The sequence below is a fragment of the Phytohabitans rumicis genome (assembly GCF_011764445.1).
Classification (GTDB): Bacteria; Actinomycetota; Actinomycetes; order Mycobacteriales; family Micromonosporaceae; genus Phytohabitans; species Phytohabitans rumicis.
In genome coordinates this window covers 3,609,840-3,838,081 of record NZ_BLPG01000001.1, presented here as the reverse complement: position 1 = coordinate 3,838,081, position 228,242 = coordinate 3,609,840, and the positions used below count along the sequence as shown (strand labels likewise).

Below are 228,242 nucleotides of genomic sequence, written 5' to 3'. Positions count from 1 at the left end.
CGACCTGTTCCGCCCGGAGGCGACCGCGCACATCGATGCGGTCGGCCTCGGCAACGCCGCCCTACAGCAGGTGCTCGCGCACCTGCTGCTCAGCAAGGAAGCACGGGGCAAGGACAGAGGCTTCATCTCGTACGCCGAATTGGGCATCAACCAGCTCGGCGCGGTCTACGAGGGCCTGATGTCGTACACGGGCTTCTTCGCCGAGACCGACCTGTACGAGGTGGCCAAGAACGGCGACGGTTCCAAGGGCTCGTGGGTCGTCCCCGTCGAACGGGCGGACGGCATCGCGGCCACCGACTTCATCAAGGCCCCCGACTCATCGACTGGTGAACTACGGCCGGTGTTGCACGAGCGGGGGTCGTTCGTGTTCCGCCTCGCCGGGCGGGAGCGCCAGCAGTCCGCGTCGTACTACACCCCCGAGGTGCTCACCCGTTTCACCGTCGGCCAGGCGCTGGAAGAGCTACTCGACCAGGACGGCCGCACCACCAAGGCCGAAGAGATCCTCGAAATGACCGTCTGCGAGCCAGCGCTCGGCTCGGGCGCGTTCGCCATCGAGGCCGTGCGGCAGCTCGCCGAGCAGTACCTCAAGCGCCGCCAGGACGAGCTCGGCGAACGGATCGACCCCGACGAGTACCCGCGCCGCCTCCAGGAGGTCAAGGCATACCTGGCGCTGCACAACGTGTACGGCGTGGACCTCAACGCCACCGCCGTCGAGCTGGCCGAGATCTCTCTGTGGCTCGACACCATGGTGGAAGGGCTGTCCGCCCCGTGGTTCGGTCTGCACCTGCGGCGCGGCAACTCCCTCGTCGGTGCCCGGCGCGCGGTCTACCGGCGTAGCCAGGTCAGCGACAAGTCCTGGCTCGGCGCGGTGCCGACCGACGTACCGCTGACGTCGCTGGTGGAGGACATCGACGCCGGACGTGTCGCCAGCGACGGCGTCCACCACTTCCTGCTGCCCGCCAACGGCTGGGGTGCAGCCGCCGACGCCAAGGAGGCCGCTGCACTCGTGCCCGACGCGGCCAAACGCCTCAAGGCATGGCGCAGCAGCGTCAAGTCGAAGCCGAACCAGCAGCAGGTCAACGCGCTCGCCGAGCTGGCACACCGGGTCGAGGTGCTGTGGCAGATCGCGTACCGGCGGCTGCGCATCGCCGAGCAGGAGATCCGCCGCGCAATCCCGCTGTGGGGTGCTGGAGACCTACCCATCGGCGGTGCCGTGCAGCGCGAGCAGATCGAGGCGGCGCTCGCCGACGAGAACGGTGCCTACCGGCGCCTGCGCCGCGTGATGGACGCCTGGACCGCGCTGTGGTTCTGGCCGCTCACCGAAGAACTCACCACTGTAGACGGTGTACGAGTGGAGCCGCCCACGATGGCGCAGTGGATCGCAGGGCTGCAGACGCTGCTCGGCCGCAGTCCCGAGCTGCGCAGGAAGACCCTACCCCGCGACACGCTCGCCGCAGGGGCGAGATGGGACGAGTTGAACGAAGCCGAGCAACTCGAACTCACCTTCGCCCACGCGTTGCCGCTGGTTGACGTGCTGCGGGACCACCGGTGGCTCGTCGTGTGTGAGCGAGTGGCCGGCCAGCAGGGCTTCTTTCATTGGAATTTAGACTTGGCCACGGTGTTCGCCCGCGGTGGCTTCGACCTCCAGGTTGGTAATCCGCCCTGGGTCCGACCGATCACCGACATGGACGCGCTGCTGGCGGAGGGCGACCCGTCGTGGCAACTCGGGCTAAAGCAGGCGCAGACGGAGGCGCAGGCTCATCGGGAGGCGACGCTGGAACTGCCCGGCATCCGGAACCTTGTCATCGATGGCGCGACAGACGTTGCCTGTCTCGCCGAGTTCGTCGGCTCGAGGGCCCAGTACCCGCATCTGCAAGGGCTGCAGCCGGACTTATACCGTTGCTTCATGCAGCAGATGTGGCGGCATCTGTCATCGTCCGGGATTGTTGGAATGATTCATTATGACACGCACTTCACCGACGAGCGCGCTGGTGCTCTCCGTTCGGAGCTGTACCTAAGGCTACGCCGGCATTGGCATTTCCAAAATAAGCTTAGACTCTTCGAGATCAAGGACGAAAAGCAGTTCGGGGTTACAGTCCACGGGGCACGCACGAGTAACGCTGACTTCGTACAAGCATGCTGGCTCTACCATCCGGACACTGCCCAGAGGTCACTAACTCACGACGGCAGCGGTCCCGAGCCCGGGATGAAAGATGACTCGGCGGCGTGGGATCTTAGCCCGCACAAGGGACGCTTGACCAAGGTGACGAATGAGACCATCGAAACGTGGCGTACTCTTCTGGAGTCATCAGATGACCTCTTGCATACAAAAGCAGTCTTTGTCATCAATCATTCAACTGCATCGGTCCTCGACAAATTGTCGAGATCGCGTCGTATCGGAGAGCTAGACTTGCGCTCATCCGATGGATGGCACGAAACCGGCGATTGGAGAAAGGGCTACTTCGAAACGCGATGGGGTGCGCCAGAGGCGTGGGAGGATGTCATCATCCACGGCTCCCACATTTCTATTGCGAGGCCCTTCTTTAAAACCCCAAACCCGACGATGAAAAACAAGGATGATTGGTCCGTAGTGGATCTTGAGGATCTACATCCAGACTCGATGCCTGTCACCATTTACAAGCCGTGTGATGACCGACACCGTTACGATCGCGACTACACCCACTGGGGTGACAGAGACACTCGCCGCGCCGCTCGGGCGTCGTACCGTATTGCGTGGCGTCGCAGAGCAGCGAATACCGGCGAGCGGACGCTCATGTCCGCGGTGTTGCCTCCCGGAGCAGCACATGTGCACAACGTCTACTCGCTGGGTCGGCTGGATGGAGAACACGATCTCCTTCCAGCCATACAGGCAATTATGGGCTCGCTTGTTGCGGACTTCGTGATCCGTTGTGTTCCTAAGGACGACATACTTCTAAAGACGGTCAATAGGTTACCCTGGGCTCCTCCGCCGCTCGCACTAAAGGATGTCATTGCGTTGCGCGTACTGAGGCTGAATTGTGTCACAGGTGCGTACGCAGAACTCTGGCAAGACTGTTATGTATCGTCCTTTCGAGATGATACTTGGGTCGGTGGTTTAGAGCATCTGCGTCGCAGGCCGCTCGGTGAGGTCGAGCCGGGATGGAACGCAGATACGCCATTGCGGATCGCTGCGGATCGGCGACAAGCCCTTGTGGAAATCGATGCGCTCGTGGCGCTCATGCTTGGGCTGACCGCCGATGAGCTGTGCACGATTTATCGCACGCAGTTCGCTGTCCTCTACGGGTACGACCGGAATGTGTACTACTACGACGCGAACGGGCGGCTCGTACCTAATTCGGTGTTGAGCGTGTGGCGGAAGAAGGGGGAGCGGATCACGGCGGAGGAGCGGACCGCGAGCAACCAGGCGGGCAACACGTACACCTACGAGATGCCGTTCGTGACACTGGATCGGGAGGCGGACATGCGGCATGCGTACGCCCACTTCGAGCGGCTCCTTCAGGAGCGTTCGTGAGCGAACTGCTCCCCACCCTTCAGGCCAGCAACGTCCGGCACAGTCTCGTCGACTACCTGACGACGACGTTCGGGCTGACCGACGGGGACGCCCGCGACGGGCTGGATCGGTTCCTGTCCGATCCCGACTCCGGCATGTTCAAAGGCCCGTATGTGCGGCTGCGCCTGCCGTATCGCCCAGCCGACGAGGGTTGGCGGGACACGCTGGAGTGGTACGAGGGTTTCCCGCCCTATGGTCATCAGGCGGCGGCGTTCGCACGCCTTGCCTCGGCGGTGAACGGCCAGTCACGCCGGCCACTCCCGACTCTGGTCACGACCGGTACCGGCTCGGGTAAGACCGAGGCGTTCCTGTACCCGATCCTCGACCACGTGCTGCGCGCTCGCCGCGACGGCGAGGCGGGTATGAAGGCGCTCATCCTGTACCCGATGAACGCGCTCGCCAACGACCAGGCCGCGCGTCTGACGAAGCTGCTCACCACGCACGCCGCTTTGGCCGGCGTGACTGCCGCTCTCTACACCGGACAGTCAGGGCCAACCCGCACCGCAGTGACCGCCGACGGACTGATCACCGATCGGGGGATCATCCGGGACACCGCGCCGGACATCCTGCTCACCAACTACAAGATGCTCGACCAGTTACTGCTCCGCGACGACGACCAGGCGTTGTGGCAGCAGTCCGCGACCAGCCTGCGCTACCTCGTACTCGATGAGTTCCACACCTACGACGGCGCGCAAGGCACCGACGTCGCGATGCTGTTGCGCCGCCTCGGGCTGGCGCTCAAGAGCCACTGGCCGGGCGACGACCCGCGGATCGACGACGCCGCCCGCGCCCGGCCGCTCGGGCTCGTCACACCGGTGGCGACATCCGCGACGCTCGGCGACAAGGGCGACCCGACGGTGATGCTCGACTTCGCCCGTGTCGTCTTCGGAGAGGCCTTCGACGCCGACGCGGTGATCACCGAGACGCGGCTCGGGCTGGACGAGTGGAATGCAGGAGCGGCCGAGGCTGTCGCGGCAGCGGGCTTCGCGCCGGTCGAGGTCGAGTCGCTGGACGTGGCGGCTGCCGTCGAGGCGGTCACCGGGCTCAGCCACAACCCGACGGGCAAGCAGGTCGCCCACACCGTCCTCGCCGCGCTATACGGGACCGAGGAAGACCGGATCGCCAGCGCGGACCCGGAGTTGCTGTCGGCGCTGTGCCGGGCGCACCCGCTCGTCCACGACCTTGCCAAGGAGGCCGAGCACGCCGTTGCGCTCGACTCACTTGCCGCGCGGGTCCTCGGGCCTGGTAGCGGCGCGGTCCGGGCGGAGACTTTGTTGTCGCACGTACTCGGGATGCTCGGCCACGTTCGCGCGGTCGTGGGGCGCGGCGCGCTGTCCGTGGATGCCCACCTGTGGGTCCGCGAGCTGACCCGGATCGACCGCGCCGCCGCGGCGACCGCGCAGTTTCGGTGGGGCGACGACGGGCCGCCGGTCGCCGGCGGCGACGCCGAGGAGGTACGCCCGTCGTTCCCGGCCATCTTCTGCCGGCACTGTGGCCGCTCCGGTTGGGGGGTCGGGCTGGCACCGGTCGGCGACAGCCTCGCCGTCAACGACGACGACATTCGCCGTAACCACGCGGTCAAGGAGGGCCGGTTCCGGCCACTGTTGTACGCGCCGGCCGAGGCCGCGACGCGTCTGGAGGACGGTGAGCGGATCGACGGGTTGGTGTGGTTCTCCGTCCGCAACCGCGAGCTGACGTCCACTGTCGCCGAGGACGACGCGGACCTGCGCGACGGCTGGGTGCTGCCGGTGCTCACCCTCGTGGGCCTGGACGCCGACGAGCAGAGCCGCAAGGACACCTGCCCGTCGTGCGGGCAGCAGGACGGGATCCGGTTCCTCGGTAGCGCGGTCGCCACGCTGCTGTCGGTGTCGCTGTCGACGCTGTTCGGCTCGCCGACACTCGACTCCCGCGAGAAGAAGGCTCTGGTCTTCACCGACTCCGTCCAGGACGCGGCGCACCGGGCCGGGTTCGTGCAGGCGCGGTCGCACACGCTCACCCTGCGGTCGGTGTTACGCGAGGCGGTGGCGGAGGGCGCGTTGACGCTCGACGCACTCGTCGACGAGGTGATCCGGCAGGCGGGCGACGACCCGTTCGCCCGATACCGCATCCTCGCACCCGACTGCGCGGACCGAGAGTCCTTCGTGGAGTTCTGGCGGGCCAAGACGCGGCGGTCGGTGCGGGCCCCGGTGCGGGCGCGAGTCCGCAACCGGCTGGCGCTCGACGCGGCGCTGGAGTTCGGGCTCAACTCACGCACGGGCCGCACCCTGGAACTCACCGGCTCAGTCGCCGTGGAGGTCGAGGCGGGCCAACCGACGCGGATGGCATATATCGCGCGGGCGGCACTTCAAAACACCTCGTGGCAGGCCACCCTCGGCTCGACCGGCCCAGACGACGCGACGCTGGTGCAGTGGGTCCGTGGGGTGCTGGACCGAATGCGCGCCAAGGGCGCCATCGACCACCCGTGGTTTAGCCAGTATCGCGCCGATGACGGCCGTGACTGGTCCATCTGGGGTGGCCGGCCCCGCGGCCAGGGCATGCCCGCGTTTCCGAGGGACCGGCCCCGGCCCGGGTACCCGAAGGTCGGCGGCTCCGCCCAGCCGACCAGCTACGACAGCCTCGACGCCGTCACCTCCGCCCAGTCCTGGTACGCCCGCTGGACCTCCCGCGTACTCGATGTGTCGCCGCCCGACGGCGGGCGCCTTGCCCGCCTGCTGTTCGACCGTCTGGCCCGTGACGGCGTGCTGACCACGACGACCAGCGAGTCCGGCGGCACCGTTTACGCCATTCCCGCGTCGGGGATCGTCGTCGCCCCCACCGATGAGGCGGATCTCCTCGCGGGCCATCACCTGCTGATCTGTGACACGTGCAGGGCCGCGACACCGGGCTCAGCGGCGGCCATCAGGCAGCTCACTGGCGCACCATGCCTGCACGTACGCTGCCGCGGCCGCCTCGGGCCCGAGGCGCTACCGGACAACTTCTACCGTCGCCTGTACGCCTCGCCGGACATGCGCCGCGTCGTGGCCCGGGAACACACGAGCCTGCTCGACGACGAGACCCGCCTGGCGTACGAGGATGGATTCCGGGACGCTGCCACCAGCCCGCAGGCGCCCAATGTCCTGGTGGCCACGCCCACCCTGGAGATGGGTATCGACATCGGCGACTTGTCGGCGGTGTTCCTCGCGTCGCTGCCCCGTACCGTCGCCTCCTACCTGCAGCGCGTCGGGCGTGCCGGGCGGCTCACCGGCAACGCGCTCAACCTTGCCTTCGTCACCGGGCGCGGCGAGCACCTGCCCAAGCTCGGCGACCCGCTGTCGGTCATCGACGGCGAGGTGCGGCCGCCGGCGACATATCTGGCGGCGGAGGAGATCCTGCGCCGGCAGTACACCGCGTACCTGATGGACGGCTTCGCGCGTGCTCCTGGCCGCCGCCACCCGCGGACGGCGGGCGGAGCCATCCGGTCCGTGTTGCCGGGCACCTTCCTCGGCGACCTGGTCCTGCACGCCGAGCAGGGCGCCGACGAGCACCTGCCCCGATTCCTGGACACCTTCGAAGACCTGCCCGCCGAGGTGACAGGCGGCCTAGGCGACTGGTTGCGCCCCACCGGCGGGCCACGCACCAGCGGGTTCGCCGTCCATGTGCAGGCGGCCAGCCGTCGCTGGCAGGACACGGTCACGACACTGGAGCAACGGCAAAAGAAGATCAGCGAGCTGTTGCCCGACCTGGAGGCGCGCGTCGCCTCGCCGGCGGCGACCGACGACGACAAACAGGCGCTGCGGTCAGCGGAGGCCACCCGCAAGCTCACGGCCGGCCAGCTCGCCCACCTGCGCAGCACCTACTGGATCAGCGTCCTGGAGGAGTACGGGCTGCTGCCCAACTACACCCTCCTGGACGACACGGTCACTCTCGACGTCGGGCTGTCCTGGACCGACCCCGACAGCGGGGTGCACGAGTACGGCAGCGCCCAGTTCCGGCGCGGCTCCGCGCACGCATTGCGCGAATTCGCCCCCGGCGCGACCTTCTACGCCCACGGGTGGGAGATCGAGGTCGACGCGATCGACCTCGGCCTGGACGGCGCCTCCGTCCGGACGTGGACCTTGTGTCCCGCCTGCGGGTATGCAGCCGATGTCATGGAGTCCGGGCAGGAGCTCCCAGTACCGTCATGTCCTCGCTGCGGCAGCAGCGGCATCCACGACACCGGGCAGCGCATCGACCTGGTCGAGCTGACCCGCGTCTCCGCGGAGGTACGCCGCGACGAGGTGGCGATCTCCGATCGTAAGGACGATCGCGGTAGCGCGAGTTTCCAGATCGCCGCAGTCGCCGACGTAGACCCCGCCCATGTCGTCCGCCGCTGGTTCGTCGAAGACACCGGCCTCGGGTGCACGTACTTGCGGGTGGTGGACCTGCGGTGGATCAACCTGGGGCAGCCCGGGCACGGCGCGACACGCACCATCGCGGGCAGCGAACGCCAGGGCACGCTGTTTCGGGTCTGCTCCGGCTGCGGCAAGAAGGACACCGACACAGGACGGAACCGTCCACACGAGCACCGCCCGTGGTGTCCACACCGGACCTCCGCCACCGAGACGACCAGCACGGTCGCCCTGTCCCGGACGCTACGCACCCAGGGGTTGCTCATCCGTCTGCCGCGCGCGGTGAGCCTGGGGGACGACTTCGCCTTACCCAGCCTCGCGGCGGCGCTGCTGCTTGGCCTGCGTGAGCAGATGGGTGGACATCCGGACCACATCCTCGTCGAGCACGTCGTGGACCCTACGCTGTCCGACGGCACCGACAACCACGACGCGATCTTGCTGCACGACGCGGTGCCTGGCGGCACCGGGTATCTGGCCGAGACCGCGACGCCCGAACGCCTACGAGAGCTGCTCGTCCTCGCATGGAATCGGGTCCGCGGCTGCGAGTGCCGGCACGAGGATCGCCTCGCCTGCCATCGCTGCCTGCTTCCGTTCGTCAGCCCCAAGGCCGTCCGGCGAGTGTCGCGGGCATCCGCCGACCGCCACCTGCGTACGCTGCTCGGATTGACCCCCGAAGCCGAGGCCGCCGAAGGGACGACATGGGCCGTGACCGAGGTGCCGCCGCACGAGGAGCCAGAGTCGCACCTAGAGCGTGCCTTCCACCGGTTGTTCGTCGGCCGCCTGCGCAGGACCGGCGCAGCCGTCACTGAGGTACCCGGTCCGACCGGCAACGTCGTTCGTTTCACCCTGCCGGGCGCACACCGGCAGTGGACCCTCACGCCGCAGCCCAACATCGGGGACTCGCGGCCCGACTTCCTCCTTGAAACCAACGATATGAACGTCCCGGACGTCGCGATCTTCACGGACGGGCGGGCCTACCACGCCACGGCCGCCGTCAACCGGCTGGCGGACGACGCCGCCAAGCGCGCAAACCTCCGTGACGCCGGCCTGGTCGTGCTCGCCGTCACGATCCGCGACCTCGCTGCCGAGGACGGCACCGGCACCGTGCCGCAGTGGTACAACCCAGACATGGCGGGCAACCTCATGAACGTCCCGCCGTTCCAGGCACCGCCGGAGGCGTACCGGAGCCTGGGCCGGACACCCGTCGACTGGCTGGCGGAGTGGGTGTCCAACCCCAGCCCCGATGCCGTACGCAATGTCGCGCGGGCCGTCCCGATGTTCCTGTCGATGGGGGCGCAGCCCATCCTGGCTTCCGATACGGCGAGCCTCGAGGAGGTTGCCCGCGCGGTCCTGCTCGATGAGCATCTGCCCACCGGTACGCGCCGGGTGCACCTGTACCGCGCGGGTGCCTTCGCCGCCGTCGTGGAGATGACCGGTGCCAACGTCGTACGGGTGGCCGCCGTACTCGACGACCGCGACGCCATGCTCGCAGAGGCCCACGCCGAGGCGTGGCGGGCATGGCTGCGGCTGTCCAACGCCCTCGCCCTGCGCGACTGGCCGACCACGGTGACGACGACCAGCCTCGTCGCACCGTCGGGGCCCGCCCCAGTCGACGAGACACCCGGGCCGGGCCGCCCCGTCGGTGCCTGGGCCGACGTCTACGACATCGCCGCTCCCGGTGAGGAGCGCAAGCTCGTCGCGGCGCTCGCCGGTTACGACGGGCTAACGCCTCCGGCCGTCGGAGTCGAAGGCCCGGACGGCATCCCGCTCGACCTGTCCTGGCCCGACCTGCGGGTCGTCGTCGCGTTCGAACACATGCCGCCGCAGGACAGGGCGGACCTGTCCGCCGCGGGCTGGCGGATCGTCGAGCCGTCGCCCGACCTCGTCGTCGCCGCGCTGGCCGAGGCCAGCACCTACACGCACCGGGAGCGATGATGCCAACGATCATCATGGGCAAGCTTGCCAGCAAGATCGACGGCTCCATCCGCGGAAAGGCGATGACGTTCCTGCAGCGACTCGGTGCGGACGACACCACCTCCGGCCTGCACATCGAGCCGATCCAGCACTGCGCCGACCCGCGGGTACGCACCGGCCGGGTCGACGAGTTCTGGCGAGCCGTCATGTTCCGCCTCGACGGCGACGGCGAGACCCACTACGTCATCCACGGCATCTGGCCCCACGACGACGCGATCTCCGTCGCCAAGCGGGTACGGCTGAAGGTCAATCCCATCAACGGGCTTCCGCAGATCGAAGAGATTCATCCGACGCCCGTCGTCCCACCCGAACCCACGCCGCCATCCGTCGTACCGCTGTTCGTCCGCCTCGGGCACGACGAAACGGCTATAGCCAATACCCTCGGCCTACCTGACGACGTCGTCGAGCAGGCCCTGACCGCCGCCGACGAGGACGCCGTACTCGATCTCGCTCAGCGTCACGAGGGCTGGATCGGCACCATCCTGGTCGACCTGGCCGCCGGCGATACCGTCGAGGCGATCGCCGCCCGCATGCAGCTCCAGAAGACGGAGCCGTCCGGCGACGCCGACGCCGACGTCCTGCATTCCCTCAAGCGGCCCGCCGCCGCGCTCCAATACGCCTTCATCGACGACCAGGACGAACTGCGCCGGGTCATCGAGCAGGGCGACTTCGGCGCCTGGCGAGTCTTCCTGCATCCCGAGCAGCGCCGCTATGTCGACCGCAGCTACAACGGTCCGTTCCGCCTCTCCGGCGGTGCCGGCACCGGCAAGACCGTCGTGCTCGTCCACCGCGCACGTGCGCTTGCTCGCCGCAAGCCCGCGGCGCGGATCGTGCTGACCACGTTCACCACCAACCTCGCCGACGCCCTCGGCGAGAGTCTGGCCCAACTCGACCCGCGCGCGCCGCAGGCCAAGGCACTCGGCGAACCCGGCGTCTACGTGACCGGCGTCGACGCCCTCGCCAGCGCGGTGCTGCGTGGCGCGGGCAACGGCCTCACCGCTGCGATACGCGACGTCCTCGGTGAAGTCCGCTCCGCGCCCCTCGCCCGCACACCCAGCACGCGTTGGCGCGAGACCATCGAGTCCACCAGTACGACCCTGCCGCACGAACTGGCCAACGAGACCTTCCTCGGCACCGAGTACACCCACGTCGTCCTGCCCAACAAGATCCAAGACGAGGCCGGCTATTTACGGGTACGCCGTCCCGGCCGCGGCGTCGCCCTGGACCGCGCGAAGCGCTCCGCTGTGTGGGCGTTGGTCGCCGCGTACCGGGCGCAGGGCCGCATCGACGGGAGTCTCGACTTCACCGAGGCCGCCGCCGTCGCCGCGGAACACCTCACGAAGCAGACCGATCGGCCCGCCGATCACGTGCTGGTCGACGAGGGCCAGGACCTGTCGCCCGCCCATTGGCAGCTGCTCCGCGCTCTCGTCGCCGAAGGGCCGGACGACCTGTTCATCGCCGACGACGCCCACCAGCGGATCTACGGCAGCCGCGTCGTCCTGGGCCGCCACGGCATCGCTATCGTGGGTCGCTCCCAGCGCCTCACCCTCAACTACCGGACCACTGCCCAGAACCTCCAGTACGCCATGACCATGCTGGAGGGCGCCCAGTACGTCGACCTCGAGGAGCAACCCGAGGCCACTGGCTACCGATCCGCCAGGTCCGGCCCCGCCCCGACGGTCTTGGTCGTCGACTCCCTCGCCGGGGAGCTACAAGCCATCGCCCGCCACGTCCGCGCTTGGCTCGACGCCGGAGACGCCCCCGACACCGTCGCCGTCCTCGTCCAGGACCGGTTCCACCGCGACCGCGTCGTCACCGCGCTCACCGAACAAAGCGTCGACGCCCGCGCGGTCGACCGTGAACGGCCCCCCGCAGGTCGGGTACCCGTGCTGACCATGCACCGCGCCAAGGGCACAGAGTTCTCCAAGGTCGTGCTCGCGGCCGGCCGCCCATCGCCCGCGGAGATGGCACGCCTGGAGACGCTGGACCCCTCGGAGCGGGCCGACGCCGAGTTGCGGGCTCGGTCGCTGCGGTACGTGGCCGCGACGCGCGCCAGGGACGAGCTGGTAGTCGTCGATCGACGGTGATGTAACTGCCGGCGGCCCGCTACGTCGGCGGGACGATGGCCACGTCGAGCACTGTCTCGATGTGGCCGCGGCGGGCCTCGGCGGTCAGCCGCACGAACTGCCGGGTGCGGTAAGCCTCGATCGCGGTCTGGTGGGCTGTGTCGCGCAGCCGCACCGTGACCTTCTGCTCAGCTTCGCCGTGACGGGAATGAACGATCCCGTCGATCACTGCGGTGCCGACACCAGTGTTGCCCTGACTCAGCTGGGACACCGCGCCGATCACCTGGACACGTCCGTCCAGAGTAGAGGCGCGCATCGCCTCACCGGCGTTGCGGATCACCCTGATGGTGTTGCGGTCGAAGCGGAACCGCCCGGCACCGGCCTGGGCCGGCAGCCGCTGTGCCCAAGAGAAACTCACCTCGAAGGGGGTGTCGTCGCGTCCCAGCCGGGCCAACGCTTCGCAAAGGTTGGCCGAGACACCGTCGTCAACGCGGCGCAGGAACGGCTCCACCGGGTCGCCGCCCAGCGCCTCCCCGGCGGCGGTCAGCGCCGCACGCACGCCACGGTGCGCGTAAAGGGACACCTGACGGGCAAACGGACCGTCACCTGCGGCCCTCGGGTCAAGCTCCGCCTCGGGGATGGTGAGGTGCGCGGCGACGATCCAACTACCGGTCTGCGGTGCGCCGAGCCGGACCTGCCGTGCGAAGCTCCAGACGTTGGTCGGCCGGCGCCCCTGCACGAGCAGCGGTCTGGGTAAGGTGCTCGCGTACGTGGCGGTCAACAGTAACTCTCGAACACCGTGTACGGCGTCGGCGCCGTGCAGCAGCGGGATCGTACCCGGCGGCCCCTCCGGCAGCAGCCGAAACGTGAGGGTGTCGGCGTTGGTGTTCGCCAGGTCGGCCAGGACGCTCGACACCGGCCGGTCCTCGACAACCGCGATTGTGTTCAGCAGGTCGAACATCCGCAGTCCGAAGTCGCGCAGCCCGCGGTGGGTGGGCAGCAGGACCTCGAAATCGTCGTCGTCCTCCGTCATCGTCCACAATGCGGCGCCCGTCACCGCCTCTCGCGGTAGCCACCCGGCGCTGGCCAGGTAGGCACCGACGGCCTCAGGCGAAAGCGCGTTGGCTGCGCGCAGCTCATCGGAGGTGGGACTCATGTCGCGCTCCGCTGCGCGGGAACGGCACCCATCAAGGAACGCAGCGCGCGCACCGTGAGGCGGTTGCGTCGCGGGACGTGCACCGCGACCCTGTGCCGTTGGGCCGCGTCGACCGGCGTATGGTCGGCCAGCGACGCCCAGTATCCACAGTGGCGTAACCGCAGTTCCCGCTGGTCGGCGTCGGCATACGTCGCCGCATCGGCCGGGACGATTACGAGGAACAGGTACCGGGGCACCTGGAAGCCAGGCCCAGCCAGGTCGTTGAAGTGGTCGGCGGTCATTTGGTAATGCCACGCGTCCGCCGACCCGGCTGGGTTGGACCATGACTTGACCTGGACTTCGATCTTCGGGTAGCGAGTGGTGCCCCGGCTACCGGGGAAGTCGATCGAGAAGTCCACGCCGGTCACGTCGATGTCCTGCTTGCCTGCCACCAGGCCCGCGGCACTGGCTAGGACGCGCACAAACGACTCGCCGAAGTAACCCTGCCAGTTGTAACGCCCGTACCGCATGCGCCGCCTTCGCCGCTCTACACCGTCGGTCCCGATCGCTCTGCGCTAAGAGGACGATACGCGACGTTGTCAGAACCGTGGGGGCGACAAGAGAGGTCGACCGCTCCGATCTCGACTCGCCGCGGCCGACATCGCCACGGTGCGGGTCAAGGATCATCCTGATCCTGGGGAGGAAGGTGTACGCCTGGCGAGCATGCACGTGATCATGGGGCTGGAGTTCCGGTGGGTCGCCGTGGCAGGGGTGAACTACCGAGTGGTTCCCTTCGCCAGAAACTGGAGGCGGCCGACGTCAACCGGCTCCAGCACGATAGTGACCCTCTCCGGGAGCGTTGCCTGCTGTTCGTGGCCTGCAACAGGGCTCAGGAGGCGCTCGATGTCACGTGGAGCGGATCGCCGCTCCGATGCCTTCCGGCAGATGGCCGCGAGGCCCCGTAGCCAAGGACTTCCCCCAAGCCCACAGCCGGAACACGAATGGGAGTTTGAGATGGATGAAGCTGAGCAGGACTGCCCCGGCTCTGGCCATCGCGGAAAACTTGAGTTCCAGAAGGGCGGGGACGACTGGTAGGGGAAGTGCCCGGTCTGCGGCATGACCTGGGCGGGAGGAAGCGAGATCGTCGAGACACACCAGGATTGGCGGACGAGCTCGCCGGGCAAGCCCCGGCAGTGACCTCTCGTCCTCTGTGTGGCCTGGCCGGTGAATGCGGTCGAGCTCCCCAGTACACGGGCTCCTCGGATACAAGGCGTGCGTAGCCGCAGATCTTGCTGCCGCCGCTGGGCATGTCCATGACCTGGACGTCGGCGCGGCACGGTCGCGGAGGCATGGAGGCATTCCTGATCCAATTCGGTGGGGTCATCGCCATCGACGCGGACATGCTCGCCGCCAAGGCGGGCCATGGCCCTGCGGTACCGGCGGGATCGCGGACGATTCTGCGACGCCGGTCCGCCGACTGAGTTCACCCCGTCCGAGGGCGCGCGTGCCGACCCGGTGACCATCAGCCGCGCGCCCCGCCATGGTGCCTTCACCAACCACGGCGCGGCGAATCAGTCCACCCGGGTTTGGTCAAGCAACCGGCCGAGGATCTGACGCCGGCTGCTCGGACCGGCCGCGACCCTGATCCGCAAGGCGTTGGAAACCGCCGACGAGTGCGTCAAGCTCGGTGAGAGTCAGGTCGACACCGTGGCACCGTTCTTGCTGGCGCTCACCCGCGGCTCCTGCTCGCGGTAGTGCAGCCACAAGCTGGCGGTCACGTGGGCGGAGCTGTCCTCATGCATTTGCTCCAAGCGGCACCGTCAACATCACAGCCGCGCTGCGATACAACGCCCGCAAGAACCGCCAGATCCTCAAACTCCTGGAGCTCCTACCAGCCTAAACGCCGAGCCGGCCGACTTTGCCGTGCCCGTGGCTGGGAGGGCGACCATCTCGCCGTTGACAGTGGGCGGACGACGGAATGGCCGATGCCTCTGTCACCTGGACCAACGTCAGCTGACGACGATACGCGTGGTCGGGAAGGCGGTCATCGTCTTCCGCCACGCCGGTGAGAGCGGGAGTCGCCTCGGAAGAGCTCGGCCAGAGCTTTGAGAACGTCGGGCAGCTTGTCGGCCGGAATCTTGAAAATTGCCACTACCGCGACGATGAGCCGGGGGAGTGCGTGCCCGGCCACGCGCAGCAGGAGGGGAGAGATCAACGCGGCGACTGCGATCCAGGGGTTGACCTGGGAGAGAAGGTCAAGCGCCATGGCTTCGTCCGGGGCGGAGAACGACAACCCGCTCGCCCGCTTGGTGCGCGAGGCGCGTGACGACAAGGCGCTCTTCGAGAAGGTGAGCCTCCGACCGTTTGGCCGGGCGCTGTCCGAGTTGCGTTCGCCACCCGTGATCGTCGTCGCCGGTAGATCGGCTCCGGCGTTGCGGATCAGGTACGGTGGCGATCTCGACGCGGCCGGACATGGTTCGTGTGGCCAAGACAAATCGGGACGCGTGTGGAGGTCGGGACGTTCTCATTGCGTACCTCGGGCGAAGAGAAGGTCCGCCGCCGCGTCGCGTGCCTTCGTGACCTCGATGGCCAGATCCTGGGCCGCCGTGACCTCCTGGTCGAGGGTTCGCAGCGCCTCGGCCAAGGACCGGAGCTGGTCCGGCGGAGGAAAGGGAATCACCAGCCCTGCGATGTTCTCGGCGGTCACGTACGAGGCCGCGGTGGAGCGGGCAAGTGTCTTCATCCGCTCGGTTCCGGCGGACGAACGCAGGTAGGCATACAGGTAATAGGGGTCGATCGCATCGGGGTCGAGGACCCGGATGCGCAGCAGGTTCGTGCTCGCCAGCCATCCCGTCTCGTTCGGTCCGATCAGAGCAGGCGGCGTGAGCGCGCCGGTCCGCACACACAGAATGTCGCCGGCACGTAGCTGGTACTGATGCAAGGCGGCGGCGACGGCGGGTGGGGCCGTCGACGGTTCGTCGACCACGATCCGCCCGTGTCGCAGGTGCCGGGGCAGCACGATGGGTATTCCGGGCTCGCTCGACCGCTTCTTGGCTGGCAGTCTCGAGTACGAATAGCCGGCCTTGACCTCGCACACGGATCCGATGCGTACCGTGCCTCCACGGGGCGGCTTCGACAATGCGGCCGACGCTATGTCGGCCGCGCGGCGACGGTCGAAGGATCGTAGGTAGGGCAGCTGGAGCTTTGCTCGTCGGTCGTCGCCCTGGGTCGATGGCTGCCACCCCTGGCTCGGGAGATACTCGGCCGGGTTGAGGGAGTGGTGCTCCGGCTGGATGTCTTCCTTGGCGACGGCGACGCTCAGCCCAGGAACACCGCGGTGCGGCTGTCCGGCATCGCGGTCGGCCAGAAACAACTGCCAGGCTCGCCCGATGTCAGCCGCGGCACCGTCGTCGAGAATGGGCTGACCGTGGGGGTAGGTACCGCGGTTTGCGGCGTCAACGAACAGGATGGGTTGATCCGAGCTGCGTGGCCGGCGCAGGAACCACAGACTGGTCGCGGCGTCGGTATCGGCGAACAGGCCAGGCGGGAGAGCGATCACGGCCTCTACTACTGACAGTGCGACAAGGCAGCGGCGGATCTCGCGTTCCCGCCGGTTACCGGAAGCGGCAGCGGAGTTCGGCATGATGATCGCGGCTCGGCCGTTCTCGCCCAGCCGCTCGACGCAATGCAGCAGCCACCTGAAGGTGGAACGGGCCGGCGGGGCCGGGAACGGGTGCCAGTCAGCATCGCTGTCCCGATCGGGCCACGATTCGATGTTGAAGGGTGGATTGGCCAAGACGAAGGTGCCCGACGTGCGCGGCTCGGGCCCCGCTTGGTCGAAAGGGCCGCGAAGATTTACGTTCTCGCCCCGAGCCAGGAGGTTCAGCCCGGCGATACTGAGCGCCTGGGCTTTTGGGGTCGCCCCATGCAGCCGCAGGCGTGCAGACTTGCCTGCCGTGTCTACCGCGGCGGTGAGAAGTTCGCCGCCGCGGACGTACGGGTCGTAGACGGATTCCACCGGGCTGTCGCGCAGGGCCGTCGCCATCAACGTCGCGACGGCGCGGGGAGTGAAAAATGCCTCGGGGGACAGCGCAGTCTCGTACGAGTCGACGATCCGCTGCACGTCCGCTGGGGCGAATGCGGCGCACTGCGTCATCGTCCGCCGAACCTCGGAGACGCTGTTCGGTGTCAGCCCTCGCAGTACGCCGATGACGTCGGAGTGCGCGCCGCATTGGCGCGACGCCTCGTCTGCGGCTGCGGCGATGCGTTCGATGAGCCATTTGGCGCCGCGGGCGCCGAAGTCGGGCGGATCCTGCTCGAACAGCGCCGCCCAGGAGTCCGGGTACCGGGTGTGGAGGAACGTCAGGGCCAGCAAAAGGGCGAGGTTCTCGGCTGGGGATGAGCCGCCGAGGGTCGGCATTTCCTGGGCGGGCGGCGCGGCGGTTTCGGTCATCGGGAGGGGGCCGCGGGCGTGGCCGCCCCGGTGGTCGCCGGGCCGAGGGCTCGATGGACGCGGTCGGCGTAGCTGGTGCCGGCGTGGTCGTGGGTATCGCGTATCGAGCCATGTACGCGCCGAGACCCCAGCCAGATCATCACGTCGCGGAACGGGAAGCGACCGTTGCCATCGGCGCGCGGAAAGTCCCGGTGGCGCTTGACCCATTGGGTCACCGCGGCGCGGCTCACGCCGGCCAGCTTGGCGATCTCCGATTGCTTCAGCGTTCGGTCGCTCGGTTGATTCATCTGCCCCGCCTCGCCTGTGGACCTTTCTGAGGTTAGGGGTGCGTAGCCCCTCCGTCAAAGCCGAGCACTTCCAGTGCTCGCAGCGCGTGCCCTCGCCCGCATTGGTTTCGGGCAGGGCATTTGCGGTAGAAAAACGTGGTGAGCCGATCCAAGAAGGAATCTTTGTTAACGCGCGGGGATGTTAACAAGGCCAAGAGTGGTGGCACATCTCGAGCGAAGCGCGACGCCCGTGATCGGCGGCGGCGACCGACACCGGCGGCAGACCCACGGCGGGAACGCGTTGACGGCCAATCGGGAGGGAGACGCACCGCCTCCCAGCCTGTACGGGGAACTGTGCACGGTCACTCTACGCGGGTGGGCATTTCAGCCCGTATGCCGACAGATGTCGACCCGAGCCGGCATGCGCCGTACATGGAGAAAACCTGCGTCGTGGGCATCGAGTTGAAGTACCAGGCCCGAGCTGTCCGCCCCGCCATCGCGCCAGTGGTTGAGCGAGGGCTTCCGTGAACTGGCCGGAGTACACCTCGTTGGCGCGCCAACTGGCGGACGTACGACGGGCAGAGGTCGAGTTCCGGGCGCGCTCGGGTGAGCGGACGGCGGCCGCGCACGCCGTTATCGACCGGCTCACCAAGCATCTTGACCTGCAGCGGGGACGGTTGGTGAACCTCGCCGCCCAGCTGCGGCTGCCCGAGCCGCGTTTCGGCGCAGCCGGCCAATCGGGCATCGTCGACGTTGGCGAGGCACTTCAGCGCGCGGCGGACGCGACGAACGCCGCCGACGCGGAGGCCCGGCGTGCTGAGGAACTCGCTGGACAGCCGGTGCTGCTGCCGGGCATGTCGCCGACCGGGCGAAGCGCGTTGGTCTACATCGCTTGAGGTTTTGTCGGCTTGCTGGCTCAGGCCGCGCTTTTCGCTTTCGCCCCGGAGACCTCGGTCGGGGTGGCGGTGTGGTCGCTGTGCGGCCTGCCTGCCATGGCGTTCTTCGCCGGCTACTTGACCATCACCCTTGCTGGGCAGCCACGAGTGGGTGGCCGCTATCCGGCCAACGCGCGCTTGGGTGGCTTGATCTGTTTCATCGGCATGCCTCTGGGCTGGGTGCTCCTGATCGCGGCCAGCCAGTTTCATACGCGCATGAGTACCTTGCTCGCGCGGTCGATCGCAGGCCGCGGCCGGCCCGCGTAGATCGTGCGGCAGGCGCCCATGCTCCGTTGCGTGTGGACGCCCGGCCAGCCGACAGGGTCGTGGCCGACCGGGGTCTCACATGGCCATGGACAGTTTGCTGCCCAGCGACCTGTCGTCCCGGGCTGCGGACCAGGGAGCGACGCGTTCAACCTAGCCCAACCTTATGCATTAGGCAACCTCTAGGTGCAGCGAGATGTGCCCTTTTGCTTGCGGGTGAACTCGGAAACATGGTCCACTGTGGTTGCGGACCAGGGAGCAGAAACGTGGCGAGATCCAAAACGCAGCAAGTCATCGACGACATCAGCGCCCAGATCGCTTCTGGGCAGCTCAAGCCGGGTGACCGGCTGCCCAGCACCGCCGAGCTGCGTGCGCAGTACGGCGTGTCGATTACGGTCGTTCGGAATGCGGTGCAGTGGCTGAAGGCGAAAGGGCTTGTCGAAGGCCTCTCCGGCGTAGGCGTGTTCGTCGTCGAAGGTGAGAACACGACGAAGGGCTGACTCGCTACCCGGCTTGGGAGCATCCAGGGCATGGCCGGGGGCGGCCTCCCAATCAAAGGGATTGCGATCCGCGCAGCCAAGGTCGCCCGGCAGAGAGGGGTCGACCATCCAGTTCCTCGTTTGGTACGCCGTCTCCCGCACCCTCCATCCCGGCCGCGACCAAGTCGGTCAGTACCCTGAGCGCCCTCTGCGCTAGCGCCCTGCGACCACAACACCGTCGCCAGGTTATTGACGGCGACGTGGTAGCGCTGCTCTGTCGTTCTGACGTCCTTGGCTGGCACGGCGTGCAGGCTCTATCGGCCATCTGGCGTCCTCGGTGTTGCGGGATCGAGCCAGTTGAAGCCGCCACGGTCGGCTACGCCGCGGCTTGCCAGACCGGGCCGGCGCGCCGGCAGCAGCCCGTACCTGTTGAAGGTGGCGTGGGCCCGGCGCAGCGCCGAGCAAGGCTGCTCCTCGGTGCACTCCAGGCAGCGGCCGTCGGGGCCGGTTGCGACGTGCCGCTCCACCTCGGTTTGTGCGTGGTCCAGCTGTTCCAGCGCCGCGCCTGCCAGGTATGTGGTCGTCATCTGTTCCCCCACACGATCGAGGTCGCTGCGGGCGGAGGTCCATTAACCCGACGCCTCGATCTGGTGTTCGGCGGGGTCTTCGCCGGCGTCGAGCCGCTTGGCGAGGTCGGTGATCAGTGCCATCGACGCGGTAGCGCCCAGCGCGTGCTCGCTGAGGCGCTCGAAGGCGTTGCTGTACCGCTCGGCCAGCTTGTCCTCGACGACCATCCGGCCGCCGAGGTGTTCCAGCAGCACCAGCGGTGGGTACAGCCGGTCCATCACACACACGGTGAACGGGCCGTAGACGCCTTCATGCCAGCCGGTCGTCGCGGGCAGGATGCGGATGTTGACGTGGGGCCTCTCCACCTCTCGCACCAGGTGTTCCAGTTGCTGGACCAGCACGGCCCGGCCGCCGACAGGGCGGCGAAGCGCGGCCTCCTCGACGAGGACGGTCAGCCGTTTCGGGGCTTGTCGTCCAGAACCTGCTGGCGTTGGATCACCTGGCGTACCTGCTGATTGATCCACTGCGTGGAGGACGCGGGGCCTTGGTGGTGGCGGATGACGGCCTCGGCGTAGTCGCGGGTCGCGAGCAGGCCGGGGATGAGCATGTTCTGGTAGACGCACAGTTCTTGGGCGCGCTTCTGCGCCCACCAGTGGTCAATGAACACCCGGTCGTTGACCGCCGCGGTCGCGCTGTTGTGGCCCTCGTCCTGCTCCCACTGATTGACTCGCCACGCGTTGCGGGCCAGGCCGAGCAGTTCCTCCCGTTCCCGCTCGTCGTACACGCCGTAGACATCCAGCAGCGCCTCCACGTGGTCCTTGCGGAACGGCCACTCGGCCCGTTCGTACCTCGCCAGCGTGCTGAACTCCACCCCGAGGTAGGCGGCGATGTACTTGAGCGTCTGCCCGCGTTCCTCCCGCAGGTGACGCATGCGTGACCCCAGAAGCTGAGACCGGATCGTCTGCACGAACTGTTCTCGTTTGGTCGGCATGAGACTGCGCGTCCCTTCTGATCGATCGATGGTCTACATGTCGTCCGCTGCGATGGTGATCAGCTCGATGGAGGCGGCTGGGCTCAACGCCGTGCTCCCGAGCTGGTCGAACATCGCCGCGTGCCGCCGGGCCGGCCGGCCCTGATGTAGTTGCGGACCGTCGCTGTGGTGGGCGGCGGCAACCAGATCCGGGTACGGCGGGCGCAGGTGGAACAGGGTGAATGGTTCGCCCGCGCCTTCCAGGTGACCGGGCTCGCCTGGGAGGACCTGCACCTGCACGTGAGGGGATCGGCATACCTGCGCCAGATGGCTCACCTGCTGCCGCAGCACCTCCGGGCCGCCGACCGGGTTGTACAGCGCCTGCTCACTCACGACCGCGTGGAGCCCGCCCGACAGGCCATCGAGGACCTGCTGCCGACGCTGGCACAGCCATCTCGCGTGCGCCGCCTCCAAGTTGGTCACTGCCCGTTGGCCGGCCATCGCCGTCGCGGCGTACTCCGGTGTTTGCAGCGGTTCCGGCAGCAGCATGCCGCCGTAGCACCGGATCCGCGCCGCCCGCGTCTCCAACCACCAGCAGTCCGCCATGGACACTGTCGCGAGCGTGCTGTCGCGATGGTCGGCACCCTCACCGTCGAAGATCCCGCCTGCGGCCCGGGCCAATCGCATGAGATCGTCCCGCACGGTCTGGTCGTGCACCTGGTAGACGTCCAGCAGCACAGCGACCTGTCCCACGGTGAACACCCGCCGCCCGTTCTCATGGCGTTGCACTCGCACGAGGTCGGTGTCGGCCAGCGTCGCTGCGTGCCGCAGCGACAGCCCCCGCTCCTGGCGCAACCGACGCAACCGCTCGCCCAGCAAGCGCGACCGCAACGAGACGACGGCGCCACTGTTCCTCGCTGGCATTGCGGCGCTCACCTCCCCCAACGGCTTGGTGTGGACGGCGACTTGGCCTGGTACAACCTTATGCATGAGGTTACACATGGACTCCTACATTGGGAACCCATTCCCCAACCGCGGCTCTGAGCGGGGCGGGGCGCACGATATGGAGGCGATCGATGGCTAACCCGACGATCCAGCGGCGCCGGCTCGGCATCGCCTTGAAACACGCCCGCGAGCAGGCAGGCAAGACGCAGGAGGAGGCAGCCGAAAGGATCGACGCGGCCGCGAGCAAGGTCAGCCGCCTGGAGTTGGGGCAGAGCGGGATCAAGCTCACCGACCTCACCCTGTTGCTGGACTTCTACGGCGTGCCGAGCGAGCAGGCCGAGTCGATGCGGGAGCTGGCTCGCACCGGTCGCCAGCGCGGCCGGTGGAGCGGCTACCGCAACGTCGTACCGGACTGGTTTCGCCAGTACGTCGACCTGGAGGCGGACGCCACGGAGATCCGCTGGTACCAGCCGGAAGTCGTACCCGGCATCCTCCAGATCGAGCCGTACGCCCGAACCATGATCACCTCCTCGCCCCCGTCATCCGCAGTGGAGGAGGTGGACCGCCATGTCAGGGTCCGCCTGGAACGCCAGGCGATCCTGGAACGATCCGATGCGCCCGAACTCGGCTTCATCCTGAGCGAGTCAGCGCTGCGCCGGCACATCGGCGGCCCAGCCACAATGCGGGACCAGCTCACCCACCTCGCCGAGATCAGCGAGCGCCCCCACATCGGCCTACAGGTCCTGCCATTCGACGCCCAGACCTACGAGACGGCATCCTTCGGCTTCATCACCCTGCGGTTCGGCCACGACACAACCTCGGACGTGATCTACCTGGAGGACTACACCGACGCCGTCTACCTCGACCGACCAGACGCGGTGCGGGCCTACACTCGGCTATGGAGCCGGCTTCAAGCAGCCGCCTTGGGGCCGGTCGAGTCCCGGCATCTGATCCTGCGGGTCGCTGAGGAGATCGAGCGGCACGAGACCTGACGGAGTGGAGCATGTCCACCTTGGACCCTTCCCGCGCGATGTGGCGCAAGTCCAGCCGCAGCGACAGTAACGGTGGAGCATGCGTTGAGGTGGCCGACCTCGGCGAAGACATCGCCGTCCGCGACAGCAAGAACCCCCACGGCGACGTGCTGCTGTTCCCTCGCCACGAGTGGGCCGCGTTCATCGTCGGCGCGAAGGACGGAGAGTTCGACTTCTGACTTCCGGGTTCGAGCCCTTTCGGGCAGGATCTGTGGAACAGCCCCATCGGTGGCGGCGAACCGAACGCGATCTGCGGCGACACCGCCCTGCGGCCGCAGCCTGCCCGATGCCGATCGGCCGCACCGATTTTTGTTCGCAGCGGCCCACTCTGCCTTTATCGGGCAGCGGGCGAGCTGAATGTAGCCGCCGTTCTGCGGCTTCGCCTTCCATCCACCAACCGGGGTTTGTCAGACGTGGCGAACACCTCCCAATCTGACAGCCGTCTGACAAGCTGATCTCTGCCTCGAGAACGGGCGGCACGGCGGCAGGCACCTCGCCGAGTCCCGCTGTCAGACTCGCCGGTCGCTCCCTCACGGCATCGATCGGCGGTCACGCTGCGTATCCGGCAGTACGGAGAGGATGTGTGTCGGCGGATTCGGCAGTTCGCGTCCAACGGGGTGTGGCGGCTCGCGCCACGGCAGTGCCGACATGCGCCGGCGGGATGGTGCCGGACGGTGCGGCAGTTCGGCACTTTGGCAGTGCCGTGGCACGTTCGGCAGTTCGGCACTGCCGCGGCAGTTCGGCACTTTGGCAGCGCCGCGGCACTTTCGGCAGTTCGGCAGTGCCGTGGAGTTCGGCAGTGCCGTGGCGGTTTCGGCAGTTCGGCGCTGTCCCGGCAGTTCGGCAGTCCGGCCCATACCGCCGGGTTGGAGCACCTCTGTACCGACACTGACGCCGGTGGCGTTGGAGGTCGGGCCGGTCGCTGCGCCGCTCGGTCCGGCGGCAGCGGCGACGCGCCAGGCGCTCGGCGGGCGCCGGGTGCAGCGGATCGCCGGGGCACTGGGTGCGTGGCTCTGACGGGGGCGCGTTGTCAGGTCGCGCGTGAGGCCGGCTTGGGCTTCCCGAAGCCCGGTCAGATTCGCCGCGTCCATTCGGTAGCGACTGCCACATTCACCTCCGCGGCGGACGCTGCGCCGGGTGCGGAGTGTCTGACAGTGCAGCTCACGGCCGGTTTCCCGCAGTCATGATATTTCTGACAGTCGATATCCTGTCAGATATCCACTTCTGACAGTCGATGTCTTGTCAGATTCGTCGGGCGTCCCGCGCAGACGGCGAAAACCGCCGTTGACCTGCTCTGTCAGACCGCTGTCAGACGGCTGTGGCGCACTGGGTGCCGACCGCTGCGCTTGCGGCACATCCCACCCTTCGGTTTGGAGCCCATCCCCATGAGCGAGTCCGACCTTCGCGACGACTGGCCGGCGTCCGCGCTGCAGGCCGCCGACAAGGCGTTCGCGGCGCTGACCGTCGACCCGGCACCGCTGACCCTCGACTGCGCCGCCCTGACCGCCGTCGGCATCACCGGACCCGGCACTGCCGTATCGGCAGACGCCGGCACTCCCGCGTCCGGCACTCCCGGCATTGCCGGGTCCGGCGATGCCGGCACTTCTGGGTCCGGCACTGCCGGGACCGCAGATGGCGGCACAATCGCCGGCAGTTCCGGCGCGTCGACATCTTCCGGCGTTGATCTTGGTGTGCTGCGCGGCGAGGTGCCGTTGCCGGCGCTGCGGGACTGGCTGCTGGCGCATCCGAGCGCCTACGCCGCCCGTGACGCTGTGTGGCGGGAGTTGATCCGCCGTGCCCGGCAGGGCAAGCCCGAGTGGGTGATCGCCGCCGTCGGGATGGCCGTGCCGGCACTGGTCGCCATGGCCGGCACCCTCGCCGCCGGGTACCGCGGCGAGGCGGCCGACATCGACGCGGAGATCCTCACCGGGTTCCTGGAGGGTCTGCGCAGCGGCGTGGACCCAGACCGGGACGCCCCGCACGCCAGCCTGTGTTACGCCGCTTGGCGGACCGGCCTGGAGATGAGCCTGGCCCAGCAGGAGTACCTGATCGTGGACGACATCGAGCACGCCGTCGCCGACGAGCTGGCCAAGCACCCCGACCTGCGCGCCAAGAACCGGGACCGGCAAGGCCGCCGCAACTCGCCGTGCCACCGCGTGAGCCCCGCCGCTGCGGCGGCCTGACCGACCCGCATCCTTCCCCTCCTCGGGCCCGGCGCGGACCATCGCGCCGGGCCCGAGCCATGCCATCACCACACCGTGTCGCCCGCACCACGAAAACTGCTGGCAGAAACAGCCGCTGATGCGGGCGCAGCCGCTGGCAAACGCGCGGGATCTGACAACGGATCTGACAGCGGCCGACCGTCGTACCCCCGCACGCCGTGCGGCCGTCCGCCCGACACCCGCTCTGACCTGCTGTCCCGTCTCATCGGATCTGGTTCGCGCTGGTCAGGTGGAGAGCGGCGGCTGACGGGTCCGGTGAGATGGGTGGTGCGGTTGTCTCATCGGATCTGGCTCGTGGGGCTGCTGTTTTCTCGTCTCAGCGTTGTTGGTCCCATTCCGCGCGTCGGCGTTGTCTGGTGACGTAGTCGCGGACGGTGCCGTAGGAGACTTCGGCGTCGTGCTCGTCAACGAGGGTCATCCAGATCGACCAGATGGTGACGGACGGGTTGTTGATCAGGGGATCGATGTGGTGACGGAACGGTTGGAGGCTGGGGAAGCTCTTCGAGGTGGCCCTCGGCTGTTCGACGCGGGCGAGCGCCTTGATGATCGTGCGGCTGGTGACGCCGAACGTCTTTCTGAGGGTTCGGATGCTGAAGGTGGTGCGGGCTTCGGCTCGGATGGCTTCGAACAGCTTCTCCTGTGCGGCGTCGCGGGTCAGCCGGCGGGCGCGGACCTGTCGTGGGCGGGGTGCGGCTTGGAGGTCGGGGAAGGTGTGCAGGAGTGCTTCGACGGTGCGTCCAGTGGCGGCCGCGAGGCGTGGAGCCCGGACGGAGCCGGTGTATTGCGGCGGCTGACATAGGTAGCTGCGTAGCTGGCTGGGGCGCAGGTGGTTGGCTCGGGCGAGACGACGAATGTAGGCGTTGACCGTTTCGGGTGGTCGAGGCCGGACGGGGATTGGCAGTGGCGCCGGCAGCGGGGATGGCGGGTCGAGCAGGCTGGTCATGAGCTCGGCGCCGGAACGTAGTCGGCGGCGGTGTCGATGTTGATGTCGTGCAGGCTTTGCCTGGTGAGTTGCTCGCTGCCGTCGAGGATGGCTTGGATGGCGGCGCTGCGGATCAGCCGGAGCAGGCTGCCGATCATGCCGCCGGTGCGTTGGTGCAGGTATTTGTTCAGGCCCGGCAGTGTTCCTGGGGTGTGCTGGTGCAGGCGGAGGCTGTCGTCGACTGCTGCGAGCAGGGCGGTCCACTCCTGGCCGGGTGGGAACGCGCTGGTGCGGATCATGCCGAAGCGTCCGGCGATCTGTTCGCCGCGGGGACCGGAGAGCAGTCCGGCGCGTTCGACGTCGATGCCGGCGTAAACGAACGTGGCGGGGATGCGTTCGGCGAAGTATTTCAGCGTGTCGGAGGCCTCGGCGCCGTAGCGGGTGCTGAGGCTGATGTTGTGGATCTCGTCGACGCAGACCAGGCTGGTGCGGGCATCGACGCAGACCCCGCAGACCGCCTCGACGATGTCGGTCATGTTGGATTTGCCGAAGACGGGCAGGCCGAGGAAACGGGCGAACTCGACGGCGATCATGCGATGGGTCGCGGCTGGCGGTGTGGTGATGTAGAGCGCCGGGATGTCGGTGTGGCCGTGCGGGAACCGCTGGTGATGGACGAGCTCGATGGTCTTGCCGAGCTGGGTCAGGGCCGTGGTCTTGCCAGTGCGAGCGGGTCCGGAGATGATCAGCCCGCCGCGGCCGAAGTCGGCGAACCGGTTGATATAGGTCAGTCGCCGGCCCTGGGTGATGACCTGCCGGATCGCCGAGGTCGTGATCACCACCAGGCGGGAATGGTGGGCCAGCCGGGCCTCATCGTAGGTTCGGCGGCCGGTGGCGTCCGCCGGTGGTGCGGCAGGTAAGTCGGGCGGGACCGCGTCGTCGAGAACGAACCGGCGCCAGCCGCTGAGTGTGGTCAGCTGACGGACGCCGGTCTCGTCGGCGGTGTCGGCGGCCCAGCGCCGCCAGGGATCGAGGGTTCTGCGGTTGGTCACCATGGGCGGCGGGCCTCCTCAGCGGGGTCGAAGACACGCAGCGGGATCACCTTGCCCGGTTGCGGCTCGTCGGTGTCCGGCTCCGGGGCGGGTGGATGTTGCCGCGGGACCGGCCGGTTCTCGCTGGTGGCCGCGGTGCGGGCGGCGACCCGCCGGTCTCGGGCCGACAGGGCGGGCTGTGGCGGACCGTTGTTGGCTTTGGCCAGCAGCCGATGGACGGCGTCGGCGACGGCGGTCTCGTCGGGTTTCGGTCCCAGACCTGCGCGGACGTGGTTCCAGGCGAGTTCCCCGAACGGGATCGGGGCCCTGGACAGGTGCTTCCAGGTGGCCTGCAGCCATCGGCTCGCACTGTTCGGCCGGTGATCACGGACCCAGACGTGAGCGACGTCGTAAGGGTCGTAGTGGATCTCCCAGAGGTCGCGGCGGCTGGCGATCCCGGACGGCTGGCGGCGGATCGGATTGAGCACGGCCGAGTCGTAGGTCCGGTTGTTGATCTTCAGGCCGCCGGCGCTGACTCGCCGCCAGGTCGCCGGGAGCAGCTCGATGTAGTCGTCGGCGGTCATGGCGACCGGGACGTAGCCGGCGGCCTCGACCAGGGCCGCGTACTTCTCGTTCGGGGTGAACGCCCGGCCCGGGGTCTGCGGATCACGCAGTCCGTCGTGCGGCCGGTTCTGCCATCCGGCGATGAGCCACTCGTCCAGCAAGGCTTGCAACTCGAGCATCGTCCAGAGCGGCTGCTGATCGACGCGGAAACCGCGGTGCTCCGCCGACCGGCCGACGAACCCGGACACGAACTGAGCGAACAGGGTGCCGACAGAGGCGAACAACCGCTCGACGTGTGGCTTGTTCGCCCCGGACGCGGGATGGGTCGGCTGGAAGCTGATGCCCAGGAACCGGCAGGACGAGCGGAAATTGTTCGAGATGAACACCTTGCCCTGGTCGCAGACGATCGTGTCCGGGATGATCACCGGCCGGGCCGCCGCGTGCTCAAGGCGCTCGTCGACGGCCAGCAGCCGCCGGTGCGGCAGCACCGAGTAGGCCATCCGCAGCGCGTCGACCCAGCCCGGCCGCATCGGCTCCGGCGTCACGGACCTGGCCAGCAACACCGACGCGTCGACCGCTTTGGTCGTCGGTGTCAGCACCGCCGCGGTGACCGTCCTCGTGGCGACGTCGATCATGCCGGTCAGTTCCACCCGGCCGACGATCCCGTTAGGCAGCAGCACCAACACGTCCAACGGTGTGGTGTCGATCTGCACCACCTCGCCCGGCGCGTCGACCGGCAGATGCGAGAACGGCTTGTCCGGCTGACCGGCCAACGATCGCCGGGTGCGCGCCGAGCCGGTGGTGTGCTTGTCCGACAACTGCGCGACCAGCCGGTAGCACGTCGACCTCGGTGGCATCGGCGGCGCCTGATCGCCGTGTTCCTGGACCAGCAGCTGCCCGGCGCGCCAGATCAGATAGCTGACCGTCCGCGTGGACGCATCAACGGTCTCGTCGATCGCCGCGCGCAGCGCGGCGATCACCTTCTGATCAGCGCGAGAAGCCGTGGACGGGTGCCGTGCCCGGTGCCGGCCATCGACCAGACCGGCCAGCCCTTGCGCCTCGTAACGCTGCCGCTGACGACGGACCGTGCGCGCCGACGTCAGATAGCCCGACGCGGTCAACTCATCGGCCTTAGCCCGCTCCCTGGCCACCATCGTCGTCAACGCCACGTCGTACTGCGGCTTCGGACCGGCGTCCACCGGGTCGTCCGCGACGCCGCGTATCACCTCCAGCACGTGCCGTTCCCACCAGCGGGCCTGCTGCATCACGTCCTTCGGCAGGCCGACCAGCCAGGACGACGCCGGCACTCGCGCCGAGGTCGCGGCGCCCAGCACCGTGAAGTCGGGATCCGACTGCAGTTCGCTCAGCCGCACCGCCTGCTCCGGTGTCCGCATCGAGTCGTCGCCGAGCACCACCAGCGTTCCTGACACTCGCAGCACCGTGAAGTAGTCGCCGCGGAACCGAACTCGATCACCGCATCCCAGGAACCCGCCCCGACGCGCGCCGGTCACCGCTGCCCACCAGGCCCCGGTCGCACGATCGTCGCCGAGTTCAGAACGGCCGCGTTCAGATCTGTGACCAGGACCTGTCGCCAGAGCAGGTGGAACAGCACCGGCAGACTGACCAGCGGATCCGCGACGGCACTCGCGCCGGTCCGCAGCGGCAAGCCATCGCGGAAGCCGTCCAGCAGCGCTGACCGGACGTCGTCATCGCCGCGATGCCGTGGATGCCGGTATCTCGACAGCCAGCGCAGGTTGCGTGACCAGACCAGATCGAGCGCACCGACCCGCCGATACTGCCAGCCGACCAGCTCACACGCCCGTGCCGCCGCGGTGAACGCCTCGGCATCACGCGGCGGGATCCGGTCGTCCGGGCGGACATCGATCACGACGCCGCCGCCGTCGGCCAGCCGGACGAAGTAGTCCGGAGCATGTCGCCGCCACCGGTTGTTCTGCCGCCATCGCAACCACATCGGCTGCGATGCCATCCCCACCACGTCCGCGTCGAAGTCCAACTGCATCAGCTGGTCGCGTTCCAGCCACGACTCGAACCCGACCAGCCGGTCCACCGTCGCCGACCACCACCAGCCCGGGAAGTTGCGCTGCTTCTTGAACGACGGGAACGACCTCACCGGCGCGGCGTCCTCGAACCGGGCGTTCCACAGCTCTGTCAGATCTCCCGACAGCCGCTGACCAGCACTGTCAGAAAACTCGACCAGGAACTCCGCCTGCCGAGGAACCCGAACCGCAGCCGTCATCGCCCCACCCGAAATCGCCCAAAGCCGAATATCCGGCCCAGATCACTCGAAACGTATCTGACAGCGAGGACAAACCCAATGGGACGCGGACAGATTCACTGAGACGGGACACCTGCCTTGTCAGATCCCTGGCGGTGTTGTCAGAGCCCTGTCAGATCGGGGGGTGTTCGCCACGTCTGACAAAGCCCGGTTGGTAGGTGTACCGGTCGCGGGCCGGCGATCGACAGCGCGGCACGGTCGGCGGCAAGGTAGGTGCCCGCCGGCAGCGTCGGCGCTCGGCAGTCGTGTGCGGCGCCAGTCCGTACCAGGTGCAGTGCCGGCGGTCCCGGACGACCATGCCGCCGCTTACGGCACTGTCGCGGCCGTGGGCGGCAGTGCCGAGGCTGCCGAGGTTCGTCGCGAGCGTGTGCCGTACCGGTGGCGCGCCGGCACTGCCGCGGAGTTGCCCCGGGCATAGCCCGCGGACTGCTGGTTGTGCCGGCTGGTGGCGGTCGGGTTGGGGGCGGTGCGGCCGGCAGTGCTGTGGTCCCTTTCCGGGTCGGTCTTGAGACTGCCCCCGACACGGACCTCGTTGCCTTCTGTCAATGCAGGACAAGGCGGCTGCGACAGATTCCCGTCCTGCTCAGAAAGACCTCTCGGGTCTTCTCTCATAGGGGCCTGCATTCCATGTTCACCATCAACTTCCGTATCGAAAAGAATTGAGAACTCCGCTGTGCCTGACCGCGTTCTCCGCGCGCAGTCCGTGCTGACCGCCCGCGACCACCTCCTGCTGGAATGGCTGCACGACCACGGTGTGCTGACCACGTTCCAGATCACGCATGCCCTGTTCCCGTCTCTGGATTTCGCCCAACGCCGCCTCACCCGCCTGACCAGCATTGGTGTGGTGGACCGGTTCCGGCCGTTCAAACTCGACGGTGGCTCGTTTCCCTACCACTATGTGATCGACCAGTTGGGCGCGGAGATCGTTGCCGCGCAACGCGACGAACCGCCACCCCGGCCCGGCTACGGCCGCGCCCGCCGCCGGCGGTGGACCTCCACCCGCACGATCGAGCACCGGCTCGGGGTCAACGGGTTCTTCACCGACCTCGCCGGCTATGCCCGCTCCCACCCCGGCCACGCGCTGGTGCGGTGGTGGCCGGAGTCCCGATGCGCGCAGCCGGGCGCGTTCACCCGCCGCGACGACCCGATCGACCTGAAGGCCCGGCCGACCCAGGTGCACCCCGACGGGCACGGCATCTGGCAGACCAACGGCCAACAGCTGCCGTTCTTCCTGGAGTACGACACCGGCACCGAGCCGATCACCGAACTGGCCCGCAAACTCGCCGGCTACTACACGTTGATGGTGCGCGGCGGGCCGGCCTGGCCGGTGCTGTTCTGGCTGCACGCCACCGACCGCGCCCTTCACCTGCACCAGGAAATCGCCGAACTGAACCTGCCGGACCTGCCGGTGGCCACCGGCACCCGCGACCACGCCACCGCTTACGGGCTGGACCCGGCTGACCGGGTGTGGTGGCTGCACGGGCACCGCGGCCTGCTCACCCTCGCCGAGATGTTCGCCGTCATCCCCGGTCTGGAAGACGAAGAACCCGAAACCGGCTGACCCGCCTCTGAGGTCAGCACGCCAACCGCTGCCGCCGCCCCGCAACGTCGGGCGGCGGCAGCGCCTGTCTGGGCGCCGGCCGCCCGGCGGCATTCGACGCCGCCGGGCGGCACTTCACCCCTTACGCCGCGAGCGCGGCGTCAAATCTGGAGGTACCGGTCGTGACGACCACCCACCCGAATCCGTTCACCGTCCCCTCACCCAAACCGATCCCTGCCGACCTGTCGCTCTACGAACTCCGGCGGACCACCGGCCGGGATCGCTGGGCGATCCTGATGATCGCCGAGCACCGGATCCTGACCACGGCCCAGCTCACCGCGTTGGGCTTCCACCCCGACCCGGCCGGGACCGAACGCCGGCTGCGGATCCTTGCCCGCCGTGGCTGGCTGGACCGCTTCTCGATCGGCCCGACCCGCACCAACACCATCGAGACGGTGTGGTGCCTCGGCCCGCTCGGCGCGGTCATGGCCACACCACCGGCCGATCCGATCCCCAGCCCGGCCCGCACCTACCGGCAGCAGCAGCGGCTGTGGGCGAATCCGCACCTTGCCGAGCTGTGGGATCTCAACCAGTTCTTCGTCGACCTCGCCACCCACGCCCGCAGAACCGACGCGACGGATCTGCGGGCCTGGTGGTCACCGCGCACCTGCCACGGCGTACTCGCCCCGGACCGGAACCCCGCCTGGCACGGCGAGTACATCCACCACGGCGGGCGGCACGGGTTCTGGCTCGAACCCGACCCCGGCGACACCCCCATCCCGGCCCTGGCGAACCGGGTCCACCGCTACCCGCCCAAAGCCGAGCGGACCGGCCTGGCCACGCTGCTGTACCGGGCAACCGACCCGGACCGAGAAGCCGCCCTGCACCGGCAGTTGGCGCGGCTCAACCTGCACCAGCTGACCGTCGCCACCACCCACCCCGACGCCGGTCACCCCGCCGACAAGGCGTGGCGGCCGGTCGGGGCGACCGGCCGGGTGGCGTTGCACCAGTTCCCGCGCACAGAGCAGTTGGAACACCCCAACGACCAGGCGCTGTTCCTCGACGCGGCGAACCTCGCCGTACACCCCATCCACGACCCGAACCGCCCCGGCGACGAATCCATCGTCGACGGCGAATACTCCTACACCCGGCAGCCGTAACACCCACCCGCTCGGGCCTGTCCGCCATCAACGCGGACAGGCCCGAGCCGTACGGGCATGACCTGTTGTCCCGCCGTACCGGCCTCTCGCCCTACCGGGCGGCAGCGAGCCGGACGAGGCGGCCTCGGGCGCTCGCCGGCCGCTATGACACGCCGGCAGCACCTCACACGCACGCCGGGCCGGAGCCCGCGCATCCGGCGCGCGTCGCGAGGCCAAGCCCCGCGAACCGCAGCCGCGGCATCGGCGCCCGACCGCTGCGCCTTCGACGGCGCCGCCCAGACGACACCAACATCGACCAGAACCGCAAGGAGCCACGTTGAGTAACAACCGACGAAGCCGGACCAGCCGACCCGCTCGTCCCGAACCGGGCGGCGAGGTGACCTGGACGCCGGACGCGATCTGTGCCCTCGGCGCGTCCACCAACCTGCACACCGCGGCGCAGATCTTCGGCCTCGCGATGAGCACCGCCTACCTACTGGTCAAACGCGGCCAGTTCCCCGTCCCGGTCATCCGCGTGGGCGCCCAGTACCGGGTACCCGTCCAGCCCATCATCGCCGCCCTGCGCCTCGAGTCCGGACCCGACCAACCTCCGTAATCGGCCCGGTGCGCGCCGACCTACCCCAAAACGACCCGCTCACCCGCACGCGTCGTGAACCGCGACTTGGTGGTCTCGGCAAGGCACGCGTTCATGTTCATCGACAAATCCGCTGCCCCACCCGGGACGGCGCCAAACCCCATCTTGACCAGGAGAAAACCCGTTGTCGGAAGGATCCATCTCCAAACGCTGCGGCTGCCGCGACCCGAGCAGCCGCAAACTGTCGGGCAACACCTGCCCCAAGCTCCGCCGCCCGAACGGCACGTGGAGCCCCGACCACGGCCTGTGGCAGTACCAGCTCGAACTTCCCGTCACCGCCACCGGCGCTCGGCGGCAGCTACGCCGCGGCAGCTTCGACAGCTACCGCGCCGCCGCCGACGAACTCGACCACGCCCGCCAACTGTTGGCCCTAGCCGGCCGCGACCGGGACCGCCGCACCGAGGTGGCCGACCTGATGCAGGCCGCCGTCAAGGCCCGGCAGCCGCTGCCCGACCTGGACAGCATCCGGACCCGGCTACGCGCCAACGTCGCCCTGGCCGAGGCGCCGACCGTGGCCGGCTACCTCACCGAATGGCTCGCCGGCCTGAAGATCGACGAGAACACGATTCGCGGGTACGAGTCGCATGTGCGGTTCCACCTCATCCCGCACCTCGGCGACATCCGTCTGGACAAGCTCAAGGCCCGCCACATCAAGGCCATGTTCACCGCGATCGAAGCCCGCAACGCCGAGATCCGCGCCGCGAAGGCCAGCGACGACCTACACGTCCGCGACAGCGTGCGCGGGGTACGCCTGACCGGGCCGGCCACCCGCCATGGCATCCGCGCCACCCTGCGCAAGGCCATCAACGACGCCCTCGCCGAGGAGCTCATCGCCGGGATCACCAACCCGGCCACCCTCGTCAAAACCCCGAGCGGGCGGACCCGGCCGATCGTGTGGGAGCCCGAACGCGTCGCCCGATGGCAGCAGACCGGCCAGGTACCCGGGCCGGTCATGGTCTGGACCGACGACCTGCTCGTCCAGTTCCTGGAGTACGCCGCCGAACATGATCCGGACCTGCACCCGATGTACCACTTCATGGCCTACCGCGGACCCCGCCGCGGCGAAGCGTGCGGCCTGCTCGACGCCGAAGTCCGGCTGGCCAAGAAAGAGGTGACGATCAACAACCAGATCGCCACCCACGGCCGGACCACCCAACAGAAACCCCGAAGAGCGACGCCGGGAACCGGGACCTCGTCCTCGACGACGACACCGTCAAGGTCCTCACCGCGTACAAGGCCCGCCGCGCCGCCTGGAAACTCGCCGCCGGCACCGACTGGCCCGACACCGGCCTGTTCTTCGTCCGCCCCGACGGCCGGGCATGGCACCCCAACCTGGTAACCCAACGCTTCCGCCGACTGCTGCGCAAGGCCGGGCTGCCACCCATCCGGCCGCACGACCTGCGCCACGGCGCCGCCACCATGGCCCTCGACGCCGGCATCGACATCAAGGTCGTCTCCGAACAACTCGGCCACACCACCACCACACTCACCCGCGACACCTACACCAGCGTCGTCAAACGCCTCCACCACGAAGCCGCCGACGCGGTCGCCAACAAGATCAAACAGCGGCGACGCAAGACCGCCTGACGTACGTCGCAGCACTCGAGCGACGAGAGGAGAAGGCCCGTTGAAGTTCCCCCGGTTTTCCGGACGGGGACGTGTGGTGATCACGCTGCTCGTTGAGCGGGCGTGTGGTGGGTTTGTTCGTACTGTACGGGGCTGAGGTAGCCCAGGGCGGAGTGTCGCCGGGTCGGGTTGTACCAGGCGTTGATCCACTCGAAGATGGCGTTGGCGAGGTCGTCGCGGGTGCGCCAGGTGTGCCGGTCCAACAGTTCGGTTTGCAGGCTGGCGAAGAACGCTTCGGCCATGGCGTTGTCGTAGCAGTCGCCGATGCTGCCCATGGAGGCGAGGATCCCGGCGTCGCGGAGCCGTTTGCCGAAGATGTAGGAGGTGTACTGGGCGCCGTGGTCGCTGTGGTGGATCACGGTGCCGTCGGTGGGTCGGCGGGTCCAGGTGGCCATGTCCAGGGCGTCGCAGACCAATTCGGCTCGCATGTGGTCGCCGATGGCCCAGCCCACCACGCGGCGGGAGTACACGTCCAGGACGACGGCGAGGTAAAGCCAGCCCTGCCAGGTCATCTGCTGGGTGATGTCGGCGACCCAGAGCTGGTTGGGTTGCTCGGCGGTGAACTTGCGTGCGACCAGGTCGTCGGCGGGTGCCGCCTCGGGGTCGCGGACGGTGCAGCCGTGGAGCCGGCGGCGGTGGATGCCTTGCAGGCCAGCGTCTCTCATTAGCCGCTCGACCCGTTTACGTCCACAGTGGATTTTGTGGCCGAGCCGTAGTTCGGCGTGTACCCGCGGCGAGCCGTAGCTGCCGCGAGAGTCGGCGTGGATGTCGATGATCGCATTGGTCAGATAGGCGTCGTCCAGATCGCGGCCGGAGGGGCCGTTGGTGCGCCACTCGTGGAACCCGGAACGGGACACGCCCAGGGTGCGGCACAGCAGGGTGATCGGGTAGGTGGCCTTCTCCACCTCGATGAACCGGTAGATCATCGGGGTGGCAGAACGTTCTGTTGGGCGAAGAAGGCCGCGGCTTTTACCAAGATCTCCTTTTCCATCTCCAGCACCCGAACCTGACGGCGCAGCACACGAAGCTCCTCGCGTTCAGCGCCGGTCAGGCCCTCACGGTGCCCTTCCTCGACGTCGGCCTGGGACATCCAGTTCCGCAGGCACGACTCGGAGATCCCCAAACTCTTGGCCAGCTCGGCCACCGGCTTCTCACGCCGGCGCGCCAGTTCCACCGCACGACGGCGGAACTCCGCAGGATGTGGTGCGGGCATGTCCGGACTCCTCTCAGTGAGGACAACTGCTGCCCTCACACCTGGGTTGTCCGGAAACCGGGGGAACTTCACGTCCAGGTCACGCTGGGCGGGCCCTTTCCGTGTTTGCAGGTTCGCGTCTCCTGAGCGACAACTCAAACCTCAGTCCCGCTGCGACCGGCTACCTCTTGTCGAGTCCGGTTAGGCGGAACTCGTACCGGTCGGCCTCCCGGGCTACGGCACGGACCAGCAGTTGGAACGCCTCGGCGGTGAGCCCTTCTTTGGGTGTCCATCCGTGCGCCACCAGGCTGCCGTGGTTGTCGATCCGGAAGCCCACCAGTCGCGAGCGGCGGTTGCGCAGCCAGACGTCCTGGTATGGATCGTCCAGTTGGTGCGCGGTGGCGGAGTCGGCGATCTCGGCGGTGAGGAGGTAGATGTCGTCTGTCACATGGACCTGTACCTCATGCGAGCGTCCTCCGGCAAAGGCGACCCGGATCCGCCTGCGCTTGACGGTCAGGTCGGCGCTTTCGCAGAGCCGCTGCCAGTCATCCCGCGTGTCGAACATCTCGCTCCAACTCTGTCCGGAATTCCGCGAGCAGCGCGTCGCGGTCGGGAAGGTGCTGCTGCTCCAGGGCGTCGGCTTGGATGGTGACCCGGCGGACCAGAGCGCCGACGCGGGCCGCGTCGGATCCGGGGTCGGTGAGGATGACATCCTCTTCGACGGTGACATCGTAGGTTGCCTTGCCGCGGACCTTGACGACGCCGACCCGGATGGGCGTGCCGGCGGTTGATTCGAAGAGATCGCGCCAGTTCTGGCGTTGGTCGATCAGGCCGACCGGGCTGATGCACCGTACCGCGAGATGCTCGTCCTCCCAGCCGAGTTGGAGGCTGAACGGCTGGTGGCGGCCGCTGTTGAGCCTGGTGGTGCCGAGCAACAGACAGCCGGGTGGCTGAATCCGTTCCCACATCACTGTCACACCGGCCAGTGTGTGGTCGCTCAACGAGTGGAATCGGGAGATTTGCCGCCGGGCGCGTTCTTTGTCGACCGCCAGCGGCCGGTCGTCTCCGGCCAGGTGATCTTCGCGTACAGGGAAGGACGTGGTAAGGAGCGCAGTCGGTGGGGCTGGGATCTCGTCGTCGACCAACACCTCCTGGGATATGTCCAGATGGCTGTCGCCGCCATGGGGGGCTGCGAGACTGTGGTGCATGAGCCGGGTGAAGTCGTTCATGCGCCGCATCACCCGGCGGACCTGGAGCCGTTCGACGGTGTCCGCGAGGTGCGGGTAGTAGACCTGAAGGAGGTCCTCCCCATTCGGCGTGTCGTGGAGTTTGTTGAGCCTACGCTCGGTCTGTGATCGCACTCGGTCGATACGGCCGGTGCGTTGCTCGGTGGCCGAGGGCGTCCAGGCCAGGCCGTAGTGGTAGACCCGGGAGCAGAAGGTGTGCAGGTCCTCGCCTTCTTGGAGCAGATCGGTGGAGATCAGCACGAAGGGGTAGCCGGGCAGGCGGAACTGGTGGACCAGCCGGTGGTTGACCTTGCCCGTCATACCGCCGACCGGCTGCTGGGCGCCGAACAGTCGCCCGACTAGGGTGGGATTTCGTGCAGCGGTGCCTGCCGCACGTCCGGCAAGGTGGTGTCCAACACGAGGTCGTGGTTTTCGGCGAGGGCGGCTAGCTCGTCGTACGCAGCCCAGTCCCGGTCGTACAGTGACCGGTTCATCTGTCGTTGCAGGTCGTCGAGGTAGCTGGTGGCGACGGCGCTGTCGGGGTCGATAGCGGTGGCAGCGTCGAGCGTGGGCAGGTGATCGGCGACCGTAGCGTAGAGGTCGATGAAGGCGTGGCCCAGCCGGGCGGCGGCGGAGAGCAGTTGCGCGCGGACGTGCTGCTCGCGGAACGCATCGGCGGGCTCCGTGGCGGTTCCACCGCGCGGTGGGGGCCAGATCGCGTCGCGGAGTTCCTTGCGCTGCCGCAGCAGGGTGAAGAAGGTAGTGGTCTCCAGCAACTCTGGTTCGGCCTCGGCGGTTACCGGCGTACTGAGGCGGTACGTCCTGTACAGCTGTCGCCAGATTGTCTCGGCCATCGCCTGATGAGGTCCGTTATGGTGGGCCAGCAGTTCCAGCGCGGCGGCCTGCGCGGCGTCGAAACGGGCACCGCGGGTCGGTTGCTTCGCCCGGGTGAGGTAGTAGCGCGACAGTTGCCGCAGCTCAGCCTGTAGCGTGCGGTCCGGGCGGCCGAGCGCGGTGGCCAAGGCGGCGCTAACACCGCCGGCTGCGGCGCCGAGTACGGCCATGACGTGGTTGTCGTCGAAGAACGTCCCGAGCGGCCCGGCACGGTTGCGGAACCGCTCCTGGATGGTGGCGCCGCTGACGATGCTGGCCGGCCCGCGCCCGCGAAAGAACCAGGCGAAGAACGTGTCTGTGCCGCCCGTGTCGTCGTCCTCACCGTCCGGTGCGTCCATCGTGGACGGTGAGCGGTGGCGCAGCGACTGGCTCCGGTAGTCATCGACCGCCGCGGCAAGGGTGGCGCTGTGCCGTTCGGCGAGCCGTGCGCGTAGACGCGCTATGAGCCAATCGTCGTACGAGCGGTTCAGCTTCTGTCGCAGTTCGTCGACCGATGCGATCCGGCGTACGAAGACAAGACCTTTCCTACCCCACGCCACGACGACGCGAGGCTTTGCGCGAGCGCGTCCATCTTGGGGTGCGGCAACTCGGCGCCGAAGCGTCGCGAATAGGCCCTGGCGAGGCCATTTAGCATCCCGACGTCGAGGCCTTGCCGCTCCGTCGCGTCGGCGGTTTGGTCGGCGGCGTCGAAGGCGAATTCGTCGGCGGTGTCATCGTCCGGGTCCAGCCGGATCTTGGTTGTTTGCAGGAACGACTCGAACGACGCGAGCATGCCGATCTGGAATCTGGAGCCGAAGCGCTCGTGCCCCAGCAGTTCGCTGACCTTCTTCTGGACGAGCGCGACCGTAAGCCGCTGCCGGTCGTCGGTGATCCTGATCGGCTCGTCATAGGTGAGGACCCCGCCCTGGCGCCACTCGCGCCGGTAGAGATTCTTGGTCAGCCGATCTCCGGCCACCTCCAGGGAGGTGACCCGCCGGATGAGGAACTCGGCGACCGCGGCTCGCCGGTCCTCGTCGCCCGCAGCCCGGTCCTTCAGCGCCGGGAACGGGTCTGCGCGGCCGAAGACATCAAGCTGGTTCCACAGTTGGCGATAGTCGTCGTCAACGGGCGTGGCTGAAATCAACAGGACCTTGTCGGCGCGTGGGCCGTAGCGCGCCCGCAGCGGGTTCGCGGGTTGCGCCCCGGGCCGACCGAGCACGGTGGCAAGGACCCGGTTGCGAGACGAGACGTGCTCGCCCCAGCCGTGTTTGAGATTGTGTGCCTCGTCCACGATCACGAGGTCGAACCGCGGCAAGACGGTGTTGATGGCCTGCGCGATCCGGTTCTTGAGGTCCTCGGTGTTGGCCCGCAGGTCCAGGACCTGATCGGGCAGCCACGGAAGCTCAGCACGGAGGCGGTCGCGGAGCTTGCGGCGCTGCTGGGGATCACTGCGCATTGGCAAGCTGAAGCTGGGCAGCCGGACGAAGAAATCGCGGTCCGGGTCCACGGCGGTCTCCCGGACGAGTGTGAAGAGGTCTGGGCAGTGCACGAGTGGCCGAGCCGGCTCGCCGCTCGGCATCCGAGTGCGCAGGTCGTCGATACGCACGTTGTTCTTGGTGAAGACCCGCTGCTCCCGCTGCCACTTGGATTGGATGTTCTCTCGTGGGGCGATGACGAGCACCCGCAGGTCCGGCTGGTAGTGGCGCAGCAAGGCGACGACGCTGAGTGCCACATAGGTCTTGCCCATCCCGACCTCGTCGGCCAGGTAGGCGATGCCATGCCGGTGCAGGATGTTGTGTACGGCGACCGCGCCCTCGAGCTGGTCGGCCGCGCGCCGCGGGTTGTCTATCACTCCGTTGAGGTCCAGCAGGCGTTCCGCCGTCCCGACGCTGATCACGCAGGCACCGCCTCGGCCTCGCGCAGGAACCGCACCTCGTACCAGTCGAGGAATGAGGCCATCTGCTCGTCGTTCCGGGCAGTGATCTCGGCACGGAGGCGGGCGCGTACGGCGAGCGCGGTTTCCAGCCGCGCGACACCGCCTGGCTCACCGGCCCAGAACTCCGGCCGGTCACGCCGGACGCGATCGGCGAGTTGCTGCGCGCATAGCAGCATCAGGTAGCGGTCCAGCGGGTCACCCGCCGCGTCATCGGCGAGCCGTTCCACCAGTACGGGTAGCGAGTCGTACTTGGCGCCGAACATCCTGAACCGGGCCAGCTCCGCGCCGCCGTCCGCCAAGGCGCCGAGCACGGTGCGGGCCAGCGATCCGAACGCGTGGAACATGCCGGCGTGCCGGTCGAAGATTGAGTCGGCGGTGACGTCTTCCGTGAGGGGGCTGCTGAGCCTCTCGACCCCTTCGAAGTCGGCCAGCCGCTCGCCGTGCGCGGCGAGGACCGCCGCCCGCTGCGCCGGCGTGAGCAGCGACCAATACCGCAGGATGTCGGCCGGACTGAGGTCCAGGAGCAGAGAGGGTCGATAGGCCATACCCTCCTCCATGACGAGGATGATGCCCCACCGCTCTCCAGTCCGTAGCGTCAGGAAGCTGGTGGATCGCAGCCGATCACGCAGCGCCTCGCTGGCGGCAACCGGCAGCTCTGTCCGGGCCCCGGCCGGCAGGTCCGCCACGGTGAAGATCTGCACGCCGTTGGCGTACACGTCGATCTTTGGGCTTGGGTTTCTGCCGTCCCACATGGCCTCGGCTTGGCCGCTGTCCCAGTGGTATCGCACGACCAGCGGGATGACGGCAGTGTCCACACCGTCGTCTTCGGCTGCAACGTCGGCAAACAGCGGCCGTTCCTCGACAGGCTGGAGCCAGAACCGGCGGCGCGTACCGGCCGGTCCCTCGACCAAGACCGCGGTCTCGACGTTGCCGGCGGCCTGGTGCGCCGGTCGGGTCAGGTTGAAGGACCCGAGGACGACGACCTCGCGGTCGGTGGTGAACAACCGGTACATCTTGGCGTGCACCCGGCGCGGAGCCGCACTCCTGTCGCCTGCCGAGGTCAGTGTTCCCGGCAGCCGCCCCCATTGGCCACCCTCTTGGCGGACCCAGTCGAACAGCGACTCTCGGCAGCGCGCCGCGCCACCGTCCTCGGGTAGAAGGATCCGCCACCTGCGGGGCCGCACCAGGTCGAGCAGCGCGGCGAGGGGCTCGGAACTGTCCGCGTCGTCAAGGTACGGTGAGATGATCTCCAGGTTGGCTCCGGCGATGTCATCGGGTAGCAGGTCACGCAGCAGCTCAGCGAACGACCAGCCACCACGGCGGCCATTCGCCATGAAGTGCATGTGCAGTCGGCCCTGCGCCGAGCGGTGCGGCACGGGTTGGAGTTGTCGGACGAATTGACGGATCGTGTCGAGCGGGCCGTGCTCCGCGATCGTCCGCGACGATGCTCGAAGGCGGTCCAGGAAGTCGAGTAGACCCTCGCGCAGCCGCGACCGGCCGCCATCCGCGATCTCCTCGACGTGGGCGCACTCCACATTCTCCCACCAGCCGGCCTGCGTGAGATTCGCTGACGCCGTCATGACAAGCAGCGATCGCACCGCCGTGTCGGGATCCTCCACCAGCAAAAACAGGTTCTTCGAATGGAAGTAGCCCGTGCGCGGCCGTACCGGGATGCGCCGCACATCCAGGGACGCCGGTCCGCGGCCGCCCTCCTCGAGACCGCCCGGGTCGTAGTAGACCGCCACGCGGCCGGCCAGGGGCCGCAGTGCGTCCTCCAACTGCAGCTTGCGGACGCTAGCGACCTGGTGGAGTTGCAGGTCGAACAGGAGCGGAAGGACCTCCTGCTCGAAGAAGCCGGGATCGAAGCGGAACGTGCAGAACACCGCGGCTAGCACCGTCCGCCGGTTCAACCTTTCCCGCAGCGCCTCGCTCAGCACCGCGTTCGGGATCGTCTCGCTCACGGTCGCCCCTTCTGCAGGGTCGTCAGGATCGAACGCAGCGAAGGAATGAAATACGGATACCACCACAATTGGCGTACTTCGTCGGCGTCGAGAAGGGAGCCGGCCTCGTCGCCACGGAACTGTACGCGCACCCTGCCATTGCTGATGTCGAGCCAGGGCGCGGCGCCACCGCGGGCGCTCATCACCGCAGCATTGCGCCCGACCAACGCCGTCACCGCACCCGCATAGTCACCGTGATCAAGGGAGGTGGCGATTGCACGCCAATCCCCGGCCGGCAGCACCGATAGCGCCTCGGGGTGCACCGAGTCCAGCCGACCTCCCCACGCTTTCCGTACGTCGGCCGCGATCGCCTCGACCCGATCGCCGTCCCGGCCCAGCAGATAGGAGAACAGCGTGGTGGCCGGCGCGAGTACCGACTCGCAGGCTCCGATGTTCCGCAGAAGCCCGGCTACGTCCCCCAGCCTCCCTCATCCGCGTCGGCGGCCAGTTGTGCGATCACCGCCTGCGACAGCTGCTCCGACTCGGCAAGCCGCGCGCCAAGAATCGCGGCGAAGCGCACCTGCCGGCCGGAAGTGGGATCGGACGGTCCTCCCTGCACCAGGTGACGCTGGTAGAACCTCGCTTCGGCGGCACCGAGCCCAGCGTCGAACAGCGATGCCACCGCCGCGAGTCGCTGATTGGGCCGGACATCGAACGACACTGAGTCCTGCCCCAACGCCCGGACCAGGTCCCGTGCCTCCCGCCCCCACGCCTGCGCCAACCGAGGCATGTAGACATCGTCGACGAACGCAGCTGCCTCAGGCGTGAGCCGGACTGGGAATCCCGGTCGCACCAGGCCGGACACCCGCGCCGGCGCGGTGTAGTTGCCCAACAGGCCGTCCGTGCGCTGGTTGCCCAGGATTTGCTCCCCGGAATGGGCCGATAGCCGCACCCTTCCGCCGTCGGCCTTCGCAGCCGCCGTTCGGGCCGCGACACGCTGGTACCCGAAGAAGCCGCGATGCTCATGCACCACGTGTCGGGCGTACCCGACCATCTGCTCCCAGACCAGGAACGCGTTGGCTGCGGAGTCCGCCGCGTCATCGGCCGCGGTCTGCGCGGCTAGTCGCAGCCCAACGAGCAGCGTGGTGAAGCCGCGCAGCGACGATGTGACCGTGGTCAGGTTGCCAATCAGCGGGCGCCCTGCCGCGGCCCACACGCCCTGCGCGCCGAGCCCGTCCCGCGAGCCCTTGACCTTCGCACGAGGATCCATCGCGGACAGGAAGAACGTCATCCCGCCGGTGCCTCTGGTCGCACGCTTCGTAACGGCCGTAGCCATGACCCTCCATGAATAGCAGAGGCGTCGAGCCAACCACGTTCACCGGACCGGCCGCGACCACCCATCACCCATCGCTAACTACCTTTCGGGCACTGAGGTACCCCCAGACGTTGATGTGTCACGACGCTGGCGACCGCTGGATTTGTTTGCGGATACGGCGTCGCTTCGGACCGAGCGTGGGCGGAGCAGGGTGGCAGACCGTCCGGCTAGCGCCGCCGGGCTCATCGGTGCCTTGCGCTTGGCGACGGTCCGTCGCTCTCGGGGCGCTAGATCGAAGCTCTTCGGTCCGCTGGCCAAAGATGATCTCGGGTTCAAGGCGTAGCGACGGTTGGGGTCACGGGTATCGATCAGCCTCCGACACGAACTCCAACGCCATGCCAGTTCCGCAGACTGATCACCTGATCGGGATTGGCTCCCCCTCAAGCGTGTCGGTGGCTTGCTGCCTTCGGCAGGCCAAATTGGCGCACGGAATCTCCCACCATGTGGAGGACTCGCAGTCAGGCACTCGGAGAACAGATACTGACGCTTTCGTCGGGACCGCCGCCACAGATAGGCGTATGGGCAGTCTGGAGCATCCGAATACTTGCTGCCATAGTCGTTACCTTGCTATTAGTGTGGTACACCAAGCGTCGGTATTATCTCCCGCTCATCCGGTCGCATCGACGCACCAAGGTCTGGGAGTTGCCTGACTATCAGGTAAACATCCTTCAGCGCGGGGCCGGCCGAGGTGGCGGTAGTCGACTCGATCGCGGTCCGAGTCGAGAAAATGGAACCTCATAGGACAAATCCGGTCGACCGCGGCAATCTCGGCAGCAAGATCCACTGCGCCCTGGGAAGTTCTCCCTCGACGCCAGAGTGGAGGCACATCGCGATGACCGTCGTTACAGGACGAACAAACGCTTGGCCGTGCCTTCCTGATCGGCTAAACCCCTCCAGGCCCATATCGACGCCCTGACGTCGCCCTTGTCAGCAGGGAGGGCTACCCGCACTGGAGACTAGAAGCGGTTACCCGAGTCGTCCGTGTCGGTCGCCGTACGCTGGACTCGTGGCGGATGGCTGGCTTGGCTTGGACTGGGGGAACGTTCCTGCCTGGGTTGGGTCGGTCATGACCGGGTCGTCGCTGATGATCGCGGCATTCACATACCGGCGTAGCGTGGCCGAGCGAGCCCGGGAGCAGAGGGATCGTGAACGGGCACAGGCCGCGAAGGTGAGCGCATGGGTGGTCAACAGCCGACAGGCGCAAATCCGGAACGGCAACGATGTGGCCGTTGTGATCCAAGCGTTCTTCTCGGAGGGCAGCCTCTTGGCCGCAGCGGATCAGGTCTCTTTCGCACCTGGGCAGACACGCATACTACGCCTTCCGCACGACTATGAGCGGCTGGCGGACCGTTCCGGGCGACTTGCCCTCATCCCGGCTTTAGTGATCGTCGACTCTTCGGGACGAAGTTGGTTACGCACTGGTCAGGGCGGTCTGGAAGCTCTGACTTCAGATGGGCGCACGGCATTGGAGCGTAGACTCGCCGCAACAACGGTTCAGTTGACCTTGACTGATGTTTGATCAATTGTCGCTTCGTGGAGACTGCGTTGACGACGGGCTCTTGCGGTCCATTCGTCGTCCAGAACCGAACGCAGCTTCTGGACGAATGCTACTGGATCGTCGCGCTCGAACACTTGGCGTCCGTATGCTACGCCAGCTGCGCCGGCCTGGATTGCGGCTTGGGCCTTGGCAAGCGCTTCTGGGACGTCCGCCAGTCGTTCTCCGGCTATGACCACCGGTACGCCCATTGCTGCGGACAGCACGGTCTCGAACGATTCCACCGAGCCCGTGTAGATGGTCTTGACGGCTGATGCACCCAAGTCGACTGCGAGACGTACGCAGTGTCGGACAAGCCGTGTGAAGGCCTCCTGGTCGTTTTCACGGATGGTCAGGTAATTCTCGTCCGTCCCGTCGGCTTTGCGGCCACGCGGATAGGCGATCACCACCACGGGGATGCCTAGATCGTCTGCCTCGTGGGCGAGCCTTCCAAGCTCGCGCAGTCCTGCAGCCTCAAAGGGCGACGAGTGGTTGATGTGGTAGGCGATTGCCTGTGCACCGGCCCGGATCGCGTCCACCACTGTGCCCACCAGCACCTTGTGGGTGTGCTCGTTACGGACCGTACTCGCGCTTAGATTCATAATTATGGGCGTATTGCGGAGTTCCTTCTGGCAGGCAGTGAACGTTCCGCGGAAGCCAAGGACGCCGGTCAGGTGGTCGACAATCTCCTGCTCCAGCAGGGCGTTCGGGTGACGCAAGCCGGCCTCTGGGCCGGAGATAAGAGAATCGTCGAGCGGCAGCCAGAGTGCAGCCCTCGTGGGTGGCAGTAGCTGCTGCAGCCGTCTGGTCATCCCCATCTGAGCTAGCACGTGGACCTCCGCATGCACTCCCCGCCGCAACCTATTGGCGGTACGACACTGATCTTGCCACGGCGAAGCGTCTCCGTGCGGCAGACTCGCGCAGGCTACGCCGCGGCGGCGGCCGTGACACTCCGACGATTGGGCAGATCGTGTGGCGGGAGACGCCGGGTGACTCGGCTAGCCGAGGATGTCGGGGTGTCGTAGCGGACCATGACGGCGAAGACCTCGTCAACCGAGAACTGGTCGGCCAGGACCGCCAGCCTTCGGATGATCTCCGCGTCGTCGCTATCGGGGTCGGCAGCGAGCGTCGCGACCTCGCCCACTAGGTCCTCGGCGCCTGGCTGCGCCGCGTGCATCTGATCTTCCTCGGGCTTGCTTCTGCCGGTGTTGTCCGGCTCCTGGGAGGTCATGCGCGTCCTTCCGTGATCACGTATCGGAACCCCATGTCTTCGTTCTGTGCGTCGACGTCGCCACGACCACGGTACGCTGGGTGCGCACGCCAGCTTTCCTGCCGCCATGATCCACCCTTGACGATTCGCCGATTGTGGTCGCCCGGTGCATAGTAGTCGAATGCCCACTCGAAGACGTTTCCCAGGAGTTCGACTGGCAAGTTAAGCTCAGTCTGACGTGGCGTGGCGAATGTGCCGATTGGCGTAGTTGCAGGGTAGGCGAGATCGCGTGTGTTGCCAGCAATGCGGCCTACCTCGGCGGTATCGCTCAGGTCGAGTGAATAGAGGCACGCGGCCTCCCATTCGTGTTCGCTAGGTAAGCGCACCACAGCATCGAGAGCGCTGCCCAGCCACTTGCAGAAAGCGTTGGCCTCGAACCATGACACCCCCACAACAGGCTGGAGTGGATTCGTCAACTCTGCTCTGTCCCAGTACTTTGGCGTAATCGCTCGGCGACTTTGCACTCTACGCGCATGCTCCGCTATGTCAGCATCCTCCAAGCCAGCGAAGCGCACCAAGGCGGCAGCCCCAGCTGGAGTTGCGCGCCCGGAACGCAGGAGCTCGACGATGCGCTTAGGATGGCGACGGAGAACATCGCGGCGGCGCCTCCAGTCTGTTACAAACTGCTCGACCGTACGGCTCCGCATGCGCCATTCCCAACCCTCAGGGGTCCAAAACGCCTTTTCGTGGTACCCGCCGTCCTCGATGAATGCGAGGAACTCTGCGTTGGACACCGGAAAGCGCGACGCGCGGAACGACGGCAGCTCGATGATCCGGAACTCGCTTGCGCTGCCACGCCGCAGGCGATCGTCGCTTGAGCGCATCCCCAGACGCCATTCGCCGGCCGGGACCACCGCGAGGGCACGCAGGCTATCGTCTCGTGGATCTGGTAGGCGCCAACCGAGATCACCCAGGGCAGCGATGATTGCGCTGCGTTCGCCGTGTTCCCGCACGCGATCAAGCTCAGAACGGAGAGTGGCTATAATGTTCGCGGCCACCTGGGTGTCTGCCTCTTGGCGTGTGGACAGATATAGCCTGGCCGCGAGAACCGGATCTACGTCGACCAGCCGGTTCGGAAGCTCGACGCCGCGAAGCTGCGCCGCGAAATGGAATACCTCGTCGTAGCGATAGTCTACGTAGGTTGGTGGCGTAATGGTCTGTGGCGGAACTGCGGCCTCGGCGGACATCTGAGTGCGACTTCTGCGGAGCCCTCGCTCATCTTGTGCCAGGGTGACAATTTCGTTGACGCCGCTGCCCGATGCCGCAAATAGATGCTGTAACGAGGGGTGCACGAACCTAATCTTGGAGTCCTCCTCGACCAGTATGTGAAGATCCCGAACGGTGTCCAGTACGCGGTCTGAGTCCAGTACGGGATGCTTGATCTCATGAAGCGCCTCGGCTAGTACCTGGTCCGCGTCGTCACGCGGTATGGTCAACCGTGCCCGCCCACGTGGCTCGATGGGGAAGGTGAGAACCTTTGCTAGGGCGCCAAGGCTACGGATCAGTGGAATGGTGGCTAGGATCGGCCACGGGTCGCCAGTTCCCGATTCCCGAATATCTGCTAGACGCGCTGCGGCCGTCGCCGGTATGAGGTCCCTGTGGAAGTTCAAATTGTCGCGTTCACGGAGAATGGCTGCCGAGATATGGAATCCGAAGAGCTTAGCTCCAGTAGTAACTACGCCCGGTACTCCGGACTCTAGGTAGACGACCAAGCGGAACGGGTTCGAGTAAAGTTCAGCAAGTCCCGGATCAGCAGTCATGGCGTCGTCAAGCCGGCGCGCCGCCTCCGGGTCTTGCTGAGTAGCGATCGCTACGACGTACTGTTTCGATAGCGGAAGCATGCTGACCGCCGTCGGTCGATCGCCTCGCGGTCCTCGCAGGGGGATGAGCTGATCTCGAGTGCGGCAGGCGACCACGACGCGTCCCGCACCGCTTTCGAAGGCCTCCTCGATGACGTCGCGCCAATGGAACATCCACTGCTCTAGTGGCATCGCTCGGATACCGACATCGTTCAGGCCGTCAACCAGAACGGTGCCGCCATCGGCGAGAAATTGGTCGAACGTACACCAGCGGTGCACGTCTACCTTCTTCTGCCAGCGCTGGGATAGCCAGTCGAGGCTAATATTTGGCTGTGCTGGTTGCTCCGATAGCCCGACGTAGAACGAATTTGCCATCCATGAGTCCCCGGCGCGGATCGATCGAAGCGCCGCATGTGCATCGAAGTAGTGCAGTTGCTGGGTTTTTCCTGACCCCGGTTCGCCGAGCAGTAGAACTAGCCGCCTGGTGCGAGCGTCGGAGACCACATCGTCCAAGGATCGTGGTGCGGTAGGCGGGCTTGAGAGTTCATTCAGGCGGCCGATCCTTGGCCTGATGAAGGCGCGACTGTACCGGCTCATACTCCATCGGACAAGTCGTGACAGGTCGTAGTCTTGTCGACTGACTGCTGGAATTGGACGGCGAAGATCGTCGAACAGCCCTCTCGAGACCGGGACGATGCGCGGCAAATCGGTGGCGGCGAGCTGTTCGACGAGTGCGTGTCGGCTATCGGCGATACGCACACCGGGCAGTACTAGGTCAATTGGATACATGGTTGGTAGGCGAGCGAAGCTCGAGACAGCCGGCCGAAGCAGCTCACCGAGCGACCTGGCGAGGGCTCTCATGTCGCGTAGTTCACCGCTCCAGGAGACGGTAAGGCCGCTCGGCCAAGACTGAGGCGGGCGTATGCTGCGATGGACGGAACGCACAATGATGTGAAATTGAGATTTGTTTGCCAGCCGGATCCAGGTGGCTAGCTCCGTTGGCGACGGCTGAGGCTTGTGAGTTAGGAGAACCAGACATTCCCCAGACGGCTCGCTCTCCGCTGTGACCGCTATTGCGGTCTGTCCGGACTCGTTCAATCGGGCAATGAGTTCGTCGGCAGCCAGGAGGCTATCGCTCCACACTGCGAACCGGACCGTTTCCGGGCCCATGCTGAGTAACACGTCGGGCGACTCAGCCACGGTCGTACCCTTTCTATCTGGCTTGGATCCCCGTGTTGGCCCTCCGTGAGCGGCCATCCATACCGACCGCAGTTGTGTATGTCAAGTAAGCAGTCCGCCGTCTACCGGCACGGAGGCGCCGTTGATGAATCCGGCGGCGGGGCTGCAAAGATGCAGTGACGTCGAAGCTACCTCCTCGGGTGTTGCCATCCGCTTAGCGGGGATGAGTGCCCGGTATCCATCCAAGATCTCGGTAATCGTGTTTCCCTGACGCTGCGCCTTGTCCCCTGCGATACGGTTCATCATTCGAGACTCGACCGCACTCGGGCAGATCTCATTGCAAGTGATGCCGTGGGCTGCGTATTCCCGGGCGACGGTTTTGGTTAGGCCGCTGAGCCCGTGCTTCGTGGCGACGTAGGGTGCCCGATGTGTAGCCGCACGCAGGCTGTAAATCGAGCCGATGTTGACGATGCGCCCCCAGCCTCGATGGATCATGCCTGGCAGCACCGCCCGGATGAGAAGAAACGGTACCGTGAGGTTGACCCGTAGCATCTTCTCCCAGATCATCGGGTCCACTCGGTCTGTCAGCTCTTCCGACTCATTTATGCCGGCGTTGTTGATCAGGACATCGAAGTCATCGGAGGGAAGCGCGAACTGTGAAGCAAGATCGATGCGCAGCCCGGTTGCTGAATAGGTCGAACGCAGCCGCTGTGCGACCGGCTCGTTTTGGTTGTACTGAAAGAAGACCTGATAGCCGGCCTTGGCGAAGGCGGCTACCATCGCCTCTCCCAGCGATCCTGTGCCGCCGGTTATCAGGACACGAACGCCTGACGAAGCCCCATCGGGCGAGGGGTGCGCCATTTGGCCTCCAACATCGACCTACGTCTAGCTCCCGCGTAGTGTACCTGTTGCGCTGCGTGAAGATGCCTACGCTGGACGCGGGCAGAGGAGGACAGACAAGGCGGGCGGGCGAGACACAACCCGTGCTTCGTTGCCCGCACGAGCGGCATCGTTTCACGTTGGCGCGGAGCCTAGCGTGGCTGTAGGGCATGCCGGTGGAGGGGATTTGCTCCGGCTGTGCCAGCCGGCCCGACCATGAGCTGGTCAGCTAGGCGAGTATGGCTAACGACATCCCCAACGGCGCTCCGCACGGGATCTCGCCGACGTGCGTTCACGATACCCGTCGACGTGCCTGATGGATCCACGCGCCGTGCGCTCTTCTCGGCTCGGCTGGAGTCGCACTGACCGCCAAAAGGGCCTCGCCCCGTCCTCCCGTGGACGACCCTGCTTTGGGAGGTTAGGCCGCGACCTTGAGGAATTGGCTGGCGATCTCGTTCCGGTGGTCCGCGATTGCCTTCGTCTAGTCTTCTACGCTGGACCGGCTGCTTGTAAGCAATCCGAGAGCAACCGCAGTTGCAGTTGCCAGGTTGCTGCCGAGGTGAGTCCGATCCCCATCCAGCCGACAGCACACGACGCCCCACCGTGTACTGTCTATGTAGTGACGCCGGCCTGCGAGTGAGGCGGCCGGGGAGGCTGCCGGCCAGAGCACAGGACCACTGCTTAACAATGGTCTATGTAACCGCAAGGTCCGCCGTCAAGACCCGCCTTGTCCAGTAGCCGACACCCGGTAGCTCCATCTGAAGTGCCAGCGCAGCCCGGACCGTACCCTACGGGTCGCAAGGCCGACGACGGCCGTGCGGGTTTCCACGGGACAACGCAGCGAGCGGCCGATTGGTGGGTGCGTCGGGGTTCCGATCTGCCGTCGGTCGTCTCCTCTGTCAACGGTCAGGACGAAATGGCTCTGGCACGGTCTCGGTGATCGCGAACTGTTGATAGCAGATCATGGCTCGTGTCCATAGTGGAGCTTCTCCTGGTGTTCTTCCCGCGGGCGTTACCGGTCGCGGCCGCGCCTAGCCTCGATCATTCGCGCGTCTGACGCCTCGGGTCTGCCCGTCTGATTTCATCGCTGCTGGTCGATGGGGTTTGCTGGCGGGCAGGTTGAATGGCCGGCTATCGCGTCGGCGGGCGTGGTCTCCTGTGGTCCTCCGGTCGGTGGGCCAGGGGCTGAGCTGGTCAGCCGGGTGCGGGGATCGCCGCGATCCGGTTGAACGCGGCGGTGATCTGGGTGGCCCACGGCCACGTTGATGGGATGCGTAGCCAGCGGCGGCGTTGCCCGCGCACGAGGCGGGCCGCGGTGTGCAGGATCCGGTAGCGCAGCCGTTTGGGCTCGGCGACGGCCAAGTCGCCGTCCAGGCCGATGAGCTGGAGCCAGCAGATGAGGTCGACGGCGACCGCGGCGGCGGTGCACCAGGCTTGGTTGATCGCGAACTCGCGGGAGGGCAGCCGGCGAAGGCCGGTGTCTTTCGCGCAGCGGATGCGGTCTTCGACGCGGGCGTGGGCGCGGTGTCGGGCCTCCAGCCACTGCAGCGCACCGACCTTCGTGCCGGTGATGAACGCGGTGTAGCGCCAGCCGTCGCGTTCCTCGAACAGGGAGAGTTGGGCGCCGGGGTGCGGGCGTTCGCGGCGCACGATCACTCGCATCCCGTCCGGCCAGCCCGTCAAGGCCAGGAGGCCGGTCAGTTCGGCGACCTGCGCGCCGTCCCGGACGCCGCCGTCGGCGTTGATCGCTGGCGCCCACCCGGAGGTGGGGATGCCGGCGATGGCGGCCCGCTCCGGCTCGCCGATCGCCCAGCCGATCGAGTACTGGACGCTGCGGCCCCGCTTGGTGCCTTGCTCGCTCAGCCAGTCCAACACGGCGTGGCTGGCGGCGGCCGAATCGCCGCGGACCAACAGACGCCGCCGATGGGCGGGCGGGATCTGCGCGAACGCCTCCGCCAAGACCTCAAGGTGATCAGTGGCGGTGTTCGCGCCGGCGTTGCCTGGCCGCAGCTTGACGGCGAGCAGTTCGCCGGTGTTGTCGCAGGTGACCAGGATCGGATGGAACCCGAAGCTGTGCTTGTAGGTCGGTGCCGCGCCGTCCTTGTCGCTGTGCGCCAGCACGATCGTCGAGTCGACATCGAGCACGACCACACCCTCACCAATGTCCCGGCCTGCCGCCCGCGCGGCCGGTAGCTGGCCGAGCAGCGCCCAGACGCGGGCGCGGACCTGCGCGCGGGCCTTGCCGATCCGCCGCAACTGGCCGTCGCCGATCTCGTCCAGGGCCCGCCAGCAGGTCGCCGGTGAGGCGACCGGGCCGAACACCTCGCCCTGGTGTCGCAGCACATCGATATCGCAGATCGCCTCGCCACCGTCGGCGATCATCACCGCCAGGTCGACCAGCACCCGACCCCGATCGTGGGCCGGCCACCAACTCCGCCGGGCCAACCCGGCCGATAGCGCCTGTGTCAGGCCGGCCTGATCGGCCAGCATCCGCAACAGCGCTGCGCCGACATGCGACACCACACCCGAACCGTCCGCGGTGACCCGCAGATCTTTCGACCAGGCCGTAAACTGCACTTCGGAAGTGCCTCCCTCGTAGAGAAACCTGTAGATGTCGCAATCACAAGTTTCCCTTGCAGGAGAGGCACTTTCGCTTATCTACACGCCGACCAACGACCCATCTTGACGATCACCGCGAATCACCAAGGCTAGGGCCGCGGTGAGCTGGGTGTGCAGGTTGGGGTTGCTGGCGTGCAGGCGGCGGCCGAGCCATTTTCCCGCCGCCCAGCCACGTCCCGGCGAGGGTGAGGGCGAGCCGGGCGGTGTCGGCGAAGACTTGGACGGCGACGAACGACATCTCGTTCGGGTCCGCGGTACCGTCGAGGTCGTCGAGCAGGTCCGACAGGCCGTCCTGCAGGTCCTCCAACTCCACGACGGTCACAGCCGGTGGGCCGTGTGCCCGTCTTCGCCGGGCGTCGGCCTGTAAGCAGGCGGCGACGCCGTCATGGTCCACCAGAACCACGCTGGTGCTGATCATGGACAGCAGCGGTGACCGGCGGGCCGCGATCTCCCTGGTTAGGAATCGTTCGTATGAGGTCGGGGTCTGCACGAACAGTTCCACCGGCCAGTCCGCGTACCGCAGGGTTTCGCGGAACACCGGTTGGTCGTCGGCGCGGATGACCACGATGTCCAGGTCCGACCTGGGCGTGCGCGCCGCGGTCAGCACGCTGCCGGCCAGGAACGCGCCGACGGCGTTCGGGAGGCGCTCGTCGACCAGTCGCCTTGCGGCATCAACGGGATCCACCCCGTCAGGTTGCCGCACTACATCGAGCGTGGCGACGCCTTTCCTGACGCAACGACCCATGGAGTGGACCCAGGCGCCTCGCCGGGCCGGCCGTCAGAACCGGAAGACGGGCGGGACCAGGAGCCAGCGAAGACACCCCGCCGACCGCCGCCCATATCGAAGAGCAACGGTTTTCCATGTGTGCTCGGATGTGGCAGCAATGGAGATCAGCGCCGTCCGGCGGCCGTCGGTGACGATCAGCGACGACCGGCGCAGAGCAGGATCACGGCGGGCTGTGCGATCGGTTCGTGCTCCGCCGGTCGGCGTTGGGACGGTCGGCGGCCGTCGGCGCTCCCCGGCGCTCGTCAGCAACCGCTGGCAGGTACCCTGGGGAGCCGCGCCCTCGTAGCTCAGGGGATAGAGCAACGGTTTCCTAAACCGTGTGTCGCAAGTTCGAATCTTGCCGGGGGCACCACGCCGCGAGCCGCGGAAGCAGGCGCGCTAAGCAGGCCAGACGCGGGTTTCTGATCTTGGTTGGTTGTCCGGTGGGGTCCGGGCGTGGCGGTGGCATCGGTTGGCTGCGCCGAATAAATGCCTGCGCCCGGCGCCAGTACGACGGGGACGATGACGCTGAGCGGCACCTCGATGGCGTCGGCGCAGGTCGCCGGGGCGGCTGCGCTCGTGCTCTCGACTCACCCGGGATGGTCGCCAGGTCAGGTGCGCGACGCCATTGTTACCAGCGGCATCTCCGGCGCGGTCAAGGATGCCCAGGGTTCGTCCAACCGGCTTCTGCACAGGCGCCATCGGTGCCGGCCGCGCCAACGTCGGCTTCGAGGCGCACGCCAACGGTAGCTACGTAGCGGCGGAGAGTCGCGGGACCAAGCCGCTGATCGCCAACCGTGCGAGGTTGGCCTGTGGGAGCGGTTTGACCCGTTGGATGCAGGCGGCGGGGTACATTGCGCTGAAGCCCAAGGTCAACGGCAAGTACGTCACGGCGGAAACATCGGCCCGTCGCCGTTGATAGCGAATCGTACGGCGGTTGGCGCGTGGGAGAAGTTGACTACGTGGCTCCCGACCCACGGTCAGCGTCCGGGCCAACGCCAACGGTAAGTACGTCACGGCGGAAAACATCGGCCGGTCGCCGTTGATAGCGAATCGCACGGCTGTTGGCCTGTGGGAGAGGTTCGACATCGTTGACAACAGCCTCAGCCCGAACAACCCAACAACCAGTTGAGCAGTACGCGGCCCCTCCTTGTCGACGGCGAAAGGCACAGCTGGACGATCGCGATGAGGGCGGTGCAACCCGACGGGAGCATGCCGTTGTTCGGCACGGTCCAGAACCTGGACGTGGTGGACTGGTCCACGATCACCGCCGAGAGCGGCGGCGCGAAGCCGCTGTATGCCAACCGTTCGACGTAGGCGATCGGCGCGTGGGAGAAGTTCTTCCTCACCGTCGTGGCGTGATGGGGCCGCCGATCAAGGATTTCTCCGCCGATCAAGGGCAAAGGGCCGTGGATCGGAGATCAAAGCACGACCCTTTGTCCTTGATCGGCGGGGACGGCCGCGGGGAGAGTCGCGGGGACGGCGGCCGGGAGAGCCGCGGGGAGAGTCGCGGGGAGAGTCGCGGGGATGGCCGCGAGAGAGGCTGCGGGGGCGGCGGTGGGGAGAGCGGCGGGGGCGGTGGTGGTGGGGGATGAAGAGGTGGTGACTGCGGTGGCGAAGGCGCGGATCAGCGGGTGCAGGTCTGGGGCTAGTTCGGGCTGGAAGAGGGTGGCCAGGAAGAACGGGTGGTCGGGGAGTTCGGCGATGCGGGGTTCGCCTTCTTCGCCATAGCCGGTGAAGTGCACGCCGCCGGCGCGTAGGACGTCGAGGTAGCGCGGGTCCAGGCCGTACGCGCAGAGGTAGCGCTCGATGGTGCGGTTGGTACCGAGCAGGCGTTCGGCGAGGGAGCCGGGCTCGATCAGCACGGCCGCCTCGTGGCCGACCAGGGAGCAGGCGAGCGGCACGATCAGCAGGTCGTCGCCGTCCGGGGCGGTTTCGCCGTGCTGGGCGCCGGTCAGGCCGCAGACGTTGCGGGCGTACTCGATGAGGGCGTGCTGGAAGCCGGCGCAGGTGCCGAGGAACGGGATGCCCCGCTCGCGGGCGGCCCGTACGGCGGTGATGGCGCCGTCCTCGTTGCGGTACGGGCTGCCGGGCAGCAGCCAGATGCCGTCGAAGCCGTCCAGGGCGTCGGCGGAGGTGATGTCTTCGGTGGGGATCCAGTACGCGTCGAGGTCGATCCGGTCGCGCTGGCGGAGCGCGTCGAGGTGGTGCGGGATGCGTACGTGGGAGCGGACGGCGGGGGAGCGGTCTCCGACCAGGGCGAGACGGTTCATGACAACCATCAGACCCGAGAACGTAGTTCAGCGCCAACGATGATTCATGGCTCTCCTATTAGCGATACTGATGGAGTGGATCCGCACCTCCTGCGTACGTTCGTGACCGTTGCCGGCTGCGGCTCCTTCTCGGGCGCGGCCCGTCAGCTCGGCTACACGCAGTCGGCGGTCTCGCAGCACGTCGCCGCGCTCGAAGAGGACCTGGGCGCGACGCTGCTGCACCGCCGGCCGGTGGTGCCCACGGAGGCGGGCGTGCGCCTGCTCGATCATGCCGGCCCGATCCTGCTGCGGCTGGACGCGGCGCGGGCGGACGTCCGGCGCACCGCCGCGGAGGCCGCCGGGCGGCTCATATTCGGTGCCACGCCACTGGCCCTGGCGTACCCGATGAGTCTGGCCGTGGCCCGGCTCCGGCGGTCGATGCCCGGCCTCGACGTGACGCTGCGCGTGGCTGGCCGTGCGGCGGTCGTCACCGGTGTCGCGGCGGGCGAGCTCGACCTCGGCCTGGTCGACGGCGTGGCCGCGCCCACCGATCCGCTGCGGCTGCCGGACGCCGGGGCGTTGACCACGGTACGGGTGGCGGAGGAGCCGTGTGGCGTGTTCCTGCCGGCGGATCATCCGCTGGCCGCGCGGTCCGGCCTGCGGCTGGGTGACCTGGTCGAGGCGCGCTGGATCGACGCGCCGGACGTGGGGGCGCCGCTGGCCGACCTGCGGGCGGCGGCCGGGGTGGACGGCGTGCGCGCCGCGTTCCGGTACGAGGGCACCGATGTCGCGAGCCTCCTCACGCTGGTCGCGGCCGGGCACGGGCTTGCGATCTTGCCGATGCGGACGCACCCCGGTGTCCGCGCGGTGCCGATCGTCGAGCCGCGGCTGGTGCACCGGATCGAGCTGCTGCACGGACACCTGGCCGGGCCGGCGGAAGCGCTGACCAGATCGGTCCGCTCCGGGGCATGATGGTGTCTTCTGGCTCGGACGAAAGGCCGCCAGGATCGAGGTATGAAGAGCGCACTCATCGTCATCGACGTGCAGGAGTCGTTTCCGCGGCGACCGATCTGGCAGGCGGCCAACCACCCGGACATCGTGGACCGGGTGGACCGGCTGGTGGCCGCCGAGCGGGCGGCGGGCGGCCTCGTCGTGTGGGTCCTGCACGCCGAGCCGGGCACGGCCACCGTCTTCGACCCGGCCAGCGGTTACGTCCGGCTGATGGACGGCCTCAAGCCCGACGAGGGTGAGCCGGTCATCACGAAGACCTCCATCAACGCGTTCACCACCACGAACCTCCAGCAGGTGCTGACGACCCGCGGGGTGGGTGAGCTGACCGTGTGCGGCATCAAGACCGAGCAGTGCTGCGAGACCACCACGCGGGTGGCGTCCGATCTGGGGTACGAGGTGACGTTCGCGATCGACGCGACGGCGACCACGCCGATCCCGCACTGGGACGCGCCCGCCGACCGCACGGTCGCCGAGATCCTGGCCGATCCGCGGACCCTCTCGACGGATGACATCGTGAGCCGGACGGCGTACGCGCTGGCGGGCCGGTTCGCCACCGTTCGCACCGTGGCGGAGCTGACCGGATCGTGACCCGGGTCGTCTTCCTGCTGGTGCCGGACGTGCACCTGCTCGACCTCGCCGGGCCGGCCCAGGGGTTCGCCACGGTCGAGGGCTACGAGCTGCACTACGTCGCCGAGCAGGAGGAGATCCCGACCGCGCAGGGTGTGCCGTTGCGGGCCACCACCACATGGCCCGCGCTCGGGCCGGACGACCTGGTCATCGTGCCCGGCTGGCGGTCGCCGCGGCTGGTGGGCACCGGCCGGCTCGACCCGTCGACGCTGCGCCGGCTGGTCGACCACCGCGCGGCCGGGGGCGTGGTGGCCAGCGTCTGTGCGGGCGCGGACGCCCTCGGCCGGGCCGGACTGCTCGACGGGCGGCGCTGCACGACGCACCACGAGCTGCAGGAGCACCTGGCCCGCCGCTACCCGAAGGCGATCGTGGTACGCGACGTGCTCTACGTCGTCGACGACCGGGTGGTGACGTCGGCGGGCATCGCCAGCGGCATCGACCTCGCGCTGCACCTCGTCGCCGTGCGGCACGGGCCGGCGGTGGCCGCCCGGGTCGCGCGGGAGATGGTCGTGTACGCCCGGCGCAACGGTGACGAGCAGCAGGCGAGCGCGATGCTGCGGCACCGGGCCCACCTCAGCGACGTCGTGCACCGGGTGCAGGACGTGATCGACGCGCGGTTCGCCGACCGGCTGTCGCTGGCCGATCTGGCCGCCGCGTCCGGGGTCAGCGAGCGCACCCTGACGCGGCTGTTCGGCCGGGCGACCGGCACGACGCCGCTGCGCTATCAGCAGTTGCTGCGGGCCGAGCGGGCCGAGCACCTGATCGGGCACGGCTCCACGGTGGACGCGGCGGCGCGGGCCGTCGGGTTCCAGGATGCCCGTATGCTTCGGCGGCTCAGAGCGCGACAATGAGCTATGGCTGAGGAGAACTTCACCGACGAAGAGGCTGCCTTCCTGCGCCATGTTCGGTTCGGGGAGCTGCCGAAACGCGTGCTGCCGAGCGAGATGGTGGAGCTAACCGAGACCGAGCCGCGCCAGGACTGGCCGGACTCCGTCGTCGACCGCCGCAGCTGGGACGGAGCTACCGGCTGAGGACCCTGCGGCGCAGGCGGGTCGCGACGAAGTAGCCGACGGCGAGCACGACGGCGACGATGACCACCTTCTGCAGGACGCCCGCGTACGCCTCGACGCGCTCCCAGTTCTCGCCGAGGAAGTATCCGGCGAGGATGAACACGGTGTTCCAGATCAGGCTGCCCACCGCGGTCAGCGACAGGAACGTCGGCAGCGGCATCCGTTCGATGCCCGCCGGGACCGAGATCAGGCTCCGGAAGATAGGGATCATCCGCCCGAAGAACACGGCTTTGGTGCCATGCCGGGCAAACCACGCCTCGGTCCGGTCGACGTCGGACAGCTTCACCAGCGGGAGGCGGGCCGCTATCGCGCGGGTGCGGTCGCGCCCCAGCAGCGCGCCGACGTAGTACAGGGCGGCCGCGCCGGCGACCGAGCCGAGCGTGGTCCAGAAGATCGCGGCGAAGAGGCTCATCTCACCCTGGCTGGCCGTGAAGCCGGCCAGTGGCAAGATCACCTCGCTGGGTAGCGGCGGGAACAGGTTTTCCAGGGCGACCGCCAGGCCGGCTCCCGGGGCACCCAGGGTGTCCATAAGGTCGGTGGCCCACATGTCCGCCACGCTAGGAACCTTGCCTGTGTGGTTACTGAGAGGCGGCTGTCGTCACGCTTCGGGTGCCGCCGAAGCGTCCGCCCGGATGATGAGAGCTATGACACCTCCCCTGGCCAGGCTCGCCGGGCTGCTGGCCGACGGCACCCGGGCGCGCTTCTGCCTGGCCCTGCTGGACGGCCGGGCGTGGACCGCCAGCGAGCTGGCCCGGCACGCGGGCGTCGCCGTGTCCACCGCCAGCGAGCACCTCAGCAAGCTCGTCGCCGCCGGCCTGCTCGCGGAGGAACACCAGGGCCGGCACCGCTACGTCCGCCTGGCCACGCCGCGGGTGGCCGAGCTCATCGAGGACATGGCCGGGTACGCGGGGCCGCCGCCACCCGTACGGTCGCTGCGCGCCGCCACCGCGACCGAGGCGATGGCCCGCGCCCGCACCTGCTACGACCACCTGGCCGGGCAGCTCGGCGTACGGATCACCGACGCGATGGTGACGCGCGGGTACCTGGTGACCGGCAGCGGCTTCGCGCTGACCGACAGTGGGCTGGCGTGGTTGTCGTCGCTCGGCGTGGTCCTGCCCAACGCCGGGCGGCGGCCGCTCGTACGCGCCTGCCTCGACTGGACCGAACGCCGCCCGCACCTCGCCGGCGCGGCCGGGGCGGCCCTGTGCCGGCGGCTGCACGAGCAGGGCTGGCTGGTACGCATCGGCAGCCAGCGAGCGGTGCGCGTCACGCCGGCGGGCGAGGAGGCCCTGCGCGACGAGCTGGGCATCTACGATTAGCTGCGATGAAGCTGAAGCTGGACCTGCACGACATCTTCAACCGCGGCCACGACATCGATCGTGCGTTGCGCGGGATCATCGACGATGCGGTCGCGAAGAAGGCAACCCTCGTGGAGATCATTCCGGGCAAGGGTTCCGGCCAGCTCAAGAAGCGCGTCCTGCGCTTTCTGGACCAGAAAGAGATCAAGGCCCTGTATCACCGGGTCGAGAAGGACTCGAATAACTTCGGTCGCGTGTTCGTCCACTTCCGCTGGAAATAACTTCTTCTTGATCGATGGGGTCGGGGAATCGGTCCATTGACATGCGCGAAACACGTTGACAACATTGGGAGCGCTCCCATAAGCCGATGACCCATCCATCGGAAGGAACACTGTGACCAGACCACTTGGGCGGCTCGCGATAGCCGCAGCGGCCTCGTTGCTCGCCACCGGTCTGACCGCCTCCACCGCGTACGCGGAGGGGCCCGAGCAGATCGTCAACGGCACGTTCGACAACGGCCATGCCCCCTGGTGGGGCACCGGCAACATCACCCTCGACTCCAGCAGCGGCCAGCTTTGCGCCGACATCCCCGGCGGCACCGTCAACCCGTGGGACGTGATCATCGGGCTGGACAACATCCCGCTGGTCAACGGCGAGACGTACGCCTACAAGTTCTTCGCCACCGCCACCCCGGCCAAGGTGGGCAAGGCGCTGATCCAGCTTCCCGTCGACCCGTGGACGCAGTTCTTCTCGGCCAACCCCGAGCTGAGCGTCTCCGGCAACGACTACACGTACACCTTCACCGCCTCCGCCGACCTGCCCAACGCGCAGGTCGCGTTCCAGATCGGCGGCAGCGTGGATCCGTGGCGCTTCTGCCTCGACAACGTCTCGCTGACCGGCGGCGCGGTCGCCGAGCCGTACGTGCCGGACACCGGTCCGCGCGTCCGGGTCAACCAGGTGGGCTACCTGCCCAAGGGCCCGAAGAACGCGACCATCGTCACCGAGGCCACCGCCGCCCTTCCGTGGCAGCTCAAGAACGCCGCCGGCAGGGTGGTCGCATCCGGCCAGACCGCGCCGCGCGGCGTCGACGCCTCCTCCGGCCAGAACGTGCACAGCGTCGACTTCAGCCGCTACACCAAGCCGGGTACGGGCTACACGCTCGTCGCCGACGGGGAGACGAGCCGGCCGTTCGACATCGACGCGGCCTTCTGGCAGCGCCTGCGCATCGACGCGCTCAAGATGTACTACACCCAGCGCAGCGGCATCGAGATCCAGGACAGCCTCCGGCCGGGGTACGGCCGTCCGGCCGGCCACGTCGGCGTCGCGCCCAACCAGGGCGACACCAACGTGCCGTGCCAGCCGGGAGTGTGTGACTACACCCTGGACGTCTCCGGCGGCTGGTACGACGCCGGCGACCACGGCAAGTACGTCGTGAACGGCGGCATCTCGGTCTACCAGCTGATGAGCGAGTACGAGCGGTCCGAGCAGCCGTGGAAGCTGCGGGACGGCACGCTGGCCCTGCCGGAGAGCGGCAACCGGGTGCCGGACATCCTCGACGAGGCGCGCTGGGAGCAGGAGTTCCTGCTGAGCATGCAGGTGCCGGCCGGCAAGCCGTTCGCGGGCATGGCGCACCACAAGGTCCACGACGAGTCGTGGACCGGCCTGCCGCTGCTTCCGCACGTCGACGACAAGAAGCGCGAGCTGCACCCGGTGTCGACGGCGGCGACGCTCAACCTGGCCGCCACGGCGGCGCAGGCGGCCCGCGTCTTCTGGCCGTACGACAAGGCGTTCGCGAAGAGCAACCTGGCCGCCGCCAAGGCCGCCTGGGCCGCCGCGAAGGCGAACCCGGACCGTCTCGCCGACCCGGCCGACGGCAACGGTGGCGGCACGTACAGCGACGCCGACGTCAGCGACGAGTTCTACTGGGCGGCCGCCGAGCTGTACATCACCACGGGTGGCAAGGAGTTCAAGGACTTCGTGCTCGCCTCGCCGCACCACACGGCCGACATCTGGCGCGAGCGCGGCTTCGACTGGGCCAGCACCGCCCAGCTGGGCCGGCTCGACCTGGCCATGCTGCCCAACAACCTGCCGGACCGGCACCGGGTGCGTAAGTCGGTCGTCGCGGGCGCCGACAAGTACCTGGCGACCCTCGACGCCCACCCGTACGGCGTCCCGTACGCGCCGAGCGACAACGTGTACGACTGGGGCTCCAACAACCTGGTCATCAACAACCTGGTGGTGGTCGCGACGGCGTACGACCTGACTGGCAAGGACAAGTACCGGGACGGCGTGCTGGAGGGGATGGACTACATCTTCGGCCGCAACGCGCTCAACCAGTCCTACGTGACCGGCTACGGCGAGGTCGCGTCGAAGAACCAGCACAGCCGCTGGTACGCCCACCAGCTCAACGCCGACCTGCCCAACCCGCCGGCCGGCACGCTCGCCGGTGGCCCGAACTCGTCGATCCAGGACCCGGTCGCCCAGCAGAAGCTGCGCGGGTGCGCTCCGCAGTTCTGCTACCTCGACGACATCGAGTCCTGGTCCACCAACGAGCTCACCATCAACTGGAACGCCCCCCTCTCCTGGATAGCGGAGTGGGTGGCCGAACGAGCCTGAGGAGTTAGGAAGGGCCCCTGCTATGCAAAAAGCGCTAACAGGGGGCCCTTCCTTGCACCTCACACGGTGAGGGTGCGGGCGACAGCCAGCAGCTCGCTCGTGTGGCTTCCGGCCACGCCCACCGGAGGTGGGCGTGGCCGGAAGCCGGGTACGCCGGCCAGGCCGTCGCTGCCGTCCATCACGCGCAGCGAAACGGGACCGCCCGACGGGCGGAGGACCAGTTCCACCTCCACGCCGGAAGGGGGTGGGGCGTGGAAGACCGTGCCGAACGACCAGCGCTCGCCCTCCCGGCCCACCGGCGCTGGCTGACCGGCCACCCGGGCCGACTCGACGGTCGCGGTCGCCGCGTCCACGTGTAGCGACACGAGCCGCACCGGGCGCTGTGGCCGCAACCGCAAGCGGAGTACCCGTTTATCGCCCACAGTGGAGTCCGACAAAACGTCCACTGTGGGCGCCGGCAGGGACGCCGCCTCTGCCGGGCCGGTCAGGAACGGGTCCGGCCCGAGACCCGGGAAGTCCTCCAGGACGGAGCGGGTGGACGAGACGTACGACGAGGTCCACTCCTGGCGGGTGCTCTCCTCACTGAGCCACCGTGCCTGCCCGGTGCCGGCGTCCAGGGCGTACATGAGCTGGGTGGGGGACGGATGCGTCGCGTCGAAGCCGTCCACCGCCAGGCCCACGCCGGTCAGCGCCACCGCCGCCAGGCCGCCGGCCAGCGCCGGGTACGCCGCCCGCCGCCGGGCCAGCATCGCGACCATCGCCCGCTGCCCGCCGGCCTCGGCGAAGAGCAGGTCGAGTACGGGCAGCGCGGCGAGCCCGAGCAGCACGGCGAAGAACGCGGCCACCCCGCCCATCGCCATGCCCAGCGCGGGGAAGAGCAGCGCCACCGTGGGCACCAGGATGACCACGCTCACCGCCGCCCCGAACCACAGCGCGAGCAGCCCGAAGCGAAGGGCCAGCAGCCCGAAGAGCGCACCCGCGAGCGCCGGCACCGCCGCGAGGTAAGACCCGCCGGGCGCCGCGGCGGCCAGCGCCAGCCCGAGCACGGCCAGCCAGCCGAGCCCGCCGATCGCCAGCGCGGCCGGGCCGAGGCGGCGGCGCGTCAGGGCGTACCAGCCGAACAGGACCGCGGCGGCGAGCGACAGGACCGCGAGCCGGAACCACAGTGGACGGTAGGGGTCGTCGAGCACGGCGTAGCCGGGCCGCAGCGTGACCAGCCCGGCCCACAGCAGTTGGGCGAGCACCGGGGCGACCAGGATCGGCACGAGCGCCAGCCCGAATCCGCCGGCGACGCGCGGCCACGTCGTACGCCCGTGGCGCCGGGTCAGCCAGGCGAGCGCGCCGACCGCGGCCAACGCGAGCACCGCCAGCGGCCATGTCAGCCAGCCCGGGTAGCGGACCAGGCCGCCCGGCACCGGGAAGTACGTCGCGTCGCCACCGGCGTCCACAGTGGTCAGATCGAGGCCGCCGAACTCGCGCGCCAGCCCCAGCGCGTTGTCTCCGTGCTGCTGCAGGCTGGCCCGGTTCATGCTGGCCGGGGTGTCCAGCGGCGTGTGGTAGACGGCGGCGCCGTCGACGTACGCGGCGTTGAGGCCGGTGAAACCCTTGTCGAGGAACGCGGTGAAGTCGGTGTCGTTGGGCAGCAGGCGGTACACCTCGACGGCGAACGACGTGCCCACCGGATGCGGCGCCGCCCGGGCGAACGCGGCCACCAGGTCGGCGTTGCGGCGCGACGTCTCGAACATGATGACCGGCCCCGAGCTGCCCCGCGCCTCCAGGTTGAGCACCACGCCGCCGTCGCCGGCGAGCGGGTGCGACGCGGCGAACGCGGACGCGCCGCACAGGCACGCCTCTTCGGCGTCGGTGAGCACGAGCACCACGTCGTTGCGGGGGCGGGGCCGCTGGTCAACGCCCGCGCGACCTCCAGGATCGCGGCGACGCCGGCGCCGTCGTCGTTGCCGCCGGGGCCCACCTGGACCGAGTCGTAGTGCGCGACAAGGAAGACCCGGCCGGTCGAGGCCGTTCCGGGCAGGCGGGCCAGCACGTTGCGTACCCGGGCAAATGTCGCACCGGCCTCGCCGCCGGACAGCTGACCGGCCTCCGCCCCGACCGTGTCCTGCACCGACGTTTCCAGGCCGAGGCCCCGGAGCGTACTCAGGATGTGCTCTCGGTTGCGGTCGTTGGCCGCACTGCCGGCGACGTGCGGCTGCGCGCCCAGGGCCTGGACGTGCGCGTAGGCGCGCGTCGCGCTGAACGACCCGGCCGGCGCGTCCGCGCCGCGCGGCGCCGGTGGGCGCAGATCGAGCAGCACGGCGGCGCCGACGGCGACGAGCGCCGCCAGCGCGGCGGCGGCAGCCCACCCGCGGCGAGCAGGCCGCGCCAGCGCCCGGTCCGCCGGTTGCTCCAGGGGTACGGTCATGGCTGACATCATGCTGCCGGGGTACGTCTCGCGGGTGGGTCACCTTGTGCCCTAGCGTGTGCGCATGGCTCTCGCCTGTCCACCCGCACCGCGCCCCTCCGGGGTGTGGCGATGAGCGTCGTGCCGCCGCGCGCCTACCCGTACGGCGGGGTCAACCCGGGCGCCGGGATGCCCCACGGCGAACGCCTGCGCGTCCTGCTGGTGGAAGACGACGAGGCGGACGCGTTCCTGGTCGGTGAGCTGCTGGCCGAGGCGGACGCCCGGGTCGACCTGGTGGTCGCGGCGAGCCTGACCGAGGCGCGGCAACGGATGACCGGCGTCGACTGCGTCCTGCTCGACCTCGGGCTGCCCGACGCGCAGGGACTGGACGGGCTGCGGCAGGTGCTCGCGATGGCCGGGCCGGCCGCGGTGTGCGTGCTCACCGGGCGCCAGGACGAGCCGCTGGGCGTCGGCGCGGTCGCCGAGGGCGCCCAGGACTACCTGCTCAAGGGTCAGGTCGACGGGGTGCTGCTGACCCGCGCGCTGCGCTATGCGGTCGAGCGCAAGCGCGCCGACGACAACGCCCGGCGGCTGCGTGAGGTGGAGCTGCGCCAGGCCGAGTCGGCCCGGCTGGAGCGCGGCCTGCTGCCACAGCCGCTGATGACCACCGACGAGGTGCGGATGCACCCGTTCTACCGGCCGGGCCGGCACGCGGCCGTGATCGGTGGCGACTTCTACGACGTGGTGCAGAGCGATCACCGGCTGCACCTGATCGTCGGCGACGTCTGCGGGCACGGGGCCGACGAGGCGGCGCTGGGCGTCGAACTGCGCGTGGCCTGGCGGGCGCTGATCCTGGCCGGGGTGCCCGACGAGGCCGTACTGCCGGCGCTGGAACAGGTGCTGATGAGCGAGCGGCGGGCTCGCGAGATCTTCGCGACGGTGGCGGCGGTGACCCTCGACCTGGGCGCCAACCGGGCCACCGTGCGGCTGGCTGGGCACCCGCCCCCGCTGCTCCTCTGCGGCGGTAAGGTCGCGCCCGTGCCCGCTCCGAACGGGCGGCTGCTCGGCGTGCGGCCGCGGCCACCGCGGGCGTTCGACCTGAAGTTCGAGGGCGGGGACTGGTCGCTGTTGATGTACACGGACGGGCTCATCGAGGGAAAGGTAGGCCGCGGCACCGAGCGGCTCGACGTACCCGGGCTGTGCGCGCTGCTGGAGGAGCCGCAGGCGCGGGACGCCCCGCTGCCGTCGCTGCCGCAGTGGCTGGTCGGCCGCGCCGAAGAGGCGAACGGGGGACCGCTGGCCGACGACGTCGCGATGCTGCTGGTCACGAAGGGTGATGGCCGGTGAAGGGGCCCTGGACGTTGCGCAAGCGGGTCACCGCGCTCTGTGTGGTGATCGGCGGGCTGCTGGGCCTGCTGGCCGTGGTCGCGGCGGGTACGGGGGCGGCCACCCGCTCCCAGCTCGACACGCTCGCCAACCAGGCCACCCCGCTGCGGGCCGACTCCGAGCAGCTCCTCACCCGGCTGGTCGACCAGGAGACCGCCGTACGCGGTTTCGCGGTCACCGGCGACCCGGCCGAGCTGACGCCGTACACCGTCGGGGTGGAGGCCGAGCAGGAGTTGCTCAACCACATGTCCGTGCTGGCGGGCGAGGAATCCGGCCTCCAGACGAAGCTGCGTGCGGTCTCGGAGCTGGCCGCGAGCTGGCGGCGCGACGTGGCCGAGCCGGTGATCGCCACGGTGCGTTCCGACGGCACGACCGCCGGGCAGGGGCTGATCAACGCGGTCTCCCGGCAGCGGTTCGACGCGGTGCGGCAGGCCGTCGGGGCGTTGCAGGACGAGATCCAGGTGTTCCGGCAGGAGGCCGCCGACCAGGCCCGGACCAGCAGCAACGTGCTTGTGGCGCTGCTCATCGCGGCCACCGTCATCGTCGTGCTCGGCGGGATCGCGCTGCTGGTGTCGCTGCGCCGGTTGGTGATCGGTCCGGTCACCACCCTGGCGGAGCAGGTCCGCCTGGTCTCCCGCGGCGAGTACGAGCACGACATCGACAGCGGCGGGCCGCCCGAGCTGGCCGCCTTGGCCCGGGACGTGGACGCCATGCGCCGGCAGATCGCCGCCGACCTGGCCGAGGTGCGCGCCGCCCGGGAACGCGTCGAGTGGGTCAACAACCAGCTCCAGGCGCAGACCGAGGAGCTGATGCGGTCCAACCGTGACCTGGAGCAGTTCGCGTACGTGGCCTCGCACGACCTGCAGGAGCCGCTGCGCAAGGTGGCCAGCTTCTGCCAGCTCCTGCAGCGCCGGTACGCCGGCCAGCTGGACGAGCGCGCGGACCAGTACATCGCGTTCGCGGTCGATGGGGCCCAGCGGATGCAGCGGCTGATCAACGACCTGCTGGCGTTCTCCCGGATCGGCCGGGCGACCAGCGGCTTCGTCGACGTCGACCTGGACGCCGTGATGACCGACGTGGCCGGCCAGACCGACGCCGCCCGCCGGTACGCCTCGGGCGAGGTGACCTGGACCGGCCTGCCCACCGTGCTGGGCGAGGAGGCGCTGCTCACCACCCTGCTGGCCAACCTGGTGGGCAACTCGCTGAAGTTCCGTCACCCCAAGCGGCCGCCGCGGGTGAGCATCTCGGCGCGTAAAGACGGCGACGAGTGGGAAATCAGCTGCGTGGACAACGGCATTGGAGTCGAGGCGGAGTTCTCCGACAAGATCTTCGTGATCTTCCAGCGGCTGCACGCGAAGGACGCCTACCCGGGTACCGGGATCGGCCTCGCGATCGCGAAGAAGATCGTCGAATACCATGGCGGTCGGATCTGGGTGGATCCGGACGTCAGCGAAGGCACGACGATCCGGTTTACGCTTCCGGTGGCCGCTGCCTTGGTGGCCGAGCCGGACCGACAGGACGAGGTGACCGCGTCATGACCAGCCCTATTGAGGTGTTGCTGGTCGAAGACGATCCCGGCGACGTGCTCATGACGCAGGAGGCGTTCGAGGAGCACAAGCTGCACAACCGGCTCACCGTCGTGCCCGACGGCGACGAGGCGCTGGCCTACCTGCGCCGCGAGGGCCGGTACGCGGACGCGGTCACGCCCGACCTGATCCTGCTCGACCTCAACCTGCCGCGGCGGGACGGGCGCGAGGTGCTCGCCGAGATCAAGGAAGACGACCGGCTCGGGACGATCCCGGTCGTGGTGCTCACCACATCCCAGGCCGATGAGGACATCCTGCGCAGCTACCAGCTGCACGCCAACGCGTACGTGACCAAGCCGGTCGACTTCGACCGGTTCATCGCGGTGGTCCGGCAGATAGACGAGTTCTTCGTCAGCGTGGTGAAGCTGCCGCCTCGTGGCTGACCTGATCGAATCGGTGGGGCAGCTCCTCCGCGAGGCAGCCGCCACTGTCGTGCTGCCGTCGTTTCAGCATCTGGCCGAGGACGAGGTCGAAGAGAAGGCCCCGGGGAGCTGGTTACGGTCGCCGACCGCCGGGCCGAGGAGGTCATCGCGGCGGGCCTGCGCGCGCTGCTGCCGGACTCGGTGGTCGTGGGCGAGGAGGGCGTCGCCGCCGACCCGAGCATCCTCGGTCGGCTGCACGACGCCGGGCCGGTGTGGATCGTGGATCCGATCGACGGCACCGGCAACTTCGCCGCGGGTAAGGGGCCGTTCGCGGTGATGGCCGCGCTGATCCGCGACGGCGCGCCGGTGGCCGCCTGGATCCTGGACCCGCTCACCGACAGCATCGCGGTCGCCGAGGCCGGCTCCGGGGCGTACGTCGACGGGGTGCGGGCCGCCTTTCCCGGCAACGGGCTGGGCACCGACGAGCTGCGCGGAGCGGCGATGACCCGCTTCCTGCCGCCGCCGCTGCGGGCCGCCGTACGCCGGGGCACGCCGACGCTTTCGGAAGTGCTGCCCGGTCAGCACTGCGCCGGCAAGGAGTACGTCGACCTGGTCACCGGCCGGCAGCACTTCGTGCTCTTCTGGCGCACCCTGCCGTGGGACCACGTCCCGGGCGTACTGCTCGCCCAGGAGACCGGCGGGGTGGCCCGGCGGCTGGACGGCGGCGCGTACGACCCGACCGACGACCGCCGCGGGCTGCTGGTGGCCGCCAACGACGCGATCTGGGTGCAGGTGCACGACGCCCTCCTACCTGACGGCGTCCGCTGACCATTGAGTGCCGATTACCTCTAGCAGCTTCAGCCCTTCGGCCGAGCGGCTGCCCGGGGCGGCGCTGTAGATGATCAGGCGCTGGCCGTGGCCGGCGATCTCCAGCGACTCGCACTCCAGCGTCAGCTCACCCACCACCGGGTGGTTGATGTGCTTGATGACCGAGCCCTTGCGGGTGCACACCCGCATCCGGTCCCAGCGCCGGACGAACTCCGGGCTGGCCGCGCGCAGCCGGGCGATGAGCTCCTGGATCCGCGCGTCCTCCGGGTACTGGGCCGCGGCGGCGCGCAGCTCGGCCACGCACTCGTCGGCGAACGCGGACGTGTGCGGGTCGGCCAGCGCGACGGTCGACACCTCGGTGCCGAACATGTTCCAGATCATGTTGCGCCGGCCGGGCGGCCACGTGGTCGGGTCGCCCAGCAGTGCGGCGGCCATCGGGTTCCAGGCCAGCAGCTCGTACGTGACGTCGATCACGAAGGCGGGCGTGTCGTCCAGCCGGTCGAGCAGGTGCAGCACCGTGGCGGGCACGTCGTGGCTCGGGCCGGCGGGATGGGCGGGCACCTCGCCGACCAGGTGGTACAGGTGGGCGCGCTCGGCGTCGTACAGCCGCAGGGCCCGGGCCAGCGCCGACAGCACCTGGCGCGACGGGCGCGGCCCGCGCGCCTGCTCCAGCCGGGCGTAGTAGTCGACCGAGATGCCCGCGAGCCGGGCGACCTCCTCGCGCCGCAGGCCGGGCGTGCGGCGGCGGGTGCCGGCGGCCAGCCCGACATCCTCGGGCCGCACCCGGGAACGGCGGTCGCGCAGGAAGTCGGCGAGCTGGCGGCGGTCCATGCCGTCCATCATCGCCGCGGTCCTCGACGGCAACCAGGGACCGCCAGTCCGTGGTTAAGCCGGTCTCTCCTCACCGCGGCGATTCCGCCGCAGGCTCCATCACATGAGCGAAACGAAGGTCGCCCTCGTGACGGGGGCCAACAAGGGCATCGGGTACGAGATCGCGCGTGGCCTGGGGGAGACGGGCGCCACCGTGCTGGTGGGTGCGCGCGACCCGGAGCGCGGCGCGGCCGCCGCGGAGAAGCTGGCCGCGGACGGGATCACCGCGGTGCCGCTGGAGCTGGACGTCACGGACCCGGTGTCGGTGAGCGCCGCCGCGGCCCGGATCGAGCGGGAGTACGGCCGGCTGGACATCCTGGTCAACAACGCCGGCGTCATCGTCGAGCGCGGCCAACTGCCCAGCCAGGTGCCGGTGGAGGCGCTGCAGCGGGTGTACGACACGAACGTCTACGGCGTCGTCCGGGTGACCAACGCCACGCTTCCGCTGCTGCGCAAGGCGCCGGCCGCCCGGATCGTCAACCTCTCCAGCGAGCTGGGGTCGCTGACGCTGACCACCGAGGTGGGCAGCTTCCACGCGATGTACCCGCTGCTGGCGTACAACTCCTCGAAGAGCGCGCTGAACGCGATCACCGTGTCGTACGCCAACGAGCTGCGGGACACGCCGATCAAGGTGAACGCGGCCGATCCGGGTTACTGCGCGACCGACCTGAACGGGCATGCCGGCCCGCGTACCCCGGCGCAGGGCGCGATCGCCGCGATCCGGTTGGCCACCCTGCCGGCGGACGGCCCGACGGCAGGCTTCTTCGACGAGGACGGCGTGAAACCCTGGTGACGTGTCTACGTACCTCGAAGATCTCTTCTCGCTGACGGGGCGCGTGGCGTTGGTGACGGGTGGCAGCTCGGGGATCGGCCTGGCCATCGCGACGGCGCTGGGCCGGGCCGGCGCCCGCGTGGTGCTGGTGGCGCGCCGGGAGGCGCCGCTGGTGGCGGCCGTCGCCGAGCTGACCGCCGCGGGGGTGGAGGCGGCGGTCGTATCCGCCGACCTCGCCGACCGCGCCGCGCTGCGGGCGGCTGCCGAGTCGGCCACCCGGCCGTACGGCGAGCCGGACATCCTGGTCAACTCGGCCGCGATCAACCTGCGCCCGCCGATGGACGCGCTGACCGAGGGCGACTGGGACGCGACGATCTCCGCCAACCTGGACGCGCCGTTCCTGCTCGGGCAGCGGTTCGCCCCCGGGATGGCGGCCCGGGGCTGGGGCCGGATCATCAACATCGCCTCCCAGCAGTCGGTGCGGGCGTACGGCAACAGCGGGGCGTACGGGGCCGCCAAGGCGGGGCTGACCGGGCTGACCCGCTCGCAGGCCGAGGCGTGGTCCAGGCACGGCGTGACCTGCAACGCGATCGCCCCGGGCATCGTGCGTACGCCGCTGACCGCGGAGTTCTTCGCCGACCCGGCCCGGGTCGCGACGGCGGCCGCGCGGACGATGGTCGGGCGCAACGGCGAGCTGGCCGACTTCGCCGGGGCGGCGGTGTTCCTGGCGAGCCCGTCGAGCGGCTACGTGACGGGGCAGACACTCTTTGTCGACGGCGGGTTCTCCGTGACCTGAGTGGCCCGATGTGGTAATGCAAGCTGGCCTTAAATCTGAGGCTGATGGGACTTGAGGGACTCTTGCGTCCGGTAGGCTGTCGCACCGTGCTCCGTCCCCTAGCCGTGGCGCTCGTCGCCGCCGTCACCGTCGCGCTCGGCGGTCCGGCGCTCGCGGCGCCCAACACCGACGACGAGGGTGGCACGAAGACGCTGCGCGCCGCCCTGGAGGCCGCCGCCAAGGGCCACGTCGAGGCCAAGGCCAAGCTCGACAACTCCAAGAAGCGGCAGCTGGAGCTCAGCCTGGAGCTGCGGCGGGTCGAGGACGAGCTGGCCGTGGTGAGCAACCAGGTGGCCGCGCTCGCCGCCCAGTCGTACCGGATCGGCCGGCTCACGCCGGTCGCCATGCTGCTCAACAGCGCGTCCCCGGACGACTTCATGGAGCGGGCCTCCGCCCTCGACGTGCTCGCCCAGCGCGACGGCACCGCGATGCGCCGGCTCACCGAGGCCCGCGAGGCGGTGACCCGGACCAAGGCGGCCATCGACAACGAGGTGCGCGAGCAGGCAAAGCAGGTCGCCATCATGGCGAAGAAGAAGCAGGACGCGGAGCGCGCGCTCGGCGCGGCGAACGGCAACGCGGCCGGCGGCTTCGTCGACGCCAACTCGGCGCTGGCCAAGCCGGCGCCACGCAACTCCGACGGCAGCTGGCCGACCGAGAAGTGCATCGTCGACGACCCCACCACCAGCGGCTGCATCACCGCGCGCACGCTGCACGCGTTCAACCAGGCCCGGGCCAACAACTTCAAGCGGTACGCCTCGTGCCACCGCAGCGGCGGCGGCGGTGAGCACCCGAAGGGCCGCGCCTGTGACTTCGCCGCGGCCACGGGCGGCTTCGAGAACGTCAACGCCACCGGCGACGACAAGGAGTACGGCGACCGGCTGGCCGCGTTCTTCGTCAAGAACGCCAGCCGCCTCGGCGTCATGTACGTGATCTGGTATCGGGAGATCTGGATGCCCGGCACCGGGTGGGAGTCGTACAGCGGGAGCGGCGGCCCGGCGGCCACGCATACCAACCACGTGCACCTGTCCATGCTCTGACTACCCTCTGCGGCATGGACCCGCTGCCGGCGACCAAGCCGCTACCCAGCAAGCTAGCCGCCGCGCTCGTCTTCTCCGCCAGCGGCGCCGTGCTGGTGCTGGAGACGGTCGCGCTGCGCCTCGTCGGGCCGTACGTCGGCGTGACGCTCCAGGTCACCAGCGCGGTGATCGGTGTGGCGCTCGGCGCGATCGCGTACGGCGCGTGGCTGGGCGGCTTCTTCGCCGACCGGTACGACCCGCGGCGCCTGCTCGCCCCGGCGCTGGTGCTGGCCGGCATCGCCACCGCGGTGACCCTGCCGGTCGTGCGGTACGCCGGCGAAGGGCTGCGCGGCGGCGCGGACACCGGCATCATCCTGCTCACCGCGCTGGCCGTCTTCGTGCCGGCCGCCCTGCTGTCGGCGGTCACCCCGTTGGTGGTCAAGCTCCAGCTCGGCGACCTGCGCCGGACCGGCCAGGTGGTCGGGCGGCTGTCCAGCATCGGCACGCTCGGCGGCATCACTGCCACGCTGGTGACCGGCTTCGTGCTGGTGGCGGCGCTGCCGACCAGCGTCATCATGGTGAGCCTCGCCGTGCTGCTCGGCGTGGGCGGCATCGGGCTGGGCCTCTACCTGCGCCGCCGCGATCCGGTGCCGGGGCCGGCGCGTACCCGGGCGGTGCTGGCCGTGCTCGGGCTCGCCGGGGCCGGACTGTCCACCGTGGCGCCCAACCCGTGTGACATCGAGACGGCGTACCACTGCGCGGCCGTGGTCCCCGACCCGGCCCGGCCGGACGGGCGCGTGCTGATGCTCAATTCGGCCCGCCACTCGTACGTCGACCTGGCCGACCCGCGGCACCTGGAGTTCGCGTACACCCAGTGGATGGGGGCGGTGGCCGACGTGATGGCCCCGGCCGGGCAGCGGCTGGACGCGGTGCACCTGGGCGGCGGCGGCTTCACGATGCCGCGCTACCTGGCCGCGACCCGGCCCGGCACCGACAGCGAGGTGTACGAGATCGACGGCGACCTCGTCGACCTGGCCCGCCGCGAGCTGGGCCTGCGCACCGGCCCCGAGCTGCGTGCGGTGACCGGCGACGCGCGCATCCTGCTCGGCGAACGGCCCGCGGACAGCGTCGACCTGGTGGTCGGCGACGCGTTCGGCCACCTGGTGGTGCCGTGGCACCTCGCCACCCGGGAGATGGCCGCCGAGGTGCGCCGGGCGCTGCGGCCCACCGGGATCTACACGCAGAACGTGATCGACTACCCGCCGCTGCGGTTCATCCGCGCGGAGATGGCGACGGTCGCCGACGTCTTCCCGCACGTGGCGCTGGTCGGCCCGCCGGAGGCCCTGGCCGGCGAGCGGGGCGCCAACTTCGTCATCGTCGCCTCCGAGTCGCCGCTGCCGCTCGACGCGCTGCGCAGCCGGCTGACGAGCACCGCCGAGGACCCGGTCACGCTGCTGTACGGGGCCGAGCTGGACGAGTTCGTCCGGCACGCCAAGGTCCTGACCGACGACTACGCCCCCGTGGACCAGCTCCTAGTCGGCCCATGAGATGCAAGGAAGGGCACCTTGTTATCGCTTTTTGCATAGCAAGGTGCCCTTCCTTGCATGATCAGGTTGCGGCGGCGAAGCGCTGCACCTGCTCGGTCGTGCCGGCCACGATCAGGATGCTGCCCGCGGGTACGACGGTCTCCGGGCGGGCGTACACGAAGTCGGAACCGCGCGTCTTGACCCCGACCACCGTCACGCCGTAGCGGGTGCGCAGCCCGATGTCGGCGAGCGTGCGCCCGGCCGCGTCCTCCGGCGCGCGCGTCTTGGCGATCGCGAAGCCGTCGTCGAACTCGATGAAGTCCAGCATCCGGCTGGTGATCAGGTGGGCCACCCGCTCGCCCATGGCCGCCTCGGGGTAGATCACGTGCTGCGCGCCGACCGACCGCAGGATCTTGCCGTGCTTGACCGAGGTCGCCTTGGCCCAGATCTCCCGTACGCCGATCTCGGTGAGCGCGAGAACGGTGAGCACGCTCGCCTCGATGTCGGTGCCGATGCCCACGACCGCGCGCGGGAACTCGGCGACGCCGACCTGGCGCAGCGCGTCCTCGTCGGTGGAGTCCGCCTGCACCACGTGGGTGAGCTTCTCCGACCAGTGCTGTACGAGCTTGGGGTCGTCATCGACGCCGAGCACCTCGTGCCCGAGCCGGACGAGCGACTCGGCGACCTGCCCGCCGAACCGGCCCAGCCCGATCACCACGACGTTCTCGTCGGCGGTCGGCGCCTTCGCATTGCTAGCCAACGATGGGTCGCTCCTCCGGGTATCGGTACAGCCGGCGGCGGGTGTTCAGGGCCAGCGCCGAAGCGACGGCGACCGGGCCGACCCGACCGACGTACATGAGCATGACGAGTAGGAGTTGGCCGGGATCCCCAGGGTCGAGGACAGCCCCACGGACAGGCCGGTCGTGCCGAACGCCGACGTCACCTCGAACAGGGCCCGGTCGAGCGGGACGCCCGAGGTCAGCGCGAGGACGGCCAACGTACCCCCGGCGACCGTCGCCACCCCGAGAAGGGCGACGGTCGTCGCCTGGCGCTGGGTCGTCTCGGCGATCCGGCGCCGGCCCACCACCACGTCCCGCTCGCCCCGGACCTCGGTCCAGATCACGTACGCGAGCAGGAAGAACGTGGTCACCTTGATGCCACCCGCGGTGCTGGCGCTGCCGCCGCCGATGAACATCAGCCCGGTGGTGATCGCGTTCGTGTCGGTGTTCATCGCGCTGTAGTCGAGCGTGTTGAAACCGCCCGAGCGGGGGATCGTGCCCTGCACGAACGAGGCGAGGATCTTCTCAGGCACGCCGAGCGGCCCCAGCGTGCCCGGATTGCCCCACTCCAGGCCGAGCACCGCCGCGAAGCCTACCGCGAGCAGGACCAGCGAACCCCACACCGTCAGGCGGGTGTGTGTCGACCAGGCTGCGGGCTTGCGCAGCTCACGGCCCAATTCAAACAGCACGGGTACGCCGATGCCGCCGACGATCACGCCGAGGGTGAGCGGTACGCAGATCCACCAGTCGTCGACGAAGCCCAGCAGGCCGTCGCTGCGCAGCGAGAAACCCGCGTTGTTGAACGCCTGCACCGCGTGGAAGCCGGCCTCCCACAGCGCCTCGCCGAGCGGCTCGTCGTACGTGAGCCAGAGGCGGCCGGCCACGATTACGGCCATCACGGCCTCGCTGGCGAACATGACGACCGCAGTGCCGACCATCACGCCGCGGATCTCGCCCAGCCGAAGGCCCATGCTGGTCTCCGCCTGCGCCATCAACCGGCTGCGCAGCCCCAGCCGGCGGGACACCAGCAGGCCCAGCAGGGTCGCCATGGTCATGATGCCGTAGCCGCCGATTTGGGTGAGCACCAAGAGCATCACGTGCCCGAAGCCGGACCAGTACGTCGCGGTGTCCACCGTGGCCATGCCGGTCGTGCAGATCGCCGAGGCGGACGTGAAGAGCGCGGTGACGAACGGCGCGTGCCCCGGCTCGGCCCGGGAGACCGGGAGCATGAGCAGGACCGTGCCAGCCGCGATCGCGCACAGGAACGCGAACGGCACGATCCGGGCGGGGTGTCGTAGCGTCCGGCGCATCGTGCATGTTCATATCACGGCCGAACACTGGACAGCCTCCCTTCGCCCGGCCCGGCTTGACTGCGGCGGTGCGATCAAAACTCCCTGTTCTGGGCCTGGCCGGCGCTATGCTGGCGGCCATCGTTGCCGTACCCACGGGCGCCGCCGCCCACCGTGACCAGGAGCCGACCGTCATCGGACACCGTGGCGCGAGCGGCTACCGGCCCGAGCACACGCTCGAGTCGTACCGGTTGGCCATCGCCGCCGGTGCCGACTACATCGAGCCCGACCTGGTCTCCACCAGGGACGGCGTCCTGGTGGCCAGGCACGAGAACGAGATCTCCGGCACCACCGACGTGTCGACGCGGCCCGAGTTCGCGGCCCGCAAGGCCACGAAGACGATCGACGGCGTCTCGGTCACCGGGTGGTTCACCGAGGACTTCACCCTGACCGAGCTGAAGACGCTGCGGGCCAAGGAGCGGCTGCCGCTGGTGCGCCCGACCAACACCGTCTTCGACGGCAGGTACGAGGTGCCGACGTTCCAGGAGGTCATCGACCTGGCCAAGGCCGAGAGCCGGCGGCTCGGCCGGACCATCGGCGTGTACCCGGAGACCAAGCACCCGACGTACTTCCAGTCGATCGGTCTGGCGCTGGAGGAGCCGCTGGTGCGTACGCTCAAGCGCAACCGGCTGACCAGCAAGAAGGACGGCGTGATCATCCAGTCCTTCGAGACGGCCAACCTGCGCGCGCTCAGCAAGGTGACCGACGTCAAGCTGGTGCAGTTGCTCAGCTCGGCGGGCAAGCCGTACGACTTCGTGGTGGCCGGCGACCCCCGCACGTACGCCGACCTGGCCAAGGCCGACGGCCTGAAGTGGATCAGCACGTACGCCGACGGCGTGGGCGTGGAGAAGAACCTGATCGTCCCGCGCGACTCGACCGGCAAGCTGCTCGCCCCGACCACCCTCATCCGGGACGCGCACCGCACCGGCCTGATCGTGCACGCGTGGACGTTCCGGGCGGAAAACCAGTTCCTGCCGGCCGACTTCCGCATCGGCACCGACCCGAACGCCCGTGGCGACCTCTTCGCCGAGTTCGCCCTGTTCTACGGCCTGGGCCTGGACGGCGCCTTCAGCGACCACCCCGACGTGGCCGTGGCCGCCCGGGTCGGCTCCCGCTAGCTGCCCTTGATCGACGTGGAAGTCCTTGATCGGCGGCGCGCTCCCTAGCGGTCCGGGTTGACCTCGATGGTCGGCTGCGTCGGGTGCGGAGGCGTCGTCAGTTCGGCCAACTCGGCGGCGAGGCCGGGCCGGATGGCGGGCGCCGCTTCCGGCTCGGCGGCGGGGAGAGCGCGGCGGCGCCGGAGTTGCCAAAGCACGCCCAGGACCAGCAGCCCCGCCAGGGCCAGCCCGGTGCTCCCGGCCAGCCATGCCACGTCCGACGACCGGACGCGGCTGCTGAGCGCCTGCTGCTCGGGCGCGGGCTCCGGCTCCGGTGCCACGAACGGTGGCGTCGTCGTCTCCTCCGCCGCAGGTGGCGCCGCCGCTTCCGCGGTGGCTTCCTCCGACGGCTCCTCGGTGGGCTCCTGCGACGGGACGGGCGGCGGTGCGGTCTCCTCGACGGCCGGGGGCTCGGCCGGTTCCGCGGGCTCGGCCGGGGCTTCCGCGCCGGGCAGGGCGGCGGCCTCGACGACCAGGCTGCTGGCCACGTCGCTGCCGAGCAGCTTGCCGTTGACCTTGCTGGCCGCCACGGCGAACTCCGCCGAGCCGGTCGGCGCGTCATCCAGGAACGTGACCCGGTAGTTGGCGCTGAGAGTGGTCACGCCGCAGATCAGCTTCGAGTCGGCCAACGGGTCGACGGCCTGGACGGTGTCGTCCTCGGTGGACGTCGCGGGCAGCGCGACCAGGGCGCCGGCGACGACGCGTTCGATGCGCACCAGGTCCGGGTCGAGGCCGTCGAGGCGTACGACGACGGTGCGGCGGACCTGCGTGCAGCCGTTGGCGGACCTGCTCACCGACGCGGCCAGCCGGGCGGGGGCGCCGCCCGCCGTCACGGTCTGGTCGGCCACGTCCACGGTGACCGCGCAGCACTTCTGGTTCTCGGCCTTCTTGGTACTGGCCGCGAAGGTGGGCACGGTGAGCGCGAGCCCCGCCAGGCCGGCCACCACCGCCGCGACTCGTACCGCCATACGCTGCCCAGACGTCACGCGACCACGGTATGCGTGACCGACCTGTCCGGAAAGGACGCATTCTTGGCGCCATCTGGTGATCAAACCGGACGTTAATGCGAGCAGTAGTGAACCGGTAGCGTCGTGGTCATGCGGCCGGCGCTGCGCCGGCCTGGCGGACGCCAGCCCGCGCGCCGGCTCCGCCTGGTAGGAAGGGGCGATGCGGGAGCGAGCGGAAGCGATACTGCGGCGGTTGGCCGGCGAGCACGCCCGGCTGCGTGAGGACCAGTGGCGGGCGATCGAGGCGCTGGTCGCCGGGCGGCGGCGGGTGCTGTGCGTGCAGCGCACCGGCTGGGGCAAGTCGGCCGTCTACTTCGTGGCGACCGCGCTGCTGCGCGACGACGCCACCGCCGGGCCGACCGTCATCGTGTCCCCGCTGCTCGCGCTGATGCGCAACCAGGTCGAGGCGGCCGCCCGCGCCGGCATCCACGCCCGCACGATCAACTCGGCCAACCTCGACGAGTGGGAGCAGATCACCGACGAAATCCGGGCCGGCGCGGTCGACGTGCTGCTGATCAGCCCGGAGCGGCTCAACAACCCGGACTTCCGCGACTCCGTGCTGCCCCGGCTGGCGGCCACGACCGGCCTCCTCGTGGTCGACGAGGCGCACTGCGTCTCCGACTGGGGGCACGACTTCCGGCCCGACTACCGCCGGCTGCGCACGTTCCTGGCCAACCTGCCGGCGCGTACGCCCGTGCTGGCCACCACGGCGACGGCCAACGCCCGGGTCACTGCCGACGTCGCCGACCAGCTCGGCGACGCGCTGGTCCTGCGCGGGCCGCTCGACCGCGAGTCGCTGCGCCTCGCCGTGCTCGACCTGCCCAGCCCCGCCCACCGGCTGGCCTGGCTGGCCGACCACCTCTACCGGCTGCCCGGCTCCGGGATCATCTACACGCTCACCGTCGCCGCGGCGGGGGAGACGGCCGAGTTCCTGCGCTCGCGCGGTTACGCGGTCGCGTCGTACACCGGGCAGGCGGAGGACGCCGACCGGCGGGTCGCCGAGCAGGACCTGCTCGACAACAAGATCAAGGCGCTGGTCGCCACGTCGGCGCTCGGCATGGGCTTCGACAAGCCGGACCTAGGCTTCGTCGTCCACTTAGGAGCGCCGCCGTCCCCGATCGCGTACTACCAGCAGGTCGGTCGGGCCGGGCGAGCCGTCGAGTCCGCGGAGGTGCTGCTGCTGCCCGGCGCGGAAGACGCCGCGATCTGGCGCTACTTCGCGTCGCTGGCGTTTCCGCCGGAAGACCAGGTGCGCTCGGTCCTTGCCGCGCTGTCCACCGACAGTCCACTGTCGACACCCGCGCTGGAGCCCATCGTCGACCTGCGCCGTACGCGGTTGGAGCTGATGCTCAAGGTGCTCGACGTCGACGGCGCGGTCCGCCGGGTGCGCGGCGGCTGGCTCGCCACGGGCGAGCCGTGGCAATACGACGCCGCGCGGCTGCGGCGCGTCGCGGAGGCACGCACCGCCGAGCAACAAGCAATGCGGGAGTACGCGGAGACACCCGACTGCCGGATGGAGTTCCTGCGCCGGTGCCTCGACGATCCCGGCGCGGTCCCCTGTGGACGGTGCGACCGCTGCGCGGGGTGACCCTGGCGAGCGAGGTATCGATGCCGGCGCTGGCCGCGGCACAGGCGTACCTGGGCCGCCCCGGCGTGGAGATCGCACCCAAGAAGCTCTGGCCCACCGGCCTGGAGGCGGTCGGCGTGCCCCTGCGCGGCAAGATCTCACCCGGCGAGCAGTCCGCCCCGGGCCGGGCCGTCGGTCGCCTGTCCGACCTGGGCTGGGGGTCGCGCCTGCGCGGCATGGTCGGGCCGGACTCGCCCGACGCCCCGCTCCCCGACGACGTCGCCGGCGCGGTGGTCGAGGTGCTCAAGGCATGGGCCCGCGGCGACAACCCGTGGCCGGCCCGCCCGGTCGCCGTGGTGGCCGTCGCCTCGCGCAGCCGGCCGCTCCTGGTGAGCAGCCTCGCGCAGCGCATCGCCACGGTCGGTCGCCTGCCGTACCTGGGGGCGCTGGCGCGTACCGGTGACGGCGGTGGGGCCCGGGGCAACAGCGCCCAGCGGGTGCGTGCGCTGCACGGCGCGTTCGTGGTGCCGGCGGAGCTGGCCGCCCAACTGGCGACACTGGACGGTCCCGTCCTGCTGGTCGACGACCTGGTCGACTCCGGCTGGACGCTGACCATGACCGCCCGCCTCCTCCGCCAATCCGGCGCCCCGCTGGTCCTCCCCTAGCCCTAGCTGTAGCCGCGTAACTCAACGTGAAGGATCCGAGTCGTCCCAGCGACCCAAATCCTTCACGTTGATGCGGGCATCACGAGCGGGCGAGTGGTGGCCGCCCGCGGGCCCGGCCGTCTCGTCGATCAAGGACTTTCGCGTCGATCAAGGGCAAAAGGCCGTGGATTGGAGATCAAAGCACGACCGTTTGCCCTTGATCGACGGCAAAGCCCTTGATCGACTGCAGAAAGCCCTTGCGGCGCGGCAAGAGCCCCTAGGAGGGGCGGCCGTAGCCGTGTACGGGTTGGTAGTTGACGTTGTCGATGCGGACGGGTTCGCCGTGTTGGGGGGCGTGGATCATTTTGCCGCCGCCGACGTACATGGCCACGTGGTGGATGCTCGAGTAGTAGAAGATCAGGTCGCCGGGGCGTAGCTCCGACCGGCTTACCCGGGTCACGGAGTGCCACTGCCGGCGGGCGTTGTGCGGCAGTGCGACCCCCGCGCGCCCCCACGCCGCTGACGTCAGGCCGGAGCAGTCGTACGCGTCGGGCCCCTCGGCGCCGAAGCGGTACCGCTTGCCGAGTTGGGCGTACGCGAACCGTACCGCCGCGCCCGCCCGCCCCGCCGAGAACGACGGCACGAAGCCCCGCACGCCCCGGGCTGGACGGTATCCGGTCTGCTCGCGCAGGCGTTCGAGGTCGGAGATGTCCTTCTCGATCTGCCGGCGCTGGCCGGTGAGGTGCTGCTCCTGGGCCGTCTGCTGGGCGGCGAGGGCGTCGAGCGTACGGCGGGTGGCGTCGAAGCGGGCACGGGCCGCGGTCAGGGCCGTGATCGCCTCGCGCTGCTGGGCGGCCAGGAGGTCGAGGATGAGGAGGCGGTCGGCCAGGGCGGAGGCGGACTCGGCGGTGATCACGGCGAGGACGGGGCCGGCGCCGCTGTTGCGGTACTCGGTCGCGGCCATCATGCCGATCCGTGCCTGCCGGGCGGCGAGCGCCTGCTCAAGCGGCCGCATGCGGACCGCCAGGTCGGCCTGCTCGCGGCGGGTGGCGCGCAGGTCGTCGCGGACCTCGTTGTAGTCCTCGATCACCCGCTCCAGGCGCTCGGCGGCGGCGTAGAGCTTCCCGTCAAGTTGATCACCAGGAGGGCCGGGGACCATCGGGACCAGCGCCAAAGCGGTCACCACCGACACGAAGGAAAGCACGAGGGACTAACGACGCATACTGGGTGCCGTGACGAACAGCCGCATCGCCTTCTTCGTCGCGGGTCTGGTCATCGCGGTGATGGGCGGGTTCGGGTTGGGCCGCCTGACGGGTGGCGGCGACCCCACCCCCATCCCGGCCGCCGCGCCGCCCAGCGACCCCGGCGGCGGCCACACCCACGCCCCGGGCACCGGCCCGCACGAGCACGGCGGTCCGGGTACGACCACCGCCCGACCCGGCGCCGAGGCGGGTGGGCTGGCGGTCAGCGCGAGCGGGTACACGCTGGTCCCGGGGGCCACCACACTCGCCCAGAACCAGCGGAACGACTTCACCTTCCACGTCGTGGACGCGCAGCAGCGGCCGGTCACCGCGTTCGAGGTCGTGCACGACAAGCCGCTACACATGATCGTCGTACGCCGCGACCTGTCCGGCTACCAGCACCTGCATCCGACCATGGCCCCGGACGGCCGCTGGACCGTGCCGCTCACGCTGCCCGCCGCCGGTGCCTGGCGGGCGTACGCGGACTTCACCGCCACCGGAGCCGCCGGCCGGACGGCCGTGACCCTCGGCGTCGACCTGACCGTGAGCGGCAGCTATGCCGCGCGCCCGCTGCCGGCCCAGGCCAAGCAGGCCACCGTCGCCGGGTTCAGCGTCGGCTACGAGGGCACCCCCACGTCCGGTGCGGTCCAGCCGTTGCTCTTTCGGGTGAACGGCAGCCTGGAGCGCTACCTCGGGGCGTACGGGCACCTGGTGGTGCTGCGCGAGGGCGACCTCGGGTACGTCCACGTGCACCCCGAGCCCGAGTTGGTGGACGGCGCGGTGAAGTTCTGGCTGACCGCCCCGAGCGCCGGCCGCTACCGGATGTTCTTCGACTTCCAGGTCGCCGGCAAGGTGCACACGGCCGAGTTCACGCTGACGGTGTAAGGAGTTTCGCCAGGGCCGGCGTCACGCCCCACTGGTCCACGAGTTGGTCGTACTCGGCGGGGGAGGGCGGCGGCGAGTCGGTGCGCCGGGCGCGCAGCAGCAGGTTGCGCGGCGTGTGCCGGGAGTCGATGAACTCGACCACCTCGACCCGGTAGCCGTGCAGGCGCAGGAGCGCCGCACGCAGCGCGTCGGTGAGGACGTCCGCGAAGCGCTCGCGCAGGATTCCCTGCCGGACAAGCAGGGGGTACGGGTCGGGAGCCGGCCGCCCGCGCAACTGCGCGGCGATGTCGTGGTGGCAGCACGGCGCGGCCAGCACCCACTGCGCGCCCCAGCGCACGGCCCGGGCGAGCGCCTCGTCGGTGGCGGTGTCGCAGGCGTGCAGGGCCAGCACCAGGTCGGGCGGCGGGTCGACCGGCGCTTCGGCGATCGTGCCGGCGACGAAGCGGACCCGGTCGGCGCAGCCGAGCCGCTCGGCCAGCTCGGTGTTGCGGCGGCGCTGGTCCTCGCGTACGTCGACGCCCACCACCTCCACGTCGACGCCCTGCCCGGCCAGGTACCGGTAGGCAGCGAAGGTGAGGTACGCGTTGCCGCAGCCCAGGTCGACCACGCGCAGCTTCGGTGGCAGCGGGGTGACGGAGGCGGCCAGCGCGCGCAGGAACGCGTCGACCTGCCGGCGTTTGGCCGCGTTGCCGCCGATCTCGTCGAAGAGCGGGTCACCGGGGTCGAGCAGGTACTCCTTCTCCCGGTCGTGCGCCGCCGGTGCGGTCGTACGGGCGGCCGCCGCGCGGTGCACCAGGGCCTCGCCCTTCTTGGTCACCCGTACCTGCACGGTGGCGGCGGTGGTCTCCACGTGCCAGTTGCCGAACGGCTCGGCCAGCAGGGCGTCCACCGCCGCCCCGGCTTCCGGACCGGGCGCCACGTTCCGGGTGTACGGCCGGGCCCCGTCGTTGGTCACGATCTGCAGCCGCGAGCCGCCCTTGAGGGTGACCGGGCGCAGCTCGGCGCGTACCACGGAAGGAGCCTGACCTCGGCGGCGGCCGGCGGCGACCGCGCGGGTCAGGCTCGGGTCCAACAGCAGCGCCCGCACCTCGGCGAGCGCGTCGTCGAGCGGGCGCGCCATGCCTGCCAGCGTATCCGCCGTTCGGCCCATCTTGATCACGCGTGGTCCCTAGCTTAGGCTTACCTAACTTTTGCGGGAAGGGGCGGGCATGGGCTTCGCGGGGCGGGTACGGGAGGCGACGCGGTCCGATCACGCCGCCGCGCAGTCGATGGCGTACTTCGACGCGCTGCTGGGCGGCCGCCTCGACCGGTACGGCTACGCGGCGCTCACCGCCCAGCTCTTCTTCGTGTACGAGACGCTGGAGGACGCCGCCGCCGAGATGCGCGCCGACCCGGTCGCCGGCGCGTTCGTCTTCGACGAGCTGACCCGGCTGCCCGCCCTCGTCGCCGACCTCGAGCACCTGATCGGCGCGGACTGGCCGGCGCGGGTCGCGGCGAGCGCGGCCACCTCGGAGTACCGGGCCCGGCTGCGGGAGGTCGCGTTCACCTGGCCGGCCGGGTTCGTGGCGCACCACTACACGCGCTACCTCGGCGACCTGTCCGGCGGGCAGGTCATCCGGCGGGCGCTGGACCAGGCGTACGGCCTGGCCGGGGCGGGCACCAACTTCTTCGAGTTTCCCGGGGTGGAGCCGCGGGCGGTCAAGCAGCGGTACCGGCAACTGCTCGACACGGTGCCGTGGGACGCCGTGGAGCAGGAGCGGTTTCTCGACGAGGTCTCGCTGGCGTACCGGTTGAACACCGCGATGCTCGACGACCTTGGCAAGGTGGTGGCATGACGGACCCAGCGGACCTTTTTCAACCTCCACTTGCGGCCCGTCATGGCGACACGGACCGTGCGGTCCAGGTTGAAAAAGGTCCGTTTACGGCCGACGTGATCGCGGCGATCATGCGGCACATGAACGGCGACCACGCGGACGACTGCCGCGTGATCTGCCAAGGGTTGGGCAACCAGCCGCGGGCGACCGACGCCGCGATGTCCGGAATGGACGCGGACGGGATGGACTTTCTCGCCACTGTGGACGGTGCTCCGGTGCCGGTGCGGATCCCGTTCACCGAGCGGCTGACCGAGCGCCGGCAGGTACGCGCCGAGGCCGCCCGCATGTACCGCGAGGCATGCGCTGTGCTGGGCATCACTCCCCGCCCGGACGCGCGCTGAGAAAAATCCTTTGAACCGTGGGAGCACTCCCACCGTACTCAAATGCGAGGCGGACGGCACCAGCCGTCGGACGGCGCTTCACCTCCACAGCAGGCCCGAAGGGTTGGGTTGTAAGCGCATGTCCACGAGCACGAACAGGCAACACAATGGACGGCTGCCGATGGGCCGCCGCTGGAAAGTAATCGCCACTGCCGGCGCGGCGGTCGTCTTTGCCGGTGTCGGCATCGGGGTGGCGGCGGCGGGCGGCAGCGCCTCGGCGTCGACCATCAGCTGCCCGAGCGTGGCGGACAAGCTACCGGCCGTGCCGGCATCCGCGCAGGCGGAGGTGTCGCGGAACCTGGCCCTGCTGAACACGCAGATCGCCGAGGCCAACAACAGGCTGGCGACCAGCGCGGGCCAGGGCGGCGCGAACTTCGTGCAGAACGCGATCCTCGGCCCGCTGGCGGACAAGCGCACGGCGACGATCGACCGGATCGCGATCTCCATCGGCCGCCAGGGCACCAGGCCGACCAACCTCGGTGGGCTGGCGACCTGCTCGCTGGCGACCGCCGGCGGCGGCAGCGCGCCCGAGTCGACCCAGGTCGCGGTTGCCGACGGGGCCAACGGCGGTGCCGCGGCCGACGGCGGCACGATCGTGTGTCCGGACGTCGAGAGCCAGCTCCCGGCCGTGCCGGCGGGTGCGCAGGCCGAGGTGGACCGCAACCTGGCCCTGCTGGACACGCAGATCGCCGAGGCCAACACGCGGCTGGACAACACCGTCGGCCAGGGTGGCCCGAACTTCGTGCAGAACGCGATCCTCGGTCCGCTGGAGGACAAGCGGATCGCCACGATCAACCGGATCGCCACCGCGATCGGCCGGATCAACGCCCGCCCGCAGGGGCTCGACGCGCTGGCGCCGTGCACGCTGCAGGCCGCTGGCGGTGACGCGGCGCAGGACCCGGCGGCCGAAGACCCGGCCGCTGAGGAGCCCGCCGCCGAGGATCCGGTTGCCGAGGACCCGGCCGCGGCCGATCCCGGCACGATCAGCTGCCCGGACGTGCGCAGCCAGCTCCCGGCCGTGCCGGCGGGTGCGCAGGCCGAGGTGGACCGCAACCTGGCCCTGCTGGACACGCAGATCGCCGAGGCGAACGCCCGGCTGATCAGCACCGTCGGTCAGGGTGGTCCGAACTTCGTGCAGAACGCGATCCTGGGGCCGCTGGAGGACAAGCGGATCGCCACGATCAACCGGATCGCGACCGCGATCGGCCGGATCAACGCCCGCCCGGTGGGCCTGGACGCGCTCGCCCCCTGCACCCTCAACTGATCCAAAGCTCCCCGGTGTGACCCGCAGCGCACCGGGGCCTGGCCCCTCCGCCGTAGTCCTGTCACTCTCCGGCGGAGGGGCCCCTTGCCCCTTGGCTGTTGATCATGAACTTGTCCGCATCTTGAACACCCTTTCGCGCGGACAAGTTCATGATCAACTTTCTGTGGCGGCGGCACCGCCCGCGCGGCGGCGGCGTCGGCGGGGCGAGGGGTGGCGGGAGCCGCGTCGGTCGGCGCGTCGGCCGCCTGCGGGGCGCCGTCGGCGACCACTTCCCCGGCCCGGCGGCGCCTGCGCTGGCGGCGAGGCGCTTCGGGGTCGGCCGAAGCGGTCCCCTCGGCGGTAACCGGGTCGCGGGCTTCCGTCGTACCCCCTCGGGAGCGGGACCGGCCGCGGGCGGCGACCGGGGCGCGGCGGCGAGTCCCGCGGCCCCGTCCGCCCAGGTCTTCCTCGACCTCGGCCGAGAGGCCGGCGCGGGTGCGCTCGGCCGTCGGCAGCGTCCCCGACACGTCGGTGGGGATGTCCAGGTCGGCGAAGAGGTACGGCGACGTGTGGTACGTCTCGGGCGGCTCGGGCATCTCCAGCCCCAGCGACTTGTCGATCAGTCGCCAGCGGGGCATGTCTTCCCAGTCGACGAACGTCACGGCGACGCCGCTCGCGCCCGCCCGGCCGGTGCGGCCGATGCGGTGGGTGTAGGTGTCCGGATCTTCCGGGCAGTCGTAGTTGATCACGTGGGTGACGCCGGAGACGTCCAGGCCGCGGGCGGCCACGTCGGTGGCGACGAGTACGTCGATCTTGCCGGCCCGGAACGCCCGGAGCGCCCGCTCGCGCGCGCCCTGGCCCAGGTCGCCGTGGACGGCAGCGGCGGCGAACCCGCGGAAGTCGAGGTCTTCGGCGACCCGGTCGGCGGACCGCTTGGTGCGCGTGAAGATCATCGTCAGCCCGCGTGCATTGGCCTGCAGGATCCGCGACACGACCTCGATCTTGTTCATCGGGTGGGTGCGGTAGGCGACCTGCTTGGTCAGCGGGGACGGCCCGGTCTCGGCCGTGTGGCCGGCGTGGATCGTCACCGGGTGGCGCAGGAAGCGCCGGGCCAGGGTGACGATCGGATCGGGCATCGTGGCGGAAAAGAGCATGGTCTGCCGGTCTTCCGGCAGCATGGCCAGGATCTTCTCGACGTCGTCGAGGAAGCCCAGGTCGAGCATGCGGTCGGCCTCGTCGAGCACGAGCGCGTGCACCCGGTCGAGGCGAAGCTTCTTCTGCTTGGCCAGGTCCATCAGGCGGCCGGGCGTGCCGACCAGGATCTCCACGCCGGAGCGCAGGGCCTCGACCTGCGGCTCGTACGCCACGCCGCCGTAGATCGGCAGCACGCGCACGCCGCGGGTCTTGCCGGCGGCGGCGATGTCCTTGGCGACCTGGAGGCCCAGCTCGCGGGTGGGTACGACGACGAGCGCCTGCGGCACACCGTCGCTGCCCTCGCCGGGTGCGAACACCCGCTGCAGCAGCGGCACGCCGAAGCCCAGCGTCTTGCCGGTGCCGGTGGGTGCCTGGCCGATGAGGTCGGTGCCGCGCAGCGCGATCGGCAGCGCGTACTCCTGGATGGCAAAAGCCCTGGTTATGCCGACCATTTCGAGCGCCTCCACCGTCTCCGGGCGGACGCCCAGGTCGGTGAAGGTGGGGCTGTCGGGTCGAACGGGAGCGCGGGTAATGGTTTCTTCGGTTTCGCTCATGGAGTTTTGGGGGTGCCCTCTCGTGGTGCGCCCCATTCACATCCAAGGGCGCTCAATCGGTATGGCGCGGGCCACACGCGATAACAGTGGTCGATGCGATCGCGGGCCGCACGCGTGCCGCTGGCTGGGGTTGTGTTGATCTTTGGTCAGCGGCGACTGGCGCAATGTTACCTGACATGGGCGAAGCGTGCTCAGATTGTGTACGGTGCGCTCGTGTCCGATGTCTCAGAGCCGAGCCCCGCGGTCGTCGAACTGCTCGGCATGATCGCGTACGCCGAACTGCTCGCGTTCGATCGGATGGCCGCCGACGCGCGGCTCGCCCCGGACCTGCGCCGCCGTGCGGTGCTCTGCGAGATGGCCGCGGTCGAGATCATCAACTACCGCCGGCTGGTCGGGCGCCTCAGCGAGTTGGGCGCGGACCCGGAAGAGGCGATGACGCCGTACGTCGCGGCGCTGCAGGAGTACCACGAGCTGACCGAGCCGAAGGACTGGCTGGAGGCGCTCACGAAGGCGTACGTCTGGGACGGGATCGCCGACGACTTCTTCCGCGAGGTGGCCACGTTCCTCGCCCAGGTGGACCGTGACCTGGTGCTGGAGGTGCTGCACGACTCGCAGTACGAGGACTTCGCGGCCACCGAGATCCGGGCCGCCATCGCCGCGGACCCGAAGGTCGCCAACCGGCTGTCGATGTGGGCCCGCCGGCTCGTCGGCGAGGGGCTCACCCAGGCTCAGCGGATGGCTGGGGAGCGGATCGCGCTGACCATCCTGATCGTCGAGGGCTCGGGTGACCAGGCGGGCGTACAGGCGCTTTTGAAGCGGCTGACCGCGGCGCACACGGCACGCATGGCCGCGGTCGGCCTCAACAATTAGGGCGTGTCTGGTGGATCTTGTGGGTGCGAGGCGAGGTCCAGGCGGCGTCCGGTAGTGCCGGGCGGAAGGTCGCATACCGGTGTTGTATGTGGCCTTCCGCCCGGTGCCGCTGGTCGTCGTCTGGGCCCGCCGCAGCCCCACAAAGATCCACCAGACACGCCCTAACGCGCGGTGAAGCCCACGGCCCGCGGCGACGCCTCGGCGATCTCCACGTATGCCACCTTGCCGACCGGCACGATGACCCGCCGGCCCTTCTCGTCCGTGAGCGACAGGACGCCTTCGGTCTCGATCGCGTCGGTCACGATCTTTTCCACCTCGGTCGGCGTCTGCGCGCTCTCGATCACGAGCTCGCGCGCTGCGTACTGCACGCCGATCTTGACCTCCACGTGACCCTCCTCAGTCGCGGCGAAAAATCCGCCGGTGCAACGTTAGCCGACTGCGCGACCTGGACCTCAGGTTGGCTCGCCCTGCAACGGGAAGCCCGCTATGCCGCGCCAGGTCAGGGCCGCGAGCAGCGCCTCGGCCTCCGCCTTGGGCACCTGCCGGCCGGCCGCCAGCCAGAACTGCGCCGCCGTCTCGGCCGCGCCCACCAGCCCGGAGGCCAGCAGCTCGGCCCGGGCCCGGCTCACGCCCGTGTCGGAGATGATCGTGTCGGTGATGGCCGCGATGCAGCCGCTCTCGACCCGCTCCACCCGCTCGCGTACGGCCGGCTCGTTGCGCAGGTCCGACTCGAAGACCAGCCGGAACGCCTCGCTCTCGTGGTCGACGAAGTCGAAGTACGCCTGCACCGCGCCGCGTACCCGGTCCTTGTTGTCGTTAGTGGCGGTCATCGCGCTCTGCACCTTGGCCACGATCGCGTCGCAGTGCGTGTCCAGCAGCGCCAGGTAGAGCTCCAACTTTCCGGGGAAGTGCTGGTAGAGGACCGGCTTCGACACGCCCGCCCGCTCCGCGATGTCGTCCATCGCGGCGGCGTGATAGCCCTGCGCGACGAACACCTCCTGCGCCGCCTCGAGGAGCTGCTTGCGCCGTGCGGAACGGGGTAGGCGCGTGGGCCGCCCCGTCGCCGGCGCGCTGCCCGACCCTACGGCCATGCCGTCACCTCGACTTTCACGTCTTTCTCCGTTGAGCTTTCTTTGAGGTCCGGCTAAAGCGACGGAACGGGTAAACATCGACCGACCATCGAACTAGCCTGACGTTGCGGCTTATCGCCACTGTCAGCACACGGTAGCCTCAGCGGGGGCAACCGAGGAGCGCACGGTGGACGAAACAGGGCAACCCGGTGGCGTCACGCCGGGGGAGAACGGTAACGGCGCAGGTCCGCGCGGTGATCGTGCCGGACGTGCCGACAACACCGGTCAGGCCAGGCTCAACGGATGGGCCGCGGCCGACGCGGTGTGGTCGAACGCTGGCGCCGCGCTGGAGCCAGGCCCGGAGCCGATGCCGGGAAGCTGGCCCAGCACCCGGGGTTGGGCGGACGTGTCCCCCCGGTACGCCGACCTGCTCTCGCCGCTGAGCCCGGCCGGCGCGCCGGTCTCGCCCCCACCCATGCGCGCGTCGGGCATCAACGGTTCGACGTACGACGAGCCGCCGCCCGCCGAGTCCAACCCGGTCGCCGTCCGGGTGCCGGCGAGCGCCCCGCCGTACCCCTATGAGGGTGACCTCGAAGACGCGGCCCGCCTCCCGGTGCCCGTCGAGCGCCCGACGCCGCCCATCGAGCGGGACGCCCTGACCCAGGCACCGATGCCGCTGCCGCGCGAGGGCGCCCGGCACGGGGCCGACGACGCGACTCCCGCGGGCGGCGTGCCGCTGACCCGCCGGCAGACCCCGACCACCCCGACTCCGCCGCCCAGCCCCGGGTACGACGTGCCGCCCGGCTTCCAGCCGCAGTCGTACGACCGGCCGATGTACGACACGTCGATCTACGAGCGGCCGCAGGCGGTGGCCCCGCCGCCGCCCCCGCCTCTGCCGCCCCCGGCCCCGCCACCACCGCCCGTACGGTCCGCGACCTGGGCGCAGGAGTGGCCGCAGCCCGAGCGTGCGCCGGAGCCGCCGCGCCCGGAGCCGGGGTTCGTGCCGCCGAGCCCGCTGCCCGCGCAGCAGGCCCCCGCCCCGCCCAGCCCGTCGCCCGCGCCCCGCCCGCCGGAGCCGGTGGCCGACGTGCTGCCGCAGCGGGTGCCGGCCGAGCCGGACGTGCCCACCGTGCCGGAGCCGCCCACCACCGAGCCACCCGCCGACGGACCCGATCTCACCCGCATCTGGAGCCATCTGCGCCGCGACGACGTGCAGCCGCGTGAGCGTCCCGAGGGATTCGACGTCAAGGCGATCCTCGCCGCCGTACGAGGGGTCGAGGGGGTGCGCGACGCCTCGCTGCGCACCACGAACGCCGGAGCCCACAGCCTGCGCCTGGACCTGGCCGACGGTGCCGACCCGGCCGACGTGAGCCGGATCGTGGCCCGCCTGTTGCAGGACCGGATGGGCCTGGCCGCCGCGCCGACGTCGCCCGAGCCCAGCCGCCCGGTGACGGCGCGCGCCGAGGTGCCCGCGCAGCCCCGGCAGCCGGCGTCCGCGTTCTCCGCACTGCGGGCCGCGTCGACGGGCGAGGAGGAGCGCTCCCCGGGACGGCCCGCGCGGAGCGGACGCCGGTCCCCGCCGAGGCGCCCCGCCGCCGGGCGCGCCGGGCCCAGGAAGAGAGCGAGAGCACCCCGTACCCGATGGGCCAGAGCAGTCCCGCGGAGCCGGCGCCGCCGCGACCGCTGAACCCGGGGGCCCGTCCCGGCCCGCGCGTGGTGATCGACGAGGTCCAGGTCAGCACGTTCGGGCTGGACGCCACCGTCGAGGTGCGGCTGGCGGCCGACGAGCGGCGGGCCACCGGCCGGTCCAACGGCCCGGCGGTCGACGCGTACGTGCTGCGGCTGTGCGCCACCGCCGCGGCGTCCGCCGTGGACGACCTGCTGAGCACCGCCGAGCAGGTGGGCGACCGGGGAAGTGCTTCGTCGAGCACGCCGCGGTCGTGCCGTTCGGCAGCTGCGAGGTCGCGGTGGCCGTGGTGCTGCTGGTGTGCGGCGGGTGGGTCGAGCAGCTCGCCGGCTCCGCGCTGGTGGCCGGCGACCCGCGCCAGGCCGTGGTCCGGGCCACGCTCAACGCTGTCAACCGAAGACTTGAGGCGCTTCTCGCATGATCGCGGCACAATTGATCGATGAAGCGCGCGTTGCTCGGAGCGGACGACCTCTTCCCGCTTGACCGGGTGCCGCCGCCCTGGCCGGGTCGATCGGTGCTGGTGGACGGTTCCGCCACGTATGTCCGGGATACGCCCGGGACCGCCCCGGGCGCGGAGCCGGCGCTCTACGTGCACGGCCTGGGCGGGTCGTCGACCAACTGGACCGACCTCGCCGGCCTGCTGTCGGACCGGCTCGACGGGCAGGCGATCGACCTGCCGGGGTTCGGGCGCAGCGAGCCCGCCCGCCGGTACACGGTGGCGGCCCTGGCCGACCGGGTGATCCGCTGGATCGAGCACTCCGACCGCGGCCCGGTGCACCTGTTCGGCAACTCGCTGGGCGGGGCGATCTCCGTACGCGTGGCCGGCACCCGGCCCGACCTGGTCCGGACCCTGACGCTGGTCTCGCCGGCGATGCCGTTCCTGGACCCGCGCCGTTCCACCCAGGCCCGGGTGCTGCCGCTGCTGGCGCTCCCGCGGGGGAGCGGCTGGCGGCCACCCTGCTGGCGCGCATGACGCCGGAGGAGATGACCGATCAGGTGATCGAGGCGTGCTTCGCCGACCCCAGCCGGGTCCTCGACCAGCGCCGGGCCGAGGCGATCGAAGAGCTGAAGATCCGGTACGAGCTGGACCACTACGTCGGGGCGTACCTGCGCACGCTGCGTGGGCTCGTGTCGAGCTTCCTGCGGGCGTACCTGCCCGGCTCGGGCTCGCAGTGGCGGGTCGCATCCCAGATCACCGCGCCCACGCTGGTGATCGGTGGTCGCCAGGACAAGCTCGTGGACATCCGGGTCGCGCCCCAGGTGGCGCGCGTGATCCCGGACAGCCGCCTGCTCATCCTCGACGGCGTCGGCCACGTCGCGCAGATGGAGGTCCCGCGCCTGGTGGCACGCGCGGCGGTCGCGCTCCTGGACGAGCTGGGCCGGCCGGCGGACGCCCGGCCGGCACGTCGCACCCGCGCCTCCCGGCACCCCGGGTCGCACCGGCGTGAGGGCGGTCCTCGGGTTGATCGCCGGGCTCGCCGTGGTGGCGGGCATCGCGCTGCTCGGGGCGTCCATTCCCCGCCTGACCGCGCGGGAGGCCACGCCGGCGGCCGTGGTGCCGGCTTCTCCTAGCTTTGGTCCGAGTCCGAGTCCGTCACCCACCGTCTCGCCCAAGCCCGCGCCACCCGTCCTGCGGCTCTCGGGGCCGATCCCGTCGTCCGGCTCCGGCATTTTCGAGTACGGCGTGGAGCAGGGCGAAGTGCTGGGGCGCACCGGTCGGCTGTACCGCTACCGGGTCGCCGTGGAGCCGGAGACGGGCGAGGACGTCGAGGAGTTCGGTGCCGCCGTCGATGCCGCGCTGGGCCACGTCGGCAGCTGGATCAGCGGCGGGCTGCGCATGCAACGGGTGCCCAGCGGGCAGGCGCACGACTTCACCGTGCACCTGGCGACCCGGGAGACCTCCGGGCGGCTGTGCGCGGCCGGCGGGGTCAACACCAACATCAACGGGCGGCCGTACACGTCGTGCCGGATCGGCGCGAAGGTGATCATCAACCTGGACCGCTGGCGGCTGTCGATCGACGAGTACGTCGCCGCGAAGGTGCCGCTGGCGGCGTACCGCCTCTACGTGGTCAACCACGAGGTCGGGCACCGGCTTGGACACCGGCACGAGCTGTGCCCGGGTGCCGGGCGGCCGGCGCCGGTGATGATGCAGCAGACGATCAGCCTCAAGGGCTGCGTGGCCAACCCGTGGCCGTACCTGAACGGCCGCCGGTACGCCGGCCCACTGAAATAGCGCACTAAATCCAGACAAGTCGGCGCGGCGGTCCGGGCTGGCGGGCGGTGTCGCTGGCACCCTGAGTGGACCATGACGACCCGTGTGTCCCCTGTTGGCCCGGCGAGGGCTCGTCCGGACGAGGCGCGCCCCCGCGTGGAGGCCCGCAGGATCGCGCACGATCGGATGCGGCACCGGCGGCGGCGCAGCGCCGTGCTCCTGCTGCTGGTGGCGGCGACCGGGCTGATCGGCATCGACCTGGCGCGGGATCGCACTCCGGCGCCCGTCTTCACCCAACCGACCCCGACCCCCGCCGCGACCACCGTCGCACCGCTGGTCCCGGTGGTGCTGCGGCCGTCGCCATCGTTGTCCCCGACCCCGTCTGCAGCGCCCAGCTTTCCGGTCACCGGGCCGGGCACGTTCGCGTACGCCGCCGGCAGCGGGCCCCTACTCGGTACGGGCGGCATGCTGCGCCGCTTCCGGATCGCCGTGGAGGAGACGGTGGGCCAGGACCCGGACGCCTTCGCCGGCGCGGTGGACCGGATCCTCGGCGACCCGCGCAGTTGGATCGCGGCGAAGCAGTTCCGCCTGCAGCGGGTGCCGAAGGGGATGGGTGCGGAGTTCACCGTCTACCTCGCGACGCCGGCCACCTCGGAGCGGATGTGCGCGGCCGGCGGGCTGGACACCGAGCAGTACACGTCGTGCCGGCTTCCCGGGCAGGTGATCATCAACCTGGCGCGCTGGCTCACCGCCGTACCGGACTACCGGGCGCCGATCGCGGACTATCAGGCGTACGCGATCAACCACGAGGTGGGCCACCAGTTCGGGCACGGGCACGAGGCATGCCCGTCGCCGGGCGCGCCCGCCCCGGTGATGCAGCAGCAGACGCTCGGGCTGCGCGGCTGCCTGGCGAACGGCTGGCCGTACCTGGACGGGCGGCGGTATTCGGGCGCGCCCGTCCCGTAGTGGGCCACGTCATTGCTGTGGTGGGTCGCCGCCGAGCAACAATGGTCCGGTTACCGCTCTCAATCGATCCGGGGAGTCCACCGTGTCGCTGCCCCCGCTCGTCGAACCCGCCGCCGAGCTCACCGTTGACGAGATCCGCCGCTACTCCCGCCACCTGATCATCCCGGACGTGGGGGTGGACGGGCAGAAGCGGCTGAAGAACGCCAAGGTGCTGTGTGTGGGCGCCGGCGGTCTCGGGTCGCCCGCGCTGATGTACCTGGCCGCGGCCGGCGTCGGCACCCTCGGCATCGTCGACTTCGACACGGTCGACGAGTCCAACCTGCAACGGCAGATCATCCACGGCCAGTCCGACATCGGGCGCCCCAAGGCCGAGTCGGCCGCCGCCTCCGTGCGCGAGATCAACCCGTACGTCAACGTGGTGATCCACAACACCGCGCTCGACCGGGAGAACGTGCGAGAGATCTTCTCCCAGTACGACCTGATCGTCGACGGCACCGACAACTTCGCCACCCGGTACATGGTCAACGACGCGGCCGTGCTGCTCGGCAAGCCGTACGTCTGGGGCTCCATCTACCGGTTCGATGGGCAAGCGTCGGTGTTCTGGTCTGAGCACGGTCCCTGCTACCGCTGCCTCTACCCCGAGCCCCCGCCGCCCGGCATGGTCCCGTCCTGCGCCGAGGGTGGTGTGCTCGGCGTGCTCTGCGCCTCCATCGGCGCGATCCAGGTCACCGAGGCGATCAAGGTGCTGACCGGTATCGGCGAGCCGCTCGTGGGCGGGCTGATGGTGTACGACGCGCTGGAGATGACGTACCGGAAGATCAGGGTCCGCAAGGACCCGAACTGCGCGCTGTGCGGCGAGAACCCGACGGTGACCGACCTGCTGGAGGACTACGAGGACTTCTGCGGTGCGGTGTCGCCGGAGGCCGAGGAGGCGGTGGTCAACTCGACCATCACGGCTCGGGAGCTCAAGGAGTGGCAGGACGCCGGCAAGGACCTCTTCCTCGTCGACGTGCGCGAGCCGGCCGAGTACGAGATCGTGCGGATCCCCGGCGCCACGCTCATCCCCAAGGGCGACATCCTGGCCGGGGAGGCGCTGGCCCGGTTCCCGCAGGACCGGCAGATCGTGCTGCACTGCAAGTCCGGCGTACGGTCGGCCGAGGCGCTCGCCGCGCTCAAGGCCGCCGGTTTCAAGGACGCCGTACACGTCCAGGGCGGCGTCCTATCCTGGATCAAGCAAATAGACCCGTCGCTGCCGTCGTACTGACTGGACCTCTCTCCGCGGCCGCCGCGGTGCGACCCCCTCTCCCCGTCGATCAAGGGCAAACGGTCGTGGTTTGATCTCCAATCCACGACCGTTTGCCCTTGATCGACGCGAAAGTCCTTGATCGCGGAGCGACGGGCTCGCAGGGGCGCCGGGTGGTCAGTTGACCTTGGCTGACCTACCGAGGCGTAGCCGTTTGGGCGGCTGTAGCGTGTCGCCCGTGGTCGACATGGACGGCGCTATTGGGTTCGTCGTGGCCCGCGGCGACGCCGTGGACCGCGCACGGCTGTCGTTCCTGCGTACGGGGGCCGCGCCGAGCCAGGAGCTCCTCACCACCGCCGAGATCGGCCAGGCCCCGGACGGCGGCTGGCCGGCGCTCTGGGGCGGCGAGATCGCCTCCGTCGACGCCACCTGCTTCCGCCTCGCCGAGCTCGACGACCTTGGCGCCCTGGGCCGGCCCGCCGCCCGCCGGGCCTTCGACTGGCTGGCCAGCCGGCAGCGCGACAGCATGTGGGAAGAGGACGAAGCGCTGGCCGCCGAGGCGCCTACATGGGCAAAACCCGGCGACCCGGAGGCGCGGCTCTACCTGACCGCCAACGCCGCGTTCTGGCTCAGCGTCGCGCCCGCCAAGTACGAGGATCAGCTGCGGGCGGCCGCCCAGGCGATCGCGGCGCATCTCGGCGCCGACGGAAGCTGGCCGTCGTTCCTGGTCAGCGCGTGGCTCAGCGCCGCCGTACTGCACCGGCAGGACATGTTCTACGAGGCTGCCCGCATCCAGATCATGCTCGGTGACCGGCTGCCCCAGATGACCCCGGCCGACGTGGCGGCGATGGCGTGCACGCTGCGCCGGGTGGGCGTGGCCGCCGAGGACTGGCTCCTGGTGGCGGCCCGGCGGCGACTCGCCGAGACCCAGCGCAGCGACGGTGGCTGGCCGAGCGACGACGGGCCGGCATTCGACGTACACACGACGCTGGCGGCGATCCGCGCCGCTCGCTGAGGCGCGGCGGGCGCTTGGGCTCGCGGGGTCTCGCCGATCAAGGACTTTTGCGTCGATCAAGGGCAAACGGCCGTGGTTTGGAGATCAAACCACGACCGTTTGCCCTTGATCGACGCCAAGAGGGGGCCCTGGACGAGGGGCCCGCTACGAGCGGACGTGGCCTTCGCCGGTTACGACGTACTTGGTGGAGGTTAGTTCGGGGAGGCCCATGGGGCCGCGGGCGTGCAGCTTCTGGGTGGAGATGCCGATCTCGGCGCCGAAGCCGAACTCGCCCCCGTCGGTGAACCGGGTGGACGCGTTGACCATCACCGCCGCCGCGTCGACCCGAGCCGTGAACTCCCGAGCCGCCCCCACGGACTCGGTGATGATGGCTTCGGTGTGCTGCGAGCCGTACCGGCGGATGTGCTGGACCGCGGCGGGCAGCGAGTCGACGACGGCGGCCGATATGTCGGCGGACAGGTACTCGGTCCCGAAGTCCTCGTCGGTCGCCGGCACCACCGCGTCCGAGTAGGACCGCACCCGGTCGTCGCCGTGCACGGTCACCCCGGCGTCCGCGAAGGCGGCCAGCATCCGCGGCAGGAACGCGTCGGCGACGTCGGCGTGCACCAGCAGCGACTCCGCGGTATTGCAGGTGGACAGCCGCTGGGTCTTGCTGTTCAGCGTCACGGCCAGGGCCTTGTCGAGGTCGGCGGCGGCGTCGACGTACACGTGGCAGTTGCCCACGCCGGTCTCGATCACCGGCACGGTCGACTCCTCGACCACCGCCTTGATCAAGGAGGCACCGCCGCGCGGGATCAGCACGTCGACCAGGCCGCGGGCCCGCATCAGCTCCTTGACCGAGTCGCGGGTCGTCGCGTCCAGCAGTTGGACCGCGTCGGCCGGCAGGCCCGCGCCCGCGATGGCGTCCCGGAGTACGGCGGTGAGCGCGGCGTTCGACTTGGCCGCCGACGAGGAGCCGCGCAGCAGCGCCGCGTTGCCCGACTTGAGGCAGATGCCGGCGGCGTCGACGGTCACGTTCGGCCGGCCCTCGTAGACGATCCCGACCACTCCGAACGGCACCCGGATCTGCCGCAGCTCCAGCCCGTTGGGGAGGGTCGAGCCGCGTACCACCTCGCCGACCGGGTCGGGCAGGGCGGCCATCTGCCGCAGCGCGTCGGCCATGCCGGCGACCCGCCCGTCCGTGAGGGTGAGGCGGTCGATGATCGCGTCGGTGAGGCCGCCTTCGCGCGCCGCCGCCACGTCCGCCGCGTTGGCCTCAAGGATTTCCGGGGTACGGCTGAGCAGCGCGTCGGCCATCGCCCGGAGCGCGTTGTCCTTGGCGGCTCGGGTCGCGGTGGCCAGTTCGGTGGCCGCCTCGCGGGCCAGCCGTGCCTGCTCGTTGACTGTTAGCAAGGGACCCCTCCTATGCAGAAATCGATAATAAGGTGCCCTTCCTTGCAGCTCACAGGAGGACGAGGTCGTCGCGGTGGACTACCTCGCGCTCGTACGCGGGGCCTAGCGCCGCCGCCAGCTCACCCGTCGAGCGGCCGAGTAGCGACGGCAGCTCGACCGCGTCGTAGTTCACCAGCCCGCGGGCCACAGGGGCGCCGGAGGCGTCGACCAGGTCGACCGGGTCGCCGGCGGTGAACGCGCCGTCCACCGCCGTGATGCCCGCGGGTAGGAGCGACTTGCGCCGGGCCACCACCGCCTGCACCGCGCCCGGGTCGAGGTGCAGCCGGCCGCGCGGCGAGGTGGCGTGGGCCAGCCAGAAGAGGCGGGCGGTGGGCCGCTGGCGTACCGGATGGAAGAGCGTGCCCACCTCGTCGCCGGTCAGGGCCGGGGCGGCGAGCGGCGCGGCGGTCAGCACGACCGGGATGCCGAAGCCGGTGGCGATCCGGGCGGCCTCGACTTTGGTGACCATGCCGCCGGTGCCGACGCCGGCCTTGCCCGGTCGGCCCAGCGTGATGCCGGCGAGATCCTGCTCGCTCCGCACCTCGGCGACCTTGCGGGTGTCCGGGCGCGCCGGGTCGCCGGTGTAGAGCGCGTCCACGTCGGAGAGCAGGACGAGCAGGTCGGCGTGGACGAGCGCGGCGACCAGGGCGGCGAGCCGGTCGTTGTCGCCGAAGCGGATCTCCTCGGTGGCGACCGTGTCGTTCTCGTTGACGATCGGCACGACCCGCATGTCGAGGAGCTTGCGCAGCGTCCGGTACGCGTTGCGGTAGTGCGCGCGCCGGGTCACGTCGTCGACGGTGAGCAGCACCTGGCCGACGGTGAGGCCGTGGCGGGCGAAGCTGGCGGCGTACCGGCCGATGAGCAGGCCCTGCCCGACGCTGGCCGCCGCCTGCTGGGTGGCGAGGTCGCGCGGTCGCCGGGGGATCGACAGCGGCGCGAGGCCGGCGGCGATCGCGCCGGAGGAGACGAGGACGACCTCTCGGCCGTCGCTCGCGAGGGCACCCAGCACGTCGGCGAGGGCGTCGACACGAGCCGTGTCGAGCCCTCCGGCGGCGGTGGTCAGCGACGACGAACCGATCTTGACGACGATCCGCCGGGCTGAGGTGACTGCTTCGCGCACCCACCCATTCTCCATTGCCAGATGAACCCTAGGCTGGCGCCCGTGACCCCGGAGGAGTACGTCGAGGCGGTGCTGGCCTTGGTCGAGCGGATCCCGTCGGGGCGGGTGATGTCGTACGGGGCGATCGCCGACTACCTGTCCGACCGGTCGGGGCGCTCCTCCGCGCGGCTGGTCGGCACGATCATGGCCAGGTACGGCGGGCCCGTGCCCTGGCACCGCGTGGTCAACAACGCCGGCCGCGTGGTGCCCGGACACGAGCTGGAGGCGATGGCCCGGCTGATCGGCGAGGCCACCCCGATGCGCAACGGCCGGGTGGACATGAAGCAGGCCGCCTGGATGCCGGACTAGCCGATCGCGCCGACCCCGCCCCGGCGCGGGTCGCCGGCGGCACCGGCACGCCCCACCGCGCTGACGCCGCCGAAGTAGTGGTTCATGTCCGGCCACTGGTTGATCTCGTAGCCGGCGTCGCGCAGCGCGTCCAGCTCGTCCGCCGGGTAGCCGAGCTCGGCGTGCACGGTGTTGTCGACCACGTGGAAGCGCGGGCGGGCGATGGCCGAGGGCATGTCCAGGTCGTCGACCAGCACGCCCAGCAGGGTGTCGACGAGGGCGGTGCGGATCCGCGACGCCCCGGCCGAGCCGGCGGCCGCCACCAGGTCGCCGTCGTCGTCGACGACCACCAGCGGGCACATCATCGACTGCATCCGGCGCCCCGCCACGAGGTCCGGCGTGATCAGTTCGCCCTCGCCGAGCATCGAGTTGAGGTTGATGCCCAGCCCGGGTAGCCACACGCCGGCGCCGATGCCGAGCGTGGTGGTGATCACGCAGGCGTCGCCCTCGCGGTCCACCACCGAGATGTTCGTCGTGTCGCCGAGCCGCTGCCGGCCGTACGTGCGCAGGGCGTTGGCCACCGCGACAGCGCGGGCGGGACGGGTCATCTCGCCCAGGTCCGGGGGTAGCGCGGCGAGCGTGTCGATGGTGCCGTTGAGGTCGTGCCGGGCGTACACGTGGTAGCCGCCCAGCAGCGCGTGCCCCACGTCCAGCTCCAGCACCCGGTACGCGGCCAGGTCGGCCGGGCCGATCACCCCGCCGACCGCGCGTACGGTGTCGACGAGCAGCTGCCCGTAGCGCCCGGTGTAGAAGACCGCCGGCCCCTCCTCGGCCAGCCCGTCCAGGGCCTTGTCGAGCCCGGGATGGTGCAGCAGCTCGCCGCCCAGCAGCAGGTGGCCGCCGGGCGCGTAGATCTCCGCACCCTCCCCGGGCAGCAGCGCGGGCGCGACCGAGACCAGCGTGCGGGCGTGCGCCGCGGGCAGGACCACGCCGCTGCGGGCCAGCGTGACCGCCGGCTCGACGACGCGCTGCCAGGGCAGCCGGCCCCAGCGCCGGTGCACCTCGCCGCAGCCGGCCGGCACGCCGGGCACGCCGACGCTCGCGCCCCGATCGAGTACGTCTGCGGCACGCCGCCGAACGTCACCTCGATGGGGACCATCGGGCCCGGGGGATGTCGCCATCCAGCCCCGGCACCGAGCAGAAAAAGTCCAGACACGTCACCGTCTGTGTCGACGCGTCGTAATACGTGGCGAACCCGCCCCCACCGATCCCGGTCAGGATGCTCTCGCTGGTTGAGGTCGCGAGGACGGCGGCGACGGCGGCGTCCGCGGCCGAACCCCCGGCCGCGAGGATGCGCAGACCCACCTCGGCGGTGGCCGGGTGGTTGGCGGCGACACCGGCAGGCACCCGCATCGCCTCCTCTCGAGCCGGCGGCGCGATCCGGGCGGCCGTCGGAGCACTAATACTCACGCGCCGCAGCGTAGAACCATCTGTTGAAACGCGTGGCCTGATGGATAACATCCGCGCCCATGAGCGACGGGTTGCCGCGCAGGATCCACGTCGGATACGCACTGGGTTCGCTGGCCACAGGAACGTTCGGCACGGTGCCTGGGCTGCTTCTGCTGCCGTATCTGACCGACACGCTGGGCGTGGCGGCCGGTGTGGCGGGTCTTTTGGTGCTGGTGCCCAAGGCGTGGGACGTGCTCGTGAACCCGGTCGCCGGGCGCATCTCGGACCGGTGGGGCGGCCGGCGGCCGTACCTCCTGGGTGGTGGTTTGGCCCTTGCTGTGCTCTTCGCGGCGATCTTCGCCGCGCCGTACGGGACCGGCGCGGGCGCCGCGGCCTACGTCGCGGTGGCGTTCCTGGCGACCGCGACGGCGTTCGCGTTCTTCCAGGTGCCGTACGTGGCGATGCCCGCGGAGATGACCGACGGGTACGCGGAGCGGACCCGCATGATGACGTGGCGGATCGCGTTCCTGGCGCTGGCGATCCTGGTGTCCGGCGCGGTGGCCCCGCTCGTGGTGAGCGCGGGCGGCGAGGGCATCCCGGGGTACCGCTGGATGGGCCTGTTCAGCGCCGGGATGATCGTGCTGGGCGCGCTCGGGGTGTACTTCGGCACCCGGAGCATCCCCGCCGGGCCGGTGCGGGAGAGCGAGCCGAGCCTGCGCGCCCAGCTCGCGGTGGCGACCGGCAACCGGCCGTTCCGGCTGCTGCTGGTGTGTTTCGTGATCCAGGCCGCCGGGATCGGCACCATGCTCGCGGGGGTCAAGTACTTCGCCGATCACGTGATCGAACGCCCCGACGACGGCCCGACCGTGCTCTTCGCGTGCTTCGTCGGGCCGGCGTTGCTGGTGATGCCGGTGTGGCGCCGGGTGGGCCTGCGGGTGGGCAAGCTGCGGTCGTTCGTGTCGGCCTCGTTGATCTTTGCGGCGGGCGCGCTGCTGCTGGTCGCGGCGCCGGCCCTGCCCGCGGTCGCCGTCTACCTGGTCGTGGCCGCGGTCGGCTGCGGGTACGCCGGCCAGCAGGTCTTCGCCATGTCGATGTTGCCGGACTGCATCGCGTACGACACCGTGCGCACCGGCCGCCGGCAGGCCGGCGTCTTCACCGGCCTGTGGACGGCCGGGGAGACCCTCGGCCTCGCGCTCGGCCCTGGCATCTACGCGCTGGTCCTGCAGCTTTCCGGGTACGTCTCGTCGGCCAGCGGCGAGGCGGCGGCGCAGGACGGCACGGCTCGGCTGGGCGTGCTCCTCGGCTTCACCGTCCTCCCCGCCGTGGTGGTCGCGCTGCCGGTCCTGGTGATGCGCGGCTACGACCTGACCGAGGAGCGCTTGTACGGTGACGTCCATGTCGTTGCCGAGGGACGGCCTGCCGGCTGAGCAGGTGCTGGAGGAGATCCGGGCGCTGCGCGCCGCCGACCGCCCGACCCACGGCGGCCGCCTCTTCGCGTACGTCTACGACCCGGGCCTGCCCGGCCTCGACGCGCTGGCCCAGTCGGCGCACGAGGAGTCCGCGCACGTCAACGGCCTGGACCCGACCGCGTTCCCGTCCCTGCTGGCGATAGAGAACGTCCTGGTCGGCGCGGCGGCCACGCTGCTCGGGGGCGGGCCCGAGACGGTCGGCAGCGTGACCGGCGGTGGCACCGAGTCGCTGATGCTGGCGGTGAAGGCGGCCCGGGACGGCGCACCGTCCCGGCAGCCGCGCCTGGTCGTGCCGGCGACCGGGCACGCGGCCTTCGCCAAGGCGGCGCACTACCTGGGCGTGGCGCTGGACGTCGTACCCGTGTCGCCGCAAACCCTGCGCCCGGCGGTGGCCGACGTCGCGGCGGCGATCGGCCCGGACACGGTGCTGGTGGCCTGCTCCGCGCCGTCGTACGCGCACGGCGTGGTCGACCCGGTGGCGGGCATCGCGGCGGCGGCCGCGGAACGCGGGGTCCGCTGCCACGTGGACGCCTGCTTCGGCGGCTGGACGCTGCCCTACCTGCGGCGGCTCGGTGTGGACGTGCCGCCGTTCGACCTGTCCGTCCCCGGGGTCACGTCGATCTCGGTGGACCTGCACAAGTACGCGTACGCGCCGAAGGGCGTCTCGGTCCTGCTGCACCGGGACGCCGACCTGCGCCGGCCGCAGTACTTCGCGTACGCGGACTGGCCCGGCTACCCGATGGTCAACCCGGTGATCTCGTCCACCCGGTCGGGCGGGCCGATCGCCGCCGCGTACGCCGTGCTGCGGCACATCGGCGACGAGGGCTACCTGGCGCTCGCGGCGCGTACGTGGGAAGCCGTGCGCGGACTGGCCGCCGCGGTGTCCGCTGTGGACGGATTGCGCCTCGTCGCGCCGCCCGAGTCCACTGTGGTCTGTTTCACCTCGGACGTTCTCGACATCTTTGTCCTCGCCGACGAGTTGGCCGCCCGTGGCTGGCACACCCAACCGCAGTTCGCGTACGGCGAGCTGCCGGCCAGCATCCACCTCACGGTGACCCCGTCGGTGGCGCCGCGGGTGGGCGAGTTCGGTGCGGACCTGCGCGACGCGGCGGCGGCCGCCCGCGCGGCCGGCCCGGTCTCGCTCCCGCCGGTGCCGCTGGACGCCCCGCTGCCCGCGCTGCTGGCGGCCCTCGGTGTCGGCCCCGGCGGTCTGCCGGAACGGATGGCGACCATCAACACCCTGCTCAACGCCGCCCCACCGGCCGTACGCGAGGCGCTGCTGGTGGACTTTCTCGGCCACTTGCAGCGCCCCGCGTACTGATCACTTGCGGCGGTAGTCGAACGAGAGGCGGTTGTTCGCCTTGGCGAGGTCTGGCACGAACGTCCCTACGGCGTTCATCCCGGACACCTGCACCGTGGCGGTGCCGTTGAACGGCGCGGTCGCCTCCATGCTGAACTCGAACACGCACGTCCGCCGCTCGCCGGCGTGGACGATGCCGAACAACTGGCAGCGAGGTCCGGGCTCCACCTCGCCCTGGCAGGTGTCCCATCCGGTGCCCTCGTGCCGCACCTCGCGGTCGAAGCCGAAGGTCACGTCCACCCGCTCCGCGTCTTGCGGCCCGAGGTTCCGGACGTTCACGGTGATGGTGCCGTGCAGGCGGCCGTCCGCGGCGTTTGGGGTGAGCACCAGGTCGGTCACCTCGACGGACAGGTCGGTGGAGTTCGGGTTGCCGGTGAACGCGGTCGGCCAGCCCGTCTGTTGGAAGCCGGTGCCGTTCCACACGTACGTCCGCGTCTGCTTCTGTATCTGCTCCTCGTCCACGTCGCAGCACGGCTGGACGTCGCCGACCTGTACCCGGACCGTCCGCGGTCCCGAGACGGCGGCCTCGATGAGCCAGCCGATCTCGTCGCCGGTGCGCACGACCTGGCCGAGCGTCACGATCCGGCCCGCCTTGTCGCGGTCGAACACGACCACCTGCTGCATGTCGGTGTTGCCGGGCGAGCAGGCGAGCGTGGCCACGGTCTCCTCGGCGCCGTCGCCGTCCGCGTCCCCGTGGATCACCGCCCCCAGCCACGGCTTGCTGGAGGTCTTGCTCCCGGCCAGTCGAACGTTCTTCGTCAGGCACGACGCGGGGGCGCCTGACTGCCACCGCGGAAGGGTCACGGTCGCCGCGAGCAGTTGCGCCCGGGAGATCCGGCCGTCCGGCACGGCCGATGGGGTGGCCGGTGGAGTCGCCGTCGGGGTGGGAGGCACGGAGGGCGTCGGTGACCCCGACTCGGCGGGCGCCGGCCCGGGGTGCGAGTCGCGGCTGAGGGCGGCGAAGCCGGCGACCGGCGCGACCACCAGCACGACGGCGACGGCGGCGAGCGTGGCGGCGGTGACCTGGCGCCGGCGGCGCACGGTGATCCGGACCGCCCCGGGCCCGCCGGCTCGATCTCCGGCGTGAGGTCCGCGCGGTACTGGGCGAAGATGTCATCAAGCTGGTTAGTCACGGCGGCTCTCCTCCGTGTGCTCGGTCAGCAGCGTGGCGAGCGCGGCTCGGCCGCGGTGCAGCCAGGACTTGACGGTGCCTTCGGCGACCCCTTCCTGGCGGGCGATCTCCGCGACGGACATGTCGGCCAGGTGGTGCAGCACGACGGCGCGCCGCTGGTTCTCCGGCAGCCGGGCCAGCGCGGCGGTCAGCGCGACCCGGTCCGGGTTGGGCCCGGCCACGTGCTCTTCGCGCTGGTGCCGCAGGTACGCGCGGGCGGTACGGAGCCGGCGCCACCGGCTGGCCGCGAGGTTCCAGGCGACCCGGCGCACCCAGGCGACCGGGTCGTCGTACCCGATGATCTTGCTCCACCGCGCGTACGCCCGGCAGAACGCCTCCTGGACCAGGTCCTGCGCCTGAGCCAGGTCGCCGGTGTACGCGGTCAGCTGCACCGTCATCGCCCGGAAGTGGGCGTGATAAAAGCCGTCAAAGTCGATCTCGGTCATTCCCCGTCCCACATCCGGCGGTGCCCCGTCAAGGCGTGGTGGCGTCGACACCTGCACAGTCCCTCCCCGTGTCAATCCCGTCCTCCTCGTTGAGCGCGCTTAACACGCGTCATCGTTCGGCCGGGTTGCGGGCGCGAGGGCTGTGATTGACTAGTGTCGTGCAGTTGCCAGCAGTGCTCGGCGAGCCGATCCGGTTCGTGCTCAACTGGGGTCGGCGCTACTCGCTGTGGGTCTTCAACTTCGGCCTGGCCTGCTGCGCCATCGAGTTCATCGCTACCAGCATGGGCCGGCACGACTTCATCCGGCTGGGCGTGATTCCGTTCGCGCACGGCCCGCGCCAGGCCGACCTGATGGTGGTTTCCGGCACCGTCACCGACAAGATGGCGCCCGCCATCAAACGGCTGTACGACCAGATGCCCGAGCCGAAGTACGTCATCTCGTTCGGCGCCTGCTCCAACTGCGGCGGCCCGTACTGGGACTCGTACTCGGTGACCAAGGGCGTCGATCAGATCATCCCGGTCGATGTCTACGTGCCCGGCTGCCCACCGCGACCGGAGGCGCTGCTGCACGGCATCCTGCGCCTTCAGGAAAAGATCGCGGCGGAGCAGTCCGGCATCGGCGGCGTCGCCCGACCCGACCCGCTCGCCGTGCCCAACGGCCGGGACGTGGAGGCTCTCATGGCACCATCTGTCACGCCCGAGCCCCACCGCCGTGTGGTGCTCCCCGACAACATCGACTGGCACCGCTCGATCCCGGCGCCCCTACCGCCGCCGCTGGGCCCGGACGGCCGGCTCCCGATCACCGAGATCACCGGTGACCGGGCCGGCGCGGGCGCCCCGTTCGGCGACGACCGCGAGCTGCCGCTGCCGCCGGGGGAGCTGGAGTACCTGCACCCCCACCCCGAAGACCGCGACTGAGACGGAGCGGCTGACCGTCCACGCACCTAGCGGCCAAACGTCCACCAACCATGCGGCCAGGTGTCCACGACCCGCGCGGCCAGGCGTCCACGGATTGTGCGGCCAGGCGTCCATAATGGGACGGTGGAGACGCGGAACGAGCTGTTGGTGCGCCATGCCGAAGCCATGGTGGACGAGGCACTGGCGGATACCCGTGTCGTTACGATCAACGGCGCTCGCCAGGTTGGTAAGAGCACCCTTGCTCGGTTGGTCGCCGCCAACACGGATCGGGCGCTGCTGAGGTTTCTCGACGACCCGGCGACCCTCCGCGCCGCGCAGGACGATCCAGCAGGCTTCGTCGATCATGACGGGTTGCTTGTCATCGACGAGGTCCAGCTCAGCCCGGCGCTTTTTCGGTCAATCAAGCTTGCGGTGGACTCAGATCCACGGCCGGGCAGGTTCCTGCTCACCGGATCGTCACAGGTGTTGGCGTTGCGGGATCTCCCGGATGCATTGCCGGGCCGCATGGAGATCATCGAGATGTGGCCTCTTGCCCAGGGGAGATTGAGGGCGCGGCAGACCGATTCGTGGACGCCGCGTTTACTCATGGGTCGAAGTTAAGGTGCGAGTCCGGGCTACGACGTCGGGACTATCTGGACCGAGTCGTGCGGGGCGGCTTCCCGGAGGCTGTTCGGCGACAGCCGCGTAGGCGCCCGGCGTTCTTCGATTCGTATCTCAGCACCCTCGTGTCACGCGACGTGATGCAGCTATCCGCGATCGAGCGTCTCGGGGAGTTGCGGAAGCTTCTCGCTCTCCTCGCAAGCCGAGCGGGAGGCTTGCTCGTGCCGGGTACTTTGTCAGGTCTATCCGGAATATCCAGAAGCACCCTGAATAGATACCTGGATTTGCTCTCCGCCGCCTTTCTCGTCAAGCGGATTCCGGCGTGGGCTGCTGGGCAGACCCAGCGGGCGATCTCAACGCCGAAGCTGGCGTTCGTCGACAGCGGTATCGCCAGTCACCTCCTGGGTCAGGACAGCGGTCGGCTGGCAGAACCCGGCGGCGCGGCGGGGCCGATGGTGGAGAACTTCGTCCTTATGGAACTTGCACGGCAGCTGACCTGGAGCGACCAACGGGCCGAGCTGTATCACTACCGGACGAAGGACGGCACGGAGGTGGACGCCGTGCTGGAGACGCCCGACGGCCGAGTCGTCGCGATCGAGGCGAAAGCAGCGGCGACGGTCCGTACCGAGGATCTGGCCGGCCTTCGACATCTTGCGACGCGGCTCGGCGAGCGTTTCGTCGCGGGCTTCGTGCTGTACAGCGGCCAACAGACGCTGCCGTTCGGTGATCGGCTTCGGGCGATGCCGATCGAGTCACTGTGGACCGTCGAGCCCTAGGGATTTGTGAACGTTAGACGCCGGGGAGTTTGCCGTTGCGGAAGAGGTCGACGAAGATCTGGTGGTCCTCGCGGGCGCGTACGCCGTACGTGTGGGCGAACTCGACCAGGTGGTTGACGAAGCCGTTGGTGTCCTTGTCGACGACGGCGACGATCGCCTCCTCGGTGGAGAAGTCGACGAGGTCGTGACTGGACTCGTCGTCCGCGACCGAGTGCATCCGGGCGACCGCGCGCCCGAGGTCGCTGACCACGCCGGCCAGCTCGTCCGGCTCGTTGACGTCGGCCCAGTCCAGGTCGGCGGCGTACGGGGAGACCTCGGCGACGAGCTGGCCCACCCCGTGCAGCTCGGTGTAGCCCAGCCACGGGTCGGCGTGCGCCTGCAGGGCCCGCTGCGACTCGGCCGTACGGTGGCCCTGGTGCCGGAAGTAGCCGCGCACCTTCTCGTCGGCGATGTGCCGGGCGACCGCGGGCACCTGGGCCTGCTTCATGTAGATGACGACGTCGTTCTCCAGGGCCTGGGTGTGCCCCTCCAGTAGCAGGTTGTACGACGGCAGCCCGGCCGAGCCGATGCCCACGCCCTTGCGCAGCACCACGTCCTTGATGTGCGCGGCCACCGGGCGCAGGGCCGCGGTCGCCTCCGGCAGCGTGCCCAGGTACGCCTCGAACGCCGCCACCACCGTGTCCCGGGTCGCCGCGTCGATCTCGTACACGCCATCGCCGAGCGAGAAGCGCCGGTCGTAGTTGTCGATCGTGGTCTGCTCCTTGAGCAGGTCGACGCGGGTGTTGAGGCGCGCCTGCTGGAGCACCGTACGCAGCACACCGTCCGCGTTCTCCAGGGTGATCGAGCCGATCGCGTCGTCACCGCCGGCGGCGATGGCGCGCAGCTCGGTCAGGTACGCCGTCGCGAAGCGGGTCACCAGGTCGCTGATCACCGCGTCGGAGAGCGCCTTCGCGTACCCGATGAGGGCGATGCTGGCCGAGAAGCGCTTGAGATCCCAGGAGAACGGGCCCACGTACGCCTCGTCGAAGTCGTTCACGTTGAAGACGAGCTGCCCGGACGAGTTCATGTAGGTGCCGAAGTTCTCCGCGTGCAGGTCGCCGTGGATCCATACCCGGCTGGTCCACTCGTCGAGGAACCGGTCGTCGGCGAAGTCGCCGGTCATGTCCGCGTAGAAGAGCGCGGCGCTGCCGCGGTAGAAGGCAAACGGTGAGGCCGCCATCTTGCGGAACTTGCGGCGGAAGGCGGCGGGGTCCTGGGCCATCAGCTCGCCGAACTCGGCCAGCAGCACGTCGACGATCCGGCTCGCCCGCTGATCAGTACTCATGCAGGGCAGGCTAGTCCGGTGTCGCCAGCCGGATGAGCTCCTCGACCTCGGCTTCGAACAGGAGGGCGGGGTCGAACCCCATCAGGGTGAAGTGGCCCTCGACCTCCAGGCTGACCACGCCGTGCATGCGGGTCCAGCAGACGATGCCCAGCCGCCGCACCGGACCGGCGACCTGGGCGTCCAACTCCGGGTAGCGGGAGACCGGTGCCAGCGCGGCGATCGGCTCCAGGAGCACGCTCATCGTCCGGATCGCCGCATCCCGGGTGTGCTCCGGTGCCACGTACCCGGGCACCGGCGTGCCGAAGAGCAGCAGGTACCGGTGCGGCTGGGCGAGTGCCCAATCCCGGTACGCGCGGCCCAGCACCCGGATCCGGTCGGTGGGCGGGGCCCCGGCCGCCGACGCCGCCGCGGCCTCGATCGCGTCGGCGAGGTCGTGGTACCCGTCGCTGATCAGCTCGGTGAGCAGCTCGTCGCGCCCGGAGAAGTACCGGTAGAGCGCGGGCCCGCTCATGCCCAGTTCCTTGCCGATCGCGTTCAGCGACAGCGACTGCGGGCCGGCGGCGGCGATCTGCCGCAGGGCCGCGGCCTTCGCCTCCTCGCGGGTCTGGGCCCGGAGTCTCTCCCGGCGGGTTGCGCTCTCCATGCGTGAGAGTCTAACCTGAGTTAGAGCTTCTAACGAGCGAGAGAGGGTCTAACAATGAAGGTCACTCAGGTGGTCATGCCGCACGCGGGCGAGCCCGAGGTGCTGGAGTTCCGCGAGCGGGAGCTGCCGCCACCCGCTCCGGGCCAGGTCCGGGTCCGGATCGAGGCGACCGGCGTCGCGTTCGCCGAGGTGCAGATGCTGCGCGGGCGCTACTACGCCCAGCCGAAGTTCCCGTTCGTGCCCGGCTACGACCTCGTGGGGCGGGTCGAGGGCACCGGCCAGCGGGTCGCCACCATGACCCGCACCGGCGCCTGGTCGCAGGCCGTCGACCTGCCGGCCGAGCACCTCGTGCCCGTCCCCGAGGAGCTGGACGCCGCCGAGGTCGTCGCCCTGATCACCAACGGGGTGACGGCGTACCAGATGGTGCACCGGGTGGCGCGGGTGTCCGCCGGGCAGACGGTGCTCGTGCACGGCGCCGCCGGCGGGGTCGGCACGCTGCTCGTCCGCCTGGCGCTCGCGGCCGGCGCCCGGGTCATCGGCACCGCTTCAACGGCCAAACACGATCGGGTACGTGCCATGGGCGCGACCCCGGTGGACTACCGCGACCCGCAGTTGGTGGAGAAGGTGGGCGCCGTCGACGCCGTCTTCGACCACGCCGCCGGCCCCGGGCTGAAGCGGTCGTGGCGGATGCTCCGCCGCGGCGGGGTCCTGATCGTGTACGGCAGCGCCGCGACCCTGGACGACAAGGGCTGGCGGCTGACGCCGTACGTGCAGGCGATGGGTCGGATGCTGTGGTGGTCCATCGTGCCCAACGGGCGCCGGGCCAGGTTCTACTCCATCAACCACAAGAACCACTTCGACGAGGACCTGGCCACGGTCATCGAGCTGCTGCGCACCGGCGAGCTGCGACCGGAGGTGGCCGCCCGGATGCCGCTGACCGACGCCCCCAAGGCGCTGCGGATGCTCAACGACCGGACCGTGGTCGGCAAGATCGTGCTAGAACCCTAAGATCACTTTGATGTCCCCGTCCCGGGGCGCATACGCCTCGGCGTACTCCTCGATCGGGACGCGGCGGGTGATCAGGCCGGACAGCCAGCCGCGGTCGGCGTCGCGCAGCGCCGCGGCGGCGGCGTCCCAGTGCCGGCGGTTGGCGTTGACCGAGCCGAAGACCACGTTGTTTTCCAGGACGACCGCGCGGGTGAGCGCCCCGGCGTCGACGCCGACCTGCTTGCCGGCCGTGGACAGCCCGGTCAGGCACACCACGCCGTCCGGCCCGACCTTCTCGATGGCCTGGACGACCACCGAGGGCGCGCCGGTGCACTCCACGACCACGTCCGGCTCGAAGTCCAGGTCGGCCACCGTACCCGTGTGATAGCTGGCGCCGAGGCGGGCCGCGAGGTCCGGTTTCGGCCCGTCCACGGCCCGGTCCAGCACGTGTACGTCGAGCCCGCGCCGCGCCGCGAGCATGGCGGCGAGCAGGCCGATCGGTCCCGCGCCCGTGATCAGGGCGGTCCGCGGCTCCCAGCGGGCCCGGGTGCCGACCTTCTCGATGTGCTCCCACGCCTTGCTGACCACGGCCGTGGGCTCGACCAGCACGCCCACCTCGGACAACTCGGGGTCGAGCCGTACGGCGAAGCGTGGCTCGACCCGCCAGCGCTCCCGGGCGAAGCCGTGCCGGCCCTTGATGCCCCGCTCGGTGTAGAGCCCGTTGCGGCACATGTCCCACTCGCCGACCGCGCAGTTGGGGCACGGCACCGGGTCGGGGTGGCGCACGATGCCGGCGACGAGGTCGCCCGGCCGCAGCGTGCCGGTCGGGTCTTCGAGGACCCGGCCCAGCGACTCGTGCCCGATGACCAGGCGTTCGGAGTCGGGCGGCGCCTCGCCGTACTCACCCTTGATGATCTCGCGGTCGGTGCCGCAGACGCCGACGGCGATGGCCTCGACGAGGATCGGGCCCTCCGCCTCGGGCGGCTCGGGCACGCCGTCCACGAGCCGCAGCGAATCCGGCCGTCCCGGCGTGATCGTCAAAGCCCGCATCCCGCCATTGTGAATCCCCTTGCGATGGGCGCGGGTTGGCGAGATAGTTGACGGAGTCAAAGGAAAGGTTGAGATGGGCAATGAGTGACCGCGTGGCCGCCGTCCGGGCCTTCAACCGCTTCTACACCGGCGTGATCGGCGTGCTCCAGGAGGGACTGGTGCACTCGCCGTACACGCTCACCGAGGCCAGGGTGCTCTTCGAGCTGGCGCAGCGGGACGCAGCCGAGGTCGTCGAGCTGCGCCGGCTGCTCGACCTCGACGCCGGCTACCTCAGCCGGATCCTGGCCCGCTTCGAGACGGACGGGATGGTGCGCCGGTCCCGGTCGGCGGCCGACGCACGGCGCCAGGTGATCGAGCTCACCGAGGCCGGGCGGGCGGTGCAGGCCGAGCTCGACCAGCGGTCGAGCGCCCAGGTCGGCGAGCTGATCGGCGCCCTCGGCGAGGCCGACCAGCGGCGGCTGCTGGGCGCGATGACCACGATCGAGGAGCTGCTCGGTGGTCGGCCCTGGGGTCGGATCAATCCGGGGCTGGGCGCGAAGCGACTAGCCCGGATTGATCCGGCAGCCAGGGCCGAAGCGAGCCGGCTGGCAGGGTCGCGCCGCGACCTGGTCGTGCTGCGCGCGCCGACGCCCGGCGACCTGGGCTGGATCGTGCAGCGGCACGGGGCGATCTACGCGCGGGAGTACGGCTGGGGCGCCGACTTCGAGGCGTACGTGGCCCGCATCGTCGCCGACTACGCGGCCGGCCACGACCCGCGGCGGGAGGCGGCCTGGATCGCCGAGGTCGACGGCGCGCCGGTCGGCTGCGTCATGTGCGTCCGGTACGACGACGCGACCGCCCAGCTCCGGCTGCTGCTGGTCGAGTCGAGCGCCCGGGGATGGGCGTGGGCAGCCGGCTCGTGGAGGAGTGCCTGCGGTTCGCCAAGCGGTCCGGCTACCGGCGGATCCTGCTCTACACGTACGACGCGACGCTCGACGCCCACCGCGTTTACCAGCGGGTCGGATTTACCCTGGACGAGGAGAAGAAGGTCACGGCGTACGGCTTTGACCTGGTGGAAGAGATCTGGTCGAGGGATCTCTAGCGATGGACTGGCTATTTCTCGTCGGCTTCTTCCTGGCGTTGTTCGTCGCCTCGATGCTGGGGTGGACGGCCGACAGCCGGGACGGTGCCGACTGGGCTCCGACCAACGGCGGCTTCAGAGCACCTCGCCGGACAGCTGCGGAAAAACCTTCGAGACCTTGGCGAGCAGGTACTCTCCGTAAGTCCCTGTGAAGGCCCGCGGATCCGCGCCGTCCCACCGTGGTTCGCCCGCCGCCGTCGTCCGGGCCCTCGCCGGCAGCGCCGGCACCTCGGCCATGAAGTCCGGATCGAAGAAGAACGGGTACGACAGCCGCTCGTTGCCGCTGACGTTGCGCACCCGGTGCAGGGTCGAGCGGTACCAGCCGCCGGTCAGCCGTTCCAGCATGTCGCCGATGTTGCACACGAACGTGCCGGGCAGCGGCGGCGCGTCCACCCAGCCGGCCGGCGTGCGCACCTGTAGCCCGCCGTTGTCGTCCTGGGCCAGCAGCGTGAGCAGCCCGTAGTCGGTGTGCTGGCCGACGCCCCAGTCGTCGCTGTCCGGCGGCGACGGCGGGTAGTGGAAGATCCGGAACAGGACCGTCGGCTCCGCCGTGTAGCCCGCCGCGAAGTAGTCGGCGGGCAGGTCCAGGCTCACCGCCACCAGCCGCAGCACCGCCTGGGCGACGCCGGTCAGCGCCTCCAGGTACGCCAGCACGGCCGCCCGCAGCTCCGGCACCTGAGTCGGGAAGAGGTTGCGCCCGTGCAGCGGCAGCCCGGCCCGTACCCGGGGATGGTCGTCCGGCAGCTCGGTGCCAAAGTAGACGCCCTCCTTCAGGTCCGGGCGGCCGGACGTCAGCTCGCCGCCCACCGGGAAGTACCCGCGCCAGGCCGGCCCGCCGCGATCCATGGAGATCTCCAGCTTCTCGGCCTCGGGCAGCGCGAAGAAGCGCCGGCTCGCGGCGTCCAGCTCGCCCAGCAGCCGGGCCGGTACGCCGTGCCCGGTCACGTAGAAGAACCCGGTGTCCCGGCAGGCCGCCTCGATCTGCCGGGCCGGGCCGTCATCGGGCCCGGAAATGTCGATCACGGGCAGAACAGATGGCGAGGTCATGGGCCTATCCTTACCTTCGTGGCGTTCCTGGTGGTGGGTGAAAGTCTGGTCGACCTGATCAGCCGTGGTGGCACGTGGGAATTCGTGGCGACCCCGGGCGGGAGCCCGCTCAACGTCGCCGTCGGGCTGGCCGCGCACGACCACGAGGTGCGGTTCGCGACCGAGGTGGGCACCGACCTGTTCGGCGGGCTGCTGCGCGAGCACCTGGAGAAGTACGGCGTCGCACCGACCGACCTGGCCGGCACCGACACCACCAGCGTGGCGTTCGCCCGGATCGACGAGACCGGCGCCGCCACGTACGACTTCCGGTTCGGCTGGGCGTACGCCGGCGCGCCGGACCTCGCCAGGATCAGCTGCCTGCACACCGGCTCGCTGGCGACCGCGGTGGCGCCGGGCGACGCGGCCGTGCTGGCGCTGATCGAGGCGGCCCGCGGTGCCGGCGCGCTCGTGTCGTACGACCCGAACATCCGGCCGGCACTGGTCGGCGACCGGGCCACCGCCCTCGCCCGGGTCGAGGAGATCGTCCGGGCCGCCGACGTGGTCAAGGTCAGCGACGAGGACCTGCGCTGGCTGTACCCGGGCGAGTTGGACGTCGCCGTCGCCACCCGCTGGGCCGGGTACGGGCCGCGCGTCGTCGTGGTCACCCGCGGCGGGCAGGGCGCGGTCGGCGTACACGATGGGCTTTTGACGGTTTGTGCCGCGCCGCGCATCACGGTGGCCGACACGGTCGGCGCCGGCGACGCGTTCACGGCCGGGCTGCTGTCCGCGCTGGGCGGCGACCTCACCGCGGAGTCGGTCGCGCGCGCGATGCGGTACGCGAGCGCGACCGCCGCCGCGGTCTGCGCCCGGCCCGGGGCCACGCCCCCGCCGCGCGCGGAGATCGAGTCCCTCCTCCCGGCGGCGGTCACCACCACGACCCCTCTGTGATCAGGGCGTCCCTCAAGTTGCCATAGCGACTTGAGGGACGCCCTGATCACGGGGGTGGGGCCGTAAGATCCCTCGCATGACGCCGGAAGAGGTCGGTGCGCGGCTGGGTGGTCGGGTGCCCGACGCGGTGGCGTCGGTGTCGGGTGGCGAGGCGTATGCGCGGGCCACCGTCGACGTGCCGCCGGACGCCTGGGCTGCCGCCCTGCGGGTGGCCCGCGACGACGCCGACCTGGCCTGCGACTTCTTCGACTGGCTGTCCGCGGTCGACGAACTGGCCGAAGGCTTCGCGATCGTGGCCCACCTGTGGTCCACGAGCCGCCGGCACGGGGTGCTGGTGCGCACCCGCGTGCCCCGCGACGCGGCCGCCGTCGAGTCGGTGGTGGCGATCTACCCCGGGGCGGCCTGGCACGAGCGGGAGACGCACGAGATGTTCGGCGTCGACTTCCCCGGCCATCCGGGGTTGACGCCGTTGCTGCTGCCGCCGGAGTTCGAGGGGCACCCGCTGCGCAAGGAGTTCGTGCTGGCGTCTCGGGTCGCGAAGGCTTGGCCCGGCGCGAAGGAGCCGGGTGAATCCGAGCACGGCACCGCCAAGCGTGCTCCGATGCGCCCACCCGGCGTGCCCGCACCCGGCGAGTGGGGGCCGGCCTGATGCCGCTCTGGCTGGAGCTCACCATCCGGGTCGCCGGCGTGGTGATCGCGTTCCTGACCCTGCCGCTGCTCATCGGCCAGGCCGAGCACAAGGTGATGGCCCACATGCAGGGTCGCCTCGGCCCGATGTACGCCGGCGCGTTCCACGGCTGGGCCCAGCTCATCGCCGACGGGGTCAAGTTCGTGCAGAAGGAGGACGTCACCCCGCGCGCCGCGGACCGGCAGGTCTTCCGGCTCGCCCCGATGGTGGCCCTGCTGCCGTACCTGCTCGCGCTGCTGGTCATCCCGCTCGGCCCCGGTGACCTGGTCGGGCAGCCGCTCGACATCGGGCTGTTCTTCGTGCTCGCGGTCGTCGGCGTCGGCGTGGTCGCGGTGCTCATGTCCGGCTGGGCGTCGGCCAACAAGTACAGCCTGCTGGGCGGCCTCCGCGCCGCCGCTCAGCTGCTCGGGTACGAACTGCCGTTGGTGCTCGCCGCCGCCAGCGTGGCCATGGCCGCCGGCACCCTCTCCCTGCCCGGCATCGTCGACGCGTGGGAGCCGTGGTGGCTGCTGTGGCAGGCCCCCGCCATGGCGGTCTTCTTCATCGCGGGGGTCGCCGAGATCCGCCGGCCGCCGTTCGACATGCCGATCGCCGACTCCGAGCTGGTCTTCGGGTACATGACCGAGTACACCGGCCTGCGGTTCGCGTTCTTCCTCCTCGCCGAGTACGTCGGCATCGTGGTGATCGCCGCCCTGACCACCGTGCTGTTCCTGGGCGGTTGGCAGGGCCCGTTCGGCGACGACTACCTCGGCTGGCTGTGGACGCTAGTCAAGATCTTCGCGGTGTCCTTTGTGATCATCTGGCTGCGGGTGGCGTACCCCCGGCTGCGCGAAGACCAGCTCCAGCGGCTGTGCTGGCTGGTACTCGTGCCGATCGCGCTCGGCCAGTTGGTCTTGACCGCAACTGTGAAGATCTTGTTGTAAGCTGCGCCACCGTGGTCGATGTGGACTCCGTGGCGCGGCGCTTCGTGGCCGACGTCTGGAACGGCGAGCGCGAGGAAACGGCGTACGACCTGGTCGCCGGCGACTGCCCGGGACTGGGCACGACCGGGCCGGAAGGCGTACTGGCCTGGCACAGGGACCGCCGCTCGTCGTTCCCGGACCAGCGCTACAAGATCGTTGACCTGCTCGTAGACGGCGAGCGCGCGGCCATCCACTGGCGCGCGGCCGGCACCCAGATGGGCCCCTTCGGCCCGGTCCCGCCCACCGGCCAGGTGGTCAGCTACTCCGGCGCCACCTTCCTGCGCTTCGACGCCGACGGCAAGATCAGCGACATCTGGAGCGTCAACGAACTCTTCCAGGTCCTTCAACAACTAGGCGTGGATTTCCTCCCCCTCCATCTCTGCCTCCGGGTGTGGCGCCGGCGTGAGTGGAGCGCCCCAAGGTCGCTTGATCGGCGCCGGCCTGCGGTGATCATGAGGTTGGCGGTGGAGAGAGCGCTTGCCCGGACGCCAACTCCATGATCACCGCAGCGGTCGGGCTACCGCGGGCCTTACGCCCGGATGTATCCGACATGACCGCCCGCGAGACCGGCGAGCGCCCGCCCACCTCAGCCCGATCAAGGACTTCCGCGTCGATCAAGGGCGAATGGTCGTGGATCGGAGATCAAAGCACGGCCGTTTGCCCTTGATCGACGCGGAAGTCCTTGATCGACGCGGCGGGAGGCGCGGCGGGAGGCGCGGCGAGGGGCGCGGCGGGAAACGCGGCGGAGGCGCGGTGAGGGGCTGATCGACGGGAAGGAGTGGGGCGAAGGGCCTTGGTGCTCGCGCTGTAGGGGTGAGGGGGCAGGATATGCGGCATGGGCGTGCCTGGCGAAGGACTGGCGAAAGGGCTGGCCGTCACCCTCAAGACGATGACCCGCCGGTCGCACACGCAGCAGTACCCGGATGTGGCGCCGGATCTGCCTCCGCGCACCCGTGGGGTGATCGCGCTGCTCGAGGAGAACTGCACGGTCTGCATGCTGTGCGCCCGCGAGTGCCCGGACTGGTGCATCTACATCGACTCGCACAAGGAAGAGGTGGTCGTGCCCGGCGCGGCCCGGGCCCGGCAGCGCAACGTGCTGGACCGCTTCGACATCGACTTCTCCCTGTGCATGTACTGCGGGATCTGCATCGAGGCGTGTCCGTTCGACGCGCTCTACTGGACGCCCGAGTTCGAGTACGCCGAGTACGACATCCGCGACCTCCTGCACGACAAGGAGCGGCTCGGCGAGTGGATGGCCACCGTGCCGCCGCCGCCCTCGCACGATCCCAACGGTGAGCCCTCGAAGGAAGAGGCGGCGGCGGCCAAGAAGGCTCAGACGTGACCGCCGCGGACGCGCTGCTGCTCGGGCTCGGGCCGTAGCGGTGGGCTCCGCCCTGCTCGTCGTCACCACCAAGCATCTCGTCCGCGCCGGCCTCTACCTGGTCGTGTGCCTGGGCGCGATGGCCGGCCTTTACCTGGTGCTCACGGCCGAGTTGGTCGCCTGGGTGCAGGTGTTGATCTACGTCGGCGCGGTGGTGGTGTTGCTGCTCTTCGCGGTGATGCTGACCCGCGCCCCGATCGGCGCCTCGGCCGACCTGGACCGGCCCGGCTGGCCGGCCGTGCTGGTGGGCGGCGGTGCCGGGCTGGGGCTGACGGCGCTGCTCGTCGACGCGTTCCGGTGGTCCACCGTGGACCTGCCGGAGGCCGGCACCGCCGAACGGATCGGCGCGGAGATTTTCGGGTCCTGGGTGCTCCCGTTCGAGGTGCTGTCGGTGCTGCTGCTCGCCGCCCTGGTCGGCGCGATCGTGGTGTCGCGGCCGGACATAGGCGCGAACCAATGAGGCCCGTCATCCCCTACGTCACCGCCGCCCTGCTCTTCGGCATCGGCGTGTACGGCGTGCTGCGCCGGCGCAACGCCGTACTGCTGCTGATGTCGGTCGAGCTGATGCTCAACGCGGTCAACCTGATCCTGATCACCGCCGACGCCACGGTACGGGCCGCGCTCCCGCACACCGGGCAGGTCTTCGCCCTCTTCGTGATCGTGATCGCCGCCGCCGAGGTGGGCGTCGGGCTGGCCATCGTGCTTCAGCTCTACCGCCTGCGGGCGAGTGTGGCCGTCGACGAGGTCCCCCTCGAACGGGTGGACGCATGAAGCACCCCACGAAAACGCTCCGCTGCGCTCCACGTTTCCGCGGGGACCCCGCGTGATCGCCTACCTGCTGCCGGGCATCCCGTTCGCGCTCGCCCTCATCGGGCTTCTCACGACTAGCAGGAAGGCGGCCGCCGCGCTCGGGGTCATCGGTGCGGCTGCCGCGCTGGTCTGTGCGGTCGCCCTAGCCGCCGGCAACCCCGTCGAATCCAGCCGCGAGTGGGTCAGGATCGGCGACTTCACGATCACGTTCGGCGTGCTGGTGGACCAGCCGGCCGCCCTGGTCGCCATCGCGGTGGGCGTGGTCGCGCTCGCCGTACAGGTCTACTCGATCACCTATCTGGCGCACGACGACCGCTACCCGCCGTACGCGGCCCAGGTCGGCCTCTTCACCGCCGCCATGCTGCTGGTCGTGGTGGCCGACGACCTGATCATGTTGCTGGTCGGCTGGGAGGTCATGGGCATCTGCTCGTACCTGCTCATCGGCCACGACCGCACCCTCCCCGAGGCGCCGGCCGCCGCGGTGAAGGCGTTCATCGTCACCCGCGTCGGCGACGTCGGCTTCCTCCTCGGCATCGCGCTGCTCGGCATCGGCGCCGGCAGCTTCCGCATCGACGACGTCCTGGCGCACGACTACAGCGCCACCACGCTCACCGTCGCCGGCCTGCTGCTGCTCGCCGGGGTGGCCGGCAAGAGCGCCCAGTTCCCGCTGCACACCTGGCTGCCCGACGCGATGGCCGGCCCCACGCCGATCTCCGCCCTCATCCACGCGGCGACCATGGTGGCGGCCGGCATCTACGTGGTGACCAGGCTCTACCCGATCTTCAATGGCACCGTCCTGGCCGTGCTCGGGGTCATGGCGACCATCACGCTGCTGCTCGGCGCGCTCGCCGCCACCGCGCAAGACGACATCAAGCGCGTCCTCGCCTGGTCGACGGTCTCCCAGATCGGCTACATGGCCGGCGCGCTGGCGGTCGGCTCGCCCCCCGCCGCGCTCTTCCACCTGCTCACCCACGCCGCGTTCAAGGCCCTGCTCTTCCTCGCCGCCGGGTGCGTCATCCACGTGGTCGGCAGCAACCTGATGTCCGCGATGGGCGGCCTGCGCCGGGGGATGCCGGTGACGTTCTGGTCGTTCGCGATCGGGCTGGGCGCGCTGGCCGGGCTGCCGCCGCTGTCCGGGTTCTGGAGCAAGGAGGGCATCATCAACGCCGCCCGCCACCCGCACGGCCCGGCGCCGGAGTGGGTCGGCTGGCTGGTCTGGTCGGCGGCCCTCGCCGGCATCGGCATCACCGCCTGGTACTCCGCCCGCCTGCTCCGCGGCGTCTTCCTGGGCGAGGCCAGGGCCGATGCGGTCGCACACGATCCGCCGCCGCTCATGCGCTGGCCCGTCGCGCTCCTCGCGATCCCCAGCGCCGTACTCGGCCTCGCCGTCTTCCTCCCGGCCTTCCGGTCCGCGCTCGACCTGGAGGAGTTCCACGTGGACGGCTGGCTGCTGCTCCCGCTCGCGCTGCTGGCCGCCGGCTTCGCCGTTGGCTGGCGCGGCGTGCCTGCCGTCCCGGCCTTCGCCCGCGCCTTCTGGCTCGACGCGGTCCAGCATCTTCTTCTGGTACGCCCAACGCGTGCCCTGGCGAGCGCGGTGCGACTCGCTGACGAGGTCGGTGTGGACGGTGCCGTGGAGGGGACGGGGCGCGGTGCCGTGGGCGCCGCGAAGCGTCTCGCCGCGGCTCACCGCACCGGCTTGCCGCGCGCCGCGACGGCGGTCCTCACCGCCGCGCTCCTGCTCGCGGTGGCAGGGGTGGCACTGCGATGAACGCTCTCCTCGTCGCGGTGCTCGTCGTGCCTGCCATCGGGGCGGTCGGCGCCGTGGCGTTGCCGGATCGGGCCGGGCGCCTCGCCGGCACGGTCGCCGCCGCCGTCGCCCTGGTGCTGGCGGTGCCGCTCTACCGGGACTCGTGGTTCGCCTACGGTTCCGCCGCGGTGCGCCCGTGGTACGAGATGGACGTGTCCTGGGTGCCGGGGCTCGACCTGCGCTTTCACCTCGGCGTGGACGGCGTGTCGTACCCGCTGATCGTGCTCACCGCGCTGCTGACGCTGCTGTGTTGCGCGTTCACCCTGTGGCGGGTCCCGGAGCCCGGGCGGGGCAACACGCTCGTGGCCCTGCTGCTGGTGATCGAGGTGGGCATCCTCGGCACGTTCCTGGCGCTGGACCTGGTGCTCTTCTTCATCTTCTTCGAGGTCGTGCTCCTGCCCATGTACGCGGTGATCGCGATCTGGGGCGGTGAGGGCAAGGCGCACGCGGCGCGCAAGTTCGTGCTCTACACGCTCTTCGGCTCGGTGCTGCTGCTGGTCGGCGTGTTCACCGTGGTGGTGTCCGCCGGCACCGCCGACATCGTGGCGCTCACCGGCGGCTTCGAGCTCTCCCGCAACACCCAGATAGCGGCGTTCATCCTGCTGGCGATCGCGTTCGCGGTGAAGAGCCCGCTCTGGCCGCTGCACACGTGGCTGCCCGACGCGCACACCCAGGCGCCCACGGTCGGCAGCGTGATCCTCGCCGGCGTGCTGCTGAAGATGGGCACGTACGGCCTGATCCGGGTCGGCGTCGGCGTGACCCCGGAGGGTGCGCGGTGGGCCGCGCCCGCGCTCGGCGTGCTGGCCGTCGCCGCGATCGTGATCGGTTCGCTGGTGTGCCTGGCGCAGACCGAGCTGAAGCGCCTCATCGCGTACTCCAGCGTCGGGCACATGGGCTTCGTGCTGCTCGGCATCGCCACGCTGACCGCGACCGGCCTGCAGGCGGCGCTGATCGGCAACGTGGCACACGGCGTCATCACCGGCCTGCTCTTCTTCCTGGCCGGCGCCATCAAGGACCGCGCGCACACCGGCGACCTGACGCGGCTGGGCGGGCTGCGGGAACGCTCGCCAGCCCTGGCCGGCATCCTCGGCTTCGCCGCGATCGCCTCGCTGGGGCTGCCCGGCTTGGCCGGCTTCTGGGGTGAGGCGTTCGCCGTGGTGGCCGCCCTGTACCGGGGCGGTCCCCTGTGGACCACGCTCGGGGTGGTCGCGGCGGCCGGCGGGGCACTCACCGCGGCGTACTTCCTGCGGCTGCTGCGCCGGGTCACCCACGGGCCGGCCGCAGGCGCGCTGGAGCCACCGGGCCTGGCCCGCGTGGAGGTGCTGGTCTGGGCGCCGCTGGTGGTGCTGGCGCTCGTGCTCGGGCTGCTGCCGGCGCTGGTGCTGGGCATGTCGGACTTCCCGATCAACGTGCTCACCTCGGTGGTCGGCTCATGACCCAGTCCGTGGACCATGTGGCGCTGCTGCCGGCGTACCTGGCGGCCGGCACCGCCGTACTCGTGCTGTTGACCGACCTGATCGTGGCCCGGCGGGCGGCGGTCCTGGTGGTGGCGGCAGTGGGCGCGCTCGCGACGGCCGCCGGCGCGGTGATCGTGGGGTTGGGCGACGACCGGGCGACGTTCTGCGTGCCGGGCGCGTGCTCGTTCGTCGCGAACGACCGGTCCGCCCTGGTCGCGGCCCTCTTCGCGGTGCTGACGCTGGGCGTGCTCGGGTTCTCCGCGGCGACTCGGGACGTGCCGCCGGGGGAGTACGCCTTCCTCCTCGCCTGCTCGATGACCGGCGGCGTGGCCCTCGGCTCGGCGGGCGACCTGATCACGCTGATCGTGGCGCTGGAGACCCTCACCCTGCCGCTGTACGTCCTGGTCGGGCTGCGCCGCCGCACCGTGGAGAGCGCCGAGGGAGCCGTCACGTTCTTCGTGGTCAGCGTCGTGGCGACCGCCGTGACCCTGCTCGGCGCCGCCCTGCTGTACGCCGTCTCCGGCCGGGTGCATCTTTCGCTGCTCGCCGCGGGGCTGCCCGATCTGCCGTTGACTGGCGCGGCGGTGGTGCTCGTGCTGGCCGGGCTGGCGTTCAAGGTGGCGGCTGTGCCGTTCCACGCCTGGGCGCCGGCCGCGTACGACGGCGCCCCGGTGCCGGTCGCCGCCTACCTGTCGACCGCCTCGAAGCTCGGCGGCGTGATCGCGATCCTGTACGCCGTCGTCGACGGGCTCCGCCCCGCCCTGGACCTGGCCGGCCCGGCGCTCGCCGTGCTGGCCGTGCTGACCATGACCGTCGGCAACCTGGTCGCCCTGCGGCAAACCCGGATGGTACGGCTGCTCGCCTGGTCTTCCGTGGCCCAGGCCGGCTACATCCTGGCCCCGCTGGGCGCGTTCATGCTGTCCCGCGGGCGCACCGACGAGGCGCTGTCCACCGCGGTGTCGGCGACCATCGCGTACACCGTCTTCTACGTACTCATGGAACTGGCTGCCTTTGGCGCGGTGGCCGCGCTGCGACCGGGCGCGGACGGCGGTCTCATCGCCGACTACCGGGGCGCCGCGCGGCGGCATCCGTGGGTGGGCGCGGCGCTGGTCCTCGCGCTCGTCGGCCTGGCCGGCCTGCCGCCGGGCCTGGCCGGACTCTTCGCCAAGGTCGTGATCGTGCGGTCGCTGCTGGACGGGGGAGCCGGCTGGCTCGCCGTCGTGGTCGCCATCAACGCGGTGATCGGGCTGGCCTACTACATCCGGGTGGCCGCCGTGCTCTACGCGGCTCCGGCGCAGGCACCGCGGGTCCGGGTGCCGTGGGTGGTCGCCACCGCCCTCGGCGTGGTGACGCTCGCCGCCGTCGTGGCCGGTTTCGCTCCTCAGGTCGTGCTCGACCTGTCCTGAACGGTCTCTCAGCCAACTCACAGCGGTACGCGGATGATGGGGAGGGTGGCCCGTTGTTGAACGGGTTGCCGGGCCCGTAGAGGTCCCGGGTGCTGAAGGAGTGAGTGAAAGTGCACAGCCACTGGAACGGTCTCAAGACGGCCGCCCTGCTCGGCCTGCTCTCCGGTATCGTCCTGGCCCTTGGTTACTGGCTCGGCGGCAGCGGCGGTCTCATGATCGCCGTGGTGATCGCGCTGGGCATCAACGCCGTCAGCTACTTCTGGTCCGACAAGATCGCGCTGCGCTCGATGCGGGCCCAGCCGGTCACCGAGGCCCAGTTCCCCGCGCTCTACCAGATGGTCCGGGAGCTCTCGACCCAGGCCGGCCAGCCCATGCCCCGCCTGTACGTGAGCCCGACGATGCAGCCCAACGCGTTCGCCACCGGCCGTAGCCCGAAGCACGCGGCGGTCGCGGTGACCCAGGGCATCACGCAGATTCTCGACTACCGCGAGCTGCGCGGCGTCATCGGCCACGAACTGTCGCACGTCTACAACCGCGACATCCTGATCTCCAGCGTGGCCGGCGCGCTCGCCACCATCATCACGTTCGTCGCCAACCTGGCGCTCTTCATCCCGCTCGGCGGCGACGATGACGACGGCGTCAACCCGGCCGTCCTGCTGCTCATGGTGATCCTCGGCCCGATCGCCGCCTCGGTGATCCAGCTGGCGATCAGCCGCAGCCGCGAGTACCAGGCCGACGCGTCCGGCGCCAGCCTGACCAACGACCCGCTGGCCCTGGCCTCCGCCCTCCGCAAGATCCACTACGGCACGCAGAAGATGCCGCTCCCGCCCAGCGGGCAGCTGACGACCACCGCCCACCTGATGATCGACAACCCGTTCCGGGGTGGCGGCATCGCGTCCCTCTTCTCCACCCACCCGCCCATGGAGGAGCGCGTCCGCCGGCTGGAGCAGATGGCCGCCAACGCCGGCCCCGTCCAGCGCATGTAGCCCCCCTCCCTCGCCCGCGCGGGGCGCCTCCCTCCCCGCGCGGGCCCCTACATGTCCCGCCCGTCCGCTCTCCGCGCGTTGCCCGCTCTCCGCGCGTTGCCCGTTCTTCGCGCGTTGCCCGTTCTTCGCGCGGGCCCTTTCCGCGTCGATCAAGGGCTTTCCCGTCGATCAAGGGCATACGGCCGTGCTTTGATCTCCGATCCACGGCCGTTCGCCCTTGATCGGCGAAAAACTCCTTGATCGCGGACGGTACGTTAGGGACGGATGGGCCGTCGGTCATTACACGGGAGGTCGGCTGTGGCTGCGTTGCGCCAGTACCTAGCGGTGTGGCGAATCCCCGGAGCCCCGGTCCTCCTGATCGTCGGAATCATCGCCCGGCTCGGCATCGGCATGACCACGCTGGCCCTGCTCCTGCTGGTCGAGGACGTCACCGGTCGGTACACGCCGGCCGCCATCGCCGGCGGGATCTACGCGGTCGCCGGCGCCGCGCTCAGCCCCGTCGCGGGGCGCATCGCCGACCGGATCGGGCCGTCCCCCGTACTCCTGGTGACCGGCATCGCCCACCCGGTGGCACTGGCCGTCCTGCTGGTCGCCAGCCGGGCCGAGGCGCTACCGCTCACGTTCGTGGCCTCGGGGGTGGCCGGTGCGACGTACCCGCCGCTGACCGCCGCGATCCGCGGTGCCTGGAACGACCTGACCGAGCCCGGCGGCGGCCGTCATCACCTACGCGGCGCCGCGCTGGCCGCGGAGACCTCGCTGTTCGAGCTGGTTTTCGTGATCGGGCCGCTGCTGGTGGCCGGCTTCGTGCTGGTGTCCAACGCGGCGGCGGCCCTCGTCGGCGCGGCGGTCCTCACCCTCGTGGGCACGGTGACCGTCGCCCGCGGCGCCGCGATGCGCGGCTGGCGCCGCCACCCGCACGACGCGCGGGCGCGCGGGCTCGGGCCGCTGCGGATCGGCGGATTCCCGGCGCTGCTGGTGTGCGTCGCCGGCCTCGGCACCGCCTTCGGCGCCGCCGGAGTGATCGTGCCCGCGTACGCCAGCCGGCATAGCGACGGGGACAGCCTCGGCGGTGTCCTGCTCGCGGTGTGGGCGCTGGGCAGCGCCGCCGGCGGGTTCTGGTTCGGCACCCGTCGGCCGGCGCGCAACCAGGCCCGGCAGTTCGCGTTGCTGCTGGGCGGGGTCGCGGCGTCCTTCGTGCTCTTCAGCGCCATGCCCAGCCCGGTCGCGCTCGGCCTGGCACTGGCCTTCGGCGGAGCCACCATCGCGCCCGCGCTGACCGTGGAGAACAACATGGTCGGGCGGATCGCCCCGGGCAGCATGCTGAACGAGGCGTACACCTGGGTGGTGACCGTGGCGGTGGCGTTCACGGCGGTCGGCGGATCGGTCGCCGGGCTGATCGTGGACCAGCCCGGCGGCGTACCGTGGGCGTTCCTCTTCGCCGGCGCGGCCGTCGGCATGGCCGCGCTAGTCGCCGGCGTGCCCTCCGGCGCGATCGCCCGCGCGGACGCGCACGCCACCGCCCGGATCGACCGGACGCTGGCCGCTACCGGTAATTTGTGAACTGCAGGGCGATCCCGAAGTCCGACTCCTTGAGCAGCGCGATCACGGCCTGCAGGTCGTCCTTCTTCTTGCCGGTGACGCGCAGCTGGTCGCCCTGGATCTGCGCCTGAACGCCCTTGGGGCCCTCGTCGCGGATCTTCTTCCCGATGGCCTTCGCCTTCTCCTGGTCGATGCCCTGGACGATCGTGCAGTCGATCTTGGTGGTCTTGCCGGACGTCCGGGGCTCGCCCGCGTCCAGCGCCTTGAGCGAGATGTTGCGCTTGACCAGCTTGTCCTTGAAGACCTCGAGGGCGGCCTTGGCCCGGTCTTCGGTCTCCGCCTGGAGGCTGACCGCTTCCTCGCCCGACCAGGAGATCTGGGCCCCAGTGCCGCGGAAGTCGAAGCGCGTCGTGAGCTCCTTCTCCGCCTGCCGGAGGGCGTTGTCGACCTCCTGCCGGTCGACCTTGCTGACGATGTCGAACGACGGGTTGGCTGCCATGGTCATGCTCCTGCTTTGCGACGATATGAAGATGTTCTCGGGGCCGTGACATGCCGACCGTACCCGGTTGCGTGATGGGCCGGTGCAACCGCTATCCTTGCTTCCGCTGCCGCGATCGCCGTGGCGGCACGCCCTAGGCGGGTTGCCCGAGCGGCCAATGGGAGCGGACTGTAAATCCGTCGCGAAAGCTACAGAGGTTCGAATCCTCTACCCGCCACTTGCTGGGCAAAAGCCCCCGTCAGCCGACGCTGGCGGGGGCTTTCCCGTTGCCGTCGCCGACCACAGTGGACGCCGCACCCGGGCCTGCGGAGCTGAGGGGCGTAAGTGGCATACAGGGAACGAGCCCTCCGTAACGGACCGATGCGGCGAGCTACGGACAAACGAGACCGAGTGGCGAAGCTCCGCAAATCACGCACAAAAGTGAGTCTTGCTCCGACTTGGAGACGGGAAAATCGGGTCTTTCTCAACACCGCGGACGGGGCTCGCCAACGGGCCCGGGGCTGCGTAAACTCCCGTTGCAGGTGGGGCCCTAATGACTACCTAAGCTTTCGATCAGCCGTTCAGACATGTTTTTGCGCAGTGTGGTTCTTAGCGGCGGATCAGGATGTGTCACGAGCCGTAGGTGTGGCACGATGGGCTTCACCATCTTAGATGGCAGTCACATGCGGTTACCCCGACAGGAGCGTTCGATGCGTGCAGGCAGACTAGGCCGCTTGGCCGGCTTGGCTCTCGCGCTGGCCTTCGCGATCGGCGTGGTCGCGGGGTCTGGCGGGTTCACCACCATGGGGTTCGAATGGAGCGCACCGCTCGCCGGGTTTGAGTGGTCCGTCTCCTCGACTCCCTGATTGGCATGTCTTCGCGGCAGGCGCCCAGACGACGCACGGCCGAGGATGCCTGGTTGATCACGGGCCCACTGGGGCTTTTCGCTGTCATCCTGACGACCGGCTTGGCGCTGGTCGATGACTCCGTCACCGGTAATGATCTCGCCGTAGCGGCTCTGCTGCTGGCGATCACGGTCGGCGTCGAGGTGGTCATCCTTCCCTTCGTCGTACGCCGGGACGGCGTCACCGTCGTGGTCACCGAGATCCCGATGGTGCTGGCGTTCTTCTTCCTGCCACCCGTGGTGGTGGTGCTGGTCTTCACGATCGCCGCGCTGGTGGGTCAGCTGCGCCGCCGGCTCCCGCCCGTCAAGCTCTGGTTCAACGTGGCCAGGGCTGCGGCCGCGACCGCGCTCGCTGGCGTGGTGCTGTTGGCGCTGCCCCCGATGCGGGGCGTCGGGCCGGGCACGTGGGGGATCCTGTTCGCCGCCGTCGCCACGTACACGCTGGCCACCTTCGTCTCGGTGGTCGGCGTCTTCGCCGTCATCCAAGGGCTCGCGGCCGGGCGTGAGGTCGTCCGGACCGGATACCGCATGCTGCTCATGACCGTGGGGGTCAACGTCGCGGTCGGGTTGATCGTGCTGCTCGTCCTCAAGGTGACCCCGTGGTCGGCCCTGCTGGTGCTGGGCCTGGCCGTGGTCATGCTGCTCATGTACCGCTCGTACGCGCAGTTCCTGGGCCAGCACCGCATGCTCTCCGAGCTGTACGACCTGAGCCGGGCGATCGGCAAGGGTGGCCAGGACGGCGGGCTCGCCGACGACCTGCTCTTCCGGGTCCGCGCGTTGGTGCAGGCGGAGTACGCGGCGCTGTGGCTGCCGGCGCAGGGCCGGCACCCTGAGGTGCTGCTCTCCGCCCGGGTCGACGACTCGGGGCTGCTCGACGTCGTGCCGACGCCGGCGCTCGTCCGGGCCCGGGCGCAGGAGGCGGGCGGCCGTACGGTGGCGGCGGGGTCGCGGTTCGAGGCCGACGACGCGCTGCGCCAGGCGCTGCGCGAGAGCGGAGTCAAGGACCTGATCGTCACCCCGCTCCGTTCGGGCAAGGCGGTCATCGGGACGCTCGAGGTGGTCAACCGGCTCGGCGACATCGGCGACTTCACGTCCGGCCACGTCCGCGTGCTGGAGACGATTGCCGCGCACGCCGGCGTCGCGGTGGAAAATTCGCGGCTGGTCGACCGGCTGCGCTACGACGCGTACCACGACGGGCTCACCGCGCTGGCCAACCGGCGGCGGATCACCGAGGCGCTGGAGGAGTCGGTCATCGTCCGGGCGCCCGGCGAGGTGGTCGCGGTGCTGCTCTTCGACGTCGACCGGCTGCGCGACGTGAACGAGTCGCTCGGCCACGCCGCCGGCGACAAGCTGCTCGCCGAGGTCGCCAAGCGGCTGCGCGCGTTCGCCCCGCCGGCGGCCCTGGTGGGCCGGGTGGGTGGCGACGAGTTCGTGGTGACGCTGCGTTCGGAGAGCGCCGACGCGGCCACCCTGCTGGCCGTCGAGCTGCGCGAGCAGGTCCGCGACCCGATCAAGTTCGGCACGCTGACCATCGACGTCGACACAGCCGTCGGCGTCGTCGTACACCCGGATCATGGAAGCGATCCGGCGACGCTGCTGCAGCGGGCCGACGTGGCGACGACCGCCGCGAAGTCCGTGCCCGGTGGGGTGCAGCTCTTCAGCGCCGGCCTGGAGTCGCGGTCGGTGCGCCGGCTGGAGCTGGCCGGCGATCTGCGCCGCGCCCTCGACAACGACGAGCTGGAGGTCTACTTCCAGCCGAAGGTGACGCTGACCGACCGCCGGCTGGTCGGGGTGGAGTGCCTGGCCCGCTGGGAGCATCCGGCGCACGGCGCGGTCGCCCCGGAGGACTTCGTCGCGGTGGCGGAGCACACCGGCCAGCTCGGCCGGCTCACCGAGGCGGTCCTCAAGGAAGGGCTGCGGCGCTGCCGGGAGTGGGCCGACGCGGACCGCCCGCTGTCCGTCGCGGTCAATCTCTCCCCGCGTACGCTGGTCGACCCGGGTTTCCCGGGCCGCGTCGACGCGCTCCTGCGGGAGTACGGCGTGGCGCCCGAGCAGGTGACCTTCGAGATCAAGGAAGACGGCGTCGTCGGCCCGAACGACCGCCCGTTGCCCACCCTACGCCGGCTCCGTGACCTGGGGGTACGGCTGTCGGTGGACGACTTCGGCACCGGGTACTCGTCGCTGTCGTACCTGCGGCGGCTGCCGGTGCACGAGGTGAAGATCGACCGGTCGTTCGTGCAGGGGATGGCGACGGACGCGGGCGATCTGGCGATCGTGCGGGCCGTGGTCGCGCTGTCGTTGCAGTTCGGGCTGACCGTGGTCGCCGAGGGCGTGGAGAGCGAGCTGACGCTCGAGCTGCTCAAGGAGATGGGCTGCGAGATCGGCCAGGGTTTCCTGTTCAGCCGCCCGCTGCCGTACGAGCGGCTGGAGGCGTGGTTCGGCGCCCGCACCGAGGCCGAACCGACGCCGTTGGGCGAGGTCCGCAGGCTGCGCGCCGTGACCTAGACCGCATGCTGCGACACGGCTATCCGATTTCGTGAGGCGGAGGGCGCCGTGTACTCTTACCCAGGCGCACGCGCCCCCTTAGCTCAGTCGGCAGAGCGTCTCCATGGTAAGGAGAAGGTCTACGGTTCGATTCCGTAAGGGGGCTCAGAGGGTCTACTTGACCCATCACGGCGGTGTAGCTCAGATGGCAGAGCAAGCGGCTCATAATCGCTGTGTCGCCGGTTCAAGTCCGGCCACCGCTACGCAAACGTAACGGACGCCACCCCGCTGGCGTCCGCTTCGCGTGTCCGGGTACGCTTGCGTGCCGGTAAACGAGCAAGTCGACGAGGAAGGCACTCCGCCGTGGCTAAGGCGACCGACGTCCGTCCCAAGATCACTATGGCGTGTGTGGAGTGCAAAGAGCGCAACTACATCACGCGCAAGAACCGTCGTAACGACCCGGACCGCATCGAGCTGAAGAAGTTCTGCCCGCGCTGCGGCAAGCACACCGCACACCGCGAGACTCGCTAAGCGGTCATCGGGCTCAGTGCGAGACGCGCTGAGCGCGAGGGCACCCGCTGGCGGTAGGTTCGCTGGCATGCCCTTGGACCTCTCCTTCGTCGGCCGGACATATCCGCCGACCGCTCCGTACCAGGTTGGTCGCGAGAAGATCCGTGAGTTCGCGCGCGCGATCGGCGCGGACGACGCGCTGTACCTCGATCCGGAGGCAGCCCGCGCCGGCGGCTACGCGGATGTCGTGGCGCCACCCACGTTCCCGGTCGTCATCACCATGGCCGCGAGCCGGCAGATCGTCGACGACCCCGAGCTGGGCGTGGACTACAGCCGGGTGGTGCACGGCGAGCAGCGCTTCGCGTACACCCGCGCGGTGGTGGCGGGCGACGAGCTGGTCTGCGTCAACACCATCGAGGAGATCATCTCCCGCGGTGGACACGAGTTCCTGACCACTCGGACCGACGTCACCACGACCGCCGGCGAGCCGGTGGTCAGCGTCTGGTCCAAGCTCGTCGTACGCGGGGAGGGCTGAGATGGATCTGCCGGTGCAGACCTACCGGGTGACCCGCGCGGACCTGGTCCGCTACGCGGGCGCGTCGGGCGACTTCAACCCCATCCACTGGAGCGAGCGGATCGCGACCAAGGTCGGCCTGCCCGGCGTGATCGCGCACGGGATGTTCACCATGGCGCTGGTCGGCCGCGCGGTCACCGCGTGGGCGGGCGCGCCGGACGCGGTGGTGGAGTACAGCGTGCGGTTCTCCCGGCCGGTGCCGGTGCCGGACGACGACGAGGGCACCGAGGTCCAGGTGAGCGGCGTCGTGAAGGGCGAAACCGAGGGCGGCGACACGCGGATCGAGATCACCGCGACCTGTCACGGGGAAAAGGTGCTGTCCCAGGCACGGGCGATCGTCCGTCGTGAAAGTCCTTAGCGGGTACCGGTGTTGGGAAACTCCGGCGGCTACCCGTACACTGGTCCGCCGTGGGGTAGTGACCCCTGCTCGGGTGTGCCCCGAGCGGGGTGACTTCCCGCACAGGGGTGTGGCGCAATTGGCAGCGCAGCGGTCTCCAAAACCGCAGGTTGCAGGTTCGAGTCCTGTCGCCCCTGCGCCTTAGGCCTGACCGGCCCCGGGGTGGGTCCCGCCGGCTCTGCTGGCCGTGGCTCTTCCCGGGTCCGTTGGGCGGCTGATGTGACAACCACCCCCACGGAGGGCGAAGTGGCCGAGAGCAACCGGCGCGACGATGACGCCGCAGACGACGACCTCGACGAGGTCTTCGACGACGCTGTCGACGATGACGCCGACGACGAGCCCGTTTCGGGCGGCGGCGTGGCCACTCGTGCGCGCCCCAAGGCGGAGTCGGACAAGCCCAAGGCCAAGAAGGAAACCGGCCGGGTGGGCATATTCGGCCGGCTCGTGCGGTTTGTCCGCGAGGTCGTGGCGGAGCTGCGTAAGGTCATCTGGCCGACGCGCAAGGAGCTTCTGACCTACACCGCGGTCGTGGTCGTGTTCGTCGCGTTCATGCTGGCGATCGTGGCCGGACTGGACTTCGGGTTCGCCAAGGGCGTGCTGTTCGTCTTCGGCAACCAGGAATAAAGACACACGGAAGTGAGCGAGCGTGCCTGAGTACGACGAGACCGCTGGGACCGCCGACGAGCAGTCCGCGGTGGCGACGGCTGCCAGCGAGCCGGAGTACGCGCCGGTCGCCGAGCCGGACAGCGACTACGACCCGGTCGCCGAGCTGCGGCAGAAGCTGCGCTACGCGCCCGGCGACTGGTACGTGGTGCACTCGTACGCCGGCTACGAGAACAAGGTCAAGACCAACCTCGAGACCCGGATCACGAGCCTCGACATGGAGGAGTACATCTTCCAGGTCGAGGTGCCGACCCGCGAAGAGGTCGAGGTCAAGAACGGCAAGCGCCTCCAGGTGCAGAACAAGGTCTTTCCCGGCTACATCCTGGTCCGGATGGAGCTGACCCCGGAGTCGTACTCCTGCGTGCGCAACACCCCCGGGGTCACCGGCTTCGTGGGCGCGACCGACCGTGCCGACCGCCCCGCGCCGCTGTCGCTCGACGAGGTGCTCAAGTGGCTGGCGCCCGCGGTCGAGACCGAGCAGAAGAAGGCCAAGCCCGAGGTCAAGGTGCTCGACTTCGAGGTGGGCGACTCGGTCACCGTCACCGACGGGGCGTTCGCGTCGCTGCCGGCGACGATCAGCGAGATCAACGCCGATCAGCAGAAGCTCAAGGTGCTGGTGTCGATCTTCGGGCGGGAAACCCCGGTCGAGCTCAACTTCAACCAGGTCGCCAAGATCTAATCGGTCTGCGTTACGCTTGACCGTCGGCCTGTCGGCCGCGCTTGACCGTGCGCGCGTCGATGGCCGTGAGTCTGCCTGAGCCGACCGAAGGTCGGCGAGGATCTCAACAACACGTCACCACACGCCCAGGAAGAGCCATGCCTCCGAAGAAGAAACTCGTCAAGACGTTCACGCTGCAGTTGCCGGCGGGTCAGGCGACCCCGGCACCGCCGGTCGGCCCCGCGCTGGGCCAGCACGGCGTCAACATCATGGAGTTCTGCAAGTCGTACAACGCGCAGACCGAGTCGCAGCGGGGCGACATCGTCCCGGCTGAGATCAGCGTGTACGAGGACCGGTCCTTCACGTTCGTGCTGAAGACCCCGCCCGCCGCCCGGCTGCTGATCAAGGCCGCCGGCGTGCCGAAGGGTTCCGGCACGCCGCACACCGAGAAGGTTGGCTCGGTCACCCGCGCCCAGCTGCGCGAGATCGCCGAGAAGAAGATGTCGGACCTGAACGCCAACGACATCGACCAGGCCGAGAAGATCATCGCCGGCACCGCCCGCTCCATGGGCATCACCGTCAAGGACTGACCGCTGTACGTGGGAGGGTCCGCTCGGGCCCGCCATTGACCACAGGAGAAACGCAGAAATGCCGCACAGCAAGAACTACCGCAAGTCGATCGAGCTGATCGACCGCTCGAAGCTCTACACCCCCGCCGAGGCGATCAAGCTCGCCAAGGAGACCAGCACCGTCAAGTTCGACGCAACGGTCGAGGTCGCTATGCGCCTCGGCGTCGACCCCCGTAAGGCCGACCAGATGGTCCGCGGCACGGTCAACCTGCCGCACGGCACGGGCAAGACCGCCCGCGTGATCGTCTTCGCGGCCGGCGCCAAGGCCGAGGAGGCCGTCGCCGCCGGCGCGGACGAGGTGGGCACCGACGAGCTGGTCGCTCGCATCCAGGAGGGTTGGCTGGACTTCGACGCGGCGATCGCCACGCCGGACCAGATGGCCAAGATCGGCCGGATCGCGCGGATCCTGGGCCCGCGCGGTCTCATGCCGAACCCAAGACCGGCACGGTGACCATGGACGTCACCAAGGCCGTGGCCGACATCAAGGGTGGAAAGATCACCTTCCGGGTGGACAAGCACTCGAACCTGCACCTGATCATCGGCAAAGCCTCCTTCGCGGAGGACAAGCTGATCGAGAACTACGCGGCCGTGCTCGACGAGATCCTGCGCGCCAAGCCCTCTGCCGCCAAGGGCAAGTACCTGAAGAAGGTCACCGTCACCACGACGATGGGCCCCGGTGTGCCGATCGACCCGAACGTGACCAAGAACCTCGTCGAGGTTGCCGACGCCTAAGGCTCTCCACCGTGATCAGGGCGTCCCCTCAGGGACGTCCTGATCACGGATTTGGTGGGGGGCGCGAAACCGCGTACCCTTGCCGGCGAAGTACCACCCGAAGACCGCTGGTTACCGCGCTCCGGCGCGGTCGAAGGTCCCGCTTCGACGGGCATCCCGCGCAGGGCGGTGTACAAGCGTGACGCTCCGTGTCCCGCCCCGTGCGCCCCTGCGCCGGGGCGTTTCTCGTTGCCGGGCCTTGGACCACCAGCCTGGCGCAACGAGAGAGGAGGGACATGGCGGACAAGCCGGTTCGAGCCGACAAAGCCACCGCCGTCGCCGAGCTCACCGAGCACTTCCGCAACGCGGAGGCGACCGTGCTGACCGAGTACCGCGGCCTGACGGTCGCGCAGCTCACCCAGCTGCGGCGCTCGCTGGGCCAGACCGCGACGTACTCGGTCGCGAAGAACACGCTGGCCAAGCGCGCCGCGACGGAGGCGGGCATCAGCGGCCTCGACGAGCTGTTCTCCGGTCCTACCGCGCTCACCTTCGTCTCCGGCGATGTCGTGGAGGCGGCGAAGGGCCTGCGTGAGTTCGCGAAGGCCAACCCGGCTCTGGTCATCAAGGGCGGCGTGTTCGAGGGCAAGGCGATCTCGGCTACCGAGGTCAGCAAGCTCGCCGACCTCGAGTCCCGTGAGGTGCTGCTGGCCAAGCTGGCCGGCGCCATGAAGGCGAACCTGAGCAAGGCCGCGGCCGTGTTCCAGGCTCCGCTGACCAAGACCGCCCGTCTGGCGGCTGCTCTGCAGGACAAGCGCGAAAAGGAACAGGCCGCCTGATTCGCGGCCGCGACGCAAACAACTAAGGAAGGACGCCAGACACCATGGCGAAGCTCAGCACCGACGAGCTGCTCGACGCGTTCAAGGAGATGACGCTGATCGAGCTCTCGGACTTCGTGAAGCAGTTCGAGGACACGTTCGACGTTCAGGCCGCCGCACCGGTCGCCATCGCGGCCGCCGGCCCGGCCGCCGCCGCGGCGCCGGTCGAGGAGGAGCAGGACGAGTTCGACGTCATTCTCGAGGGCGACGGCGGCAAGAAGATCCAGGTCATCAAGGTCGTGCGCGAGCTGACCGGCCTGGGCCTCAAGGAGGCCAAGGACGTGGTCGAGGCCGCGCCGAAGGCCATCCTGGAGAAGGTGAACAAGGAGAGCGCCGAGAAGGCCAAGGCCAAGCTCGAGGCCGAGGGCGCGAAGGTTACTCTCAAGTAAATTCAGCGCGTTGCGAAGAGGCTCCCTATGGGGGCCTCTTCGTCATTTCTGCCCAAAATTCGGACGTGGCGGCGATCACGCGAGTCCGACCCGCGGCAGAACCCTTGACGCAGCGTTTGCTGGCAGGCACGCTGACATCAGCAAGTCCTTCCGCGCTTGCAACGGCCACCGGCTGGGGCTGGAGTTTTGGGAGATCGCAGGGATTGCGTGATCGCAATGCTCCGGATCGGGTCGGCACCGGGGTTGCGCGCCGCGTTCTGAGCGGGCTGGAGGCGCCGTGAGGCGCCATGAAGCACGTTCCGCCGCGCGCTGCCGTGGTGGGCTGGACAGCGGTTAGCCGTTCGGCTACACTGCTAGTTTGCGCTGCCTTCCGACTTTAGCCCTGCCCGGAATGTCCGAAACTGGCCGTCCGGATCGGGTCCAGTCGGGGTGCGCGCGCAACGGCCGTTTTGCAGCACCGGTCCTCGGAAGGACGCATCTTGGCAGCTTCCCGCCCTGCGAAGACCAGTCGTACGTCGAGCGCTTTCGCTCCCCGCCGGATTTCATTCGGCAGGATCACCGAACATCTTGAGGTCCCCAACCTCCTTGCCATCCAGACCGAGTCGTTCGACTGGCTGGTGGGCAACGAGGCCTGGCAGGGCCGGTCGGCTGATGACCCGCACGCCCGCTCAGGTCTCGCGGAGATCCTCGACGAGATTAGTCCAATTGAGGACTTCTCGGGCACCATGTCCCTTTCCTTCTCCGCACCGCGCTTCGACGAGGTCAAAGCCTCGATCGAGGAGTGCAAGGAGAAGGACCTGACCTACTGCGCTCCGCTCTTCGTCACCGCGGAGTTCACCAACAACACCACTGGCGAGATCAAGAGCCAGACGGTGTTCATGGGTGACTTCCCGATGATGACGCCCAAGGGCACGTTCATCATCAACGGGACCGAGCGCGTCGTGGTCAGCCAGCTCGTCCGCTCCCCGGGCGTCTACTTCGACAAGCAGCCGGACAAGACGTCCGACCGCGACCTGTCCAGCGTCAAGGTCATCCCGAGCCGGGGTGCCTGGCTGGAGTTCGACATCGACAAGCGCGACACCGTCGGTGTCCGTATCGACCGCAAGCGCCGCCAGGCCGTCACCGTCCTGCTCAAGGCGATCGGCTGGACCAACGAGCAGATCCGCGAGCGGTTCGGCTGGTCCGAGCTGATGATGACCACCTTGGAGAAGGACCACATCGCCGGCCAGGACGAGGCGCTGTTGGACATCTACCGCAAGCTGCGCCCTGGGGAGCCGCCGACGCGGGAGAACGCCCAGACCCTGCTCGACAACCTCTTCTTCAACCCGAAGCGGTACGACGTCGCCAAGGTCGGTCGTTACAAGTTCAACAAGAAGCTCGAGGTCGCCATCCCGATCACCACGGGGACGCTGACCGTCGAGGACATCGTTGCCACGGTCGAGTACCTTGCCCGCCTGCACGCGGGCGAGGATGGCTACGAGGCCGATGACATCGACCACTTCGGCAACCGTCGCCTGCGCACCGTCGGCGAGCTGATCCAGAACCAGGTTCGGGTCGGCCTGTCCCGCATGGAGCGCGTCGTCCGCGAGCGGATGACCACGCAGGACGTCGAGGCGATCACGCCGCAGACCCTGATCAACATCCGCCCGGTGGTGGCGGCGATCAAGGAGTTCTTCGGTACGTCGCAGCTGTCCCAGTTCATGGACCAGACCAACCCTCTGGCGGGCCTGACCCACCGCCGGCGCCTCTCCGCGCTGGGCCCCGGTGGTCTGTCCCGTGAGCGGGCCGGCTTCGAGGTCCGTGACGTACACCCGTCCCACTACGGCCGGATGTGCCCGATCGAGACGCCGGAAGGCCCCAACATCGGCCTGATCGGCGCGCTGTCCACGTTCGGGCGGGTCAACCCGTTCGGGTTCATCGAGACGCCGTACCGGAAGGTCGACAATGGCCGGGTCACCGACCAGATCGACTACCTGACGGCGGACGAAGAGGACCGGTTCGTCAAGGCCCAGGCCAACGCGCCGCTGAAGTCGGATGGCACGTTCGCCGAGGACCGGGTCCTGGTCCGCCGGAAGGGCGGCGAGGTCGACTACGTCACGCCGGCCGCGGTGGACTACATGGACGTCTCGCCGCGCCAGATGGTGTCGGTCGCGACCGCCATGATCCCGTTCCTCGAGCACGACGACGCCAACCGGGCCCTGATGGGCGCCAACATGCAGCGCCAGGCGGTGCCGCTGGTCAAGGCCGAGTCGCCGCTGGTTGGCACGGGCATGGAGTACCGGGCCGCCGTCGACGCCGGTGACGTCGTCGTCGCCGAGTTCGGTGGTGTGGTCGAGGACCTGTGCGCCGACTACGTAACGGTGCACCAGGACGACGGCCACCGCCGCACCTACCTGCTGCACAAGTTCCGCCGCTCCAACGCCGGCTCCTGCGTCAACCAGAAGCCGGTCGTCTTCGAGGGCGACCGCATCGAGGCCGGCCAGGTCATCGCCGACGGTCCCTGCACCGACGAGGGCGAGATGGCGCTCGGGCGTAACCTGCTCGTCGCGTTCATGCCGTGGGAGGGCCACAACTACGAGGACGCGATCATCCTGTCGCAGCGCCTCGTGCAGCAGGACGTGCTCACCTCGATCCACATCGAGGAGCACGAGGTCGACGCCCGCGACACCAAGCTCGGTCCGGAGGAGATCACCCGCGACATCCCGAACGTCAGCGAGGAAATGCTCGCCGACCTCGACGAGCGCGGCATCATCCGGATCGGTGCGGAGGTCGTCCCCGGCGACATCCTGGTCGGCAAGGTCACGCCCAAGGGCGAGACCGAGCTGACCCCGGAGGAGCGGCTGCTTCGCGCGATCTTCGGCGAGAAGGCGCGCGAGGTCCGCGACACCTCGCTGAAGGTGCCGCACGGCGAGACCGGCACGGTCATCGGCGTACGGACGTTCTCCCGCGAGGACGGCGACGAGCTGCCCCCGGGCGTCAACGAGCTGGTCCGGGTCTACGTGGCCCAGAAGCGCAAGATCCAGGACGGTGACAAGCTCGCCGGTCGTCACGGCAACAAGGGCGTCATCTCCAAGATCCTGCCGGTCGAGGACATGCCGTTCCTGGAGGACGGCACGCCGGTCGACATCGTGCTCAACCCGCTGGGTGTGCCGAGCCGGATGAACATCGGCCAGGTCCTGGAGACCCACCTCGGGTGGGTGGCCAAGACCGGTTGGAAGATCGACGGCGAGGACGCGGACTGGAAGCGGGCGCTCAAGGCGATCGGCGCCGAAGAGTCGGTGCCGGACACCAACGTGGCGACGCCGGTCTTCGACGGCGCCAAGGAGGCCGAGATCACCGGCCTGCTGGCCAGCTCCCTGCCCAACCGCGACGGCGTCCAGCTCGTCGGCGGCTCGGGCAAGGCCCAGCTGTTCGACGGCCGCTCCGGTGAGCCGCTGCCGGACCCGATCGCGGTCGGCTACATCTACATCCTGAAGCTCAACCACCTGGTCGACGACAAGATCCACGCACGCTCGACCGGGCCGTACTCGATGATCACGCAGCAGCCGCTGGGTGGTAAGGCGCAGTTCGGTGGCCAGCGCTTCGGTGAGATGGAGTGCTGGGCGATGCAGGCGTACGGAGCCGCGTACGCGCTGCAGGAGCTGCTGACGATCAAGTCCGACGACGTGCTCGGCCGCGTGAAGGTCTACGAGGCCATCGTCAAGGGCGAAAACATCCCCGAGCCTGGCATCCCCGAGTCGTTCAAGGTGCTTCTCAAGGAGCTGCAGTCGCTGTGCCTCAACGTCGAGGTGCTCTCCAGCGACGGCGTGGCTCTGGAGATGCGCGAGACGGACGACGAGGTCTTCCGGGCTGCGGAGGAGTTGGGCATCGACCTGTCTCGGCGTGAGCCAAGCAGCGTCGAGGAAGTGTGAGGTGGTGGGTCGGCGGCCCCCGCTGACCCACCCATCAGCTGGCAAGAGATACGACACGACTCGAGGGACATAAATTGCTCGACGTCAACTTCTTCGACGAGTTGCGGATCGGCCTGGCGACCGCGGACGACATCCGTCAGTGGTCGCACGGCGAGGTAAAGAAGCCCGAGACGATTAACTACCGCACGCTCAAGCCGGAAAAGGACGGGCTCTTCTGCGAGAAGATCTTCGGTCCGCAGCGGGACTGGGAGTGCTACTGCGGTAAGTACAAGCGGGTGCGCTTCAAGGGCATCATCTGTGAGCGCTGCGGCGTCGAGGTGACCCGATCCAAGGTGCGCCGCGAGCGGATGGGCCACATCGAGCTGGCCGCGTCGGTCACGCACATCTGGTACTTCAAGGGTGTGCCGAGCCGCCTCGGTTACCTGCTCGACCTGGCGCCGAAGGACCTCGAAAAGATCATCTACTTCGCGTCGTACGTGGTGACCGGGGTGGACACCGAGGCCCGCCACCGCGACATGTCGACGATCGAAAACGAGATCCTCGCCGAGAAGCGGCAGTCGGAAAACAGCCGCGACTCCGAGATCGAGAAGCGCGCCGCCAAGCTCGAGGCCGACCTGGCCGAGCTGGAGGCCGAGGGCGCCAAGGCGGACGTGCGGCGCAAGGTCAAGGAGGCTGGCGAGCGCGAGATGCGCCAGATCCGTGACCGGGCGCAGCGCGAGATCGACCGGCTCGACGAGGTGCTCGACACGTTCCGGAAGCTGGACCCGAAGCAGCTGGTCACCGACGAGCTGCTGTACCGCGAGCTGCGCGACCGGTTCGGCGAGTACTTCAAGGGCGGCATGGGCGCCGAGGCGATCAAGGCCCTGTTGGAAAACATGGACCTCGACGCCGAGGCGGACAACCTCCGCGAGATCATCCGGTCCGGCAAGGGCCAGCGGAAGATCCGGGCGCTCAAGCGGCTCAAGGTCGTCGCGGCGTTCCTGAACACCCGCAACTCGCCGCTCGGCATGGTGCTCGACTGCGTTCCGGTGATCCCGCCGGACCTGCGGCCGATGGTGCAGCTGGACGGTGGCCGCTTCGCGACCTCCGACCTGAACGACCTGTACCGCCGTGTGATCAACCGGAACAACCGGCTCAAGCGCCTGATCGACCTGGGCGCGCCCGAGATCATCGTCAACAACGAGAAGCGGATGCTGCAGGAGGCCGTCGACGCGCTGTTCGACAACGGCCGCCGCGGGCGTCCGGTCACCGGCCCGGGCAACCGGCCGCTGAAGTCGCTGTCCGACATGCTCAAGGGCAAGCAGGGCCGCTTCCGGCAGAACCTGCTCGGTAAGCGCGTCGACTACTCCGGTCGTTCCGTGATCGTCGTCGGCCCGCAGCTGAAGCTGCACCAGTGCGGTCTGCCCAAGCAGATGGCGCTGGAGCTCTTCAAGCCGTTCGTGATGAAGCGCCTGGTCGATCTCAACCACGCGCAGAACATCAAGTCCGCCAAGCGGATGGTCGAGCGGCAGCGGCCGGTGGTGTGGGACGTCCTGGAGGAGGTCATCGGGGAGCACCCGGTGCTGCTCAACCGGGCGCCGACGCTGCACCGTCTGGGCATCCAGGCGTTCGAGCCGCAGCTGGTCGAGGGCAAGGCGATCCAGATCCACCCGCTCGTCTGCACCGCGTTCAACGCGGACTTCGACGGCGACCAGATGGCCGTACACGTGCCGCTGTCCGCCGAGGCGCAGGCCGAGGCGCGGATCCTGATGCTGTCGTCGAACAACATCCTCAAGCCGGCCGACGGCAAGCCGGTCACCATGCCCACCCAGGACATGGTCATCGGCCTGTACCACCTGACCCACCTCAAGCCCGAGGGCGCGGGGAAGGGCCGGGAGTTCAGCTCGGACGCCGAGGCGCGGATGGCCTTCGACAACGGTGAGCTGGGTCTGGGTGCTCCCATCCGGATCCGGCTGCGGGGCGTCGTCGAGGTCGACAACGGCATCGGCGGGCCGAAGTGGACCGCCCCCGAGGGTGGACGCCCGGCGAGCAGCTGATCGTGGAGACCACGCTGGGCCGGGCTCTCTTCAACGAGACCCTGCCGCAGGGCTACCGGTACGTGAACTACGAGATCCGCAAGAGCCAGTTGTCGGCGATCGTCAACGACCTGGCCGAGCGGTTCCCGAAGGTTGCCCTGGCGGCCACGCTCGACGCGCTCAAGGAGGCCGGCTTCCACTGGGCCACCTGGTCCGGCGTGACGATCGGCATGGAAGACGTCATCCCGCCGGCGCGCAAGCCCGAGATCATGGAGCGGTACGAGAAGGAAGCCGACCGGATCGACAAGCAGTACCAGCGTGGCCTGATGACCGCCGAGGAGCGTCGCGGCGAGCTCATCGAGATCTGGACCAAGGCGACCAACGAGGTCTCCAAGGAGATGGAAACCTCGCTGCCGCAGGAAAACCCGTTGTGGGTCATGATCAACTCGGGTGCCCGCGGTAACCTGCTCCAGCTCCGGCAGATCGCGGCGATCCGCGGCCTGGTGGCCAACCCCAAGGGTGAGATCATCCCGCGGCCGATCAAGTCCAGCTACCGCGAGGGCCTGTCCGTGGTGGAGTACTTCATCTCCACCCACGGTGCCCGCAAGGGTCTGGCCGACACCGCGCTGCGTACCGCCGACTCGGGTTACCTGACCCGGCGTCTGGTGGACGTGTCGCAGGACGTGATCATCCGCGAGGAGGACTGCGGCACCGATCGGGCCATCCCGATGCAGGTCGGCGAGCACATCAACAGTGAGCTGGTGGTGCACGAGCACGCCGAGACCGGCGTGCACGCCCGTACCCTGGCGGACGACATCAAGGGTGCCGACGGCTCGCTGGTCGCCCAGCGCGGTGTCGACCTCAACTCGATCATCGTCGACAAGCTGGTCGCCGCCGGTGTGGAGACCGTCCGGGTGCGCAGCGTGCTCACCTGCGAGTCGAAGCTGGGCGTCTGCGCGGCCTGCTACGGCCGTTCGCTGCCGACCGGCAAGACCGTCGACGTCGGCGAGGCGGTCGGCATCATCGCCGCCCAGTCCATCGGTGAGCCGGGTACGCAGCTGACGATGCGTACCTTCCACACCGGTGGTGTCGCCGGTGAGGACATCACCCAGGGTCTGCCGCGTGTGCAGGAGATCTTCGAGGCGCGCGTGCCCAAGGGCAAGGCGCCGATCGCCGACACCCCCGGCCGGATCCGGATCGAAGACGGCGAGCGGTCGCGGAAGATCATCATCGTGCCGGACGACGGCAGCGAAGAGATCGTCCACGACAAGATCTCCAAGCGGGTACGCCTGCGTGCGCACGACGGGGATCACGTCGAGGTCGGCGAGAAGCTCACCGAGGGCACGATCGACCCGCACGAGCTGCTCCGCATCCTCGGTCCGCGCGCGGTCCAGGTCCACCTGACCCAGGAGGTCCAGGAGGTCTACCGCTCGCAGGGCGTGCTCATCCACGACAAGCACATCGAGATCATCATTCGGCAGATGCTGAAGCGGGTCACGGTGATCGACTCGGGTGCCACCGAGTTCCTGCCGGGTGTGCTGGTCGACCGGGCCGTCTTCGAGTCGGAAAACCGCCGGCTCGTGGCCGAGGGCGGCGAGCCCGCCGCCGGTCGTCCGGTCCTCATGGGCATCACCAAGGCGTCGCTGGCGACCGACTCCTGGCTCTCGGCGGCCTCCTTCCAGGAGACCACCCGGGTGCTGACCGACGCGGCGATCAACGCGCGTAGCGACTCGCTGATCGGTCTGAAGGAGAACGTCATCATCGGCAAGCTCATCCCGGCCGGTACGGGCATCAGCAAGTACCGCAACATCCGGGTCGAGCCGACCGAGGAGGCCAAGGCCAAGGTGTACTCGATGACCGGGTACCCCGAGACCGACTACGGCTTCGGGCCGGCCAGCGGGCAGGCCGTGCCGCTGGACGACTTCGACTTCGGGTCGTACCGGTAAGTCTGTTAGTTCGTTGTTGGTTCGAGGTGCCCCGTACCGATCCCGGTGCGGGGCGCCTCGCGCTTTGTAGGGTGGTGTGGTGACCACGTCGCCCGTACTGCGCCATCCGCTCGACCCGGAGCCGGTGCGCTCGACGAAGGCGGGTGCGGTGTTCGCGCTGGGCCTCGTCGCGCTGCTCACCGGGCCGCTGGTGGGCGGCGTGGTGCCGGCCAGCATCGCGCTCGTCCTCGCGACGCAGGCGCGCCGCGAGGCGTACTCGTCGGGTGGTTATCTGACCGGGAGCGCGTGGCTGCGCCGCGGTGAAAGGCTCGCCTGGGCGGGCCTCGCGCTGGCCGCCACCGCGGTGGTCATCGCGATCGTGATCGGCGTCGTCGACTTCGCGACCGCGCCCACTGGGCAGGACTTCGGTCCCACGGTCGACTAGCGTGGCGACGTGACCGTCCCTCCACCACCGCGTGAGGCGTGGCTGACGCCTCGGCGGGTCGAGCCTGTGCCGGGCACGCCCTTCGCGGTCGTCCACCTCAATGTCCCGCCGGTTACGTCCGGGCTCGCCGTGGGGGCGCTCGTGGCCGGGATCGGGTCGGTGCTGGTCTCGCTGGTGGTGTCGTGCTTCGGGCTGCTGGGCGCGCAGGACGGCTGGGGAGCCTGGGTGGCCGGGGCGTTCGCGCTGATCTCCGGGCTGGCCGGGGCGGCGGCGGTCGCACTGGGCATGCTCGGGCTGCGCCAGATCCGCCGAGCGGCCCCACCGCCGGCGGTACGGTTCACCGGGCGCGGGCTGGCGATCGCGGGCATCGTGTGCGGCGCCACCGGCCTGGCCATCACCGTGATCGGCTTCGCCGCGTCCCTAGCCATCCAACTAGCCTCATAGCTCTCTCCTGCGCCCCTCCTTGCCCTCTCCTGCCCCTCGTGCCCCCTCGTGCCCCTCTTCTGCGTCGATCAAGGGCAAACGGTCGTGCTTTGATCTCTTTTCCACGGCCGTTTGCCCTTGATCGACGCAGAAGTCCTTGATCGGCGTGGAGGCCGTGCCGGGTTGGGTGCCGCTGGATGGCGGGCGCGGTCTCGGCGGGGGTGCTTTCCGGGCTGGCGGTGGTGCTGGGGTGGGGAGCGGCTCGGATGGAGCAGGCGGTGTGGGGTGCACGGCGCTCCCGATTGACGGCACGGCGGGCGGCGCGCTAGTTGGGCGCCCCGCTTGGGCGATTTGGCGTGAGTGGGGCGCCCCTGCTGTCGCCTGGGAGGGAGTAGGGGCGCCCCACTCAGCTCGGGGCGCCCAACAGGGGCGCCCTACTCACGGCCAGGCGTGCCGAGCCACCGGCCTGGCGACCCGCCCGACCCTGTTGTGCGCCGATCAAGGATTTCCGCGTCGATCAAGGGCAAACGGTCGTGGTTTAGAGATCAAAGCACGGCCGTTTGCCCTTGATCGACGCGGTGGGGCGGGATGGCGGCGGGGCGGTGCGGTGGGGGTGGGGTGAGGTGGGGAGGGGCGGGATGGCGCGTTACACTTGGGGTCGGAGTTGCCGAGCGTGGGCCAGCGGGTCTCGTTTTGACCTGTGCGCTCACGGTGGGTACTCTTTCCCCTCGTGCCCGGGCCTGCCCGGGCAATCCGTGCGTGCGCCCCTCAGGTGCGGCGCAGCGGGGACAACGAGACAACCTGGTGCACGTGCCAGCGCGCACCGGAACCGTGTGCCGGACGACACGCCCGACCGCGGGTGCCGGAGACGCCCGTGAGGGCTGACCCGGGACACAACAGAAGGCACACAGACGCAGAAGCAAGGGAGCGGAGAAACCCGGTGCCCACGATCCAGCAGCTGGTCCGCAAGGGCCGGCAGGCCAAGACGAGCAAGACCAAGACCCCGGCGCTGAAGGGGAGCCCTCAGCGGCGCGGGGTGTGCACGCGTGTGTACACCACCACCCCGAAGAAGCCGAACTCGGCGCTGCGCAAGGTCGCTCGTGTGAAGCTGAGCAGCCAGATCGAGGTGACCGCGTACATCCCCGGTGTTGGCCACAACCTGCAGGAGCACTCGATCGTGCTCGTGCGCGGCGGCCGGGTGAAGGACCTCCCGGGCGTGCGTTACAAGATTGTCCGCGGTTCGCTGGACACCCAGGGCGTCCGCAACCGTAAGCAGGCGCGCAGCCGCTACGGCGCGAAGAAGGAGAAGAGCTGATATGCCGCGTAAGGGCCCCGCGCCGCGCCGGCCGCTGGTCGCCGATCCGGTGTACAACTCACCGCTGGTCACCCAGTTGGTCAACAAGATCCTGATGCGCGGCAAGCGCCAGCTCGCCGAGCGTGTGGTGTACGGCGCGCTGGAGGGTTGCCGGGAGAAGACCGGCACCGACCCGGTCGTCACCCTCAAGCGGGCGATGGACAACGTGAAGCCGACCCTCGAGGTCCGCAGCCGCCGTGTCGGTGGCGCGACCTACCAGGTGCCGGTCGAGGTCCGTCCGACCCGGGCGACCACCCTGGGCCTGCGCTGGCTGGTGCAGTACTCCAAGGCCCGCCGCGAGAAGACCATGATCGAGCGGCTGCAGAATGAGCTGCTCGACGCGAGCAACGGCCTCGGCGCTTCGGTGAAGCGGCGCGAGGACACGCACAAGATGGCGGAGTCCAACAAGGCTTTCGCCCACTACCGCTGGTAACCCCAGCACCCCGACGAGACGACGAAGTAGGGATTACCGTGGCTGCCGCCGACAACGCGCTTGCCAAGCTCCGCAACATCGGCATCATGGCGCACATCGATGCCGGTAAGACGACCACGACTGAGCGGATCCTGTTCTACACCGGCATCACGTACAAGATCGGTGAGGTCCACGAGGGCGCCGCCGTCATGGACTGGATGGAGCAGGAGCAAGAGCGGGGCATCACCATCACCTCGGCCGCCACCAAGGTCGAGTGGAAGGGTCACCCGATCAACATCATCGACACCCCGGGCCACGTCGACTTCACGGTCGAGGTGGAGCGCAACCTGCGGGTGCTCGACGGTGCGATCGCGGTGTACGACGGCGTGGCCGGCGTGGAGCCGCAGACCGAGAACGTGTGGCGCCAGGCGGACAAGTACAACGTTCCCCGGATGTGCTTCGTCAACAAGCTCGACCGGACCGGCGCGGACTTCTTCCGCTGCGTGCAGATGATGATCGACCGGCTGAACGCCACCCCGCTGGTGCTGCAGATCCCGATCGGGCTCGAAGGCGACCACATCGGCGTCGTCGACCTGATCGGCATGCGCGCGCTGACCTGGCGTGGTGAGACCCAGAAGGGCGAGGACTACGCGATCGAGGAGATCCCGGCCGGCCTCGCCGACGATGCCGCCGAGTGGCGCGAGAAGCTGATCGAGACGCTCGCCGACGTTGACGACACTGTCATGGAGAAGTACCTCGAGGGTGAGGAGCTCTCCGCCGAGGCGATCAAGGCGGGCATCCGGCGGGCCACCGTCGCAGGCAAGGCCAACCCGGTGCTGTGCGGTTCCGCGTTCAAGAACAAGGGCATCCAGCCGATGCTCGACGCGGTGATCGACTTCCTGCCCTCGCCGCTGGACATCCCGGCGATCGAGGGTACGGCGACCGACGGTGAGACGCCGTTGCTGCGCAAGCCGTCGATGAGCGAGCCGTTCTCCGCGCTGGCCTTCAAGATCCAGACGGACAAGCACCTCGGCAAGCTCACCTACGTCCGGCTCTACTCGGGCAAGCTCGAATCCGGTTCCCAGGTGATTAACTCCACCAAGGACCGCAAAGAGCGCATCGGCAAGATCTACCAGATGCACGCCAACAAGCGGGAAGAGCGTGCCACGGCGCAGGCCGGCGACATCATCGCGGTACAGGGCTCAAGCAGACCACCACTGGTGACACGCTGTGCGACCCGACCAACCCGGTGATCCTGGAGTCGATGACGTTCCCTGAGCCGGTCATCCAGGTGGCGATCGAGCCGAAGACCAAGGCCGACCAGGAGAAGCTGGGCACCGCGATCCAGCGCCTGGCCGAAGAGGACCCGACGTTCCGCGTCGCCAACGACGAGGAGACCGGTCAGACGGTCATCTCCGGTATGGGCGAGCTGCACCTCGACATCCTGGTCGACCGGATGCGCCGGGAGTTCAACGTCGAGGCCAACATCGGCAAGCCTCAGGTGGCGTACCGCGAGACCATCCGCCGGAAGGTGGACAAGGTCGAGTACACGCACAAGAAGCAGACGGGCGGCTCCGGCCAGTACGCGAGCGTCGTCGTCAGCCTTGAGCCGCTGCCGCTGGAGACCGACGCGCCGACGTACGAGTTCCAGAACTCGGTCACCGGTGGTCGCATCCCGAAGGAGTTCATCCCCTCGGTCGACGCCGGTGCCCAGGACGCCATGCAGTACGGCATCCTCGCCGGTTACCCGCTGGTGGGCGTGAAGCTCACGCTGCTGGACGGGAAGTACCACGAGGTCGACTCGTCCGAAATGGCGTTCAAGATCGCTGGCTCGATGGTGCTCAAGGAGGCCGCCCGCAAGGCCGACCCGGCGCTGCTCGAGCCGATGATGGCCGTTGAGGTCACCACTCCTGAGGAGAACATGGGTGACGTCATCGGCGACCTCAACTCCCGCCGGGGCATCATCCAGGCGATGGAAGAGCGCGGGGTGCCCGCGTCGTCCGCGCCCTGGTTCCCCTGTCGGAGATGTTCGGCTACGTCGGCGACCTGCGGTCGAAGACCCAGGGCCGGGCGAGCTACAGCATGCAGTTTGACTCCTACGCCGAGGTTCCCCAGAACGTGGCGAAGGAGATCATCGCGAAGGCGACGGGCGAGTAGCCCAAGAACTGCGCCAGACCGGGCCTGATGGCCGCACAGTTGCAAGACCAAGCGTACGAACCAAGAAGTCCACAGGAGGACACCAGTGGCGAAGGCGAAGTTCGAGCGGACTAAGCCGCACGTCAACATCGGCACCATTGGTCATATCGACCACGGTAAGACGACGCTGACCGCGGCCATCACCAAGGTCCTGCACGACAAGATGCCCACCCTCAACCCGTACACGCCGTTCGACGAGATCGACAAGGCGCCGGAGGAGAAGGCCCGCGGCATCACGATCTCGATCGCTCACGTCGAGTACCAGACTGAGGCGCGGCACTACGCGCACGTTGACTGTCCTGGTCACGCCGACTACATCAAGAACATGATCACCGGTGCCGCGCAGATGGACGGCGCGATCCTGGTCGTGGCCGCCACCGACGGCCCGATGCCGCAGACCAAGGAGCACGTGCTCCTGGCCCGCCAGGTCGGCGTTCCCTACATCGTCGTGGCGCTCAACAAGAGCGACATGGTCGAGGACGAGGAGCTCCTTGAGCTCGTCGAGCTCGAGGTCCGTGAGCTGCTGTCCATCTACGAGTTCCCGGGCGACGACCTGCCGGTCGTGCGCGTCTCGGCGCTCAAGGCGCTCGAGGGCGACGCGGAGTGGACCGAGAAGCTCATGGAGCTGATGAACGCGGTCGACACCGCGATCCCGCAGCCGGAGCGCGAGGTCGAGAAGCCGTTCCTGATGCCGATCGAGGACGTCTTCACGATCACCGGTCGCGGCACCGTGGTGACCGGTCGCGCCGAGCGTGGCGTGCTGAAGCCGAACGAGGAAGTCGAGATCGTCGGCATTCGCGAGAAGTCGATCAAGACCACCTGCACCGGCATCGAGATGTTCCGCAAGCTGCTCGACGAGGCCCGCGCTGGCGAGAACGTCGGTCTGCTGCTGCGTGGTGTGAAGCGTGAGGACGTCGAGCGGGGCATGGTTGTCATCAAGCCCGGCACGACCACGCCGCACACCGAGTTCGAGGGCCAGGTTTACATCCTGTCCAAGGAGGAGGGCGGCCGTCACACGCCGTTCTTCCAGAACTACCGGCCGCAGTTCTACTTCCGCACCACGGACGTCACCGGCGTCGTCACGCTGCCCGAGGGCACCGAGATGGTCATGCCGGGCGACAACACCTCGATGACCGTGAAGCTGATCCAGCCCATCGCCATGGACCAGGGTCTGAAGTTCGCGATCCGCGAGGGTGGCCGTACGGTCGGCGCCGGCCAGGTTACCAAGATCATCAAGTGAACTGAGTAACCCCGATTAGACCTGCCGTGCGGTAGTACGGCATACTAGTCAGGTTGCGCTTTTGCGGGGTGGCCGGCTGCTGCCGTTCGTAACGATAAACAGCAGCCGGCCATCCTCGCGGGTGGCCGGGGTGTGTTGACACGCCCGGTGCCTTGACCCCCGCACCAACCAGGATCGGCCCCAGATATGGGGCGGAGTCTGGCCACAGGGCGCGACACGCCCGACCGCGGGGGTCGGCCAAACAGCGGCATCGCGAGAGAAGGAACAGAAGCCACCATGGCGGGACAGAAGATCCGCATCCGGCTCAAGGCCTATGACCACGAGGTCGTCGACTCCTCGGCTCGGAAGATCGTGGAGACGGTGACCCGTACCGGTGCTCAGGTCGCGGGCCCGGTGCCGCTGCCGACCGAGATCAACCGTTTCTGCGTGATCCGGTCGCCGCACAAGTACAAGGATTCGCGCGAGCACTTCGAGATGCGCACGCACAAGCGTCTGATCGACATCATCGACCCGACCCCCAAGACGGTCGACTCGCTCATGCGCCTCGACCTGCCGGCTGGCGTCGACATCGAGATCAAGCTGTAGGGACTGCGAACTCATGGACAGGCAAGTGAAGGGCATCCTGGGCGCCAAGCTCGGCATGACCCAGGTCTGGGACAACAACAAGGTTGTCCCGGTGACCGTGGTGCAGGCCGGCCCGTGCGTCGTGACCCAGGTGCGCACCGCGGACAAGGACGGCTACGCCGCCATCCAGCTCGCGTTCGGCGCTGTTGACCCGCGCAAGGTGAACAAGCCCCGGACCGGCCACTTCGAGAAGGCCGGCACGGCGCCGCGGCGACACATCGTCGAGCTGCGCACGACCGACGCGAGCGAGTACGAGCTCGGCCAGGAGGTCACCGTCGAGTCGTTCGAGGCGGGCGCCCCGATCGACGTCACCGGTCGTACCAAGGGCAAGGGCTTCGCCGGCGTCATGAAGCGGCACGGCTTCCACGGCCTCCGCGCGAGCCACGGTGTGGAGCGGAAGCACCGCTCGCCCGGCTCGATCGGCGCCTGCGCGACCCCGGGTCGCGTCTTCAAGGGCGTACGGATGGCCGGCCGGATGGGTGGCGTGCGGTACACCGCGCAGAACCTCACCATCCAGGCGATCGACTCCGACAACAACCTGCTGCTGGTCAGGGGCGCGATCCCCGGCCCGGCCGGCGCGCTGGTCCTGGTCCGCACGGCGGCCAAGGCCAAGGCGAAGGGTGGTGCTACCAAGTGACCACGGTTGGCGTACTGACCCCGAGGGCACGACCGCCGGCACCGTCGAGCTGCCCGCCGAGGTGTTCGACGTACAGGCGAACATCCCGCTGATGCACCAGGTCGTGGTGGCCCAGCTCGCGGCCGCCCGCCAGGGCACGCACAAGGCGAAGACGCGCGGTGAGGTCGCCGGTGGCGGCAAGAAGCCGTACAAGCAGAAGGGCACCGGTCGTGCCCGCCAGGGCTCGATCCGCGCGCCGCAGTTCACCGGCGGTGGCGTGGTCCACGGCCCGGTGCCGCGCGACTACAGCCAGCGGACCCCGAAGAAGATGAAGGTCGCCGCGTTGCGTGGCGCCCTGTCGGACCGGGCGCGCGAGGGCCGCCTGCACGTCGTCGAGGGTTTCGTCACGGGCGAGAAGCCGTCGACGAAGGAAGCCCTGAAGACGCTGCGTACGGCGACCGAGCGCAAGCGCGTGCTGGTCGTGCTCACGAGCGTGGACGAGCTCAATTGGCTCTCCCTGCGCAACCTGGGCGGCAGCGGCGTGCACCTCATCGAGGCCGGCCAGCTCAACACGTACGACGTGCTGCTCGCCGACGACGTGGTCTTCACCAAGGACGCGCTGGCCGAGTTCCTGGGCGAGACGACGGAGGAAGGCAAGTGACCACGATCCCGGATCCGCGCGACATCATCATCGCGCCGGTCGTGTCCGAGAAGAGCTACAGCGTTCTCGACCAGAACTGGTACACGTTCCTGGTCCGCCCGGACGCCAACAAGACCGAGATCAAGATCGCTATCCAGCAGATCTTCAACGTCCGCGTCCTGACGGTCAACACCGCCAACCGCGAGGGCAAGCGCAAGCGCACCCGTACCGGGTGGGGGCAGCGCAAGGCCACCAAGCGGGCGCTGGTGAAGCTGGCTGACGGTGACCGCATCGAGGCCTTCGGCGGCCCGGTCAGCTAGGGAGTGGTAAACGATGCCGATTCGTAAGTACAAGCCGACGTCGCCGGGCCGCCGTGGCTCCAGCGTCGCCGACTTCGCCGAGATCACGCGCTCGACGCCGGAGAAGTCGCTGCTGGTGCCGCTGCCCAAGAAGGGCGGCCGGAACGCCACCGGCAAGATCACCACGCGTCACCAGGGCGGCGGGCACAAGCGCCAGTACCGGCTGATCGACTTCAAGCGGGTCGACAAGGACGGCGTACCGGCGAAGGTCGCGCACATCGAGTACGACCCGAACCGCACCGCCCGTATCGCGCTGCTGCACTACGTCGACGGCGAGAAGCGCTACATCGTCGCGCCGAAGGACCTGAAGCAGGGCGACCGGGTCGAGTCCGGGCCGGGTGCCGACATCAAGCCGGGCAACAACCTGCCGCTGCGCAACATTCCGGTGGGTACGCAGATCCACTGCGTGGAGCTGCGCCCGGGCGGCGGCGCCAAGCTGGCCCGCTCGGCCGGCGTCGGCATCCAACTGCTCGGCCGCGAGGGCGCGTACGCCACGCTGCGTATGCCGTCGGGTGAGATCCGCCGGGTCGACGTGCGCTGCCGCGCGACCGTGGGCGAGATCGGCAACGCCGACCAGTCCAACATCAACTGGGGTAAGGCCGGCCGGATGCGGTGGAAGGGCAAGCGCCCGACCGTCCGCGGTGTGGCCATGAACCCGGTCGACCACCCGCACGGTGGCGGTGAGGGCAAGACCTCCGGCGGTCGCCACCCGGTGAACCCGCAGGGCAAGCCCGAGGGCCGCACCCGCCGTAAGGGCCAGCCGAGCGACCGGCTGATCGTCCGCCGTCGTTACGCAAACCGGAAGCGGGGTTAACCCATGCCACGCAGTCTCAAGAAGGGCCCGTTCATCGACGACCACCTGCTCAAGAAGGTGGAGACGCAGAACGACAAGGGCTCGAAGAACGTCATCAAGACTTGGTCCCGGCGTTCCACGATCATCCCCGAGATGCTCGGGCACACGATCGCGGTGCACGACGGACGCAAGCACGTACCGGTGTTCGTCACCGAGGCGATGGTCGGGCACAAGCTCGGCGAGTTCGCGCTGACCCGCACGTTCAAGGGTCACGAGAAGGACGACCGCAAGAGCCGGCGCCGGTAAGCGGCAGGACTACGGATAAAGGATCAAGGGGTTACAGCGATGCCAGTTAAGGGCGACGCTCCGGCGCTTCCGGGCGCGCGGGCGGTTGCGCGGCACGTGCGCATCTCGCCGACCAAGGCGCGCCGGGTGGTCAACCTCGTCCGCGGTCTGCCCGCGCAGGAGGCACTCACGGTGCTGAAGTTCGCGCCGCAAGGGGCGAGCGAGCCGGTTTACAAGGTCCTCGCCAGCGCGATCGCGAACGCCGAGAACAACGAGCGGCTGGACCCCGAGGCGCTGCTCGTCAGCGAGGCGTACGTCGACGAGGGACCGACGCTGAAGCGGTTCCAGCCGCGGGCGCAGGGTCGGGCGTACCGGATCCGCAAGCGCACCTGCCACATCACGATCGTGGTGGAGGCCGTGGCGCCGAAGGGGCCGGCTCGCAAGGCGGCGAAGAAGGCCGCCGCTCCGGCCAAGGCGACCGAGCCGGCTGAGACGAAGGCGGAGACCGCCGAGGAAGGGACCGAGTAATGGGTCAGAAGGTTCACCCGCACGGGTTCCGGCTCGGCATCTCGACCGACTGGAAGTCCCGCTGGTACGCGGACAAGCTCTACAAGGACTACATCGCCGAGGACGTGAAGATCCGGCGGATGATGTCCAAGGGCCTGGAGCGCGCTGGCATTTCCAAGGTTGACATCGAGCGCACCCGCGACCGGGTCCGGGTCGACATCCACACCGCCCGGCCGGGCATCGTCATCGGCCGTAAGGGCGCGGAGGCCGACCGGATCCGCGGCGAGCTGGAGAAGCTCACCGGCAAGCAGGTGCAGCTCAACATCCTCGAGGTAAAGAGCCCCGAGTCGGACGCGCAGCTCGTCGCGCAGGGCGTGGCCGAGCAGCTGTCCAGCCGGGTCAGCTTCCGCCGGGCGATGCGCAAGGCCATGCAGTCCGCGATGAAGAACCCGATCGTGCGGGGCATCCGGGTGCAGGTCTCGGGCCGCCTGGGCGGCGCCGAGATGAGCCGCACCGAGTTCTACCGCGAGGGCCGGGTGCCGCTGCACACGCTGCGGGCCAACATCGAGTACGGCTTCTTCGAGGCGCGTACCACCTTCGGCCGGATCGGCGTGAAGGTGTGGATCTACAAGGGCGACGCCGTACCCGGCCGGGAGACCCCGGCCGACACGGGCCCGGCGCGTCCGCGGCGCGATCGCGGCGACCGTCCCGAGCGGCCGCGCCGTGGCCGTTCCGGTTCTTCCGGTACGACCGCCGGCGGCACCGAGGCGGGCCGTGCGGCTGCCGCGGCGGCTGCCGAGCAGCCCGCGCCCGCGGCCGCCGCTCCGGAGGCCGCACCGAGTGACGCTCCCAGTGAGCAGCAGCAGGAGGGCTGACACATGCTGATGCCGCGTAAGCCCCCGAAGGGCTTCCGCAAGCCGCACCACCCGTCCCGGTCCGGGGCGAGCAAGGGCGGCAACCGGGTGGTCTTCGGTGAGTTTGGTATCCAGGCGCTGGAGCCCGCCTACGTGACCAACCGGCAGATCGAGTCGGCGCGTATCGCGATGACCCGCCACATCAAGCGTGGTGGCAAGGTCTGGATCACGGTCTTCCCGGACCAGGCCCTGACGAAGAAGCCGGCCGAAACCCGGATGGGTTCCGGTAAGGGCTCGCCGGAGTGGTGGGTCGCCAACATCAAGCCGGGACGGGTCCTGTTCGAGATGTCATTCCCGAACGAGGCGATCGCGCGAGAGGCGATGCGTCGCGCGATCCACAAGCTTCCGATGAAGTGCCGCATCGTGACGCGCGAAGTGGGTGAGGTCTGATGGCAGCGGGCACCAAGGCCGCCGAGCTGCGCGAGCAGTCCGACGAGGAACTGGTCGCGCTGCTGCGGGAGGCCAAGGCGGAGCTGTTCAACCTCCGCGTACAGAGCGCGACCGGGCAGCTGGACAACAACAAGCGTCTGCAGGTCATCCGCAAGGAGATCGCCCGGATTTACACGATCATGCGCGAGCGCGAGCTGGGGCTCTCGGCCGCGCCGACTGAGGTGATTGCTTCATGAGTGAGTCGAACGTCGCCGCGCCTCGGGCCCGGCGCAAGGTCCGTGAGGGTCTGGTCGTCAGCGACAAGATGGACAAGACCGTCGTGGTCGAGGTCGAGGACCGGGTCAAGCACCCGCTGTACGGCAAGGTCATCCGCCGTACGAGCAAGCTGAAGGTGCACGACGAGCAGAACGCGTGCGGCGTCGGCGACCGGGTGCTGCTGATGGAGACCCGTCCGCTGTCCGCTACCAAGCGGTGGCGGGTCGTGGAGATCCTCGAGAAGGCAAAGTAGTTCAGCCGACCGTTCCGCCAAGCTCCGTCGGCTTCGGCCCGGCGGAGAACTGGCAGACATAGGAGTTAGACGTGATTCAGCAGGAGTCGCGACTGCGGGTCGCCGACAACACGGGTGCGCGGGAGATCCTGTGCATCCGGGTGCTCGGTGGCTCGGGTCGGCGCTACGCCGGCATCGGCGACGTCATCGTGGCCACGGTCAAGGACGCGATCCCCGGCGCGGGTGTCAAGAAGGGCGACGTCGTCAAGGCGGTCGTCGTCCGCACCGCGAAGGAGAAGCGCCGGCCGGACGGGTCGTACATCCGCTTCGACGAGAATGCCGCCGTGATCATCAAGGACGGCGGTGACCCGCGTGGCACCCGCATCTTCGGTCCGGTTGGCCGCGAGCTGCGGGACAAGCGGTTCATGAAGATCATTTCGCTGGCACCGGAGGTGCTCTAACCGTGAAGGTTAAGAAGGGCGACACGGTCGAGGTCATCGCCGGCAAGGACAAGGGTGCCCGGGGCAAGGTCATTTCGGCCCTGCCGCGGCAGGACAAGGTCATCGTCGAGGGCGTCAACCGCGTCAAGAAGCACACCCGCATCCGCACGACCCAGCGTGGTGCGAAGACCGGTGGCATCGTCACGCAGGAGGCCGCGATCCACGTCTCGAACGTGATGGTCGTGGACTCCGACGGCAAGCCGACCCGCGTCGGTTACCGCATCGACGAGAACGGCCAGAAGGTCCGCATCTCGCGCCGCTCCGGTAAGGACCTGTGATGACTGCTCCCGTGAAGACGCTTCCCCGCTTGAAGGAGCGGTACCGCAACGAGATCGTGGCGAAGCTGCGCGAGCAGTACACGTACGCGAACGCGATGCAGGTGCCGGGCCTGGTCAAGATCGTGGTGAACATGGGTGTCGGCGACGCCGCCCGGGACGCCAAGCTGATCGACGGCGCGGTCCGCGACCTCGCCACGATCACCGGTCAGAAGCCGCAGGTACGCCGGGCGACCAAGTCGATCGCGCAGTTCAAGCTCCGCGAGGGCATGCCGATCGGCGCCAAGGTGACGCTGCGTGGCGACCGGATGTGGGAGTTCCTGGACCGGTTGCTGTCGATCGCGCTGCCGCGTATCCGCGACTTCCGCGGCCTCGACGCGCGCAAGCTCGACGGCAACGGCAACTACACGTTCGGGCTCACCGAGCAGTCGGTGTTCCACGAGATTGACCAGGACCGGATCGATCGGGTCCGGGGCATGGACATCACGGTGGTCACCACCGCGAAGACCGATGACGAGGGCCGGGCGCTGCTCAAGCTCCTGGGCTTCCCGTTCAAGGAGAACTGATCAATGGCGAAGAAGGCGCTGATCCTCAAAGCGGCCGCGAAGCCCAAGTTCTCGGTGCGCGCGTACACCCGCTGCCAGCGGTGCGGGCGGCCGAAGGCGGTGTACCGCAAGTTCGGTCTCTGCCGCGTCTGCATCCGGGAGATGGCCCACCGCGGTGAGCTGCCCGGCGTGTCCAAGGCTTCCTGGTAGTAGCTATCGCTTCGCCGTAGGCCCACTTCAGGCGGGAACCGCGGTGAGAAAGGCTGATTCAAACCCATGACCATGACCGACCCGATCGCAGACATGCTGACGCGTCTGCGTAACGCCAACCAGGCGTACCACGACCGGGTGACCATGCCCTACTCGAAGATCAAGGCGAACGTCGCCGAGGTCCTCAAGGCCGAGGGCTACATCGCCGGTTGGTCCGTCGAGGACCCCGAAGAGGGCGCCGTCGGCAAGCGCCTGATCGTCGAGCTGAAGTACGGCCAGAGCCGCGAGCGCAGCCTCGCCGGCATCCGGCGCGTATCCAAGCCCGGCCTTCGGGTGTACGCCAAGTCCCCGGAGCTTCCGCGCGTGCTCGGCGGCCTCGGCGTGGCGATCATTTCGACGTCTCAGGGGCTGCTCACCGACCGGCAGGCTCGCAAGCGAGGGTGGGCGGGGAAGTCCTCGCCTACGTCTGGTGACGGGAGGCAGCTAGATATGTCGCGAATTGGACGCAAGTCGATCCCCGTACCCACCGGCGTCGACGTCACCATCAACGGCCGTACCGTGCAGGTCAAGGGCCCGAAGGGCGAGCTGTCGCACACCCTCGCCGAGCCGATCACGGCGGAGCGGGGCGACGACGGCAACGTGCACGTCAACCGGCCCGACGACGAGCGCCGCTCCAAGGCGCTGCACGGCCTCTCCCGTACCCTGGTCGCCAACATGATCATCGGCGTCACCGAGGGCTACCGGAAGAGCCTGGAGATCAACGGCACCGGCTACCGGGTGACGGCCAAGGGCAATGACCTGGAGTTCGCGCTCGGGTTCTCGCACCCGGTGCTCGTTCCCGCGCCGGAGGGCATCACCTTCTCGGTGGAGCGGCCGACGCTCTTCCACGTGGCCGGCATCGACAAGCAGCAGGTCGGTGAGGTCGCCGCGAACATCCGGAAGATCCGCCCGCCGGAGCCGTACAAGGGCAAGGGCGTCAAGTACCAGGGCGAGGTCATCCGCCGCAAGGCTGGAAAGGCAGGTAAGAAGTGAGCGCGACTCTGCTCAAGCGCCGCCGCGGTGTCGCCGCGAAGCGCGCCGTCGGGCGGGCGCGCCGGCACTTCCGGGTCCGCAGGAACGTCGTCGGCACCGCCGAGCGTCCGCGCCTGGTGGTTACCCGCTCGCTGCGGCACGTCACCGCCCAGATCGTCGACGACGCCAAGGGGCACACCCTGGTGTCGGCGTCGACCCTGGACGCGTCGATCCGGGGCGGCGAGGGCGACAAGAGCGCCCTGGCCGGCAAGGTGGGCGCTCTGCTCGCCGACCGCGCCAAGGCCGCGGGTATCTCCAAGGTCGTCTTCGACCGCGGTGGCAACAGGTACGCCGGGCGCATCGCCGCTCTGGCGTCCGCCGCCCGCGAAGCCGGACTCGAGTTCTAGGAAGGAATGACCAATGCCAGGTCAGCAGCGCCGGGGCGGCGGGTCCGGTAACACCGAAGGTGGCGGCCGTCGTGAAGGTCGCGGTCGCGGCCGTGACGGGGGCAACGCGCCCGTAGAGAAGACCCCGCACCTCGAGCGGGTAGTCACCATCAACCGTGTCGCCAAGGTCGTCAAGGGCGGTCGCCGGTTCAGCTTCACCGCGCTGGTCGTGGTGGGCGACGGCGACGGCACCGTCGGCGTCGGCTACGGCAAGGCCAAGGAGGTGCCCGCGGCGATCGCCAAGGGCGTCGAGGAGGCCAAGAAGCACTTCTTCAAGGTGCCCCGGATCGCCGCGTCGATCCCGCACCCGGTGACCGGCGAAGACGCCGCCGGCGTCGTGCTGCTCAAGCCGGCCAGTGCCGGTACGGGCGTCATCGCGGGTGGCCCGGTGCGCGCGGTGCTGGAGTGCGCGGGCATCCACGACGTGCTCTCCAAGAGCCTCGGCTCGTCGAACCCGATCAACATCGTGCACGCCACCGTCGCGGCCCTGAAGAGCCTTGAGTCGCCCGAGGCGGTCGCGGCGCGCCGCGGCTTGCCGGTCGAGGACGTCGCTCCGGCCGCCATGCTGGCGAACCGGGCAGGGGTGGGTGCGTAGCATGGCACGCCTTAAGGTCACCCAGACCCGTTCCGACATCGGGGCCAAGCGCAACCAGCGGGATTCGCTGCGGTCGCTGGGGCTGAAGCGGATCAACGACGTGGTGGTCAAGGAGGACCGTCCCGAGATTCGGGGCATGATCTTCGCTGTGAACCACCTCGTGAAGGTCGAGGAGGTCGAGTAATGACGATCAAGGTCCACCACCTCCGGCCGGCTCCCGGTTCCAAGACCGCAAAGACCCGTGTGGGTCGCGGTGAGGGCTCCAAGGGCAAGACCGCCGGTCGCGGTACGAAGGGCTCGAAGGCCCGCAAGAACGTTCCGGCGTCGTTCGAGGGTGGGCAGATGCCCATCCACATGCGGCTGCCGAAGCTGAAGGGCTTCAAGAACAGGTTCAAGGTCGTGTTCCAGGTGGTCAACCTGGAGCGCCTGGCCGAGCTCTTCCCGAACGGTGGAGAGATCGGCCCGGCGGAGCTGGTCGAGGCCGGCGCGGTCCGCAAGGGCCAGCTGGTCAAGGTGCTCGGCACCGGCGACCTCGGCGGCGTACGGCTCCAGCTGTCGGCGCACGCGTTCAGCGCGTCGGCCAAGGAGAAGATCACTGCCGCCGGTGGCACGGTCACCGAGCTGTAGGACGATTCAGTGGCGCCCGCCAGTTGCCTAGCGACTGACGGGCGCCACGTCTACTATCTGGCGTTTCGCCCAGTTAACATAGGGAACGGTGTATGTCCCCGGGCGCATCTGCCCGAACTCACACCGTACTGTTAGAGTCCGTTGCCAGTATGGATGTCGGGTGACCGCCCGACGCCCGACCCGCCCGCCATCATCCGGCGGCCGCCTCGCGCAGGAGGAAGAAGTTGCTCTCCGCGTTTCTCAGTGCGTTCCGCACGCCTGACCTGCGCAAGAAGCTGCTGTTCACGATCTTCATCGTGGCGATATACCGGCTCGGCGCGACGCTGCCGAGCCCTGGTGTGTCGTATGGCAACGCCCAGCGGTGTATCGAGGCGATGGAGCAGGGTGCGCCCGGCGTCTTCACGCTGTTGAACCTATTCTCTGGCGGCGCGCTGCTGTCGCTGTCGGTCTTCGCGCTGGGCATCATGCCCTACATCACCGCGTCGATCATCCTGCAGCTGCTGACCGTGGTGATTCCGCGGTTGGAGCAGCTCCGCAAGGAGGGTCAGGCCGGCCAGGCGAAGATCACGCAGTACACCCGCTACTTGACGCTCGGTCTCGCGGTGCTCCAGGCGTCGGCGTTCGTGGCGCTGGCCCGCTCCGGGCAGCTCTTCAACAACCAGTGTGACCAGTGGCCCCTCATTCCCGAGGGCACCGGCATGCCGCTGTGGATCACGCTCGTCGCCCTCGTCGTCACGATGACCGCCGGTACCGGCGTGGTCATGTGGCTCGGCGAGCTGATCACCGACCGCGGCGTCGGCAACGGCATGTCCGTCCTGATCTTCACCTCGATCGCGGCCCGGCTCCCCTCCGAGGGCTGGACGATCAAGGAGAGCGAGGGCTGGGGCGCATTCTTCCTTGTGCTCGCGCTGGTCCTGGTGGTCATCACCGCGGTCGTCTTCATCGAGCAGGCGCAGCGCCGCATCCCGGTGCAGTACGCCAAGCGCATGATCGGTCGCCGGATGTACGGCGGCACCTCGACGTACATCCCGCTCAAGGTCAACCAGGCTGGCGTCATCCCGGTCATCTTCGCGTCGTCGCTGCTCTACCTGCCGCAGCTCGGCCTGCAGTTCACCGACTACCAGACCAACCCGAGCAAGTGGGAAGCCTGGGTCAACAACCACCTGGCCAACCCGGCCGACTGGGTCTACATCGTCGTCTACTTCTTCATGATCATCTTCTTCACGTACTTCTACGTGTCGATCACGTTCAACCCGACCGAGGTCGCGGAGAACATGAAGAAGTACGGCGGGTTCGTGCCAGGTATCCGCCCGGGCAAGCCCACCGCCGAGTACCTCGACTTCATCCTGAGCCGGATCACCCTTCCGGGTGCCCTCTACCTGGGCCTAATCTCGATCTTGCCGAACTTCTTCTTCATCTGGCTGAACAGCAGCCAGTATCAGAACTTCCCGTTCGGCGGCACGGCAGTGCTGATCATGGTCGGCGTCGGCCTGGAGACCGTGAAGCAGATCGAGAGCCAACTCATGCAGCGGAACTACGAAGGGTTCCTGCGGTAGATGCGCCTCGTACTGGTCGGTCCTCCAGGGGCGGGAAAGGGGACCCAGGCAGAGTTCATCGCCGCCCACCTGGCCGTGCCCAAGATCTCGACCGGGGACATCTTCCGCGCCAACGTGTCGCAAGGCACGCCGCTCGGCGTGGAGGCGCGGCGGTACATGGACGCCGGCCAGTTGGTGCCTGACGAGGTCACGATCAACATGGTGCGCGACCGGCTGGCGGAGACGGACGCGTCGGACGGCTTCCTGCTCGACGGCTTCCCGCGTACCACCCCGCAGGCGGTCGCGCTCGACAAGCTGCTCGCCGACCTCGGCACCGCGCTCGACCTGGTCATGGAGCTGGTGGTCGACGACGACGAGGTCATCCGGCGGCTGTCCGGCCGGCGCACCTGCCGGGGCTGCGGCAAGATCTGGCACGTCGAGTTCGACCCGACGTCCCGCGAGGGCATCTGCGACCGGTGCGGCGGCCAGCTCTTCCAGCGCGACGACGACCAGGCGGAGACGATCGCCAACCGCCTCGTGGAGTACGCCGAGAAGACCGCGCCGCTGGTCGACTACTACGGCGCGCAGGGCAAGCTGGTCGGCATCGACGCCACCGGCCCCGTCGAAGACGTGACCGTGCGCGCGATCGACGCCCTCCGCTCGTACGGCGGCTAGCCTCGAACTATGCGCCGCCACCAACTCGCTATCCAGCTCAAGACCCCCGCACAGATCGAGAAGATGCGTGCCGCGGGTCTCGTCGTGGCGTCCGCGCTGGCCAAGATGGGTGAAGCGGTGGCGCCGGGCGTGTCCACCGCCGACCTGGACGCGCTCGCCGAATCGGTGATCCGGGGTGCCGGCGCGGTGCCGTCGTTCAAGGGCTACCACGGCTTTCCGGCCTCGATCTGCTCCTCCGTCAACGAGCAGATCGTGCACGCCATCCCCTCGCCCCAGCAGATCCTGCGCGACGGCGACCTGATCTCCATCGACTGTGGCGCGGTGCTCGACGGCTGGCACGGCGACGCGGCGATCACCGTACCGGTCGGCGAGGTACGTCCCGAACTGTTGCACATGGCCGAAGTGGCGGAAGACGCGATGTGGGCGGGCATCGCCGCCGCCGCGCGCGGCGCCGCCTCCGGACGCGGCCGGCTCACCGACATCTCGTACGCCGTGGAGTCCGCCGTCCGGCGATCCGGCCGCCGGTACGGCATCGTCGACGGGTACGGCGGGCACGGCATCGGCACCGAGATGCACCAGGACCCGCACGTGCTCAACCACGGTCGCCCCGGCCGCGGTCCGCGCCTGGTGCCCGGGCTGGCCCTCGCCATCGAGCCCATGATCACGATCGGTTCGCCCAAGACCGAGGAGCTCGACGACGGCTGGACCGTGGTCACCCGCGACGGCTCGGTCGCCGCCCACGTGGAGCACTCGATGGCGCTCCTGGACGACGGCGTCTGGGTCCTCACCGCCCCCGACGGCGGCCGCGAACGCCTCGGCGAGCTGGTCACCGCCCGCGAGCCCGCCCGGGCGTAGCCGCGAGCGAGTTGATCAGGGAACGGCTCGGGCATGTTGTGGCGTGTCGAGAGAGGCATTCCCTGATCAACGTGATCAAGGTCGGCGCTGCCGTGGAACGTACGCGGATGGCATGCTCGTAGGCGTGGATGGGCGGGACGAGATGCGCGCCGCGGACGACGACCGGCATGCGGTCGCGGAACGGCTGCGCACCGCGCTGAACGAGGGTCGGCTGGACCTGCATGAGTACGACGAGCGCCTGCAGCGGGCGTACACGGCGAAGACGTATGGCGACCTGGACCGCCTGCTCGCCGACCTGCCGGGCACCGTGCCGCTGGAGCGGTCCCAGGTCGTTCCCGCCGGTGCGCGACCAGACCTGGACCTGCCCTACTCCGACGCGACCCGGCGCTGGTTGATCGACGTCTGGGAGCGTTACGCCGGCGTGGTCGCGATCACGGTGGGCATCTGGGCGGTCATCTGCCTGATGGCGCAGGACCTGATCTACTTCTGGCCGGGTTGGGTGGCTGGCCCGTGGGGCGCGGTGCTCCTCGTCCAGACGGTGACCGGGCTGATGAGCGGCGAGCCGCAGAAGTGGGCCGCCAAGAAGGCCCGCAAAAAGGCCGCAAAGGCAGACAAAAAGGCCAGCAAAGAAGCCGAGAGTGACGGCTAACCACTCGGTTTGCTGTCGATACGTGAACGCGCGTACACTGGGCGGTCGGCGCGCAGCGTCCACTCTGGCATGCCCACCACGCGCTTCTGTGGGTAGCCGGAGCCGCGGCTGGCGCGGGTGGATTTCCTCACTCGTGTAAGACGGTGCGAGCCTGTCCGAAGAACCCGACGTCAGGACAGCGGAGGACATGCCCAAGAAGGACGGGGCCATCGAGATCGAGGGCCGGGTCATCGAGCCACTCCCGAACGCCATGTTCCGGGTGGAGCTCGCCAACGGCCACAAGGTGTTGGCCCACATCAGCGGCAAGATGCGGCAGCACTACATCCGCATCCTGCCCGAAGACCGGGTCGTCGTCGAACTCTCGCCGTACGACCTCACTCGCGGGCGCATCGTCTACCGCTACAAGTAGTCGTCGAGCTAACAACCGGAAGAGTAAAGGCGAACCGTGAAGGTCAAGCCGAGCGTCAAGAGGATCTGCAACAAGTGCCGGGTTATCCGCCGGCACGGCCGGGTCATGGTCATCTGCGTTGACCCGCGCCACAAGCAGCGCCAGGGCTGACGCACCCAACAGAAGAAGCTCGTCCCAGCCGCGGAATTCCGCCGATCACGGCGCATTCGTGGCTGACCCCCGGTCGGAGGCCGGGGCCCGCTTGGGCAAGCGGGGTGGGCCGGGCACAGACCTCCGCGAAACCCACAAGGAGTACGCCCGCGCATGGCTCGTCTAGTCGGCGTCGACCTCCCCCGCGAAAAGCGGATGGAGATCGCGCTCACCTACATCTTCGGGGTCGGTCGGACCCGCGCCATCGAGGCGCTCACCGCGACCGGCATCAGCCCCGACAAGCGCGCTAAGGACCTCACGGACGAGGAGCTCGTGCAGCTCCGCGACTACATCGAGGCCAATTTCAAGGTAGAGGGTGACCTGCGCCGCGAGGTCGCCGCGGACATCCGCCGCAAGGTCGAGATCGGCTGCTACGCCGGCATCCGGCACCGCCGGGGCCTGCCCGTCCGTGGGCAGCGGACTCGTACCAACGCGCGTACCCGCAAGGGTCCGAAGCGGACCGTCGCCGGCAAGAAGAAGCCCGGCAAGAAGTAATTAGGAGCGCAGAAGACTTATGCCACCGAAGGCTCGCACCGGGGCCGCCGTCAAGAAGGTCCGGCGCAAGGAACGCAAGAACGTCGCCCACGGGCAGGCGCACATCAAGAGCACGTTCAACAACACCATCGTCTCGATCACGGACCCGACCGGTGCGGTGATCTCTTGGGCGTCCGCCGGTCAGGTGGGGTTCAAGGGCTCCCGCAAGTCGACTCCGTTCGCCGCGCAGCTCGCCGCCGAGGCAGCCGCTCGCCGGGCCATGGAGCACGGCATGCGCAAGGTCGACGTTTTCGTGAAGGGGCCGGGCTCCGGCCGGGAGACCGCCATCCGTTCGCTGCAGGCCGTCGGCCTCGAGGTCGGCCAGATCGCCGACGTCACGCCGCAGCCGCACAACGGGTGCCGTCCGCCGAAGCGGCGCCGGGTCTGAGAGGGATGGGTTAGAAGAACATGGCTCGTTACACCGGTGCTGACTGCCGCCGTTGCCGGCGGGAGAAGATGAAGCTGTTCCTCAAGGGCAGCAAGTGCGACGGTCCCAAGTGCCCCTTCGAGTCCCGGCCGTTCCCGCCCGGGCAGCACGGCCGCGGCCGTACCAAGGAGGGCGAGTACCTGCTCCAGCTTCGCGAGAAGCAGAAGGCCCGCCGGGTGTACGGCGTGCTGGAGAAGCAGTTCCGCGGCTACTACGAAGAGGCCGTCACCAAGCCGGGCAAGACCGGTGAGGTGCTGCTGCAGATCCTCGAGTCCCGCCTGGACAACGTGGTCTACCGGGCCGGGTACGCCATGTCCCGCGACATGGCGCGCCAGCTCGTCAAGCACGGCCACTTCCTGGTCAACGGCAAGAAGGTCGACATCCCGTCGTACCGCGTCAAGGAGCACGACATCGTCGACGTGCGGCCGAAGTCGAAGGAGCTGACGCCCTTCATCGTCGCGCAGGCGCAGGCCGGCTCCAAGAGCGTCCCGGCGTGGATCGAGGCGATCCCCAGCCAGATGAAGATCCTCGTGCACACCCTCCCGGCCCGGCAGGTCATCGACACGCAGGTCCAGGAGCAGCTGATCGTCGAGCTTTACTCCAAGTAACGCTTGAGAGGGCCGGCGCGTCGACCTGGGCGCGCCGGCCGTCAGGTTCGCGGTCGTCAAATAGTGGGCGGCCCCGGCAGAAAAGAGAAACACAGTGCTCATCACCCAGCGGCCGACCCTCTCCGAGGAGTCGATCAGCGAGACCCGTTCGCGGTTCACCATCGAGCCGCTCGAGCCCGGCTTCGGCTACACGCTCGGCAACTCCCTGCGGCGCACGCTGCTGTCGTCCATCCCCGGCGCGGCCGTGACGTCGATCAAGGTGGACGGCGTGCTGCACGAGTTCACCACGATCCCCGGTGTCAAGGAGGACGTGGTCGAGCTCGTCATGAACGTCAAGGAGCTGTGCGTCAGCTCCGAGCACGACGAGCCGGTCAGCATGTACCTGCGCAAGCAGGGCCCCGGCGACGTCACCGCGGGCGACATCCAGCCCCCGGCCGGCGTGTCCGTGCACAACGCCGACCTCAAGCTCGCCACCCTGAACGGCAAGGGCCGGCTCGACATGGAGCTGACCGTCGAGCGGGGTCGCGGCTACGTCACCGCCGCGCAGAACAAGCAGGCCGGCGCCGAGATCGGCCGCATCCCGGTCGACTCGATCTACTCGCCGGTGCTGAAGGTGACGTACCGCGTCGAGGCGACCCGTGTCGAGCAGCGCACCGACTTCGACCGGCTGATCATCGACGTCGAGACCAAGGCGTCGATCGGCCCGCGTACGGCGCTGGCCTCGGCCGGCTCGACCCTGGTCGAGCTCTTCGGCCTGGCCCGCGAGCTGGACGAGACCGCCGAGGGCATCGACATCGGGCCGTCCCCGCAGGACGCCCAGCTGGCCGCCGACCTGGCTCTGCCGATCGAGGAGCTGGACCTCACCGTCCGGTCGTACAACTGCCTCAAGCGTGAGGGCATCAACACCGTCGGCGAGCTGATCGGGCGTACGGAGGCCGACCTGCTCGATATAAGGAACTTCGGTCAGAAGTCCATCGACGAGGTCAAGATGAAGCTCGCCGGGATGGGCCTGGGGCTGAAGGACTCGGCTCCGAACTTCGACCCGGCGCACGTCGTGGACTCCTTCGGCGAGGTTGACTACGACTCCGACGACTACCGCGAGACCGAGCAGCTCTAGCGACTGCCCGATTACAGGAGCACGAAAAGATGCCCACGCCCACCAAGGGTGCCCGCCTCGGCGGCAGCCCCGCGCACGAGCGGATGATGCTGGCCAACCTGGCCACGTCGCTGTTCCGGCACGGCAAGATCACCACGACCGAGACCAAGGCCCGGCGGCTGCGCCCGCTCGCGGAGCAGCTGATCACCAAGGCCAAGCGCGGTGACCTGCACTCGCGGCGTCGCGTGCTGACCGTGGTCCGGGACAAGGACGTGGTCTTCGAGCTGTTCGACCAGATCGCCCCGCGGTACGCCAACCGCAGCGGCGGCTACACCCGGATCGTGAAGACCGGTCCGCGCAAGGGTGACGCCGCGCCTATGGCGATCATCGAGCTGGTCGAGGAGCTGGTGGTCGCGCCGCCGGCGAAGGCCGCGAAGGCTGCCAAGAAGACCGCCCGCAAGGCGGCCGCCCAGCAGGACAAGGTCGAGGCGCTCGCCGGCGAGGAGGAGCCCCCGGCCGCGTCGAGCGAAGCCACCGAGCCCGAGCCCGAGGCCGAGGCCACCGAGGCGCCCGGCGCCAAGGACGAGGTCAAGGACTGAGCAGCACCACCGCATAGCGATCAAGGCGTCCTTCAAGTCGTTAGAACGACTTGAAGGACGCCTTGATCACGTTGGGAGGGGGAGGAGGGGATGACGCGGGTACGGCTGGATGTGGCGTACGACGGCACCGACTTCTCCGGTTGGGCGGCCCAGCCGGAGCGCCGTACCGTCGCCGGCGTGCTCTGCGCGGCACTGGACCGGCTCCTCGGACCCGGCGCGGCGACCGGCCTGACCGTGGCGGGGCGTACCGACGCGGGGGTGCACGCCACCGGCCAGGTCTGCCACGTCGACCTGCCGGACGACGCGTGGGAGCGGCTGGCGCCGACCCTGGTACGCCGCCTCGCCGCCCTGCTGCCCGCCGATGCGCGGGTTACCACGGCCGCCGCGGTGCCGGCCGACTTCGACGCCCGGTTCTCCGCGACGTTCCGCCGGTACGAGTACCGGGTCACCGACGTCCCGTACGGCGCCCTGCCGCTGGCCCGCCACGACACGCTCGCCTGGCCTCGCCCGCTCGACCTGGCCGCGCTCAACGCCGCCGCCGAGGGCCTCCTGGGCGAGCACGACTTCGCGGCGTACTGCAAGCGCAAGGAGAACGCCACCACGATCCGGGCGATCTCCCGCCTCGACTGGCGGCGTGACCCGGACGGCATCCTGGTCGCCACCGTGCAGGCCGACGCGTTCTGCCAAGCGATGGTGCGCAGCCTGGTGGGGGCGATGCTCGCCGCCGGCGACGGCCGCCGCCCGGTCGACTGGCCGGCCGCGCTGCTGACCCGCCGGGAACGCTCCAGCGAGGTCACCGTCGCGCCCGCGCACGGCCTGACCCTCGTCGCGGTCGGCTACCCCGCGGATCCCGTCGAGTACGCCCGGCGCGCCGAGCTGACCCGCCGGCTACGCGGCTGACCGCGTCGCCCGCTTCGCCAGGACTGTGCCGCGCAGGTGCAGTTCGATCATGTCGAAGAGGATCTGCGGGGCGTACGGGTCGCGCGCCGTGATGGTCTTTCCATCGGCGCGCGCGATCACGCAGTAGACCAGGTAGTGCCCGCGCACGTGCCAGCCGACCTGGGCGGACGCCAGCGCGACCGGCTCGGTGCCCCGGCCCGCGACCAACCCGGCGAAGCGGCCCCTCCCCGTGTCCACCATCGGCTTGATCTTCATGTGCGCCCAGTTGGCGCCCTCCACGTCGTCGAGGTTGAACACCCCCGCGGTGACCAGGTACTTGCCGGTCGGCGAGCGCAGCGTCGCCCGGACGACCTGGGCGCAGCCGAGGTCGGCCAGCAGCTTGCCCAGCTCGCCGGTGGCGGCGAGCCGGCAGCGCCCGGTCGACTGCGTCTTCAGCACCCGGTACGGCGGTTCACCCGGACCGATGCGGATCTCCCGGCCGGGAAAGACCTCGGCCGTGGTGAGCGGCGCCGCGTCCACCTCGCGCGAGCTGATGTCGCGCGGGAGCGCGGTGGGGGCGGCACTGCCCGACGCCTGCGCGTCCCGCCCCTGCCGCTCGTCCGCCACGATGAAGTACGAGCTCAGCCCGCACACCATCAGCAGGGCCACGGCGCTGAGCCCGCTGGTCAGCGCCTGCCAGGTCCGCTTCCGGGGCCGCCTGAGCAGGGCGGCGACGGGCGCCAGCGCCGGGCGGGCGTGTCTGGGACCTGTGTGGGCATGTCGCCCATAAACCATGCCGGACAGGGTAACTTAGGTATTTGGGTCAAAAAGCCGCAATCCACGATAGAGCGATCCCCGTGTGAGAATGCTCGACGTGACCGGAGAGCACTACTTCAGCGCCGAGCCGCGCGTGACCGAACGCCGCCGCGAGATCGGCTTCACCGCCGCGGGCCGGGACTTCACGTTGGTCACCGCGGGGGCGTGTTCTCCGCCGACCGGCTCGACCCCGGCACCGCTGTACTCCTGCGCAAGGCCCCGCTGCCGGAGGCCGGCGCCGCCGGTCCGTTCCTCGACCTGGGCTGTGGCTATGGCCCCATCGCCTGTGTCCTGGCGACCGCGGTGCCCAAGGCCACGGTGTACGCCGTCGACGTGAACGCCCGCGCCCGCGAGTTGGCCGCCGAGAACGCCGTGCGGGTCGGGGCGGAGAACATCGAGGTGGTGGCCGACATCCCGGACGGGGTCGCGCTGGCCGCGATCTACTCGAACCCGCCCATCCGGATCGGCAAGCCGGAACTGCACGCGATGCTCGACCGCTGGCTGCCCCGGCTGGCTCCGGGCGGCGTGGCGTGGTTGGTCGTGGCCCGGCACCTCGGCGCCGACTCGCTCCAGCAGTGGCTCGTCGACCGCGGCCGGACGGTGCAGCGGCACGCCAGCCAGAAGGGGTTTCGTGTTCTTAAAGTAGGTGACGGGTAACAGGGCATCGGGCAGGATGCCTGCGTGGGTTATGTGGACGTCGCCGGGGTCGGGCACACGCTGCCGGACGGGCGGGAGCTCTTCCGGGACGTCTCGTTTCGGGTCGGCGAGGGCGCCAAGGTGGCCCTGGTCGGGCCCAACGGCGCCGGCAAGACGACGCTGCTGCGGATGGTGGCCGGCGATCTGCCGGTGCCGACCGGTGGCATCGCCCGCGCCGGCGGGCTGGGCGCGATGCGGCAGTTCATCGGCATGATCGGAGATGAATCCACGCTGCACGACCTCGCCCTCTCGCTGGCGCCGCCGGCGCTGCGGGCCGCCGGCGAGCGGCTGGCCGCCGCAGCCGCCTCGCTCACCACCGAGCGGCAGCAGATCGCGTACGCGAACGCGCTGGCCGCCTGGGGTGAGGCCGGCGGGTACGACGCCGAGGTCCTCTTCGACACCGTGTCGACCATTGTCATGGGGCGACCTTGGGAAGAGACGAGAGATAGGCCGGTGCGCACGCTCTCCGGCGGCCAGCAGAAGCGCTTCGCCCTCGAACTGCTGCTCCGCGGCACCGACGAGGTGCTGCTGCTCGACGAGCCGGACAACTTCCTCGACGTGCCCGGAAAGCGCTGGCTGGAGGAGCGCCTGCGGGAGTCGAGCAAGTCCATCCTCTACGTATCGCATGATCGAGAATTGTTGGCTCAAACGGCCGACCGGGTGGTGGCCGTCGAGGGCGGGAGCGCGTGGGTGCACCCCGGCGGCTTCGCGTCCTGGCACGACGCCCGGGCGGCCCGGCACGACCGCCTGGAGGAGACGCGCCGCCGCTGGGACGAGGAGCACCAGAAGCTGCGCGAGCTGATGCTGATGTACAAGCAGAAGGCCGCGTACAACGACGGCCTGGCCTCGCGCTACCAGGCCGCGCAGACCCGGCTGCGGAAGTTCGAGGAGGCCGGGCCGCCGCCGCTGCCGCCGCGCGACCAGGACATCCGCATCCGCCTGACCGGCGGGCGGACCGGCAAGAGAGCCGTGATGTGCGAGCAGCTCGAGCTTGACGGCCTCACCTACCCATTCGACCTGGAGATTTGGTACGGCGACCGGGTGGCCGTCCTCGGCGCGAACGGCACCGGCAAGTCGCACTTCCTACGGCTCTTCGGCGATCCGTCCTCGGTGGCCCACGCCGGGGTGGCCCGGCTCGGTGCCCGGGTCCATCCCGGTCACTTCTCCCAAACGCATGACCATCCCGAACTGCTCGACAAGACGCTGGTCGAGGTGCTGTGGCGGGGCGACGATCATCGGGCCGGCATGGACCGGCACGCCGCGATGAAGGTGCTCAACCGGTATGACCTGGCGGGGCAGGGCGACCAGCGCTTCGGCACCCTCTCGGGCGGGCAGCAAGCGCGGTTCCTCGTACTCATGCTGGAGCTGTCGGGGGCGACGCTGCTGTTGCTCGACGAACCCACCGACAACCTGGACCTGGCGTCGGCGGAGGCCCTCGAAGAGGGCCTGCGCGCCTTCGAGGGCACGGTGATCGCGGTGACGCACGACCGGTGGTTCACGCGGTCGTTCGACCGGTTTGTCGTCTTCGCCGGCGATGGCGAGGTGGTCGAGACGCCCGAGCCGGTGTGGTGACCGTTGAACCTTTCCCCGCCGGGATCCGAACTACTGGCATGAGACGCTGGCTGGGGGCAGTGCTGCTCGGGCTGTGCCTCGGGCTCCTGGTGCCCCGACGGCAGCCAGCGCACACGCGGTCCTCGTGACCGCGACCCCGCAGCAGGGCGCCGTCGTCGCCACAGCGCCGACCACGATCGCGCTCACCTTCAACGAGCCGGTCCGCGTGATCCCCGGCAAGACGCAGGTCATCGCGCCGAACGGCAAGCGCATCAACGACGGCGACCCGGTGGCGACCGGCACCACGCTCACCATCGCGGTGCGGACGGCTGACCGGCCGCTCGGCACGTACGTGGTCAGCTACCGCATCATCTCCGCCGACAGCCACCCGCTCACCGGCGCGTACACGTTTTCGGTCGGCGCGCCGTCCGAGACCGCGCCCGAGGTGTCCACGGACAACACGGCGGTGGCGGTACTGCTCTCCGCCGCGAAGTACGCCGGTTATGTCGGCCTGACCTTCGTCGTCGGGCCGCTGCTGATGCTCGCGGTGCTCTGGCCCCGGCGCCAATCGCGGCGCGGGCCGCTGCGCCTGGTGTGGGCCGGACTGTCGCTCCTCGCCGCGAGCACGGTGTGCTCGCTGTGGCTGCAAGCGCCGTACACGTCGGGTGCCGGACCGTTCGACGTCTCGCCGCTGGAGCTGAAGCAGGTGGTGACCAGCGAGACCGGCGTCGCCCTGCTGGTGCGCCTGCTCGTGATCGCCGTCGTGGCGGCGCTCATCCGCCCCGCGCTGCGGGTCAAGGCCCGGCGGGTCACCCGGTTCGCGCTCGCGGGAGCGGCCGTCGTCGGCCTCTTCACCTGGCCGTTCGCCGGTCACCCGGCCGCCTCGCCGATTCCGCCGGTCTCGGCCGTCGGGGACGTCCTGCATCTGGCCAGCATGGCGGTGTGGCTGGGCGGCCTGATCGTGCTGGTGGCCTTCCTCCTGCGTCGCGGCGGGCCCGACCACCGCGTGCTGGGCATCATCCTCCCCATCTGGTCCAGGTGGGCGACCGCGGCGGTGTGCTGGCTCGTGCTGGGCGGTGTGCTGCAGGCCGTCATCGAGATCGGCGGCCTCGCCCGCCTCTTCGACACTCGCTACGGCCAACTCCTGCTCGTGAAGGCCGGCCTGCTGATCGCCGTGCTGGCGGTGGCGTTCTTCTCCCGGCGGCTGGTGCTGCGCAGTTCGCCCGGTGGGGTGCGCCGCCTCGCGTCGGTCGAACTGGGCATCACCGCGTTCATCCTCGTCGCCAGCTCGGCCCTCGTGCAGACGACGCCGGGCCGCTCAGCCGGCGTCGAAGCCGCCGCCGCCGAGCAGGCGGTTGGTTTTTCCACTACCCTGAACAGTTCTGTCTACTCTGTACAGTTCGAGATCTTTCCGGTGCAGTTGGGGGAGTACAACACGCTGCACGCGTTCGTCTACACGCCCGAGGGCAAGCCGGTCCAGGACGTGGCGGAGTGGAAAGTGACGCTCTCCCTTCCGGAGAAGGGCATCGACGGGCTGAAGAACGACGTCGTGACGATCGACGGCAACCAGGGGATCGGCCCGCTGTCGTTCCCGTACCCGGGCAAGTGGGAGCTAACCCTTACGATCCGCATCTCCGACGTCGACCAGGCGACCGTCCGCACCACGGTCCCCGTGCCCTGACCGGAACACCAGTGCTGTTAAACCCCCGCCATAACAGCACTGGCGTTCCAGTCACGCGCCGCGCTCCTTCCGGGCGGCGGTGACGTCGCGGATCAGCCGGGCGGAATGTCGGTAAATGTCGTCGGCGGTGCAGCGGAGGATCAGCCAGCCCATCGCGCGGAGGGCGTTGAGGCGGGCGACGTCCCGCCGGAACGTCGCCCGTTCCCGGTGGTGATCGCCCTCGTACTCGATGCCGATCAGCAACTCGGGGTACGCCAAATCGAGGCGGGCGAGGAAGCGGCCGAGCTTGTCGAGGACGTCGTGCTGAGCCACCGGGCGGGGCAAGCCGCCGTCGATGAGAAGCAGGCGCAGCCGCGTCTCCATGGGCGACTCACTCTTCTCCTCGGCGAGGGCGAGCACCTCGCCGAGGAGGCGGGCGCCCGGCCAACCGCGGTGCGCCTCGGCGTACGCCGCGAGCGTGGAAAGCTTGACAACCCGCCGGTGTAAGAGCGCGTCGACAGCGACGAGCGCGTCCACGCGAGGTGGGCGCCTCGCGAGGTCGAAGGCCGTACGCACCGGCGTGGTGACGGGCACATTGGCAAAGCGCGTGACGTCGGATGTGGCGACTGAAGACCGGATGGTCGCAATGCGCGGATGCGGTCGAAGCCGTCGCCGTTCGGGGATCACCACATGGACCGGCGCGTCGTGGGGCAGCAGGTTCACACCCCACAGGTACGCGGCACTCAGCCCACCGATCGCCGCGCCTTCGGGGAGCAACAGCGCGACGGCGTCGCACCACATGCGATGGTCTGGGTGCTCCTCGAAGGAGGCAGTACTTACATACACATCCGGTAGGAGCCGGAACCACGTAGGGCCGCGCAGCATGGCCTTGGTGAGCCGGCCGCTGGCTATCGCCTCGCTGCCCCGGAAGGGGAGGAAACCGAGCCGCGGTGGGATGTGGGCGTGCCGAGGCATCGGGACATCATGGCGTAACAGAAGTCTCACCCGCTGTCCCGCCCTTTACGCCTTGAGGTCAGCGTCGTAGTCTCGCCGCAAGGAGTACAACCCCGCGGGAGCCCGGTGCACCGGGCTGAGAGGGGGCATGCAGCCCCCGACCGTCGAACCTGATCCGGGTAATGCCGGCGCAGGGAGGAGCGGCGTGTCCTTTCCTAGGCTTCATCTCATCACCGACGCCCGGCGCGACCCGCTTGCCGTCGTACGGGCCGCCGTCGCCGCCACCGGTGGGGACATCGCGATCCAGGTGCGCGTCGAGGACGACACGAGCGACCGGGACGCGTACGAGCTGGCGTGTCGCGTCAAGGCCGCATGCGGCGACGCGTTGCTGCTGGTCAACGACCGGCTGCACATCGCCCTCGCGGTCGGCGCGGCGGGCGGGCACGTCGGGGCGCTCGACCTGCCCGTCGACGCGGCCCGCCGGGTGCTGGGCCGGCACGCCGTGCTCGGCGCGACCGCCCGCGATCCCGACACGGCGCGGGCCGCTGTCGACAGCGGGGCCACGTACCTGGGCGTCGGGCCGGCCTTTGCCACGAGCACCAAGGACGGGCTGCCGCCGCCGATCGGGCCGGGCGGGGTCGCGGCCGTGGCCGCCGCCGTCGACGTACCGGTCATCGCGATCGGTGGGGTCACCGCCGACCGGGTGCCCGAGCTGAGGCGGGCGGGCGCGTACGGGGTGGCGGTGGTCGGCGCGATCGCGAACGCGAAAGATCCGGCTCAAGCGTCGGCGGAACTGTGGAAGGCGCTGACATGAACGACGTCACCGTCATCGGGGCCGGCCCCATCGGGCTGGCGATCGCCTGGCGGTGCGCCTCGCGGGGCATGCGCGTGAGCGTCGTCGACGACGGGCGGCGCGGCGCGGCGCACGCCTCCGCCGGCATGCTCGGGCCGGTCGCCGAGGCGTACTTCGGGGAGGAGCCGCTCACCCGGCTGCTGGTGGAGTCGGCGAAGCGGTGGCCGGCCTTCGCCGCCGAGCTGGGCGAAGACGTCGGCTACCGCACCGACGGCACGCTGATCGTGGCGCTGACCGGCGACGACTACGCCGAGGCCGAGCGGCTCTGGACGTACCAGCGTGATCTGGGGTTGCGCGTGGAGAAGGTGCGACCGAGGGACGTCGAGCCCCTGCTGTCGCCGCGGGTGCGCGGCGGCGCGTTCACCGACGACCACCAGGTCGATCCGCGCAGGCTGGTGCCCGCGCTGCGCCGGGCCGCGCTCGCCGCCGGCACGAAAATCGGCCGTCACCGGGAAAATGCGGGAAGTACTGTCATCGCCGCCGGCTGCGGCTCGGCCGCCCTGACCGGGCTGCCGGTCCGCCCGGTCAAGGGCCAGATCCTCCGCCTCCGCGCGCCCGATGGCCGTCCGCCGGGCTTCCGGCACGTGATTCGCGGGTACGCCGATGGCCGTCACGTGTATCTCGTGCCGCGACTCGACGGGGAGGTGGTGGTCGGGCGACCGTGGAGGAGCGCACCGACACCCTCGTGACCGCCGGAGCCGTTCTCGACCTGCTGCGCGCGGCCGCAGACCTCGTGCCGGACCTGGTCGAGTACGAGCTGGCCGAGGCCATCGCCGGCCACCGCCCGGGTACCCCGGACAACATGCCCATCCTGGGCTTCCACGGCCCCGGGACGGTCGTCGCGACCGGCCACCACCGGCACGGGGTCGTGCTGACCCCGGTGACCGCCGACCTGATCGCCGACCTGATCGAGACCGGCGAGCCGGATCCGATGCTGGCCCCCTTCACCCCCGCGAGGTTCACATGAACGTGGTCGTCAACGGGAGCGCGCGAGTCCTGCCGGACGGGGCGACCGTGGCCGAGGCGGTCACCGCCGTCACCGACCGGCAGCGTGGCGTGGCGGTCGCGGTCAACGGCGAGGTGGTGCCGCGCAGCGGCTGGCCCGGGGCGGCGCTGCGGGATGGCGACCAGATCGAGGTGCTGACCGCGGCGCAGGGGGGTTGAGCATGCGCATCGCCGGCGTCGACTTCGGAAGTCGGCTCATCCTGGGCACCGGGGGAGCGTCCAGTCTGGACGTACTCGACAAGGCCATCGTGGCGAGCGGGACCGAGCTGGTCACCGTGGCGCTGCGCCGGGTGGACACCGCGGCGACGATGAGCGGCGGGCTGCTCGACCTGCTGGACCGGCGCGGCGTACGGGTGCTGCCGAACACGGCCGGCTGCTACACCGCGACCGAGGCGGTCAAGGTCGCCCACCTGGCCCGCGAGGCGTTCGAGACGCCGTGGGTCAAGCTGGAGGTGATCGGCGACGAGCGCACGCTGCTGCCGGACGCCGTCGAGCTGATGCGCGCCGCCGAGCAGCTCGTGGCCGACGGGTTCACCGTGCTGCCGTACACCACCGACGATCCGATCCTGGCCCGACGGCTGGCGGACGCGGGCTGCGCCGCGGTGATGCCGGCGGGTGCGCCGATCGGATCGGGGCTGGGCATCAACAACCCCCACCACATCCGGCTGATCCGCCAGTCGGTGCGGGTGCCGGTCATCCTCGACGCCGGCGTCGGCACCGCGTCGGACGCCGCGCTCGCCATGGAGCTGGGCTGCGACGGGGTGTTGCTGGCCAGCGCGGTCACCCGGGCGGCCGACCCGGTGCGGATGGCGGCGGCGATGCGGCACGCGGTCGAGGCGGGCTGGCTGGCTGCCGGTGCAGGGCGGATTCCCAAGCGGTTCCACGCGTTGGCGTCCACTCCGGACGAAGGAAGGCCCCACCTGTGATCGTCGTGCTGACCGACCGTCGTCAGGCGCGCCGGTCGCTCGTCGAGGTGGTCGAGTCGGCTTTCGCAGGCGGGGCGGCGTACGTCGTACTCAGGGAAAAAGACCTGCCGCCCGATGAGCGCGCGGCGCTGGCGGCGGCCCTGCGCGCGGTGGTCGGCGCGGGTTTGATCGTGGCTGGACCGGATCCGTTGGGTGGCGATGCGGTGCACTTGGCGGCGGCCGGGCCGTACCCGCCGCCGGAGCTGGCGCTCGTCGGTCGCTCCTGCCACGACGCCGTCGAGCTCTCCCGGATTACGACAGAGCAATACGCGGTCGTTTCGCCCGTCTATCCCACGCCCTCGAAGCCTGGATACGGCCCCCGCTTGGAATTGACGGGCTGGCGAAGCTGGTCGCGCGCTCGCCCGTTCCGGTGCTGGCCCTGGGCGGCATCACGCCCGCCAACGCGGCCGCGTGCGTGGCCGCGGGGGCCGCCGGTGTGGCCGTGATGGGCGCGGTGATGCGGGCGGAGGATCCCGCGGCGGTGGTCCGTGACCTGCGCGGTGCGACGGAGTCCGTCGAGGCCCTTGCGGAGCGGGGTGGGGTGGGACTATGACACCTCCGATCGCGCTCACCATCGCCGGCTCGGACTCGGGTGGCGGCGCCGGCATCCAGGCCGACCTCAAGGTCTTCGCGGCGCTGCGGGTGTACGGCACGTCGGTCATCACCGCCACGACCGCGCAGAACACCCGGGGCGTTCAGGACGTCTACCCGATGCCCGGCAACGTGGTCAGCGCGCAGCTGACCTCGGTGCTCGACGACCTCCCGCCGCTCGCGGTGAAGACCGGCATGCTGGCCACCGGCGAGGTCGCGGCGGCGGTCCTGGCCAAGGCCCGCGCCGGGCTGCTGCCCAACCTGGTCATCGACCCGGTGCTGGAGTCGTCCAGCGGCCGGCGGCTGGGCGTGGTCGGCGCGATCGAGCGGCTGCTGCCGTACGCGCTGGTGGCCACGCCGAACCGCGAGGAGGCGTCGGCGCTGGTCGGCTGGCCGGTGACCACGCCGGCGGACATGGCCGGCGCCGCGGGCCAGCTCGCGGCCGGCGGGCCGAAGTACGTGGTGGTGACCGGCGGCGACATGGTGGCCGGCGGCGAGGCCGTGGACGCGGTGTGGACCGACGCGGGCACGCGGTTTCTGCGGTACCCGCGCATCCTCACCCGCAACACGCACGGCACCGGCTGCACGTTCTCGGCCGCGATCGCCGCCCGGCTCGCCCTGGGCGACTCGGTGCCGGACGCGCTCGTGTTCGCCAAGCAGTACGTCGCCCGAGCGCTCGCGGGTGCGCGCGACTGGAAGCTGGGCGGCGGCACCGGGCCGCTCGACCACCTGGACTGGAAGTCGATCTAGCAGCTGAGGAGGCACGATGTCAGCTCGTCGCAAGGTGTACGTCGAGGGATCCCGGCCCGACATCCGGGTGCCGTTCGCCGAGGTGGAGCTGTCCGGCGGCGAACCACCGCTCCGCCTGTACGACACGTCCGGGCCGGGGTCGGACCCCGCGGTCGGGTTGCCGCCGTTGCGGGGGCCGTGGATCGCTTCACGCGGCGATGTCGCCCCCGTGCGGGGTGCGGGTACGCCGCTGGCGGGATCCCGTCCGACGCAGCTTGCTTATGCGCGTGCTGGGGTGGCCACTCCCGAGATGGAGTTCGTGGCGATCCGCGAGGACGTGCCTGTTGAATTGGTGAGAGAAGAGATCGCGGCTGGCCGAGCCGTCCTGCCGGCCAACGTCAACCACCCCGAGATCGAGCCAATGATCATCGGCAAGCGGTTCCTCGTGAAGGTCAACGCCAACATCGGCACCTCCGCGGTCACCTCCTCGATCGCGGAGGAGGTGGAGAAGCTGACCTGGGCGACACGGTGGGGCGCGGACACCGTGATGGATCTTTCAACCGGACGCCGAATTCATGAAACGCGCGAGGCCATCGTCCGCAACTCCGCCGTGCCGATCGGGACCGTGCCGATCTACCAGGCGCTGGAGAAAGTGGGCGGCGACCCGGTCAAGCTCTCCTGGGAGGTCTTCCGGGACACCGTCATCGAGCAGTGCGAGCAGGGCGTCGACTACATGACCGTGCACGCCGGCGTGCTCATGCGGTACGTGCCGCTGGCCGTCGACCGGGTGACCGGCATCGTGTCGCGCGGCGGCTCCATCATGGCCGCCTGGTGCCTGGCGCACCACGAGGAGAACTTCCTGTACACCAACTTCGCTGCACTTTGTGAGATCTTGGCGCGCTATGACGTCACGTTCTCGCTGGGCGACGGGCTGCGGCCGGGGTCCATCGCGGACGCCAACGACGCGGCGCAGTTCGCGGAGCTGCGCACGCTGGGCGAGCTGACCGAGGTGGCGTGGGAGCACGACGTCCAGGTGATGATCGAGGGGCCCGGCCACGTGCCGATGCACAAGATCAAGGAGAACGTCGACCTCCAGCAGGAGGTGTGCCACGAGGCCCCGTTCTACACGCTCGGACCGCTGACCACGGACATCGCCCCCGCGTACGACCACATCACCTCGGCGATCGGCGCCGCCATGATCGGCATGTTCGGCACCGCGATGCTCTGCTACGTCACCCCGAAGGAGCACCTGGGCCTGCCGGACCGCGACGACGTGAAGGCCGGCGTCATCGCGTACAAGATCGCCGCACACGCCGCCGACCTCGCTAAGGGGCACCCCGGGGCGCAGGCGTGGGACGACGCGCTGTCCAAGGCGCGGTTCGAGTTTCGCTGGGCGGACCAGTTCAACCTGTCGCTGGATCCGGAGACGGCGCGGGCATACCACGACGAGACCCTGCCGGCCGAGCCCGCCAAGACGGCGCACTTCTGCTCGATGTGCGGCCCCAAGTTCTGCTCCATGAAGATCACCCAAGAGCTCAAGGAGTACGCCGCGCGCGGCATGAAGGAAAAGTCGGAGGAGTTCCTGGACTCGGGTTCCCGGGTGTACCTCCCCTCGCCTGAGCGCGTTCCCGCGCTTCTGGCTTCGCGCGCCTGCGCGCGTCCGGCCTCCGCGTCGATCAAGGCTTTGCTCGTCGATCAAGGGCGAACGGTCGTGGTTTGATCTCTTATCCACGGCCGTATGCCCTTGATCGACGCGAAAGTCCTTGATCGGCGGGCGCGGCGCCGCGACGCGCGGCGCCACAGCGGGCGCGGCGCCCGCCGCGCCCGGGGAGCGTCAGGGCTTGCGGGCCACCACGACGCCGTTCGCGCCGGGCGCCTCGAAGTGGATGACCTCGGCGTCGACGAAGCCGGCCTCGGTCAGCCAGGTGACGTACTCCGTCTCCGAGTAGTTCCGGCCGCCCACCGTCTCGACGAGCATGTTCATCCCCATCAGGGCGGCCTCCGGCGGGCCGGTCCGGTCGGCGTTCAGCAGCAGCTCGGACACCACCACCGCGCCCCCGGTCGGCAGCGCCGCGAAGCACTTGCCCAGCAGCTCACGATTGGTCGGCTCGTCCCAGTCGTGCAGGATCATGCTGAGCAGGATGACGTCGTACCCGGGCGGCAGCGCCGGCTCGTGCAGGAAGTTGCCGGCGAAGCTGTCGATGCGGTCGCTCAGCCCGGCCGCCGCGCCCTTCTCGTCGGCGATGGGGCAGACATGCGGCAGGTCGTACACCGTCGCCTGGAGGCCGGCATACCGCCGGCACAGCTCGATCGGGTACGCGCCGGAGCCGCCGCCCACGTCGAGCAGTCGGGTGTGCGCGCCGAAGTCGTACGCCTCGCCGAGCGCGCGGGCTGTGAAGATCGATGTGGAGTACATGGCCTCCCAGAAGAGCTCGAGGATCTGCGGGTCCTCGGTCTCGAACATCGACTCCTGGCTGTCCGGGTCCCAGGTCAGCGGCCGGTCGGTGCGCAGCGCGTCGCCGACCCGGTGCCACGGCAGGTACGTCCGCGCGTCGCAGTACCGTACCTGGCCACCGAAGTAGTACGGTTTGCCGGAGACCAGGAACTCCTCGGCCAGCGCCGAGTTGCGGTAGCCGTCACCGGATCTGTCGAGCAGGCCGAGCGAGGCGCACGCGGCGAGCAGGAGGTCGGCCGGGCGGTCGGCGAGGCCGAGGTCGGCGGCGGCCTTCTCCACCGTGATGGTCTTGCCGCCGGCCAACCTGCTGAACAGGTCTAACTCGACAGCGGCAGCGAACGTCTTGAAGCTCCAGAAACCGGACACGAGGCGCATGAGGGGCGTCGGCGTCAGCATTCGGACATCGTACTCAGCAACTATCAGCTTCCAAACCCTGCACCGATCAAGGACTTTCGCGTCGATCAAGGGCATACGGCCGTGGATCAAAGATCAAACCGCGACCATTTGCCCTTGATCGACGCGCAAAGCCTTGATCGACACGGAAAGTCCTAGGGGCGGTCTTTGTCGGGGTCGGTGGAGAGGCCGCTGACCCAGTCGACGTACTCCTCGTCGCGGGGCTTCAGCGGCGCCTCGGGGCGCGTCTGGCTACCGCGCTGGGTGGGGACGTCGCCCTTCGGGATCGGCTCCGGATCGGGCTCGGGCGGGGCCGGCGTGGCGCGCCGGCGGCCGAAAAGACCCTTCCGGGGGCGGTCGCCCGGCGCGTCTTTGGGGGCCGCCTTCGATGGCCGGGCGGGTGCCGGCGTGCTCGCCGCGGGGTCGTCGGGCTGGGCCTGGCGGGCGGCGGCCCGGCGGCCGGCGGCGAACGCGGTCACCGCCCCGCCGACCGCGGACTCGCGAGCCGCAGGCGGCGGCCGCCGTGCTGGCCGGCCCTCGTTCGTGGAGCGTGCGAGGTCGACGGTCGACGGCTCGTCGTCGGAGGAGCCGCGCGACAGGTCCGCGGTCGGCTCGTCCGGCAAGGACGGCGATGAGGCGGAGGACTGGGAGGGCCGCGGGGCCGCGGAGGGCGGCGAGGGCGCGGGGGATGGCGACGGGGCGGAGTCGGGCTCCGGGCGGCGGGACGGGAACGTCGGGCGGCGCGCCGCCGTGGCGAGCACCGAGCCGAGTACGCCGGCGCCGACCGCGACCAGCGCGCCCCAGTACGGCGCCGCCTGGTACTTGTCGGCCGAGCTGCCCGGCCCCGCGACCAGGTACGCCAGGCACATCATCGCCGGACCGATGAGTCCCGAGGCCGCGATCGTCATCGGCGGGCGGCCCAGCCAGCGCCCGACGCCGGCGATGGCGGCGCCGCCGACCAGCGCGAGCAGCGGCATGGTCATGACGGCCAGGCTCTGCGTGGTGCCGGTGCTCAGTGACGCCAGGTCGGGCACGCCGAGCCGTACGTCGGTCAGCGGGTCGCCGGAGCCGAGCGAGGGCGCCACGGAGATGATCGCGAGCAGCCAGCCGCCCGCGGTCACGACGACCACGTTCCACAGCAGGCTTTCCTGGCTGAGCGCGGCGATCGCGACGAACACGCCGGCGATGGCGCCCAGGGCGGCGGACAGCCCGATCACCAGGACCGGGTCGGTGGACTGGACCTGGGCGAAGCGGGCCGGCTGCATACACAGGGGCACCAGGACGGCCGCCCCGATGCCGGCGCACACGGCGTACGCGATGCGGGACCCGGTGCCACCGACGTGGCCGTGCCGGCGGGCCATCCGGTCGGCGGCGACGGCGCCGGCGACCGCGGCCACCATCGCGAACCAGGTCACCCACGCCATCTGGGCGGTCCACTGGTTTTCCTCGCCGGTGGGGAAGGTGCGGCTCAGCCGCACGATGCCGAGGCCGAACGCGACGCCCAACTGACTCGCACCCGCGAGCAGGCCGACGCCGAGCGCGGCGAGCAGCACCTTGCTCCAGGTACGCAATGCCATGTCCGGCACGTTACGTGGGGATGCCAGCCGCCGCCACCCAGCCATGGAGAGCTTGAGACGTCACACAGTCAGCCCTAAGGTCGTCATCGATGGCTGACGACGTACGCGAGAAAACCACGGTGGCGATCGTCGGCGCGGGCCCGGCGGGGCTGACGCTGGCCAATCTCCTGGGCCGTGCCGGCATCGACTGCGTGGTGCTGGAACGGCAGAGCCGGTCCTATGTGGAGAGCCGGCAGCGCGCCGGCGTGCTGGACCACCACGCGGGCCGCATGCTGGAGAAATGGGGCCTGGCCGGCCGGGTTTTGATGGACGCCAGGGTGGACGGTGTCTACGAGTTCCGGCTCGACGGGGTGCCCCGGTACCTGGATGTCGCCGCGCTCGCGGGCGGCCGGCACAACCACATCCTGCCGCAGCAGTTCCTGGTGCAGCGGCTCATGGCGGCGTTGCTGGAGGACGGCGGAGACCTGCGCTTCGAGGCGCTCGACGTGGCCCTGCACGGCCTGGAGGGATCCCGCCCGTCGGTCACCTACCGTGATCCGGCCGGCGCCGCGCACGAGATCGAGTGCGACTTCGTGGCCGGGTGCGACGGGTTCCACGGGGTTTGCCGCCCGAGCGTTCCCGCGGACGCGCTTACGGCGTACACCCTGGACCACGGGATCGGCTGGTTCACGGTGCTGGCCGACGTGCCGCCGCCGCGCCATCCGCTCTTCGCGGTCAGCACGCACGGCTTCGCGGCGCACTTCCCCCGGGGCCCCCGGGCCAGCCGGTTCTACTTGCAGTGCGGGCCGGGCGACGACCTGGCGGAGTGGACGGACGAGCGGATCTGGACACAGATACGCCTGCGGTTGGGCGACGGCGGCCTGCCCGCCGGGGAGATCACCGAGAAGGGCGTCGTCGAGATGCGCAGCTTCGTGGTCGACCCGATGGCGTACGGGCGGCTCTTCCTGGTCGGGGACGCCGCGCACATCATCACGCCGATGGCCGGCAAGGGGATGAACCTGGCGCTCGCCGACGCCGACGTGCTCGCCAGCGGGTTGCGCGCGGCCATCCGGGACGGCGACGGCGAGCCGCTGCGGGCGTACTCCGCGACGTGCCTGCGGCGGACCTGGAACTACCAGGAGTTTTCCCGCTGGATGACGGAGATGCTGCACGACTCGGGCGATGCCTCGGTCAACGGGCCGTTCCGGCGGGAGCTGGCGAGGGCGCGGCTGGAGCGCCTCTTCTCCTCGCCCACGGCGGCCGCCGGCTTCGCCGAGATGATGGCCGGCCTGGGTTAGGGCGTGCCTGGCGGATCTTTGTGGGGCTGCGGCGGGCCCAGACGACGACCGGTGGCACCGGTCGAAAGGCCGCATACAACACCGGTATGCGACCTTCCGCCCGGCACCACCGGACGCCGCCTGGACCTCGCCTCGCACCCACAAGATCCACCAGGCACGCCCTAAACCTTCTCGCGGGCCATCCGGGGCGCCGGCGTCGACGGCGGGGCCGGCGGTGGGCCGTCCGGCGCGAAGAGCAGCTCGTGCAGCTCGGCGCTGCACCGCGCCACTTCTTCCAGGTACGCGTTGTGCCCGAGCGTGCGCGGCCGGGGGATGTTGACGTCGACGATGCGGCGCAGCCGGCCCGGGCGCGGGCTGAGCACCAGGACCCGGTCGGCCAGCAGCACGGCCTCGTCGATCGAGTGGGTCACGAAGACGGTGGTGGCGCCGAGTTCCATGTGGACGCGCTGCAGCTCGCCGGAGAGCTCCTCGCGGGTGAGGGCGTCCAGGGCGGAGAACGGCTCGTCCATCAGCATCACCTTGGGCCGCTGGATGAGCGCGCGGCACAGGGCGACCCGCTGCTGCATGCCGCCGGAGAGCTCGTGCGGCTGCTTCTTGTGGAACTCGCTCAGCCCGACCATGTCGAGCAGCTGCTCGGCCCGCTGGCGGTGCTCGGCGCGCTTCCAGCCGAACATCTCCACCGGCAGCAGCACGTTGTCGAGCACCGAACGCCAGGGCAGCAGGGCCGGCCGCTGGAACATCATGGCGACGTCCTTGCGCGGCTTGGTCACCCGCGTCTCGCCGACCGACACCTCGCCGCTGGACGGCGCGATGAGGCCGGCGACGAGCCGCAGCAGGGTGGACTTTCCGCATCCGGAGCGGCCGATGACCGCGACGAACTCGCCCTCACTGACGGTCAGGTTGATGTTTCGCAGCGCTTCTACGGCGCCCGAACGCGCCTGGAACGTCTGCGACACGCCGGCCAGTCGAATCATGGTGCCAGGTTACGGGAAGAGTTCCGATCTTGGCATTCCTCCCGCTAGCGTGCATCGATGTCTATCAAGCGGGTGACCGCGGCGGCCGTCATGGTGTTGGCGTTGGCCGTCGGCTGCGGCAAAGACAGCAGCGAAAGCGATCAACCGACCGCGGATGCCACCGGCTCGGAAAAGGTCACCTACCTCACCGGCGTCAGCGTGCAGGGCCGCGAGGCGTACGTCTACGTCGGAAAAGAGAAGGGCTTCTTCCAGGAGGCCGGCTTCGATGTGGACGTCAAGCCCGGCAACGGCACCAACCAGAACCTCCAGCTCCTGCAGAGCGGCCAGGCCGACTTCGCCATCGTGGACATCACCGCGGCCCTCATCGAGTACGGCAAGGGCACGTTCACCGACTTCACCGTGGTGAGCGCGATCCACCAGCGCAACCTGGCCTGCCTCATGGTGCTGGAGGGCAGCGGCATCGCCAAGCCGCAGGACCTCGCCGGCAAGCGCATCGCGTACATCCCGGGCGGGGTCGTCAAGACGCTGTTCGACGCGTACGCGAGCAAGGCCGGCGTGGACGGCTCGAAGATCCAGTGGGTCAACGTGCCGGCCCAGCAGATGGGGCAGAACCTGGCCGCCGGCAGCATCGACGCGGCCACCCAGTTCGTGGTGGGCACGCCGGGCATCGAGGCGGCCGCCAAGGGTCGCAAGGCGGTCGTGCTGCCGTTCAGCGACTTCCTGCCGGACCTGTACGGCAACGGGTTGGCGGTCAGCGCCAAGTCCGCGAAAGACGATCCCGACCGGATAAGGCGCTTCAACCAGGCGATGCTCAAGGGCCTGGCGTACGCGATCGACAACCCCGCCGAGGCCGGGCAGATCTACGCCAAGTACCAGAAGATCCAGCCGCAGCCGGTGGCCGCCGCCGAGGTGACCCTGATGGCCCCGTACGTCAAGGGCGGCGCCGTGGTGGGCGCCCTCGACCTCGACCGGGTCACCAAGAACATCGCGGTCGTCAAGGACGCCGGCGTGATCCCGACCGCGGTCAAGCCGGAGGACGTGGTGTCGTTCGACCTGGCGCCGAAGGCTTGAGAAGGATCCTCCTACCGCTCGCCGGTGCCGGCGCCACCGTCGCGCTGTGGTGGCTGGTCATCGTCGCGTTCGACGTGCAGTCGTACGTGGCGCCCACGCCCCGGGAGGTGGCCGCCGTGTTCGGCCGGCTGCCGGGGTACCTGGCGGACAACACCTGGGTGACGCTGCTGGAAACGCTGGCCGGGTTCGCGCTGGCGGTGGTGGCCGGCGTGCTCATCGGCGCCGCCCTGGCCAGCTCGCGCTGGATCGAGGAGGCCATGTATCCGTCGCTGGTGGCGCTCAACGCCGTACCCAAGCTGGCGTTGGGCTCGCTGCTGACGGTATGGCTGGGCTTCGGCCAGGCGCCGAAGGTGGTGATGGTGGTCCTGATGTGCTTCTTCCCGGTCGTGCTGGCCACGGTCGGCGGCCTGACCCGGACACCCGCGGAGTTGGCCGAGCTGGCCCGGTCGCTGTCCGCGTCGCGCTGGCAGGCGTTCGCCAAGGTGCGCCTGCCGGCGGCGCTGCCGCAGATCTTCGTCGGCCTCAAGACCGCGATGCCGCTCGCCGTGATCGGCGCGGCCATCGCGGAGCTCTTCGGCTCGACCTCGGGGCTCGGCTTCGTCATCTACACGGCCGGGTCGGACACCGCGGTCTCGTTCGCCGCGATCGTGCTCCTCGCGGCGATGAGCATCGTGCTGTTCTACGCGGTCGTCGTGGTCGAACGGCTGCTCCTGCCGTGGGTACGCGAGACGACTGGCTAACCCAGCTGCGGAAGCACCTCGGACGCGATCAGCTCCAGGTGGTCGAGGTCGTCCATCTCGATGATCCGCAAGTGCACGCGGGTGACGCCCACCTCGGCGAACTCGCCGATCCGCTGGACGAGCAGCGCGGGTGAGCCGACCACCGGGTCCTCCGGCGGGAGCGCGCTCTTGGCGTGCAGCGGCGCGGCCCGGCGCTGGGCCTCGGCGTCGGTGCGGCCGATCGCCACGACGATGCCGGCAGACAGGGCCAACGGGGTGGTGCGCCCGATCCGCGCGCTGACCCGCTTGACCCGCTCGAACGCCGACGCGCTCTCGGCCACGCTCTTGAACGGCATGTTGAACTCGTCGGCGTACCGCGCGGCGATCTCCGGCGTGCGCTTGGGCCCGCGCCCGCCGACGATGATCGGCGGTCCGGGCTGCTGCACGGGCTTGGGCAGGGCCGGCGCGTCGGCCAGCTGGTAGTGCTCGCCCTTGAAGCTGAAGCGCTCGCCGACCGGGGTGGACCACAGCCCGGTGATGACGGCCAGCTGCTCGGCCAGCCGGTCGAAGCGCTCGGCCACGGGCGGGAACGGGATGCCGTACGAGGTGTGCTCGCGCTCGTACCAGCCGCTGCCGATGCCCAGCTCCACCCGGCCGCCGCTCATCTGGTCGACCTGGGCCACGGCGACCGCCAGCGGCCCGGGCAGGCGGAACGTGACCGAGGTGACCAGCGTGCCGATGCGGATCCGGCTGGTCTCGCGGGCCAGCCCGGCCAGCGTGATCCAGGCGTCGGTCGGGCCGGGCAGCCCGTCTTCGGCGCCCATCGCCTGGTAGTGGTCGGCGCGCAGGTAGCCCTCGAAGCCGCTGTCCTCGGCGAGCCGGGCCAGCCGCAGCTGGTCGTCGTAGGTGGCGCCGCGGTGTGGCTCGGTGAAGACGCTGACCCGCACGGTGACCGCCTGTCGGGAAGGGTGGGGGATTGGTCGCGGTCAGGCTATCGGGATCCCGTTACGCCGCGATACCCCGTCCGGGATCGGTTCGTAACCGGATACGCCTTGCGTCGCAAACTAGCCTTTCGCCTACGCTGTGCCGCGGACATTCATGAAGCGGCATCGTGGTCTCCCCTCGACCACGAGGTCGAAGGCTCTCAACGAACCCCTCCAGTTGGGAAGGACAGTGTTCATGAGAAGGCTTACCCGCACGTTTGCGACAGCCGCGCTGGCCACGGCGCTGGCCGTGGTGGCGGGCTGCAGCTCTGACGAGCCCGAGGAGACCGGCGGCGGCAACAACGCCGCCGCCAACGGCACACCGGTGAAGGTGACGTACCTCACGTCGTTCGGCAACTTTGGCCGCGACTCGTACGCCTGGGTCGCGCTCGAAAAGGGATTTTTCCGAGACGCCGGATTCGAGGTCGACGTCCAGAAGGGCCAGGGGACCGGCGGCAACATCACCGCCATCGTGAGCGGCAAGGCCGACTACACCCCGATCGACCTCACCGGTGGCCTTCTGCAGCTCGGTAAGGGCGTCAAGGACTTCACGGCGGTCGCCGCGATCCAGCAGCGCACGATGGCCGCCATCGCCACCACCGAGGACAAGAACATCAAGACCCCGAAGGACCTGGAGGGCAAGACGCTCGCCGACACCCCCGGGTCCGTGGTGCGCAACCTCTTCCCGACGTACGCCAAGTTGGCGAAGATCGACTACAACAAGGTCAAGTGGCAGGACGGCGAGGCGGCGACGCTGATCGCGACGCTCGGGTCCGGAAAGGTCGACGGCATCGGGCAGTTCGTCGTGGGCCGTCCGACCATCGCCGCGGTCACCAAAAAGACCCCGGTCTTCCTGCCGTACAGCGACTACCTCACCGACCTCTACGGCAACGTGCTGGTCACCTCGACCAAGAACGCCAAGGAGAAGCCCGACCAGGTCAAGGCGTTCGCCGCGGCTCTGCTGAAGGGCCTGGAGTACGCGCTGGCCAACCCCAAGGAGGCCGCCGACATCCTGAAGGCGAAGGACCCGACCGCCAACCCGGTCGCGGCCCAGGCCGAACTGGAGCTGATGGGCGCGTTCGTCCGGTCCGCCGGCAGCGGTGAGAAGATCGGCACGATCGACACCCAGCGGGTGGCGCGGAGCATCGCGATCCTGCAGGGCGCGGGCCAGGTCCCGGCCGGCCTGACCCCGGAGCAGATCATCTCCGTCGACCTGACGCCGAAGGCATAGTCCTTCGGACGGCGAGGCGGGTGTGGCGGCCGGAACCGGCCGCCACACCCGGACATCTGCGCAGCAAGGAGCCTGACATGAACGAGACGTCCGTCGCCCCGGCACCCGTCGCGGCGCCGCCGGTCAGGACCCGGGTACGGCTGCCCGGGGTCGTCTACCCGGTGGCCGGACTGGTCGTCACGGTCTTCGTGTGGTGGCTGATCACGAGCGTGTTCCGCTGGGCCAACCCGGTGGTGCTGCCACCGCCGCAGGACGTGCTGCGAAACTTCAACACCAACCGCGACTTCGTGCTCAAGGGGACGCTGGTGACCTCCCTGGAGGTGGTGGTCGGCTTCCTGATCTCGTCGGCCGCCGGGTTCCTGATCGGACTCGTGCTGGCCGGCTCAAGGGTCCTGGAACGGATGTTCTCGCCGCTGCTGGTGGCGATCAACGCGGTACCGAAGATCGCTTTCGGCCCGATGCTCGTCGCCTGGCTGGGCTGGGGCCAGCCGCCGATCCAGTTCATGATCTTCGTGATGTCGTTCTTCCCCGTCGTGCTGGCTACCGTGACCGGCCTGACCAGGACACCGTCCGAGCTCGCCGAGATGGCCCGCTCGCTGGACGCGTCCCGCCGGCAGATGTTCGTCAAGGTACGACTGCCGTCCGCGCTTCCGCAGCTGTTCATCGGCCTGAAGCTCGCGCTGCCGCTGGCGTCGGTCGGCGCGGTCATCGGCGAGTTCCAGGCCGGCGACGCCGCCCGGCCGGGGCTGGGCTCGATCATCCTGCAGACCCTCGGGCAGGGCGACTCGGCGACCGCCTTCGGCGCCTTCGTGCTGATCGCCGGCACGACCATCGCGCTCTACTACGTCGTGGTCGGCGCCGAGCGCCTGCTGCTCCCGTGGGTGCGGGCCACTACTGAACGGTAAGTAATAAGGAAATCCGGGTACGGCGCACCGCCGTACCCGGATGTCGGTTTGTTCCTTAGCCGGCCAGCCGCCAGCGGCCGCTGCGGGCCACGAGCACGGTGAGCGCCTGCGGCATCAGGCCCGAGTGGTTGTCCGGGGTGATGCGGATCGGCCCGGAGATCCCGTCGAACTGCGAGGTCTCCAGGATCGCCCGGACGCTGTCCCGGTTGACGGTCGTGGCGCCCTGCAAGGCGTTGGTGACCATCTGCACGGCGTCCGCCGCGAACGACGAGAAGCCGTAGTAGCTGCCGTACTTGGCGGTGTAGTCGCGGAACCACTGCTTGCGGGCGGCCTTCGCCGGCGTGGTGGCGATGACGTCGTCGATGACCATCGTCTGGGTGAAGATCATGGTCGCGCCGTTGGTGGCGGCCTGTCCGGACAGGAAGAGGTCGCCGGCGGCGGCCGCGTCGAAGTACAGGCTGCCCTGGTAGTCGTCCTGGCGCGCGCTCGCCGCGGCGAGGTTGGCCTGGTCGGCGAACGTCCACACGACGATCGCGTCCGGCTGCTCCGCCAGGATCGTCGCCATCGGCTGGCTCACGTCGGTGTCGGTGCTCTTGACCTGCCCGGCCGCGACGACCTCGATCCCGGCCTTGCGGAGCGCGTCTTCCAGCGCGGCCCGGCCCTCCTTGCCATACGCGTCGTCGCTGTAGAGCAGCCCGACCGTCTTCTTGCCGGCGTTCTGCAGCTCGGACGTGAGGGCCGCGGCGCTGTCGGCGGCGTTCGGTGCCACCTTGAAGATCCAGCGCCGTTCGGCGACAGGCGTGACCACGTTGCTGGCCGGAGCGAGCGCGATGGTCGGAATCTTGCGGTCGTTCAACGTCTTGGCGGCGCCCACCACGCAATCCCCGCAGACGCCCATGACGACGGCCGCGACCTTCGGATTGTTGGCGAACTCGCCGACGTTGCTCAGCGACAGGCTCGGATCCGAGCGGTTGTCCTTGGCATCCAGCTTCAACTTCCGGTTGCCGAGCACGCCGGAGTCGTTGACCTGGTCGATCTTCAGCACCAGCGCCCGCTGGTACGCCTGGCCGATGGTGGCGGTCGGCCCGGACAGCTCCAGGTCGGCGCCGATGATGATCTCCTCGGTGTCCCCCGCCTCGTCGCCGAGTTGGCAGGCGGACACCGAAAGGACCAAGGTGGCTGCGGTGAGCGCCGAGAGCGCCACGGAGCGTATGGACCTCAACTTAGTCCTCCAGGTGGACGGCTCCGGCGAGAGTCAGTCCCCTGTGGAGTGACGCGCGGAGCCTGCCGTACGGTGTGTGCGCGGAGTGATGTGGAACCTGGAAAACCATGCCAATGGCGGGCGCTGGGGTCAAGCGGGGAGGCAAGGTGCTCCACGAGACAGTTGTCCCACATAGTGGTTACCGGCAAAGTTTATGCGCGTTAACTTTGCGGACATCAATGGCTACTATACCGGTGTTTGCCCTGGTCACGGGAGTATCGACGGGAAGGGGCGGAGTGAGCGGCGTGGGCATTGGGGACGGTGCGACCGTTTCCTGCCTGACTGAGGCTTCCCAAGGGGGTCCTCCTTCTGGTGAAATCGCGGCCGTGCCGCGTGCGGCGCTAGTCGCTGCACTCAGGCAGCCGGCCGGCGGGTCGCACGTGGAGACAACGACGGAGGCGATGTCGTGAGCACCGGACCTACGACCCTGCCCGAAAAAGGTGTGCAGGCCCGACGTGCTGCGCGCCGGTGGTTCCCGCGCCTGCGGGACGCCCGGATCAGGTCCAAACTCGCGCTGATCCTGGTCGTGCCGGTGGCCGCGGTACTCGCGCTGGCGACGGTGCGACTGGTCGACGTCGGCCGGGGCGCCTACGACGCCAGCCTCATCCGCGACCTGACCGCGCTGTCGGCGGACGTCGCCGCCCTCACGCAGGACATGCACAAGGAGCGGATGTCGGCGGCCGCCTTCCTCGCCGTGCAGAACAGCAAGGCGGACGACTACAACAACGCGATCCGGCGCACCGACGAGCGGATCGCGGCGTACACGGCGAAGCGCGAGGACCTCAGCGACGTGCCCGCGTCGGTCGAGAGCCGGTTGGACGAGATCGACCAGCACCTGGCCGCCCTCAACGGCCTGCGCCAGAACATGCAGGCCCGCCAGCAGCGGTCGGTGGGCGAGGCGGTGCTGCGCTACGGCAACATCCTGACCGACCTCGTGTCGTACGGCGAGGTGCTCGGCCAGCTGGCCGGCGAGGGCAACCTGGCCGAGGAGTTGCGCGCCCTCGACGCGTTCGCCAAGGCCAAGGCGGCCACCGCCGAGGAGGAGGCGGTCGTCTACGCCGCCCTGGTCCCCGGCGACGTGCTCGGCGAGGAGCAGCTCAACTCGTTCGTCGCGACGCTGACCGGGCAGGAGTCCGCCCAGCAGGCGTTCGGCCTGGTCGCCAACGGCACCCAGAAGGCCATCGCGGACGCCACGGTCACCGGCGACGCGATCAACCTGGCCTCCTCCAACGAGGCCCTGGTGACCCGCTCGATCGGCCAGCGGCCACTGATCAGCGCGGACGACGCGCGCAGGTCGATCAACGCGGTCGTCGACCTGATGCGCTTCGCCGAGATCAAGCTCGAAGAGAACGCGCTCGCCAACGCCGACGACGTCCGCGCGGCCGTCGTCCGGCAGGCCGTCGTCGAGTCGATCCTGGTCGTCATCACGCTCTTCATCGCTATCGCGCTGGCCGTCGTGCTGGCCCGGTCGCTCAACCAGTCGCTGCGCCGGCTCCGCGAGGGCGCGCTCGCCGTGGCCAACCGGGACCTGCCCGAAGCCGTGGCTCAGCTCCGCGACGTACGCAGCATCGGTGAGGGCGGGCCTGACGAGATCGTGCGACAAGTGCGCGACGCGATCCGATTGCCCAACCGCGACGAGGTCGGGCAGGTGGCACAGGCGTTCAACGTCGTACACCGGGAAGCCGTCCGGATCGCGGCCGAGCAGGCCGCCCTGCGGACCAGCGTCTCGGCGATGTTCCTCAACCTGGCCCGGCGCAGTCAGGCGCTGGTCGACCGGATGATCGGCGAGCTCGACATGATCGAGCGCGGCGAGGAGGACCCGAAGCGACTGGCCCAGCTCTTCCAGCTGGACCACCTCGCCACCCGAATGCGCCGCAACGACGAAAACCTGCTGGTGCTCGCCGGCGCCGACTCCACCGCCCCGCGCCGCGACGACGCGCTGCTGGTGGACGCGCTGCGCGCCGCCCAGTCCGAGGTGGAGCTCTACAACCGGATCGAGTTCGGCACGGTCGACACCGACATCTCGATCGCCGCCCACGCGGTCAACGACGTCGTACGGCTGATCGCCGAGCTGCTCGACAACGCCACCCGGTTCTCCCCGCCCAACACGGTCGTGGTCGCCGACGCCCGGCGCATCCGGGACTACGTGCTGATCCAGGTGGAAGACCGGGGCCTGGGCCTGACCGAGGAGCAGTTGGACGCGCTCAACCACCGGTTGGGCCAGCCGCCCGCGGTCGACGTGGCCGCGTTCCGGCTGATGGGCCTGGCCGTGGTGGGCCGGCTCGCCTCCCGGTACGGCATCCGCGTCGAGCTGCGGCCCAATGTGGAGGGCGGCACGGTCGCGCAGGTGACGCTGCCGAGCGGGATCGTCGTGCTGCCCAAGCCGCGGACCCGCGAGCAGGTGCTCACCCGGCCGCGCTCGCCGCTGGCCGTGGAGACCGGTCCGACCGCCAACGTGGGCACCCAGTCGGGCGGGTGGCCGCAGCCGATGACGCCCGCGGGGCGTACGTCGTCGGCGACCCTGTCCGACCCCTGGCTGGGCAAGGCGCCGGCGCAGTGGGACAGCGCCGTCCCGGTCAACGCGAGCGCGCAGACCAGCGCGTTCCCGACGCTGGGCCAGTCCCTAGCCGGCTCAGCCGCGGCGCAGGCCGGGATCGGCAGCCCCACGGTGGCGTACCCGACGGTGCAGTCATCGCCGCCGCCGCTGCGCCGGCCCGACGCACCGGTGATCCCGGCGACCGCGCACCCGATGACGCCGGCCGTGCTGCCGCCCTCGGGCCTGCCGTCGGGGCCGGTGGCCGGCTCCCCGGGTGTGGTGCCGCGCCCCGACGACGGCGGCGAGGTGCCGATCTACCGCGAGATGGAGGCGGTCTGGTTCCGGTCGCACGGCACGGCCTCCACCGAGATCTTCAAGATGCCGGCGGACGGCTACGCGTCGCCGCCGCCCCCGGTGAGCGCCCCGAGCCCGGTCGCCGCCAGCGCCGGCACCGGATACGCCCCCGCGGCGTCGTCCGGCACCCGCGGCGGATCGATGGGCGGCGGTTCCATGGGCGGATCGCTGCCCACCAGGACACCCGCCCCGCCGCCGGCCGCGTACGCGCCGCCGGTGGTGCCGGCAGCAGCCGTTCCGCCGCCCGCGCCGCCGCCGCCCAGCGAGCCCGTAGAAGCGGCCATTCCGCGCCCCAGGAGCGCCACTGACGAGCCGTGGCGTACCGCCGCGGATGAAGGGTGGCGTCTGGCTGAGCGGGCCGCTCAGCCGGCCAGCGCGGGCCAGACGCGGTCCGGCCTGCCCAAGCGGGTGCCCCAGGCACAGCTCGTGCCCGGTGGCGTCGACACGAAGGCCGCCCGGGATCGCGCCCGGCGCACCCCGGACGAGGTTCGCGGCCTGCTGTCGGCGTATCACCGGGGGGTGCAGCGCGGCCGGGCGGCCGGTACCGACCAGAACGGCTCTACCTCTACCAAGGAGACCAGCGGATGACGAGGCCAGCAGCGATGCAGGACATGGGTTGGCTGCTCAGCAACTTCGCCGACAGCGTGGCGGGTATCGCCCACGTCGTGGCGGTGTCGGCCGACGGCCTGCTCCTCGCGTCCTCGCGGGACCTGCCCGCCGACCGGGCTGATCAACTGGCCGCGATCACCTCCGGCGTGGTCAGCCTGACCGATGGCGCCTCCCGGATGTTCAGCGCCGGCAGCGTGCTGCAGACCGTCATCGAGATGGACAGCGGCTACCTCTTCCTGATGTCGATCAGCGACGGCTCCTCGATGGCCGTGCTCGCGGCGCGCAGCTGCGACGTGGGTCAGGTCGGATACGAGATGGCGCTTCTCGTCGAGCGGGTCGGGGCGGCGCTGTCGCCGGCGACCCGGGAGGCCGTCGCCCGCTAGGTCCTAAGTAGATAATGACGGTGACACCGGGACGACTACGGAAGGAGGTGACCGCGTCATGGTGGACCAACCGCGAGAAGACCCAAGGGGCGCGCTGGTCCGACCGTATGCGGTCACCCGCGGGCGCACCGAACCCCGCCGCGAAATCGCCCTTGAGGCGGTGCTCGTGGCGGACCCGGCCGCCGTACAGGAGTCCCGGTTCGCCGGCCACGACAAGCACCGCATCGCCACCGTCTGTGAAAACCGCGCACAGTCGCTGGCGGAAATAGCGGCCTACACCCGCCTGCCGTTGGGCGTCGCGCGGGTGCTTGTCGCCGACATGGTGGCTGAAGGTCTGCTAACGCTGCACAGTGCCGCTCCGGTCGAAGCCTATGAGGAGCGGATGGAACTGCTTGAGAGGGTGCTGAGTGGACTTCGCAGGCTATAGCCCTACTGGGGCTCGCCGGAGCAAGGCGATCACCTCCGCGAAGATCGTGGTCGCCGGCGGCTTCGGCGTGGGCAAGACGACGCTCGTCGGCGCGGTCTCCGAGATCACCCCGCTGACCACCGAGGCGGTGATGACCGCTGCGGGTGTGGGCATCGACGATCCCTCGAAGGTGCCGGGCAAGGAGACGACCACGGTCGCCATGGACTTCGGCCGCATCACGATGGCCGAAGACCTGATCCTCTACCTCTTCGGTACGCCGGGGCAGACCCGCTTCTGGTTCATGTGGGACGAGATCATCCGGGGTGCCGTCGGCGCCGCGGTGCTGGTCGACACCCGCCGGATCGCGGACGCGTTCGCGCCCTTGGACTACTTCGAGAACCGGCACCTGCCGTACCTGGTGGCGCTGAACGTCTTCGACGGCTCACCGCAGTACGAGCTGGAGGAGATCCGCGAGGCGCTGGCGATCGCGCCGCACGTGCCGCTCGTGATGTGCGACGCCCGGCAGCGCGACTCGGTCAAGCACGTGCTGGTCAACGTCGTCGAGCACGCGATGGTGACCCTGCGCGCCGAGCGTGGTGGCGGCCGCCAGCCCACCCCGGTGGGCTGATCCCTACTTCGTACGCCCGCCGCTGCCGGCGGCGGGCGGGCGAGCTAGTCGACCGGTAGGCGGTAGCCGCGCTTTACCACCGTCTGGACCACGCCCGGGGCTCCCAGGGCGGCCCGGAGGCGGGCCACGGCCATCTCCACGGCGTGCTCGTCGGCGCCGCGGGGCAGGGTACGCAGCAGGGCGGCCCGGGACAGCACCCGTCCCGGCGTCGACGCCAGCGCGCGCAGCACCGCCATCGGCGCCGGCGCCAGCGGACGCAGCTCGCCGTCGACCACGGCCGCGTGGCCGCGCAGCGTCAGCACGTGGCCACCCACCTTGAGGTTGACCGCCCGCTGCGGCAACTCGTCCACGATGGTGCGGACCAGCGCGCCGAGCCGGGCCCTGGACGGCGCGATCACCGGTACGCCGTGGCGGCGCAGCGGAGCCGCGGTGACCGGGCCGACGCAGGCCGCCAGCACGTCCGAGCGGAGCGCGTCGAGGACCGCGTCGCCACCCGCCCCGGCGGCGCGCAGCAGCGCACCCACGGCCGGCGCGGAGGTGAACGTCACCGCGTCCACGAGCCGGCCGGTGACCAGGTCGACCAGGCGGTGCAGGGGAGCGGGGTCGGTCGGCGGCGCCCAGCGGTAGACCGGCACCTCGATGACCGTCGCGCCGGCGGCCTCCAGGGCGGCGGTGCACTCCGGCTGGCGTTCACCGTGCAGCTGCATCGCGACGACCTGGCCGGCGACGCCGCGACTCTGTAGGTGCGCGATGACCTCGTCGCAGCTCTCCGACGCCGGCGACCACTCGTCGTGCAGCCCAGCGGCGCGGATCGCGCCCCGGGCCTTCGGCCCGCGGGTCACGATGTACGCCTCGCCGAGCACCGAGCGCAGCGGCTCGGCCAGCCCCCAGCCCTCGGCCGCCTCCAGCCAGCCGCGCATGCCGATGCCGGTGTTGGCCATCACCACGTCCGGCGGCGTTTCCAGGCAGGCACGGGTGGCGGCGCGCAGCTCGGTGTCGTCGGCGATCGGCACGATGCGCAGCGCCGGCGCCAGCACCACCCGGGCGCCGCGCCGTTCCAGCAGCGCCGCCAGCTCGTCGCGGCGGCGGTCGGCGGTTACCCCGACGGTGAAGCCAGAGAGCTCGTCGCTCATCCGGCCGCGACCTCGATGAAGCCGTCCCGCAGCCGGACCGGGTAGGTGCGTATGGCCACCTCGGGATCGTCCAGGCACTCGCCGGTGCGCAGGTCGTACACCTGCTTGTGCAGCGGCGAGGCCACCGTCGGGGCGTCGCCGCGGGTGCCGACGATGCCGCGCGACATCACGTACGCGCCGGCGATCGGGTCGCGGTTGTCGATGGCGTACAGCGCGTCGTCGTGCGTCCGGAAGATCGCCACCTGGGCGCCGCCCACCAGTGCGGCCACGCCGCGTTCCGGCTCCAGCCTCGGGAACGGGCAGACCGTGACCCACTGCGCCGCCAGAGTGTCCGTCATGGGCGTACTCCTATGGTCGGAAGTCCGAGCGCCACGGGTCGGCGCTCGCCCAGAGCCGGGACCGGCTGCCCACGCTCGACGTCGAAGCTGATCGACGGATCGGGGGTGTCCGGCGCGTTGACGAAGGAGGCGAACCGGCGCAGCCGTTCCGGATCCTCGATGGTCGCCCGCCACTCGTCCTCGTACAGGTCGACGTGGCGCGCCATCGCGGCGTCGAGTTCGGCGCACAGCCCGAGCGAGTCGTCGACGATCACGGCGCGCAGGTGGTCGAGGCCGCCGTCCATCGCCTCGATCCAGGCGGCGGTGCGCTGAAGGCGGTCGGCGGTGCGGATGTAGAACATCAGGAACCGGTCGATGTACGTGACCAGGTCGTCGGTGGACAGGTCGCTGGCGAACAGGTCGGCGTGGCGCGGGCGGAAGCCGCCGTTGCCACCGACGTACAGGTTCCAGCCGTTGTCCGTGGCGATGATGCCGAAGTCCTTGCTGCGGGCCTCGGCGCACTCCCGGGCGCAGCCGGACACCGCAGACTTGATCTTGTGGGGTGCGCGCAGGCCCCGGTAGCGCAGCTCCAGGGCGACCGCGAGCCCGACCGAGTCCTGTACGCCGTACCGGCACCAGGTGGAGCCGACGCACGACTTGATGGTGCGCAGCGCCTTGCCGTACGCGTGGCCGGACTCGAACCCGGCGTCGACCAGCCGGCGCCAGATCTGCGGGAGCTGCTCCACCCGGGCGCCGAAGAGGTCGATGCGCTGGCCGCCGGTGATCTTCGTGTAGAGGTTGAAGTCGCGGGCCACCTCGCCGATGACGATCAGCTTTTCCGGTGTGATCTCGCCGCCCGGGATCCGCGGCACGACCGAGTACGTCCCGTCGCGCTGGATGTTGGCCAGGAAGTGGTCGTTGGTGTCCTGCAGGCTGGCCTGCTCGCCGTCCAGGACGTACCCGTTGCCCAGCGAGGCCAGGATCGACGCCACCGCAGGCTTGCAGATGTCGCAGCCGCGCCCGCGGCCGTGCTCGGTGACGAGCTGGGAGAACGTGCGGATGCCGCGCACCTGGACGATCTCGAAGAGCTCCTGCCGGCTGTGGTCGAAGTGCTCACAGAGCGCCTTGGACAGCTGCACGCCGGCGACGGACAGCAGCTGCTTGAGCATCGGTACGCAGGAGCCGCAGCTCGTCCCCGCGCGGGTGCACGCCTTGATGGCCGGCACGTCCGTGTAGCCCTCGTGGATCGCGCCGATGATCTGGTCCTTGGTCACCGCGTTGCAGGAGCAGACCTGCGCGGTACCCGGCAGGGCGTCGATGCCGGCCCCGGTGCCCCCTCGGAGGCGGGCGCGAGCAGCGCGAGCGGCGGGCCGGGCAGCGCGCCACCCACGCTCGCGCGCAGCGTCGGGTACGCCGACGCGTCGCCCACCAGCACGCCGCCGAGCAGGGTCTGGGCGTCGTCGGAGAGCACCAGCTTGGCGTACACGCGGGTGGCCGGGTCGGTGAACGTGACGTCGAGGCAGCCCTCGGTGGTGCCGTGCGCGTCGCCGAAGGAGGCCACGTCGACGCCGAGCAGCTTGAGCTTGGTGGACAGGTCGGCGCCGGGGAACGTGGCCGGCCCGCCGAGCAGCCGGTCGGCGACCACCTCTGCCATCGCGTACCCGGGTGCGACGAGGCCGTAGCAGCGCCCGTCGACCGCCGCGCACTCGCCGATCGCCCAGATCCGGTCGTCGGAGGTCTGGCAGGAGGCGTCGACCAGGATGCCGCCGCGCTCGCCCACCGCGACGCCGGCGTCGCGGGCCACGTCGTCGCGGGGCCGGACGCCGGCCGCCACCACCACGAGGTCCGCCTGGATCCACGACCCGTCAGAGAGCACCAGACCATGCACTGTGCTGGCAGAGGTTCCGGCCTGGCGGCCGAGACCGTCCTGACGAGGGCGGATCGCGGTCGTCGCGGTGCCGGTGTGCACCTTGACGTCGAGATCCTCCACATACCGGCGCAGCATCGCGCCGCCGGCCTCGTCCACCTGCACCGGCATCAGCCGCGGCGCGAACTCCACCACGTGCGTGGACAGGCCCAGCAGGCGCAGCGCGTTGGCGGCCTCCAGCCCGAGCAGGCCGCCACCGATCACCGCGCCCGTGCGCTTGCCCTTGGCGAAGTCGCGGATCGCCTCCAGGTCGTCCAGCGTGCGATAGACGAACACGCCGGTCAGGTCGGCGCCGTCGACCGGCGGCACGAACGGGTACGACCCGGTCGCGAACACGAGCGCGTCGTACGGGTACTCGCCGCCCCCGGTGACCGCGACCCGGCGGTCCCGGTCGACGCGTACCACCGGCTCGCCGAGGCGCAGGTCGACCCCGTCGTCGGGGGTGTGCACGCTGAGCTCCTCGGCGGTCACCCCGTCGAAGAAGGCGGACAGCCGCACCCGGTCGTACGCGGCGCGCCCCTCCTCGGCCAACACGGTTACCCGCCACTGCCCCGCGGAGTCCCGCGAACGCAGCGCCTCCACGAAGCGCTGACCGACCATGCCGTTGCCGACGACGACGAGGTGTTTCATGCGGCGACCTCCGCCGAGTCCACTGTGGATAGCCAATCGACAATGCCCTCCACCGCGTCGCGGCACGTGCCGCACCCGGTGGTGGCCCGAGTCGCGGCGACCACGTCGTCGACGGACCGGGCACCGGCGCGCCAGCAGCGCACGAGTGTCCCCTTGGTGACCGTGTTGCACTGGCAGACCGTGGCCGCGTCCGGCATCAGGGCGGGCGACTCCGCCTGCGTCGCGGCCGGGATCCCGATCGCCCGGCCGAGCAGCAGCGCCCGGCGGTCGACCGGCACCGGCGTACCGCGGTCGAACAGCTGGATCACCGTGCCGACCGCCGGGTTGTCGCCCAGCATGATGGCGCCGGTCAGCCGCTCGCCGACGATCGTCAGCTTCGCGTACGTGCCGCGGACCGGGTCGGCGAAGCTCAGCTCCTCCGCGCCGTCGGTCGGCGCCGACGTACCCATGGCGGCGAGGTCGATGCCCGCGGCCTTCAGACGCGTGACCACCGGCAGGGGCCGGTAGCGGGCGAGCGGGTCGCCGCCGGAGAGCACCCGCGCGACGATCCGCGCCTGCTCCCAGGCCGGCGCCACCAGGCCGCTGACCACGCCCTCGTGCTGGGCGCAGTCGCCGATCGCGGAGATGGCCGGGTCGCTGGTGCGCATCCGGTCGTCGACCACGATGCCCCGCTCCACGGTCAGCCCGGCCGTGCCGGCCAGCCCGGTCTCCGGCCGTACCCCGCAGGCGACGACGAGCAGGTCGGCGCGCAACTCGCGGCCGCCGGCCAGGCCGAGCGTGACGCCGCCGGCGTCGGCCGACACCGAGGCGGCCATCGCGTCGAGGTGCGCGGTGATGCCGAGGCTGGACAGGGTGCGTACCAGGACCGCGCTCGCGGCGGGGTCGAGCTGGCGCTCCATGAGATGGCCGACCGCGTGCACGACCTGGGTATCCAGGCCCCGGGCCGCTAGGCCGCGCGCGGCCTCCAGGCCGAGCAGACCACCACCGAGTACGAGGGCGCTGCGCGCCTCCGACGCGGTGGCGAGGATCCGCCGGCAGTCGTCGAGGGTGCGAAACACGGCGACCCGGTCGGGCAGGTCGTTGGCGTCGATCCCGAGCGGCGGGATGATCGCGCGGCTGCCGGTGGCGAGCACGAGGTGGTCGTACTCGATCTGCTCGCCGTTGTCGGTCGTGAGCGTGCGCGCGGCGCGGTCGATCGCGGTGACCGTGACGCCCGGGCGCAGGTCGATGCCGTGCCCGGCGGCCTCGGTGATCTCCACGTCGCGCTCGCGCACCTTGCCGGCGAGCACACTCGACAGCATGATCCGGTTGTACGCGCGGTGCCGCTCGGCGCCGAGGACGGTGATCTTCATGTCCGGACCGCGGTCGCGTAGCTCCGCCGCCAGCCGGCTGCCGGCCATGCCGTACCCGATGATCACAACTCTCATGTGGTTGCTGCTTCCACTCTGACTGCGCACACCTTGAACTCCGGCATTCGAGACGTCGGGTCGAGGGCGTCACTCGTCAGTGAGTTGGCCCGGGCCGCACCGCCCCAGTGGAACGGTGCGAAAACGGTGTCGGGACGGATCGTCTCGGTGAGCCGTGCCGGGGCGCGCATCTGGCCCCGCCGGCTGGTCACCGTGACCTCGTCGCCGCTGTCCACCCCGAGCCGGGCGGCCAGGTCGGGGTGCATCTCCACGAAGGCGTTCGGCGCGGCCTTGCGCAGCGGGTCGATGCGCCGCGTCTGCGCGCCGGACTGGTAGTGCGCGAGCACCCGGCCGGTAGTCAGGTACAGCGGGTACTCCGCGTCGGGCTCCTCGGCGGCCGGTCGGTGCTCGACCGCCAGAAACCGGGCTCGCCCGTCCGGGGTGGCAAAGCTGTCGAGGAAGAGCCGCGGCGTGCCCGGCCGGTCCACCGATGGGCACGGCCAGAACACGCCGTCCTCAGCGTCGACCCGCTCCCACGTCACGCCTGCGTAGTCGGCCGCGCCTCCGGCCGAGGCACGCCGCAGCTCCTCGAACACGGCGCGCGGTTCGGTGGTGAACCGTGCACCGGTGCCGAGCCGGGAGGCCAGCTCGGCAATCACCGCCAGGTCCGTCCTCACACCTGGCGGTGGCTTGCGGAGGGCATGGCGCCGCAGCACCCGCCCCTCCAGATTGGTCATCGTGCCGTCCTCCTCCGCCCACTGGGCGGTGGGGAAGACCACGTCGGCGATCGCCGCGGTCTCGGACAGCACGAAGTCGGCGACGACCAGCAGGTCGAGGCTCTTCAGCCGGCCCTCGATGTGGGCGGCGCGCGGCGCGGACACCACCGGGTTGGACCCGAAGACCAGCAGCGCCTTCGGCCCCGCCGGCGTGCCCAGCGAGTCCAGCAGCTCGTACGCCGAGGGCCCCGGCCCGGGCAGCTCGTCCGGGTCGACGCCCCACACCGCCGCCACGTGGGCGCGCGCGGCCGGGTCGTCGATCTTCCGGTACCCGGGGAGCTGGTCGGCCTTCTGGCCGTGCTCGCGCCCGCCCTGCCCGTTGCCCTGGCCGGTCAGGCAGCCATAGCCGGACCCCGGCCGTCCGGGCAGGCCGAGCGCGAGCCCCAGATTGATGTATGCGGTGACGGTGTCGACGCCCTTGGCGTGCTGCTCGGCGCCGCGGGCGGTGAGGATGATGGCGGTCCCCGCGGTGGCGAGCGCGCGGGCGGCCGCCTCCATGTCGGCGACGGGTACGCCGGTCAGCCGCTCCACCCGGGCCGGCCAGTAGCTGGCGACCACGCGGCGTACGTCGTCGAAGCCGGTGGTGCGGCTCGCGACGTACTCCTCGTCGATCCAGCCCTCGCTCAGGGCGATGTGCAGCATCGCGTTGGCGAGCGCGAGGTCGGTGCCGGGCGTCGGCTGCAGGTGCAGGCTGGCCTGGCGGGCCGTGGCGGTGGCGCGCGGGTCGATCACGATGAGCGTGCCGCCGCGTTCCTTCTGCTCGGTCAGGTAGCGCGCGAACGGCGGCATCGTCTCGGCGACGTTGGCCCCGACGAGCAGCAGCGTATCGGCCTCGCCGATGTCGGCCAGGGGGAAGGGGAGCCCTCGGTCGACGCCGAACGCCCGCATGCCCGCCGCGGCCGCCGACGACATGCAGAAGCGGCCGTTGTAGTCGATGTTCTTCGTGTGCAGGCCCACCCGGGCGAACTTGCCCAGCGCGTACGCCTTCTCGTTGGTGAGCCCGCCGCCGCCGAAGATCGCGACCGCGTCCTTGCCGTGCGTCTCCTGTATCCCCGTGATGGCGGTAGCGACCCGGTCGAGCGCCTCGTCCCAGGTGGCCGGGCGCAGCTCGCCGTCCTGCCGGACCAGGGGTGTGGTCAGCCGGTCGGGGTGGTCGAGCAGCTCCGCCGCGGTCCACCCCTTCTGGCACAGCCCGCCGCGGTTGGTCGGGAACTGCCGGGGGTGAACCTCCACGCTGCCGGCCGGGGTGGCCCGCAGCATCATGCCGCACTGCAGCGCACAGTAGGGACAATGTGTGGCGACCTCTCGGGTCGCCGTCACATCCTCCACACTCGCTGTCATGCCGGAAAGCGTGCCGAGATGCGGTTTCGCAACCGGGTCCCGATTGTTTCGAGCCTGCTAAGACCCGTTCACTCCCCCGACGAGAAGAGGGACAGGTCGCGCTACAGGCGGGACTGCGCCTGGACGTGCACGTCCAGCATGCCGATCAGCCGTTCGGTCACCAGCCGCGCCTCCAGGTGGAGGCGGGCGATGTTGAGCCCCTCGCCGCCCAGCACGGCGAGCAGCGCGGCGTCGCCGACGGCGTACACCGAGAAATAGCCCTTGTGGCTGCGGATGGTCGACTCCCGGAACGCGCCCTGGCGCAGCGCCAGGCCGGTCTGCCGGCCCAGCCCGAACGTCGTCGCGGCGAGCGCCGCGATGTCGTGTGGCTCCGGCCCGCCGGTCAGGTCGTGGAGGAGCAGCAGCCCGTCCACGCCGGCGATGACCGAGCCGACCACGCCACTGACCGACCGCTTCAGCGCGTCCATCTCGACGTACGCCGCCTGGTACGCCTCCCTGTCCTGCATGCCCTCACCCTCCGTCAAGCTGTCGCAGCCCGTCCCGGACCCGGCGTAGCGTCCGGGCGTCTGTCCTGTACGGCTCCCCGGCCACCGTGGCGAACCAGTTCGACGGTTCGACCGGCCCCGACGCCGGCCGTGGCAGGTTGGCGGCGGGGGTACGCCGTGGCAGGGCCGGGCTCCGGGACCGCTCCTGCACCGTCGCGCTGTTCACCAACGCCCGGAACTCCCGCCGCGCCAGCGCCAGGTTGGCCACCCGGCGGTCCAGCATCAGGTGTGCCACCCAGCCGCCGTCGACCACCCGTAGCAGGTGGAACCAGGCCGGGCCGGTCACCAGCAGGTCGTCCATGCCCGCGCCGTCGGTCAGCCGGACCAACTCGGCCGCCGTCTCGGCCAGCGCCGCCGCGACCTCCGCCACGTTCTCGCCGTCGGGCAGCGGGTCCACGGCGTGCGAGCGGAGCGGCTTGCGGGAGTCGAGGGCGATCAGGGTCACCGCCCGCGCGCCCACGATGTCCAGCGCGTCCCCCCACGCGACGTTCTCGATCGACATGACCTACGGCGCCCGCCGGAGGGCGTCAGACACCGATGCCGGCGTCCATGCGTCGCATCACCATCCGAGCCTGGGCGAAGAGCATGCCGATGTTGACCGTCCGCCGGCAGACGACCACGGACACCATGTCTTCGGTCACCGAGCTGCGGATGAACAGGTGCACCAGGTTCTCGCTGTTGACCAGGATCTCCCGGAAGTAGTGCCCGGCCTTGTCGACGCCGCGCCGCTGCTTGAACATCTCCTCGATCATGACCACGTTGCGCCCCTGGAACAGGTCGAACGTCGCGGCGGCCGCCAGGTCGAGCACCTCGGTGGGGTGCGTGTCGACGGTCTCGACGGCGAGGAGCATGCCGGTCGACATGTCGACGATGCCGGCGGCGACGCACTCGGGGACGCTCTGCCGAAAGTCCTTGACCGCGTTGGTGACGATCTGGCTGATGCTGAAGTCCGACATGTCGGTCAGAGTTCGATCTGGCTCTCGATTTGGCGGAGCTGATGGCGGGCGAGGCCGAGGTTGGCCCGGGAGCGGCTCAGCGACAGGTAGAGGAACAGGCCCTTGCCGGACCGCGAGTTGAGCGGGCGGATCAGGTGGTACTGGGTGTCCAGCGTGATCAGGATGTCCTCGATGCCGTCCGGGATCTTCAGCATCTCCAGGGTGCGCATCTTGGCCCGGACGACGTCGGTGTTGCCCGCCGCGGCGACGCCCAGGTCGAGCTCCGGCGACCCGCCGGCGATGCCGAGGGTCATCCCGCTCGAGTAGTCGACGAGCGCCACACCGAGCGCGCCCTCGATGCTCATCGCGTCCTTCAATGCCGTGTCTAGCGCAGCCATGTTCATCCCTCCCCAGATGTCTGACGTATATCCCTGGGGGAGAGTGTCACGAAGATCGGCTTCTCGCATCGGACATAGTGATCGCGAATTTTGCCCGACTCGCCCGATGCGGATTTGATCAAAATAAGGTATATGAGGCGTTTGTGCTAGCAGCACATACATAGTCCGATTACTCGCGAGCGTACCACTCGGTCGCGCGGTTGGTCATACCGTGGGTATGCTCGTCGGCATGACCAAAAAGGTGACCCTGTCGTTCCCGGACGACACCATCGAGGAGGCGCGCCGGTTCGCCGAGCGCGACGGCATGTCGCTGTCCGCCTGGATGGACCAGGCCGCCCGGGAAAAGGCGCTGCGTGAGGTCTTCTCCGCGCACGCCGCGGCGCTCAGCCGCGCCGGGTTCGACCTGGAGGCCGACGCGCTGGCCGACGAGCGCGAGGCGGCGATGGTGGACGCAGCGATCTTCCGTGCTGCGTAGGGGCGAGATCTGGCGCGTCGAGGGTGCTCGTGAGCGGCTCGGCCTGGTGGTCAGCTCCGACGTCTACAACAGCACCGACGTGCCGATCGTCGTCGTGGCGGAGGTCGTCGAGGAGGAGATGCTGCGCGACTCCCCGCTCGCCGTGACCATGGGCCAGTACGTGGTGATGCCCGACCGGCTCTCGTCGCCGATGAAGAAGTGGTTCACGGAGTGCGTCGACGTGGCCGACACCGACACCATGTACAAGGTCTCGCGCGCGCTCCGCATCATCCAAGACGTGTGATCAGGGCGTCCTTCAAGTCGTTCCAACGACTTGAAGGACGCCCTGATCACGGGGGTGGGACGGGTTAGACCGTGGCGTGGGCCAGGCTGGGGACCTGCTCGACCAGCACCCGCTTGCGCAGGTAGCACCACCAGGTGACGGTGAGGCAGGCGGCGTACATCACGAAGAACCAGGTGAACGCGGTCGTGATCCCGCCCGTCGCCGTGTACGAGTCGCTGATCGCCCGGGGCAGGTAGAAGCCGCCCGCCGCGCCGACGGCACCGGCGATACCGAGCGTCGCGGCCGACTCCCGCTTGGCCGTGGCCAGGTCCGGTGCCTTGGCCGCGAAGATCGCCGGGATCATCCGGTACGTGGAGCCGTTTCCGGCCCCGGCGAAGGCGAACAGCAGCGCGAACGAGGCGAGGAACAGCCCCAGGCTGTGCGCGTTGGTGGCGACGATGACCCCGTACGAGCCGAGCCCCATGAGCACGTAGCAGCCGGCGGTGACGCGGGCCCCGCCCACCTTGTCGGACAGCCACCCGCCGACGGGGCGGGTCAGCGAGCCGATCAGCGGTCCGGTGAACGCGAGCGTGATGGTGGCCGCGCCGACGTGCCCCACCGGTGCCTCGGGGAACTCCAGCTTCAGCACCAGCGGGAACGCGGCCGAGTAGCCGAGGAACGAGCCGAACGTCCCGATGTAGAGGAACGACATGACCCAGGTGTGCAGCCGCTTCACGGTGGCGAACTGCGCGCGGAACGGCGTCTTCGCCACCGCCAGGTTGTTCATGAAGAGGTAGGCGCAGACCGCGGCCGCCAGCACCAGCGGCACCCACATGAGCCCGCCGTACACCAGCCCGGCTGCCAGGACCATGGGGACGAACAGTTGCATCGTGCTGATGCCGATGTTGCCGCCCGCGGCGTTGAAGCCCAGCGCGGTGCCCTTCTTCTTCTCCGGGAAGAAGAACGAGATGTTCGTCATGGAGGAGGCGAAGTTGCCGCCGCCGAAGCCCGCCGTCGCCGCGAGGGCCAGCACCACCGCGTACGGCGGCTTGGCGGTCACCGCGTACATCAGGCCGGCCAGCGGGAGCAGTAGGAGCAGCGCGCTGACGACGGTCCACGTACGGCCGCCGAAGCGGGTCACCGCGAAGGTGTACGGGATCCGCATGAGCGCGCCGATGAGGTTGGGCAGGGCGACCAGCCAGAAGCGCTGGTCGACGGAGTACGGGAAGGCGGACGCCGGCAGCGCGACGACGACCACGCTCCAGATCGTCCAGACCGAGAAGCCCAGGTGCTCGGCGAAGATCGAGAAGATGAGGTTGCGCCGGGCGACCCGGCGGCCAGTCGTACCCCAGAACTCTTCGTTCTCGGGGTCCCAGTGTGTAAGCCACCGGCCCTTGGCGGCCGGGGCAGCCGCGGCGCCAGCCACGGAGGGGGTCAGTGTCGTACTCATGGCAGGCAAGTTACGGAGGAGACTTTGCCGCCAGATTCCCTTCGACGTACCCGGCCGGTAAACCGTGCCGCACCGTGACCTCGCCCGAGCTTGTGAGGGGTGGCCCGTTTTTGCCCTGCCGGTGCGGACCAGGTATTGTTGCCTGCTGTTGTGCTAGTGCCGAGCGCGCCGCGGATAAGCGGCGCAGCGGTGTGCGCCCCCAGACCGACGACGAGACAAGGTAAACCTGTGCGTACGTACAGCCCGAAGCCGGGTGAGATCGAGCGGCAGTGGCACGTCATCGACGCCTCTGACGTCGTGCTGGGTCGTCTGGCGACCCACGCCGCCACGCTCCTGCGCGGCAAGCACAAGCCCACCTTCGCGCCGCACGTCGACACCGGTGACTTCGTGGTGATCGTCAACGCGGGCAAGGTGGCCCTGACCGGCAACAAGCGTCAGACCAAGGTCGCCTACCGGCACTCCGGCTACCCGGGCGGCCTGAAGCAGATCGGCTACGACGAGCTGCTGACCAAGCGTCCCGAGCGGGCCATCGAGTTGGCCGTCCGGGGCATGCTGCCGCACAACCGGCTCGGCCGGAAGCTGATCAAGAAGCTCAAGGTCTACGCCGGCACGGACCACCCGCACGCCGCGCAGCAGCCGGTGCCGTTCGAGATCAAGCAGATCGCGCAGTGAGCGCGGGCGAAGGAACAAGCATGACCGACACCATCGTCCCGACCCCGGCCCCGCCGGCCGTCGAGACCGCTCCGGTGCCCGCCGCCCGCGTGCCCCGTGGTGACCGTCCCATCCAAACTGTGGGCCGCCGCAAGGAGGCCATCGTCCGGGTCCGCATCGTGCCCGGCACCGGCAAGATCACCTGCAACGGCCGGGAGCTCGAGGAGTACTTCCCGAGCAAGGTGCACCAGCAGCTGATCAAAGAGCCGCTGGTGACCGCGGAGAAGCCCGAGGTCTTCGACGTGATTGCCAACCTGCGTGGTGGCGGCATCACCGGTCAGGCCGGCGCACTCCGCCTGGGCATCGCCCGCGCGCTCTGCGTCAACGACCTCGACGACCGTCCAGCCCTGAAGAAGGCCGGCTTCCTCACCCGTGACGCCCGCGTCAAGGAGAGCAAGAAGTACGGTCTCAAGAAGGCCCGCAAGGCTCCTCAGTACTCCAAGCGCTGACGCGTTTTGCACTGCTGAAAAGACGGCCGGGTCGCCCTGTGACAACAGTGGCGGCACCGGCCGTTCTGCCGCTTGCGAGAAAGTAGGGCTCATGGCGCGTCTGTTCGGCACCGACGGGGTACGGGGCAAGGCGAACGCCGACCTCACTCCCGAGCTCGCGATGGCGGTCGCGGTGGCCGCCGCCCACACCCTCGCCGAGTCGGACCGCAGCCACCCGCCGCTCGCCGTCGTGGGCCGCGACCCGCGGGCCAGCGGCGAGATGCTGGAAGCGGCAGTGGTCGCCGGACTGGCCAGCGCGGGCGCCAACGTGGTCCGGGTCGGGGTGCTGCCGACGCCCGGCGTGGCGTACCTGGTCGGCGAGGCCAAGGCCGACCTCGGCGTGATGCTCTCCGCCTCGCACAACCCGATGCCCGACAACGGGATCAAGCTCTTCGCCGCCGGCGGGCACAAGCTCCCCGACGAGGTCGAGCACGTGATCGAGGCGGCGGTCGCCGATGGTACGGCGTGGAAGCGGCCCACCGGTGCCGGCGTCGGGCGGGTGCACGACCTGCTCGACGGCGCGGAGCACTACATCCAGCACCTCGTGAGCACCGTGCCGCACCGGCTCGACGGGCTGCGCGTCGTGGTCGACTGTGCGAACGGGGCCGCCTCCGACGTCGCCCCGACCGCGTACCGGGAGGCCGGCGCGGAGGTTATCGCCATCCACGCCGAGCCGGACGGGCTCAACATCAACGACGGCTGCGGCTCGACCCACCTGGAGCCGCTCAAGGCCGCGGTACGCGAGCACCAGGCCCACCTCGGCATCGCGCACGACGGCGACGCCGACCGCTGCCTGGCCGTCACCGCCGAGGGCGACGAGGTCGACGGCGACCAGATCATGGCGATCCTCGCGCTGGCCATGCGGGACGGCGGCGGGCTGACCGCCGACACGCTCGTCGCGACCGTGATGAGCAACCTCGGCCTGCGCCTCGCGATGTCGAAGGCGGGCATCCGGCTGATCGAGACCAAGGTCGGCGACCGGTACGTCCTGGAGGAGCTGCGCGCCTCCGCCCTCGCCCTGGGCGGCGAGCAGAGCGGGCACATCGTGATGCCGGCGTACGCGACGACCGGCGACGGCGTACTCACCGGGCTGCACCTGATGTCCCGGCTGGCCGCCACCGGCCGCTCGCTGGGTGAGCTGGCCGCGGTGGTGACCAAGCTCCCGCAGGTGCTGATCAACGTCCCGGTCACCGACCGCACTGCGGGCGCGACCGCCCCCGCCGTGGTGGCCGCCGCCGCGGAGGCCGAGGCCGAGCTGGGCGAAACGGGACGAATCCTCCTCCGTCCGTCGGGCACCGAACCCCTGGTCCGCGTAATGGTCGAGGCGGAAACCCTGGAGCGGGCGCAGCTTGTAGCGGAACGCGTAGCCGCGGTGGTCCGCACCATCTAGCAGTCGATCTTGGAGTTGTCAGGTCCAGTTGCCCGATATGGCACCTGACAACTTCAAGATCGACGGTGAGGCTACGGTGGGACCGTGACGACGACGGGTTCTGACCCCGGGGTTAGCCGCATGCGGGCCTTCGGGACGACGATCTTCGCGGAGATGTCGGCGCTCGCCGTACGCACCGGCGCGGTCAACCTGGGCCAGGGCTTCCCCGACACCGACGGGCCGCCCGAGATGCTCGAAGCGGCCGCCGAGGCGCTGCGCACCGGCCACAACCAGTACCCGCCCGGCCCTGGCATCCCGGCGTTGCGCGCGGCGATCGCCGCCCACCAGCAGCGGTTCTGGGACCTGGCGTACGACCCGGACGGCGAGGTGATCGTCACCGCCGGCGCCACCGAGGCGGTCGCCGCGGCGATCCTCGGGCTGTGCGAGCCGGGCGACGAGGTGGTGTGCTTCGAGCCGTACTACGACTCGTACGCGGCGTCGATCGCGCTCGCCGGTGCGGTGCGCCGCCCGGTGACCCTGCGTCCCTCCGCCGGGGGCAGCTACGCCTTCGACCCGGACGCGCTGCGGGCGGCGTTCGGCCCGCGTACCCGGCTGGTGCTGCTCAACTCGCCGCACAACCCGACGGGCAAGGTCTTCACCCGGGACGAGCTGACCCTGATCGCCGAGCTGTGCCAGGAGCACGGCGTGTACGCGGTGACCGACGAGGTGTACGAGCACCTGGCCTTCACCGACGCCGCGGCACCACACATCCCACTGGCCACCCTGCCCGGCATGCGTGCGCGCACCCTGCGCATCTCGTCGGCGGGCAAGACGTTCTCCTGCACCGGCTGGAAGATCGGCTGGGCGAGCGGCCCGGCCGACCTGGTCGCCGCGACGCTGCGGGTCAAGCAGTTCCTCACGTTCGTCAACGGGGCGCCGCTACAGCCGGCCGTCGCGGTGGCCCTCGGCCTGCCGGACAGCTACTACGAGGGCTTCCGGGCGAGCCTCCAGGAGCGCCGCGACCAACTCGTCGCCGGGCTCACCGACGCGGGGTTCGGGGTCCTGCCGTCCGAGGGCACGTACTTCGTGACCACCGACATCACGCCGCTGGGCGGGACGGACGGCATGGAGTTCTGCCGGACGTTGCCCGAACGCTGTGGCGTGGTCGCCGTGCCGACCCAGGTCTTCTACGACGACGCTGACGCGGGTCGCACGTTGGTGCGATTCGCCTTCTGCAAGCGCGAAGAGGTCATCGCCGACGCCGTGGACCGCCTCCGTCAAAGCTAGAGGAGGAGTTTGTTGCAGCTCGCCGTGGCGAAGGTGCCTTTGGCGGTGCGTTTGGCTACCTCCTTGCCGTCTACCGTGATGCGGCAGGTGACCTCGCCGTCGCCGCCGGCTCGGCGGATCGCGGTCACCGTCACGGCGACGGCGTCCTTTTCCAGGGTCAGTTCCAGGCGCCACGGCAGGTCGGTGTCCTTGGCCGGGGCCAGGCTCCGGCCGTCCTCCTTGAGGTAGACGATGCTCACCGGGCCGTCGCCGCTCACCTCGTACACGACGACCTTGCCCTCGCCTTCGCCGTCGTCGCGGGACGTTTCGGACCTGGTGGTGACCGGGGTGTCCGCGCTCGGGGTGACGCCGCTGCCCTGGTTGCCGCCATCGCCGTTGCGCAGCAGCAGGACGCCGGTCACGCCCGCGCCGCCGACGAGGAGCACCGCGAGGGCGATCACGATCGCGAGGAGCGGGCCGTTGGACCGGTTCGGTGGGGTCGCGGCGGGCTGCTCGTACGAGTACGTCGGCGGGTACGTCATGGAGGTGAGCCTCTCGAAGGGGTCAGTGCCAACGGTGGTACACGATGGGGTGCCAGTGCAAACGCTCATGTCGGATGAGTGATACCAGGGTTTTCGAGCAAGCGCATTGAGCGAAAGTTCGCTACGCTGCGGGCCATGTGTGGAATCGTGGGCTACGTCGGCACCCGGCCGGCGCTGGGGATCGTGCTGGACGGGCTGCGGCGGCTGGAGTACCGCGGGTATGACTCCGCCGGCGTCGCCGTGGTCAATGGCGACCAACTGCTGACCGACAAGCGGGCCGGCAAGCTGGCCAACCTCGAAAAGAGCCTGGCGGAGACCCCGACGGACGGCATCGGCGAGGGCACCACCGGCATCGGGCACACCCGTTGGGCCACCCACGGTGGTCCCACCGACCGTAACGCCCACCCGCACGTGTCCCGCGACGGCCGGGTCGCCGTCATCCACAACGGGATCATCGAAAACTTCGCCAAGCTGCGTGCCGACCTGGAGGCCGGCGGCGTCGAGTTCAGCAGCGACACCGACACCGAGTGCGTCGCGCACCTGCTGGCCGCCGAGCTGGCCGACCTTCCCGGGCTGGGCCCGCAGGCGCTGGCGGCCGCCATGCGCCGGGTCTGCCAGCGGCTGGAGGGTGCGTTCACGCTGCTCGCCGTGGACACCCAGGCGCCCGAGGCGGTGGTCGGTGCGCGGCGCAACTCGCCGCTGGTGGTGGGCCGCGGAAAGGGCGAGAATTACCTGGCCAGCGACGTGTCCGCGTTCATCGAGCACACCCGGGAAGCGGTGGAGCTGGGCCAGGACCAGGTCGTGCTCATCACTCCCGAGGGCATCGAGATCACCGACTTCGACGGCCAGCCTGCCGACGGCAAGGACTTCCACATCGACTGGGACGCGTCCGCCGCCGAAAAGGGTGGCTACGACTACTTCATGCTCAAGGAGATCGCCGAGCAGCCGAGCGCGGTCGCCGACACGCTGCTGGGCCGGCTCAAGGAGACCGGCGAGATCATCCTGGACGAGGTCCGCCTCACCGACCAGGACCTGCGCGACGTCGACAAGGTCTTCATCGTGGCGTGCGGCACGGCGTACCACGCCGGGCTCGTCGCGAAGTACGCCATCGAGCACTGGACCAGGATCCCGTGCGAGGTGGAGCTGGCCAGCGAGTTCCGCTACCGCGACCCGGTGCTCGACCGGTCCACGCTGGTCGTGGCGATCAGCCAGTCCGGCGAGACGATGGACACGCTGATGGCGCTGCGGCACGCCAAGGAGCAGAAGGCGCGCGTCCTGGCCATCTGCAACACCAACGGTTCCACGATCCCGCGCGAGTCCGACGCCGTCCTTTACACGCACGCCGGGCCGGAGATCGCGGTGGCGTCGACCAAGGCGTTCCTGACCCAGCTCGTGGCGTGCTACCTGGTCGGGCTGCACCTGGCGCAGGTGCGCGGCATCAAGTACGCCGACGAGGTGGCCGCCGTCGTCGCCCAGCTCCAGGAGATGCCGGGCAAGGTGCAGGAGGTCCTGGCCACCATGGAGCCGGTACGGGCGCTGGCGCGGTCGCTGGCCGAGGCGAAGAGCGTGCTCTTCATCGGACGCCACGTCGGCTACCCGGTGGCCCTGGAGGGCGCCCTCAAGCTCAAGGAGCTGGCGTACATGCACGCCGAGGGGTTCGCCGCCGGCGAGCTGAAGCACGGCCCGATCGCGCTGATCGACGAGGGCTGCCCGGTGGTGTGCGTGGTGCCGTCGCCGGCCGGCCGCGGGGTGCTGCACGACAAGATCGTGTCGAACATCCAGGAGATCCGGGCCCGGGGCGCGCAGACGATCGTCATCGCCGAGGAGGGCGACGACGCGGTCGTGCCGTACGCGGACCACCTGGTCCGGGTGCCGCGCACGCCGACGCTGCTCGCCCCGCTGGTGACCACCGTGCCGCTACAGGTCCTCGCCTGCGAGATCGCCGCCACCCGGGGCCACGATGTGGACCAGCCACGCAACCTGGCCAAGTCGGTCACAGTGGAATAGCGGCCGCGCCGTTAGGGTAGGCGCGTGATCGTGTCTGTCGGCATCGACGTGGTCCTGGTCGACCGGTTCATCCGCGCGCTCGCCCGTACCCCGTTGCTGGCAGACCGGCTCTTCACCGAGGCGGAGCGGTTCACGGCGTCGGGCAACCCGCGCTCGCCCGAGTCCTTGGCCGCCCGGTTCGCGGCCAAGGAGGCGGTCGCCAAGGCGCTGGGCGCTCCGGTCGGGCTGCGCTGGCACGACTGCGAGATCGTCACCGACCCGGACGGCCGGCCGTGGCTCACCGTGTCCGGCACGGTCGCGGCGGTGGCGACCGACCGCGGGATCACTCGCTGGCACCTGTCGCTCTCCCACGACGGCGGCATCGCGTCCGCCATGGTGGTCGCGGAACGGCTCCCGGAGGACGTGAGGGCCCAGTGATCGTGGAGGCACAGTGAGGCATGCGTGGCGGGCCAACGACGTGCGGGCGGCCGAAGAGGCGCTGATGCGTACCGTGCCGGAGGGAGCGCTCATGGAGCGCGCCGCCGCCGGGCTCGCCCGCCGCTGCGCGCTCCTGCTCGCCGAGCGCGGCGGGGTGTACGGCGCCCGGGTCCTGCTCCTCATCGGTGCGGGCAACAACGGCGGGGACGCGCTTTTCGCCGGTGCCCGGCTCGCGGGCCGGGGCGCCGTCGTACGGGCGGTGCTGCTGGCGCCGGACCGGGTGCACCGGGCCGGGCTGGAGGCGTTCCAGCGGGCCGGCGGCCGGGTGGTGGACACCGTGCCACCGGACGTCGATCTCGCCGTCGACGGGATCGTCGGACTGGGCGGCTCCGGCGGGCTGCGCCCCAACGCGGAGGCGGCGGTCCAACTCCTGGCGGCCCGCCGTACGACGGTGGTCGCCGTCGACATCCCCAGCGGCGTGGACGTGGACACCGGTGGCGTCCGCGGGCCGGCGGTACGCGCGGATGTGACCGTCACGTTCGGCTGCCTCAAGCCGGCGCTGGTGGTCGGCCCGGCCGCGGCGTACGCGGGCGAGGTGGAACTCGTCGACATCGGGCTCGGTCCGTGGCTGAAGGCGGAACCGGCGCTGGCCGTACCCGAATGGTCCGACATCGTCTCGTGGTGGCCGAAGCTCGGCCCGACGTCGGAGAAGTACACGCGCGGCGTGGTCGGGATCGCGACCGGCTCCGCGACGTACCCGGGCGCCGCGGTGCTCTCGGTCGGCGGCGCCCTCGCCGGACCGGCGGGCCTGGTCCGGTACGCCGGCACCGCGGCGGGGCACGTGCTGCGCCAGCACCCGTCCGCGATCGCCACGAAGCGGGTCGCCGAGGCGGGCCGGGTACAGGCGTGGGTCTGCGGCTCCGGCCTGGGTACGGACGACGCCGCCGCGACCGAGGTGCGCTCGGTGCTCGCCACGTCGCTGCCGGTGGTGCTGGACGCCGACGCGCTGACGCTCCTGGTCAACGGCGCGATGGCCGACCAGTTGCGGGGCCGGGACGCGCCCATCGTGGTGACCCCGCACGACCGGGAGTTCGCCCGGCTGGCCGGCGGGGAGCCCGGCGACGACCGGGTCGGCGCCGCGCTCCAGCTCGCCTCCTGGATGAACGCGACCGTCCTGCTCAAGGGCGACCGCACGATCGTCGCCACGCCGGCCGGGAGCGCCTGGGCCAACCCGACCGGTACGCCGGCGCTGGCCACCGGCGGCACCGGCGACGTGCTCGCCGGGTTGCTCGGCTCGCTGCTCGCGGCCCGGCTCTCCCCGGAGCGGGCCGCGGTCGCGGCGGCGTACCTGCACGGCCTGGCCGGTCGTGAGGCGGCCCGGCGCGGTCCGGTGACCGCGCCAGACGTCGCCGCCGCGCTGAAGGACGTCGTCCCGCTGGGCGGAGCTACTTAGGTTTGGCGTATTCCGCGATCTCGCCGAAGTCGAGGGCCACGCATGCCTCGCTGCCGACCACCTCGGCGTCGTGTCCTGGTGGGATCGCGGCCACCTCGCCCGGCGTCAGCTCCTGCTCGCTGCCGTCGTTCATGTGGATCCGCATCCGCCCTTCCAGCACGTAGACGAGGTGCGAGACCTGACAGGAGTCCCCGCCCACGATCGGCTTGACGTTCTGTGACCAGCGCCAGCCCGGCTCGAACGTGCCTCGCGCTACCGTCCGGCCGCCGGCCATGACGAAGTCGGCGTATCCGTTGCCCTCGAACGGGCGCGTCTCGTCTGGCTTGTCAAAGGTCTTGACCTCGATGCCCTTCACTGCATCCACCCCCATAGATGTTTTGGAGCATGCCGGAGCCTCCCCAGCCCGGTTCCCCCTTGATGTGGTCCACGTCACATCCTGATCAGGAACGTAACCCTTGGTCATGGCGAGGTGTCAAGCCGTTGTCACTAGGCAGTTGCGGAAAGTGGCCGCACGGCCGATGACAGACTTCTCAGGTAGGGCGGCGGGCGCTCGCGGGCTGCACCGGGGACATTTCGGTCTCTTTGGCGAGGTAGTGCGGGCGCCGTTTGGTCTCGTAGTAGAGCCGGCCGATGTACTCGCCGATGATGCCGAGGATCATCATCTGGATGCCGCCCAGCCCGATCACGCTTACGATGATCGTGGTGTAACCGGGCATGTCGATGCCCCGCGCGAACGCGCTGATCACGACCCACGTCATGTACGTGACGGCCAGCAGCGTGAGCGCCAGCCCGCCGTAGATCGCCAACCGCAGCGGCCGGTTGTTGAACGACAGCAGCCCGTCCAGCGCGTAGTTGAAGAGCTTGCCGATCGTCCACTTGCTGCGGCCGCCCTGCCGGGCCTCGTTGGTGTACGCGAACACCACCGTGTTGAAGCCGATCCACGAGTACAGGCCCTTGGAGAAGCGGTTGTACTCGGGCAGCGAGAGCACCGCGTCGACGGCCCGCCGGGACAGCAGCCGGAAGTCGCCGGCCCCGTCGACCAACTGCACGTCGACCAGCTTGTTGACCATGCGGTAGAAGGTGCGCGAGGCGAGCGTGCGGAAGAACTGGTCGCCACGCCGGTCGCGGCAGGCGATGACCTGGTCGTACCCCTGCTCGAAGAGCTCCAGCATCCGGGGCAGCAGGTGCGGCGGGTGCTGCAGGTCGGCATCCATGATCACGACCGCGTCGCCGCTGGCCCGCTCCAGGCCGGCCAGCATCGCCGCCTCCTTGCCGAAGTTGCGGCTCAGCGACGTGTACCGGACCGAGCTGTCCCGAGCGGCGAGCCCGCGCAGCGCCACCAGCGTGCCGTCGTCGCTCCCGTCATCGACGAACACGATTTCGATCTCGGCCCCCAGCGAGGCGGTGGCCGCCGTCACAGCAGCGTGGAGCCGCTCAACGGAAGCCTCCTCGTTGAAGCAGGGCACGACGACCGACAGGCGCATGCCCAGATGTTACGTGTCATCGATCAGTAGTCTGAAGGGCATGTTGCAAGCCGAGGTCCGTGTCGATCTTGACGCGATCCGCCACAACGTGGCGCGGTTGCGCGCCGGCACCAGCGCCGAGCTGATGGCCGTGGTCAAGGGCGACGGGTACGGACACGGCATGTTGCCGGTGGCTCGAGCGGCTCTCGACTCGGGCGCGAGCTGGCTCGGCGTCTGCACGCTCGACGAGGCGCTGACGCTGCGGCGCGCCGGCATCACCGCACCGGTGCTCGCGTGGCTACTGGTCCCCGGCCTGCCGCTGCACGAAGGCGTCGCGGCCGGGGTCGACCTCGGCACCGGCAGCCTGCTCCAGCTGCGCGAGATGGTCGAGGCGGCGCACCTCGCGGGCCGGCCCGCCCGCGTACACCTGAAGATCGACACCGGGCTCGCGCGCGGCGGCGCGACACCGGCCGACTGGCCGGCGCTGGTCGAGGCCGCCGCGAAGGCCGAGGCCGACGGCTCGGTCGAGGTGGTCGGGGTGTTCAGCCATTTCGTGTACGCGGACGCGCCCGGCCACGAAACCATCGATCAGCAGCTGGACGTCTTCCACGAGGGTCTGGCGACCGCCGAGCGCCTCGGGGTGACCCCGCGCCTGCGACACATCGCCAACTCGGCGGCCACGCTCACCCGGCCCGACGCCCACCTCGACCTGGTCCGCCCGGGGATCGCGGTCTACGGGCTGACACCGTTGTCGCGGAGCGACACAGATCGGCTCAGCCCGGGGGAGCGCTTCGGGCTGCGGCCGGCCATGACCGCCCGCGCCCGGGTCATGCTCACCAAGCGGGTGCCGGCCGGCCAGGGCGTCTCGTACGGCCACACGTACCACACCGAGCGGGAGACGACGCTCGCCGTCGTGCCGCTCGGGTACGCCGACGGGGTCCCGCGGCACGCCTCCAGCAGCGGCCCGATCGAGCTGGGCGGCAAGGTACGCCGGATCGCCGGCCGGGTCTGCATGGACCAGGTGGTGCTGGACTGCGGCGACGACCCGGTCGCGGCCGGCGACGTGGCCACCCTCTTCGGCACCGGCGAGCACGGCGGGCCGACCGCCGACGACTGGGCCGAGGCGGTCGGCACGATCAACTACGAGATCGTCACCCGCTTCGGCAGCACCCGCGTGCCACGCGTCTACACCGGCGCCGGAGCTCCCGCATGAGCCGCCTCGGCGCGCTGGCCAGCCAGTCGATGCGCAAGCGCGCCGGCCTGCTCGGCGCGGTGGTCGGCGTCGCCGCGGTCGGGGTCGCGGCGGGCGTCGTGGCCGAGCGCGCGCTGGTCCGCCGCTCGAAGCGCGGCACCACCGACCGGTACGCGGATGAAGACTTCGGCCAGCAGGCGTACGACGAGTCGACCACGGTCACCACCGCGGACGGCACCGACCTGTACGTCGAGATCGTCGAGCCGGCCGACGGCGTCGAGTTGGACGCCCAGTTCGCGGCCAGCGTGACCGGCGCGGGTTCCTCGCTCGAACCGACCCTGGTCTTCGTGCACGGCTTCTGCCTGGACATGGGCACGTTCCACTTCCAGCGCAAGGAGCTGACCCGCCGCGGGGACTACCGGATGGTCTTCTACGACCAGCCGGGCCACGGCCGTTCCGGCAAGCTGGAGACCGGCGAGTACGAGCTGCCCGCGCTCGCCGAGGCGCTGCACGCGGTGATCGACGAGACGGTGCCGGACGGCCCGCTGATCCTGATCGGGCACTCGATGGGCGGCATGGCCGTCATGGCGTTCGCCGAGCGGTACCCGGAGCTCTTCGGCGACCGGGTGGTGGCCACGGTGCTGATGGCCACGTCGGGTGGCCGGCTGGAGGAGACCAAGTTCGGCCTGCCCGCCCTCATCGCCCGCGCCGGTACGCCGTTGCTGCCGCTGGTCAACAGCGCGACCCGGCTCAGCGGCGGGGTGATCGACCGAGCCCGCCAGGCGTCGTCCGACCTGGCCTGGCTGCTCACCCGGCGGTACGGCTTCGGCAACCCCCGGCCCAGCCCGGCATTGGTGTCCTATGTGGAGGACATGAACTCCCGCACGTCGGCCGAGACCGTCGCGCGGTACCTGCGTACGCTCTACACGCACGCGCGCTATCCGGCGCTCAAGGCGCTGCGAAACACGCCCACGCTCGTCATCGTCGGAGACAAGGACATGATCACGCCGGTGACCCACTCGGAGGAGATCGTCCGGCACCTGCCGGAGGCCGAGTTCGTCAAGGTGCCCGACAGCGGGCACGTCGTGATGCTCGAACACGCCGACGAGGTCAACGCCGCCCTCGTCGAGTTCTTGGAGAAGCTGACCGCGTGATCTCGCTACCCACCGTTGAAGACACAGAGGGCTTTGGCCGCCGGCTCGGCGGCGTGCTCCGCGCCGGAGATCTGGTCGTGCTGACCGGCCCGCTGGGCGCGGGCAAGACCGCGCTGGTGCGCGGCATCGGCGCCGGCCTGGGGGTACGCGGCGACGTCACCTCGCCCACCTTCGTCATCGCCCGGGTGCACCGACCCGACCCCGCGAAGGGTGGCCGTGTTGCGCTCGTCCACGCGGACGCCTACCGGCTAGGCTCGGCGGTCGACCCGCGTGCGGAGATCGACGACCTCGACCTGGACGCCTCGGTGGACGACTCGGTCACCGTGGTCGAGTGGGGCGAGGGCATGGTCGAGCAGCTGTCCGACGCGTACCTGGGGGTGCGCATCGACCGCCGCGACGACGATTCCCGCATGATCGAACTCGTGCCCAGCGGTGGTGACTGGGCGGCTCGCCTGGAGGGCCTGTGACGCTCGACCTGCTGGACCTGTTGCCGACCGATTGGCGTACGGCCGTCGAGCCGCACCTCGACCCGGCCCGCACGGCCGAGCTGGGCACCTTCGTCGCGGGCGAGTACGCGGCGCAGACCGTCTTCCCGCCCCAGGACGACCTGTTCTCCGCTTACCGGCTGTGCGCGCCCGAGCAGTGCCGCGTGCTGATCCTCGGCCAGGACCCGTACCACCGCGCGGGCCAGGCGCACGGACTGAGCTTCAGCGTCCGGCCCGGCGTGTCGGCGCCACCATCGCTGCGCAACGTCTTCAAGGAGCTGGCCGCCGACCTGGACGTACCGGTGCAACGCTCGGGGGACCTGTCCGGCTGGGCGGCGCAGGGCGTACTGCTGCTCAACGCCGTGCTGACCGTCCGCGAGGGCAAGCCCGGCTCGCACGCCAACCGCGGCTGGGAAGACTTCACCGACGCCACCATCCGCGCCCTCAACGCCCGCCCGGGCCGCGTGGTTTACCTGCTGTGGGGCGGGTACGCCCGCAAGAAGAGCGCCCTCATCACCAACCCCGACCACGTGGTCCTGGAAGCCGGCCACCCCAGCCCGATGAACCCGCGCGGTTTCCTCGGCAGCCGCCCCTTCAGCGCCACCAACAAGGCCCTGGCCGACGCCGGCCTCCTCACCATCGACTGGGCCGCGCTCTAGGAGTTGCAGCGGCCCCCTGCCGCCCCCGTCGCCCCTCGCCCCGCGCCCGTCGCCCTCGCCCGTCGCCCTCGCCCCGTCGATCAAGGGCAAACGGTTGTGCTTTGATCTCCAAACCACAGCCATATGCCCTTGATCGACGGGAGATCCCTTGATCGACGAGGTGAGGTGGTTTGGGCGTAGCTCGTGGGGAACGACCTTGGTATCTTGCGGCCCCCAGAGGGGCGCTGGGATACCAAGGTCCACGCAGGGCACCTGCTCGCTCGCCGATCAAGGGAATCCGCGTCGATCAAGGTCAAACGGTCGTGGATTGGAGATCAAAGCACGACCGTTTGTCCTTGATCGACGGGGCTAGGGCGACGGGCGGGGGCGAGGAGCGGGGCGTGGGAGCGGCGGCCAAGGGGCCGGATAGGGTGCATATCGTGCTCGTACTGGTGGTGGACTCGTCGACGCCCGCGGTGACGGCGGCGCTGGCGGAGGTCTCCGACGACGGCTTCGCGCTGCGCGCCCGGCGGCGAATCGTTGACGCAAAGGCGCACGGTGAGCTGCTCGCCCCGGCCGTCGATGCCGTGCTCGGTGAGGCCGGCGTGCGGTCGCGGGATCTCTCGGCGATCGTGGCGGGCGTCGGGCCGGGGCCGTTCACGGGGCTGCGGGTCGGCCTGGTCACGGCGGCCAGCATGGGTCAGGCGCTGGATGTCCCGACGTACGGCGTCTGCTCGCTCGACGCTGTCGGCCAGGTTGAGGGGCGGGTGCTGGTGGCCACCGACGCGCGGCGCCGCGAGATCTACTGGGCCGCGTACGACGGCGGCACGCCGTTGACCGAGCCGGCGGTTGACCTGCCGGCGGTGGTCGCCGAGCGGGTGGCCGCGCTGGGGGTGACCGCCGCGGTCGGCGAGGGCGCCCACCGGTACGCGGACGTCCTGGGCCTGCCCGTGCGCGACGAACCCCGGTATCCGCTGGCCGACGCGCTCGTGGCGCTGGCCGCCGAGCGTGTCCTGGCGAAGGCGCCGACCGAGCGCCTCACTCCGCTGTACCTGCGCCGGCCCGACGCGGTGGCGCAGGCCGCCCGCAAGCCTGTCCTGCGATGAAGGTAGAGCGTTTTCGCTGGTGGGACGTTGCCGAGGTGCTGGGCATCGAGGCGGACCTCTTCGGGCCCGAGCAGTGGTCGGCGGCGATGTTCTGGAACGAGCTCGCGAACAGCCACCACTACCTGGTCGTCCGCGACCAGACCGGCGGCGTGCTGGGGTACGCCGGGCTGGCGGTCCAGTCGCCGGCGGAGGCGTGGGTACAGAACATCGCGGTCCGGCGGGACGCCCAGCGGCGCGGCATCGGTCGGGCGTTGCTGGAGGCGCTGCTCGCCGAGGCGGAACAGCGCGGCGTCGGCAAGGTCCTGCTGGAGGTCGCGGTCGACAACGCGCCCGCGCAGAAGCTCTACGCGATGTACGGTTTTGAGCCGGTCGGGATCCGGCGCGGCTACTACCAACCGAGCAACACCGACGCACTCGTGATGATGAGAGATGACAGCTGAACCGCTAGTTCTGGGAATCGAGACCTCGTGTGACGAGACCGGGGTCGGGATCGTGCGCGGCCACACGCTGCTCGCGGACGCCCTGGCGTCCAGCGTCGACGAGCACGCCCGGTTCGGCGGGGTGGTGCCCGAGGTGGCCAGCCGCGCCCATCTGGAGGCCATCGTGCCGACGATGCGGCGGGCGCTGGACGAGGCCGGGGTCACGCTGGCCGACATCGACGCCATCGCGGTCACCGCCGGGCCCGGCCTTGCCGGGGCGCTGCTGGTGGGTGTCGCGGCCGCCAAGGGGTACGCGCTCGCGGCCGAGAAGCCGATCTACGGCGTGAACCACCTGGCGGCCCATGTGGCCGTCGACACGCTGGAGCACGGGCCGCTGCCCGAGCGGTCGATCGCGCTGCTCGTCTCCGGGGGCCACTCCTCGCTGCTGGAGGTGGACGACCTCGCCAACGGCGTGACCCCGCTCGGCGCGACGATCGACGACGCGGCCGGCGAGGCGTTCGACAAGGTGGCCCGGCTGCTCGGCATGCCGTTCCCGGGTGGACCGCCGATCGACCGCGCGGCGCGCGACGGCGACCGCGACGCGATCGCCTTTCCGCGCGGGCTCACCGCGCCCAAGGACCTGGAACGGCACCGGTACGACTTCTCGTTCTCCGGCCTGAAGACGGCGGTGGCCCGCTGGGTCGAGGCGCGCGAACGCGCCGGCGAGCCGGTGCCGGTCGCCGACGTCGCGGCGGCGTTCCAGGAGGCCGTGTGCGACGTGCTCACCGCCAAGGCGATCGACGCGTGCCGCGAGCGGGGGATCGAGACGCTGGTCATCGGCGGCGGGGTCGCGGCGAACTCGCGGCTGCGGGCGCTCGCCGAGGAGCGCTGCGCCAAGTACGGCATCGTGGTGCGGGCGCCGCGCCCCAAGCTCTGTACGGACAACGGCGCGATGGTGGCGGCCCTCGGTGCGCACCTCGTCGCGTCGGGCGTCGCCCCGAGCAGGCTGGACCTCCCCGCTGACTCGGCCATGCCGTTGACGATCGTGAGCGTGTAGTGTCCGGCGACGTGATCGTCCGGATGTGGGAGGTACGCGCCGAGCCGGCCCGGTTCGGCGAGCTGATCGCGTGGGTCTGCGACACGGCCCTGCCGCGGATCGAGGTCGAGCCGCTCCACATCGCCAGCGAGGTCTTCTCCTCCACCGACCACCGCCTCGTGGTCATCTCCAAGTGGCGCAGCGCGCCGGTGCCGCTCCCGGACCCGCCCGCCGGCCTCGCCGCCCGCCCGCCCCACACCTGGGACTTCGCCCAGGTGGACCGCTAGGAACTGAGCCCGCTACGAGATCCGTCCGGCGAAGGCCAGCACGATCTGCTGGATCGCGCCGACGTCGTCGCGCGCCACGAACGTGCGGCCACCGGTCACCTTGGAGACCTCCTGCAGCGCGTTCGCGTCGGCCTTCGGCCCCACCGCGATCCCGATGACCGGCAGCGGCCGGTCCGCTCGTACCGAAGCCTTGAGCCGGCTGGTGAGCTGGTCGAGCGTCAGCCCTTCCTCGTCCTCGTTCTTGCCGTCGGTCATGACGACGAGCACGTTCTGCGCGTTGGGCTGCCACGCCTGCAACATCCGCTGGTACGCGGCGGCGATCGTGTCGTACAGGCCGGTGCCGCCGCCCGCCCGCAGCCCCTGCACGGCGCCCGCGATGGCCTGGCGGCGGGGGACGCCGCGGACCGGGGCGCCGGCCGGGCCCGGGGCGACGAGTTCGCGGTAGTCGGTGGTCGCGGTCAGGTCGATCGCGAACGCCCAGAGCCCGACCGTGGTCTGGTTGTTGAGCAGGCTCGCACCGGTCGCCGCGGCCTTCTGCACCAACTGCAGCCGGGTCTGCTTCGTCCCGGGTACGGGGTCGTTCATCGAGCCGGACGTGTCCAGCAGGAGCAGCGCGTTGTTCGGGCGCTGGAGCACGCCCCACATGCCGAGCAGTTGGCTGAGACCCTGGGCGGTGGGCGTACGCTCCGGCGCGTTCACGGTGGCCCGGAAGCCGCGGTCGGCGGCGATCAGCGTGGTGTTCGGCGTGGCGTGCGCGGCGTCGCGGTAGCCGGCCGCCTCGTACGCCGCCTGGCTCTCCGGGCGCTGCAGGTAGGCGAGCAGGTCGGCGGCGGTCCGCTGGCGGATCTCGTCGACCCAGGACGCGCGCAGTACGCCGTACGGGTAGTCGGCGTACGCGACTCCCTCACGCGGGTACACCGGCACGAGCGGCACCTTCGGCTGGGTCGCGGCGTACCCGGCGAGGTCCCGCTCCAGGATCGGGAACGCCGCCGGGAGGTTGGCGGCGTCCTTGGTGGCCGTGTCGACGTACGACTGGAGCAGGGTCGCCGTGTCCTCGGCGCTGGTGGTGGTGAGCTGGGCGATCGACAAGCCGCCGAAGAGTTCGTCGTTGCCCATGGTCTGGTCGTTGTTCGGGTCGAGGACGGTGAGCGCCGTGACGAGCCCGGTGCCGGAGCGGGTCGGATCCGCCATGCCGATCCGCAGTGGACCCCACTCGGGGTGGCCGAACTGCGCCCACGTCTTGCCGCCCGCGAACGCGCCGACCAGGTCGGTCCAGCCGAGCTCCCGCTTCGGCCAGCCGAGCGCCTCGGCCATCGGCTGCTGCATGGCCATGACCGCCGGGGAGGTGGCCAGGCTCGGCGACTTGCCCTCCGGCAGGATGCCGGCCGCGTCCGGGCGCCCGGCGGCGAGCATGAACCAGGCGCTGAAGTCGGGGGCCCACACGTCCGGGCGGGGGCCGTCCCGGGCCTCGTCCCAGCCGGGCCCGAGCGAGGCGGCGACGGCGCTGGACGGCATGGCGCGGACGGTGGCACTGACGCAGCGGCCGTCGACGGTGGGTCCGGCGTCGTTCCACTGGTCGGTGAGCTGGTTGACGATCGGGTAGTGGTCCGGCGAGGCCACCACGCTGATCACCACGGGCGTACCGGTGCAGCCCTCTTCGCCGCCGGCGTACTGGAAGTAGCCGAAGGTGCCGCCGCCGACGAGAAGTGCCACGGCAGCCGCGCCCACGGCCATGCCCCGGCTGCGGTTGCCGCGCCGGTGCCGGAGTACAGAATCCGCCATTGGGCCTTCACCTATACCCATGTTGGTTGCACAGTGATACGAACATACGGGGCCGGGGGATGGGTTGGTGACCATGAAGGTCACAATCCTGCAGGCCAACCGTCATATGTGGGGGACGATCGCGGTGACTCGAACGGTGGGAGGCCGTTACAGGCTGTATGAGTTCCTGGCGAGCGGGGACACGGGCGAGGTGTGGCAGGCGCTGGATCTCGGCACCGACCGTACCGTCGCCGTGAAGATGCTCTACCCCGATCTCGCCGACGATCCGCGGCTGGTCGACCGGTTCCAGCGCGCCCGGACCGGGCTCACCGTGCTGTGGCACCCGAGCATCGCGCGGCTGCTGGACGTGGTCGTCGAGGACGGCGTACTCGCGCTGGTCAGCGACCTGGTGCCCGGCATGGACCTGGCACGGCGGCTGGCCAAGTCCGGGCCGCTCGACGCCGCCACCGCCTCGGCGGTGGCCGCCTCGGTGGCCGACGCGCTGAGCGCGGCGCACCAGGTCGGCATCGTGCACGGTGACGTCAAACCGTCCAATGTGGTGGTGCCGGCGGCGGGGAACGGGCCGGCGAGGGTGACCGACTTCTCGGTGAGCCTACTGGTACGCGCCGGCCGCCGGCACCCCGAACCGTTCGAGCGGCTCCGCTACCGCGCGCCCGAGGCGACCGACGGCGCGGTGCCGGCCCCGCCCAGCGACGTGTACGCCTTCGGCACGATGCTCGGCGAGATGCTCCCCGGCGACCCGCCCGCCCGGCTGCGCATGATCGCCGACGAGTGCGTGCGGACCGATCCCGGCGTACGTCCATCCGCGACCGAGGTCTGCCAGGAACTGCGCACGCTGGCGGCGCGCCTGGAGACCTCGCCGATGGGGCTCACCCCGTCCCGGGCGGCGCTGGGCGGGCCGCCCGGACCACCGTCCCGCGGCCAGCGGGTCCGAAGACCCCGGGGCTCCGCCTGGCTCTTCGGCAGCCCGACCCGGATGGCGGTCATCTTCGCCGTGGCGCTCGCCATGGTCCTCGGCGCCTTCGCGGCGACGCGGGCGCTGTGGGGCCCAGCCGGCGAGACCGGAGCGGGCGAACCGACCGGGGTGCCGGCCGCCGCGCCGGGCGGAGCCGCCTCGTCGGCCGGCTCGAATGCGCCGCCGCTGCCGGCCGGCGCCGCCGCGCACACCCGCGAGGGCGGCATCGAGTTCGTCCGGCACTGGTTCGACATGCTCACCCACGCCCAACAGACGGGCGACACCACGGACCTCGCGGCGATCACCAGCGCGGACTGCGCCGACTGCCGCGGCGTCACCGACACGATCAAATCCGCGTACGACAGCGGTGGCTCGCTGCGTGGCGGCGCGTACCTGGTGCGGGGCGTCACGACGAACAGCCTCTTCACCCTCGACCGCCCGATCTACGAGGCGACCATCGACCGGGGTCCACGCGCGACGCTCGACCGGACCGGTGTGGAGCGGGCCAGCCTGGCCGGCCTGACCGTCGCCAGCTGCCAAGTGATTCTGGAGTGGAGGGACGGCGGGTGGCGGCTGTTGAGCGTCCCCACGCCCGGCTGCGTCGCCTGAAACCCGGCGTACGCTGAGCGGGTGAGCGCGGACATACGGGCCTCCGACGACGACCGGCACCGGGTGGTGGACGCACTCCAGCGGCACACCGAGGTCGGCCGGCTCACCCTGGACGAGTTCGCCGAGCGGGTCAGCGTGGTCTACGCCGCCCGTACCCTCGGCGAGCTGGCCGCCGTCACCCACGACCTCCCCGTCGCCGCTGCGACCCCAGCCGACACCGGCCGGCGTGACCTGCTGATCCTCTTCGCCATCGCCGCGGCGGCCCTCGTCCTGCTGGGCCTCTACGTGGCGCTCTTCCGCTAGGGGGCGGCGTCCAGCGGGTCGGCCAGGAGGCGTTCGAAAGCCAGTTCGGCGGCGCCAACGAGGGCGGCGTCCTCGCCGAGTTGGGGGTGCGGAGCCGTACGTGCTCGCGGGCGGCGGTCAGGGCCATGGAGTTGAGCCGGCTGCGGACCTGGGCGGCGGCGGCCAGGTAGACGTCCCGCAGGGTGCCGCCGAAGATGACCATCTCGGGGTCGAAGATGTTGACCAGGTTGGCGAGGCCGAAGCCGAGCCAGTCGCCGACCTGGCGTACCGCGGCCTGGGCGGTGGCGTCCCCGCGCGAGGCCGCGTCGACGATGGCGAGCGCCGCGTCCCGCCCGCCGGTGAGGTCCCGGCCGGCCGCGTTCAGGAGCGCGTGGTCGCCGATCTCGGTCTCCCAGCAGCCGCGCGAGCCGCAGCCACAGGGCCGCCCGCCGGGGAGTACGACCATGTGGCCGACCTGTCCGGCTTGCCCGGCGTGTCCGGTCAGCCGCCGCCCGCCGACGATGATGCCCGCGTCCACGCCGGCGTCGCGCTGCAGGTAAATGACGTTGTCGCAGCCGACCGCGGCCCCGCGCGCGTGCTCGGCGAGGGCGGCGACGTCGGCCGCGTTGCCCACCACGACCGGCCGGTCGGCGCCCAGCTCGCCGGCGAGGGCGGCGCCCAGCGGCTCGGCCACGGCGGCGGCGTTCGCCCCGGCGCCAGCACTCAGCCCGGCCTTCCCGTCGGTGCGCCGCATCATCCGGGTGACGGAGACGCCGCCGCCGACGTACACGGCGCCGTCGAGGACGGACTGTTGCAGCTCCTTGACCAGCTCGGCCAGCAGCGGTACGGCGTCCGCGGCGGCCAGGCCGGCCGGTCGCTCCTCGGCCCGCAGGTCGAGCACCTCGCCGCCGAGGCCCACCCGCGCCACCCGGAGCTGGTCGACCTCGATGCTGAAGGCGTACGCGTAGACCCGGGCCGACTCCGGCCGGACGACCAGCGAGGGTCGCCCGGCCCGGCCGGTCTCGCGCGGCGCCGCCTCGGTGACCAGGCCGGCGGAGGCCAGGTCGGCGGTGAGCGCCCCGATGGTGCTGCGGTTGAGGCCGAGCTCGGAGGTGAGCTCGGCCCGGGAGGTCGGGCCGTGGATGTGCACGTACCGCAGGAGGGCGCCGAGGTTCTGCCGGCGTACCTCCTCCTGGCTTGGTCCCGTGCGCATCCGTTGTCCCGCCTCCCCGTCTTGCCTCGCTATCGTGTGCCGGTCGCTGTTGCTCGGCGGCGCGACAGGGCGTCGACGACGGCCGCGGCTAGCAGGACCACACCGGTGAGCACATATTTCACACCAGAGCTGTAGCCCATCAGGCCCATGCCATTGTCGATCACGGCGATCACCGCTCCGCCGAGGACCGCGTCGAGCACGCGGCCCTTGCCGCCGAAGAGGCTAGTGCCGCCGATGACAGCGGCGCCGACCGCGTACAGCAGCACGTTGCTGCCGCCCGTGTTGGCATCGACCGAGCTGGCCTTGCTGGCCGCCACGATGCCGCCGACCGCCGCCATCGAGGAGCAGATCACGAACGCCGAGATGCGGATCCGGTCGACCGGGATACCGGCCCGGCGGGCGGCCTCCCGGTTGCCACCGACGGCGTAGAGGTGCCGGCCGTACGCGGTGCGCTGCAGCACGAACGTCCAGATGATGAGCAGCGCCGCGATGATGGGCACCACGATCGGCACGCCCTTGAGCGAGACCACCACGACGTTCCGGCTGC

The 228,242-nt window shown here is 70.0% G+C and carries 206 protein-coding genes, 5 tRNA genes, 23 pseudogenes and 1 riboswitch (2 of these 235 cut by a window edge); of the genes and pseudogenes, 161 read left to right on the top strand and 73 right to left on the bottom strand.

Going from position 1 to position 228,242, the window contains the following annotated elements; genetic code table 11:
* The 3 genes in view from Prum_RS16945 to Prum_RS16935 are tightly spaced (each overlapping or abutting the next) and all read left to right on the top strand, a layout consistent with a single transcriptional unit that may run on beyond the window.
* A protein-coding gene (locus Prum_RS16945; protein ID WP_173077435.1) for a class I SAM-dependent DNA methyltransferase crosses the window boundary here: on the top strand, positions 1 to 3,511 show its 3' portion. Its footprint begins 1,196 nt before the window's first position; only the last 3,511 of its 4,707 coding nucleotides appear in the window; its start codon lies beyond the left edge, outside the window; its stop codon occupies positions 3,509 to 3,511.
* Positions 3,508 to 9,852 (top strand): DEAD/DEAH box helicase, encoded by a 6,345-nt coding sequence (locus Prum_RS16940; protein WP_173077434.1) that lies wholly within the window; start codon positions 3,508 to 3,510, stop codon positions 9,850 to 9,852. The genes Prum_RS16945 and Prum_RS16940 overlap by 4 nt, the downstream gene beginning before the upstream one ends.
* Positions 9,852 to 11,978 carry a UvrD-helicase domain-containing protein gene (locus tag Prum_RS16935; RefSeq protein ID WP_173077433.1) on the top strand — a complete coding sequence of 709 codons (2,127 nt, stop codon included), beginning with the start codon at positions 9,852 to 9,854 and terminating at the stop codon, positions 11,976 to 11,978. The genes Prum_RS16940 and Prum_RS16935 overlap by 1 nt, the downstream gene beginning before the upstream one ends.
* Positions 11,979 to 11,997: 19 nt before the next feature.
* Here Prum_RS16935 and Prum_RS16930 read toward each other — a convergent pair whose 3' ends face one another.
* The 5 genes from Prum_RS16930 to Prum_RS16910 all read right to left on the bottom strand — a co-directional run bounded on the left by Prum_RS16930 (position 11,998) and on the right by Prum_RS16910 (position 17,832).
* Positions 11,998 to 12,918, bottom strand: a complete 921-nt coding sequence (locus Prum_RS16930; protein WP_173077432.1) for a hypothetical protein — start codon at positions 12,916 to 12,918, stop codon at positions 11,998 to 12,000.
* 191 nt (positions 12,919 to 13,109) lie between these two features.
* The gene (locus Prum_RS16925; protein WP_173077431.1) at positions 13,110 to 13,622 is read right to left on the bottom strand and encodes a DUF4365 domain-containing protein; all 513 of its coding nucleotides are present in this window, start codon (positions 13,620 to 13,622) and stop codon (positions 13,110 to 13,112) included.
* A 1,514-nt stretch (positions 13,623 to 15,136) separates the two neighbouring features.
* On the bottom strand, positions 15,137 to 15,385 hold the full coding sequence (locus Prum_RS16920) for a hypothetical protein (RefSeq protein WP_173077430.1): 249 nt from the start codon (positions 15,383 to 15,385) through the stop codon (positions 15,137 to 15,139).
* A gap of 231 nt (positions 15,386 to 15,616) precedes the next feature.
* Positions 15,617 to 17,545: an N-6 DNA methylase gene (locus tag Prum_RS16915; protein WP_173077429.1), complete on the bottom strand. Its 1,929-nt coding sequence runs from the start codon at positions 17,543 to 17,545 to the stop codon at positions 15,617 to 15,619.
* Entirely contained in the window at positions 17,542 to 17,832 is a 291-nt protein-coding gene (locus tag Prum_RS16910) for a helix-turn-helix transcriptional regulator (protein WP_173077428.1), read from the bottom strand. The genes Prum_RS16915 and Prum_RS16910 overlap by 4 nt, the downstream gene beginning before the upstream one ends.
* Positions 17,833 to 18,335: 503 nt before the next feature.
* Between Prum_RS16910 and Prum_RS51635 the strand changes: the two genes are divergently transcribed.
* The 3 genes from Prum_RS51635 (at position 18,336) to Prum_RS16900 (ending at position 19,510) form a co-directional block, all read left to right on the top strand.
* Positions 18,336 to 18,707 carry a hypothetical protein gene (locus Prum_RS51635; protein WP_246277937.1) on the top strand — a complete coding sequence of 124 codons (372 nt, stop codon included), beginning with the start codon at positions 18,336 to 18,338 and terminating at the stop codon, positions 18,705 to 18,707.
* 12 nt (positions 18,708 to 18,719) lie between these two features.
* A complete protein-coding gene (locus tag Prum_RS51630; protein ID WP_246277936.1) occupies positions 18,720 to 19,013 on the top strand; it encodes a hypothetical protein in 294 nt (97 codons plus the stop codon).
* A 263-nt stretch (positions 19,014 to 19,276) separates the two neighbouring features.
* Positions 19,277 to 19,510 carry a winged helix-turn-helix domain-containing protein gene (locus tag Prum_RS16900; protein WP_246277935.1) on the top strand — a complete coding sequence of 78 codons (234 nt, stop codon included), beginning with the start codon at positions 19,277 to 19,279 and terminating at the stop codon, positions 19,508 to 19,510.
* A gap of 293 nt (positions 19,511 to 19,803) precedes the next feature.
* On the opposite strand, the gene Prum_RS16895 is transcribed toward Prum_RS16900, so the two are convergent.
* From Prum_RS16895 to Prum_RS16880, 3 genes and pseudogenes are all read right to left on the bottom strand, one after another.
* Complete coding sequence (locus Prum_RS16895) at positions 19,804 to 20,076, bottom strand: hypothetical protein (RefSeq protein WP_173077426.1); 273 nt, start codon at positions 20,074 to 20,076, stop codon at positions 19,804 to 19,806.
* 42 nt (positions 20,077 to 20,118) lie between these two features.
* Positions 20,119 to 20,987, bottom strand: a pseudogene (locus Prum_RS51625) (helix-turn-helix domain-containing protein).
* 93 nt (positions 20,988 to 21,080) lie between these two features.
* Positions 21,081 to 21,950: a DUF5753 domain-containing protein gene (locus Prum_RS16880; RefSeq protein WP_173077423.1), complete on the bottom strand. Its 870-nt coding sequence runs from the start codon at positions 21,948 to 21,950 to the stop codon at positions 21,081 to 21,083.
* A 152-nt stretch (positions 21,951 to 22,102) separates the two neighbouring features.
* Here Prum_RS16880 and Prum_RS16875 point away from each other — a divergent pair, with 152 nt between their 5' ends.
* The 3 genes from Prum_RS16875 (at position 22,103) to Prum_RS16865 (ending at position 25,185) form a co-directional block, all read left to right on the top strand.
* Entirely contained in the window at positions 22,103 to 22,963 is an 861-nt protein-coding gene (locus tag Prum_RS16875) for a helix-turn-helix domain-containing protein (RefSeq protein ID WP_173077422.1), read from the top strand.
* 11 nt (positions 22,964 to 22,974) lie between these two features.
* Complete coding sequence (locus Prum_RS16870; protein WP_173077421.1) at positions 22,975 to 23,181, top strand: DUF397 domain-containing protein; 207 nt, start codon at positions 22,975 to 22,977, stop codon at positions 23,179 to 23,181.
* Positions 23,182 to 24,387: 1,206 nt separating this feature from the next.
* The gene (locus tag Prum_RS16865) at positions 24,388 to 25,185 is read left to right on the top strand and encodes a hypothetical protein (protein WP_173077420.1); all 798 of its coding nucleotides are present in this window, start codon (positions 24,388 to 24,390) and stop codon (positions 25,183 to 25,185) included.
* 355 nt (positions 25,186 to 25,540) lie between these two features.
* Here the strand turns inward: Prum_RS16865 and Prum_RS16860 are convergent, their stop codons facing one another.
* The 4 genes from Prum_RS16860 to Prum_RS16845 form a co-directional block, all read right to left on the bottom strand.
* Positions 25,541 to 26,167 (bottom strand): TniQ family protein, encoded by a 627-nt coding sequence (locus tag Prum_RS16860; protein WP_173077419.1) that lies wholly within the window; start codon positions 26,165 to 26,167, stop codon positions 25,541 to 25,543.
* Positions 26,164 to 26,985, bottom strand: coding sequence for an AAA family ATPase (locus tag Prum_RS16855; RefSeq protein WP_246277934.1), 822 nt, complete (start codon positions 26,983 to 26,985; stop codon positions 26,164 to 26,166). The genes Prum_RS16860 and Prum_RS16855 overlap by 4 nt, the downstream gene beginning before the upstream one ends.
* A 206-nt stretch (positions 26,986 to 27,191) precedes the next feature.
* Positions 27,192 to 29,249 (bottom strand): Mu transposase C-terminal domain-containing protein, encoded by a 2,058-nt coding sequence (locus tag Prum_RS16850; RefSeq protein WP_246277933.1) that lies wholly within the window; start codon positions 29,247 to 29,249, stop codon positions 27,192 to 27,194.
* Positions 29,246 to 29,995 carry a TnsA-like heteromeric transposase endonuclease subunit gene (locus tag Prum_RS16845; RefSeq protein ID WP_173077417.1) on the bottom strand — a complete coding sequence of 250 codons (750 nt, stop codon included), beginning with the start codon at positions 29,993 to 29,995 and terminating at the stop codon, positions 29,246 to 29,248. The genes Prum_RS16850 and Prum_RS16845 overlap by 4 nt, the downstream gene beginning before the upstream one ends.
* A 712-nt stretch (positions 29,996 to 30,707) precedes the next feature.
* Here Prum_RS16845 and Prum_RS16840 point away from each other — a divergent pair.
* The 5 genes and pseudogenes from Prum_RS16840 to Prum_RS51615 all read left to right on the top strand — a co-directional run bounded on the left by Prum_RS16840 (position 30,708) and on the right by Prum_RS51615 (position 34,955).
* Entirely contained in the window at positions 30,708 to 31,595 is an 888-nt protein-coding gene (locus tag Prum_RS16840; protein WP_173077416.1) for a replication-relaxation family protein, read from the top strand.
* Positions 31,596 to 31,756: 161 nt separating this feature from the next.
* A complete protein-coding gene (locus Prum_RS16835) occupies positions 31,757 to 32,734 on the top strand; it encodes a replication-relaxation family protein (RefSeq protein WP_173077415.1) in 978 nt (325 codons plus the stop codon).
* A 316-nt stretch (positions 32,735 to 33,050) separates the two neighbouring features.
* Complete coding sequence (locus Prum_RS16830) at positions 33,051 to 33,329, top strand: helix-turn-helix domain-containing protein (RefSeq protein WP_246277932.1); 279 nt, start codon at positions 33,051 to 33,053, stop codon at positions 33,327 to 33,329.
* A 454-nt stretch (positions 33,330 to 33,783) separates the two neighbouring features.
* Positions 33,784 to 33,963, top strand: a pseudogene (locus tag Prum_RS51620) (site-specific integrase); the annotation flags it as partial.
* Between the two features lie 473 nt (positions 33,964 to 34,436).
* Complete coding sequence (locus Prum_RS51615; RefSeq protein ID WP_246277931.1) at positions 34,437 to 34,955, top strand: tyrosine-type recombinase/integrase; 519 nt, start codon at positions 34,437 to 34,439, stop codon at positions 34,953 to 34,955.
* Positions 34,956 to 35,035: 80 nt separating this feature from the next.
* Here Prum_RS51615 and Prum_RS16820 read toward each other — a convergent pair.
* The 8 genes from Prum_RS16820 to Prum_RS16780 form a co-directional block, all read right to left on the bottom strand.
* Positions 35,036 to 36,207, bottom strand: a protein-coding gene (locus tag Prum_RS16820) for an IS3 family transposase (protein ID WP_371871189.1) whose coding sequence is annotated in 2 segments (ribosomal slippage) — positions 35,036 to 35,967 and positions 35,967 to 36,207 — 1,173 coding nt in all. Because the reading frame shifts where the segments join, the coding sequence is not laid out codon by codon here.
* Positions 36,208 to 36,367: 160 nt separating this feature from the next.
* Positions 36,368 to 36,751, bottom strand: a complete 384-nt coding sequence (locus Prum_RS16810) for a YbjN domain-containing protein (protein ID WP_173077414.1) — start codon at positions 36,749 to 36,751, stop codon at positions 36,368 to 36,370.
* Positions 36,732 to 37,733 carry a helicase-related protein gene (locus Prum_RS16805; protein ID WP_173077413.1) on the bottom strand — a complete coding sequence of 334 codons (1,002 nt, stop codon included), beginning with the start codon at positions 37,731 to 37,733 and terminating at the stop codon, positions 36,732 to 36,734. Before Prum_RS16805 ends, Prum_RS16810 begins: the two co-directional genes overlap by 20 nt.
* 38 nt (positions 37,734 to 37,771) lie before the next feature.
* Complete coding sequence (locus Prum_RS16800; RefSeq protein ID WP_173077412.1) at positions 37,772 to 38,845, bottom strand: hypothetical protein; 1,074 nt, start codon at positions 38,843 to 38,845, stop codon at positions 37,772 to 37,774.
* Positions 38,773 to 40,182, bottom strand: a complete 1,410-nt coding sequence (locus Prum_RS16795; RefSeq protein ID WP_173077411.1) for a DEAD/DEAH box helicase family protein — start codon at positions 40,180 to 40,182, stop codon at positions 38,773 to 38,775. The genes Prum_RS16800 and Prum_RS16795 overlap by 73 nt, the downstream gene beginning before the upstream one ends.
* Complete coding sequence (locus Prum_RS16790; RefSeq protein WP_173077410.1) at positions 40,179 to 42,182, bottom strand: phospholipase D-like domain-containing protein; 2,004 nt, start codon at positions 42,180 to 42,182, stop codon at positions 40,179 to 40,181. Before Prum_RS16790 ends, Prum_RS16795 begins: the two co-directional genes overlap by 4 nt.
* Positions 42,179 to 42,484, bottom strand: a complete 306-nt coding sequence (locus tag Prum_RS16785; RefSeq protein ID WP_173077409.1) for a hypothetical protein — start codon at positions 42,482 to 42,484, stop codon at positions 42,179 to 42,181. The genes Prum_RS16790 and Prum_RS16785 overlap by 4 nt, the downstream gene beginning before the upstream one ends.
* A gap of 146 nt (positions 42,485 to 42,630) precedes the next feature.
* On the bottom strand, positions 42,631 to 43,452 hold the full coding sequence (locus tag Prum_RS16780) for a hypothetical protein (protein ID WP_173077408.1): 822 nt from the start codon (positions 43,450 to 43,452) through the stop codon (positions 42,631 to 42,633).
* 1,090 nt (positions 43,453 to 44,542) lie between these two features.
* On the opposite strand from Prum_RS16780, the gene Prum_RS16775 reads away from it, so the two are divergent.
* The gene (locus Prum_RS16775) at positions 44,543 to 45,055 is read left to right on the top strand and encodes a hypothetical protein (protein ID WP_173077407.1); all 513 of its coding nucleotides are present in this window, start codon (positions 44,543 to 44,545) and stop codon (positions 45,053 to 45,055) included.
* On the opposite strand, the gene Prum_RS16770 is transcribed toward Prum_RS16775, so the two are convergent.
* The 6 genes from Prum_RS16770 to Prum_RS16745 all read right to left on the bottom strand — a co-directional run bounded on the left by Prum_RS16770 (position 45,031) and on the right by Prum_RS16745 (position 53,501).
* Positions 45,031 to 45,882 (bottom strand): class I fructose-bisphosphate aldolase, encoded by an 852-nt coding sequence (locus Prum_RS16770; RefSeq protein ID WP_173077406.1) that lies wholly within the window; start codon positions 45,880 to 45,882, stop codon positions 45,031 to 45,033. The genes Prum_RS16775 and Prum_RS16770 overlap by 25 nt on opposite strands.
* A 113-nt stretch (positions 45,883 to 45,995) precedes the next feature.
* Entirely contained in the window at positions 45,996 to 46,301 is a 306-nt protein-coding gene (locus Prum_RS16765; protein WP_173077405.1) for a hypothetical protein, read from the bottom strand.
* Complete coding sequence (locus Prum_RS16760; RefSeq protein ID WP_246278582.1) at positions 46,298 to 48,643, bottom strand: SUMF1/EgtB/PvdO family nonheme iron enzyme; 2,346 nt, start codon at positions 48,641 to 48,643, stop codon at positions 46,298 to 46,300. The genes Prum_RS16765 and Prum_RS16760 overlap by 4 nt, the downstream gene beginning before the upstream one ends.
* Before the next feature lie 777 nt (positions 48,644 to 49,420).
* Entirely contained in the window at positions 49,421 to 50,179 is a 759-nt protein-coding gene (locus Prum_RS16755; protein WP_281368927.1) for an SDR family oxidoreductase, read from the bottom strand.
* Positions 50,180 to 51,391: 1,212 nt separating this feature from the next.
* Complete coding sequence (locus tag Prum_RS16750) at positions 51,392 to 52,774, bottom strand: IS1380 family transposase (RefSeq protein WP_173077402.1); 1,383 nt, start codon at positions 52,772 to 52,774, stop codon at positions 51,392 to 51,394.
* A gap of 112 nt (positions 52,775 to 52,886) precedes the next feature.
* On the bottom strand, positions 52,887 to 53,501 hold the full coding sequence (locus tag Prum_RS16745) for a nucleotidyltransferase domain-containing protein (protein ID WP_173077401.1): 615 nt from the start codon (positions 53,499 to 53,501) through the stop codon (positions 52,887 to 52,889).
* 378 nt (positions 53,502 to 53,879) lie between these two features.
* Here Prum_RS16745 and Prum_RS16740 point away from each other — a divergent pair.
* Together Prum_RS16740 and Prum_RS55065 are read left to right on the top strand one after the other, a co-directional pair.
* Positions 53,880 to 53,955, top strand: a tRNA-Arg gene (locus tag Prum_RS16740).
* A 116-nt stretch (positions 53,956 to 54,071) separates the two neighbouring features.
* Complete coding sequence (locus Prum_RS55065) at positions 54,072 to 54,332, top strand: S8 family serine peptidase (RefSeq protein ID WP_173077400.1); 261 nt, start codon at positions 54,072 to 54,074, stop codon at positions 54,330 to 54,332.
* 353 nt (positions 54,333 to 54,685) lie between these two features.
* Here Prum_RS55065 and Prum_RS16730 read toward each other — a convergent pair whose 3' ends face one another.
* Positions 54,686 to 54,931 (bottom strand): hypothetical protein, encoded by a 246-nt coding sequence (locus Prum_RS16730; protein WP_173077399.1) that lies wholly within the window; start codon positions 54,929 to 54,931, stop codon positions 54,686 to 54,688.
* A 72-nt stretch (positions 54,932 to 55,003) separates the two neighbouring features.
* Complete coding sequence (locus tag Prum_RS16725) at positions 55,004 to 55,855, bottom strand: CTP synthase C-terminal region-related (seleno)protein (protein WP_173077398.1); 852 nt, start codon at positions 55,853 to 55,855, stop codon at positions 55,004 to 55,006.
* A 75-nt stretch (positions 55,856 to 55,930) separates the two neighbouring features.
* Between Prum_RS16725 and Prum_RS53840 the strand changes: the two genes are divergently transcribed.
* Genes Prum_RS53840 through Prum_RS16705 form a run of 4 tightly spaced genes read left to right on the top strand, consistent with a single transcriptional unit; the run spans position 55,931 to position 58,503 of the window.
* Positions 55,931 to 56,806: a LysR family transcriptional regulator gene (locus Prum_RS53840; RefSeq protein ID WP_281368926.1), complete on the top strand. Its 876-nt coding sequence runs from the start codon at positions 55,931 to 55,933 to the stop codon at positions 56,804 to 56,806.
* A 42-nt stretch (positions 56,807 to 56,848) separates the two neighbouring features.
* Entirely contained in the window at positions 56,849 to 57,433 is a 585-nt protein-coding gene (locus Prum_RS16715; RefSeq protein ID WP_173077396.1) for an isochorismatase family protein, read from the top strand.
* Positions 57,430 to 58,323 (top strand): GlxA family transcriptional regulator, encoded by an 894-nt coding sequence (locus Prum_RS16710; RefSeq protein WP_173077395.1) that lies wholly within the window; start codon positions 57,430 to 57,432, stop codon positions 58,321 to 58,323. Before Prum_RS16715 ends, Prum_RS16710 begins: the two co-directional genes overlap by 4 nt.
* A 3-nt stretch (positions 58,324 to 58,326) precedes the next feature.
* Positions 58,327 to 58,503: a hypothetical protein gene (locus Prum_RS16705; RefSeq protein ID WP_173077394.1), complete on the top strand. Its 177-nt coding sequence runs from the start codon at positions 58,327 to 58,329 to the stop codon at positions 58,501 to 58,503.
* Here Prum_RS16705 and Prum_RS16700 read toward each other — a convergent pair.
* A complete protein-coding gene (locus Prum_RS16700) occupies positions 58,493 to 59,089 on the bottom strand; it encodes a DedA family protein (protein ID WP_173083810.1) in 597 nt (198 codons plus the stop codon). The two genes, Prum_RS16705 and Prum_RS16700, sit on opposite strands and share 11 nt — an antisense overlap.
* 88 nt (positions 59,090 to 59,177) lie before the next feature.
* Here Prum_RS16700 and Prum_RS16695 point away from each other — a divergent pair, with 88 nt between their 5' ends.
* The 3 genes from Prum_RS16695 to Prum_RS16685 all read left to right on the top strand — a co-directional run bounded on the left by Prum_RS16695 (position 59,178) and on the right by Prum_RS16685 (position 62,456).
* A complete protein-coding gene (locus Prum_RS16695) occupies positions 59,178 to 59,861 on the top strand; it encodes an ArsR/SmtB family transcription factor (RefSeq protein ID WP_371871237.1) in 684 nt (227 codons plus the stop codon).
* Between the two features lie 5 nt (positions 59,862 to 59,866).
* Positions 59,867 to 60,121 (top strand): Smr/MutS family protein, encoded by a 255-nt coding sequence (locus tag Prum_RS16690; RefSeq protein ID WP_173077392.1) that lies wholly within the window; start codon positions 59,867 to 59,869, stop codon positions 60,119 to 60,121.
* Between the two features lie 112 nt (positions 60,122 to 60,233).
* Positions 60,234 to 62,456: a glycoside hydrolase family 9 protein gene (locus Prum_RS16685; RefSeq protein WP_218577262.1), complete on the top strand. Its 2,223-nt coding sequence runs from the start codon at positions 60,234 to 60,236 to the stop codon at positions 62,454 to 62,456.
* Between the two features lie 59 nt (positions 62,457 to 62,515).
* Here Prum_RS16685 and Prum_RS16680 read toward each other — a convergent pair.
* Positions 62,516 to 64,500, bottom strand: a pseudogene (locus Prum_RS16680) (M28 family peptidase).
* Here Prum_RS16680 and Prum_RS55060 point away from each other — a divergent pair.
* The 5 genes and pseudogenes from Prum_RS55060 to Prum_RS16660 all read left to right on the top strand — a co-directional run bounded on the left by Prum_RS55060 (position 64,444) and on the right by Prum_RS16660 (position 69,016).
* Positions 64,444 to 64,881, top strand: a complete 438-nt coding sequence (locus Prum_RS55060; RefSeq protein WP_371871422.1) for a hypothetical protein — start codon at positions 64,444 to 64,446, stop codon at positions 64,879 to 64,881. The pseudogene Prum_RS16680 and the gene Prum_RS55060 overlap by 57 nt on opposite strands.
* Before the next feature lie 105 nt (positions 64,882 to 64,986).
* On the top strand, positions 64,987 to 66,201 hold the full coding sequence (locus Prum_RS16675; RefSeq protein ID WP_173077391.1) for a PP2C family protein-serine/threonine phosphatase: 1,215 nt from the start codon (positions 64,987 to 64,989) through the stop codon (positions 66,199 to 66,201).
* Entirely contained in the window at positions 66,198 to 67,778 is a 1,581-nt protein-coding gene (locus Prum_RS16670; RefSeq protein ID WP_173077390.1) for a sensor histidine kinase, read from the top strand. The genes Prum_RS16675 and Prum_RS16670 overlap by 4 nt, the downstream gene beginning before the upstream one ends.
* Positions 67,775 to 68,209, top strand: coding sequence for a response regulator (locus Prum_RS16665; RefSeq protein WP_173077389.1), 435 nt, complete (start codon positions 67,775 to 67,777; stop codon positions 68,207 to 68,209). Before Prum_RS16670 ends, Prum_RS16665 begins: the two co-directional genes overlap by 4 nt.
* Positions 68,202 to 69,016 (top strand): annotated as a pseudogene (locus Prum_RS16660) (inositol monophosphatase family protein). The gene Prum_RS16665 and the pseudogene Prum_RS16660 overlap by 8 nt, the downstream one beginning before the upstream one ends.
* On the opposite strand, the gene Prum_RS16655 reads toward Prum_RS16660, so the two are convergent.
* The gene (locus Prum_RS16655) at positions 68,996 to 69,859 is read right to left on the bottom strand and encodes a helix-turn-helix transcriptional regulator (protein ID WP_246277930.1); all 864 of its coding nucleotides are present in this window, start codon (positions 69,857 to 69,859) and stop codon (positions 68,996 to 68,998) included. The pseudogene Prum_RS16660 and the gene Prum_RS16655 overlap by 21 nt on opposite strands.
* A gap of 91 nt (positions 69,860 to 69,950) precedes the next feature.
* On the opposite strand from Prum_RS16655, the gene Prum_RS16650 reads away from it, so the two are divergent.
* From Prum_RS16650 to Prum_RS16635, 4 genes are read left to right on the top strand one after another with little or no spacing between them, the layout of a single operon-like run.
* Positions 69,951 to 70,679, top strand: coding sequence for an SDR family oxidoreductase (locus tag Prum_RS16650; protein WP_173077387.1), 729 nt, complete (start codon positions 69,951 to 69,953; stop codon positions 70,677 to 70,679).
* Position 70,680: 1 nt separating this feature from the next.
* On the top strand, positions 70,681 to 71,454 hold the full coding sequence (locus Prum_RS16645; RefSeq protein ID WP_173077386.1) for an SDR family NAD(P)-dependent oxidoreductase: 774 nt from the start codon (positions 70,681 to 70,683) through the stop codon (positions 71,452 to 71,454).
* Positions 71,455 to 71,498: 44 nt separating this feature from the next.
* Positions 71,499 to 72,530, top strand: a complete 1,032-nt coding sequence (locus Prum_RS16640) for a coiled-coil domain-containing protein (RefSeq protein ID WP_173077385.1) — start codon at positions 71,499 to 71,501, stop codon at positions 72,528 to 72,530.
* 14 nt (positions 72,531 to 72,544) lie between these two features.
* Positions 72,545 to 74,056, top strand: coding sequence for a fused MFS/spermidine synthase (locus tag Prum_RS16635; RefSeq protein WP_173077384.1), 1,512 nt, complete (start codon positions 72,545 to 72,547; stop codon positions 74,054 to 74,056).
* A gap of 61 nt (positions 74,057 to 74,117) precedes the next feature.
* Here Prum_RS16635 and Prum_RS16630 read toward each other — a convergent pair whose 3' ends face one another.
* Both Prum_RS16630 and Prum_RS16625 read right to left on the bottom strand, forming a co-directional pair.
* Positions 74,118 to 74,795: a potassium channel family protein gene (locus Prum_RS16630; RefSeq protein ID WP_173077383.1), complete on the bottom strand. Its 678-nt coding sequence runs from the start codon at positions 74,793 to 74,795 to the stop codon at positions 74,118 to 74,120.
* Positions 74,788 to 76,124, bottom strand: a pseudogene (locus tag Prum_RS16625) (TrkH family potassium uptake protein). Before Prum_RS16625 ends, Prum_RS16630 begins: the two are co-directional and overlap by 8 nt.
* Positions 76,125 to 76,231: 107 nt before the next feature.
* Between Prum_RS16625 and Prum_RS16620 the strand changes: the two are divergent.
* Positions 76,232 to 77,281 carry a glycerophosphodiester phosphodiesterase gene (locus Prum_RS16620; protein WP_246278580.1) on the top strand — a complete coding sequence of 350 codons (1,050 nt, stop codon included), beginning with the start codon at positions 76,232 to 76,234 and terminating at the stop codon, positions 77,279 to 77,281.
* Positions 77,282 to 77,325: 44 nt separating this feature from the next.
* Here Prum_RS16620 and Prum_RS16615 read toward each other — a convergent pair whose 3' ends face one another.
* The gene (locus tag Prum_RS16615; RefSeq protein ID WP_173077381.1) at positions 77,326 to 78,306 is read right to left on the bottom strand and encodes a hypothetical protein; all 981 of its coding nucleotides are present in this window, start codon (positions 78,304 to 78,306) and stop codon (positions 77,326 to 77,328) included.
* A 181-nt stretch (positions 78,307 to 78,487) separates the two neighbouring features.
* Here Prum_RS16615 and Prum_RS16610 point away from each other — a divergent pair.
* Positions 78,488 to 80,579, top strand: a pseudogene (locus tag Prum_RS16610) (RecQ family ATP-dependent DNA helicase).
* Between the two features lie 236 nt (positions 80,580 to 80,815).
* Here Prum_RS16610 and Prum_RS16605 read toward each other — a convergent pair.
* Complete coding sequence (locus Prum_RS16605; RefSeq protein WP_173077380.1) at positions 80,816 to 81,721, bottom strand: C40 family peptidase; 906 nt, start codon at positions 81,719 to 81,721, stop codon at positions 80,816 to 80,818.
* Positions 81,722 to 81,770: 49 nt separating this feature from the next.
* Here Prum_RS16605 and Prum_RS16600 point away from each other — a divergent pair, with 49 nt between their 5' ends.
* A complete protein-coding gene (locus Prum_RS16600; protein ID WP_246277929.1) occupies positions 81,771 to 82,664 on the top strand; it encodes a DUF8832 domain-containing protein in 894 nt (297 codons plus the stop codon).
* Here the strand turns inward: Prum_RS16600 and Prum_RS16595 are convergent.
* A complete protein-coding gene (locus Prum_RS16595) occupies positions 82,648 to 83,784 on the bottom strand; it encodes a class I SAM-dependent methyltransferase (RefSeq protein WP_173077379.1) in 1,137 nt (378 codons plus the stop codon). The genes Prum_RS16600 and Prum_RS16595 overlap by 17 nt on opposite strands.
* A gap of 88 nt (positions 83,785 to 83,872) precedes the next feature.
* Here Prum_RS16595 and Prum_RS16590 point away from each other — a divergent pair, with 88 nt between their 5' ends.
* The 3 genes from Prum_RS16590 (at position 83,873) to Prum_RS16580 (ending at position 86,182) form a co-directional block, all read left to right on the top strand.
* Entirely contained in the window at positions 83,873 to 84,499 is a 627-nt protein-coding gene (locus tag Prum_RS16590) for a biliverdin-producing heme oxygenase (RefSeq protein WP_173077378.1), read from the top strand.
* Positions 84,500 to 84,609: 110 nt separating this feature from the next.
* Positions 84,610 to 84,879: a DUF2470 domain-containing protein gene (locus Prum_RS16585; RefSeq protein WP_281369127.1), complete on the top strand. Its 270-nt coding sequence runs from the start codon at positions 84,610 to 84,612 to the stop codon at positions 84,877 to 84,879.
* A gap of 118 nt (positions 84,880 to 84,997) precedes the next feature.
* Positions 84,998 to 86,182, top strand: a complete 1,185-nt coding sequence (locus tag Prum_RS16580) for a hypothetical protein (protein WP_246277927.1) — start codon at positions 84,998 to 85,000, stop codon at positions 86,180 to 86,182.
* 153 nt (positions 86,183 to 86,335) lie between these two features.
* On the opposite strand, the pseudogene Prum_RS16575 reads toward Prum_RS16580, so the two are convergent.
* Positions 86,336 to 87,909, bottom strand: a pseudogene (locus Prum_RS16575) (DEAD/DEAH box helicase).
* A 213-nt stretch (positions 87,910 to 88,122) separates the two neighbouring features.
* On the opposite strand from Prum_RS16575, the gene Prum_RS16570 reads away from it, so the two are divergent.
* Positions 88,123 to 88,779, top strand: coding sequence for a ferritin-like fold-containing protein (locus Prum_RS16570; RefSeq protein WP_246277926.1), 657 nt, complete (start codon positions 88,123 to 88,125; stop codon positions 88,777 to 88,779).
* A gap of 161 nt (positions 88,780 to 88,940) precedes the next feature.
* Here the strand turns inward: Prum_RS16570 and Prum_RS16565 are convergent, their stop codons facing one another.
* Together Prum_RS16565 and Prum_RS16560 are read right to left on the bottom strand one after the other, a co-directional pair.
* Positions 88,941 to 89,165, bottom strand: coding sequence for a DUF3107 domain-containing protein (locus Prum_RS16565; protein ID WP_173077375.1), 225 nt, complete (start codon positions 89,163 to 89,165; stop codon positions 88,941 to 88,943).
* 66 nt (positions 89,166 to 89,231) lie between these two features.
* The gene (locus Prum_RS16560) at positions 89,232 to 89,870 is read right to left on the bottom strand and encodes a TetR/AcrR family transcriptional regulator (RefSeq protein ID WP_173077374.1); all 639 of its coding nucleotides are present in this window, start codon (positions 89,868 to 89,870) and stop codon (positions 89,232 to 89,234) included.
* A 166-nt stretch (positions 89,871 to 90,036) separates the two neighbouring features.
* Here Prum_RS16560 and Prum_RS16555 point away from each other — a divergent pair, with 166 nt between their 5' ends.
* The 7 genes and pseudogenes from Prum_RS16555 to Prum_RS16530 all read left to right on the top strand — a co-directional run bounded on the left by Prum_RS16555 (position 90,037) and on the right by Prum_RS16530 (position 96,972).
* Positions 90,037 to 91,536 carry a hypothetical protein gene (locus tag Prum_RS16555; protein WP_246277925.1) on the top strand — a complete coding sequence of 500 codons (1,500 nt, stop codon included), beginning with the start codon at positions 90,037 to 90,039 and terminating at the stop codon, positions 91,534 to 91,536.
* Positions 91,537 to 91,789: 253 nt separating this feature from the next.
* Positions 91,790 to 91,957, top strand: coding sequence for a hypothetical protein (locus Prum_RS51595; RefSeq protein WP_246277924.1), 168 nt, complete (start codon positions 91,790 to 91,792; stop codon positions 91,955 to 91,957).
* A gap of 18 nt (positions 91,958 to 91,975) precedes the next feature.
* Positions 91,976 to 92,916 (top strand): annotated as a pseudogene (locus tag Prum_RS16550) (alpha/beta fold hydrolase); the annotation flags it as partial.
* Between the two features lie 64 nt (positions 92,917 to 92,980).
* Positions 92,981 to 93,769, top strand: a complete 789-nt coding sequence (locus tag Prum_RS16545; RefSeq protein ID WP_246277923.1) for a DUF3152 domain-containing protein — start codon at positions 92,981 to 92,983, stop codon at positions 93,767 to 93,769.
* A gap of 72 nt (positions 93,770 to 93,841) precedes the next feature.
* Positions 93,842 to 94,714, top strand: a complete 873-nt coding sequence (locus Prum_RS16540) for a DUF3152 domain-containing protein (protein WP_246277922.1) — start codon at positions 93,842 to 93,844, stop codon at positions 94,712 to 94,714.
* Between the two features lie 82 nt (positions 94,715 to 94,796).
* Positions 94,797 to 95,978, top strand: coding sequence for an adenylyltransferase/sulfurtransferase MoeZ (gene moeZ / locus Prum_RS16535; protein ID WP_173077373.1), 1,182 nt, complete (start codon positions 94,797 to 94,799; stop codon positions 95,976 to 95,978).
* Between the two features lie 217 nt (positions 95,979 to 96,195).
* Complete coding sequence (locus Prum_RS16530) at positions 96,196 to 96,972, top strand: prenyltransferase/squalene oxidase repeat-containing protein (protein WP_173077372.1); 777 nt, start codon at positions 96,196 to 96,198, stop codon at positions 96,970 to 96,972.
* Between the two features lie 144 nt (positions 96,973 to 97,116).
* Here the strand turns inward: Prum_RS16530 and Prum_RS16525 are convergent, their stop codons facing one another.
* Together Prum_RS16525 and proB are read right to left on the bottom strand one after the other, a co-directional pair.
* On the bottom strand, positions 97,117 to 98,364 hold the full coding sequence (locus tag Prum_RS16525; RefSeq protein WP_173077371.1) for a glutamate-5-semialdehyde dehydrogenase: 1,248 nt from the start codon (positions 98,362 to 98,364) through the stop codon (positions 97,117 to 97,119).
* Between the two features lie 49 nt (positions 98,365 to 98,413).
* Positions 98,414 to 99,523: a glutamate 5-kinase gene (gene proB, locus Prum_RS16520; protein ID WP_173077370.1), complete on the bottom strand. Its 1,110-nt coding sequence runs from the start codon at positions 99,521 to 99,523 to the stop codon at positions 98,414 to 98,416.
* Between the two features lie 42 nt (positions 99,524 to 99,565).
* On the opposite strand from proB, the gene Prum_RS16515 reads away from it, so the two are divergent.
* Entirely contained in the window at positions 99,566 to 99,871 is a 306-nt protein-coding gene (locus Prum_RS16515; RefSeq protein ID WP_173077369.1) for an MGMT family protein, read from the top strand.
* Here Prum_RS16515 and Prum_RS53835 read toward each other — a convergent pair.
* Together Prum_RS53835 and Prum_RS53830 are read right to left on the bottom strand one after the other, a co-directional pair.
* Complete coding sequence (locus Prum_RS53835; RefSeq protein WP_281368923.1) at positions 99,868 to 100,941, bottom strand: gamma-glutamyltransferase; 1,074 nt, start codon at positions 100,939 to 100,941, stop codon at positions 99,868 to 99,870. The genes Prum_RS16515 and Prum_RS53835 overlap by 4 nt on opposite strands.
* A 49-nt stretch (positions 100,942 to 100,990) precedes the next feature.
* Positions 100,991 to 101,320 (bottom strand): gamma-glutamyltransferase, encoded by a 330-nt coding sequence (locus Prum_RS53830; RefSeq protein WP_281368922.1) that lies wholly within the window; start codon positions 101,318 to 101,320, stop codon positions 100,991 to 100,993.
* 59 nt (positions 101,321 to 101,379) lie between these two features.
* Here Prum_RS53830 and Prum_RS16505 point away from each other — a divergent pair, with 59 nt between their 5' ends.
* Together Prum_RS16505 and Prum_RS16500 are read left to right on the top strand one after the other, a co-directional pair.
* Positions 101,380 to 102,726 carry an MFS transporter gene (locus tag Prum_RS16505; protein WP_173077368.1) on the top strand — a complete coding sequence of 449 codons (1,347 nt, stop codon included), beginning with the start codon at positions 101,380 to 101,382 and terminating at the stop codon, positions 102,724 to 102,726.
* Positions 102,695 to 104,089, top strand: a complete 1,395-nt coding sequence (locus Prum_RS16500; protein ID WP_173077367.1) for a pyridoxal phosphate-dependent decarboxylase family protein — start codon at positions 102,695 to 102,697, stop codon at positions 104,087 to 104,089. Before Prum_RS16505 ends, Prum_RS16500 begins: the two co-directional genes overlap by 32 nt.
* On the opposite strand, the gene Prum_RS16495 is transcribed toward Prum_RS16500, so the two are convergent.
* Both Prum_RS16495 and Prum_RS16490 read right to left on the bottom strand, forming a co-directional pair.
* The gene (locus tag Prum_RS16495) at positions 104,090 to 105,169 is read right to left on the bottom strand and encodes a hypothetical protein (RefSeq protein WP_173077366.1); all 1,080 of its coding nucleotides are present in this window, start codon (positions 105,167 to 105,169) and stop codon (positions 104,090 to 104,092) included.
* 84 nt (positions 105,170 to 105,253) lie between these two features.
* Positions 105,254 to 105,745 carry a SigE family RNA polymerase sigma factor gene (locus Prum_RS16490; RefSeq protein WP_173077365.1) on the bottom strand — a complete coding sequence of 164 codons (492 nt, stop codon included), beginning with the start codon at positions 105,743 to 105,745 and terminating at the stop codon, positions 105,254 to 105,256.
* A gap of 158 nt (positions 105,746 to 105,903) precedes the next feature.
* Here Prum_RS16490 and Prum_RS16485 point away from each other — a divergent pair.
* The 3 genes and pseudogenes from Prum_RS16485 to Prum_RS51575 form a co-directional block, all read left to right on the top strand.
* Positions 105,904 to 106,443 (top strand): annotated as a pseudogene (locus tag Prum_RS16485) (NADH-quinone oxidoreductase subunit B); the annotation flags it as partial.
* 342 nt (positions 106,444 to 106,785) lie between these two features.
* On the top strand, positions 106,786 to 107,262 hold the full coding sequence (locus Prum_RS51580) for an ATP-binding protein (RefSeq protein ID WP_246277921.1): 477 nt from the start codon (positions 106,786 to 106,788) through the stop codon (positions 107,260 to 107,262).
* Positions 107,184 to 108,038, top strand: coding sequence for an ATP-binding protein (locus Prum_RS51575; RefSeq protein WP_503826925.1), 855 nt, complete (start codon positions 107,184 to 107,186; stop codon positions 108,036 to 108,038). The genes Prum_RS51580 and Prum_RS51575 overlap by 79 nt, the downstream gene beginning before the upstream one ends.
* Positions 108,039 to 108,051: 13 nt before the next feature.
* Here Prum_RS51575 and Prum_RS16475 read toward each other — a convergent pair whose 3' ends face one another.
* Complete coding sequence (locus Prum_RS16475; protein WP_173077364.1) at positions 108,052 to 109,362, bottom strand: DUF2252 domain-containing protein; 1,311 nt, start codon at positions 109,360 to 109,362, stop codon at positions 108,052 to 108,054.
* Positions 109,363 to 109,372: 10 nt separating this feature from the next.
* Complete coding sequence (locus Prum_RS16470; RefSeq protein ID WP_173077363.1) at positions 109,373 to 110,005, bottom strand: TetR/AcrR family transcriptional regulator; 633 nt, start codon at positions 110,003 to 110,005, stop codon at positions 109,373 to 109,375.
* Between the two features lie 54 nt (positions 110,006 to 110,059).
* Here Prum_RS16470 and Prum_RS16465 point away from each other — a divergent pair, with 54 nt between their 5' ends.
* Positions 110,060 to 111,013 (top strand): medium chain dehydrogenase/reductase family protein, encoded by a 954-nt coding sequence (locus tag Prum_RS16465; protein ID WP_218577261.1) that lies wholly within the window; start codon positions 110,060 to 110,062, stop codon positions 111,011 to 111,013.
* On the opposite strand, the gene Prum_RS16460 is transcribed toward Prum_RS16465, so the two are convergent.
* Positions 111,002 to 112,042 carry a glucose 1-dehydrogenase gene (locus tag Prum_RS16460; protein ID WP_173077362.1) on the bottom strand — a complete coding sequence of 347 codons (1,041 nt, stop codon included), beginning with the start codon at positions 112,040 to 112,042 and terminating at the stop codon, positions 111,002 to 111,004. The genes Prum_RS16465 and Prum_RS16460 overlap by 12 nt on opposite strands.
* Before the next feature lie 80 nt (positions 112,043 to 112,122).
* Between Prum_RS16460 and Prum_RS49565 the strand changes: the two are divergent.
* Together Prum_RS49565 and Prum_RS51570 are read left to right on the top strand one after the other, a co-directional pair.
* Positions 112,123 to 112,326 (top strand): annotated as a pseudogene (locus tag Prum_RS49565) (MarR family transcriptional regulator); the annotation flags it as partial.
* A 593-nt stretch (positions 112,327 to 112,919) separates the two neighbouring features.
* Positions 112,920 to 113,123 (top strand): GNAT family N-acetyltransferase, encoded by a 204-nt coding sequence (locus Prum_RS51570; protein ID WP_246278576.1) that lies wholly within the window; start codon positions 112,920 to 112,922, stop codon positions 113,121 to 113,123.
* A 114-nt stretch (positions 113,124 to 113,237) separates the two neighbouring features.
* Here Prum_RS51570 and Prum_RS16450 read toward each other — a convergent pair whose 3' ends face one another.
* Positions 113,238 to 114,209, bottom strand: a complete 972-nt coding sequence (locus tag Prum_RS16450; protein ID WP_173077361.1) for an isopenicillin N synthase family dioxygenase — start codon at positions 114,207 to 114,209, stop codon at positions 113,238 to 113,240.
* 18 nt (positions 114,210 to 114,227) lie between these two features.
* On the opposite strand from Prum_RS16450, the gene Prum_RS16445 reads away from it, so the two are divergent.
* The 12 genes and pseudogenes from Prum_RS16445 (at position 114,228) to Prum_RS16390 (ending at position 126,193) form a co-directional block, all read left to right on the top strand.
* Positions 114,228 to 115,136 (top strand): carbohydrate kinase family protein, encoded by a 909-nt coding sequence (locus Prum_RS16445; RefSeq protein WP_218577260.1) that lies wholly within the window; start codon positions 114,228 to 114,230, stop codon positions 115,134 to 115,136.
* 76 nt (positions 115,137 to 115,212) lie between these two features.
* A complete protein-coding gene (locus Prum_RS16440) occupies positions 115,213 to 115,785 on the top strand; it encodes an NADH-quinone oxidoreductase subunit C (protein ID WP_173077360.1) in 573 nt (190 codons plus the stop codon).
* On the top strand, positions 115,785 to 116,747 hold the full coding sequence (locus tag Prum_RS16435; RefSeq protein WP_173077359.1) for a complex I subunit 1/NuoH family protein: 963 nt from the start codon (positions 115,785 to 115,787) through the stop codon (positions 116,745 to 116,747). Before Prum_RS16440 ends, Prum_RS16435 begins: the two co-directional genes overlap by 1 nt.
* A gap of 11 nt (positions 116,748 to 116,758) precedes the next feature.
* Positions 116,759 to 117,286: an ester cyclase gene (locus Prum_RS16430; RefSeq protein WP_173077358.1), complete on the top strand. Its 528-nt coding sequence runs from the start codon at positions 116,759 to 116,761 to the stop codon at positions 117,284 to 117,286.
* A gap of 335 nt (positions 117,287 to 117,621) precedes the next feature.
* A pseudogene (locus Prum_RS16425) lies at positions 117,622 to 118,119 on the top strand (NuoI/complex I 23 kDa subunit family protein); the annotation flags it as partial.
* A gap of 5 nt (positions 118,120 to 118,124) precedes the next feature.
* Positions 118,125 to 118,615, top strand: a pseudogene (locus tag Prum_RS16420) (NADH-quinone oxidoreductase subunit J family protein); the annotation flags it as partial.
* An 8-nt stretch (positions 118,616 to 118,623) separates the two neighbouring features.
* Positions 118,624 to 118,938: an NADH-quinone oxidoreductase subunit NuoK gene (gene nuoK, locus Prum_RS16415; RefSeq protein WP_173077356.1), complete on the top strand. Its 315-nt coding sequence runs from the start codon at positions 118,624 to 118,626 to the stop codon at positions 118,936 to 118,938.
* 52 nt (positions 118,939 to 118,990) lie between these two features.
* Positions 118,991 to 120,745: an NADH-quinone oxidoreductase subunit 5 family protein gene (locus Prum_RS16410; RefSeq protein ID WP_371871236.1), complete on the top strand. Its 1,755-nt coding sequence runs from the start codon at positions 118,991 to 118,993 to the stop codon at positions 120,743 to 120,745.
* On the top strand, positions 120,742 to 122,220 hold the full coding sequence (locus Prum_RS16405; protein ID WP_173077355.1) for a complex I subunit 4 family protein: 1,479 nt from the start codon (positions 120,742 to 120,744) through the stop codon (positions 122,218 to 122,220). Before Prum_RS16410 ends, Prum_RS16405 begins: the two co-directional genes overlap by 4 nt.
* Positions 122,217 to 123,647 (top strand): NADH-quinone oxidoreductase subunit N, encoded by a 1,431-nt coding sequence (locus Prum_RS16400; protein ID WP_173077354.1) that lies wholly within the window; start codon positions 122,217 to 122,219, stop codon positions 123,645 to 123,647. Before Prum_RS16405 ends, Prum_RS16400 begins: the two co-directional genes overlap by 4 nt.
* A gap of 110 nt (positions 123,648 to 123,757) precedes the next feature.
* Positions 123,758 to 124,633 carry a zinc metalloprotease HtpX gene (htpX, locus tag Prum_RS16395; RefSeq protein ID WP_173077353.1) on the top strand — a complete coding sequence of 292 codons (876 nt, stop codon included), beginning with the start codon at positions 123,758 to 123,760 and terminating at the stop codon, positions 124,631 to 124,633.
* Between the two features lie 264 nt (positions 124,634 to 124,897).
* The gene (locus Prum_RS16390; RefSeq protein ID WP_345536424.1) at positions 124,898 to 126,193 is read left to right on the top strand and encodes an MFS transporter; all 1,296 of its coding nucleotides are present in this window, start codon (positions 124,898 to 124,900) and stop codon (positions 126,191 to 126,193) included.
* Here Prum_RS16390 and Prum_RS16385 read toward each other — a convergent pair.
* Positions 126,177 to 126,677: a YajQ family cyclic di-GMP-binding protein gene (locus Prum_RS16385; RefSeq protein ID WP_173077351.1), complete on the bottom strand. Its 501-nt coding sequence runs from the start codon at positions 126,675 to 126,677 to the stop codon at positions 126,177 to 126,179. The two genes, Prum_RS16390 and Prum_RS16385, sit on opposite strands and share 17 nt — an antisense overlap.
* Before the next feature lie 130 nt (positions 126,678 to 126,807).
* On the opposite strand from Prum_RS16385, the gene Prum_RS16380 reads away from it, so the two are divergent.
* The 55 genes and pseudogenes from Prum_RS16380 (at position 126,808) to truA (ending at position 167,665) form a co-directional block, all read left to right on the top strand.
* Positions 126,808 to 126,888: transfer RNA gene (locus tag Prum_RS16380), tRNA-Tyr, on the top strand.
* A 633-nt stretch (positions 126,889 to 127,521) separates the two neighbouring features.
* Complete coding sequence (locus tag Prum_RS16375; protein ID WP_173077350.1) at positions 127,522 to 130,059, top strand: putative bifunctional diguanylate cyclase/phosphodiesterase; 2,538 nt, start codon at positions 127,522 to 127,524, stop codon at positions 130,057 to 130,059.
* A 72-nt stretch (positions 130,060 to 130,131) separates the two neighbouring features.
* A tRNA-Thr gene (locus tag Prum_RS16370) sits at positions 130,132 to 130,204 on the top strand.
* A 24-nt stretch (positions 130,205 to 130,228) separates the two neighbouring features.
* A tRNA-Met gene (locus tag Prum_RS16365) sits at positions 130,229 to 130,301 on the top strand.
* A gap of 100 nt (positions 130,302 to 130,401) precedes the next feature.
* Entirely contained in the window at positions 130,402 to 130,569 is a 168-nt protein-coding gene (gene rpmG / locus Prum_RS16360; RefSeq protein WP_167925014.1) for a 50S ribosomal protein L33, read from the top strand.
* Positions 130,570 to 130,636: 67 nt separating this feature from the next.
* Positions 130,637 to 131,083 (top strand): MaoC family dehydratase N-terminal domain-containing protein, encoded by a 447-nt coding sequence (locus Prum_RS16355; protein ID WP_173077349.1) that lies wholly within the window; start codon positions 130,637 to 130,639, stop codon positions 131,081 to 131,083.
* 1 nt (position 131,084) lies between these two features.
* Complete coding sequence (locus tag Prum_RS16350; RefSeq protein ID WP_173077348.1) at positions 131,085 to 131,480, top strand: MaoC family dehydratase; 396 nt, start codon at positions 131,085 to 131,087, stop codon at positions 131,478 to 131,480.
* 103 nt (positions 131,481 to 131,583) lie between these two features.
* Positions 131,584 to 131,656 (top strand) — tRNA-Trp (locus Prum_RS16345).
* 109 nt (positions 131,657 to 131,765) lie between these two features.
* Positions 131,766 to 132,143, top strand: a complete 378-nt coding sequence (gene secE, locus Prum_RS16340) for a preprotein translocase subunit SecE (RefSeq protein WP_173077347.1) — start codon at positions 131,766 to 131,768, stop codon at positions 132,141 to 132,143.
* 22 nt (positions 132,144 to 132,165) lie between these two features.
* Complete coding sequence (nusG, locus tag Prum_RS16335) at positions 132,166 to 132,861, top strand: transcription termination/antitermination protein NusG (protein ID WP_173077346.1); 696 nt, start codon at positions 132,166 to 132,168, stop codon at positions 132,859 to 132,861.
* 137 nt (positions 132,862 to 132,998) lie between these two features.
* Positions 132,999 to 133,430: a 50S ribosomal protein L11 gene (gene rplK, locus Prum_RS16330; protein ID WP_173077345.1), complete on the top strand. Its 432-nt coding sequence runs from the start codon at positions 132,999 to 133,001 to the stop codon at positions 133,428 to 133,430.
* 58 nt (positions 133,431 to 133,488) lie between these two features.
* Positions 133,489 to 134,201, top strand: a pseudogene (gene rplA, locus Prum_RS16325) (50S ribosomal protein L1).
* A gap of 275 nt (positions 134,202 to 134,476) precedes the next feature.
* The gene (gene rplJ / locus Prum_RS16320) at positions 134,477 to 135,016 is read left to right on the top strand and encodes a 50S ribosomal protein L10 (RefSeq protein ID WP_173077344.1); all 540 of its coding nucleotides are present in this window, start codon (positions 134,477 to 134,479) and stop codon (positions 135,014 to 135,016) included.
* Between the two features lie 44 nt (positions 135,017 to 135,060).
* Positions 135,061 to 135,444, top strand: a complete 384-nt coding sequence (rplL, locus tag Prum_RS16315; RefSeq protein WP_173077343.1) for a 50S ribosomal protein L7/L12 — start codon at positions 135,061 to 135,063, stop codon at positions 135,442 to 135,444.
* A gap of 479 nt (positions 135,445 to 135,923) precedes the next feature.
* On the top strand, positions 135,924 to 139,355 hold the full coding sequence (gene rpoB / locus Prum_RS16310) for a DNA-directed RNA polymerase subunit beta (protein WP_173077342.1): 3,432 nt from the start codon (positions 135,924 to 135,926) through the stop codon (positions 139,353 to 139,355).
* Positions 139,356 to 139,429: 74 nt separating this feature from the next.
* Positions 139,430 to 143,316 (top strand): annotated as a pseudogene (locus tag Prum_RS16305) (DNA-directed RNA polymerase subunit beta').
* A 79-nt stretch (positions 143,317 to 143,395) separates the two neighbouring features.
* On the top strand, positions 143,396 to 143,740 hold the full coding sequence (locus Prum_RS16300; RefSeq protein ID WP_173077341.1) for a hypothetical protein: 345 nt from the start codon (positions 143,396 to 143,398) through the stop codon (positions 143,738 to 143,740).
* Positions 143,741 to 143,749: 9 nt separating this feature from the next.
* Positions 143,750 to 144,184, top strand: a complete 435-nt coding sequence (locus Prum_RS16295; RefSeq protein ID WP_173077340.1) for a hypothetical protein — start codon at positions 143,750 to 143,752, stop codon at positions 144,182 to 144,184.
* A gap of 919 nt (positions 144,185 to 145,103) precedes the next feature.
* Positions 145,104 to 145,478 (top strand): 30S ribosomal protein S12, encoded by a 375-nt coding sequence (gene rpsL / locus Prum_RS16290; RefSeq protein WP_014440718.1) that lies wholly within the window; start codon positions 145,104 to 145,106, stop codon positions 145,476 to 145,478.
* Position 145,479: 1 nt separating this feature from the next.
* Complete coding sequence (gene rpsG, locus Prum_RS16285; RefSeq protein WP_173056663.1) at positions 145,480 to 145,950, top strand: 30S ribosomal protein S7; 471 nt, start codon at positions 145,480 to 145,482, stop codon at positions 145,948 to 145,950.
* Positions 145,951 to 146,036: 86 nt separating this feature from the next.
* Positions 146,037 to 148,086 (top strand): annotated as a pseudogene (gene fusA, locus Prum_RS16280) (elongation factor G).
* 85 nt (positions 148,087 to 148,171) lie between these two features.
* Positions 148,172 to 149,365 carry an elongation factor Tu gene (gene tuf / locus Prum_RS16275; RefSeq protein ID WP_173077339.1) on the top strand — a complete coding sequence of 398 codons (1,194 nt, stop codon included), beginning with the start codon at positions 148,172 to 148,174 and terminating at the stop codon, positions 149,363 to 149,365.
* 276 nt (positions 149,366 to 149,641) lie between these two features.
* Positions 149,642 to 149,950, top strand: a complete 309-nt coding sequence (gene rpsJ, locus Prum_RS16270) for a 30S ribosomal protein S10 (protein WP_007073037.1) — start codon at positions 149,642 to 149,644, stop codon at positions 149,948 to 149,950.
* 13 nt (positions 149,951 to 149,963) lie between these two features.
* Positions 149,964 to 150,626 (top strand): 50S ribosomal protein L3, encoded by a 663-nt coding sequence (gene rplC / locus Prum_RS16265; RefSeq protein WP_173077338.1) that lies wholly within the window; start codon positions 149,964 to 149,966, stop codon positions 150,624 to 150,626.
* A pseudogene (rplD, locus tag Prum_RS16260) lies at positions 150,623 to 151,266 on the top strand (50S ribosomal protein L4). Before rplC ends, rplD begins: the two are co-directional and overlap by 4 nt.
* On the top strand, positions 151,263 to 151,565 hold the full coding sequence (gene rplW / locus Prum_RS16255; RefSeq protein WP_173077336.1) for a 50S ribosomal protein L23: 303 nt from the start codon (positions 151,263 to 151,265) through the stop codon (positions 151,563 to 151,565). The pseudogene rplD and the gene rplW overlap by 4 nt, the downstream one beginning before the upstream one ends.
* Positions 151,566 to 151,578: 13 nt before the next feature.
* Positions 151,579 to 152,418: a 50S ribosomal protein L2 gene (rplB, locus tag Prum_RS16250; RefSeq protein ID WP_173077335.1), complete on the top strand. Its 840-nt coding sequence runs from the start codon at positions 151,579 to 151,581 to the stop codon at positions 152,416 to 152,418.
* A 3-nt stretch (positions 152,419 to 152,421) separates the two neighbouring features.
* Positions 152,422 to 152,703, top strand: coding sequence for a 30S ribosomal protein S19 (rpsS, locus tag Prum_RS16245; protein ID WP_088647003.1), 282 nt, complete (start codon positions 152,422 to 152,424; stop codon positions 152,701 to 152,703).
* A gap of 39 nt (positions 152,704 to 152,742) precedes the next feature.
* Positions 152,743 to 153,210, top strand: coding sequence for a 50S ribosomal protein L22 (rplV, locus tag Prum_RS16240; protein ID WP_173077334.1), 468 nt, complete (start codon positions 152,743 to 152,745; stop codon positions 153,208 to 153,210).
* On the top strand, positions 153,210 to 154,064 hold the full coding sequence (gene rpsC, locus Prum_RS16235) for a 30S ribosomal protein S3 (protein WP_173077333.1): 855 nt from the start codon (positions 153,210 to 153,212) through the stop codon (positions 154,062 to 154,064). Before rplV ends, rpsC begins: the two co-directional genes overlap by 1 nt.
* 3 nt (positions 154,065 to 154,067) lie before the next feature.
* A complete protein-coding gene (gene rplP, locus Prum_RS16230; RefSeq protein ID WP_173077332.1) occupies positions 154,068 to 154,493 on the top strand; it encodes a 50S ribosomal protein L16 in 426 nt (141 codons plus the stop codon).
* Positions 154,493 to 154,729 (top strand): 50S ribosomal protein L29, encoded by a 237-nt coding sequence (rpmC, locus tag Prum_RS16225; protein WP_173077331.1) that lies wholly within the window; start codon positions 154,493 to 154,495, stop codon positions 154,727 to 154,729. Before rplP ends, rpmC begins: the two co-directional genes overlap by 1 nt.
* Positions 154,726 to 155,001, top strand: a complete 276-nt coding sequence (gene rpsQ, locus Prum_RS16220; protein WP_173077330.1) for a 30S ribosomal protein S17 — start codon at positions 154,726 to 154,728, stop codon at positions 154,999 to 155,001. Before rpmC ends, rpsQ begins: the two co-directional genes overlap by 4 nt.
* A gap of 71 nt (positions 155,002 to 155,072) precedes the next feature.
* Entirely contained in the window at positions 155,073 to 155,441 is a 369-nt protein-coding gene (rplN, locus tag Prum_RS16215; protein WP_089244879.1) for a 50S ribosomal protein L14, read from the top strand.
* 2 nt (positions 155,442 to 155,443) lie between these two features.
* Positions 155,444 to 155,758, top strand: coding sequence for a 50S ribosomal protein L24 (gene rplX / locus Prum_RS16210; RefSeq protein ID WP_173077329.1), 315 nt, complete (start codon positions 155,444 to 155,446; stop codon positions 155,756 to 155,758).
* A complete protein-coding gene (rplE, locus tag Prum_RS16205; protein ID WP_173077328.1) occupies positions 155,758 to 156,321 on the top strand; it encodes a 50S ribosomal protein L5 in 564 nt (187 codons plus the stop codon). Before rplX ends, rplE begins: the two co-directional genes overlap by 1 nt.
* A 3-nt stretch (positions 156,322 to 156,324) precedes the next feature.
* Complete coding sequence (locus tag Prum_RS16200; RefSeq protein ID WP_007073023.1) at positions 156,325 to 156,510, top strand: type Z 30S ribosomal protein S14; 186 nt, start codon at positions 156,325 to 156,327, stop codon at positions 156,508 to 156,510.
* A 66-nt stretch (positions 156,511 to 156,576) separates the two neighbouring features.
* Positions 156,577 to 156,983: pseudogene (gene rpsH / locus Prum_RS16195) on the top strand (30S ribosomal protein S8).
* A 16-nt stretch (positions 156,984 to 156,999) separates the two neighbouring features.
* Positions 157,000 to 157,542, top strand: a complete 543-nt coding sequence (rplF, locus tag Prum_RS16190; RefSeq protein WP_173077327.1) for a 50S ribosomal protein L6 — start codon at positions 157,000 to 157,002, stop codon at positions 157,540 to 157,542.
* Positions 157,539 to 157,928 (top strand): 50S ribosomal protein L18, encoded by a 390-nt coding sequence (rplR, locus tag Prum_RS16185; protein WP_173077326.1) that lies wholly within the window; start codon positions 157,539 to 157,541, stop codon positions 157,926 to 157,928. Before rplF ends, rplR begins: the two co-directional genes overlap by 4 nt.
* Positions 157,929 to 157,941: 13 nt before the next feature.
* Positions 157,942 to 158,562 carry a 30S ribosomal protein S5 gene (rpsE, locus tag Prum_RS16180; RefSeq protein ID WP_173077325.1) on the top strand — a complete coding sequence of 207 codons (621 nt, stop codon included), beginning with the start codon at positions 157,942 to 157,944 and terminating at the stop codon, positions 158,560 to 158,562.
* A 1-nt stretch (position 158,563) separates the two neighbouring features.
* On the top strand, positions 158,564 to 158,746 hold the full coding sequence (gene rpmD, locus Prum_RS16175; RefSeq protein WP_173077324.1) for a 50S ribosomal protein L30: 183 nt from the start codon (positions 158,564 to 158,566) through the stop codon (positions 158,744 to 158,746).
* Complete coding sequence (gene rplO, locus Prum_RS16170; protein ID WP_173077323.1) at positions 158,746 to 159,189, top strand: 50S ribosomal protein L15; 444 nt, start codon at positions 158,746 to 158,748, stop codon at positions 159,187 to 159,189. Before rpmD ends, rplO begins: the two co-directional genes overlap by 1 nt.
* 224 nt (positions 159,190 to 159,413) lie before the next feature.
* Positions 159,414 to 160,745, top strand: a complete 1,332-nt coding sequence (gene secY, locus Prum_RS16165) for a preprotein translocase subunit SecY (RefSeq protein WP_173077322.1) — start codon at positions 159,414 to 159,416, stop codon at positions 160,743 to 160,745.
* Positions 160,746 to 161,399, top strand: a complete 654-nt coding sequence (locus tag Prum_RS16160) for an adenylate kinase (RefSeq protein WP_173077321.1) — start codon at positions 160,746 to 160,748, stop codon at positions 161,397 to 161,399.
* Between the two features lie 9 nt (positions 161,400 to 161,408).
* Positions 161,409 to 162,254, top strand: a complete 846-nt coding sequence (map, locus tag Prum_RS16155) for a type I methionyl aminopeptidase (protein WP_173077320.1) — start codon at positions 161,409 to 161,411, stop codon at positions 162,252 to 162,254.
* A 142-nt stretch (positions 162,255 to 162,396) separates the two neighbouring features.
* Positions 162,397 to 162,903, top strand: coding sequence for a DUF1707 SHOCT-like domain-containing protein (locus Prum_RS16150; RefSeq protein WP_173083795.1), 507 nt, complete (start codon positions 162,397 to 162,399; stop codon positions 162,901 to 162,903).
* Positions 162,904 to 163,090: 187 nt separating this feature from the next.
* On the top strand, positions 163,091 to 163,312 hold the full coding sequence (gene infA / locus Prum_RS16145) for a translation initiation factor IF-1 (RefSeq protein WP_007073013.1): 222 nt from the start codon (positions 163,091 to 163,093) through the stop codon (positions 163,310 to 163,312).
* A 36-nt stretch (positions 163,313 to 163,348) separates the two neighbouring features.
* Positions 163,349 to 163,462 carry a 50S ribosomal protein L36 gene (rpmJ, locus tag Prum_RS16140; protein ID WP_029020881.1) on the top strand — a complete coding sequence of 38 codons (114 nt, stop codon included), beginning with the start codon at positions 163,349 to 163,351 and terminating at the stop codon, positions 163,460 to 163,462.
* Positions 163,463 to 163,615: 153 nt separating this feature from the next.
* A complete protein-coding gene (gene rpsM, locus Prum_RS16135) occupies positions 163,616 to 163,996 on the top strand; it encodes a 30S ribosomal protein S13 (protein WP_173077319.1) in 381 nt (126 codons plus the stop codon).
* Between the two features lie 19 nt (positions 163,997 to 164,015).
* On the top strand, positions 164,016 to 164,423 hold the full coding sequence (rpsK, locus tag Prum_RS16130; RefSeq protein ID WP_173077318.1) for a 30S ribosomal protein S11: 408 nt from the start codon (positions 164,016 to 164,018) through the stop codon (positions 164,421 to 164,423).
* Positions 164,424 to 164,443: 20 nt separating this feature from the next.
* On the top strand, positions 164,444 to 165,070 hold the full coding sequence (gene rpsD, locus Prum_RS16125; RefSeq protein ID WP_173077317.1) for a 30S ribosomal protein S4: 627 nt from the start codon (positions 164,444 to 164,446) through the stop codon (positions 165,068 to 165,070).
* A 94-nt stretch (positions 165,071 to 165,164) separates the two neighbouring features.
* The gene (locus Prum_RS16120) at positions 165,165 to 166,187 is read left to right on the top strand and encodes a DNA-directed RNA polymerase subunit alpha (RefSeq protein ID WP_173056640.1); all 1,023 of its coding nucleotides are present in this window, start codon (positions 165,165 to 165,167) and stop codon (positions 166,185 to 166,187) included.
* A 29-nt stretch (positions 166,188 to 166,216) separates the two neighbouring features.
* Positions 166,217 to 166,765, top strand: a complete 549-nt coding sequence (rplQ, locus tag Prum_RS16115; RefSeq protein ID WP_173077316.1) for a 50S ribosomal protein L17 — start codon at positions 166,217 to 166,219, stop codon at positions 166,763 to 166,765.
* A 90-nt stretch (positions 166,766 to 166,855) separates the two neighbouring features.
* Positions 166,856 to 167,665 (top strand): tRNA pseudouridine(38-40) synthase TruA, encoded by an 810-nt coding sequence (gene truA / locus Prum_RS16110; protein ID WP_173077315.1) that lies wholly within the window; start codon positions 166,856 to 166,858, stop codon positions 167,663 to 167,665.
* Here the strand turns inward: truA and Prum_RS16105 are convergent.
* Complete coding sequence (locus Prum_RS16105; protein WP_173077314.1) at positions 167,654 to 168,439, bottom strand: hypothetical protein; 786 nt, start codon at positions 168,437 to 168,439, stop codon at positions 167,654 to 167,656. The genes truA and Prum_RS16105 overlap by 12 nt on opposite strands.
* Positions 168,440 to 168,518: 79 nt before the next feature.
* On the opposite strand from Prum_RS16105, the pseudogene Prum_RS16100 reads away from it, so the two are divergent.
* The 3 genes and pseudogenes from Prum_RS16100 to Prum_RS16090 all read left to right on the top strand — a co-directional run bounded on the left by Prum_RS16100 (position 168,519) and on the right by Prum_RS16090 (position 172,388).
* Positions 168,519 to 169,117, top strand: a pseudogene (locus Prum_RS16100) (class I SAM-dependent methyltransferase).
* A gap of 24 nt (positions 169,118 to 169,141) precedes the next feature.
* A complete protein-coding gene (locus Prum_RS16095) occupies positions 169,142 to 170,728 on the top strand; it encodes an ABC-F family ATP-binding cassette domain-containing protein (protein ID WP_173077313.1) in 1,587 nt (528 codons plus the stop codon).
* 124 nt (positions 170,729 to 170,852) lie between these two features.
* On the top strand, positions 170,853 to 172,388 hold the full coding sequence (locus Prum_RS16090) for a copper resistance CopC/CopD family protein (protein WP_246277920.1): 1,536 nt from the start codon (positions 170,853 to 170,855) through the stop codon (positions 172,386 to 172,388).
* A 51-nt stretch (positions 172,389 to 172,439) separates the two neighbouring features.
* Here the strand turns inward: Prum_RS16090 and Prum_RS16085 are convergent, their stop codons facing one another.
* Positions 172,440 to 173,342, bottom strand: a complete 903-nt coding sequence (locus Prum_RS16085; RefSeq protein WP_173077312.1) for a type IV toxin-antitoxin system AbiEi family antitoxin — start codon at positions 173,340 to 173,342, stop codon at positions 172,440 to 172,442.
* A gap of 84 nt (positions 173,343 to 173,426) precedes the next feature.
* Positions 173,427 to 173,535: riboswitch (TPP riboswitch) on the top strand.
* On the opposite strand from Prum_RS16085, the gene thiE reads away from it, so the two are divergent.
* The 7 genes and pseudogenes from thiE to thiC all read left to right on the top strand — a co-directional run.
* Positions 173,527 to 174,135 (top strand): thiamine phosphate synthase, encoded by a 609-nt coding sequence (gene thiE, locus Prum_RS16080; RefSeq protein WP_173077311.1) that lies wholly within the window; start codon positions 173,527 to 173,529, stop codon positions 174,133 to 174,135. It overlaps the preceding riboswitch by 9 nt.
* A pseudogene (thiO, locus tag Prum_RS16075) lies at positions 174,132 to 175,141 on the top strand (glycine oxidase ThiO). The gene thiE and the pseudogene thiO overlap by 4 nt, the downstream one beginning before the upstream one ends.
* Positions 175,138 to 175,338: a sulfur carrier protein ThiS gene (gene thiS / locus Prum_RS16070; RefSeq protein WP_173077310.1), complete on the top strand. Its 201-nt coding sequence runs from the start codon at positions 175,138 to 175,140 to the stop codon at positions 175,336 to 175,338. The pseudogene thiO and the gene thiS overlap by 4 nt, the downstream one beginning before the upstream one ends.
* A gap of 2 nt (positions 175,339 to 175,340) precedes the next feature.
* Positions 175,341 to 176,105, top strand: coding sequence for a thiazole synthase (locus tag Prum_RS16065; RefSeq protein WP_173077309.1), 765 nt, complete (start codon positions 175,341 to 175,343; stop codon positions 176,103 to 176,105).
* Positions 176,102 to 176,541 (top strand): annotated as a pseudogene (locus Prum_RS16060) (thiamine phosphate synthase); the annotation flags it as partial. The gene Prum_RS16065 and the pseudogene Prum_RS16060, both read left to right, overlap by 4 nt.
* A 152-nt stretch (positions 176,542 to 176,693) precedes the next feature.
* Positions 176,694 to 177,485 carry a bifunctional hydroxymethylpyrimidine kinase/phosphomethylpyrimidine kinase gene (gene thiD, locus Prum_RS16055; protein ID WP_173077308.1) on the top strand — a complete coding sequence of 264 codons (792 nt, stop codon included), beginning with the start codon at positions 176,694 to 176,696 and terminating at the stop codon, positions 177,483 to 177,485.
* A 16-nt stretch (positions 177,486 to 177,501) separates the two neighbouring features.
* Positions 177,502 to 179,076 (top strand): annotated as a pseudogene (gene thiC, locus Prum_RS16050) (phosphomethylpyrimidine synthase ThiC); the annotation flags it as partial.
* A gap of 222 nt (positions 179,077 to 179,298) precedes the next feature.
* On the opposite strand, the gene Prum_RS16045 reads toward thiC, so the two are convergent.
* Positions 179,299 to 180,315 carry a methyltransferase gene (locus Prum_RS16045; RefSeq protein WP_173077306.1) on the bottom strand — a complete coding sequence of 339 codons (1,017 nt, stop codon included), beginning with the start codon at positions 180,313 to 180,315 and terminating at the stop codon, positions 179,299 to 179,301.
* Positions 180,316 to 180,467: 152 nt separating this feature from the next.
* Positions 180,468 to 181,889 carry a hypothetical protein gene (locus Prum_RS16040; RefSeq protein WP_173077305.1) on the bottom strand — a complete coding sequence of 474 codons (1,422 nt, stop codon included), beginning with the start codon at positions 181,887 to 181,889 and terminating at the stop codon, positions 180,468 to 180,470.
* 89 nt (positions 181,890 to 181,978) lie between these two features.
* On the opposite strand from Prum_RS16040, the gene Prum_RS16035 reads away from it, so the two are divergent.
* On the top strand, positions 181,979 to 183,166 hold the full coding sequence (locus tag Prum_RS16035; protein WP_173077304.1) for a 4-hydroxybenzoate 3-monooxygenase: 1,188 nt from the start codon (positions 181,979 to 181,981) through the stop codon (positions 183,164 to 183,166).
* A gap of 161 nt (positions 183,167 to 183,327) precedes the next feature.
* On the opposite strand, the gene Prum_RS16030 is transcribed toward Prum_RS16035, so the two are convergent.
* Entirely contained in the window at positions 183,328 to 184,140 is an 813-nt protein-coding gene (locus Prum_RS16030; protein ID WP_173077303.1) for an ABC transporter ATP-binding protein, read from the bottom strand.
* A gap of 57 nt (positions 184,141 to 184,197) precedes the next feature.
* Here Prum_RS16030 and Prum_RS16025 point away from each other — a divergent pair, with 57 nt between their 5' ends.
* Together Prum_RS16025 and Prum_RS16020 are read left to right on the top strand one after the other, a co-directional pair.
* Entirely contained in the window at positions 184,198 to 185,211 is a 1,014-nt protein-coding gene (locus Prum_RS16025) for an ABC transporter substrate-binding protein (protein WP_173077302.1), read from the top strand.
* Positions 185,208 to 185,951, top strand: a complete 744-nt coding sequence (locus Prum_RS16020; protein WP_173077301.1) for an ABC transporter permease — start codon at positions 185,208 to 185,210, stop codon at positions 185,949 to 185,951. Before Prum_RS16025 ends, Prum_RS16020 begins: the two co-directional genes overlap by 4 nt.
* Here Prum_RS16020 and Prum_RS16015 read toward each other — a convergent pair.
* Positions 185,948 to 186,877 (bottom strand): LLM class F420-dependent oxidoreductase, encoded by a 930-nt coding sequence (locus Prum_RS16015; RefSeq protein ID WP_173077300.1) that lies wholly within the window; start codon positions 186,875 to 186,877, stop codon positions 185,948 to 185,950. The genes Prum_RS16020 and Prum_RS16015 overlap by 4 nt on opposite strands.
* Before the next feature lie 232 nt (positions 186,878 to 187,109).
* Between Prum_RS16015 and Prum_RS16010 the strand changes: the two genes are divergently transcribed.
* Entirely contained in the window at positions 187,110 to 188,144 is a 1,035-nt protein-coding gene (locus Prum_RS16010; RefSeq protein ID WP_173077299.1) for an ABC transporter substrate-binding protein, read from the top strand.
* A gap of 77 nt (positions 188,145 to 188,221) precedes the next feature.
* Positions 188,222 to 189,049: an ABC transporter permease gene (locus Prum_RS16005; RefSeq protein ID WP_173077298.1), complete on the top strand. Its 828-nt coding sequence runs from the start codon at positions 188,222 to 188,224 to the stop codon at positions 189,047 to 189,049.
* 55 nt (positions 189,050 to 189,104) lie between these two features.
* Here Prum_RS16005 and Prum_RS16000 read toward each other — a convergent pair whose 3' ends face one another.
* Positions 189,105 to 190,271 (bottom strand): ABC transporter substrate-binding protein, encoded by a 1,167-nt coding sequence (locus Prum_RS16000; RefSeq protein ID WP_173077297.1) that lies wholly within the window; start codon positions 190,269 to 190,271, stop codon positions 189,105 to 189,107.
* A gap of 445 nt (positions 190,272 to 190,716) precedes the next feature.
* On the opposite strand from Prum_RS16000, the gene Prum_RS15995 reads away from it, so the two are divergent.
* Genes Prum_RS15995 through Prum_RS15980 form a run of 4 tightly spaced genes read left to right on the top strand, consistent with a single transcriptional unit; the run spans position 190,717 to position 195,226 of the window.
* Entirely contained in the window at positions 190,717 to 193,788 is a 3,072-nt protein-coding gene (locus tag Prum_RS15995) for a sensor histidine kinase (RefSeq protein WP_173077296.1), read from the top strand.
* Positions 193,785 to 194,192: a roadblock/LC7 domain-containing protein gene (locus Prum_RS15990; protein WP_173077295.1), complete on the top strand. Its 408-nt coding sequence runs from the start codon at positions 193,785 to 193,787 to the stop codon at positions 194,190 to 194,192. The genes Prum_RS15995 and Prum_RS15990 overlap by 4 nt, the downstream gene beginning before the upstream one ends.
* Positions 194,193 to 194,250: 58 nt before the next feature.
* Positions 194,251 to 194,619, top strand: coding sequence for a DUF742 domain-containing protein (locus Prum_RS15985; RefSeq protein ID WP_371871235.1), 369 nt, complete (start codon positions 194,251 to 194,253; stop codon positions 194,617 to 194,619).
* A complete protein-coding gene (locus tag Prum_RS15980; protein ID WP_173077294.1) occupies positions 194,600 to 195,226 on the top strand; it encodes a GTP-binding protein in 627 nt (208 codons plus the stop codon). Before Prum_RS15985 ends, Prum_RS15980 begins: the two co-directional genes overlap by 20 nt.
* 44 nt (positions 195,227 to 195,270) lie before the next feature.
* On the opposite strand, the gene Prum_RS15975 is transcribed toward Prum_RS15980, so the two are convergent.
* The 9 genes and pseudogenes from Prum_RS15975 to Prum_RS15935 form a co-directional block, all read right to left on the bottom strand.
* On the bottom strand, positions 195,271 to 196,359 hold the full coding sequence (locus Prum_RS15975) for a uroporphyrinogen-III synthase (RefSeq protein WP_173077293.1): 1,089 nt from the start codon (positions 196,357 to 196,359) through the stop codon (positions 195,271 to 195,273).
* The gene (nirD, locus tag Prum_RS15970) at positions 196,356 to 196,697 is read right to left on the bottom strand and encodes a nitrite reductase small subunit NirD (RefSeq protein WP_173077292.1); all 342 of its coding nucleotides are present in this window, start codon (positions 196,695 to 196,697) and stop codon (positions 196,356 to 196,358) included. The genes Prum_RS15975 and nirD overlap by 4 nt, the downstream gene beginning before the upstream one ends.
* A pseudogene (nirB, locus tag Prum_RS15965) lies at positions 196,694 to 199,233 on the bottom strand (nitrite reductase large subunit NirB). The gene nirD and the pseudogene nirB overlap by 4 nt, the downstream one beginning before the upstream one ends.
* Complete coding sequence (locus Prum_RS15960; RefSeq protein ID WP_173077291.1) at positions 199,230 to 200,660, bottom strand: FAD-dependent oxidoreductase; 1,431 nt, start codon at positions 200,658 to 200,660, stop codon at positions 199,230 to 199,232. Before Prum_RS15960 ends, nirB begins: the two are co-directional and overlap by 4 nt.
* Positions 200,657 to 202,756 (bottom strand): molybdopterin oxidoreductase family protein, encoded by a 2,100-nt coding sequence (locus Prum_RS15955; RefSeq protein WP_173077290.1) that lies wholly within the window; start codon positions 202,754 to 202,756, stop codon positions 200,657 to 200,659. Before Prum_RS15955 ends, Prum_RS15960 begins: the two co-directional genes overlap by 4 nt.
* Positions 202,757 to 202,857: 101 nt before the next feature.
* Positions 202,858 to 203,262 carry a roadblock/LC7 domain-containing protein gene (locus Prum_RS15950; protein WP_173077289.1) on the bottom strand — a complete coding sequence of 135 codons (405 nt, stop codon included), beginning with the start codon at positions 203,260 to 203,262 and terminating at the stop codon, positions 202,858 to 202,860.
* A 4-nt stretch (positions 203,263 to 203,266) separates the two neighbouring features.
* The gene (locus tag Prum_RS15945) at positions 203,267 to 203,803 is read right to left on the bottom strand and encodes a hypothetical protein (RefSeq protein WP_173077288.1); all 537 of its coding nucleotides are present in this window, start codon (positions 203,801 to 203,803) and stop codon (positions 203,267 to 203,269) included.
* Positions 203,804 to 203,828: 25 nt separating this feature from the next.
* Positions 203,829 to 204,257 carry a hypothetical protein gene (locus tag Prum_RS15940; protein ID WP_173077287.1) on the bottom strand — a complete coding sequence of 143 codons (429 nt, stop codon included), beginning with the start codon at positions 204,255 to 204,257 and terminating at the stop codon, positions 203,829 to 203,831.
* Between the two features lie 5 nt (positions 204,258 to 204,262).
* Complete coding sequence (locus tag Prum_RS15935; protein ID WP_173077286.1) at positions 204,263 to 204,634, bottom strand: roadblock/LC7 domain-containing protein; 372 nt, start codon at positions 204,632 to 204,634, stop codon at positions 204,263 to 204,265.
* A gap of 229 nt (positions 204,635 to 204,863) precedes the next feature.
* Here Prum_RS15935 and Prum_RS15930 point away from each other — a divergent pair, with 229 nt between their 5' ends.
* Complete coding sequence (locus tag Prum_RS15930) at positions 204,864 to 205,109, top strand: DUF6364 family protein (RefSeq protein ID WP_173077285.1); 246 nt, start codon at positions 204,864 to 204,866, stop codon at positions 205,107 to 205,109.
* Entirely contained in the window at positions 205,099 to 205,392 is a 294-nt protein-coding gene (locus Prum_RS15925) for a type II toxin-antitoxin system PemK/MazF family toxin (protein WP_173077284.1), read from the top strand. Before Prum_RS15930 ends, Prum_RS15925 begins: the two co-directional genes overlap by 11 nt.
* A 64-nt stretch (positions 205,393 to 205,456) precedes the next feature.
* On the opposite strand, the gene Prum_RS15920 is transcribed toward Prum_RS15925, so the two are convergent.
* Positions 205,457 to 206,821 (bottom strand): MFS transporter, encoded by a 1,365-nt coding sequence (locus Prum_RS15920; RefSeq protein ID WP_173077283.1) that lies wholly within the window; start codon positions 206,819 to 206,821, stop codon positions 205,457 to 205,459.
* Positions 206,822 to 207,049: 228 nt separating this feature from the next.
* On the opposite strand from Prum_RS15920, the gene rplM reads away from it, so the two are divergent.
* The 4 genes from rplM (at position 207,050) to Prum_RS15900 (ending at position 210,676) form a co-directional block, all read left to right on the top strand.
* Complete coding sequence (rplM, locus tag Prum_RS15915; RefSeq protein ID WP_173077282.1) at positions 207,050 to 207,493, top strand: 50S ribosomal protein L13; 444 nt, start codon at positions 207,050 to 207,052, stop codon at positions 207,491 to 207,493.
* Positions 207,494 to 207,513: 20 nt separating this feature from the next.
* Positions 207,514 to 207,981 carry a 30S ribosomal protein S9 gene (gene rpsI, locus Prum_RS15910; protein WP_173077281.1) on the top strand — a complete coding sequence of 156 codons (468 nt, stop codon included), beginning with the start codon at positions 207,514 to 207,516 and terminating at the stop codon, positions 207,979 to 207,981.
* Positions 207,982 to 208,072: 91 nt separating this feature from the next.
* Positions 208,073 to 209,410, top strand: coding sequence for a phosphoglucosamine mutase (gene glmM / locus Prum_RS15905; protein ID WP_173077280.1), 1,338 nt, complete (start codon positions 208,073 to 208,075; stop codon positions 209,408 to 209,410).
* An 84-nt stretch (positions 209,411 to 209,494) separates the two neighbouring features.
* Complete coding sequence (locus tag Prum_RS15900) at positions 209,495 to 210,676, top strand: pyridoxal phosphate-dependent aminotransferase (RefSeq protein ID WP_173077279.1); 1,182 nt, start codon at positions 209,495 to 209,497, stop codon at positions 210,674 to 210,676.
* On the opposite strand, the gene Prum_RS15895 is transcribed toward Prum_RS15900, so the two are convergent.
* Entirely contained in the window at positions 210,673 to 211,197 is a 525-nt protein-coding gene (locus tag Prum_RS15895) for an MmpS family transport accessory protein (RefSeq protein WP_173077278.1), read from the bottom strand. The genes Prum_RS15900 and Prum_RS15895 overlap by 4 nt on opposite strands.
* 135 nt (positions 211,198 to 211,332) lie before the next feature.
* Between Prum_RS15895 and glmS the strand changes: the two genes are divergently transcribed.
* Genes glmS through Prum_RS15880 form a run of 3 tightly spaced genes read left to right on the top strand, consistent with a single transcriptional unit; the run spans position 211,333 to position 215,074 of the window.
* A complete protein-coding gene (glmS, locus tag Prum_RS15890) occupies positions 211,333 to 213,204 on the top strand; it encodes a glutamine--fructose-6-phosphate transaminase (isomerizing) (RefSeq protein ID WP_173077277.1) in 1,872 nt (623 codons plus the stop codon).
* 24 nt (positions 213,205 to 213,228) lie between these two features.
* Complete coding sequence (locus Prum_RS15885) at positions 213,229 to 213,621, top strand: holo-ACP synthase (RefSeq protein ID WP_173077276.1); 393 nt, start codon at positions 213,229 to 213,231, stop codon at positions 213,619 to 213,621.
* A 13-nt stretch (positions 213,622 to 213,634) separates the two neighbouring features.
* Positions 213,635 to 215,074 (top strand): NAD(P)H-hydrate dehydratase, encoded by a 1,440-nt coding sequence (locus tag Prum_RS15880; RefSeq protein WP_173077275.1) that lies wholly within the window; start codon positions 213,635 to 213,637, stop codon positions 215,072 to 215,074.
* On the opposite strand, the gene Prum_RS15875 is transcribed toward Prum_RS15880, so the two are convergent.
* Entirely contained in the window at positions 215,067 to 215,429 is a 363-nt protein-coding gene (locus tag Prum_RS15875) for a cupin domain-containing protein (RefSeq protein ID WP_173077274.1), read from the bottom strand. The genes Prum_RS15880 and Prum_RS15875 overlap by 8 nt on opposite strands.
* Positions 215,430 to 215,604: 175 nt before the next feature.
* Positions 215,605 to 216,558, bottom strand: a complete 954-nt coding sequence (locus tag Prum_RS15870) for a glycosyltransferase family 2 protein (RefSeq protein WP_173077273.1) — start codon at positions 216,556 to 216,558, stop codon at positions 215,605 to 215,607.
* 40 nt (positions 216,559 to 216,598) lie between these two features.
* Between Prum_RS15870 and alr the strand changes: the two genes are divergently transcribed.
* From alr to Prum_RS15830, 8 genes are all read left to right on the top strand, one after another.
* Positions 216,599 to 217,750 carry an alanine racemase gene (alr, locus tag Prum_RS15865; RefSeq protein ID WP_173077272.1) on the top strand — a complete coding sequence of 384 codons (1,152 nt, stop codon included), beginning with the start codon at positions 216,599 to 216,601 and terminating at the stop codon, positions 217,748 to 217,750.
* A complete protein-coding gene (locus Prum_RS15860; protein WP_173077271.1) occupies positions 217,747 to 218,883 on the top strand; it encodes an alpha/beta fold hydrolase in 1,137 nt (378 codons plus the stop codon). Before alr ends, Prum_RS15860 begins: the two co-directional genes overlap by 4 nt.
* Positions 218,883 to 219,350 carry a tRNA (adenosine(37)-N6)-threonylcarbamoyltransferase complex ATPase subunit type 1 TsaE gene (gene tsaE / locus Prum_RS15855; protein WP_173083791.1) on the top strand — a complete coding sequence of 156 codons (468 nt, stop codon included), beginning with the start codon at positions 218,883 to 218,885 and terminating at the stop codon, positions 219,348 to 219,350. Before Prum_RS15860 ends, tsaE begins: the two co-directional genes overlap by 1 nt.
* Complete coding sequence (gene ung / locus Prum_RS15850; RefSeq protein WP_371871371.1) at positions 219,323 to 220,027, top strand: uracil-DNA glycosylase; 705 nt, start codon at positions 219,323 to 219,325, stop codon at positions 220,025 to 220,027. Before tsaE ends, ung begins: the two co-directional genes overlap by 28 nt.
* A gap of 419 nt (positions 220,028 to 220,446) precedes the next feature.
* Positions 220,447 to 221,112, top strand: a complete 666-nt coding sequence (gene tsaB, locus Prum_RS15845; RefSeq protein ID WP_173077269.1) for a tRNA (adenosine(37)-N6)-threonylcarbamoyltransferase complex dimerization subunit type 1 TsaB — start codon at positions 220,447 to 220,449, stop codon at positions 221,110 to 221,112.
* The gene (gene rimI, locus Prum_RS15840) at positions 221,109 to 221,552 is read left to right on the top strand and encodes a ribosomal protein S18-alanine N-acetyltransferase (protein ID WP_173077268.1); all 444 of its coding nucleotides are present in this window, start codon (positions 221,109 to 221,111) and stop codon (positions 221,550 to 221,552) included. The genes tsaB and rimI overlap by 4 nt, the downstream gene beginning before the upstream one ends.
* Complete coding sequence (gene tsaD / locus Prum_RS15835; RefSeq protein ID WP_173077267.1) at positions 221,542 to 222,588, top strand: tRNA (adenosine(37)-N6)-threonylcarbamoyltransferase complex transferase subunit TsaD; 1,047 nt, start codon at positions 221,542 to 221,544, stop codon at positions 222,586 to 222,588. The genes rimI and tsaD overlap by 11 nt, the downstream gene beginning before the upstream one ends.
* A gap of 11 nt (positions 222,589 to 222,599) precedes the next feature.
* On the top strand, positions 222,600 to 222,854 hold the full coding sequence (locus Prum_RS15830; protein WP_173083790.1) for a hypothetical protein: 255 nt from the start codon (positions 222,600 to 222,602) through the stop codon (positions 222,852 to 222,854).
* Positions 222,855 to 222,866: 12 nt separating this feature from the next.
* On the opposite strand, the gene Prum_RS15825 is transcribed toward Prum_RS15830, so the two are convergent.
* Positions 222,867 to 224,636, bottom strand: coding sequence for a substrate-binding domain-containing protein (locus Prum_RS15825; protein ID WP_173077266.1), 1,770 nt, complete (start codon positions 224,634 to 224,636; stop codon positions 222,867 to 222,869).
* A 73-nt stretch (positions 224,637 to 224,709) separates the two neighbouring features.
* Between Prum_RS15825 and Prum_RS15820 the strand changes: the two genes are divergently transcribed.
* Together Prum_RS15820 and Prum_RS15815 are read left to right on the top strand one after the other, a co-directional pair.
* Positions 224,710 to 226,200 (top strand): DUF6318 family protein, encoded by a 1,491-nt coding sequence (locus tag Prum_RS15820; RefSeq protein ID WP_173077265.1) that lies wholly within the window; start codon positions 224,710 to 224,712, stop codon positions 226,198 to 226,200.
* Between the two features lie 21 nt (positions 226,201 to 226,221).
* Positions 226,222 to 226,503 carry a DUF1707 SHOCT-like domain-containing protein gene (locus Prum_RS15815; protein ID WP_173077264.1) on the top strand — a complete coding sequence of 94 codons (282 nt, stop codon included), beginning with the start codon at positions 226,222 to 226,224 and terminating at the stop codon, positions 226,501 to 226,503.
* Here the strand turns inward: Prum_RS15815 and Prum_RS15810 are convergent.
* Both Prum_RS15810 and Prum_RS15805 read right to left on the bottom strand, forming a co-directional pair.
* Positions 226,500 to 227,695: pseudogene (locus tag Prum_RS15810) on the bottom strand (ROK family transcriptional regulator). The gene Prum_RS15815 and the pseudogene Prum_RS15810 overlap by 4 nt on opposite strands.
* 29 nt (positions 227,696 to 227,724) lie before the next feature.
* Positions 227,725 to 228,242 carry the final stretch of a sugar ABC transporter permease gene (locus Prum_RS15805; protein WP_173077263.1) on the bottom strand. The gene runs 736 nt beyond the window's last position, so the window shows 518 of its 1,254 coding nt (coding positions 737-1,254); its start codon lies off the right edge, out of view; it ends in the stop codon at positions 227,725 to 227,727.

Coding starts and splice junctions, on each gene's coding strand:
- Prum_RS16935 (WP_173077433.1), top strand. CDS start 9,852: ATGCCAACGATCATCATGGGCAAGCTTGCCAGCAAGATCGACGGCTCC.
- Prum_RS16930 (WP_173077432.1), bottom strand. CDS start 12,918: ATGTTCGACCTGCTGAACACAATCGCGGTTGTCGAGGACCGGCCGGTG.
- Prum_RS16925 (WP_173077431.1), bottom strand. CDS start 13,622: ATGCGGTACGGGCGTTACAACTGGCAGGGTTACTTCGGCGAGTCGTTT.
- Prum_RS16915 (WP_173077429.1), bottom strand. CDS start 17,545: ATGACCGAAACCGCCGCGCCGCCCGCCCAGGAAATGCCGACCCTCGGC.
- Prum_RS16910 (WP_173077428.1), bottom strand. CDS start 17,832: ATGAATCAACCGAGCGACCGAACGCTGAAGCAATCGGAGATCGCCAAG.
- Prum_RS16895 (WP_173077426.1), bottom strand. CDS start 20,076: ATGACGACCACATACCTGGCAGGCGCGGCGCTGGAACAGCTGGACCAC.
- Prum_RS16880 (WP_173077423.1), bottom strand. CDS start 21,950: ATGCCAGCGAGGAACAGTGGCGCCGTCGTCTCGTTGCGGTCGCGCTTG.
- Prum_RS16875 (WP_173077422.1), top strand. CDS start 22,103: ATGGCTAACCCGACGATCCAGCGGCGCCGGCTCGGCATCGCCTTGAAA.
- Prum_RS16870 (WP_173077421.1), top strand. CDS start 22,975: ATGTCCACCTTGGACCCTTCCCGCGCGATGTGGCGCAAGTCCAGCCGC.
- Prum_RS16865 (WP_173077420.1), top strand. CDS start 24,388: ATGAGCGAGTCCGACCTTCGCGACGACTGGCCGGCGTCCGCGCTGCAG.
- Prum_RS16860 (WP_173077419.1), bottom strand. CDS start 26,167: ATGACCAGCCTGCTCGACCCGCCATCCCCGCTGCCGGCGCCACTGCCA.
- Prum_RS16845 (WP_173077417.1), bottom strand. CDS start 29,995: ATGACGGCTGCGGTTCGGGTTCCTCGGCAGGCGGAGTTCCTGGTCGAG.
- Prum_RS16810 (WP_173077414.1), bottom strand. CDS start 36,751: ATGTTCGACACGCGGGATGACTGGCAGCGGCTCTGCGAAAGCGCCGAC.
- Prum_RS16805 (WP_173077413.1), bottom strand. CDS start 37,733: ATGACGGGCAAGGTCAACCACCGGCTGGTCCACCAGTTCCGCCTGCCC.
- Prum_RS16780 (WP_173077408.1), bottom strand. CDS start 43,452: ATGACGTTCTTCCTGTCCGCGATGGATCCTCGTGCGAAGGTCAAGGGC.
- Prum_RS16770 (WP_173077406.1), bottom strand. CDS start 45,882: ATGACCAGACGGCTGCAGCAGCTACTGCCACCCACGAGGGCTGCACTC.
- Prum_RS16765 (WP_173077405.1), bottom strand. CDS start 46,301: ATGACCTCCCAGGAGCCGGACAACACCGGCAGAAGCAAGCCCGAGGAA.
- Prum_RS16755 (WP_281368927.1), bottom strand. CDS start 50,179: ATGGCGCACCCCTCGCCCGATGGGGCTTCGTCAGGCGTTCGTGTCCTG.
- Prum_RS55065 (WP_173077400.1), top strand. CDS start 54,072: ATGCCTGCGCCCGGCGCCAGTACGACGGGGACGATGACGCTGAGCGGC.
- Prum_RS16725 (WP_173077398.1), bottom strand. CDS start 55,855: ATGAACCGTCTCGCCCTGGTCGGAGACCGCTCCCCCGCCGTCCGCTCC.
- Prum_RS16715 (WP_173077396.1), top strand. CDS start 56,849: ATGAAGAGCGCACTCATCGTCATCGACGTGCAGGAGTCGTTTCCGCGG.
- Prum_RS16705 (WP_173077394.1), top strand. CDS start 58,327: ATGGCTGAGGAGAACTTCACCGACGAAGAGGCTGCCTTCCTGCGCCAT.
- Prum_RS16700 (WP_173083810.1), bottom strand. CDS start 59,089: ATGTGGGCCACCGACCTTATGGACACCCTGGGTGCCCCGGGAGCCGGC.
- Prum_RS16695 (WP_371871237.1), top strand. CDS start 59,178: ATGAGAGCTATGACACCTCCCCTGGCCAGGCTCGCCGGGCTGCTGGCC.
- Prum_RS16690 (WP_173077392.1), top strand. CDS start 59,867: ATGAAGCTGAAGCTGGACCTGCACGACATCTTCAACCGCGGCCACGAC.
- Prum_RS16675 (WP_173077391.1), top strand. CDS start 64,987: ATGAGCGTCGTGCCGCCGCGCGCCTACCCGTACGGCGGGGTCAACCCG.
- Prum_RS16665 (WP_173077389.1), top strand. CDS start 67,775: ATGACCAGCCCTATTGAGGTGTTGCTGGTCGAAGACGATCCCGGCGAC.
- Prum_RS16655 (WP_246277930.1), bottom strand. CDS start 69,859: ATGATGGACGGCATGGACCGCCGCCAGCTCGCCGACTTCCTGCGCGAC.
- Prum_RS16650 (WP_173077387.1), top strand. CDS start 69,951: ATGAGCGAAACGAAGGTCGCCCTCGTGACGGGGGCCAACAAGGGCATC.
- Prum_RS16640 (WP_173077385.1), top strand. CDS start 71,499: ATGGGACTTGAGGGACTCTTGCGTCCGGTAGGCTGTCGCACCGTGCTC.
- Prum_RS16635 (WP_173077384.1), top strand. CDS start 72,545: ATGGACCCGCTGCCGGCGACCAAGCCGCTACCCAGCAAGCTAGCCGCC.
- Prum_RS16620 (WP_246278580.1), top strand. CDS start 76,232: ATGCTGGCGGCCATCGTTGCCGTACCCACGGGCGCCGCCGCCCACCGT.
- Prum_RS16595 (WP_173077379.1), bottom strand. CDS start 83,784: ATGGCGCGCCCGCTCGACGACGCGCTCGCCGAGGTGCGGGCGCTGCTG.
- Prum_RS16590 (WP_173077378.1), top strand. CDS start 83,873: ATGGGCTTCGCGGGGCGGGTACGGGAGGCGACGCGGTCCGATCACGCC.
- Prum_RS16585 (WP_281369127.1), top strand. CDS start 84,610: ATGCGGCACATGAACGGCGACCACGCGGACGACTGCCGCGTGATCTGC.
- Prum_RS16580 (WP_246277927.1), top strand. CDS start 84,998: ATGTCCACGAGCACGAACAGGCAACACAATGGACGGCTGCCGATGGGC.
- Prum_RS16560 (WP_173077374.1), bottom strand. CDS start 89,870: ATGGCCGTAGGGTCGGGCAGCGCGCCGGCGACGGGGCGGCCCACGCGC.
- Prum_RS16540 (WP_246277922.1), top strand. CDS start 93,842: ATGACGACCCGTGTGTCCCCTGTTGGCCCGGCGAGGGCTCGTCCGGAC.
- Prum_RS16505 (WP_173077368.1), top strand. CDS start 101,380: ATGAGCGACGGGTTGCCGCGCAGGATCCACGTCGGATACGCACTGGGT.
- Prum_RS16500 (WP_173077367.1), top strand. CDS start 102,695: ATGTCGTTGCCGAGGGACGGCCTGCCGGCTGAGCAGGTGCTGGAGGAG.
- Prum_RS16490 (WP_173077365.1), bottom strand. CDS start 105,745: ATGACCGAGATCGACTTTGACGGCTTTTATCACGCCCACTTCCGGGCG.
- Prum_RS16475 (WP_173077364.1), bottom strand. CDS start 109,362: ATGAGTACTGATCAGCGGGCGAGCCGGATCGTCGACGTGCTGCTGGCC.
- Prum_RS16470 (WP_173077363.1), bottom strand. CDS start 110,005: ATGGAGAGCGCAACCCGCCGGGAGAGACTCCGGGCCCAGACCCGCGAG.
- Prum_RS16465 (WP_218577261.1), top strand. CDS start 110,060: ATGAAGGTCACTCAGGTGGTCATGCCGCACGCGGGCGAGCCCGAGGTG.
- Prum_RS16460 (WP_173077362.1), bottom strand. CDS start 112,042: ATGCGGGCTTTGACGATCACGCCGGGACGGCCGGATTCGCTGCGGCTC.
- Prum_RS51570 (WP_246278576.1), top strand. CDS start 112,920: ATGGGCGTGGGCAGCCGGCTCGTGGAGGAGTGCCTGCGGTTCGCCAAG.
- Prum_RS16450 (WP_173077361.1), bottom strand. CDS start 114,209: ATGACCTCGCCATCTGTTCTGCCCGTGATCGACATTTCCGGGCCCGAT.
- Prum_RS16440 (WP_173077360.1), top strand. CDS start 115,213: ATGACGCCGGAAGAGGTCGGTGCGCGGCTGGGTGGTCGGGTGCCCGAC.
- Prum_RS16435 (WP_173077359.1), top strand. CDS start 115,785: ATGCCGCTCTGGCTGGAGCTCACCATCCGGGTCGCCGGCGTGGTGATC.
- nuoK (WP_173077356.1), top strand. CDS start 118,624: ATGAGGCCCGTCATCCCCTACGTCACCGCCGCCCTGCTCTTCGGCATC.
- Prum_RS16405 (WP_173077355.1), top strand. CDS start 120,742: ATGAACGCTCTCCTCGTCGCGGTGCTCGTCGTGCCTGCCATCGGGGCG.
- Prum_RS16400 (WP_173077354.1), top strand. CDS start 122,217: ATGACCCAGTCCGTGGACCATGTGGCGCTGCTGCCGGCGTACCTGGCG.
- Prum_RS16390 (WP_345536424.1), top strand. CDS start 124,898: ATGGGCCGTCGGTCATTACACGGGAGGTCGGCTGTGGCTGCGTTGCGC.
- Prum_RS16385 (WP_173077351.1), bottom strand. CDS start 126,677: ATGACCATGGCAGCCAACCCGTCGTTCGACATCGTCAGCAAGGTCGAC.
- Prum_RS16375 (WP_173077350.1), top strand. CDS start 127,522: ATGTCTTCGCGGCAGGCGCCCAGACGACGCACGGCCGAGGATGCCTGG.
- Prum_RS16355 (WP_173077349.1), top strand. CDS start 130,637: ATGCCCTTGGACCTCTCCTTCGTCGGCCGGACATATCCGCCGACCGCT.
- Prum_RS16350 (WP_173077348.1), top strand. CDS start 131,085: ATGGATCTGCCGGTGCAGACCTACCGGGTGACCCGCGCGGACCTGGTC.
- rplK (WP_173077345.1), top strand. CDS start 132,999: ATGCCTCCGAAGAAGAAACTCGTCAAGACGTTCACGCTGCAGTTGCCG.
- rplJ (WP_173077344.1), top strand. CDS start 134,477: ATGGCGGACAAGCCGGTTCGAGCCGACAAAGCCACCGCCGTCGCCGAG.
- rplL (WP_173077343.1), top strand. CDS start 135,061: ATGGCGAAGCTCAGCACCGACGAGCTGCTCGACGCGTTCAAGGAGATG.
- rpsG (WP_173056663.1), top strand. CDS start 145,480: ATGCCGCGTAAGGGCCCCGCGCCGCGCCGGCCGCTGGTCGCCGATCCG.
- rpsJ (WP_007073037.1), top strand. CDS start 149,642: ATGGCGGGACAGAAGATCCGCATCCGGCTCAAGGCCTATGACCACGAG.
- rplC (WP_173077338.1), top strand. CDS start 149,964: ATGGACAGGCAAGTGAAGGGCATCCTGGGCGCCAAGCTCGGCATGACC.
- rplB (WP_173077335.1), top strand. CDS start 151,579: ATGCCGATTCGTAAGTACAAGCCGACGTCGCCGGGCCGCCGTGGCTCC.
- rpsS (WP_088647003.1), top strand. CDS start 152,422: ATGCCACGCAGTCTCAAGAAGGGCCCGTTCATCGACGACCACCTGCTC.
- rplV (WP_173077334.1), top strand. CDS start 152,743: ATGCCAGTTAAGGGCGACGCTCCGGCGCTTCCGGGCGCGCGGGCGGTT.
- rpsC (WP_173077333.1), top strand. CDS start 153,210: ATGGGTCAGAAGGTTCACCCGCACGGGTTCCGGCTCGGCATCTCGACC.
- rplP (WP_173077332.1), top strand. CDS start 154,068: ATGCTGATGCCGCGTAAGCCCCCGAAGGGCTTCCGCAAGCCGCACCAC.
- rpmC (WP_173077331.1), top strand. CDS start 154,493: ATGGCAGCGGGCACCAAGGCCGCCGAGCTGCGCGAGCAGTCCGACGAG.
- rpsQ (WP_173077330.1), top strand. CDS start 154,726: ATGAGTGAGTCGAACGTCGCCGCGCCTCGGGCCCGGCGCAAGGTCCGT.
- rplE (WP_173077328.1), top strand. CDS start 155,758: ATGACTGCTCCCGTGAAGACGCTTCCCCGCTTGAAGGAGCGGTACCGC.
- Prum_RS16200 (WP_007073023.1), top strand. CDS start 156,325: ATGGCGAAGAAGGCGCTGATCCTCAAAGCGGCCGCGAAGCCCAAGTTC.
- rplF (WP_173077327.1), top strand. CDS start 157,000: ATGTCGCGAATTGGACGCAAGTCGATCCCCGTACCCACCGGCGTCGAC.
- rpsE (WP_173077325.1), top strand. CDS start 157,942: ATGCCAGGTCAGCAGCGCCGGGGCGGCGGGTCCGGTAACACCGAAGGT.
- rpmD (WP_173077324.1), top strand. CDS start 158,564: ATGGCACGCCTTAAGGTCACCCAGACCCGTTCCGACATCGGGGCCAAG.
- rplO (WP_173077323.1), top strand. CDS start 158,746: ATGACGATCAAGGTCCACCACCTCCGGCCGGCTCCCGGTTCCAAGACC.
- Prum_RS16160 (WP_173077321.1), top strand. CDS start 160,746: ATGCGCCTCGTACTGGTCGGTCCTCCAGGGGCGGGAAAGGGGACCCAG.
- map (WP_173077320.1), top strand. CDS start 161,409: ATGCGCCGCCACCAACTCGCTATCCAGCTCAAGACCCCCGCACAGATC.
- Prum_RS16150 (WP_173083795.1), top strand. CDS start 162,397: ATGCGCGCCGCGGACGACGACCGGCATGCGGTCGCGGAACGGCTGCGC.
- infA (WP_007073013.1), top strand. CDS start 163,091: ATGCCCAAGAAGGACGGGGCCATCGAGATCGAGGGCCGGGTCATCGAG.
- rpsM (WP_173077319.1), top strand. CDS start 163,616: ATGGCTCGTCTAGTCGGCGTCGACCTCCCCCGCGAAAAGCGGATGGAG.
- rpsK (WP_173077318.1), top strand. CDS start 164,016: ATGCCACCGAAGGCTCGCACCGGGGCCGCCGTCAAGAAGGTCCGGCGC.
- rpsD (WP_173077317.1), top strand. CDS start 164,444: ATGGCTCGTTACACCGGTGCTGACTGCCGCCGTTGCCGGCGGGAGAAG.
- rplQ (WP_173077316.1), top strand. CDS start 166,217: ATGCCCACGCCCACCAAGGGTGCCCGCCTCGGCGGCAGCCCCGCGCAC.
- truA (WP_173077315.1), top strand. CDS start 166,856: ATGACGCGGGTACGGCTGGATGTGGCGTACGACGGCACCGACTTCTCC.
- Prum_RS16105 (WP_173077314.1), bottom strand. CDS start 168,439: ATGGTTTATGGGCGACATGCCCACACAGGTCCCAGACACGCCCGCCCG.
- Prum_RS16085 (WP_173077312.1), bottom strand. CDS start 173,342: ATGCCTCGGCACGCCCACATCCCACCGCGGCTCGGTTTCCTCCCCTTC.
- thiS (WP_173077310.1), top strand. CDS start 175,138: ATGAACGTGGTCGTCAACGGGAGCGCGCGAGTCCTGCCGGACGGGGCG.
- Prum_RS16065 (WP_173077309.1), top strand. CDS start 175,341: ATGCGCATCGCCGGCGTCGACTTCGGAAGTCGGCTCATCCTGGGCACC.
- thiD (WP_173077308.1), top strand. CDS start 176,694: ATGACACCTCCGATCGCGCTCACCATCGCCGGCTCGGACTCGGGTGGC.
- Prum_RS16045 (WP_173077306.1), bottom strand. CDS start 180,315: ATGCTGACGCCGACGCCCCTCATGCGCCTCGTGTCCGGTTTCTGGAGC.
- Prum_RS16040 (WP_173077305.1), bottom strand. CDS start 181,889: ATGGCATTGCGTACCTGGAGCAAGGTGCTGCTCGCCGCGCTCGGCGTC.
- Prum_RS16035 (WP_173077304.1), top strand. CDS start 181,979: ATGGCTGACGACGTACGCGAGAAAACCACGGTGGCGATCGTCGGCGCG.
- Prum_RS16030 (WP_173077303.1), bottom strand. CDS start 184,140: ATGATTCGACTGGCCGGCGTGTCGCAGACGTTCCAGGCGCGTTCGGGC.
- Prum_RS16025 (WP_173077302.1), top strand. CDS start 184,198: ATGTCTATCAAGCGGGTGACCGCGGCGGCCGTCATGGTGTTGGCGTTG.
- Prum_RS16010 (WP_173077299.1), top strand. CDS start 187,110: ATGAGAAGGCTTACCCGCACGTTTGCGACAGCCGCGCTGGCCACGGCG.
- Prum_RS16005 (WP_173077298.1), top strand. CDS start 188,222: ATGAACGAGACGTCCGTCGCCCCGGCACCCGTCGCGGCGCCGCCGGTC.
- Prum_RS15990 (WP_173077295.1), top strand. CDS start 193,785: ATGACGAGGCCAGCAGCGATGCAGGACATGGGTTGGCTGCTCAGCAAC.
- Prum_RS15985 (WP_371871235.1), top strand. CDS start 194,251: ATGGTGGACCAACCGCGAGAAGACCCAAGGGGCGCGCTGGTCCGACCG.
- Prum_RS15975 (WP_173077293.1), bottom strand. CDS start 196,359: ATGAGCGACGAGCTCTCTGGCTTCACCGTCGGGGTAACCGCCGACCGC.
- nirD (WP_173077292.1), bottom strand. CDS start 196,697: ATGACGGACACTCTGGCGGCGCAGTGGGTCACGGTCTGCCCGTTCCCG.
- Prum_RS15960 (WP_173077291.1), bottom strand. CDS start 200,660: ATGAGAGTTGTGATCATCGGGTACGGCATGGCCGGCAGCCGGCTGGCG.
- Prum_RS15955 (WP_173077290.1), bottom strand. CDS start 202,756: ATGACAGCGAGTGTGGAGGATGTGACGGCGACCCGAGAGGTCGCCACA.
- Prum_RS15950 (WP_173077289.1), bottom strand. CDS start 203,262: ATGCAGGACAGGGAGGCGTACCAGGCGGCGTACGTCGAGATGGACGCG.
- Prum_RS15945 (WP_173077288.1), bottom strand. CDS start 203,803: ATGTCGATCGAGAACGTCGCGTGGGGGGACGCGCTGGACATCGTGGGC.
- Prum_RS15940 (WP_173077287.1), bottom strand. CDS start 204,257: ATGTCGGACTTCAGCATCAGCCAGATCGTCACCAACGCGGTCAAGGAC.
- Prum_RS15935 (WP_173077286.1), bottom strand. CDS start 204,634: ATGGCTGCGCTAGACACGGCATTGAAGGACGCGATGAGCATCGAGGGC.
- Prum_RS15930 (WP_173077285.1), top strand. CDS start 204,864: ATGACCAAAAAGGTGACCCTGTCGTTCCCGGACGACACCATCGAGGAG.
- Prum_RS15920 (WP_173077283.1), bottom strand. CDS start 206,821: ATGAGTACGACACTGACCCCCTCCGTGGCTGGCGCCGCGGCTGCCCCG.
- rpsI (WP_173077281.1), top strand. CDS start 207,514: ATGACCGACACCATCGTCCCGACCCCGGCCCCGCCGGCCGTCGAGACC.
- glmM (WP_173077280.1), top strand. CDS start 208,073: ATGGCGCGTCTGTTCGGCACCGACGGGGTACGGGGCAAGGCGAACGCC.
- Prum_RS15895 (WP_173077278.1), bottom strand. CDS start 211,197: ATGACGTACCCGCCGACGTACTCGTACGAGCAGCCCGCCGCGACCCCA.
- glmS (WP_173077277.1), top strand. CDS start 211,333: ATGTGTGGAATCGTGGGCTACGTCGGCACCCGGCCGGCGCTGGGGATC.
- Prum_RS15870 (WP_173077273.1), bottom strand. CDS start 216,558: ATGCGCCTGTCGGTCGTCGTGCCCTGCTTCAACGAGGAGGCTTCCGTT.
- alr (WP_173077272.1), top strand. CDS start 216,599: ATGTTGCAAGCCGAGGTCCGTGTCGATCTTGACGCGATCCGCCACAAC.
- Prum_RS15860 (WP_173077271.1), top strand. CDS start 217,747: ATGAGCCGCCTCGGCGCGCTGGCCAGCCAGTCGATGCGCAAGCGCGCC.
- rimI (WP_173077268.1), top strand. CDS start 221,109: ATGAAGGTAGAGCGTTTTCGCTGGTGGGACGTTGCCGAGGTGCTGGGC.
- tsaD (WP_173077267.1), top strand. CDS start 221,542: ATGACAGCTGAACCGCTAGTTCTGGGAATCGAGACCTCGTGTGACGAG.
- Prum_RS15825 (WP_173077266.1), bottom strand. CDS start 224,636: ATGGCGGATTCTGTACTCCGGCACCGGCGCGGCAACCGCAGCCGGGGC.
- Prum_RS15820 (WP_173077265.1), top strand. CDS start 224,710: ATGAAGGTCACAATCCTGCAGGCCAACCGTCATATGTGGGGGACGATC.